At 54.3% G+C, this 230,686-nt stretch carries 201 protein-coding genes, 1 pseudogene and 1 riboswitch (2 of these 203 running past the window's edge); of the genes and pseudogenes, 63 read left to right on the top strand and 139 right to left on the bottom strand.

The window, feature by feature from the left end; genetic code table 11:
* The 4 genes from KGP16_RS04970 to KGP16_RS04955 all read left to right on the top strand — a co-directional run.
* Positions 1-6,563, top strand: partial view of an Ig-like domain-containing protein gene (locus tag KGP16_RS04970; RefSeq protein ID WP_223500906.1) — the 3' portion only. Its footprint begins 15,949 nt before the window's first position; 6,563 of the gene's 22,512 nt are visible here — the last part of the coding sequence; the start codon falls outside the window, past its left edge; it ends in the stop codon at positions 6,561-6,563.
* A gap of 186 nt (positions 6,564-6,749) precedes the next feature.
* Positions 6,750-8,147: a TolC family outer membrane protein gene (locus tag KGP16_RS04965; protein ID WP_223498941.1), complete on the top strand. Its 1,398-nt coding sequence runs from the start codon at positions 6,750-6,752 to the stop codon at positions 8,145-8,147.
* Positions 8,148-8,172: 25 nt separating this feature from the next.
* Positions 8,173-10,311: a type I secretion system permease/ATPase gene (locus KGP16_RS04960; RefSeq protein ID WP_209528804.1), complete on the top strand. Its 2,139-nt coding sequence runs from the start codon at positions 8,173-8,175 to the stop codon at positions 10,309-10,311.
* A gap of 10 nt (positions 10,312-10,321) precedes the next feature.
* Positions 10,322-11,491, top strand: a complete 1,170-nt coding sequence (locus tag KGP16_RS04955) for an HlyD family type I secretion periplasmic adaptor subunit (RefSeq protein ID WP_166734185.1) — start codon at positions 10,322-10,324, stop codon at positions 11,489-11,491.
* A gap of 57 nt (positions 11,492-11,548) precedes the next feature.
* Here KGP16_RS04955 and dinQ read toward each other — a convergent pair whose 3' ends face one another.
* Both dinQ and mltB read right to left on the bottom strand, forming a co-directional pair.
* On the bottom strand, positions 11,549-11,632 hold the full coding sequence (gene dinQ / locus KGP16_RS27645) for a damage-inducible type I toxin DinQ (RefSeq protein WP_363135933.1): 84 nt from the start codon (positions 11,630-11,632) through the stop codon (positions 11,549-11,551).
* Between the two features lie 372 nt (positions 11,633-12,004).
* Positions 12,005-13,084 carry a lytic murein transglycosylase B gene (mltB, locus tag KGP16_RS04950; protein ID WP_071682374.1) on the bottom strand — a complete coding sequence of 360 codons (1,080 nt, stop codon included), beginning with the start codon at positions 13,082-13,084 and terminating at the stop codon, positions 12,005-12,007.
* A 267-nt stretch (positions 13,085-13,351) separates the two neighbouring features.
* Between mltB and KGP16_RS04945 the strand changes: the two genes are divergently transcribed.
* The 5 genes from KGP16_RS04945 to KGP16_RS04925 all read left to right on the top strand — a co-directional run bounded on the left by KGP16_RS04945 (position 13,352) and on the right by KGP16_RS04925 (position 19,533).
* Entirely contained in the window at positions 13,352-14,089 is a 738-nt protein-coding gene (locus tag KGP16_RS04945; RefSeq protein ID WP_218519831.1) for a carbonic anhydrase, read from the top strand.
* Positions 14,090-14,290: 201 nt separating this feature from the next.
* Entirely contained in the window at positions 14,291-14,764 is a 474-nt protein-coding gene (locus KGP16_RS04940) for a (2Fe-2S)-binding protein (protein ID WP_021179470.1), read from the top strand.
* Entirely contained in the window at positions 14,761-17,031 is a 2,271-nt protein-coding gene (locus KGP16_RS04935) for a molybdopterin cofactor-binding domain-containing protein (protein WP_371822669.1), read from the top strand. The genes KGP16_RS04940 and KGP16_RS04935 overlap by 4 nt, the downstream gene beginning before the upstream one ends.
* A gap of 6 nt (positions 17,032-17,037) precedes the next feature.
* Positions 17,038-18,405, top strand: a complete 1,368-nt coding sequence (locus KGP16_RS04930; RefSeq protein ID WP_223500904.1) for a cytochrome c — start codon at positions 17,038-17,040, stop codon at positions 18,403-18,405.
* Positions 18,406-18,573: 168 nt separating this feature from the next.
* Positions 18,574-19,533 (top strand): IS110 family transposase, encoded by a 960-nt coding sequence (locus KGP16_RS04925; protein ID WP_059199085.1) that lies wholly within the window; start codon positions 18,574-18,576, stop codon positions 19,531-19,533.
* Positions 19,534-19,785: 252 nt separating this feature from the next.
* On the opposite strand, the gene KGP16_RS04920 is transcribed toward KGP16_RS04925, so the two are convergent.
* From KGP16_RS04920 to KGP16_RS04910, 3 genes are read right to left on the bottom strand one after another with little or no spacing between them, the layout of a single operon-like run.
* A complete protein-coding gene (locus KGP16_RS04920) occupies positions 19,786-21,129 on the bottom strand; it encodes a sigma 54-interacting transcriptional regulator (protein ID WP_223500902.1) in 1,344 nt (447 codons plus the stop codon).
* The gene (locus KGP16_RS04915) at positions 21,116-22,888 is read right to left on the bottom strand and encodes an ATP-binding protein (protein ID WP_218519834.1); all 1,773 of its coding nucleotides are present in this window, start codon (positions 22,886-22,888) and stop codon (positions 21,116-21,118) included. Before KGP16_RS04915 ends, KGP16_RS04920 begins: the two co-directional genes overlap by 14 nt.
* Positions 22,878-23,051 (bottom strand): hypothetical protein, encoded by a 174-nt coding sequence (locus tag KGP16_RS04910; RefSeq protein ID WP_223500901.1) that lies wholly within the window; start codon positions 23,049-23,051, stop codon positions 22,878-22,880. Before KGP16_RS04910 ends, KGP16_RS04915 begins: the two co-directional genes overlap by 11 nt.
* A 153-nt stretch (positions 23,052-23,204) precedes the next feature.
* Here KGP16_RS04910 and KGP16_RS04905 point away from each other — a divergent pair, with 153 nt between their 5' ends.
* The 3 genes from KGP16_RS04905 (at position 23,205) to KGP16_RS04895 (ending at position 26,049) form a co-directional block, all read left to right on the top strand.
* The gene (locus tag KGP16_RS04905) at positions 23,205-23,657 is read left to right on the top strand and encodes a periplasmic heavy metal sensor (RefSeq protein ID WP_094983203.1); all 453 of its coding nucleotides are present in this window, start codon (positions 23,205-23,207) and stop codon (positions 23,655-23,657) included.
* A gap of 322 nt (positions 23,658-23,979) precedes the next feature.
* A complete protein-coding gene (locus KGP16_RS04900; protein ID WP_223500900.1) occupies positions 23,980-24,447 on the top strand; it encodes a glycine zipper 2TM domain-containing protein in 468 nt (155 codons plus the stop codon).
* Positions 24,448-24,594: 147 nt separating this feature from the next.
* On the top strand, positions 24,595-26,049 hold the full coding sequence (locus KGP16_RS04895) for a carboxylesterase (protein ID WP_209524117.1): 1,455 nt from the start codon (positions 24,595-24,597) through the stop codon (positions 26,047-26,049).
* 44 nt (positions 26,050-26,093) lie between these two features.
* Here the strand turns inward: KGP16_RS04895 and KGP16_RS04890 are convergent, their stop codons facing one another.
* The 8 genes from KGP16_RS04890 to KGP16_RS04855 all read right to left on the bottom strand — a co-directional run bounded on the left by KGP16_RS04890 (position 26,094) and on the right by KGP16_RS04855 (position 35,307).
* On the bottom strand, positions 26,094-27,263 hold the full coding sequence (locus tag KGP16_RS04890; protein WP_059199871.1) for a fimbrial protein: 1,170 nt from the start codon (positions 27,261-27,263) through the stop codon (positions 26,094-26,096).
* 252 nt (positions 27,264-27,515) lie between these two features.
* Positions 27,516-28,094: a helix-turn-helix transcriptional regulator gene (locus tag KGP16_RS04885; protein WP_223500899.1), complete on the bottom strand. Its 579-nt coding sequence runs from the start codon at positions 28,092-28,094 to the stop codon at positions 27,516-27,518.
* Positions 28,095-28,216: 122 nt separating this feature from the next.
* A complete protein-coding gene (locus tag KGP16_RS04880) occupies positions 28,217-29,401 on the bottom strand; it encodes a fimbrial protein (protein WP_209528810.1) in 1,185 nt (394 codons plus the stop codon).
* 122 nt (positions 29,402-29,523) lie between these two features.
* Positions 29,524-30,723 (bottom strand): fimbrial protein, encoded by a 1,200-nt coding sequence (locus KGP16_RS04875; RefSeq protein WP_223498933.1) that lies wholly within the window; start codon positions 30,721-30,723, stop codon positions 29,524-29,526.
* A gap of 60 nt (positions 30,724-30,783) precedes the next feature.
* Positions 30,784-33,432 (bottom strand): fimbria/pilus outer membrane usher protein, encoded by a 2,649-nt coding sequence (locus tag KGP16_RS04870; protein WP_223500898.1) that lies wholly within the window; start codon positions 33,430-33,432, stop codon positions 30,784-30,786.
* Positions 33,433-33,507: 75 nt separating this feature from the next.
* Complete coding sequence (locus tag KGP16_RS04865; RefSeq protein WP_209524124.1) at positions 33,508-34,209, bottom strand: fimbria/pilus periplasmic chaperone; 702 nt, start codon at positions 34,207-34,209, stop codon at positions 33,508-33,510.
* A 53-nt stretch (positions 34,210-34,262) separates the two neighbouring features.
* Positions 34,263-34,808, bottom strand: a complete 546-nt coding sequence (locus tag KGP16_RS04860; RefSeq protein WP_059199865.1) for a fimbrial protein — start codon at positions 34,806-34,808, stop codon at positions 34,263-34,265.
* Between the two features lie 118 nt (positions 34,809-34,926).
* Complete coding sequence (locus KGP16_RS04855; RefSeq protein WP_218519839.1) at positions 34,927-35,307, bottom strand: winged helix-turn-helix domain-containing protein; 381 nt, start codon at positions 35,305-35,307, stop codon at positions 34,927-34,929.
* Positions 35,308-36,026: 719 nt separating this feature from the next.
* Between KGP16_RS04855 and KGP16_RS04850 the strand changes: the two genes are divergently transcribed.
* Positions 36,027-36,845 carry a winged helix-turn-helix domain-containing protein gene (locus tag KGP16_RS04850; protein ID WP_218519840.1) on the top strand — a complete coding sequence of 273 codons (819 nt, stop codon included), beginning with the start codon at positions 36,027-36,029 and terminating at the stop codon, positions 36,843-36,845.
* Positions 36,846-36,994: 149 nt separating this feature from the next.
* Here KGP16_RS04850 and KGP16_RS04845 read toward each other — a convergent pair whose 3' ends face one another.
* Together KGP16_RS04845 and KGP16_RS04840 are read right to left on the bottom strand one after the other, a co-directional pair.
* Positions 36,995-37,384 carry an SHOCT domain-containing protein gene (locus KGP16_RS04845; protein ID WP_223500897.1) on the bottom strand — a complete coding sequence of 130 codons (390 nt, stop codon included), beginning with the start codon at positions 37,382-37,384 and terminating at the stop codon, positions 36,995-36,997.
* Between the two features lie 392 nt (positions 37,385-37,776).
* A complete protein-coding gene (locus KGP16_RS04840; protein ID WP_094983297.1) occupies positions 37,777-38,028 on the bottom strand; it encodes a DinI-like family protein in 252 nt (83 codons plus the stop codon).
* Between the two features lie 431 nt (positions 38,029-38,459).
* Between KGP16_RS04840 and KGP16_RS04835 the strand changes: the two genes are divergently transcribed.
* Positions 38,460-39,035, top strand: coding sequence for a tyrosine-type DNA invertase (locus tag KGP16_RS04835; protein WP_094983298.1), 576 nt, complete (start codon positions 38,460-38,462; stop codon positions 39,033-39,035).
* Positions 39,036-39,146: 111 nt separating this feature from the next.
* Here the strand turns inward: KGP16_RS04835 and KGP16_RS04830 are convergent, their stop codons facing one another.
* From KGP16_RS04830 to KGP16_RS04740, 19 genes are all read right to left on the bottom strand, one after another.
* Positions 39,147-39,761, bottom strand: coding sequence for a helix-turn-helix transcriptional regulator (locus tag KGP16_RS04830; protein WP_223500896.1), 615 nt, complete (start codon positions 39,759-39,761; stop codon positions 39,147-39,149).
* Positions 39,758-40,423 carry a response regulator transcription factor gene (locus tag KGP16_RS04825; RefSeq protein ID WP_094983300.1) on the bottom strand — a complete coding sequence of 222 codons (666 nt, stop codon included), beginning with the start codon at positions 40,421-40,423 and terminating at the stop codon, positions 39,758-39,760. Before KGP16_RS04825 ends, KGP16_RS04830 begins: the two co-directional genes overlap by 4 nt.
* A 66-nt stretch (positions 40,424-40,489) precedes the next feature.
* Positions 40,490-41,407, bottom strand: a complete 918-nt coding sequence (locus tag KGP16_RS04820; protein WP_059199858.1) for a fimbrial protein — start codon at positions 41,405-41,407, stop codon at positions 40,490-40,492.
* 13 nt (positions 41,408-41,420) lie between these two features.
* Positions 41,421-41,927, bottom strand: a complete 507-nt coding sequence (locus KGP16_RS04815) for a fimbrial protein (protein WP_021179449.1) — start codon at positions 41,925-41,927, stop codon at positions 41,421-41,423.
* Between the two features lie 15 nt (positions 41,928-41,942).
* Complete coding sequence (locus tag KGP16_RS04810; RefSeq protein WP_059199856.1) at positions 41,943-42,470, bottom strand: fimbrial protein; 528 nt, start codon at positions 42,468-42,470, stop codon at positions 41,943-41,945.
* 22 nt (positions 42,471-42,492) lie between these two features.
* A complete protein-coding gene (locus tag KGP16_RS04805; RefSeq protein WP_094983302.1) occupies positions 42,493-45,132 on the bottom strand; it encodes a fimbrial biogenesis usher protein in 2,640 nt (879 codons plus the stop codon).
* 82 nt (positions 45,133-45,214) lie between these two features.
* Complete coding sequence (locus KGP16_RS04800; protein WP_065686983.1) at positions 45,215-45,883, bottom strand: fimbria/pilus periplasmic chaperone; 669 nt, start codon at positions 45,881-45,883, stop codon at positions 45,215-45,217.
* A gap of 125 nt (positions 45,884-46,008) precedes the next feature.
* On the bottom strand, positions 46,009-46,551 hold the full coding sequence (locus KGP16_RS04795) for a fimbrial protein (RefSeq protein ID WP_021179445.1): 543 nt from the start codon (positions 46,549-46,551) through the stop codon (positions 46,009-46,011).
* A 77-nt stretch (positions 46,552-46,628) separates the two neighbouring features.
* Complete coding sequence (fimA, locus tag KGP16_RS04790) at positions 46,629-47,177, bottom strand: type 1 fimbrial major subunit FimA (RefSeq protein WP_024530428.1); 549 nt, start codon at positions 47,175-47,177, stop codon at positions 46,629-46,631.
* Between the two features lie 405 nt (positions 47,178-47,582).
* A complete protein-coding gene (locus KGP16_RS04785) occupies positions 47,583-48,254 on the bottom strand; it encodes a tyrosine-type DNA invertase (RefSeq protein ID WP_115160357.1) in 672 nt (223 codons plus the stop codon).
* Between the two features lie 591 nt (positions 48,255-48,845).
* Positions 48,846-49,643 carry a hypothetical protein gene (locus KGP16_RS04780; protein WP_223500894.1) on the bottom strand — a complete coding sequence of 266 codons (798 nt, stop codon included), beginning with the start codon at positions 49,641-49,643 and terminating at the stop codon, positions 48,846-48,848.
* Between the two features lie 68 nt (positions 49,644-49,711).
* The gene (locus KGP16_RS04775) at positions 49,712-50,242 is read right to left on the bottom strand and encodes a fimbrial protein (protein WP_223500892.1); all 531 of its coding nucleotides are present in this window, start codon (positions 50,240-50,242) and stop codon (positions 49,712-49,714) included.
* 9 nt (positions 50,243-50,251) lie between these two features.
* Positions 50,252-50,734, bottom strand: a complete 483-nt coding sequence (locus KGP16_RS04770) for a fimbrial protein (RefSeq protein WP_223500890.1) — start codon at positions 50,732-50,734, stop codon at positions 50,252-50,254.
* Positions 50,735-50,748: 14 nt separating this feature from the next.
* Positions 50,749-51,183, bottom strand: coding sequence for a fimbrial protein (locus KGP16_RS04765; protein WP_223500889.1), 435 nt, complete (start codon positions 51,181-51,183; stop codon positions 50,749-50,751).
* A gap of 74 nt (positions 51,184-51,257) precedes the next feature.
* Positions 51,258-52,013, bottom strand: coding sequence for a fimbria/pilus periplasmic chaperone (locus KGP16_RS04760; protein WP_059199841.1), 756 nt, complete (start codon positions 52,011-52,013; stop codon positions 51,258-51,260).
* A gap of 14 nt (positions 52,014-52,027) precedes the next feature.
* Positions 52,028-54,562, bottom strand: coding sequence for an outer membrane usher protein (locus KGP16_RS04755; protein WP_223500887.1), 2,535 nt, complete (start codon positions 54,560-54,562; stop codon positions 52,028-52,030).
* 18 nt (positions 54,563-54,580) lie between these two features.
* Positions 54,581-55,159 (bottom strand): fimbrial protein, encoded by a 579-nt coding sequence (locus KGP16_RS04750; protein WP_223498923.1) that lies wholly within the window; start codon positions 55,157-55,159, stop codon positions 54,581-54,583.
* A 41-nt stretch (positions 55,160-55,200) separates the two neighbouring features.
* Complete coding sequence (locus KGP16_RS04745; RefSeq protein ID WP_059199840.1) at positions 55,201-55,740, bottom strand: fimbrial protein; 540 nt, start codon at positions 55,738-55,740, stop codon at positions 55,201-55,203.
* Between the two features lie 159 nt (positions 55,741-55,899).
* Positions 55,900-56,571 (bottom strand): helix-turn-helix transcriptional regulator, encoded by a 672-nt coding sequence (locus KGP16_RS04740; protein WP_172413943.1) that lies wholly within the window; start codon positions 56,569-56,571, stop codon positions 55,900-55,902.
* 394 nt (positions 56,572-56,965) lie between these two features.
* Here KGP16_RS04740 and KGP16_RS04735 point away from each other — a divergent pair, with 394 nt between their 5' ends.
* Both KGP16_RS04735 and KGP16_RS04730 read left to right on the top strand, forming a co-directional pair.
* Entirely contained in the window at positions 56,966-57,763 is a 798-nt protein-coding gene (locus KGP16_RS04735; RefSeq protein ID WP_115160364.1) for a winged helix-turn-helix domain-containing protein, read from the top strand.
* Positions 57,756-58,232 carry a hypothetical protein gene (locus tag KGP16_RS04730; RefSeq protein ID WP_094982084.1) on the top strand — a complete coding sequence of 159 codons (477 nt, stop codon included), beginning with the start codon at positions 57,756-57,758 and terminating at the stop codon, positions 58,230-58,232. Before KGP16_RS04735 ends, KGP16_RS04730 begins: the two co-directional genes overlap by 8 nt.
* 133 nt (positions 58,233-58,365) lie before the next feature.
* Here the strand turns inward: KGP16_RS04730 and KGP16_RS04725 are convergent, their stop codons facing one another.
* From KGP16_RS04725 to KGP16_RS04680, 10 genes are all read right to left on the bottom strand, one after another.
* Positions 58,366-59,187, bottom strand: coding sequence for a PapG chaperone-binding domain-containing protein (locus tag KGP16_RS04725; RefSeq protein WP_223500885.1), 822 nt, complete (start codon positions 59,185-59,187; stop codon positions 58,366-58,368).
* A gap of 52 nt (positions 59,188-59,239) precedes the next feature.
* Positions 59,240-59,785 (bottom strand): fimbrial protein, encoded by a 546-nt coding sequence (locus KGP16_RS04720; RefSeq protein WP_223498922.1) that lies wholly within the window; start codon positions 59,783-59,785, stop codon positions 59,240-59,242.
* A 10-nt stretch (positions 59,786-59,795) separates the two neighbouring features.
* On the bottom strand, positions 59,796-60,281 hold the full coding sequence (locus KGP16_RS04715) for a fimbrial protein (RefSeq protein ID WP_223500884.1): 486 nt from the start codon (positions 60,279-60,281) through the stop codon (positions 59,796-59,798).
* 10 nt (positions 60,282-60,291) lie between these two features.
* Positions 60,292-60,780, bottom strand: a complete 489-nt coding sequence (locus KGP16_RS04710) for a fimbrial protein (protein ID WP_071926044.1) — start codon at positions 60,778-60,780, stop codon at positions 60,292-60,294.
* Positions 60,777-61,313, bottom strand: coding sequence for a fimbrial protein (locus KGP16_RS04705; protein ID WP_223500883.1), 537 nt, complete (start codon positions 61,311-61,313; stop codon positions 60,777-60,779). Before KGP16_RS04705 ends, KGP16_RS04710 begins: the two co-directional genes overlap by 4 nt.
* Positions 61,306-61,470 (bottom strand): hypothetical protein, encoded by a 165-nt coding sequence (locus tag KGP16_RS04700; RefSeq protein ID WP_181817579.1) that lies wholly within the window; start codon positions 61,468-61,470, stop codon positions 61,306-61,308. Before KGP16_RS04700 ends, KGP16_RS04705 begins: the two co-directional genes overlap by 8 nt.
* 190 nt (positions 61,471-61,660) lie before the next feature.
* Complete coding sequence (locus KGP16_RS04695; protein ID WP_371822668.1) at positions 61,661-62,428, bottom strand: fimbria/pilus periplasmic chaperone; 768 nt, start codon at positions 62,426-62,428, stop codon at positions 61,661-61,663.
* Positions 62,429-62,523: 95 nt separating this feature from the next.
* Positions 62,524-65,034 carry an outer membrane usher protein gene (locus tag KGP16_RS04690; protein ID WP_223500882.1) on the bottom strand — a complete coding sequence of 837 codons (2,511 nt, stop codon included), beginning with the start codon at positions 65,032-65,034 and terminating at the stop codon, positions 62,524-62,526.
* A 13-nt stretch (positions 65,035-65,047) separates the two neighbouring features.
* Positions 65,048-65,590, bottom strand: coding sequence for a fimbrial protein (locus KGP16_RS04685; protein WP_223500881.1), 543 nt, complete (start codon positions 65,588-65,590; stop codon positions 65,048-65,050).
* A gap of 71 nt (positions 65,591-65,661) precedes the next feature.
* Positions 65,662-66,204 carry a fimbrial protein gene (locus tag KGP16_RS04680; RefSeq protein ID WP_094982092.1) on the bottom strand — a complete coding sequence of 181 codons (543 nt, stop codon included), beginning with the start codon at positions 66,202-66,204 and terminating at the stop codon, positions 65,662-65,664.
* 533 nt (positions 66,205-66,737) lie between these two features.
* Here KGP16_RS04680 and KGP16_RS04675 point away from each other — a divergent pair.
* Positions 66,738-67,520 carry a winged helix-turn-helix domain-containing protein gene (locus KGP16_RS04675; RefSeq protein WP_094982093.1) on the top strand — a complete coding sequence of 261 codons (783 nt, stop codon included), beginning with the start codon at positions 66,738-66,740 and terminating at the stop codon, positions 67,518-67,520.
* Positions 67,504-67,998, top strand: a complete 495-nt coding sequence (locus tag KGP16_RS04670) for a hypothetical protein (protein ID WP_223500880.1) — start codon at positions 67,504-67,506, stop codon at positions 67,996-67,998. The genes KGP16_RS04675 and KGP16_RS04670 overlap by 17 nt, the downstream gene beginning before the upstream one ends.
* Positions 67,999-68,101: 103 nt before the next feature.
* Here KGP16_RS04670 and KGP16_RS04665 read toward each other — a convergent pair whose 3' ends face one another.
* Together KGP16_RS04665 and KGP16_RS04660 are read right to left on the bottom strand one after the other, a co-directional pair.
* The gene (locus tag KGP16_RS04665) at positions 68,102-68,674 is read right to left on the bottom strand and encodes a helix-turn-helix transcriptional regulator (RefSeq protein ID WP_094982095.1); all 573 of its coding nucleotides are present in this window, start codon (positions 68,672-68,674) and stop codon (positions 68,102-68,104) included.
* Between the two features lie 409 nt (positions 68,675-69,083).
* Positions 69,084-69,704 carry a LuxR C-terminal-related transcriptional regulator gene (locus KGP16_RS04660; protein WP_094982096.1) on the bottom strand — a complete coding sequence of 207 codons (621 nt, stop codon included), beginning with the start codon at positions 69,702-69,704 and terminating at the stop codon, positions 69,084-69,086.
* A gap of 588 nt (positions 69,705-70,292) precedes the next feature.
* Here KGP16_RS04660 and KGP16_RS04655 point away from each other — a divergent pair.
* The 10 genes and pseudogenes from KGP16_RS04655 (at position 70,293) to KGP16_RS04610 (ending at position 80,310) form a co-directional block, all read left to right on the top strand.
* Positions 70,293-70,439 (top strand): LuxR C-terminal-related transcriptional regulator, encoded by a 147-nt coding sequence (locus KGP16_RS04655; RefSeq protein WP_223500879.1) that lies wholly within the window; start codon positions 70,293-70,295, stop codon positions 70,437-70,439.
* Positions 70,440-71,058: 619 nt separating this feature from the next.
* On the top strand, positions 71,059-71,610 hold the full coding sequence (locus tag KGP16_RS04650; RefSeq protein ID WP_094982098.1) for a fimbrial protein: 552 nt from the start codon (positions 71,059-71,061) through the stop codon (positions 71,608-71,610).
* A 59-nt stretch (positions 71,611-71,669) separates the two neighbouring features.
* Positions 71,670-72,386, top strand: a complete 717-nt coding sequence (locus tag KGP16_RS04645; protein WP_094982099.1) for a molecular chaperone — start codon at positions 71,670-71,672, stop codon at positions 72,384-72,386.
* On the top strand, positions 72,361-72,927 hold the full coding sequence (locus KGP16_RS04640; protein WP_179248805.1) for a fimbrial protein: 567 nt from the start codon (positions 72,361-72,363) through the stop codon (positions 72,925-72,927). Before KGP16_RS04645 ends, KGP16_RS04640 begins: the two co-directional genes overlap by 26 nt.
* A 7-nt stretch (positions 72,928-72,934) precedes the next feature.
* Positions 72,935-73,654 (top strand): molecular chaperone, encoded by a 720-nt coding sequence (locus KGP16_RS04635; protein ID WP_094982101.1) that lies wholly within the window; start codon positions 72,935-72,937, stop codon positions 73,652-73,654.
* Complete coding sequence (locus KGP16_RS04630; protein ID WP_094982102.1) at positions 73,651-74,415, top strand: molecular chaperone; 765 nt, start codon at positions 73,651-73,653, stop codon at positions 74,413-74,415. The genes KGP16_RS04635 and KGP16_RS04630 overlap by 4 nt, the downstream gene beginning before the upstream one ends.
* 15 nt (positions 74,416-74,430) lie before the next feature.
* Complete coding sequence (locus KGP16_RS04625; RefSeq protein ID WP_209523396.1) at positions 74,431-77,034, top strand: fimbria/pilus outer membrane usher protein; 2,604 nt, start codon at positions 74,431-74,433, stop codon at positions 77,032-77,034.
* A 34-nt stretch (positions 77,035-77,068) separates the two neighbouring features.
* The gene (locus KGP16_RS04620) at positions 77,069-78,187 is read left to right on the top strand and encodes a hypothetical protein (protein ID WP_223498908.1); all 1,119 of its coding nucleotides are present in this window, start codon (positions 77,069-77,071) and stop codon (positions 78,185-78,187) included.
* A gap of 18 nt (positions 78,188-78,205) precedes the next feature.
* Complete coding sequence (locus tag KGP16_RS04615; RefSeq protein WP_223500878.1) at positions 78,206-79,327, top strand: hypothetical protein; 1,122 nt, start codon at positions 78,206-78,208, stop codon at positions 79,325-79,327.
* A gap of 366 nt (positions 79,328-79,693) precedes the next feature.
* Positions 79,694-80,310 (top strand): annotated as a pseudogene (locus tag KGP16_RS04610) (Fic/DOC family protein).
* Here KGP16_RS04610 and KGP16_RS04605 read toward each other — a convergent pair.
* Positions 80,307-80,474, bottom strand: coding sequence for a hypothetical protein (locus KGP16_RS04605; RefSeq protein ID WP_172413946.1), 168 nt, complete (start codon positions 80,472-80,474; stop codon positions 80,307-80,309). The pseudogene KGP16_RS04610 and the gene KGP16_RS04605 sit on opposite strands and share 4 nt — an antisense overlap.
* A 550-nt stretch (positions 80,475-81,024) precedes the next feature.
* Between KGP16_RS04605 and mutS the strand changes: the two genes are divergently transcribed.
* Positions 81,025-83,580, top strand: a complete 2,556-nt coding sequence (mutS, locus tag KGP16_RS04600; protein WP_223500876.1) for a DNA mismatch repair protein MutS — start codon at positions 81,025-81,027, stop codon at positions 83,578-83,580.
* Positions 83,581-83,705: 125 nt separating this feature from the next.
* On the opposite strand, the gene rpoS is transcribed toward mutS, so the two are convergent.
* From rpoS to ftsB, 12 genes are all read right to left on the bottom strand, one after another.
* Positions 83,706-84,704: an RNA polymerase sigma factor RpoS gene (gene rpoS / locus KGP16_RS04595; protein WP_024484093.1), complete on the bottom strand. Its 999-nt coding sequence runs from the start codon at positions 84,702-84,704 to the stop codon at positions 83,706-83,708.
* A 54-nt stretch (positions 84,705-84,758) separates the two neighbouring features.
* The gene (gene nlpD / locus KGP16_RS04590; RefSeq protein WP_223500875.1) at positions 84,759-85,739 is read right to left on the bottom strand and encodes a murein hydrolase activator NlpD; all 981 of its coding nucleotides are present in this window, start codon (positions 85,737-85,739) and stop codon (positions 84,759-84,761) included.
* Between the two features lie 267 nt (positions 85,740-86,006).
* Positions 86,007-86,633, bottom strand: a complete 627-nt coding sequence (locus KGP16_RS04585; RefSeq protein WP_115160389.1) for a protein-L-isoaspartate(D-aspartate) O-methyltransferase — start codon at positions 86,631-86,633, stop codon at positions 86,007-86,009.
* A complete protein-coding gene (gene surE / locus KGP16_RS04580) occupies positions 86,627-87,388 on the bottom strand; it encodes a 5'/3'-nucleotidase SurE (RefSeq protein ID WP_223500873.1) in 762 nt (253 codons plus the stop codon). The genes KGP16_RS04585 and surE overlap by 7 nt, the downstream gene beginning before the upstream one ends.
* Before the next feature lie 297 nt (positions 87,389-87,685).
* A complete protein-coding gene (locus KGP16_RS04575) occupies positions 87,686-88,867 on the bottom strand; it encodes a CfaE/CblD family pilus tip adhesin (RefSeq protein WP_223500872.1) in 1,182 nt (393 codons plus the stop codon).
* Positions 88,868-88,877: 10 nt separating this feature from the next.
* A complete protein-coding gene (locus KGP16_RS04570) occupies positions 88,878-91,541 on the bottom strand; it encodes a TcfC E-set like domain-containing protein (protein WP_223500870.1) in 2,664 nt (887 codons plus the stop codon).
* Between the two features lie 117 nt (positions 91,542-91,658).
* A complete protein-coding gene (locus KGP16_RS04565; protein ID WP_094982111.1) occupies positions 91,659-92,156 on the bottom strand; it encodes a CS1 type fimbrial major subunit in 498 nt (165 codons plus the stop codon).
* An 82-nt stretch (positions 92,157-92,238) separates the two neighbouring features.
* Positions 92,239-92,964 (bottom strand): fimbrial protein, encoded by a 726-nt coding sequence (locus KGP16_RS04560; RefSeq protein WP_172413948.1) that lies wholly within the window; start codon positions 92,962-92,964, stop codon positions 92,239-92,241.
* Positions 92,965-93,592: 628 nt separating this feature from the next.
* Positions 93,593-94,639: a tRNA pseudouridine(13) synthase TruD gene (truD, locus tag KGP16_RS04555; protein ID WP_223500869.1), complete on the bottom strand. Its 1,047-nt coding sequence runs from the start codon at positions 94,637-94,639 to the stop codon at positions 93,593-93,595.
* A 3-nt stretch (positions 94,640-94,642) separates the two neighbouring features.
* Positions 94,643-95,116: a 2-C-methyl-D-erythritol 2,4-cyclodiphosphate synthase gene (gene ispF / locus KGP16_RS04550; protein WP_021179414.1), complete on the bottom strand. Its 474-nt coding sequence runs from the start codon at positions 95,114-95,116 to the stop codon at positions 94,643-94,645.
* Between the two features lie 11 nt (positions 95,117-95,127).
* Positions 95,128-95,835 carry a 2-C-methyl-D-erythritol 4-phosphate cytidylyltransferase gene (gene ispD, locus KGP16_RS04545; RefSeq protein WP_223500868.1) on the bottom strand — a complete coding sequence of 236 codons (708 nt, stop codon included), beginning with the start codon at positions 95,833-95,835 and terminating at the stop codon, positions 95,128-95,130.
* A gap of 3 nt (positions 95,836-95,838) precedes the next feature.
* The gene (ftsB, locus tag KGP16_RS04540; RefSeq protein ID WP_223500867.1) at positions 95,839-96,159 is read right to left on the bottom strand and encodes a cell division protein FtsB; all 321 of its coding nucleotides are present in this window, start codon (positions 96,157-96,159) and stop codon (positions 95,839-95,841) included.
* Between the two features lie 392 nt (positions 96,160-96,551).
* Here ftsB and KGP16_RS04535 point away from each other — a divergent pair, with 392 nt between their 5' ends.
* The 3 genes from KGP16_RS04535 (at position 96,552) to KGP16_RS04525 (ending at position 98,879) form a co-directional block, all read left to right on the top strand.
* Positions 96,552-97,322: a basic amino acid ABC transporter substrate-binding protein gene (locus KGP16_RS04535; RefSeq protein WP_218519861.1), complete on the top strand. Its 771-nt coding sequence runs from the start codon at positions 96,552-96,554 to the stop codon at positions 97,320-97,322.
* A gap of 83 nt (positions 97,323-97,405) precedes the next feature.
* Positions 97,406-98,173, top strand: a complete 768-nt coding sequence (locus KGP16_RS04530; protein WP_059199800.1) for an amino acid ABC transporter permease — start codon at positions 97,406-97,408, stop codon at positions 98,171-98,173.
* Positions 98,157-98,879, top strand: a complete 723-nt coding sequence (locus tag KGP16_RS04525; protein ID WP_059199799.1) for an amino acid ABC transporter ATP-binding protein — start codon at positions 98,157-98,159, stop codon at positions 98,877-98,879. Before KGP16_RS04530 ends, KGP16_RS04525 begins: the two co-directional genes overlap by 17 nt.
* Positions 98,880-98,927: 48 nt before the next feature.
* Here KGP16_RS04525 and KGP16_RS04520 read toward each other — a convergent pair whose 3' ends face one another.
* The 5 genes from KGP16_RS04520 to cysG all read right to left on the bottom strand — a co-directional run bounded on the left by KGP16_RS04520 (position 98,928) and on the right by cysG (position 103,745).
* The gene (locus KGP16_RS04520; protein WP_059199798.1) at positions 98,928-99,245 is read right to left on the bottom strand and encodes a DUF3561 family protein; all 318 of its coding nucleotides are present in this window, start codon (positions 99,243-99,245) and stop codon (positions 98,928-98,930) included.
* An 88-nt stretch (positions 99,246-99,333) separates the two neighbouring features.
* The gene (gene cysC / locus KGP16_RS04515) at positions 99,334-99,951 is read right to left on the bottom strand and encodes an adenylyl-sulfate kinase (RefSeq protein WP_223498900.1); all 618 of its coding nucleotides are present in this window, start codon (positions 99,949-99,951) and stop codon (positions 99,334-99,336) included.
* Position 99,952: 1 nt separating this feature from the next.
* Entirely contained in the window at positions 99,953-101,383 is a 1,431-nt protein-coding gene (gene cysN, locus KGP16_RS04510) for a sulfate adenylyltransferase subunit CysN (RefSeq protein WP_059199796.1), read from the bottom strand.
* Between the two features lie 12 nt (positions 101,384-101,395).
* Positions 101,396-102,304 carry a sulfate adenylyltransferase subunit CysD gene (gene cysD / locus KGP16_RS04505; protein WP_024485711.1) on the bottom strand — a complete coding sequence of 303 codons (909 nt, stop codon included), beginning with the start codon at positions 102,302-102,304 and terminating at the stop codon, positions 101,396-101,398.
* A gap of 10 nt (positions 102,305-102,314) precedes the next feature.
* Positions 102,315-103,745 carry a siroheme synthase CysG gene (gene cysG, locus KGP16_RS04500; RefSeq protein WP_223500866.1) on the bottom strand — a complete coding sequence of 477 codons (1,431 nt, stop codon included), beginning with the start codon at positions 103,743-103,745 and terminating at the stop codon, positions 102,315-102,317.
* Between the two features lie 342 nt (positions 103,746-104,087).
* Between cysG and KGP16_RS04495 the strand changes: the two genes are divergently transcribed.
* The 3 genes from KGP16_RS04495 to KGP16_RS04485 all read left to right on the top strand — a co-directional run bounded on the left by KGP16_RS04495 (position 104,088) and on the right by KGP16_RS04485 (position 105,869).
* A complete protein-coding gene (locus KGP16_RS04495; RefSeq protein WP_179252296.1) occupies positions 104,088-105,170 on the top strand; it encodes an aminopeptidase in 1,083 nt (360 codons plus the stop codon).
* Between the two features lie 83 nt (positions 105,171-105,253).
* A complete protein-coding gene (locus KGP16_RS04490) occupies positions 105,254-105,529 on the top strand; it encodes a hypothetical protein (RefSeq protein WP_024485708.1) in 276 nt (91 codons plus the stop codon).
* A 13-nt stretch (positions 105,530-105,542) separates the two neighbouring features.
* On the top strand, positions 105,543-105,869 hold the full coding sequence (locus KGP16_RS04485; protein ID WP_059199793.1) for a type II toxin-antitoxin system RelE/ParE family toxin: 327 nt from the start codon (positions 105,543-105,545) through the stop codon (positions 105,867-105,869).
* A 51-nt stretch (positions 105,870-105,920) separates the two neighbouring features.
* On the opposite strand, the gene cysH is transcribed toward KGP16_RS04485, so the two are convergent.
* The 3 genes from cysH to cysJ form a co-directional block, all read right to left on the bottom strand.
* Positions 105,921-106,655 carry a phosphoadenosine phosphosulfate reductase gene (gene cysH / locus KGP16_RS04480; protein ID WP_059199792.1) on the bottom strand — a complete coding sequence of 245 codons (735 nt, stop codon included), beginning with the start codon at positions 106,653-106,655 and terminating at the stop codon, positions 105,921-105,923.
* A 162-nt stretch (positions 106,656-106,817) separates the two neighbouring features.
* A complete protein-coding gene (cysI, locus tag KGP16_RS04475; protein WP_059199791.1) occupies positions 106,818-108,533 on the bottom strand; it encodes an assimilatory sulfite reductase (NADPH) hemoprotein subunit in 1,716 nt (571 codons plus the stop codon).
* On the bottom strand, positions 108,533-110,335 hold the full coding sequence (gene cysJ, locus KGP16_RS04470) for an NADPH-dependent assimilatory sulfite reductase flavoprotein subunit (protein WP_094982120.1): 1,803 nt from the start codon (positions 110,333-110,335) through the stop codon (positions 108,533-108,535). Before cysJ ends, cysI begins: the two co-directional genes overlap by 1 nt.
* A 419-nt stretch (positions 110,336-110,754) precedes the next feature.
* On the opposite strand from cysJ, the gene queD reads away from it, so the two are divergent.
* On the top strand, positions 110,755-111,114 hold the full coding sequence (queD, locus tag KGP16_RS04465) for a 6-carboxytetrahydropterin synthase QueD (RefSeq protein WP_021179400.1): 360 nt from the start codon (positions 110,755-110,757) through the stop codon (positions 111,112-111,114).
* 210 nt (positions 111,115-111,324) lie between these two features.
* On the opposite strand, the gene queE is transcribed toward queD, so the two are convergent.
* Positions 111,325-111,996, bottom strand: a complete 672-nt coding sequence (queE, locus tag KGP16_RS04460) for a 7-carboxy-7-deazaguanine synthase QueE (RefSeq protein ID WP_021179399.1) — start codon at positions 111,994-111,996, stop codon at positions 111,325-111,327.
* Positions 111,997-112,315: 319 nt separating this feature from the next.
* On the opposite strand from queE, the gene KGP16_RS04455 reads away from it, so the two are divergent.
* The 4 genes from KGP16_RS04455 to KGP16_RS04440 all read left to right on the top strand — a co-directional run bounded on the left by KGP16_RS04455 (position 112,316) and on the right by KGP16_RS04440 (position 118,810).
* Positions 112,316-113,653, top strand: coding sequence for an aromatic acid/H+ symport family MFS transporter (locus tag KGP16_RS04455; protein ID WP_094982122.1), 1,338 nt, complete (start codon positions 112,316-112,318; stop codon positions 113,651-113,653).
* Positions 113,654-114,051: 398 nt separating this feature from the next.
* Positions 114,052-115,743 carry a urocanate hydratase gene (gene hutU / locus KGP16_RS04450; protein WP_024483429.1) on the top strand — a complete coding sequence of 564 codons (1,692 nt, stop codon included), beginning with the start codon at positions 114,052-114,054 and terminating at the stop codon, positions 115,741-115,743.
* The gene (gene hutH, locus KGP16_RS04445) at positions 115,740-117,275 is read left to right on the top strand and encodes a histidine ammonia-lyase (RefSeq protein WP_223500865.1); all 1,536 of its coding nucleotides are present in this window, start codon (positions 115,740-115,742) and stop codon (positions 117,273-117,275) included. The genes hutU and hutH overlap by 4 nt, the downstream gene beginning before the upstream one ends.
* Positions 117,276-117,415: 140 nt before the next feature.
* Entirely contained in the window at positions 117,416-118,810 is a 1,395-nt protein-coding gene (locus KGP16_RS04440; RefSeq protein ID WP_059199787.1) for an amino acid permease, read from the top strand.
* A 587-nt stretch (positions 118,811-119,397) separates the two neighbouring features.
* Here KGP16_RS04440 and KGP16_RS04435 read toward each other — a convergent pair.
* The 11 genes from KGP16_RS04435 to rlmD form a co-directional block, all read right to left on the bottom strand.
* The gene (locus KGP16_RS04435) at positions 119,398-120,159 is read right to left on the bottom strand and encodes a hypothetical protein (RefSeq protein WP_223500864.1); all 762 of its coding nucleotides are present in this window, start codon (positions 120,157-120,159) and stop codon (positions 119,398-119,400) included.
* Between the two features lie 165 nt (positions 120,160-120,324).
* Entirely contained in the window at positions 120,325-121,068 is a 744-nt protein-coding gene (locus tag KGP16_RS04430) for a molecular chaperone (protein ID WP_071926039.1), read from the bottom strand.
* Between the two features lie 8 nt (positions 121,069-121,076).
* Complete coding sequence (locus tag KGP16_RS04425) at positions 121,077-122,414, bottom strand: fimbrial protein (RefSeq protein WP_071682260.1); 1,338 nt, start codon at positions 122,412-122,414, stop codon at positions 121,077-121,079.
* 29 nt (positions 122,415-122,443) lie between these two features.
* On the bottom strand, positions 122,444-125,011 hold the full coding sequence (locus KGP16_RS04420; protein ID WP_223500863.1) for a fimbria/pilus outer membrane usher protein: 2,568 nt from the start codon (positions 125,009-125,011) through the stop codon (positions 122,444-122,446).
* Between the two features lie 20 nt (positions 125,012-125,031).
* A complete protein-coding gene (locus KGP16_RS04415) occupies positions 125,032-125,760 on the bottom strand; it encodes a molecular chaperone (protein WP_059199782.1) in 729 nt (242 codons plus the stop codon).
* 138 nt (positions 125,761-125,898) lie between these two features.
* Positions 125,899-126,432, bottom strand: a complete 534-nt coding sequence (locus KGP16_RS04410) for a fimbrial protein (protein WP_059199781.1) — start codon at positions 126,430-126,432, stop codon at positions 125,899-125,901.
* A 631-nt stretch (positions 126,433-127,063) separates the two neighbouring features.
* A complete protein-coding gene (gene eno, locus KGP16_RS04405; RefSeq protein WP_021179388.1) occupies positions 127,064-128,359 on the bottom strand; it encodes a phosphopyruvate hydratase in 1,296 nt (431 codons plus the stop codon).
* 80 nt (positions 128,360-128,439) lie between these two features.
* Positions 128,440-130,077: a glutamine hydrolyzing CTP synthase gene (gene pyrG / locus KGP16_RS04400; RefSeq protein WP_223500862.1), complete on the bottom strand. Its 1,638-nt coding sequence runs from the start codon at positions 130,075-130,077 to the stop codon at positions 128,440-128,442.
* A 366-nt stretch (positions 130,078-130,443) separates the two neighbouring features.
* Complete coding sequence (gene mazG, locus KGP16_RS04395) at positions 130,444-131,238, bottom strand: nucleoside triphosphate pyrophosphohydrolase (protein WP_059199780.1); 795 nt, start codon at positions 131,236-131,238, stop codon at positions 130,444-130,446.
* Positions 131,239-131,298: 60 nt separating this feature from the next.
* A complete protein-coding gene (gene relA / locus KGP16_RS04390) occupies positions 131,299-133,533 on the bottom strand; it encodes a GTP diphosphokinase (RefSeq protein WP_021179385.1) in 2,235 nt (744 codons plus the stop codon).
* A gap of 9 nt (positions 133,534-133,542) precedes the next feature.
* The gene (gene rlmD / locus KGP16_RS04385; protein WP_179249330.1) at positions 133,543-134,880 is read right to left on the bottom strand and encodes a 23S rRNA (uracil(1939)-C(5))-methyltransferase RlmD; all 1,338 of its coding nucleotides are present in this window, start codon (positions 134,878-134,880) and stop codon (positions 133,543-133,545) included.
* A 67-nt stretch (positions 134,881-134,947) separates the two neighbouring features.
* Between rlmD and barA the strand changes: the two genes are divergently transcribed.
* Entirely contained in the window at positions 134,948-137,680 is a 2,733-nt protein-coding gene (barA, locus tag KGP16_RS04380; protein ID WP_059199778.1) for a two-component sensor histidine kinase BarA, read from the top strand.
* Between the two features lie 165 nt (positions 137,681-137,845).
* On the opposite strand, the gene garR is transcribed toward barA, so the two are convergent.
* The 4 genes from garR to KGP16_RS04360 are packed head-to-tail and all read right to left on the bottom strand — an operon-like array spanning position 137,846 to position 142,274.
* Positions 137,846-138,730: a 2-hydroxy-3-oxopropionate reductase gene (gene garR, locus KGP16_RS04375; RefSeq protein ID WP_094982130.1), complete on the bottom strand. Its 885-nt coding sequence runs from the start codon at positions 138,728-138,730 to the stop codon at positions 137,846-137,848.
* Between the two features lie 10 nt (positions 138,731-138,740).
* A complete protein-coding gene (garL, locus tag KGP16_RS04370) occupies positions 138,741-139,514 on the bottom strand; it encodes a 2-dehydro-3-deoxyglucarate aldolase (RefSeq protein ID WP_059199776.1) in 774 nt (257 codons plus the stop codon).
* Positions 139,515-139,535: 21 nt separating this feature from the next.
* Entirely contained in the window at positions 139,536-140,867 is a 1,332-nt protein-coding gene (gudD, locus tag KGP16_RS04365) for a glucarate dehydratase (RefSeq protein WP_094982131.1), read from the bottom strand.
* A gap of 48 nt (positions 140,868-140,915) precedes the next feature.
* Positions 140,916-142,274 carry an MFS transporter gene (locus tag KGP16_RS04360; protein WP_024483471.1) on the bottom strand — a complete coding sequence of 453 codons (1,359 nt, stop codon included), beginning with the start codon at positions 142,272-142,274 and terminating at the stop codon, positions 140,916-140,918.
* Between the two features lie 443 nt (positions 142,275-142,717).
* Between KGP16_RS04360 and garD the strand changes: the two genes are divergently transcribed.
* Positions 142,718-144,289 (top strand): galactarate dehydratase, encoded by a 1,572-nt coding sequence (gene garD, locus KGP16_RS04355; RefSeq protein ID WP_223500860.1) that lies wholly within the window; start codon positions 142,718-142,720, stop codon positions 144,287-144,289.
* A gap of 134 nt (positions 144,290-144,423) precedes the next feature.
* On the opposite strand, the gene KGP16_RS04350 is transcribed toward garD, so the two are convergent.
* From KGP16_RS04350 to dgt, 3 genes are all read right to left on the bottom strand, one after another.
* Positions 144,424-145,578 carry a CdaR family transcriptional regulator gene (locus tag KGP16_RS04350; RefSeq protein ID WP_071682220.1) on the bottom strand — a complete coding sequence of 385 codons (1,155 nt, stop codon included), beginning with the start codon at positions 145,576-145,578 and terminating at the stop codon, positions 144,424-144,426.
* Positions 145,579-145,757: 179 nt separating this feature from the next.
* Complete coding sequence (gene degP / locus KGP16_RS04345; RefSeq protein WP_223500859.1) at positions 145,758-147,164, bottom strand: serine endoprotease DegP; 1,407 nt, start codon at positions 147,162-147,164, stop codon at positions 145,758-145,760.
* Between the two features lie 192 nt (positions 147,165-147,356).
* On the bottom strand, positions 147,357-148,874 hold the full coding sequence (gene dgt / locus KGP16_RS04340) for a dGTPase (RefSeq protein ID WP_115159088.1): 1,518 nt from the start codon (positions 148,872-148,874) through the stop codon (positions 147,357-147,359).
* A gap of 138 nt (positions 148,875-149,012) precedes the next feature.
* Here dgt and mtnN point away from each other — a divergent pair, with 138 nt between their 5' ends.
* From mtnN to KGP16_RS04320, 4 genes are all read left to right on the top strand, one after another.
* Positions 149,013-149,714 (top strand): 5'-methylthioadenosine/S-adenosylhomocysteine nucleosidase, encoded by a 702-nt coding sequence (gene mtnN, locus KGP16_RS04335; protein ID WP_065687057.1) that lies wholly within the window; start codon positions 149,013-149,015, stop codon positions 149,712-149,714.
* A gap of 1 nt (position 149,715) precedes the next feature.
* Positions 149,716-150,522, top strand: a complete 807-nt coding sequence (gene btuF / locus KGP16_RS04330; RefSeq protein ID WP_021179371.1) for a vitamin B12 ABC transporter substrate-binding protein BtuF — start codon at positions 149,716-149,718, stop codon at positions 150,520-150,522.
* Positions 150,519-151,133: a TRIC cation channel family protein gene (locus KGP16_RS04325; RefSeq protein WP_059199769.1), complete on the top strand. Its 615-nt coding sequence runs from the start codon at positions 150,519-150,521 to the stop codon at positions 151,131-151,133. The genes btuF and KGP16_RS04325 overlap by 4 nt, the downstream gene beginning before the upstream one ends.
* Before the next feature lie 224 nt (positions 151,134-151,357).
* Positions 151,358-151,594: a hypothetical protein gene (locus KGP16_RS04320; RefSeq protein ID WP_059199768.1), complete on the top strand. Its 237-nt coding sequence runs from the start codon at positions 151,358-151,360 to the stop codon at positions 151,592-151,594.
* 54 nt (positions 151,595-151,648) lie between these two features.
* Here KGP16_RS04320 and erpA read toward each other — a convergent pair whose 3' ends face one another.
* Together erpA and clcA are read right to left on the bottom strand one after the other, a co-directional pair.
* Positions 151,649-151,993 (bottom strand): iron-sulfur cluster insertion protein ErpA, encoded by a 345-nt coding sequence (gene erpA, locus KGP16_RS04315; RefSeq protein WP_021179368.1) that lies wholly within the window; start codon positions 151,991-151,993, stop codon positions 151,649-151,651.
* A gap of 89 nt (positions 151,994-152,082) precedes the next feature.
* Positions 152,083-153,510 carry a H(+)/Cl(-) exchange transporter ClcA gene (clcA, locus tag KGP16_RS04310; RefSeq protein ID WP_115159087.1) on the bottom strand — a complete coding sequence of 476 codons (1,428 nt, stop codon included), beginning with the start codon at positions 153,508-153,510 and terminating at the stop codon, positions 152,083-152,085.
* 177 nt (positions 153,511-153,687) lie between these two features.
* Here clcA and hemL point away from each other — a divergent pair, with 177 nt between their 5' ends.
* Positions 153,688-154,977 (top strand): glutamate-1-semialdehyde 2,1-aminomutase, encoded by a 1,290-nt coding sequence (hemL, locus tag KGP16_RS04305; RefSeq protein ID WP_071682213.1) that lies wholly within the window; start codon positions 153,688-153,690, stop codon positions 154,975-154,977.
* A 37-nt stretch (positions 154,978-155,014) separates the two neighbouring features.
* On the opposite strand, the gene ampE is transcribed toward hemL, so the two are convergent.
* Positions 155,015-155,869, bottom strand: coding sequence for a beta-lactamase regulator AmpE (gene ampE, locus KGP16_RS04300; protein ID WP_223500858.1), 855 nt, complete (start codon positions 155,867-155,869; stop codon positions 155,015-155,017).
* 353 nt (positions 155,870-156,222) lie between these two features.
* Positions 156,223-156,585, bottom strand: a complete 363-nt coding sequence (locus KGP16_RS04295) for a hypothetical protein (protein WP_223500857.1) — start codon at positions 156,583-156,585, stop codon at positions 156,223-156,225.
* A gap of 381 nt (positions 156,586-156,966) precedes the next feature.
* Between KGP16_RS04295 and nadC the strand changes: the two genes are divergently transcribed.
* Positions 156,967-157,857 carry a carboxylating nicotinate-nucleotide diphosphorylase gene (gene nadC / locus KGP16_RS04290; protein WP_115159084.1) on the top strand — a complete coding sequence of 297 codons (891 nt, stop codon included), beginning with the start codon at positions 156,967-156,969 and terminating at the stop codon, positions 157,855-157,857.
* Positions 157,858-157,966: 109 nt separating this feature from the next.
* Here the strand turns inward: nadC and KGP16_RS04285 are convergent, their stop codons facing one another.
* The 21 genes from KGP16_RS04285 to KGP16_RS04185 form a co-directional block, all read right to left on the bottom strand.
* Positions 157,967-158,626 carry a helix-turn-helix transcriptional regulator gene (locus KGP16_RS04285; RefSeq protein ID WP_166734100.1) on the bottom strand — a complete coding sequence of 220 codons (660 nt, stop codon included), beginning with the start codon at positions 158,624-158,626 and terminating at the stop codon, positions 157,967-157,969.
* A gap of 20 nt (positions 158,627-158,646) precedes the next feature.
* On the bottom strand, positions 158,647-159,348 hold the full coding sequence (locus KGP16_RS04280) for a response regulator transcription factor (RefSeq protein ID WP_059199762.1): 702 nt from the start codon (positions 159,346-159,348) through the stop codon (positions 158,647-158,649).
* A 9-nt stretch (positions 159,349-159,357) separates the two neighbouring features.
* Positions 159,358-160,050 carry a response regulator transcription factor gene (locus KGP16_RS04275; protein ID WP_080661042.1) on the bottom strand — a complete coding sequence of 231 codons (693 nt, stop codon included), beginning with the start codon at positions 160,048-160,050 and terminating at the stop codon, positions 159,358-159,360.
* 175 nt (positions 160,051-160,225) lie between these two features.
* On the bottom strand, positions 160,226-160,753 hold the full coding sequence (locus KGP16_RS04270; protein WP_223500855.1) for a fimbrial protein: 528 nt from the start codon (positions 160,751-160,753) through the stop codon (positions 160,226-160,228).
* Positions 160,754-160,825: 72 nt separating this feature from the next.
* Entirely contained in the window at positions 160,826-161,857 is a 1,032-nt protein-coding gene (locus KGP16_RS04265) for a fimbrial protein (RefSeq protein ID WP_209523348.1), read from the bottom strand.
* A 6-nt stretch (positions 161,858-161,863) separates the two neighbouring features.
* On the bottom strand, positions 161,864-164,431 hold the full coding sequence (locus KGP16_RS04260) for a fimbria/pilus outer membrane usher protein (protein ID WP_209523347.1): 2,568 nt from the start codon (positions 164,429-164,431) through the stop codon (positions 161,864-161,866).
* Positions 164,432-164,514: 83 nt separating this feature from the next.
* The gene (locus KGP16_RS04255) at positions 164,515-165,192 is read right to left on the bottom strand and encodes a molecular chaperone (RefSeq protein WP_021179357.1); all 678 of its coding nucleotides are present in this window, start codon (positions 165,190-165,192) and stop codon (positions 164,515-164,517) included.
* Positions 165,193-165,285: 93 nt separating this feature from the next.
* Positions 165,286-165,819, bottom strand: a complete 534-nt coding sequence (locus tag KGP16_RS04250; RefSeq protein ID WP_059199759.1) for a fimbrial protein — start codon at positions 165,817-165,819, stop codon at positions 165,286-165,288.
* A 497-nt stretch (positions 165,820-166,316) separates the two neighbouring features.
* A complete protein-coding gene (locus tag KGP16_RS04245) occupies positions 166,317-166,865 on the bottom strand; it encodes a tyrosine-type DNA invertase (RefSeq protein ID WP_115159080.1) in 549 nt (182 codons plus the stop codon).
* A gap of 464 nt (positions 166,866-167,329) precedes the next feature.
* Positions 167,330-167,890: a tyrosine-type DNA invertase gene (locus KGP16_RS04240; protein ID WP_094982140.1), complete on the bottom strand. Its 561-nt coding sequence runs from the start codon at positions 167,888-167,890 to the stop codon at positions 167,330-167,332.
* A 352-nt stretch (positions 167,891-168,242) separates the two neighbouring features.
* On the bottom strand, positions 168,243-168,977 hold the full coding sequence (locus KGP16_RS04235; protein ID WP_094982141.1) for an SDR family NAD(P)-dependent oxidoreductase: 735 nt from the start codon (positions 168,975-168,977) through the stop codon (positions 168,243-168,245).
* 4 nt (positions 168,978-168,981) lie between these two features.
* On the bottom strand, positions 168,982-169,230 hold the full coding sequence (locus tag KGP16_RS04230) for an acyl carrier protein (RefSeq protein ID WP_021179352.1): 249 nt from the start codon (positions 169,228-169,230) through the stop codon (positions 168,982-168,984).
* A gap of 16 nt (positions 169,231-169,246) precedes the next feature.
* A complete protein-coding gene (locus KGP16_RS04225; protein ID WP_071926038.1) occupies positions 169,247-170,056 on the bottom strand; it encodes a MaoC/PaaZ C-terminal domain-containing protein in 810 nt (269 codons plus the stop codon).
* Positions 170,053-171,303, bottom strand: a complete 1,251-nt coding sequence (locus KGP16_RS04220; protein WP_059199756.1) for a beta-ketoacyl-[acyl-carrier-protein] synthase family protein — start codon at positions 171,301-171,303, stop codon at positions 170,053-170,055. The genes KGP16_RS04225 and KGP16_RS04220 overlap by 4 nt, the downstream gene beginning before the upstream one ends.
* Before the next feature lie 12 nt (positions 171,304-171,315).
* The gene (locus KGP16_RS04215) at positions 171,316-172,611 is read right to left on the bottom strand and encodes an efflux transporter outer membrane subunit (protein ID WP_371822175.1); all 1,296 of its coding nucleotides are present in this window, start codon (positions 172,609-172,611) and stop codon (positions 171,316-171,318) included.
* Positions 172,612-172,697: 86 nt separating this feature from the next.
* A complete protein-coding gene (locus KGP16_RS04210; protein WP_059199754.1) occupies positions 172,698-174,653 on the bottom strand; it encodes an ABC transporter permease in 1,956 nt (651 codons plus the stop codon).
* Positions 174,646-175,806, bottom strand: coding sequence for an efflux RND transporter periplasmic adaptor subunit (locus KGP16_RS04205; protein WP_223500854.1), 1,161 nt, complete (start codon positions 175,804-175,806; stop codon positions 174,646-174,648). Before KGP16_RS04205 ends, KGP16_RS04210 begins: the two co-directional genes overlap by 8 nt.
* Complete coding sequence (locus KGP16_RS04200; protein ID WP_223500853.1) at positions 175,806-177,941, bottom strand: peptidase domain-containing ABC transporter; 2,136 nt, start codon at positions 177,939-177,941, stop codon at positions 175,806-175,808. The genes KGP16_RS04205 and KGP16_RS04200 overlap by 1 nt, the downstream gene beginning before the upstream one ends.
* A 24-nt stretch (positions 177,942-177,965) precedes the next feature.
* Entirely contained in the window at positions 177,966-178,913 is a 948-nt protein-coding gene (locus KGP16_RS04195) for a hypothetical protein (RefSeq protein ID WP_059199751.1), read from the bottom strand.
* Entirely contained in the window at positions 178,913-179,587 is a 675-nt protein-coding gene (locus tag KGP16_RS04190) for a DsbA family protein (protein ID WP_059199750.1), read from the bottom strand. The genes KGP16_RS04195 and KGP16_RS04190 overlap by 1 nt, the downstream gene beginning before the upstream one ends.
* A gap of 265 nt (positions 179,588-179,852) precedes the next feature.
* The gene (locus KGP16_RS04185; RefSeq protein ID WP_071926037.1) at positions 179,853-180,041 is read right to left on the bottom strand and encodes a DUF4762 family protein; all 189 of its coding nucleotides are present in this window, start codon (positions 180,039-180,041) and stop codon (positions 179,853-179,855) included.
* A 610-nt stretch (positions 180,042-180,651) separates the two neighbouring features.
* Here KGP16_RS04185 and ppdD point away from each other — a divergent pair.
* The 3 genes from ppdD to hofC are packed head-to-tail and all read left to right on the top strand — an operon-like array spanning position 180,652 to position 183,737.
* Positions 180,652-181,089, top strand: coding sequence for a prepilin peptidase-dependent pilin (gene ppdD / locus KGP16_RS04180; RefSeq protein WP_223500852.1), 438 nt, complete (start codon positions 180,652-180,654; stop codon positions 181,087-181,089).
* Between the two features lie 15 nt (positions 181,090-181,104).
* The gene (gene gspE, locus KGP16_RS04175; protein ID WP_059199748.1) at positions 181,105-182,541 is read left to right on the top strand and encodes a type II secretion system protein GspE; all 1,437 of its coding nucleotides are present in this window, start codon (positions 181,105-181,107) and stop codon (positions 182,539-182,541) included.
* Positions 182,538-183,737: a protein transport protein HofC gene (hofC, locus tag KGP16_RS04170; RefSeq protein ID WP_059199747.1), complete on the top strand. Its 1,200-nt coding sequence runs from the start codon at positions 182,538-182,540 to the stop codon at positions 183,735-183,737. Before gspE ends, hofC begins: the two co-directional genes overlap by 4 nt.
* Before the next feature lie 65 nt (positions 183,738-183,802).
* Here the strand turns inward: hofC and KGP16_RS04165 are convergent, their stop codons facing one another.
* Positions 183,803-184,846 (bottom strand): GMP reductase, encoded by a 1,044-nt coding sequence (locus tag KGP16_RS04165; protein ID WP_021179338.1) that lies wholly within the window; start codon positions 184,844-184,846, stop codon positions 183,803-183,805.
* A 318-nt stretch (positions 184,847-185,164) separates the two neighbouring features.
* On the opposite strand from KGP16_RS04165, the gene coaE reads away from it, so the two are divergent.
* The 3 genes from coaE to yacG are packed head-to-tail and all read left to right on the top strand — an operon-like array spanning position 185,165 to position 186,771.
* Positions 185,165-185,788: a dephospho-CoA kinase gene (gene coaE, locus KGP16_RS04160; protein WP_094982147.1), complete on the top strand. Its 624-nt coding sequence runs from the start codon at positions 185,165-185,167 to the stop codon at positions 185,786-185,788.
* Entirely contained in the window at positions 185,785-186,537 is a 753-nt protein-coding gene (gene zapD / locus KGP16_RS04155) for a cell division protein ZapD (protein WP_059199745.1), read from the top strand. The genes coaE and zapD overlap by 4 nt, the downstream gene beginning before the upstream one ends.
* 30 nt (positions 186,538-186,567) lie before the next feature.
* Entirely contained in the window at positions 186,568-186,771 is a 204-nt protein-coding gene (gene yacG, locus KGP16_RS04150) for a DNA gyrase inhibitor YacG (protein WP_223498881.1), read from the top strand.
* 40 nt (positions 186,772-186,811) lie between these two features.
* Here the strand turns inward: yacG and mutT are convergent, their stop codons facing one another.
* The 3 genes from mutT to secM form a co-directional block, all read right to left on the bottom strand.
* Entirely contained in the window at positions 186,812-187,213 is a 402-nt protein-coding gene (mutT, locus tag KGP16_RS04145) for an 8-oxo-dGTP diphosphatase MutT (RefSeq protein ID WP_059199744.1), read from the bottom strand.
* Positions 187,214-187,292: 79 nt separating this feature from the next.
* On the bottom strand, positions 187,293-190,004 hold the full coding sequence (gene secA, locus KGP16_RS04140; protein ID WP_021179333.1) for a preprotein translocase subunit SecA: 2,712 nt from the start codon (positions 190,002-190,004) through the stop codon (positions 187,293-187,295).
* An 89-nt stretch (positions 190,005-190,093) separates the two neighbouring features.
* A complete protein-coding gene (secM, locus tag KGP16_RS04135; protein WP_059199743.1) occupies positions 190,094-190,627 on the bottom strand; it encodes a secA translation cis-regulator SecM in 534 nt (177 codons plus the stop codon).
* 26 nt (positions 190,628-190,653) lie between these two features.
* Here secM and KGP16_RS04130 point away from each other — a divergent pair, with 26 nt between their 5' ends.
* Entirely contained in the window at positions 190,654-191,181 is a 528-nt protein-coding gene (locus KGP16_RS04130; protein ID WP_059199742.1) for a DUF721 domain-containing protein, read from the top strand.
* A gap of 16 nt (positions 191,182-191,197) precedes the next feature.
* Here the strand turns inward: KGP16_RS04130 and lpxC are convergent, their stop codons facing one another.
* From lpxC to mraZ, 16 genes are all read right to left on the bottom strand, one after another.
* Positions 191,198-192,115, bottom strand: a complete 918-nt coding sequence (gene lpxC / locus KGP16_RS04125) for a UDP-3-O-acyl-N-acetylglucosamine deacetylase (RefSeq protein WP_021179330.1) — start codon at positions 192,113-192,115, stop codon at positions 191,198-191,200.
* 103 nt (positions 192,116-192,218) lie between these two features.
* On the bottom strand, positions 192,219-193,373 hold the full coding sequence (ftsZ, locus tag KGP16_RS04120) for a cell division protein FtsZ (RefSeq protein WP_024483522.1): 1,155 nt from the start codon (positions 193,371-193,373) through the stop codon (positions 192,219-192,221).
* Between the two features lie 74 nt (positions 193,374-193,447).
* Entirely contained in the window at positions 193,448-194,704 is a 1,257-nt protein-coding gene (gene ftsA / locus KGP16_RS04115) for a cell division protein FtsA (protein ID WP_004950148.1), read from the bottom strand.
* Positions 194,701-195,555: a cell division protein FtsQ gene (gene ftsQ / locus KGP16_RS04110; protein WP_059199741.1), complete on the bottom strand. Its 855-nt coding sequence runs from the start codon at positions 195,553-195,555 to the stop codon at positions 194,701-194,703. Before ftsQ ends, ftsA begins: the two co-directional genes overlap by 4 nt.
* 1 nt (position 195,556) lies before the next feature.
* Complete coding sequence (locus KGP16_RS04105) at positions 195,557-196,477, bottom strand: D-alanine--D-alanine ligase (RefSeq protein WP_094982150.1); 921 nt, start codon at positions 196,475-196,477, stop codon at positions 195,557-195,559.
* On the bottom strand, positions 196,470-197,945 hold the full coding sequence (gene murC, locus KGP16_RS04100) for a UDP-N-acetylmuramate--L-alanine ligase (RefSeq protein WP_024527168.1): 1,476 nt from the start codon (positions 197,943-197,945) through the stop codon (positions 196,470-196,472). The genes KGP16_RS04105 and murC overlap by 8 nt, the downstream gene beginning before the upstream one ends.
* A gap of 54 nt (positions 197,946-197,999) precedes the next feature.
* On the bottom strand, positions 198,000-199,064 hold the full coding sequence (gene murG / locus KGP16_RS04095; RefSeq protein WP_059199739.1) for an undecaprenyldiphospho-muramoylpentapeptide beta-N-acetylglucosaminyltransferase: 1,065 nt from the start codon (positions 199,062-199,064) through the stop codon (positions 198,000-198,002).
* Between the two features lie 3 nt (positions 199,065-199,067).
* Positions 199,068-200,270: a cell division protein FtsW gene (gene ftsW / locus KGP16_RS04090; protein WP_209523344.1), complete on the bottom strand. Its 1,203-nt coding sequence runs from the start codon at positions 200,268-200,270 to the stop codon at positions 199,068-199,070.
* The gene (gene murD, locus KGP16_RS04085) at positions 200,267-201,586 is read right to left on the bottom strand and encodes a UDP-N-acetylmuramoyl-L-alanine--D-glutamate ligase (RefSeq protein WP_223500851.1); all 1,320 of its coding nucleotides are present in this window, start codon (positions 201,584-201,586) and stop codon (positions 200,267-200,269) included. The genes ftsW and murD overlap by 4 nt, the downstream gene beginning before the upstream one ends.
* 2 nt (positions 201,587-201,588) lie before the next feature.
* Complete coding sequence (gene mraY, locus KGP16_RS04080; protein ID WP_021179322.1) at positions 201,589-202,671, bottom strand: phospho-N-acetylmuramoyl-pentapeptide-transferase; 1,083 nt, start codon at positions 202,669-202,671, stop codon at positions 201,589-201,591.
* The gene (gene murF / locus KGP16_RS04075) at positions 202,665-204,026 is read right to left on the bottom strand and encodes a UDP-N-acetylmuramoyl-tripeptide--D-alanyl-D-alanine ligase (protein ID WP_223500850.1); all 1,362 of its coding nucleotides are present in this window, start codon (positions 204,024-204,026) and stop codon (positions 202,665-202,667) included. Before murF ends, mraY begins: the two co-directional genes overlap by 7 nt.
* Positions 204,023-205,510: a UDP-N-acetylmuramoyl-L-alanyl-D-glutamate--2,6-diaminopimelate ligase gene (gene murE, locus KGP16_RS04070; protein ID WP_223500848.1), complete on the bottom strand. Its 1,488-nt coding sequence runs from the start codon at positions 205,508-205,510 to the stop codon at positions 204,023-204,025. The genes murF and murE overlap by 4 nt, the downstream gene beginning before the upstream one ends.
* Positions 205,497-207,263 (bottom strand): peptidoglycan glycosyltransferase FtsI, encoded by a 1,767-nt coding sequence (locus KGP16_RS04065; RefSeq protein WP_059199735.1) that lies wholly within the window; start codon positions 207,261-207,263, stop codon positions 205,497-205,499. Before KGP16_RS04065 ends, murE begins: the two co-directional genes overlap by 14 nt.
* Positions 207,264-207,305: 42 nt before the next feature.
* The gene (gene ftsL, locus KGP16_RS04060; RefSeq protein ID WP_021179318.1) at positions 207,306-207,626 is read right to left on the bottom strand and encodes a cell division protein FtsL; all 321 of its coding nucleotides are present in this window, start codon (positions 207,624-207,626) and stop codon (positions 207,306-207,308) included.
* Positions 207,623-208,564, bottom strand: a complete 942-nt coding sequence (rsmH, locus tag KGP16_RS04055) for a 16S rRNA (cytosine(1402)-N(4))-methyltransferase RsmH (protein WP_021179317.1) — start codon at positions 208,562-208,564, stop codon at positions 207,623-207,625. The genes ftsL and rsmH overlap by 4 nt, the downstream gene beginning before the upstream one ends.
* Before the next feature lie 2 nt (positions 208,565-208,566).
* Positions 208,567-209,025 carry a division/cell wall cluster transcriptional repressor MraZ gene (mraZ, locus tag KGP16_RS04050; protein ID WP_025120486.1) on the bottom strand — a complete coding sequence of 153 codons (459 nt, stop codon included), beginning with the start codon at positions 209,023-209,025 and terminating at the stop codon, positions 208,567-208,569.
* Positions 209,026-209,920: 895 nt separating this feature from the next.
* On the opposite strand from mraZ, the gene KGP16_RS04045 reads away from it, so the two are divergent.
* Positions 209,921-210,361, top strand: coding sequence for an L-alanine exporter AlaE (locus tag KGP16_RS04045; protein ID WP_071682176.1), 441 nt, complete (start codon positions 209,921-209,923; stop codon positions 210,359-210,361).
* A gap of 25 nt (positions 210,362-210,386) precedes the next feature.
* Here KGP16_RS04045 and cra read toward each other — a convergent pair whose 3' ends face one another.
* The 5 genes from cra to leuO all read right to left on the bottom strand — a co-directional run bounded on the left by cra (position 210,387) and on the right by leuO (position 217,413).
* Positions 210,387-211,391: a catabolite repressor/activator gene (cra, locus tag KGP16_RS04040; RefSeq protein WP_223500847.1), complete on the bottom strand. Its 1,005-nt coding sequence runs from the start codon at positions 211,389-211,391 to the stop codon at positions 210,387-210,389.
* Between the two features lie 281 nt (positions 211,392-211,672).
* Positions 211,673-212,167, bottom strand: coding sequence for an acetolactate synthase small subunit (gene ilvN / locus KGP16_RS04035; protein WP_021179312.1), 495 nt, complete (start codon positions 212,165-212,167; stop codon positions 211,673-211,675).
* Positions 212,167-213,885, bottom strand: coding sequence for an acetolactate synthase 3 large subunit (gene ilvI, locus KGP16_RS04030; protein ID WP_024527178.1), 1,719 nt, complete (start codon positions 213,883-213,885; stop codon positions 212,167-212,169). Before ilvI ends, ilvN begins: the two co-directional genes overlap by 1 nt.
* A gap of 318 nt (positions 213,886-214,203) precedes the next feature.
* Positions 214,204-216,009 carry a long-chain fatty acid--CoA ligase gene (locus KGP16_RS04025; RefSeq protein WP_223500846.1) on the bottom strand — a complete coding sequence of 602 codons (1,806 nt, stop codon included), beginning with the start codon at positions 216,007-216,009 and terminating at the stop codon, positions 214,204-214,206.
* Positions 216,010-216,465: 456 nt separating this feature from the next.
* A complete protein-coding gene (gene leuO, locus KGP16_RS04020) occupies positions 216,466-217,413 on the bottom strand; it encodes a transcriptional regulator LeuO (protein WP_059199733.1) in 948 nt (315 codons plus the stop codon).
* 918 nt (positions 217,414-218,331) lie between these two features.
* On the opposite strand from leuO, the gene leuA reads away from it, so the two are divergent.
* Genes leuA through leuD form a run of 4 tightly spaced genes read left to right on the top strand, consistent with a single transcriptional unit; the run spans position 218,332 to position 223,018 of the window.
* Positions 218,332-219,906, top strand: coding sequence for a 2-isopropylmalate synthase (gene leuA / locus KGP16_RS04015; RefSeq protein WP_021179308.1), 1,575 nt, complete (start codon positions 218,332-218,334; stop codon positions 219,904-219,906).
* A gap of 2 nt (positions 219,907-219,908) precedes the next feature.
* Positions 219,909-221,000: a 3-isopropylmalate dehydrogenase gene (gene leuB / locus KGP16_RS04010; RefSeq protein ID WP_223500845.1), complete on the top strand. Its 1,092-nt coding sequence runs from the start codon at positions 219,909-219,911 to the stop codon at positions 220,998-221,000.
* A gap of 3 nt (positions 221,001-221,003) precedes the next feature.
* The gene (gene leuC, locus KGP16_RS04005) at positions 221,004-222,404 is read left to right on the top strand and encodes a 3-isopropylmalate dehydratase large subunit (protein WP_021179306.1); all 1,401 of its coding nucleotides are present in this window, start codon (positions 221,004-221,006) and stop codon (positions 222,402-222,404) included.
* Between the two features lie 11 nt (positions 222,405-222,415).
* Positions 222,416-223,018: a 3-isopropylmalate dehydratase small subunit gene (gene leuD, locus KGP16_RS04000; RefSeq protein ID WP_024483541.1), complete on the top strand. Its 603-nt coding sequence runs from the start codon at positions 222,416-222,418 to the stop codon at positions 223,016-223,018.
* A 45-nt stretch (positions 223,019-223,063) separates the two neighbouring features.
* Here the strand turns inward: leuD and KGP16_RS03995 are convergent, their stop codons facing one another.
* The 3 genes from KGP16_RS03995 to sgrT form a co-directional block, all read right to left on the bottom strand.
* A complete protein-coding gene (locus KGP16_RS03995) occupies positions 223,064-224,536 on the bottom strand; it encodes a DASS family sodium-coupled anion symporter (RefSeq protein WP_209523328.1) in 1,473 nt (490 codons plus the stop codon).
* 143 nt (positions 224,537-224,679) lie between these two features.
* Positions 224,680-225,867: a sugar efflux transporter gene (locus KGP16_RS03990; RefSeq protein WP_094982154.1), complete on the bottom strand. Its 1,188-nt coding sequence runs from the start codon at positions 225,865-225,867 to the stop codon at positions 224,680-224,682.
* A 147-nt stretch (positions 225,868-226,014) separates the two neighbouring features.
* The gene (gene sgrT, locus KGP16_RS03985) at positions 226,015-226,188 is read right to left on the bottom strand and encodes a glucose uptake inhibitor SgrT (RefSeq protein ID WP_071682170.1); all 174 of its coding nucleotides are present in this window, start codon (positions 226,186-226,188) and stop codon (positions 226,015-226,017) included.
* Between the two features lie 92 nt (positions 226,189-226,280).
* Between sgrT and sgrR the strand changes: the two genes are divergently transcribed.
* The 3 genes from sgrR to thiP all read left to right on the top strand — a co-directional run.
* Positions 226,281-227,942, top strand: a complete 1,662-nt coding sequence (gene sgrR / locus KGP16_RS03980; protein WP_223500844.1) for an HTH-type transcriptional regulator SgrR — start codon at positions 226,281-226,283, stop codon at positions 227,940-227,942.
* A 37-nt stretch (positions 227,943-227,979) separates the two neighbouring features.
* A riboswitch (TPP riboswitch) is annotated at positions 227,980-228,098 on the top strand.
* Between the two features lie 56 nt (positions 228,099-228,154).
* Positions 228,155-229,141 carry a thiamine ABC transporter substrate binding subunit gene (gene thiB / locus KGP16_RS03975; RefSeq protein WP_059199728.1) on the top strand — a complete coding sequence of 329 codons (987 nt, stop codon included), beginning with the start codon at positions 228,155-228,157 and terminating at the stop codon, positions 229,139-229,141.
* A protein-coding gene (gene thiP / locus KGP16_RS03970; protein ID WP_094982156.1) for a thiamine/thiamine pyrophosphate ABC transporter permease ThiP crosses the window boundary here: on the top strand, positions 229,117-230,686 show its 5' portion. Its footprint extends 38 nt past the window's final position; only the first 1,570 of its 1,608 coding nucleotides appear in the window; its start codon is at positions 229,117-229,119; the stop codon falls past the right edge of the window. The genes thiB and thiP overlap by 25 nt, the downstream gene beginning before the upstream one ends.

Below are 230,686 nucleotides of genomic sequence, written 5' to 3'. Positions count from 1 at the left end.
ATACGCTGCCATCACTGACGTTGAACCCGCTGTTCGGTGACAATATTCTCAATATTGCCGAACTGGGCATCGCTACGCCAATCGGTGGTGCAGCGGCCAACCTGCTGGTTAACACCCCGGTATTGGTCAAGATTGGCACCTACGTGGTGAACGGTATCGTGAATAACGATGGTACCTGGAGCGCGCTGATCCCAGCCAATGCCCTAGCCTTGCTGGCAGACGGCACCGTGCAGGTGGTGGTCTCCGCCGTGGATGCGGCCGGTAACCCTGCCAGCGCCGGTGGTTCACTGGAGATCCTGTCGCATATCCTGCCGAATCCAACCATTAACCTGCCGTTTGGCGACGGCGCACTGAACCTGGTGGAAGCCGGGGTCAATCAGCTGCTGACCGGCACCACCGGCATTATTGGCAACGGTCAAACGGTGGTAGTCAGCCTCAACGGTAAAGACTACAACGCCACGGTCGGCAACAACGGCCAATGGAGTGTCACACTGCCAACCGCCGATCTGCTGGAACTGTTGGATGGGCCGCACACCATCAGCGTGGTCGCTACGGATAAAGGCGGCAACAGCCACGGCGCGACGTTGGACTTTGACAGCATCCTCACCGGGCTGCCGGTGGCCGGGTTTGACACGCCGTTTATCGATGGCATTGTCAACCATGCCGAAGCCTTGTTGGGCGGAGCCCTCACCGGTTCCACCGGGCTTGCCAGCGACGTAGGCCAGAAAGTGATGGTCAACGTCAACGGCCTGAACCTGGCCGCTACGGTAAATGCCGACGGCAGTTGGACGCTGCCACTCGACAGTGCCACCCTGCTCGGCCTGCCGGATGGCAACTGGCCGATCACGGTGACGGTTACCGATGCAGTGGGTAACACCAGCAGCACCAACGGCGCGCTGGAGATCCTGGTCAACAAGCTGCCGTTGCCAACCCTGGACCTGCCCTTTGGCGATGGCCTGCTGAATATTGCCGAAGCCGCGCTGACGCAAACCCTGACCGGCAAAACCGGGCTGATCGGCAGCGGCCAGATCGTCACGGTGACGGTGGACGAAGGCCTGCCAAATCAGCAGACCTTTACCGCTCAGGCCGATGGGCTGGGTGGCTGGTCTCTGCAACTCACCGCAGCACAACTTGCCGTGTTCACCAACGGGCAACATACCATTGAGGTCACCGTCGAGGATCGTGGCGGCAATACGGCCACCACCGCGCCGCTGGACGTTAATGCCCTGCTGACGCTGCCGACTCCTACCATAGTTCCGCCGTTTGGCGTTGACGGTGTGCTGAGCATCAGCGAAGCCGCCGGTGCGCTGACGATCACCGGCACCACCGGGGTAAATGGCTCAGGCCAGGCGGTGAAAGTGGTTATCGATGTCAATGGCGTTAGTTACAACGCGCAGGTTGATATCAACGGCAACTGGTCGTTACCGCTGCCTGCGGCCACCCTGAGCACCTTGCTGGATGGGCCACACGTGCTGACCGTCACGGCGACCGACGCCGCGGGCAACACCAATAGCAGCAGCCTGAACTTCACCAGCGATCTCACTGCACCGGTGCCAACCATCAACACACCGTTCGGTGACGGTTTCCTCAACCTGGCCGAGGCCAACCTGGGGCAAATTCTCACAGGCAGCGCAGGTGATGCGACTACGGTCAGCGTGAAGATTGGGACGCAAACCTTTACCGCACAGGTCAGCGGCGGCAACTGGAGCCTGGCGCTGACTACGCCGCAGTTAAAAGCGCTGGCCGAGGGCGATAATACCATCACCGTGACCGCCACGGATGCCGCAGGCAACCAGGGCACGGCCGGTTCTTCAGTACATATTTCCGTCAACTCGCTGCCGTCTGTCACCATCAGTAACTTTACGGCGGATAACATCATCAACTATGCCGAGAGCCAATCGGTACAGTTGATAACCGGTACCTCCACCAACGTCGCGGTTGGGCAACAAGTGACCGTTACGCTCAATAGCAAAACCTATACCGGTGTGGTGTTGGCCGATGGCAGTTGGAGCGTGTCTGTCCTGCCTGCCGATCTGAAAGCCCTGAGCGGGACGCCAAGCATCACGGCTCAGGTCAGCGATCAGGCCGGGAACGTCGCCGTCGACAACCACAACTTCACCGTTAACCTGACGCCTCCGGGCCAGATCATCACTCTCGATCCGGTGACAGGCGATAACATCGTTAACGCCAGCGAAGTTGGGCTGATCATCAACCTGACCGGTAAAGTGGTTGGCGGGATCGGGCTTGGTCAGGTTGTCACCATTATCGTTGGTGGCTTGCCACTAGGGATCCCGGTGACCACCCTGGCGGATGGCACCTTCAGCACCGTGGTGACCTTCCCGGTTGACGGCAATATCGTGGTTTCGGCCAGCACCACGTTGCTGACACCACTGCCAACGGTATTTACCGCCAGTGAAACCGTGTTGGTCGATCGCATTCCACCAACGCTCACCATCAATACCTTCGCGGGTAACGACGTGTTGAACGCCAGTGAAAGCTCAGTCGCCCAGGCGATCTCCGGTACCGCTTCGGTTTCGGAAGCGGGCCGCATTGTCACCGTCACGCTGAACGGCAAAACCTACAGTGCGCAGGTCAGTGGAGCCGGCACCTGGTCGGTCAACGTGCCACCGGCAGATCTGGTTAACCTGCCGCAGGGCAGTAGCACCATTAATGCCACCCTGTCCGACGCGGCAGGCAACACCACGCCAGCAACGCATGTCATTACTACCGATACCACGGCACCACTGCTGTCGGTCGATCTGCTGACCGGGGACAATATCCTGACGCTGGCAGAAGCCCTGCTCGGCCAGACATTGACCGGGACTGGCGGCATTGGCGAAACCGTCACCGTTACGTTAGGGCCGTTGACCGCCAGCGTGGTGGTTGGCCCGGATGGCAAATGGAGCATTCCGCTGCCGTCGCTCAATCTGCAAAGCCTGACCGATGGGCCGCAGATCATCGGCGTCACGCTGACCGACACCGCTGGCAACAGCAGCCATACCGACGTAACGCTGAACGTGGCGTTGAACAAAACGCTCGGCGCGGGGGTTAACGCCCTGTTTGGCGGTGATGGCGTGCTGAACCTGGCCGAATCGCTGCTGACTCAGGTGATCAGCGGTAACGCCACTGGCGATTACAACGGTGCGGTGGTGCATGTCACCGTTGCCGGGATAACGCTGGATGCCAACGTGGGCGGCAACGGCCAGTGGAGCGTCTCACTGCTGCCAAGCCAACTGAGCCTGTTGGGTGACGGTCTGGCACAGATACAGGTGCAAATCGTTGATTCCCACGGCAACGTGGTCAACGACCTGATCGATATCGATGTCCTTACGCAGAACCTGCCGGTGATCGGCCCGGTCACCGCCTTTGGCGATGGCCTGCTGAATTCGGTAGAAGCCGGTGTGTCTCAGACCATCAGCGGGGTGATTAACGGCCTTGGTATCGGCGGCGGCAGCGTTAGCGTCAGCCTGGGCACCAAAACCTATACCGCTAGCGTGGGCGCGGGCGGTGTCTGGAGCCTGTCGATCCCACCGCTGGATCTGGCTGCCCTGAGCGACGGCAATCTGGCGCTGGGCGTATCGGTGACCGACTCTGCTGGTAACGTGGTGAGTAAAAACATCGATATCACCGCTATCATCCACAATCTGCCGCATATCGTGCTGGATCCGATCTTTGGCGACGGTATCCTCAACGTGGCCGACCTGCTGCTTAACCAGACCATCAGCGGCACCGTCACCAATCTGGCGAAGGGTGCCACCATCAATCTGGATATTGCCGGTTCGCAAACGCTGACGGCCACCGTAGGCGACGGCGGCAAATGGAGCGCCACCGTCACGCCGGATATCCTCGGTATCCTGCAAGGGCTGGGCAACGGTAACTTTACCGTCACCGCCTCGGCGACCGACTCGGTGGGTAACACCACCAGCGCCACCGCCGGGCTACAGCTGGATGTCAAACTGCCGGTGATCACGCTCGATCCGCTGTTTGGCGGTGATGGCTTCCTCAACGCGGCGGAAGCGTTGGTGGCACAAACCGTCAGCGGTACCGTGGCCTTCGCCAGCACCGGTGCGCAGGTGCAGGTTTCTCTTGGCGGTAAAAACTTCCTGACCACCGTCGGTACCGACGGCAAGTTCAGCCTGGTGCTGCAACCTGCCGATCTGCATACCCTGCTGGACGGCAATATCAACGTTGGCGTTTCGGTGCTGGATGGTTCCGGTAACACCGGCGTGCTGAATACGGCGATTGATGTGATCGTCAACAAGCTGCCAACGCTGGCGCTGAACCCGCTGTTTGGCGGCGACGGCTTCCTCAATGCGGCCGAAGCGTTGCTGACCCAGACCATCAGCGGGACCACCACCAATGCGGCGGCAGGTTCCCAGGTGGTGATCAAGGTCGGTACGCTGCAACTGAACGCCACGGTCGGTGCCGACGGTAGCTGGAGCGCCACCATCAATCCGCTGCAGTTGGCGGATCTGGCGGCGGGCAATCTGATCGTCAGCGCCACGGTCACCGATCCGGCAGGTAACTCCAGCGGTGCCAGCGTAGGCCTCAACGTGGCGACCATTCTGCCAACGCTGACGCTGAACCCTCTGTTTGGCGACGGCACGCTGGATCTGAGCGATCTGCTGTCACCGCAGATCCTGAGCGGCAACGCTGGTAACGTGTCGGCCGGGACCACCATCACTCTGACGCTGGGCAGTCACACCTACACCACCAGCGTCGATGCCACCGGCAAATGGCAGTTGCCGATCCCAGCTCTTGATCTGCAAGGGCTGTTGGATGGCCTGACCAACGTCACCGCCAGCCTCACCGATGCGGCAGGTAACACCGTGAGCAAGGTCAGCCCGCTCAACGTGCTGATCAACGCCCTGCCAACCCTGACGCTGGATCCGCTGTTCGGCGGCGATGGCCTGCTGAATGCGCTGGAAGCGACCGGCAACCAGATCATCAGCGGGCACGCTACCAACGCACCGGGCTCTACCATTCAGGTTCATCTGGGCAGCAATACCTTCACCACCCAGGTGAAAGCGGATGGTAGCTGGTCACTCAGCCTGACGCCGCTCAACCTGTCCAGCCTGCTGGACGGCAATCTGTCACTGGGCGTTTCGGTCACCAACTCCGCAGGAAAAACCGGCAGCATCAGCGCCGATCTGGGTGTGGGTATCCACAACCTGCCGACCGTCAGCCTGGGCAGTCTGTTTGGTGATGGTTTCCTCAACCTGAGCGAAGCCAACCTGAACCAGCTGATCGGCGGCACCACCACCAACGCCATCGGCGGTAGCGTCAGCGTTAATGTGGGGGGACTGGTATTGACCGCCGCCGTAGGCAACGACGGGAAATGGAGCGTCAGCGTTCCTACCCTGAACCTGGTCAATCTGGCTGATGGGCCATTGTCGGTCGGCGTTACCGTCACCGACCGCTACGGTAACACCAGCTCGGCCAACGCCAACGCTACGGTGAAAATCCACGCGCTGCCGCTGTTGGGTATTGATGCTCTAGGGACTCTGACGGGTGCGCTGGGCATTCTGACCAACGGCCTGACCGTCAGCGGTACCAGCCTGAACGTGCAGCAAGGCGCGAAAGTCAGCGTCACCTTGCTGGGCAGTACGCTGCTAGGCACCGTAGACGCCACCGGTCATTGGTCGGTGAAATTCGACACCACCAACGCCCTCAAGGGTCTAAATGTGCTCAACCTGATCCCTACTCTGTTGGGCACCGTAGTGGCAGCTTCGGTCACCGACCTGGCGGGTAACGGGGTTAGCGTCTCTGCAGGGCTGACATCCGGTATCGAATTGCCACTGCTGCTGACGGCCAACGCGGCGGTCGAAACGCTGTCACTGGATACGTCGGGTGCCGAAAACACCAGCACCGACAGCGCGACCGATCTCACTACAGTTCAGCATGCTCAGGTAGCCGCCGTGCAACACACCACGACAGAAACCAGCACGCCAACCAGCGAGGTCAGCAGTACCCAGACCACCACGGAGACCAGCGAGCCAGTCACCAGCACGCTGGTGGTGAACCCAACGCTGCCGGTTGATACCGCTGGTGTTACCACGGTTGAGGACACCACCTTCAGCATTGGCGGCGTCACCATCAATCTGGCGGATGGCACTACCGCAAGCGGTGACACCATCCATGGCAGCAGCGGTAATGATGTGATCCACGTCAACGCCCTCGACTTCCTGTCGATCGACGGCGGCGCGGGTATCGACACCCTGGAGCTGGATGGCAACAACCTCAACCTGGATCTGACGGCGCTGGGCCTGAAGGTGCAACACATCGATATCTTCGATTTGGGCACCAGCGGCACCAACAGCATCACGCTGGATCTGCACGAGGCGCTGAACGTCAAGGATGCGGCCAGTGACAACCTGCTGATCAAGGGCAGCGTCGGTGACCAGGTCAATCTGACCCAGGCCGAAGGCGGCACCTGGAGCTCGGTGGGCCAACGGACGGTCGATGGCCAAGTGTTCGACGTTTACCACAACTCCGCCCTTGAAAGCGGCAACACCCTGGGAGATGTCCTGGTGCAGCAAGGCCTGCACGTCAATCTGGTGTAGTACCCGGCCCATCCGTCAGCCACTGGCTCGTACGCAGCGAGCCAGTGGCATGGGAATGACAGAGTTCAGGCCAAGGCAGTGCGGCGGTTCCGTTCGGGAGACGGGCCGCCGAAATTAACGATCGTCACAATAACAAAGCCGAAACGGCAACCCAGCGCAGTTATCGGCATAGATGTGGTAGCGATAATGAAAAGACACCTTTATGGCATGGATGGAACTCGGCTCACGCTACGGCGTGCGGCCACAATCGGACTGTTTTTGGGCGGATTAGGCGGGCTGACTGGTCAGTCTCTCGCCGCACCGCAGGTCGAATTTAACTGGCAAGCCGCACCAACAGAACGTTCGGTAATGACGCTGACGTTACAGGATGCGATCCTGCGAGCCTTTGCTCGTAACCCGCAGATCGCCCAGGCTTCGGCGCAGATTAACGTGGGTAAGGCCGATCTGGCGCTGGCACAAAGCGCCTGGTTCCCGCAAATTGCCCTCAACAGCAATTTTGGCAAATCCAGCCAGACCGACTCCTCTGGCACCTTGAACAACAACGCCTCGGCAGGCGTAACCCTGAATCAGTTGCTGTATGACTTCGGCAAAACCAGCGGCAGCATTGAGGAACAAAATAACCTCTCCGACGCCTATCGCTACACGCTGTACCAAACCATGACCGAGGTGGGCCAACAAACGCTGCAGGCTTACCTACAGGTCAAGCGCTATCAGGACTTGGGTACAGCGGCGGAGCGCAACCTGGTGTCACTGAACCGGGTCAAGGAAATTGCCGAGCTGCGGGCCAATGCTGGCCTCAGTTCACAATCCGACGTGTTACAGGCGCAAACCCGCATCGCCGGGATGAACGCCACGCTGGAACAGTATCGCGCCCAACACCGTTCGGCCCTGGCGCAGCTTTCCGTACTGACCGGCGTCGTGCCGGATAAATTGCCCGACCTGCCGCAGCAACTGTTGCAACAGAAAATCACCCTCAAGTCGCTGCCCTATCAAAAAAGCAATGCGGTGCTCAGCGCCCAGGCCAAGCAGGAAGCCGCGACCCAGCGCATCCGCCAGGCCGAAGCCCAGCACTGGCCTACCATCTCGGTTCAGGCAGGCCGCACCCGCTATGAGAGCGATGGCAACGATGCCCAATCCTATTGGAACGATCAGCTGCAGCTCGTAGTGCAGGCACCGATCTATCAGGGCGGCGCGGTCAATGCCAAGGTCGATGCCGCCGAGGGCGATCGCCAGGCGGCACAGGCTCAGGTCGAGGCCGCCAAGCTGGATATGAACCAGAAAGCCTCCACCGCCTATGCGGACCTGATCGGTGCCCAGCAGCGAGAGCTTGCCGGTGCACAGCAGTTGAGCAGCGCGGACTATACCCGCAGCGTTTATCAGGACGAGTACAAGCTCAGCAAGCGCAGCCTGAACGACCTGCTCAGCGTGGAACAAGACGTGCTACAGGCAGAAAGCTCACGCGTTATCGCCCTGTACGACGGATGGGACGCGGCGGTGCGCTACGCCTCCGCGGTCGACAACTTATTGGATATGTTGGGTATCGAGCGCCAACGAGCCAGTGGCGACAGCTTACCGTCGCTGTAGTCTGAATGATTTGCCAGGAGCGCTTATGTCACAACCTGCTTCACTCGAAGCCTGGATCGCAGCCATGGCCCGAGCGGCCAACGGCTACGGTCTGGCTGTCGATATCAAATCCGTCCGCCAGCAAATGCGCTGGTATGAACAACTGCCAGCCCCGCGCCGCCTGGAACGTCTGGGCCACCTGATGGGGCTTAGCGTCAGCTTGCAGCCACGGGAGAAAGTCCGCTGGCGCAACGAGATCCTGCCCGCGCTGATCGAGATCGACGACGGCGGCCTGATGGTGATCGAATCCCTCGATAGTGAGGGTAAGGCGCTGTATTGGCTCAACGACAGCGGCGACGTGCAACGAGAGGCCGAGCTGGTAGAGCTGCTGCTGAAAGGGCAAGGCACCATTGTGCTGCTGGGGGCGGCGAAGCGCGGGCAGGATGCGCGCATCGACGACTTCGTACAGCCCTATCGCAAACACTGGTTCTGGCAACATTTTCGCGGGGCCAAACGGCAAATCGGCGAGATCTCGCTGGCATCGATCATCAGCAACGTGCTGGCACTGGCCGGTATTCTGTTTTCGATGCAGGTCTATGACCGGGTTATTCCGGCCCAGTCTTACTCCACCTTATGGGTACTGTTCTTTGGGGTGCTGATCGCGGCGGCGCTGGAGTATGCCATCCGCCTGTCGCGCACCGTGATCTCCGATCTGATGGGCAAGAAAATCGACCTGAAGATCTCAGGCATGCTGTTTGCCCGCGCCTTGGCGATCAAAAACGAAGCGCGGCCAAAATCGACAGGCTCGTTTATCTCGCAGTTGAGGGAGATCGATCAGGTACGGGAATTGCTGACTTCCACCACCGTGGGCGCGGCGGCGGATATGCCCTTCGTGCTGCTGTTCCTCGCCATTATGGCGCTGGTTGGTGGCCCGCTGGTGTTTATCCCGATGCTGGCGATCCCGCTGATCGTCATTCCTGGCATCTTGCTGCAATGGCCGATGGCCAAGCTGGCGAAGGAAGGCATGCGGGAAAGCGCTCTGCGCAACGCGGTGCTGGTTGAGTCGATCGAAGGGGTTGAGGATATCAAGGCACTACAAGCCGAGCCCTACTTCCAGCGCCAATGGGAGCAGACCCACGCGGTCAGTGCCAACATCGGTATGCAGCAGCGGCTGTGGGGCGCGCGGCTCAGCGGTTGGGCCTCAACGGTGCAGCAGTTGACCTATGCCGGGATGCTGGTGTTTGGCAGCTATCTGGTGCTCGCCGGCGATATCACTACCGGTACCATGGTGGCCTGTAGCCTGCTTTCCTCACGCACCATCGCCCCCCTGATGCAGTTGACCATGGTGTTCTCACGCTGGCAGCACGCCAAAACCGCCATGACCGGCCTTGACGATCTGTTGAAGAAGCCGCTCGATAAACCGGAAGAGGGCAAGATGGCTCATTGCCCGGTGCTCAGCGGCCATTTCCAACTGCGCAATCTGCAATACAGCTACGACGTGGAGAAAGGGGAAAACTCGATCACCGTCAATAATCTGGAGATCAAACCCGGCGAACGGGTAGCGATCCTCGGCAAGGTCGGCGCGGGGAAATCGACGCTGCTGAAGCTGCTCTCCGGTCAAGCCAGCGCCACCCGGGGCAAGGTGATCATCGACGGGGTCGACATCAGCCATATCGATCCCAGCGATGTACGCCGCCAACTGGGCTTTCTCTCGCAGGAGTCGCGGCTGTTTTTCGGCAGCCTGCGCCAGAACCTGATGCTCGGCCACCCTCATGCTACCGAATCGGAAATGCTTCAGGCGCTGCGGATCTCGGGGGCACTGAGCCTGGTGCAACAAGATGCCGCCAGCCTGGATCGCATTATTCATGAAGGAGGCCGCGGCCTGTCCGGCGGCCAGCGCCAGATGGTGTTGTTGAGCCGTATGATCCTGCGTAACCCGCAAATCGTGCTGCTGGATGAACCCACCGCCTCCATGGATGAACAGTTGGAAGAGTACGTGATCCGCCAGATGCACGGCTGGCTCAGCGGCCGCACGCTGGTGCTGGTCACCCATCGGCCAGCGCTGTTGAAGCTGGTAGATCGCATTGTGGTGCTGGATAACGGCCGCGTGGTGGCCGATGGGCCAAAGGATCAGATCCTGCAGGCAGCCAATAAGCCGATCAATAAAGAACAGGGCGTAGCATGAGGAGCAGGCAATGAGCAATATCACCATGCAAGACGATCTGGCACGCCAGGGGCGGCGGCATTCCTCGGTACTTTGGTTGACGCTGTTGGGGATGATCCTGTTTGTGGTCTGGGCCTATTTTGCCCTGCTCGATGAGGTCACCGTCGGCACCGGCAAGGTCACGCCCTTAAGCCGGGCGCAGCTGATTGAGAGCCTGGACGGTGGGATTATCGACCACCTGTATGTGCATGAAGGGGATATCGTCAACAAGGGCCAGAAACTGGCGCAGTTGGATGTGAAACGCTTCCAGTCCAACTATGGCGAGGCCTTTTCCCGCGTACGCACCCTGCGCGCCTCCGCCGAACGCCTGCGTTCCGAGCTGACCGGCGAGCCACTTCAGTTCAGCGCCGATACCTTGAAGGAGCCAAGTCTGGTGGCCCGTGAACGCCAGCTGTATGAATCCCGCAAGCGCAACCGCGATGAGACCGTCAGCAACCTGCAACAGTCGATGCAGTTGGTCCAGCAGGAGTTACGCATGACCGAACCGCTAGTTGCCAAAGGGGCTGCCGGCCAGGTTGAAGTCATCCGTCTGCGGCGGCAGGTCAGCGAACTGCGCGGCAAGATTGACGAAGCAATTAACCAGTATGCCGTGCGGGCGCGTGAGGAGCAGGTAAAAAACAACGCCGATCTCGACGCCCAGTTAGAGCTGGTGAACGGTAAGGAAGATCAGTTGGATCGCGCCACCATGGTCTCGCCAGTGCGTGGGATCGTGAAGGATATTCAGGTGACCACCGTGGGCGGCGTGTTGCAGCCAGGCGGCAAGCTGATGGAGATCGTGCCGTTGGAAGATCAGTTGCTGATCGAAACCCGCATCAACCCACGGGATATCGCCTATATCCGCCCTGGCCTGCCCGCCACCGTCAAGGTAACCGCCTATGATTCGTCGATCTACGGCAACCTGAATGGCGAGGTGGAGAAAGTTTCCCCGGATACCCTTCAGGACGAGGTCAAACGTGACCAGTATTACTACCGGGTTTACGTGCGCACCAAGCAGGCGGAGCTGATGAATAAGGCGGGTAAGAAGTTCCCGATCGTGCCGGGAATGGTGGCCAGCGTGGAGATCAAAACCGGGCAGAAAAGCGTGCTGGATTACCTGATCAAGCCGCTGAACAAGGTGAAAGAGTCGTTGCGGGAACGGTAATTATTAAAGGCCAGAGAGTGGTTAGCCTCCCTGGCCTTATTTACGTTTCCACCTTCATCAGTCGATGAATCTGCGGATCAGTTCCAACAGCGCAACCAGCGCTTTCAGAACGATGAGAACTTTATCAATGAAAGTTTTCATCCGTTACTCCTTAAAAAGGAGTGAGAGCCCCCTACTTGCCCTTACATTGCCTGTTATAGGAGTTGCCCTTCATTGTTAGATATTGGCTGCTTCACTCCGGCTAGAGCACCAGAACCGGCACCACCCGTAATTCTAGCCAGGACTTGAATACGTTCCCTCGCATACCAGAGTTCAACAGCAAACAGAGCTAACCCTCTGATTATATCCGCTACGCGGTAGTTTGAAAATCAATCAAATCCTGCGTATACTGATCGAGTTAGATATTGGCTGTTTCACTCTGGTTAGAGCCACCAACTCAGGCCGGAAAGTAAAAAAACCCGATTCACCATCGGGTTTTTTTACGCCTGAAACTCGCTCAAAAATCAGAAAAACTCACTGCCCGCGCCGAGCCCGGCCCACCGCTTCACCCAACTGCCACACCGCCATCGAATAATGCACGCTGTGGTTATAGCGGGTGATGGCGTAGAAGTTCGGCAGGCCGTACCAGTATTGATAACGGTTGCCCATATCCAGGCGCAGCAGGCTGACCTGCTGATTACCTTCCAACGAGCCTTGCGGCGTCAACCCAGCCGCAGCCAGCGTAGCGACCGAATAATTGGTTTTAAAACCGGTCTCTAAACCAGGAGCCTGGCCATTAGCTGGCACCGCCACCGTTGCCCCACGCGTCCAGCCATGAGCTTTGAAGTAGTTGGCTACGCTGCCGATGGCATCCACCGGATCCCAAAGGTTGATATGGCCGTCGCCGTTGAAGTCAACCGCATAGCTCTTGAACGACGAAGGCATAAACTGGCCATAGCCCATCGCACCGGCGTAGGAGCCGCGCAGGGAAAGCGGATCGTCACCTTCGGCACGCGCCATCAGCAAGAAGGTAGCCAACTCACCGCTAAAGTACTCGGCACGGCGTGGGTAGTTAAACGACAGCGTCGCCAACGCATCGATAATGCGCGTTTTGCCCATCACCCGGCCCCAACGGGTTTCCACCCCAATAATGCCCACGATAATTTCTGGCGGTACACCGTAAACCTGATAGGCGCGCTGGAGATCCGCCTCATATTTATTCCAGAACACCACCCCGTTCTGCACGTTATCCGGCGTCAGGAACTTGTTGCGATAGCGGATCCAGGCGCCGTTTGGCGACGTCGCTGGCTTGCCAGCGGGTGCCTGCTTATCCATCAGAGCCACCACCCAGTCCAGCTGTTTGGCCTGGGCCAGTACGTCATGCAACTGCTGGCGCTCAAAGCCGTGCTCCTGCACCATCTTGTCGATAAAGCGCGCCGTCGCCGGATTATTGGCAAAGTCGCCGCCCAACGGATGAATGGCATGCTCCGGTTCAAGCACAAAACCACTCTGCACCAGGCTATCTGGGGGGGCCAGTTGCTCGGTAGGTTTAGGCTCGCTGCTACAGGCAGCCAGCAAAGGGATCAGGGGTAAAAGCGTAACCAGATGACGCATCGGATATCCATATAGGCCAGGCAAAAATAGTTGTCGCTATGTTAAGCCATTGTCTGGCGCGAACAAACAGGAATCTGGTCCCCGGTAGCCTCATTTTGTTCACAAAATACCCAGCTGAAAAGCCAGGGCACATATACACTTACTAGTGCTTACCTTTATCAAGGCGATACCCGTTCAACGCCACTACTCCCGGTTGTTTCATTGCCCCTGGGAACTGGCGCAATCAACGTGTTTTCTCTCCAAAACAGCACACGAGGAATAACGTATATGAGTAAGCTCCCCGATCAAGAACCGCCACGCCGTGCCCTGCTAAAACGTACCGCAGCCCTTTCAGTATTAGCTATGACCGGCATTGCCGGTTTCACCGCACCTTCAGTGGCCTTTGCCGCCGCGATGACCAAAGAACAGCGCGATAAAATGACGCCTGACGACATCATCGCCAGCTTTAAACAAGGCAATATGCGCTTTCGGGAAGGCAAAATGCAGCAGCATGACTATGTCGCCCAGAAGCAGGCCAGCGCTCAGGGGCAGTTCCCAGCAGCGGTCATTTTAAGCTGCATTGACTCACGCGCCCCGGCAGAAATTCTGTTTGACGTCGGCATTGGCGAAACCTTTAACGCACGCGTTGCTGGTAACATTCAGAATGACGACATTCTGGGCAGCATGGAGTTTGCCTGTGCCGCTGCCGGAGCAAAAGTGGTCCTGGTGATGGGGCACACCGCCTGTGGCGCGATAAGAGGCGCTATCGAGAATGTCGAGCTGGGTAACCTGACCGGGCTGCTCAACAAGATCAAACCGGCCATCGACAAGACCGAATTTAAAGGCGAGCGCAGCGGTAGCAACTATGAGTTTGTCGATGCCGTCGCCAAAACCAACGTCGAGCTGACCATCGCCGATATCCGCAAAAACAGCCCGGTGCTGAAAAAGCTGGAAGAGGAAGGAAAAATCAAGATTGTGGGCAGCATGTACCATCTGGATGGAGGCAAGGTTGAGTTTCTCGCTTAACCCTTAGGTAACCCCTCACAACAGCGGTGGGCATTGGCTCGCCGCTGCTTATAACTCTTCTTGAGTATCAATGCATTACATCACATTCTGTTTCAATAATTATTCTGCTAATTATTGAAAACCCCTCTTTTGATCAAACAAGCCCCCAGCCATCAACATAGAATTCACAAAAAATTAAACTCATCAAGGATAGGGTTTTACATGGAAATTAAGGTTAATGGCCGTTTGGTCGCACTGAGCAACATCCCACCAGAGACTCCCCTGCTGTATGTCCTACGCAACGATCTACAACTCAACGGCCCCAAGTATGGCTGTGGCCTGGGCGAATGCGGCGCCTGTACCGTACTGATCGACGGCGTTGCGACCCGTTCTTGTTCCACCCCGTTGTCTGCTGCCCAGGGGAAAGCGGTCACCACGCTGGAAGGGCTAAGCCATGAAGGCCATTTACACCCGGTGCAACAGGGCTTTATCGATGAACAGGCCGCACAGTGTGGCTACTGCACCAACGGCATGATTATGACGCTGGTGGCGCTGTTTGAACGCGATCCCCAAGCCAGCGAGCAACAGATCAAAAACGAATTAGCCTTCAACCTGTGCCGTTGCGGTACCCATCTGGAAATTCTGGCTGCGGCGCAACAGGCCAAGCGGCTTCTGGCCGAGCGCGGTGCCCAATGATGGAGATGCAAATAACCCGTCGCCGCCTACTGCAGGCGGGTGGCGTAGTGATGGTCAGCAGTCTGTTACCCTTCAACGCGCTGGCGAGCAGCCCTGCAGCCACTGGTAAAGCGATCCCCCTGGACCGTATCAGCAGCTTTATTGCCCTCAGTGCCGATGGCAAAGTGACCGCGTTTAACGGCCACGTCGATCTCGGCACCGGCATACGCACCTCACTGGCACAGATTGTCGCCGATGAACTGGACGTGGCTTTCGACGATGTCACGCTGATCCTGGGCGATACCAATCGCACGCCCGATCAAGGCCCAACCATCGCCAGCGCCACCATTCAGGTAACCTCGGTTCCCCTGCGTCAGGCGGCTGCGCAGGTGCGACAATTGCTGGTGGAACTGGCCGCTATTGCCTTCAAGCGCCCGGCCACACAGCTGACAACCGCCAATGGCTTCGTGTTTGCCCCAGATGCCCCCTCAGCCCGCCTGAGCTACGCCGAACTGGCGCGTGGGCAGGATCTGCATCTGCCGCTGGACAGCAATGTGGTGCTGAAAAGCCCGCAAAGCGGCCAGTATGTGGGCAAACCGGTGGCACGCGTCGATATTCCAGCCAAGGTTCGCGGCCAACTGACCTATGTGCACGATATGCGCCTACCAGGCATGTTACATGGGCGGGTAGTGCGCCCGCCTTATGCCGGAGCAGACAGCAATGCACCATTGGGAAAAGCGATGATTTCCGTCGATCGGGGATCCATCGCCCACCTGCCCGGTATTGTCAAACTGGTGGTCATCAATGACTTTATCGGCATCGTCGCCGAGCGTGAGGAGCAGGCGATCGCAGCCATGCGCCAACTAAAGGTGCAATGGCAACCCTGGGCCGGGTTACCGGATCTGTCTTTGGATAAGCTGCACGCGACGCTGGAAGCCATGCCGAAAGCCGAGCGAATTCTGCGCGACGATCCTGGCACCACCGACGCCCTTGCCGCAGTCGCAACGCAGGTCAATGCCGACTACGTCTGGCCTTATCATTTGCATGCCTCTATCGGCCCTTCCTGTGCCGTGGCCGAGGTAAATGCGCATCAGGTGGAAATCTGGTCCGGTACGCAAAACCCCCACGACCTGCGCAAAGACATTGCCAAATTGCTTGGCCGTGAGCCGGAGCAGGTGCATATCAACCGCATGGAAGCTTCCGGCTGCTATGGACGTAACTGTGCCGACGACGTTTCTGCAGATGCGGCCTTACTGTCACATGCCACCGGCAAGCCAGTGCGGGTGCAGTTGATGCGCGAGCAGGAAGCGGGTTGGGAACCAAAAGGTACCGGGCAATTGATCCGCGTACGTGGCGGGCTGGATGCCAATCATCAGGTCGCCGCCTACGAGCTGAGAACCAGCTATCCCTCCAACAATGCCGTCACCCTGCCGCTGGTATTAACCGGCATGGTTGCCAATCGGCCAGACGTACAGCAGATGGGGGACCGTACTGCCGTGCCGCAATATGAATATCCGCATATGCGGGTGATTGCGGAAGATGCAGCGCCCATCGTGCGGGCTTCCTGGATGCGTGGCGTGTCGGCGCTGCCGAACGTGTTTGCCCATGAAAGCTGGATCGACGAGTTGGCCTACCTCGCCAAACAGGATCCGATCGCCTATCGGCTGCAATATTTAACCGATCCGCGCGCCATTACGTTGATCCACGCGCTGAAAAAACAGGCCAACTGGCAGGATGGCCCCGCCCATCATAATCCGGTGGTCGAGGATCAAGAGGAGGTCAATGGTCGAGGTTTCGCCTATGCCCGTTACTTCCACAGCAAATTCCCCGGGTTTGGTGCCGCCTGGGCAGCCTGGGTCTGCGATCTCAGCGTTAATCGCCGCAACGGGCAGATCACACTGAACAAGATCTACGTGGCCCACGACTGCGGGCAAATCGTCAATCCGGCCGGGGTGCGCCATCAGGTGCATGGCAACATCATCCAGTCGGCCAGCCGGGTCCTGAAAGAGTTTGTCACTTTTGACAGCAGCGGTGTGACCTCACTGGATTGGGGCGGTTATCCCCTACTACGGTTTGACGAACTGCCAGAGGTGGATATCCAACTGCTGGATAACCCGCATGAACCGCCGATGGGAGCAGGGGAATCCGCCTCCGTACCGAGCGCTGCCGCCATCGCCAATGCGTTATTTGATGCGCTGGGCGTCAGGCTGCGCGAAGTCCCCTTCACCCCGGAACGGATCCTGAAGGCTTTAGCTACCGCCACCTCTTCCAGCCATGCAAACGGGTAACATATTATGCACAAGATAAAGAAAATCGCCGGGCTGGGCGCGCTGGCCGTTGCCATCATCGTTGCCGTGGGGGCGATTGCCACCTGGCAGCCAGAAATGGTGCAAATCGATCGCCTGGATACCCATACCTTCAGCCAGGCGCAGATTGAAAAAGGTGAGCGTCTGGCCGCCGTTGGTGATTGTGCGGTTTGCCACACGCGCCCCGGTGGCGAACGCAATACCGGCGGGCTGGCAATGGAAATCCCGTTCGGTACCATCTATACCAGCAATATTACGCCCGACCTGGAAACGGGGATTGGCGGATGGTCCTATCCCGCCTTTGAGCGCGCCATGCGCCACGGGGTCGATCGCCAGGGCAATTACCTCTACCCGGCATTCCCCTATACCGCATTTACCCGCACCAGCGACGAAGATCTCAAGGCACTGTACGCCTATCTGATGACGCAGCCAGCGGTGCACTACCAGCCGCCGAAAACCTCATTACATTTCCCGTTCAATATCCGTCAGGGGATCGTGACCTGGAACTGGCTCTATCTGACGCCCGGTGCCATGCAGCCAGACGCCAGCCAGAGTAAAGAGTGGAACCGGGGGGCCTATCTGACGGAGGGACTGGGCCATTGCAGCGCCTGCCATTCGCCACGAAACTTCCTGTTTGGGGAGCAAGGGGGCAGTAAACATTTGAGCGGTGGTGTCGCAGAGGGCTGGACCGCTCCGGCCCTGACCGCCAACGCTCAGTTACCGCTGGCCTGGAGCCAGCAGGATCTGCTGACCTTTATGCAAACCGGCTACTCCGCTAACCACGGTGTGGCTGCTGGGCCGATGGCACCGGTGATCGAGGAAGGCCTTTCTCAGTTGCCGCCAGAGGATTTGCAGGCGATTGCCACCTATTTGCGCTCTTTCCATTCTCAGGATGAAAGCCTCTCGGGTAAGGCCGCAGAGATCAACCGGTTGGCAGAGCAAAGGGTTGAGCCGCTGACTTCACAGGGATCACGGATTTTCTCCGGTGCCTGTATGGCTTGTCACTCCCAGGAGAAAGGCGCGCAGATGCAGGGCGTACGCCCTTCCCTGGCCCTGAACAGCAACCTGTATAGCAGCAGCCCGGATAATGCCATCCGCGTGGTGCTTTCCGGTATCCAGCAGCCGGCCAAAGGCGAGTTAGGCTATATGCCTGCGTTCCGTTATAACCTCAACGACGAGCAAATCGCCGCGCTGCTGAACTATCTACGGCAGGACTTTACCAAGCAGAAACCGTGGACTGATTTGCAGCAGCGGGTGACTGAACTGCGGGCGGAGACTGACCCCTCACCCCAACCCTTATGTCTTGATCTTCTCCGCCTTAGCGGAGAAGATCCCCGACTGATCATCGGGAGATAGCCGGTGAGCTCCCCCTAACCCTAGTGCCTATGAGCCCGTGGGAGAGATTGTGCCCCGGCTGTCTATTTCCCTGTCGCCTTGTAGACCGAACGGTATCCTGTGCCTATGAGCACCTACATATAAGGATGGTCCGGCGATAAATTTCAGACATGGTTATGGAGTGCCATAATGCGTAGAACCCCTGTCGGCGTTGATATCGCTAAACACAAATTTGATGTCGCCGTACTGCTGGACAATCAGAAGTATAAAACCAAAAAGTTTGCCAATACCCCTTCTGGATGCCGCGAGTTCGCAGCCTGGTTGAGCCGCTTTGGCGACTGTCATGTCTGTATGGAAGCCACCGGGAGCTACAGCACGGAACTGGCCACTTATCTGGCAGACAACAACTACCACGTCAGTCTGATGAACCCGGCGTGTATCCATTCCTTCGGCAATACAGAACTGGCCCGGAACAAAACGGACAAAAGCGATGCAGCGATGATAGCCCGCTACTGCGCACTGCATCAGCCTGCCCCGTGGTTCCCAGCCCCGTTGAGCGAGCGCCAGTTGACCGCGTTGGTCAGGCATCTTAAGAACCTGGAAGAGATGCGTCAGATGGAAGAAAATCGCCTGGAGGTGGCCGAAGCAGTCATCGTCCCTTCACTCAATGAGCACATCGCCACGTTGGATGAACTGATACGAGAAACGAAAAAGAAAATCAGTCAGCACATCGATGATAACCCTGACCTGAAACGGGACAGCGAGTTGCTAAAAAGTATCCCTGGAGTGGGAGAGATGCTGAGCTCCAGCCTGCTGGCCTTCGCAGGAAACCTGCGTCGGTTCACCAGCAGCAAGGCCCTGGTAGCGTACGCAGGACTGAATCCGCAGCGATGTGAGTCGGGGATGTTTAAAGGGAAAAGCCGGTTATCGAAAGTGGGGCACGGTGAGCTGCGAAGTGCGTTATACATGCCCGCGGTAGTGGCAGGCCAATACAATGTTGTGGTTAAAGACTTAACAGAAAGGCTGAAGTTGCGTGGGAAGTCGGGCAAAGAAAGAGTGTGTGCGGCGATGCGAAAGTTGCTGCAACTGGCCTATGGTGTGGTGAAATCAGGAAAGACATTTAATGCGGAAATACCGCTTGCCGGATAGCCGACAAGACGGTATCTCTCCCACAGGGAGAGGGAGCTGAACGGAGCGCGTGGCAGGGTGCGAAGTTATTCTGTAACTATTTGATAGTTAATTTGTAGCACGCTTACTCCCATTCCCAATTGACACTGCGTTGTCGTCAGCACAGGAGTTAGTCTGTAAACAATTGATGTAAAGACAATTTACTATAATTAAGTGGTGGCTCGATCGGTCCCCTCTCCCTGTGGGAGAGGGTTAGGGTGAGGGGTCCAGAAGCTACTTCTGTAACTTGGCCAACAGCGTTTTACGGGTAATGCCGAGCTGTTTGGCCGCCTCGGTCTTGTTACCGGCGGTTTGTTCCAGCGCCGCCAAAATCGCCTGTTTCTCGACCTGCTCCAACGGCTGGATCGCTTGGCCACATCGGCGATCCGGCTGCACATCGACGCACTGGCTGATACTCAGCGGCAGCTCTTTTTCACTGATAAAGTCCCCACTCAGCAGGATCACCCCGCGCTCAACGCTGTTCTCCAGCTCACGCACGTTGCCCGGCCAGGGGTATTTCAGCAGCATATCCATCGCCAGCGGGGTGAATCCTTTAACCGGCTTACGGTTACGCTCGGCAAATTTGGCCAGAAAATGCATTGCCAACAGGGGAATATCTTCGCTGCGCGCCCTCAGCGGCGGGCTGTCCACCGTCACCACGTTCAGCCGATAGTAGAGATCCTGGCGGAACCTGCCAGCCTCCACGTCCGCCAACAGATCCCGGTTAGTCGCTGCGATCAGACGGACATCCACCGACAGGGTCTGATTACTGCCCACCCGCTGGATCTCCCTCTCCTGGATCGCCCGCAGTAATTTTGCCTGCATCAGCGGCGAGACTTCTCCAATCTCGTCCAGGAACAGCGTACCCTGGTCAGCCTCCATAAATCGCCCTTCCCGGCGTTTATCGGCACCGGTAAATGCCCCTTTCTCATGACCGAACAGCTCCGACTCCAGCAGAGATTCGCTCAAGGCGGCGCAGTTAATGCTCACCAATGGCCGCTCCTTGCGCAGGCTGTTGGCGTGTACGGCCCGGGCTATCAGCTCCTTGCCGGTGCCGGACTCCCCGCTGATCAACACCGTCGCTTCGGAAGGGGCGATCATGGCGATCATTTCCAGCAGCTTGCGCATCGGTTCACTGCGGCCAATAAAATTTTGCTGATCGAACCGCAAACGCTGCTTCAGATCCTGGTTCTCGCTCTTTAACGAGGTATGCTCCAGCGCGCGTGCCAGCGTGAGCTGCAACGTATCGAAATCGAGAGGCTTGGTCAGATAGTCATAAGCCCCCGCCTTTATCGCTTCCACGGCAGACTCCACGTTGGAGTAGGCGGTCATGATCAGGATCGGGATCGCCGGGTTATAGCTTTTGATGGCCTTCAGCGCCGCGATGCCGTCCATTTCCGCCATCCGCACGTCGCTCAGGATCAGATCGAACGGCTGTGCCCTGACCTGTTCCAACGCTTGTCGGCCGTTATGCGCCACGCTGACCCGGTAGCCCCAGCCGTTTATCAGAGCCTCGAGGATAGTGCAGTGGCTGAGATCGTCCTCAACCAGCAAAATATGTGCATTAGACGTCTGCATGAGCCTCCCCTTGTTGATTGTTGTGCCTGAGCGGGATCACCATTGTAAAGCAAGTGCCCGCTGGCTGGCCGCTGGTGACAGCGATCGTCCCCTGGTGCTCCTCGATCACTTTCTGCACCATGGTCAGCCCCAGGCCGGTGCCCGTCGCCTTGGTGGTGAAGTAAGGGTTAAAGATTTTTCCCAGGTCGTCAGGTGGGATACCAGCCCCCGAGTCGCTGACGGTAATGCGCATCGCCCCCTCCTTGGTCGCTTCAACGTCAACCTCGAGTACGCCATCCGAGCCAATCGCCTGGATGGCATTGAGATACAGATTCAACAACACCTGAGTTAGGCGATCGGGGTCGATCTCCACCAGCGGCAATGCTTCATCACAGCGGGAACGGAGGGCGATATTGTTACTCTCAGCATCCTGACGGATCAGGTGCAGCGAATGCTCGATCACCTCGTTAATCGCCACCCGCTGCAAACGCAGATCGGCAGGGCGCACCAACGCCAGTAACTCGGTGATCACCCGGTTGAGACGATCGACCTCTTTCGCCATCACCTTGGCCAGTTCATGCTGTTCGCTACCCGCAGGCGAGCGGTCGGCAAAATACTTGGCGAAGCCTTTGATGGAGGAAAGCGGGTTGCGGATTTCGTGGGCCACGCCAGCCGCTAAATCGCCGATAGCCGCCAGCTTTTCTTTGCGGCGGATCTCCGCTTGCAGTTGGCGAATCTCCCGCATATCGCGGAAGATAAACACGTTGCCCAGAAAATGGCCGCTGTGATTAACAATATTCGCCACGCTGATGCTCAACGGCAGGCTCTGCCCACCAGCCAGACGATGGTCAATATCCTGTTCGATAATAGGCTGGCCGTGGCTACTTTTCTGCGCCAGTTGCTGCCATTCGGCTGGCAGCGCCTGATGGCTAGGCTGGCCAAACAGCTCGGCGGCACTACAACCCAGCATCACTTCTGCCGCATGGTTAACCACCCGGATCTGGTGCTGATCATTGGTGGTGATCAAGCCCATCGGCAAGTTACTGATAATTTCGCTGGAGAAGGCCCTTGAGTCCTGCAACTGTTGGCTGGAACGTTGATAACGCCGCCCCCAGAACAGCGCCAATAAACTGGCTAACGCCAGCAACAGCAGGATGGACAGCAAAATGGAGGTGTTGCGCATATCCTTTGCCTGGGCGGCATCCAGCGCGACAGTGTCTAACGCCGCAAAAATGACGGCCTGCTCATCATCCTGAGGCTCGGCAGCCTCCTGCATACGCGATCGGTTCATCATATGGCCGGAGTGGCCGCTACCGCGCTTAAGCGGCTTAAACCAACGGTAAGCTTCAAAAGCATTCTGCTGCTGAGCCTGCGGCTCATCAAAGGTCGTCATATGCCACTGTGCATCGCTGGAAATCTTCAGCTCAGCCATCTGTTGCGGGCTATACAGCTGCTGGCCAACACGTTGCGGATCGCTGTGCGCCAGAATGCGGCCAGAGCGATCGGTAATGGCGATGTACAGCACGTTCGGCTGATAGGCCATCTCCTCCAACAGGGTTTGACGCTGATCGTGACGCCAGCGCATGCCCATACCGGTACGAGCACCGGATTCAAACGAACTCATCAACACCGCGCTTTTTTCTCGTAGCGTCTGGATCTCCACCTCACGCCCACGCTGCAGATCTTTAATGGCCAGCGTGATGATAATGCCAAGCAGTAACGCGACCGCGGCGATCGCAATCCAGGCAGGTAAGAGCGTCGATTTGGTTTTAAATTCCATGGGCTTCCTCTGCAACCGGCACGCCAGCGTGCGGGTAATTATTACCCACACTATCAGTATGGCGAGTAAAAATAACCCACTTTATCTCTGGATGGCGATCAGCAAACGGCCATCCTCCACCATCAGTTATTTTTATTACTGTCATAAACTTAACGCGCTGCATGCTGGAGTTCCTTGGCTGGCGCCCGTTGGCTGAGATAGCCAAGCCCTAACGGCGATCCTGTATCTATACAATTCCCATGCCAGCCTGAAGCTGGCACGACGGTTGCAACTAAAGAAATGGAATCCATGAACCCTCAACCAAAGGAAATCAATCATGACGCTAACTAAAACCACCTTCGCCGCCATTATCTCCGTTGCCCTGCTGGCCGGTGTTAGCACTACCGCGCTGGCGCAAAATGGCAACCGCGCAAACATGACCAATGCACAGGGAACTCATCAGGGGATGGGTTATCAGCACGGTAACCGCGCGAACTTGACGCCTGAACAGCAAGCCGTCAGCCAGAAAGCCTTTGATGAATTCCAGTTGAAAACCGCCGATCTGCGCCAACAACTGATGTCCAAGCAATACGAATATCAGGCATTGCTGACCAGCAAGCCTTTGGATGAGCAGAAGGTCTTGGCCGTGAGCAAAGAAATCACCGCATTGCGTGATAACCTGTACCAACAGCGTGTGGCGCTCGATACCGATCTGGCCAAGGCTGGCGTACCGATGATGGGCCACGGGATGGGTGGAGCGGGGATGCACGGCGGACGTGGCTGTCGTTAAGCCTTAACGTTATCCTCAGATAACATCGGGAGAACACCAGATCTTTTCTAGCTTCTCCCGTCAATTCTTCCCCCTTCCCGGATCGTTCAGGCTGTCACCCCCGCGATACATTTATCCCCTGCTGAACAATTAACAACACTGATTAATGAGAATATTCTTGGTTAATTGACGTAAAACAACACACTAAAACGCTTAATCCTTATTCTTACGCCCGATTATAATTTTTTTTCGTACCGCCTGAATAAAATCAAGTTCCTGCCATACTTATTTGCATGAGACAGCGACTGTCTCTTTGCGCACTTAACTTGCCCGGAGTTTTCTCATGAATAAAACCATCATTGTTGTCACTCTTGCTGCCGCCGTTCTCAGCGGATGTAACGCTAATCGCACCGCTTCCGGCGATACCTTTACTGCAGCACAGGCCAGGCAGGCCAACTTCGTCACTTATGGCACGCTGGTGTCCGTGCGGCCGGTCACCATCCAGGGGGGTGATGGCACCAACGCCGCTGGGGCTATTGGCGGGGCCGTAGTCGGTGGCTTCCTGGGTAACACGGTAGGTGGTGGCTCCGGACGCAATCTGGCAACCGCAGCGGGTGCCGTCGGGGGCGCAGCCGCTGGCTCAGGTATCCAAAGTGCCATGAATCGCAGCGCCGGGGTGGAACTGGAAGTGCGCCGAGATGATGGCGTGAATATCGTGGTCGTTCAGGCACAGGGCTCAACCCAGTTCCATACAGGACAACGCGTTGCACTGGTGACCAATGGCACCACCACCACCGTCTCACCACGCTAAAAGGAATAGGTTACTTCAAGGTTTAGGAGCCAGACCGCAATATGGCTCCTTACTACTGCGATACCGGCTCCAGGGACGATCTCTCCTTGCGGGATAATAACGAGTTTTCCGGCTCGGCCATTACAATAAAAAACGGAGTTAAACCTGATGTTTATCAAATGGATTAAACGCATTGCCCTGCTGCTGGTGGTGTTAATCGTCGGAGCGCTGGGCATGCGAGTTTATGATACTCAGCGTGGGCCATCGTTACAGCTTTGGCATACCTTTGTCCCAAATGAAATGCGCGCCGATGAGATCGATAAGGCCAGTTGGGCGGATTATCTAACTGCCGAGGACGCCATTTTCAAAGAGGTCCGCCAGAATGTGACCGACAAGCTGGACAGCAGCCAGCAGACCTCGTTGAACCGCTACTATGCCGACAGCCCAATCTATCCCGAAAAGTTTCCTACCGACTGGAACCGCTCCTACATTATGATGCCGGAAGGCAAACCGAAAGGCGCCGTGGTGCTGTTACATGGTTTGACCGATACCCCTTACAGCCTGCGGCATATCGCAGATAATTACCGTGAATATGGTTATGTGGCGGTCGGTATTCGTTTACCCGCGCACGGTACCGTACCGGGTGCGTTGACCGACGTAGACTGGCAGGATTGGATGGCAGCCACTCGCCTGGCGATCCGTGAAGCCAAACGCCTGGCGGGTGACGACGTACCGCTGCATATTGTTGGCTTCTCTAACGGCGGCGCATTGGCGATGAAATACACGCTGGATGCGTTGGATGACCCCCGCCTGACGAAACCCCAGCGTGTAGTGCTGATTTCGCCGATGATCGGCGTCACCAGCTTTGCTCGTTTTGCCGGTATTGCCGGTTGGCCTGCCATCTTCCCGGCGTTTGCCAAGGCGGCCTGGTTGGGGATTGTGCCGGAGTTTAACCCGTTCAAATACAATTCGTTCCCGGTAAATGCGGCACGCCAGTCCTTCCAGCTTACCCAGGCATTGCAAAAGCAGATTGCCGCCGATTCACGCAACGGCAAAATGGGCGAATTGCCGCCGATCCTGACGTTCCAATCGGTGATGGATTCTACCGTCAGCACCCGTGCGGTAATCACCGCCCTGTATAACCACCTGCCAGCCAACGGCAGTGAGGTGGTGTTATTTGATTTAAACCAGGCGGTGGCGTTTGGGCCGTTACTCAGAAGCTCATCCTATACCGCGCTGCCGCGGCTGCTACCACCGCCTCCGCGTAACTATACGGCCACCATAGTCACTAACGTAACGCCAGAAACTACCGATACTGAGGCTCGTACCATCGTCGCAGGGCAAACGGCAGAGACCACGGATCTGCTCGGTATCACCTACTTGCCGGATATCTTCTCGCTGTCGCACGTGGCCTTGCCGTTCCCGTTGAGTGATTCCCTGTACGGACGTTACCCAGAACCACGCAATCAGTACGGTATCAGCCTGGGGACCTTTGCCGCACGTGGCGAGCGGGCAGTGCTGGTGGTCGGGCTGGACTCACTGATGCGTCTGTCCTCAAACCCGTTCTTCCCTTATATGCTCAAGCGTATTGATGACAACATCGGCCCGGCACCAACGAAATAAGGTCGGTTAACCACGGCCAGCACCCAATCGGCGCTGGCCGCAACTCAATAATAGTTAATGGTAAACACCACTTTGCCATTCGCCTTGCCCGGAGAAACGCTCGTTGCGGTTTGAATATAGCGGGCAGCCAGCGGGACACGAATGGTTGGGCTACCGTCTTTCGGCAGCGTCAACGTCTGCTCCCCTGCAAAATTAAACAAGGTTGGCGTTTGGCTGCTATTGCCCCAGCCGATCTGGATACCTACGCCCGCTGCCGCACCGGAAACCGACGAATCGATAGCCATAATACCATTTGCTGCATCAATCACCGAGGTGGTTGGGGTCAGGCGCACACCGATGCTGTTATTGGTTGAATTGGCAACCTTCCCGCCGCCAAGAGTGTAATCAAACATCAGCGTGCTGTTGGCGACGTTATAAAAACCGAAAAAGGTCGGGCAATTGGTTAATGCGATCGATGCATCTACCCACGGAGTCGTAGCCCCCCGACCGGTGAAATTTTTATTGATATCAAAACTACCTAAATTGACATTCACATCCGGTGTCGTACAGGTCTGCGCCGATACCGTTAGCTGGCCTTGAAGTTTGACAATATAAGCTTTGATAGGTAGCCCGGTAGTCGCCGGATGAGATAATGGATTTGTTATCGATATGCTAGGGGTCGGTAACTTTGCTGAGTCGAGAATATAATTTCCCGGCGCGATAGTGCCTATTTTAATTAGCGACACATAGATATCCCGGCTTGTCAGATAAGGCTCATACGAACCGCCGGTCACCGGACTGCTCGTGTCAGATGGGAATCGATAAAAAGGTTGACCCAAGATGAACGCTTCACTGTCCGGGCTGCGCGAGATGGCAACGCCGACCCCTGGAATATTAGTTTGATAAACCGCGCCAGCGAAAGGGCTACCGCTCCAGTTGGCCAGCGGCATCGGTGCCTGATCAATACTCCACGCAATATTAAACCACATTGAGGTATCGACCGCCGAGGCACATTTCATCACGCTGAGACCGGTTTCACCACTTATCCATCGCCCTTGATAAATCACCGTCCCAACGGGAATATCTGTCCCTGCTGAAATTGCTGGCGGGCTTAGTTGAACGGTATCGGTACGCGGTGCACCATTCAACGGTGAGCACACCACCGCAGCCCAAGCACTATTGCCGACAGCCATGCATACCAGCACACCTGTCATATATTGCAATATTTTGTTCATTTTACTTCCTCTGACACAGTGGTGTAACACACTTGCGACGTTAAATAAGGCTAAGATACCCCACCGTTAAGTTGGTCTGCACCGTGCCCAGGCTGGAGAAACTGCGGCCTGACTCGAGCCATAAGATAGGCTCTTATACTAGTTATTGTAGTCCAGTTGCTTCTGCTTCTCGCATGACAATATCGGCCCGGTACCAACGAAATAAGGTGGGTTAACCACGGCCAGTGCCTAATCGGTGCTGGCCGTGGTTTTTCAACCTGTAAAAATAGACGAATTGAGCACGCTGGTTTTTATTGGGCATGCCTGAAACAGGTTACGCACCCCCAATTTATGCAAAGCATTACGCCGGTGGGTATACACGGTTTTGGTTGAGATACGTAAGCTGAGGCCGATGGCTTGCATATTCATACCATCGATCATAGACAGCAGTACGGCCTTCTCTCTGCGGGTTAAGCTATCATGGAGAAAAGTAGCAACAGGAAGCTCCCCACCGACTATGTTGACTAACTCATTAAACACCGCGTCTACATCAGCATCCTCTGCCAAGGCAATATGCCGCTCAACACTCAGATTGAACTTTATTTTCATTGCGGTTGGCAAAAAAATTATTTTCCCAGGGAATTTGGCAACGGCAATCAAGAACGACATTTCACTGATTGAATTCAACATATAAAACACCAGCACATCCTCTTTACCAAAGCTACTGGCACTGGTGTTTTTCAGTTCATTGAGTGCCATTTGGTTAATCACTCGCCCCTCGGCATGCAAATACGCCTTGAGCCCAACAAAAAAATAATAGTTATCAGTAATGATATTAATTTTCCCAGGCATAGTAATGGCGCTCCTTTATAAAAACACATCTCCATCTCATCGCTGTCACAGCAAACCGAGGCCCAACTATGGCGAGTGGAACGTTCGTATAGTTATGAGTTATGCTATCTACGGGCCACAACTCAATAATAGTTAATGGTAAATACCACTTTGCCATTCGCCTTGCCCGGCGTCGGTGTTGCAGCCGTTTTAATATAGCGGGCAGCCAGGGGGATCCGAACGGTTGAGCTACCGTCTTTCGGTAATGTGATGCTCTGCTCTGCCGAGAAGTTAAACGGCGTCGGTGCTTGAGCACTCTCCCCCCAGCCGAGTTGGATGCCCACGCCGCTGGCCGCTCCGGATACCGTTGAGTCGATAGCCATAATGCCATTGGTGGCATCCAGCACCGTGGTTGTTGGCGTTAGGCGCACACCCAGGCTGTTATTCAGCGAAGTGGTAGTCGTGCTGCTCCCGGTATTGTAATTCATTAATAGCGGCGCATTTGTCGAATTATAAAAGCCGTAGAATTGAGGACAGTTAGTCAGGTTAATTGATGCATCAACCCAGGGAGTGGCGGCATTCGCCGTGCTAAAATACTCATTTATATCGTAACTCCCCAAGTAAACAGCAACAACAGGTGTGGAACAGGTCTGTGCTGATACCGTTATACTGCCTTGAAAACTGAAGATCCAATAATACAATGGTAACCCAGTGATCGTTACGGCATTAGTGTGGCTAGTGGGTGAATAGTCAATCGCCTCCTGAGTGGTAGGGAAATTTGCACCATTGATGCTGTAGGTTCCTGGTACCAGAGGGCCCGTTTTAACCAATACAATACTTCTCGGTGAGCTTGCGCCGATAGGGGTAATTCTAATACCTAATGATGAGTCTAATAAATTCTGCCCCTCAGCATAAAGTTTGGTGGGGGTTATCGCTCTATTTGACACGCCGGTGATAATCGCCACACCGATACCTGGGATACCGGTTTCATACACTCCATTGGCATAAGGTCCGGTTGTCAGGCCGGAGAGCGGTTTTGGCGTAGTCTTTAAACTCAATGATGTCGCATAATACAGATATTTTCCAACATCGGAGGCAACCCATTTCCCTTCAATATAGGTATCTTTCATGGTCAAGCTTGCCTGATATATTACCGTCCCCACTGGCACATCTACACCGGCCGAAATCACCGGTGGGCTCAAGGGAACGATGACGGTTTGCTGGCCGCCTGTCAGCGTCGCGGTAAACGTTGCCCAGCTTGGGCAAGAGATAACCGCTAGCACTATTCCCATCAACAATCCTGATACTTTATCTGTCGATCTTTTCATGAGTAATATCCTCTTTCTCATAATCTATGTAGGCCATGACAGAAAGAATAAAGTTGGAATTGGTGGCTGCGCTAACTAGGGTCAACCGTCTTTATTTATCCGAGAGGCAAATTTTTTGTTGCTCAATAGTAATTTATCGTAAACGTCACTTTGCCATTCGCCAGACCCGGCGTAGGGTTCGCAGCCGTTTGAATATAACGGGCAGACAAAGGGATGCGAATGGTTCGGCTGCCATCTTTCGGCAGTGTCACCGTTTGTTCCGCGGCAAAGTTGAACATCGTCGGCGCCTGGCTACTTTCCCCCCAGCCAATCTGGATGCCTACGCCTGAAGCCGCGCCAGATACCGTCGAATCAATAGCCATAATCCCATTGGCAGCATCGATCACCGACGTTGTCGGGGTTAATCTCACACCAATATTGTTATTCAGTGCATTGGAAACCGTCGCCAATCCCGTGTTGTAATCCATCAGTTTCGTGGTATTGGTCGCATTATAAAAACCGTAAAATGTCGGGCAGTTGGTCAGATTGATAGACGCATCAAGCCAAGGAGTGGCCGCTCCCACTCGGCCAAAATACTCGCCTATTTCATAAGCCCCCATGTAAACAGCAACCACCGGGGTGGTGCAAGTTTGCGTAGAGACCGTCAGAGTCCCCTGGAAATTGATATTATAAAAAGTAAACGGCAGCCCGGTGACAGCGACGGAGCCAGGATGGCTATTCACCGGTTGTTCAAGCATAGTCTTGATACTCGGGAGATTTGCCCCGCTTAATGTAAAGCTACCGGGGGTGATCGGCCCTGTTTTAATTAGCGAGATATAACGTGTTGAACCGGTAAAGTTAAGCGCTCCACCTAACTCATTGCCAACCTGCCTGATAGGGTTCTCTACATCGGTGGTCACTGCTGGCCGATTAGGTATTATCGGGCTGCCATCAGGAGTACGTGAGATAGCCACGCCAATCCCGGGAATATTCGTTTGATAGACTGCGCCCGCAAACGGGCCGGTCATCAAGCCGCTCAGAGGCAACGGAGCATTGCTAATCAGCGTTGAGCTACTGTACCAAAATGATTTACCCACGTCGGCCTGTGCCCACTGGCAGCCCATCTTGGTGTTTTTCATCAACCAACTGCCTTGATAAAGCACGGTCCCCACGGGAATATCAACCCCAGCAGAAATCACCGGCGGGCTCAGCGGCACCGTTTCCGTTTGGGTTGCACCAGCATCAAACGAGCAATTCGCCACAGCCCAACTATTGGCGCTGATAACACTTAACAAAATACCGCCGAGCAGACCCGACACTTTATTTATCGATAATTTCATCATTCATTAACCCTCTTTCTGGCAGGCGTTACCAGAAAGGAAAACAGTTGTCATGCCTGGCTGTTAACCCTCGTTAACAGCCGATAGCTTGTCATTGTTCGCCAGTTTCGACCGCAGGGAACTGGCAGGGGCCATCGTCGTGCAAGGCGAATTGAATTGTTGTATCTGCTCTTGGCCCTTGGCCATAGGCATCAGCATATAGCTGACGGTACATTGCATCTCACCACCTTCGCCCCATTTCACTTGCAACTGGCCCTTGTCTTGCGCCACACGCGCATACAGTTGCCCGCCCTGGCCCACTGAGCCTACGCTGTTGCCTTTGCTATCAAAGATATCGGCCCCGAACGGTACCGGCTCCCCTTGATAGGTTGCGTTCACCAGAATTGGCGTCCCCTGCTTAGTAGTATATTTCACCTTCACCACCGCACCGGAATATGGCGCCACTTTCTGGCTGGTGTTATCCAATTCCACACCGGCCGACGTCCCTTTCGGATCGAGACTGATCTCGTTCATCTGGTACGGATTCAGGTAAGGCACTATCGCGTACCCTCGTGAATCAATGCTCACGCCGGGATATGAGGAAACCTTAGCCCCCTCTGCACCTTTGGCTTCCACCAGCGCGAAGGTGTCCGACGTGTACGGTGTAAAGGTCACCCCGCCAGAGTGGGCGATCACCGTACCGTTCATCCCGGCAGAGGCGCTTTGATAGCCTTTACCCGTGCTGTAAGTACCGCTCAATGCCGTGGCCGGGCTACGGTAGTTACCGTTCAGCGAGCCGCTGGAACCCATACCCTGATTGGCATTCATCGCCGTCACGCCATAGCTGAACTGGTTATCCTGCCCTGTGGTGCCGGATACCGTAGCCTGCTGGCCATAACGGCCGCTGCTGTCATGGGACAAGTCCATCCGCAACTGTGGCGTGTGGGTTTCGTCGCTACGCCCCAACGGCAGGCTGAAGCTCAACAGATAGTTGGTCTGCGCCGTACCCAGGCTGGAGAAGCTGCGGTTAATGCTCAGGCCGTAGGACAGGTCCTTGTAGCGATTGTTGTAACCTATCTGGTACTGCTTCTCGCTGCCGTCTTTGTTCCAGTAATTCTGCAAGGAGCCGCTGATATACAGCTGGCCCCAGTTCTCCGGCAGACCTTGTCCCGCAGTCACCGTCAGGCGATTTTTGGCTCGCGAGATCGACTCCGGCGAGAACCCTTCTGCTACCGCGTCACGAGTCTGCATCGCGGTCATAAAGTCCATAAAGCCATCGGTTGAGAAGCGGTACGCTGCCAGCGACAGATTGCTGTTGGTTTCGCTGATCAGCTTGCTGTAGCTCACCTTGTAGCTTTGCCCACTCAGGCTATTACCCGACTCATGTCGGCCATTGGCATCGGTGCCGTTCCCCAAATGAGTACGCGCCTGGGTAACATCAAATGCCCAGGCACCAATCGGCGTGCCTACCGCCGCACCCAACTGCAGTGCGTAGTAATCCTGGCTGGCCTGCAGGCCACCATAGCCGGTGATGGCGTTAGTTAACCCCAACTGGTAGGTGCCCTGATACAGCGCCGGCTTCTCACGCAGGTTATCGCTACGTACTTCACCTGCGGTGATCGAATACCGTGATGACCCAGGCCGCAGCAGTTGGGCCACCGAAGCATAAGGCACGCTGAAAGTCTGCTCGGTACCGTCGGACTCACGTACAGTGACCTGTAGATCCCCGCCGTAGCCGGTCGGGTACAGATCGTTGATCAGGAACTCGCCCGGGGTGACCGTGGTTTCATACAACACCTGACCGCCCTGGCGTACGGTAACGCGGGCGTTGGTACGGGCAATGCCACGGATATCCGGCGCATAACCGCGCAGGGACTCCGGCAACATCCGCTCATCAGTAGCTAACTGAATACCGGTAAACGGCAGCGTATCGAACAGTTGCCCGGTGGTGTTCGATTGGCCCATCAACACGCGCGCCTTGAGTACTGGAATATCGCGCTGCAAATAAGTATTGAGGTTGTTGTACTGGTTCGGTCCGTTGTCCATCCGGGTATAAGACCCGTTGTGACGGAGATACCAGGCGCCGACATTCAGCCCGGCGTTCACGCCAGCAAACAGCGAATTGAAGGTATTACCGTGCGATTCGCTGGTGTAGCCGTTGACGTTGTAGCCCATCAAGAGTGCCGGTACGCCGCTGTCCCACAGCTCCGGGCTAACGGTGCCGCGGGCGGTGTTGAGCATGTAAACCTGCGGCACCACAATATCCAGACGTTGCTCATTACTGTCGTAATTCACCTGAGCTTCCGGCAACTTGCTTTGGAGATCGAAGCAGACATCCCCTTTGTCCAGCGAGGTTAAAAAATCCGCTGGCAGCTTGGCGTAATCAAACGCAATGTTTTTAATCAGTTCGCGGGTCAGGCAGGGATAAACGCTTTTATCTGTCCGCGCTTTGAATTCAATGTCAGTATTGCTGATCGGTTGATTATTAACATATAAAGCCGTTTTATAGATCCCAGGCAATCCCGAAGAGCCATTGGCAAAACGACTGAGGTCAACGGACTTCTCATCATCCACATTCAGGAATGACGCATCGAACTCAAGATTTTTGGCGATGTCTTGTGGTGAAGAAACCGCGTTCTCAGCATTAACGTTAGCCGCAAAAAAAGTTGATAAAATAGCTATGGCCAGTGGCGATAACTGGCTACACAGGCCATATTGAAAATATTTAGACATAGATATCCCTTCAAGAACTGATTCCTGAATAGCGGTCAACCGATTAATGCGAGAGTGTTTTATATAGCGGGGGCGTTATTTTATCACTGCATCAAAAGTATTAACCGCACCGTAATCATTTACGAAACTCCCTGTCACCTTACTACCTGCACTGCCCGCCAAGTCCAATGTCATTGTGCTACGGGGGGCCACCATCGCATGGTCAAGTTTTTTGCCATTAACCGACAGGTTGACCAACGAGACATAATACGGCGTTGGGTTGCTGGCCTGTACCCGGTTACCCTGGCTGTTCCAGGTTAGCGCTTTAGCCGCTTCATTGGCGTTACCTTGCAGACCCGCAGGGCGATAGAACAGCTTGATGCGCGAACGGAAAGCCATCTGCAAGCGGTTCTCGGTCACTTTAGCCTGGGTTTTGGCCGGAACTTCCAGTACGTTCAGCCAGAACACCGATTCTTTATCCATCGGCAGCGAGCCACCGGCGTAGCTGATACGTAACGTCTGGCCCTTGCTCGGCTCCACACGGTTCATCGGGGGCGTCAGGACAAACGGCACCTTGATCGCGGCCGGTTTGGCGTCGGCGTCACCGTTATCGATCCAGCTTTGCAACAACACCGGTGATGGACCGCCATTACTGATTTTGACGCTGACTTCTTTGGCATCAGAGGGGTAAATCACCCGCGTACCACTAATCACCACGCTGGCCAGGCTACTGACGCTGAACAAGGCTGCGGCGGCAACAACGCCAACTTTTAGCACATTAGTAGAGAGTAATTTCATCATAAACTCCGGGAACTGACAGATTGGGAGGGGCGTACCCCTCCCACAGTCCATTACTGGTACTGAATAGAATAAACAACGTTGCTGACTACGGTACCCGCAGTGGTTGCTGCCTCTGCGTAATAGCGAACGATGTACGGCAGTGTGGTGCTACCACTGGTAACGTCTTTATAAGTCATCGCGGTGGTCTGCTCTTGGCTACCGGCTTTGATCACGGCCTGAGTCGGGCTGGAAGCGTCCAGCAATTGCAGGCTGACGTTGGTAGCCGTACCGGTTGTGTTAAACAGGCGGCCAGTCACCGTATCAACAGAAGAACCCGCCTGGAAGAAAGCGGAGGCAGTCTCCAGGGTCCCTGAACAGTTGCTCAGGGACATCACGAAGCCGGTATCACCTGCTGTGCGAGCAGCGTTTTGCAGTTGGTTGGTGCCGACGGTTGGCAGAATGACGGTCGCGTCCGCACCCTGGCCATCAACCACAACGTCACAGGTATTGGCAGTCAGTTCACCGTTAAAAGTGATGGTACCGGTAGAAGCTGCCTGGGCCAGGCCAACAGTACCGAAAACAGCGATCAGGGATGCAGCGATTGCTAACTTTTTCATATATATTCCTACTTACCTTGTATTATGAATACCATTTTAATATCCATTAAAATGGCCTGGTGAATACCCATGGGGATGGATATAGCTAGATGACTCCAGCATTTATATTAACAACAACTTACTTAACAAATAGCGAAGAGACTCGCTGGTTATCGACGGAGTAGCCAATACCATGAACGTTCGCTATAAAATCTTCCGGGAGCCCAAGTGACGCCAGTTTCTTACGCAATTCATTTATTGCATGCCATAAACGCTGGCTGGACGAAGATAAATTAATCTCCTCCCAAACGTTTTTCATTATGTCATTTTTATAGATGACGGCATCCTGGCTATTCGCCAGCAAATAAATCAGTAATCGGGTCTGGATCTCGTTTAGAGAGATAACCTTGAAAAACAGGGTGCGCTCCGAAGCTCCATCAGAGTAATAAAGGAGTCTTCGATTGGCAATATCGAATTGAATGTCATCATCAATTAGGAATCCATAAAGTCTATTTTCCATATGCATCTCGGATTATTATTTTGGTTTAATAACAAAAATAACAAACCTCCCTTAGGTGAGACATTATAGGAGCAATTTCCACTATGGCAACCGCGCCAAGATGATCACATTGCTATCTCTAAAAGTCTCGCAACAGCCTTAAATACCGAAAAACAAAGCTCGATCAGCATTTAACGCTAGCTGACGCGAATCATCCTGGTGTTTTTCATATCTCATTACTCCACCTCATTTTAGTAGTCATAAATGTCAAAGATTTTTATCTTGCGACATTTATCGCTGGCTATTATTTTTTACTCATTAACATTCAATCAATTACCTACAAACCTACGATTAAGATTTATCTGTTACACCGATATATAAAATACGCTACCGGTGAATCTATCCTTTACCTCAGTAAGATGAAGCCGCTTTACTTCGCTCTCCCCTTGCTGATGGAATAAATACTAGGCGATTGATGGGATTATTCTGAGTGAAGTAGTTTTATTCTTGATAAAAAACAAAAAATGCATGAAATTCAATAAATTAAAGAATAATATTAAATCAGAACAGACTATTCTCAACCGCTCTTAAATGACAGTCACTCTCATTTAAGATTGATTATTAACATATTGTTTTTTAAATGAATGTGAATTGTTACTGATTTTTCATGCCACTATAAACGGTTAAACTATACTTTAAATAATCCGGACACTCAGACAACAAAAAGATAACATACTGAAATGAAACATAAAGTTATCATTAACGACACCGTACTGTACCTCCCAGAAGAGCACCGTCTGTGCCCGCTGCGCGCTCGAGGCAAAGAAACCGTTTTAAACGTTCCTGCAAGCCGTTGCCTGCAATTAATGTTGCAACGCCCGGGCGAGGTAATCAGTCAAAGCGACTTTTTCAATGAAGTCTGGCAAAAACATGGCCAGTATGTCACTGCCAATACCCTCTATCAGAACATCTCATTGGTAAGAAAAGGGATGCGGGAAGCCGGGCTGAGCAAAAACATCATCCGCACGGTTCCCAAAGTCGGAGTGGTTTTTTCCGGCACCGTTGAAATACAGCAAGAAGAGAGCGCCAACGTCATAGTGCAGCAAAGCAATAAGCCAGATCCGCTCCCAGTCGAGAGCTCACAGGCCGAAACTCTGCCGCCAGAACGCACGGTTTTAAACCAGAACAAGCTATTGCGCTATGGCCTATTTACGGCGTTCATCCTGGTTATGCTGATCCTGCTGGTCAGCAATCAGTCGCAAAGCGCACGTTTTTTTGACAGCCACACTAAAGCGGCCACGATCAATCAATGTTCTGTCTATATAGATAGAGACGATCTGGAAACCAATGTGGCCGACTACAAGGAGTATTTAACCGTTAACAATGTAGTCTGTAATCCGGATGAGTTTGTCTACATTACCCGAACCCCGGCAAACCACAACACGCTGGTATTATTTTGCGATACCACTGCACAAGGCGATCTGAGATGTTCCTCACGATTTCAAATCGATAATCAGCACGACCCTCTTGCTGGCCTACGACCAGCAGGGAGGCAATAGCGGTTCAGCCATATAATGACCAACGGCGGCGCTTGGTTGAGCGGTAGATTGCAAGAGATCTCAAGGTGGGTTCACTGCCGAATATGGGTTATTAGGGGAGCTTGCCGCCCCCCTTCTCTCTCATGTCATATTTCCTGCCCACTTCAACCTCAGGCCAGTGCTTTAGCCTTCAGCTGCTGGTATTCACTTTCGGTGATCACACCGTCATCCAACAGCTTTTTGGCGTCTGCAATCTGCTCGGCTGGCGATTTGCCTGCCACCTCACGGATATACTCGTTGGTGGCTGAGACAGATTTTTGCACCTGCGCACGATGCCGCTCGGCCATGCCTTTACCACGGGCAATCAGATAGACCAGGGACGTTAACAGCGGGATGAACAGCAGGAACACAATCCATACTGCCTTATAAAAGCCGCTCAGTTGGTGATCGCGAAACAGGTCGGAGACGACCTGGAACAGGATAAACAGGTAGGCGATGAAAAAGAAAAATGAAAACGTGGTAACCAGAATATCCCACAGGGTAAGTAGGTGATAGGTCATTAGCGCTCCTTAGGGTCTAGCAAAACCAGGATAAAACGGCTTTCAATAACAAATTGATGTTTTGCACCATAAGTATATGTCGAACTTTCATTTTTTCCATGTTGGGCGGGAAAAATACGGCACAGGGAGAGCATCTGGATGGGTAAAGCACGGGGCCCTCACCCTAACCCTCTCCCACAGGGAGAGGGAACCGATCGAGTGGGCTGAAAATGTGGTGATACATCTTGGGTAGGGGGCGTTCACGTTTACTGAGATGACTTCTTTACTTCCAAAGAGTAGGGACTAACAAGCCTCCTCTCCCTGTGGAAGAGTTTGCTGAGTTTATCGCTTTACTACCCAACGAGCAGGGGTTAACAGCTCCCTCTCCCTGTGGGAGAGGGTTGGGGTGAGGGCTATGCGTTACGCCAGTGGCCATGCAGGATGACATCGTCGACAATTTCCTGCACGGTCAATTTTGCCTCAACGTCATTAAAAAAATCACTGGTCTCGATCTCAGTCTTATCATTCAGCCCAGCAATCACCGTGAGGTGACTAGCCGGGTAGACCTCATGGACGCGAGTTTGCAGTTCGTCCAGCAACGCCTCACGGGCTTTCTCAGAGAGGTTGTCGAACAGATTGTTATCAACTTTTATTTGAATATTCATTTGGCAGTCTCTAGCAAGGGGCTTGGGGTTATCCTTATCATGATAGGCTCAATGTACAATTTTTGGCTAGTGCCGGTTCACTACGCTGTACATCAACTTTTTATTCTGACAAATGTGAAATTCATTACACTTTACTCTATTAAGAAACCCAATATTCATTATGTTTGCGGGAAACAGTCAAATTATAGACTGTATTATCAATGCTAATTAAACAGTGCAATTGCCCTCCCCCGTAAATGCTGGATATTGACGGTAGTCACCTGTAACATCACAATAAACACCAAATAGGAATTATCCTATGAGATTACCTCCAACTGCACTTTTAACAAACTTTTATTGCACTCTTTGGATTTAATAACGGTAGGTAAGAACTTTATTCTATTTAATCCTAACTCTGGCGTTTTTTAAGCGAAAAAAAATAGGAGTTTTCTTTGGTACAGCGTAAATTTCTCACTCTAACAGAAGTCCGCAAACTGATGAGTGCTGCCAGAAATACACCGACAGGAGTACGAGATAGCTGCCTGATCTTACTGGCTTTCCGCCATGGATTCCGTATCAGCGAACTGCTGCGCCTGCGCTTTCGCGATCTTGAAATGGCCGAAGGACGGATAAATATACGCCGGCTTAAAAATGGATTCTCTACCGTTCATCCTCTGATGAATGACGAATGCGAGGCAATTCTGGAATGGAAGCAGCACAGGGCCCAATGGAAACCCGGTGCAGACCCGGACATTATCTTTATTTCTCAGCGAGGAACCCAGCTATCGCGGGGTCAAGCCTGGCGCATTATCCGTCAGGCTGGCGAACTGGCGGGCACGGTCATCAATACGCATCCCCATATGCTACGCCATGCCTGCGGCTATGAACTGGCGGAAAGAGGTGCGGATACCCGATTGATTCAGGATTATCTGGGGCACCGAAATATTCGCCATACCGTACGCTATACCGCCAGTAATGCGGCACGATTCGCGGGGATATGGGAAGCGGGTAAACGCAAAAACGGCTAAACCCGCCGGAATAGCCTTACTTTTTGTGTATTATACAGCAAACTATGCTCCACCACCGCCGGAGATCGCTGATGACAGCGATCTCCAAATCAGGCGGTAACCGATATAGGGCTATTGATTAAAACAGGCATAGAGCTCGACTTCACTCTCAATGCCAAGCTTGCCCATCATGTTGCGTTTATGTGCACTCACGGTCTTGACGCTGCGGGAAATCTTCTTCGCTATCTGCGAAATACTGAAGCCTTCCTGCAATAAGCTATAAACCTTTATTTCCGATCGGGAAAAAGGTCTGGCATCGGCGTTGGGTAGACTGGCCCCCTGTTCACTACGCAGAGACGGACTGATAACAATCTTGCCAGCCAGAACCTGATCGACCTGATTAACTAACTGACGAATATCTTCAGATAAAGCAATATAGGACACCCCCGGTAGATAACCTGGGCATTCCAACACCTGTTTTCCTGGCACATCGGTCATAATCAGTAACGGTTTGTCCTGCCTGACTGATTGAACAAATGACAGCAGCTTCGCCCCCATAGTGATATTTTCATTCAGACCATAGAGCTCACTGACGATCAGATCAACAGCAGATAAATCATCATCAAATACCAAATCATAGATAGAGTGCGCCGGTACGATCTCAGCGTCGGGCAGTTTGCGCCTGAATAGCTGATGCAAACCATGCCAGGTAACAATGCAGGGATGCATAATCATTATTTTTTTCATCGAGTCTCACCACTCAGTCCGTTTATCTTGGTTAAATAAACCAGCTTACCCGCCAGCAGGTAGAGCTCCTCATTGGTTGTCATCTGTAACTTTCTAATGATCGATTTCTTCTGCGTGCTGATGGTTCGTACATCTTTGCCGGTCACATTGGCGATAGCCGTGGCACTACGCCCGCGCAGTAAGGCCAGCGCAATCAATCTTTCCTGCTTACCTAATAAAGCCGCATTTTTGGGCGCTTTGTCAGTCCGATCGCGGCCTAAACACTGGGTGATTTGATAAAGGTTAACCGGATCGATCAATACCGTATCTACGCCAAACGCGTGGAGAAGTTGCACCATCCAGGCCATATCATGCTGCAACCAGATCACCGAGTTGGTTTTATGATGATAACTGGCAATATCTGACAAAAAGGATAATAACGACAGATAGTCAGTGCCACGAGATAATGAGCTAAACAAGATCACATCAGGTTTAAATTCATAAACTTTCTTTTTGGCATCGGTCAATTTACTGACCCGGCAAAAACTTAACTCCGTGCTGCCCGCGTCCCCCAGTAACCGCTGCAGCCCGATCCAATTGATCCTGGATGGCTCAACAACCAGAATTCGCTTGCGGCTTTCCGCTGTCGCATGCTCGGCTTGCTGATGATTTGCCTGCTGCATTTTTCCTCCTAAATAACCGTGTTTAGTGCCGTTTCCCCAGGCTTGAGGCCTCGTTCATACGCACATTCAAGGATACAAAAAGGTCACACCCACCACGGCCTTGACGTTACCCGCCACTACCTGACCGGTTGTGCGTGCATAGTTGGCGGTCAAACCTAAACTGACTGCAGAACTACCGACGGTCCCCAGCGCGACGTTCCTGTTGGTCGGAATAGCGCCATTGCGGTTGGCAACCTGAATACCAATTCCCTGAGCCACCGGTGCAGAGGCAGTGTTGGCAAAAATCGTGGATGCGGCATCCGTGGTTGGCCCGGTCAGGTAATAGGCCAGGTTTTGGTTCTGGGCACAGCGTACCGTCAACGGTATCGAAACCGTTCCCGGATATTCAGGCAGATTCACGGTGACATCTCGGGAAGAGACATCACAGCCACCGGTAGGGATCACCACGCTATTGCTGGCATAGATATTCCAAATATACGCATGCGATTCCCCCACGTTATTGGTTTGATGCATATTTAACACCGCAATCAAAGAACCACTGGTAATCGCCACTCCACCTGCGGTGCTGATAGGCGTGAGATAAAGCACGGCGGGCCATGGCGTCATAGTGGTGGTTCTATAGACAACGGACTTGGTTTCAGAGGTTGTCGGGAATGGGTAAGAAGTACCGTCATACACAAAGCTACCGGTGAAACTTGCCAGTACGCCACCATAGGCCGAACCTCTTTGCAGAGAAACGTAGTCTATTCGAGTATCTGGATAATCATTTCGGCAGGATATCTGACGGGACAAATCAACGATCAGGTTTTGGCCCACCCCGATCTGCGGAGTCAAATCCACAAACACGTTAGCGCTGCCGCCACCAATAGGGATGGTTGCCCCGGCCGCCGTTCGGCAAGCAAAGGCATGGGCACTGGATGAATAGCCAATCAAGAGCGCAGCTGCACCCAGATATTTCAGAAATACGCGGATTAAGTCTTTCATATGTTCTTCATCATCAGGAATAGGTGTAAGTCACGTTGATCAGGGATTGAATCGACCCCTGCGTCACATTGCCGCTGGGCGTGATGGCCCTCACTTGCAAAACCAGGCTGGCGGCCAGCGATGCGTCATTCACCGCCACGACTTTGGTACTGCCGTTGGGCAGATTTACCCCGCCGCTATCGGCCAGCTGCAACGCAATATTGCGGGCCGCGCCCTGATTGGCGTAATAGTTCCGGGTGCTATCGGCCGTGCCGGAAAAGGTTGCGGTCACCTTTGAGGTCCCTACCGGGCAGTTGGTGAGGTTTAATGTCACCGAATGCCATGGCGAAGTGGCACCTGCTGCCAGCAGGTTGAAGGTATATAAATCACCCAGTTCTACCGTGGTAGACACGGTGGATACCGTGCAGGGTTTTGCCACCACCTTGCCATTGATGGTGATGTTGACATCTGCCGCATGCGCCAGGGGGAGTACCATCATCAGTAACCACCCTGCGATCGGAACCCGCTTGCTCATGTTCATAGCTCTTTTCTCCGGTTACTGAAATTCCAGGGTGAAGTTTGCCGTCGCTCTGACCTGCCCGGCAGTCACCGGGGCGCGGGTCGCCATCAGACGCGCATAGAAATACAGCGTATTGGATTGTCCGGCAGTGATGTTTGACCAGTTCAGCCCACTCGAGATCTCATTGAGAGCAATGGCATTACCGCTGTTATCGAGGATCTGTATGCCCATGCCAGCTGCCGCACCGGCACCACCGTCGATTTTCAGCAACGTCAGATTGTCGCTGTCTGCCCCGCCGGTGAAACCCGTTTTCACCGCGATGGCTGAACCGCCACATTTATCGAGCACGATGCTGAACGGCACCATCGGCGTCGTCGCCCCTACCCGATGCAGCTGCTTAGCCGCATTACTCATCAGATCCACCACAAAACTTTGCGACCCCGGAGCTATTGAGCAGGCATTGTCCTTAACGTAACCGTTAATGGCGATGGTGCTGTCCGCGGCCTGCGCTACCCTGGAGCTAAACAGCGCCAGCAGACACAGGCTATAAAGTTGTATTCTCATTGCTCGCCTCTCCCGCCCGGCGTCATCGGCATACTGCCGTTAGATAGCTGAGTGCCCGCTGCTGACTTTCCGGCGGCAGTTGGTAACTCGTCACGCATTGCTCGCCTGCACCCTCACCCCATTTGGCTTTCACCTCGCCACGTGGTGGCAGCCCGGTCAGATAGACCTGCCCACCGTCGGCAACAATGCTGCCAGAGCGGCCATTATCGAAGGACACTACCGTCCCGAATGGCAACGGCTGTCCGTTATAGGTCAGCGTCATCAGTACCTTCAGCCCGACATGGGTTTTAAAATCGGCCAGCACCACCGCGCCGTGATTCGGCACCACGCTGACCACCGCGTCATCCAGCTCGACGTTGTTTGCCAACGTATTAGGGTTCAACGCCACGCGGTTTTCCCGGTAATCCATGGCAAACGGCAGTACGGCATATCCCCGCGAGTCGGTACGTATCCCGCTCTGGTTTTCCACCGACACGTTACCCGCCCCCGGTGCTTTGACCAGGATCAGGGTGTCGTTCAGCGGTTGACTCAGGGTGATGCCGTTCTCATGCGCCAGCACGCCGCCGCTTAGCCCGTAATACAGTTGGCTGGTACCGCTGCTGCGGCTGTAACCCACGTTGGCGTTGCCAGAAGCCCCGCGATAGTTCAGCGAGGTGTTACCCGTCCCGCCTGAAGTGCCCGTTCCGCCTCCGGCGTAACCGGCCTGCACGTTGTAACTCAGGTTGTTATCCTCCAGTAACGTGCCATACACCCCAGCCTGATTAGTCATCCTGCCGCTCAGATCGTCAGACATGCTGTAGCTGACGCTGGAGCGGTTGAAAGCGGACTGGCTGTCGGAACGCAGCCAATGGCTGAACGGGATGCTGATGTTGAAGGCCAGCATATTGTCGCGTCCGTCCTGCCAGGCATTTTTGGTCAGGCTGTAGCTGAGGGTATAAGTGATATCCTCCAACGTACCGCTGAAACCGGCCTGCAGTTGTTCATCCGCCTTACCTACCCCCCAATAAGTCTGGTGGCTACCGGTCAGATAAAAGGTGCCATTGTCCCCAACCTGCTGAGTCACCGTCATCTGCAACCGCCCACGCTTGTTGTAGGCCAGATTGTAGTAATCGGTGAGTTTCGGCATGAGTTCGACAATACCTTCATCGGTTGCCGCCTTGTACCCGCTCATCTGGCGCCAGGTCGTATCACCCAGCGCGTAATAGCCACTGGTGGAATAGCGGTAACCGAGCAGTTGCAGGTTGGTGCCCCACTCGTTTAATGCCTTGTTATAAAGGAAGCGCAGCGACTGACCCTGATGGGTGCTGTCATCCGGCAAGGTGGCGCGAGCCTGGGTGATGTCAAACGACACCGCGCCGAAAATGCCCAGGTTTTTAGCCACCCCAAGGTTGAATGCACGATAGCGGTCGGCAAGCTGAGTACCGCCAGACAGCGTCCAGCCGTCGGCCAGCCCCCACATCAGGGTGCCTTGGCCAAAGGTAGGTTTTTCTTGCTGATCGTTGCCGCTGCGATACTGCCCCACCATCACCGTATATCTCACCTGCCCTTGGCGCAGCAGCCCAGGAACCGACGTATAGGGCACGGTAAAGACCTGAGCCGTGCCGTCGGCTTCCTGAATGCTGACCTGCAAATCACCGCCGCTGCCCGATCCAGACAGATCGTCGATGGTAAATGGGCCTGGTGGCACCGTGGTTTGATACACCTCGAACCCATTCTGCTTGACCGTGACCCTGGCGGTGCCACGGGCAATTCCGCGGATCACGGGAGCATACCCTCGCTGGCTGTCTGGCAACATATTGTCATCCGTCGCCACCTGTACGCCGCGGAAGTTCGCGCCGTCGAAAACGTCCCCTGAGGTATAGCCGTCACCCAACGTCAGGCGACTGCGCAGCGGCGCAATATCCCGCTGCAAATAGGTATTGACGTGCTGCCAGCGATTTTGATTGGAGCTCGATCCGCCGCCGCTGGTATAGCTCCAGGTAGTATTATCCCGCAGTCGCCAGGCTCCCAGATTCACGCCGCTTTGTAAGTTAAGGAAGGCGTAATTGCTGTTGCTCGACTGGCTGTTACGGACATTACTGCCGGTGAAGCTGTAATTGAGCAGCCCGGCAGTGATGCCGTTTTGCCACTGGTCAGGCGGGATATAACCACGGGCAGAGTTGCCCATGTAAGCCTGGGGAACACTGATAGACAGGCGCTGCCGCCCGACGTCAAAATCAGTGGAGGCTTCCTTGATCAGCGAGGTTAAGGGTACGCAGGCTTCCGATGCCAAGATGGCCATTCCTGGGACAGCCCGGGTATTAACGCCCATGGTGGCCAGTTGGCTGCGAGTCAGGCAAGGCACCAAGGCCTTGTTGTCGGCATCGGGCCGGAAAGAGACATCCCGGGTCGACATAAACCCGTCATTCATATAAATGTCGACACGGTAGATACCCGGAGGCGCCTCAAGTCCCTTTTCGAACCCTGACAGATCGGCTACCTTCGCCGGATCGTCAGCCAGAAAACGAGGGTTGAAGTAATTTTCCGCTCGAGCCGATGCATCGCCACATAGCGCCCACAGCATCAAGGCTAAAGGCGTTAAAGTCAGCTTTAAGATGGGGGCACCCTGGTGGTTATCGTTTATCACTCTGCGACTTTCCGTGCCGTTTTTCAGGTATAGCATGATCCCTCCGGTTCGATACAGGTCGCCCGGCTGCCTGATTTATCTGGTTATAGCTTGATGAAGTGGATGGCGGCTCCAGGCCTTACTGCATCACACCCTTGAATGCTGGCGTTTGGGCACCGTAATCGTTGATCGTCCGATAGGAAATCGTGCTGCCTGCATCGGCGGGGAGCGCCACATTGGTCGAACCCATAGGCGACACCATAGTGTTTGCCAACTGCCGCGTGCCAGCGTTCAACTCGCTCAGCGTGATGAAATAGGGGGTGGGATTGACGATCGTCAACTCTTTGCCGCTACGTTTAAAGCGCAGTTGCTCCGGAGCCTTGTCTGGCGCAATACTCAGCCCATTGGGCCGATAAAAAAGTTTGATACGGCTGGTAATAGCCAATTGCAGGGTGTTTTCATCCTGGCGTGATTTGTCCAGTGAGGGGATCGCTTTGACGTTAACCCAGAACAGGCTCTCCCGATCCTTCGGCAAGCTTTGATTAGTCGCGTCAATAATGCGCAGCGTGTTCTCTTTTTTTCCCTGCATCAAATATAACGGTGGCGTAATAATCAGCCGACCGTCTTTCTGGCCATCGGCGTTTTCTACCCAGGATTGGATCAGATAGGTACTTTTCTCATCGTTATTGCTGACTCCCAAAGTCACCTGCTTCTGATCGGCAGGATAGATCACCCGGGTCGCACCCAGGCCGACTCCGGCGTTTGCCATACCCACATGCCCCGCCGCCAACAACAACAGCACGGACATTGCCTTTCCAACCTTCGAAATTGTTCTCACATTTACCTCGTCCATCAGGATCTGACTTCCATAACACTGCGTGGCCAAAGGCCAAACATTCACAGCGCTATTACTTTTCATCTTGCGGCCAAGGCCTACTGATAAGTCAGTGCGAACCAGGCCTGAGCGTTAGCCAAACCATTGTTCACCGGCTGTCCGGTGGCACGGTATTTCGCTACGAAATGCAGGATCACCGGCCCCTCTTGCAACGGCACCCAGTACCGCGGCGCGGTATTGAGTGGAATAAATCGGCCTCTGTCATCAAACAACGCCACGGCTACGCCAGAGGCGACACCTGGCCCGTCACCAACAGAAAGCACCTGCGGATTATTGCTGTCTGCCATGCCATGGAACATCACGCCCACGTTACGACTGACCGTGGAAGTACAGTTCTGCAGATGTAAATCAAAGGGGACTGGATCGGCCTCATCGCCAGGCATACGAAACCGGTCGGTGGTGATATTCCCCATCGATACCGTCAAATTGCGATCTCCGGCTTCCACCGAACAGGTTTCAGCGATCACTTCACCCTGAAAGCGCATCAGGCCACCGAGAGGTTGTTCCTCCCAACGATCGTCAGCAACGGCCTTCCCCACCAACAGCAGAGTTAGCAGGAGTCCCGCTCCCATTCTCCACATCGCACACTCCTTGCCTCCGATAGCTGAAAATCAGGCCTCCCTGGCCTGTCATCATCATCCTTGATAGCTAATTCAGCTTACTGATACTGCACCTTGAAGGTCGCATCAGCATTGGCAATACCGGCAGTGGCTACGCCGGTCGCGATATAACGAGCCTGGAATGGAACAATAACGGTGCCATCAGAGAGCGTAGTAGCCGCACTGAAGGTAGCGCCATCAACCGCTAACGCAGTACCGGTGCGGTCAAGGATCTGAACGCCGACGTTGGTTGCGTTACCCGCCGCAGAACCTTGCAGGGCCAGCGCAGTAGGATAGGTAGCGTTAACCGCTGTGCCGCTGAAAGCAACAGCTGCCTGAGTAGCAACGGTTGAATCACAATCATTCAGTTGGATGTTGAACCCGGTAGCGGAGCTAACATCACCAGCGGTAGCCAGTGAAGTTGTTTTAACCTGCCCCAATTGCACTGTCTGGCCAATAGAACCGGCATCCACGGCACAGGCCGCATTAACAACTTCCCCTTTAAAATGGATAGGGCCACCGTTGACAGTAGTAACCGTTGCCGCATTAGCGACGCCAGCCAGAGAAAGAACTGCGGCAATACCAGCAACCAGTGATTTGATTTTCATACTATTTTCCTTTGAACACATAATGTTTCATAACCATGAAAAAGTGTGGAGGTCGATTCCCCTGGCGGGCAACCGCACAGACTTCATTTCTACTCACGGCCGGACCTCCCTATTCCGTTCAGTTTTCGCCAACAACATGAGACATTTGGGGCTATTTTGTCGCACCCTATAAAAAAACGGTAAACACATTAATATCGAATTAATTGACTAATTTTCATTGCTTAATCATTAAAATAAAAGATTAAATGCTTTGCTATTATTAGGGGAGTGTGTTTTTGGATATTTAAGGAATTTGCAACAGCGGGCTGGCGCAGTGGCCAAAATTTATAGGGTAGAGATAGCGATTTACGGAAGTAAAAATATAACTTTGTTTTTCAGTTAGATAGATCTTGATCAAGGAATTTTCTAATACAGGGCATTGCAAAATCTTATCTTTCGTTTAAGAATTAGGAACAGTTTAGCCCCAATTGTTTCATCTTTCACCTGATTATTTATCAATAAATCCTTTATAACCAATCCGTTACGCTCCCACATCCCGACAAAGCGCGCCGCGTTGCTGGCGGTATATCGCACGGTGTGCCTGATGTTACGATGCCCCAGATAATCCTGAATCAAACGGGTATCAGTGCCCCTTTCCGCCAATTCATAGCCGCAGGCATGGCGCAGCATATGGGGATGCGTATGGGTAGCGGTGCCCGCCAGTTCCCCAGCCTGACGGATAATTCGCCAAGCCTGGCCGCGCGATAGCTGAGTACCACGCTGGGAGATAAAAACAATCTGTGGATCCACTGCAGGCTTCCACTGCGCCCTGACCTGGTTCCACTCCATAATCGCCTTGCATTCATCACTCATCAGAGGATGAACGGTAGAGAATCCATTCTTAAGCCGGCGTATATTTATCCGTCCTTCAATCATTTCAAGGTCATGATAACGCAAGTTCAACAACTCGCTGATACGAAACCCATGGCGGAAGGCAAGCAGGATCAGGCAACTGTCCCGTATCCCGGTCTGTTTATTCCGGGCAGCACTCATCAGGTTGTTAACTTCGGTGAGAGTGAGAAATTTACGTTGTGCCACAAAAAACTCCTATTGCAATTAGGCTGGATATTACTCGCTCAAGAATTAATAAAATCTGTCGCTGACAGATTGCTTAAAGCATAGCTTATTGTGATGAAGGATTACCAAATAAAAATAGGTTTACCCACCCGCTGGCTAAAACTAAAAAAAACAGCAAGACCATAAAAATTTAATGGGCTATTTCCAACACTTCACAAGCGTAAGATTTATCTCACCAAAAGAGCGTTTTTTAAGCAAGGCCAGGACTAGCCTGACACCTACAGCTAAAACGAGGTTTTCTCCTAATCACTCTGGTAGACAAAAATCAGCCAAAAAGAATTTTAAATTTTGTAATAAGATGAAAATGCCATCACGCTATTTTGCTAATCAATTGTTCATCCTGTTATTTTTAACCTGACAGAATGTCACATAACTATAGCGGTAATACATTAGCTTATTACGTGTATTCGCTTTATTGATTGAGAAGTTCAGATAAAGGGAAGGCAGTGGAACGGTAATAACAACCCGCGCGGTAGACGGTCGTGGAACCTGTCGGAAACGGCTGAGGGCGTCGGCCCGCAAAACGCAGGCTGACGTCCTCAGGATAACACGTTAAAGAATATCCACATTAATCACTGCCGAACCGCGAAAAGCCCCCCCCGCCAGATTACCGTTAACCTTCAATATCGAAGCGATGGGTACGGCTATCGTTTGATTGGCCGCGATCTTTTCCAGAGTGCCAACATTGGCTGGCTGGTCGCGGACAAACAAATCCGCCGCCAGCGAGCCATCCATACGCAGCTTGATACCGGTGGTGGTCGTGTAACCGATCACCGTCACTTTAACCGTAGCACTGGCAGTGCATTTAACGAACAAGTCAGAGCTTTTTTTCAATCCTGGCACGCTAGCAGCCTGAATGTCCCCATAACTGATGTCTACCGAAGTACCAATCAGTGAACAGGCGGGGCCTGGCGGTGGCTGAGGCTTCCAGCCATCACCGGTTCCGCTGTTATGTTCAAGAGAAACGTTCATAGTCGGACCATCCGCAGGACGTTTGCCAACTTCCTGACCCAGCCCGAAGAAACTTATTTCATTGGCTTGCAATGTAAACGTGATAGGGAGGACTTTTGCTAAAACTTCACTACAGTTTCCGCTTGCCACCCCCGACGCGGAGGCAATCATTCGTTGATACATACCCGTGGTGGTACTCAATATCGCGTAAAAGTAAACTGTCTTGCCGGTTTTACACACAGTGGTGTAGCCACCGATACCATCAGGCTGGGCACTAATGGTCTGTTGCTTTGGCCCGGTCCAGCTCACATCGATTCCGGCGGTGTAACCATATAGAGGCATCAGCAGACCAGCAACCAGCACGGTTCTTTTGAGTAGTGCTGTTCCTATTAACGTCATTATCTGTTCCTTATTGCTCTGCGCTGTTACTGATTAGCGCCTTCACAGAGGCCAAGCGGCGTCAGCCCCTAGTCATAGGTCAATGCAAAGGTCATGCTGGCACTGAAAGGGCCGCGGTTAATGGTTCGGTTGGTAATCGCGTCTGGCTCGCCTTGCACATAAGCCATCATGCGCAGATAGTTGTCCCCTGCCGCTAATGGGTAGCGATGAGTGCCCAACTGGTTCAATGGCACAGGATTGCCATTTTCTGTCTCAACGCCAATACCAATGCCCGATGCCTGGCTGGAGGCATCCAGCGCCAGTAATCCCGGCAAGGCAGGATTTTCCACCCCGGTAAAGGTGATCTGTACCGATTTGCTCAACGTCTGATCGCAGTTGCTTAGATGCAGTTTGAACTCCCAACTGCGGGTTCTTTGATTGTGATACAACTGTTTGTCGATCACCGTACCAAAATCCAACGGAATGGTTTCTTCACCCGGAGGGATGATGCAAGGTTCCGCCACCAGCGTGCCGTGTAAGCGCATCTTTGCCGCCTGCACGCCCTGGCTCAGCACTAGCAGAGCGACGGTGGCGCAGAGATATCTCAGTATTTGCCGCATATCAGCTCCTTATTGGTAATCCGCAAGCAGCGTCGCCGTGACTTCAAAGGCCCCTTCTGTCAGCTCGGTGCCCGGTTTTTTAACCGGCACGGCTTCTAACATCGGTGGATTTTTTGGGTCAATAGAGATAGGCGTACCGAGCTCAAACGGCTCGCCGTTCTGGTAAATTTTGATGCCCAAATTGGCAATGTTGGTCTGTAGCGTTGCCGGCTCAAAGGCGGCACCCGGGCCGATCAACGTCAGCACCATGCTCCATGCAGATCCCGCCGAACAGTCCAGCACGTAATCTACCTGCCTGCGGTGCTTCACCCCATCCACGCTATTGACGCCGATCCGGTCAAAAGGCACGTCGAGGTCTTTGCCATTGTTCACCTGGCAAGGAGGTGGCTCAATCAACGTACCGCTAAAGCCCATATTTTCTGCCGCTTGCAGTGGGCTTATGGCCAGCAGAGCAAACAATAGCAATAGTGACATCCCTGCAACCGATCCCATTCCTTTCTCCCGTTTCACTGGTAGTCGACCACCATCGTGGCTACCGACGTAAAGTAGCCAGCGGTGAGAGTGCCCCCTGGGCGCTTCACCAAGGTGGCAAACAATACAGGCTGATTTGGCAGCGTGAAATTCAGCCAGCTATTCACTGGCATTGCCTGGCCGTCATTTGACAAGGCGATCCCCAGATCGCCTTTCGAGGTTTGCAGAGCGCCGGCAAAACCGGCGTCCGTGCCCTGGATCTGCATTTTTAACGCGTTGGTATTGCCTGCCGAGCATTCCAACGTGTAAGGCACCGGCTGACGGTAGTTGATACCATCAACCCGGGTCGTCATCACCTCGTTGGTAAAATCCACCATGATGGTTTGATCCCCGTTAATCACGCAGGGCGGCGGCAGTAAAATGTTGCCCGAGATAGTCAGGTTGGACGTCGCAGCAACGGCTGATGACATGCCCAAAACCAGTATCAAACCTGCAAGTCCCGTCGACGTTATCCACGGCATAGTTCACCTCTGTTGCGTGTAGGCTATGAGTTACGTTTGCCAGGTTCTGCCTGACAGGTATCACCCGCACAGCGGAAAATAAGTTCTGGGCGGCCACCGAAGTCATTCACGTAGGTCAGCACCGGCGCGCTACCTAAAGCACTGACGCTGGCGCTTAACGGTGCATTGGATTTAGGGGGAACCATCAACGGAACAAACCCTTTGGCGCTCTGGCCACCTTTAGTGGTGCTAGCCTCAACGATAGTGATGTAATACGGCGTCGGGTTGTTGATCACATAGCGATCGCCCTGGCGCGTCAGCGTCATTTTTTCCTGCCACGGCGTACTCATCTGTTCCTTGGTCGGTTCAATCGCCTGCGGGCGGTAGAACAGTTTAATGCGTGTCTGTAGCGCAATTTGCAGCGTATTCGGCTTGTCACTACGCGGTGGAATTTCACGCAGGTTGAAATAGAACAGCGATTCACGATCCTGCGGCAATTGCTGCAAAGCTGGCAGTCCCTGCACTTTCACCTGGCTTTTGGCACCAGACTCAATACGCTGCACCGGAGGCAGAACGATCAGCGGGCTGGTGATCTTGTTCCCCTGCTCATCCTCAATCCACCCCTGAGCCAGATAAGGCAGGTGTTTGTTTTCATTGCTGACGTTCATGCTGACAGACTTACTGGAAGCGTTATAAATCACCCGGGTACGATCCAGGGCAATCGCCGCATTAGCCTGTGAGGTAAGGATGGCCAGCAGCAATGCGCCAGCAGTTAATAAATGTGTGGTCGTTAATTTCATCAGTCTTTTTCCGTTCAGCTTCTGTTTTCCGTTGCCGGATTTTCCCCTGCGGCGATTGGCCGGCAAGGCAGCAGTAAATTCTGTGTCCCTTGCGGTGGGATATGCGTTGGCAGCGTTATTTCGCACTGGGTGATACCATTCCAACTGGTGGTCATCTTGGCTCCGGGCTGAATACCACTCAGGTAAACGCTGCCGTCATCGTTGATAATGCCAACGTCCCGTTGCTTGCTATTTTGTACCGTAGCCCCGAAAGGCGGTGATGACCCGTCAGCCAGACGAACCACCGCCATCGCTTTTTCACCAGCCACCACTTCAAAACGCCGTAAACCAATCGCCCCTTCGGTCAATGTCGCCTGCTGCACCGAACTGAGCGCTTCGGTCTTATCGTCCAGCGCGTTCAGATCGATGCTGACCTGGTTGCGGTAGTAGCTGTTGAGATCGGACACCACGGCTTTACCAAAGCGGTTGGATAAGGTGGTGGCACCATAGCCGCGCACAGGAACGCCTGCGACTCCGTCGGTATCCAATAAAATGCGCGTTCCGCCTGGCATGCCAATCCGATGCATAGCCACGCCCTCCCCGGTCGCCGTGACCCCACCTTGCAGCATCAGGCCCAGAGAGCTGGAGCGCCCAGCTTGATAACCCGCGTTGGCACTCACTTGCGCGTCGTTGCCCAAATGGGTGTAGTAACCGCTGGCAACCGCGCCTTGGCGAGCAGCGCCTGCACTGATCTGATAGGAGTCGGCGTCATTCACACGGCCGAAATAACCCACCTGGTGAGTGTTTTCATTGCGATCCCATGACCCGCTGTAGGTGATGGAACTGGAGTGACCCCAGGGAATGGTGAGCGCCAGATACATGCCGTCGTCATTGGTGCCGTTAAATTTGTTGCGATAGGCGGTCAACGAGAGGTTAAGATCCTTGAACTTGCCCAGATCGAAGTATCTCGCCAGCGACAGGTTATAATGATCGTTGGCACTGTCGTTCCAATAGGTCTGGTGGCTGTAGTTGATAAACGTGCTCAGGCCCAGGTCGACAAACTGCTTATTGAACGTAACGGTGTACATCTCCTTGCTGCTCTGGGTGCGGTAACCGGTAGTCCGTGCGTCCAAAAATTCGCTCATGTTCATGAAGTTGCGTTCTGAGAAGCGATAGCCGGCAAACGTCACCTGGCTGTCATAATCGTCAAAACGCTTGGAATAACTGAGGCGATAAGAGTTACCAAACAACGAGCTTTCCTGCGGCAAATTAGCCCGGGATTGGGTGACATCGAACGACAGTGCACCCAGCATCATCAGATCGCGGCCCACCCCCAGCGCCAACGCGTTATAGTCGTCGCTCCCCACGCCGCCACCGTACAGTGACCAGCCGTTGCTAACCCCCCAGGAGAATTCGCCGGTGGAGAACAGTGGCCCGCTGACGTTGTGTTTCCAATCGCTTGGCCGACCTGCCGCGAGTTTATAGCGCAACGAACCTGGACGGGTCAGATAAGGGATGCTGGCAGTGTTCACGGTGAACTCCTGCACGCTGCCATCCTGCTCCTCAACGCGAACCTGCAGTTGGCCGGAAACCGCATCATTCAAATCCTGAATACGGTACGGGCCTGGGGCGACCTGAGTTTCATACAACACGCGGTCCTGCTGGCTAATGGTCACCTTGGCATTGCTTTTGGCGACGCCACTGACTTCCGGAGCATAGCCGCGTAAGTTAGGTGGCAACATGTTGTCATCGGTATTAAGCGTAACGCCGGTGAAACGGAAGCTGTCGAAAATATCGGAATTGAGAAAGTTTTCCCCCAGCGTCAGGCGGGCAAGCAGCTTGGGCAAGGCCCGATAAGCGTAATAACGGCTCCAATCCAGGCTATTTTCGCCGTTGCCGCCAGACTGATTTCTCATCTGCAACTGCCAATCCGCGCGCAGACGCCAAGGGCCAAAGTTGGCCCCGGTAGTCCCATTACCACTCAGGCTATAGGCCTGATCCTGGTGCTGCTGGCGCGAGGTCAGGAAATTCAGGTTATAGTCAAACAACGCACCGGTAATGCCGTTATCCCAACGGGAAGGCGGATCCCAATCCTCAGAACTGTATTCAAGATAGGCTTGCGGCACGCTGAGCTGCAGGGATGACGTCGCCAAATCGCCCTGTACCGTCAATCCTGAAATACTTTGCAGATCGAGACATTGCCCATCGTCTTCCCAGATAATGTCCTTGAGCACGCTGTCTCTCAGGCCAAACAGCTCGATCAGTTCAGGCGTCAGGCAAGGTTCGCTGCTTTTAGGATCTGCTTTAGAGGGCGCGAAGGTGATTGAACGCTCCGCGATTTGCTGCTGGTTGAGAAACACCGCCATGGTGTAAGTCCCTGGCATAATATAGCCGCCACGGGAGAAATGGCTGAGATCGAGATTTTCCCGATCTTTAATATCCAACACATCGGTATTGAACTGGATATCATCTGCGGCATGCGTAAGATAAACCGGGCTTCCCAGCGATAAAGCAATACAGACCCACAATCCGCGCAGCCGGAAAGTAGAATTCGCAACAGGTTTGGCCATCGATAAAAATTCCGTTTATCAGTAATAATCCATTTTGAAACGCACGGTGGAGCGGTACTCACCGGCTCGCAGTATCTGGTGATTCGGCAACAGGTTTACGGTGTATTGCAGGAGCTTATCTCCGGAGCTTAACTCTGCCAGGGGCATAGCTACGCCGGGTAATGCGATGTTGCCTGATTGGTCTTTGATCTGTAGCCCAACGCCTTGGGCCTCGCCTTCAATACCCAGTAATGCGCCATCCTTCAAACCATCAAAGGTCACGCGGAATGCTTGCCAATCGGGCATCGTGGGATCAAAGCGTGGCAAGGTGCAGTTAATTAAGCGAATAACAAAAGGTTTGGCGATACCTTGCCCATCATGAGCAATCTGTGACGCAGGAACGGTGATCATCTCAATCACTTGCTCACGGCTGCTCATCTCAATGGCGCAGGCAGTTTCAATAATGCTGCCTTCCATGACGACACGGCCCCGTCCCAAAAACGTATCCGCCGTTGCGGTTACGCTAAACAGAGCGCTGAGCAGGCAACTCGCCACGATATATTCCATGTTGTTCACGCTGTTAATTCCCTTCGACACCATGACCTTAAGAATAAACATGCGGGTTTCCCCGCATGTGTGACCGTTAAACCGGTTAAAACTTACTGATAAGCCAGGGTAAAGGTCGTGGTGGTGCTGAAGTCGCCTGGGACGATTTCTGCAGCAGTTTTACCGTCTGCACCCATGTCGCCCTGCAGGTAAGCAGAGAAGTTCAGGATGTTGGTTTGATCCTGGATGCCCTGTGGAGCAGTTGGCTGGCCCAGTTTGATCAGCGTACCGCTACCGTCGGTGATAGCCAGGCTAGCGCCACGAGCAGTACCGGTGATGCCCAGCAGATCGGCGTTACCTGCAGAAGTTGGACCTGTGAAGGTGGTGGTTACCGTTTTAAGGGTAGATGCATCACAGTTTTCCAGGTGGATGTAGAAGTTTTCAGGGGTAGATTTACCGCCGTCTTTCAGCGCTACGTTAGCGATCTGGCCCATTGGGATGCGCTGGTTGTCATCGCCTGGGGCGATAGAGCAAGGTGCATCAATGATGGAACCGTAGAATTCGATTGTGCCATGGCCCGCATCCTGTGCAGCATTGGCAGCAGAAACAAAACCCAAAGCGATTGCGGCAACCATGAATTTGTTCAGTTTCATATTTCTATTCCTTTATTAAATAAATTGATATAAACGACTAATAACCATCCATGTCAAACATGGTCTGGGGACTGCAAAAAACATGAGACGCTCGCCCATTATCCAATAGGGATACGCTTCATTTTTTATACTCCGGGCACTCAAGGTAGGTTATAACGGTCAGCCTTCCACACTGGTACCGTAATAGACCCGCAGGGTCTTATATAAACCTATTTTATTGGTGCAACCAATTTTCTTCATAACGGACACGCGATGACTGCTGACCGTCTTTATATTAATACCTAAAATCGCACCGATCATTTTTGGCGTGTATCCGCGAAAAAGATAATAGCAAATTCGTTTTTCTCTATTGCTTAACGCAGCCAGGGTCCCTTTAGGGATAAACTTGTCGCGTTTTGCCCATGTTGTATTTGGTGAATCGGCAATCTGTTTCAGCAGTGCATGCGAACACTCATTGGCCGCAATAAAAACAACCCGATCTCTATAGCGTTGCTCAATGCTTAGCGACAATATATTCAATAACGCAGTACTGGCAATCACCACCATCAACGTTCGGCTTTTCTTCTCACGTATCATTTCGCTAATCAACAACGCACTACGTGCCGAACCATCCGATATCGAATGTTCAAAGGCAGTATGACCATGCTGTTGCTGCAATTTAAGTAAATTACATCTGATACCTTGTAAAAAGTAGCTATTGTTGCTGGAGATATGGAACGAAATCTCAGTGATATCTTCACTATGATAATCGAAATCATATTCACTCACACCACACCCGTCATCCATAACACTACCAAACTTATCGCCAAATCCATATCGGCTATCGTACATCTGCTTCCCGCCACTATCGCTGAAAAGTTGGATGCATGTTAGCGACCGACGCCAAAATGTCATAATCAATTTATATCAACCTGTGAAATTTCATTTAATTAATATAAAAAAATCAATAAAATCATGGTGATGAGAAAAATTTCACTTAAGATCAACCAAGCTTAAGAAGATGCCTAGAGCGGAATATTTGAGCATTAATCGATATTAAACAATTTACTAATCAGAAAAATCTTGCTAAGTTTTATTACGCAAGACCAGTAACGGCCTGTATCCTGGCGGTTCAACGGTGATGCTTTAACAATCAGCAAGAAAAATCTCATTTAATAAAATCGTATACTATCCGTTGTTTTTTGTTTTAATAACGCTCGTGATTTTGGACAAGGAAGTGAAAGGAATGACTAGTAACTGTAGCGGTTATTATTATCTCATCGGTGATAGCGTTGAGTTCTGGCCTGAGGAAAACTTGCTTTACTCTCGTGTCAACGGTGAGAAAATCACGCTATTTATCGCAGCCTCACGCTGCCTTCAGCTATTATTAAGCCAACAAGGTGAACTGGTTCCGCAGCGGGATCTGTTTGAAGCCGGATGGCAAAAAAATGGTTTAGAGGTGTCTAACAATACCTTTTACCAAAACATCCTTATGTTACGTAAAGGATTAAAGCTTGCCGGCTATGAGCAAGCAGTGATAAAAACAGTGCCCCGCCAGGGCCTTACCGTTCCCTCAATGGTTCCGGTAGCAAAAATAATACCGGACACGAGTACAACCTCTGCCGAAGAAATATTTAGTGTAGAGGAAAACCCACTGCCAACACCCAGCAAAGTGGATAAAAAAGCATCCTCTCGGCCTCGCCATCTGTGGGCAATATTGCTTAGTCTCTCTTTTGGTGTCGGTATTGCGCTGTTAGCTGCATGGAATAGCACAGAGAACAAGAATTTCTTCTCTCATTTTAACTTCGTAGGGAATATAGAGCAGTGTTCGGTCTACCTCCACAGCGGCCAGACATCGTTGCAGTCCTACAGGCAATTTATTGCGCAGAACAACTTCACCTGCAAAAAACAGGAGGTTGTCTACTTTACTGCCAACCCATTGGTTCCACGAGCCTCAGTCATTCGCTGCGAATGGCCATTTGCTTCAGGGACCAAGAATCTCTGTATTTCTGAATATTATCTGGAGTGGCAGCATCATGAATAAGCCCCAACTTTTCGGTGTATTTACACTACTCTCTTTGTTGTTCCTGTTGCTCGCGCTGGGAGCATACCGCCTCTATAGCCAATATCAGCAAACACATTTTAACTGCGAAGCCATGCTGCTGGTTCACAAAGATGATGCGGAACTGGCCCTCATGGTTAACTTTATCTTCCAGGGTGATAATGGCATCGCCAGCCTGAAGGGCACCCTTAAGCAGGGCGATAAGACCACCAGCGTCAGCAGAAAAAGCTATTTTGATTTCAATCAGATGAAACAAGTTTATCATCTTAAGTCAATTTCAGCGGTGACCACACCGGCCGACAACAGTGACAGCAAAGATCTCGCCCGTTACCTCCCTCTTTTTTACCTGGAACCGGGGCTGAAGTTCGACTTCACCGCTTACCCTGCTACCAAAGAAGGGTACGTTTTTTCTACCGGGCAGGTACCGTCATTTTACTGTGCACGTAAGTGAAATTTTGACGTTAACGAGTTTCACTTTGTGGAGGATGCTCGTTAACGCTGAGATCGAATGGCTAAAACAGAAAACCGTAGGAAAGTATCTCTTTCCTACGGTGATAATATCGCCGTGGTTTGGTACGGCTTATCTACAGCACATCTACCACAACAACCGCAGACCCGCTGAACGCGCCAGCCTTGACGGTACCCCCAGTGGGGGCGAGAGTCGATGCAATCTGCACATCTGCCGAACCATTAATGGTGATTGGCGGCGGGAATTTTGAGCCGTTGATAGTGATAGTCGATTGTATTCCATTGTAGAAATTGACGGTGTTATCCGATAGAGCTGGGACAGTTATCACAACCTTAGCGGGAGTCGGGCAGGTTATCTTCGCCGTAAGGCTGGCGGTATTCCCATTAAAGTCAGTGCTGTCCACCAGGCCATGGTCGAGCACTGTTGGCCCGGTTATATCGCACCCGGTGGTGAAGGGTTTGAGAACAGTGTTTACGCACGACGTTGTCAGCCTCGCATTAGTGCTGTTAGGACCTTCATAGACAACACAGGTGCGAGTGTTTCCTATGTTCGTATTAACCCTGCTAGCTTTGCCCTTCCAGCTCCCACCTGTTCCGAGCCCGGTTCTCTTCATTAGTTCCGTTTGGAAATCCGACCAATAATAGTAATTCTTTGCATAGGTGGAAGTATAATAACTAAAGGCGCAGTAGGTATCAGTGGCATAGGCATTCCATCCAACATTATTCTTGGTCACACACACGTTAAAGAACGAGGTCGTGCCTGGGCGGATGTTTGTTGTATCGTATTGTTCGACACCGTCGGTATAGGTGAAGAACAGCTCTTGTGTTGCCTGGTCGAATTGCGCACTGGTGATGACGAACGCAGCAAAGCTGGACGGGCTGGCCATCAGGCAGAGTAAAGTAATCAGCGATTGTATTCGTTTCACGATGTTGTACATATTTCTCAAATCTCGGTTTCAGGAAAGGGCCGCTATCAGGCGGCACGGCTTGCTACTGGTACTCCAGCGCAAAAGTCGCCGTGGCCGTAAATCCCCCTTCGACTATCCCTTGGTTGGCCTTGGCCGCAGGTTCTGCCTGCACATAGGCCTGCAAAGCTATTGTCATGTTGCCCTGCGTCAGTGGCGTGGTGGAGCCCTGGACATTGAGCGGCAATGCCTGGCCAGCGCTTGTTTCCATCCCCACTGCCACCCCGCGGGCCACGCTGGCAGCATCCAGCGCCAACAGCCCTGGCAATGCCGTGCTCTCGGTGCCCATAAAGGTCAGCTTCACACCCGTTGCCACCGCCGTATCACAGTCATCCAGATGCAGCGAGAACGCCTGGCTGGGGGTGCGCGTATTGGTGTACAGGAACTTATTAACCAGCGTGCCAAAATTCAGCTCTATGGCCTCGTCACCCGGGCGCAGGGTACAGGGCGCATTCACCAGCGCGCCTCTGAATTCCATGTTCTCAACTGCCTGAACCGAGGTGCAAAATAAAAGCGGGCAGGTTGACAGTAGTGCCAGACCGATCCGTGGTAACGCTTGCCATTGCTTCATCAAACGGCTCCTATTGGTATTCGGCCAGCAGCGTGGCGCGTGCGGTAAATGCTCCCGGGCTCGGTGGCTGCGCCGGATCGGCCACTGGTACCGCCATTATTGGCGGGGGGAATTGCGCTGTAACTTGGCTGGCAAACGAGTTCAGATAAAACGGATTGTCATTTCCCAGCGACATATGAATGCCCAATCCCGCGATGCTGCTCTGAATGGCAGCACCATCAAAACGGGTTGCCGTGCCCTGAATGCTCATCCGAACTGACCCTGCGGCGCTGCAATCAATCTGGTAAGGCACCGGCTTGCGGTAACGTACCCCGTCGAGATTACGGATCACCAGGTTGTCACCAAAATCCACTTCGATCGGGTCACCGTTATTGATAGTACAGGGCAGTGCCTCTACCAGGCCGCCCTGGAAGTTCACCTGCACCGCTTGCGTTGGTTGCACCAGTGCAGCCATCATGCCCAGCAACATTGCCAGGGAAACTGTTTTAGCCGTCATTATTCATCTCTCACTGATAGTCCACCAACAGCGTGGTAGCCGCGGTAAAGGCCCCTCCACTCAAAGTGCTACCCGTGGCCTTAACCGGAACTGCCGTCAGTGCAGGACGAGCCGGATTGGTAAAATTCAGCCAGGTGTTCATCGGCAATTTGACGCCGTCACTGCGCAACTCGAGGCCCAGATTGGTTTTGCTGGTACCTAGCACACTGGCATCAAAACCTGCCCCTCCGCCCTGAAATTGCAGTTTCAGCGTTGCGGAGGTCGCGCCAGTGCAGTCCAGCGTATAAGTGATGGGCTGTTCGTAATTCACCCCATTTATCCGCCCGGCCAGCATATCGTTGCCAAACACCACCGAAATATCGCTGTTGCTGTTAATCACGCAGGGTGGTGGTACCACCAGGGTGCCGGTGAACTTGACGTCCACGGCCTGCGCCGGTAAAGCGCTACTCAGAACGATCGTCAGGGCCAGAACAGGCCATACCGCTGTTAGCTGTTTCATAACACCTCCACCAGCAGCGTTGCCGTGCTGTTGAAGACTCCACCCGGCAAAATGGCCCCCGGCCGTTTCACCGGCACGGCACTGATGGCAGGCGGCGTGGCCGAATAACTGAAGGTAAACCATTCACCCAGCGCTAACGCACTGTTGTCCGGTTTCAACAGCTTGATCCCCAGATCCGTAAAGTTGGTTGCCAACACGTCAGGATCAAAACCGCTAGCCGAACCCTGGAACCGCAGACGCAAGCTGGAAGCGCTGCCGGTACAGCTAAGGGAAAACGGCACCGGCGTGGCATAGTTGTTGCCATCAATGCTGGTGGTCTGCAAGGCACTGCCAAAGTTCACGTCAATCGCGGTGTTACCATTCACTATGCAAGCAGGTCCCGTCATCACTATCCCCTTGATGGTGAGCGCAAGCTGGTTGCTGGCCTGTGCCACAGACAGACACAACACCAGGCTCCCCACCATACCGAGAGCCGTACGCCAAAAGCTCCTGAGAGCGGAACGGCCCTTAAGCCGATAAACCAGCCTATTCATAGCTCAGCCTGAAGTTGATATGGGCCAGATATGCGCCAGCTTGTAGCGGCGCCCCGGTACGCTCCGGCGCGATATAGTAGGTCAGTACGTTGTTGCCAGGTGTCAGCAACTGCGGCTGTCCGGCCAACCCCCGGCACGACGTCGCGGCGGGAGTCATCCGTCAGACGCAACCCCATAGCAGCCTGCGCCACGGGAGAAAGCAGGGCAGCCAGTGCCAGTCCGCTCAGGACGGAGCACTTTGCCGTCTTGCCGGGCAGTCTTCTCTTTTCCATGATTGTTTTCCTTGTTCTTCCTTCACGGTTCATACCCGCCAGGCACCGCCCATCACCACCACTGATGCCGGGTGATTATTTATCGCGCTTGCTTTCATCCACCTGGCAGTTGCTGCCACTGCATTTGAAAGTCAGCGTCGGTTGGCCGCCGTAGTCATTGACATACACCAGCACCGGGCTCGCCCCTAATGCCGCCGCACTGCCGCCCAGCTTGACGCTGCCCTTCGGTGGCACCATCACCGGTTCAAAACCTTTTACCACGTCGCCTTGTTTCCTGGCGCTGGCACCAATCAACGTCACAAAATACGGCGTTGGGTTGTTGACGGTGTATTGGTCACCCTTTTTGCTCAGCGTCAGTTGCTCCTGATACGGCGTCGCCTGTTGCTTAGCCGCCGCTTCGGCCAATGTTGCCGGGCGATAGAACATCTTGATGCGCGTCTGCAGCGCGATTTGCAATACGTTCGATTTGTCGCTTTTCGGTGGGATTTCCCGCAGGTTGAAGAAGAACAGCGATTCGCGATCCTGTGGCAACATGTTGGCTCCCGGCGTTGCCTGGATTTTTACCTGGGTCTGCCCTTTGGGTTCAACACGCTGTACCGGTGGCAGCACGGTAAACGCACTGTTCCCTTCCAGCTTGATGCCGTGGGCATCCTCCAGCCAGCCCTGAGCCAGATAAGGCAGTTCAGGGTTCTGATTGCGCACGGTCAGGCTCACCGACTTTTCATTCCCCGGGAACACCACGCGGGTCCGATCCAGGGAAATAGCCGCCTGTGCAGACGGAACCAGGGTGGCCACCGTGGCCCCAGCCAACAGGCTCATCACTAAAAATCTTTTCATCATCATTACCTTTACTCTTCCTATCAGACGTCATCCCTGCCGACTCTTAAGCCAGCAGGCGACGACGCCCTTTACTGTTCATCGGGTTTAATTCGCTGCCGTTATCCGTTTACACAAGGCAGCAGCAGGTTGGCGGTCATCCCCACCGGTATTTCCTTCGGCAGCGTAATGCGGCACTGTTCGGCACTGTTCCAGTGCACCGTCATGGTCTCACCCGGCTTGATACCGCTGAGATAGACGTTGCCTGCATCGTTCACCATGCCGGTTTCCTGTTGCTTGGCGTTCAGTACCGTGGCTCCGAAAGGCGGCACCGAACCATCGGCCAGGCGTATTACCGCCATCGCCTTCTCGCCCGCTACGACTTCAAAGTGACGATAGCCAATGGCCCCTTCGGTCAGCGTGCCTTGCAGCACCGAGCCGGTGGCCTGGGCGTTATCCGCCAGTTTGTCTACGTCGATACGTACGCTGCTGCGGTAATAACTGTTCACATCTGCCACTACCGCTTTACCGAAGATATTGGAGTTAACCGTGTTGCCATAACCGCCCACCGGCACTCCTGCTACACCATCGGTATCAACCAGCATCCGCGTCCCGCCCATGATCGATGTACGATGTAAAGCGCCGCCTTCACCCGTCAGGGTAGCTCCGCCCGACATCGACACCCCTGCCGAGCTATACTGCCCGGAGCGGTAACTGGCCATGCCATTCACCTGTGCCAGGGTGCCACGGTGTGAGTAATAGCCGCTGAAATCAGCATCGCTATTTGCCATCCCAGCCCGGACCGTATAGTTGTCGGTATCACCAACCCGATCGGAATAGTTGACCGAGTTGGTATTGTCTCCCGCAGCATAAGACCCGTTATAACCCAGCATGCCGCTGCTTCCCCACGGCATGGACAGCGACAGATACATGCCGTCATCCTTGGTGTTGCTGAAATTGTTGCGATAAGCCGTCAGCGACAGGTTGATGTTACGAAAGCGGCCAATATCAAAATAGCGCGCCAGCGTCATGTCATAGCGGTCACTGGTAGCCTGGTTCCAATAGGTCTGGTGGTTGTAGTTAAGGTACCCACTCATCGCCAGCGACTCGAACTGCTGGCTGAAGGACAGGGTGTACATCTCCTTGCTACGCCCTAGGCTTATCCCATTGGCGTTATCCTTGGCACTCAAGTAGTCCGCCATCGACATAAAACCGCTGTCGGAGAAGCGGTAGCCGGCAAAGGTGACCTGGCTGCCGGTATCATCAAAGCGCTTCGAGTAGCTCAGGCGGTAAGACCCCCCCTGTTGAGTACCTTGATCCGGTAACCGAGCCCGGGACTGAGTCACGTCCGCAGACAAGGCTCCAAAGGCCATCAAATCACGCCCCATCCCCAGTGACAGGGCCGAATATCCATCCCCTCCCAGCCCGCCGCCGTACAGCGACCAACCGTTACTCACGCCCCAGGAGAACTCCCCCGTGGCAAACATCGGCCCATTGACCTTATGTTGCCAATCAGATGGACGGCCCATCGCCAGCTTGAAGCGCACCTGTCCTGGCCGGGTCAGATACGGAATGGTGGCGGTATCAACCTTGAAGTTCTGTACGCTGCCGTCAGCCTCTTCAACCCGCACATTCAATGAACCAGAGACCGCGCTATCCAGATCCTGAATACGGAATGGTCCGGAGGCGACCAGGACTTCCTTGATCACCCTCCCCTGCTGGCTGATCACGACCTTGGCGTTGCCGCGTGCCACACCGGTCACTTCTGGTGCATAGCCACGCAAATTCGGCGGTAACATGTTGTCATCCGAGACCAGGCTGCCCCCGGTGAAACGGAAGCTGTCAAAGATGTCGGAATTGAGGAAATCCTCCCCCAACGTCAGCTTGGCGCGCCACGGTACAATCGCCCGGTAGGCGGTATACTGTGTCCAGTCAAAACTGCGGGTATTCTCTTTTGCCGAATCGCTCTGATGGTCGATCCTGGTCTGCCAGCTAGCCCGTAGCCGCCAAGCTCCCAGGTTCGCCCCTGCCACTCCGTTGCCGCTGAGGTTGTAATTCTGGGTGTCGTTCTGGTTCTGCCGCTGAACTTGAGTATTCAGGTTGTAATCCAGCAAAATGCCAGGGATCCCCTCTTCCCAGCGCGAAGGCGGATCCCAGTTCGCACCGCTATATTCCAGATAAACCTGCGGGATGCTGAGGTACAGCGTGTTGGTACCGAGATCGGGACGGGCCTGAAGCCCATCCAGGCTAGCCAGATCCAGACACTCGCCTTGATGCCACCAGGTCAAACCAGCCAATGCGGCCTTGGTCAGACCCAACTGGTCCACCATCTCTTTGCTCAGACAGACCTGGCTGCCTTTCGGATCGTCGTCCGGCGCCAAGAAGGTTACCGGGCGTGCCGGTTGCACCTGGTTATTCAAGCTCAAAGCAAGATCATAAGTACCCGGCAGGATAAAGCCCTGGTGCGAAAACTGGCCTAAATCAATGTTGTCACGATCCTTGAGATCCAGGACATCCGTGTTGAACTGGATATCTTTTGCCTGGGCCACGCTCACTGCGCCGAGCAATACGCTGCTGCCCAAGCTGGCCTGATACAAGATGGCAAGCAGGGAGCGGGAAAAATAACGCGCCATGAAGAAAGTCCCTTCAGTAATAATCCATTCTGAACCGTATTGCCGTACGGTAATCCCCTGCCCGCAACGTCTGTTGATTATCAGGTGTAATGCGGTTGCCTCTCTCCTGGCAACATGGAGCTGGCCTCAAAGCATCACCCGGTGCTGCTACCTCGCCTTTGGCATCACGTATCATCAACACCACGCCGCGTGCCTCTCCGCTCATGTCGAAATGACCGTGTTCGTCGTCGCCATCAAAGGTCACCTGAAAGCGCTGCCAATAGGGAGCTGTCGCGTCAATACGGACCAGAACGCAATTCACCAGGCGTATGGAGAACTCTTTTTCTGGCCCGTGCCCCTCCCGGATCAGTTGGCTGACCGGGAGGGTGTCCATTACCAGACTCTGGTCATGGTCCCCGACTTCAATCGCACAAGGCGTCTCTACAATGGCGCCTTCCATGCTGACGCGCCCCTGCCCCAGCACATCAGCGGAAAATGCACACCCGGAAAACGCCAGGGCACAACACATCAGCAGGGAAGGCACCACACAAGGTGAAGCGTCATAAGTCCATTTCATTAACAGCTCTATGGGGCGCAAAAAAACCTGCGGCAGAGCCGCCGCAGGTTGTTCAACACTACGCAACAGACTTACTGATAAGACAGTACGAAGTTGGTTGGAACCTGGAAGCTACCTGGTTTGATCACGGCATCTTCGCCGCCACCTTTCAAAGCAGCAGTGAAGGTCAGGGAGTTGTTGGTACCATTAACCAAAGTTCGAGCTGCGGTAGGGGTGTTCAGAGCCACTTTGGCACCGTCAGCCTGAGACATCAGAATATAAGCACCTTCAGCAGTACCGATCAGACCCAGACTGGTAGCATCATATGAAGAAGCCGTGCCGGTGAAGGTCACAGAGACTTTATCTTTGGTGCCTGCAGTAGCAATGACGCAATCTTTCAGCTCAATGCTGAAAGCTTGTGGCGTAGAAACACCGGTATTATTGTTAGCTGCCAGAACAACGTTAGACACGGCACCCAATGGGATAACTTGATCCAGTGAACCTGCAGCGATAGAGCAAGGTGCATCAGTAATAGAGCCGGTAAAGGTGATCTTGCCTTCGCCTTGGTTAGCTGCGTAAGCCGTGCTAGCCACCAGGGAAGCGCCAATGATCATTGCAATTGCTTTAACTTTCATGAAATCCGTTCCTATGATTTATATATTAACTAAAATATTAGGCGAATTGTGAAATACACTTTTACGCCTTTTATCACTACCCAACAATAATGCCGTTGCTTAGGATTGGCGCTATAATAACGCCAGAGAAAAATACTTATATAGGACATTCCTCTTTGTTTTCTCTTACTGTCTTATAAAAAAAAACGCCTTAATAACGAATCCATTAAGCACATGAATATACTAATAAAAATAAAAAAACAGTATTTTAATTAATCTTTTTTTTGCTAAAAAATAGGCAAAAAAAGCCTATGCAGGGTATTGTTATCAACACTTTCTGCACGAAATACATTAGATAAACGTTTTTTAACATTCGCGCAACCACTCGTCGCGAGCTAAGCGTTTTCCCCTCTTATGCATACCGTGATGCCACAAGCAGGAGACCGTGTCAGCTATAATTTAAAATTGTGAGACTGCGACACTGTACTGTAGCCTAACAGCAGAGTAGGCTGGTTTAATCAGGTGGAGTCAGATCTTAACCTGCAGGGGGAGACATGGTTTTTACGATTTTTAACATGATTGCGTTCAGAAGCTCAGACGGGGCGATGTGGAACATTGCGCAGCCCGATAGACGGGTCTCCTTCACTACCATTCCTGCCCGGCTCTTTACCTACCTGTTGGAAAACGCCGATAAAATGGTAAGCCGTGAAGAATTACTCAATAATATCTGGAATAAATATGGTCTGGAACCGTCGAGTAACTCGGTCAATCAGTATATTTCGCTGATCCGTAAGTCATTGAGTGAGTTAGGTTGTGAGGAAGAGATCATTAAAACTATTCCTCGCGTCGGGTTTTATATCTCCGGGAAATTGGTATCTTACAATCAGGAAACACCGCCGAGCGTTGAAACCACGAGCACCAAAGCTCAACCTGCAATAAAGCAATCAAGGCTACTCAGAGGGTATAAACCCGCGTTGCTCGCGATCAGCTTGATCATCTCAACCTTATTGGTCCTACAACCTTTCCGTTTCGCTACTGATCATCTGGATTACCGTTTCCCAAAATCTACTTTGTATAAAATTGGCAATATAGCAACCTGTCCTCTCTATACGCTTAGCGCTAGCTCGCCTGACATTGCTGCACGCAAGGAAAAACTCGCCGCAGAGCTGGCTGCTGCGCATGTTCCGTGCGCCAACAATGAGGTGTTTATTTTTCACTCTGGTGAACACTATGCCTACCAACAATCCGGCAGAGCCTTCATAATCCGTTGTACCAATAGTGATCATACCCTGTCTCATTTCTCTGACTGTAAGGGCGTCTATGCTTTCGCTAAATAATCACTCAGGCAAGTTCATCGGGGTGGTTGCTCTCGCCTTTGTCGCAGTAGCTTTGCTCTTCAACCTCCTGATGCACAAATTTTTCATTACTGAGAAAGGCCCCAAAGTGAGCTGTGCCGCCTTTTTCCTGGTACAAAGCGACTTACAAACTCGGGGCGTCATGAGTTTGCATATTGATGGTGTAAGCCATGGGAGGATGCATATTTCCGCAACGGTCAGGGATAGCGCTGGCGCAGTAAAGTATAATCTTCTGCGTAACGTCAATTTTGACTATCGCTATGAAGGTAATGGCCACCTCGCCTTGCAGCTGGTGGATGTCAATAAAAATGCCAGCGATACTATGCCGAATGAGCTGTTTAACCAGTCCATTTTTGATTTTTCGGTGAAAGCCAGACAATTGAGGATCACCGAAGTCGGTGATGGCTATTTGTTGTGGAATGACTTTTCGCCAGTCATGATGTGCATACACAATCCATAACAGGCCAATTTATAGCTAAGCTATAAAGCGCTCTCTCTAGCCATTCGGTGAATGCGGTGGCTGAAGGATAACATCCAACGCCATCGCACGAGTATGTCGTGGTTTATTGCACATGAGTATTACCGAACTTAAGCATATAAAGTTCATTGAAGTTTCTTGCTCCATGCCGTTTTACCGCCTTGACCTTATAGCCACTGACCGTTTTTATCGAAAGGTGCAGCATATTGGCTATTTGTGATTGCGAGTAACCCTCCACTAAAAGCTTTAATACTCGGTTCTCTTTCTGCGACGACTTCAGTACCTCCCCCCAAATATCACCAAAGAGATTATCCGCTACCGTCCTGGGTTGCGCTGAATCCATAGTTTTGACCAGATTTTTCAGATCGGCATAGGCAATTTTTTTATCGACCACAAAGTCGGATAAATGCTTAACCATCGCAGAACACTCTTTACCTTTGGAAAGCAGCGTGATCACATAAATTGTTTTGCCTTCCTTTTTCAGACCATAAATCTGTTTTATGGTGTTGTATATATCGTTTGAGTCCCCGTCAATAAAAGCGACGTAACTTTCATTATGACGTAAGTTTGAGTTTTGCTCAGTACTTAAGGACTCGACTATTGAATCGAAGGCAATCTTATTAAAATGGCAAGGGTAATTCGTGTCAAATATAAACATGGGTAACTTCCTGCAAAATAATATGTAGATTTGGTGAAGTACCAGGCCTAAGGCTATCCAAGATAACCTTGTTCATTGTGAATCGACGTCAGAGGCCTAACCCCTTAAGGGTTTTTCTGATCTCTACCTGGTACCTAACTTATCGTGACTACTCAGGATTGACATTGCGGCCTGCCAGGCCTAAACCCGGCAAACTGCGCCTTGCATCAATCTGAGCCTTAATTTACATGAAAAGTTACCACGGAGTTATTTATAACTAAAAACACACTATTTATAGGTTTAAATTCTTTTTTTTAAGTTTTTTTAACAATAAAAAGGGATTTAACACTATAGAGGCAGCGGTGGTATTCAGCAACAACTCACCCTGTTGCTTAACCTCACCGCCAAGGATGCTGTCTATTGGATGATATCAATCATGATTGCTTAGCTTTAACATGTAGAGCTCGTTGAAGTTTCTTGCCCCATGTCTTTTTATCGCCTTAACCTTATAACTGCTGATGGTTTTTATCGATAAGTTTAACATTTTGGCTATTTTGTATTGGCTGTGGCCATCCAGCAACAGCTTCAACACCAGATACTCCTTATGAGAAGACTTCAAGATATCCCCCCAGATATCGCCAAAAACATTATCTGCTAACGCCTTGGGTTTTGCCGTAACCATGGTTCTGATCAGCCGTTGCAGATCGTCATAGGTGATTTTTTTATCCACTACATAATCAGATAAATGCCTGATCACTGAGGAGCAATCTTTATCTTTTGACAGCAATGTGACCATATAAACAACTTCGCTGTTCTTGCGTAACTCGTAAACCGACTTGACGACGCTGTAGATATTAGCCGAATCCCCATCAACAAAAGCGATTGAACCCTCACCATAACGCAAGGCAGGGGTTAGATCACACCTTAAGGAATCGATGATCGATTTAAAGGTTATTTTACTTAGCGAACAGGAATAATCCGAGTCTATTAGAATCATTGGAATACTTACCTCCTGGTAAAAATAATCCATCCATATTGGAACGCGCAGCATTCAGGTGCACCAATGACTGGCAACCCAATATCGTCTTTAATGTATATCCAGGTTCTAATACCATAGGCAGAGCAAACCAAAATTAATTTTTGGCTCTTTGATTTATGTAAACAACTCTCTCACCACCTGGATAAAGTTATGACATTCCTTTACACCCAGCCTTATCAGTATATTCTTATAAAATTATTATCGTCAATCGATTTTATTGCTTACAATAACCATTAGATATCATGAGAAATATTCCCCATATTTTATAATCGCTTATGGATGAATTTATTCAAGCATGCAACCAATTATAAGACAAAAAGAAAAAACAAAGAGAAAACTCCCATTTAAATCCGTTATGAACGGCAATACAATAAAGCATGACATTCAATACAACCCAGCAAATTAATTTTCAATCAGAATGTCTAACCCAATCAATGCGTATTTTTACGCTTTGATTTTTAGGCAATTGAAGCCCTACTCGACAAAGCCTTATTCCTGCAGGAAGTAGAGCGCTCCACGGTAGGGAAAAGCGGATGTTCCTCATTACTGACGCTCAAGGAACTGAAGTGCTGAAGTATCTGGCCATAGGAATGAGCGGGCGTGGCACCGCAGGGCATCAAGGACAAGACTGTCAATGGCCATAAGCGCAATGCCATGCGCAAACTGTGCGTCAAGACTAACCAGGAGTTGTACCGGTGGATGGAACTGCGTGACTCCTCTCATCTGGTAGGCCTGTCTTTGATCTGATTCCGCAAGAGTCTCGAGCTGCTCATCCAGACTTAGGATCGCCGAGAGTTGCCCCCCCCTAGGTGAACGCAAAACCACTTTTTTTATTCTATGAACGTAATAGCGACATAATTATTTTTAGACTATCAATCCGCAACATAATTAAATTGGTCTGCACCCACTTAATTTAGATAATTTCCATAATTTTTTATTATCTATAGCCTACAAATGCCTTTCCCTCACCTACTCCATAAAAAACACCCAAAAAAAAGACATAAAAACCAAGTAAATATTAATATAAGAATAAAAACCTATGAAAACCTAAAGTAACAAAATTAAAAACTAATATTTTCACATAAAAAATCCATAAATTAAATAATAAACCTTATAAATCAATGCATTAAATTTAAACCATGCACCACCCTTACATTTTGACAACCATGACGTATTTTGAAATTATTAAAAGCGAAATACAGAGGGAGCCCCCTTCGGAAGTAAATATCGCCTACCTAGCGTAGTAAATGAATAAAAAACCCGTTAACAGATAGACATCCAGTTATTTCTGAGCAGAGATAACTGTAAGTCTAGCAAGCATCAACTCGTTTTTAATAAGCCATCTCAATCTAAAGGAATAGCACTCATGCGTAAATCAATTTTCACTCTGGCTCCGGCTGCATTGGTTTTACTGGCCGTAGCGGGCAACGCTCAAGCGGCAACTAACGCCCAATTAACCGTAACGGCCAACGTGGTTGCTGCCACCTGTGACGTTTCACTGTCTACCAACAGCCTGGATCTGGGTAACTTTTCACCCAAGCAATTTACCGGCGTTCTGACCCCGATCGCGTCCAGCCAGAAACAGTTCACCGTGGGTCTGAACAACTGTGAGGCCCCTGTTGCCGCTGCTGATACCGCTAACCTGGTCGTCAGCGGCCAAACGCTGGCTGCCAACTCAAACGTCTTCAACTCCACCGGCACCAACACCGGTATCATGCTGAGCGAAGTTAGCAAGCCAAACGTCTATATCAAGGCAGGTGACAAACTCCTGATCGCAACCGCAGGCGCAACGCCAGCCGCTGGCGATTTTAATGCCAAAACGCTGAGCCTGCAGGTGGGCCTGGCCTCCACCAGCGCGGACAAAACCAACATTGGCTCCGTCAAGGCACCGATCCTGTTTGCTTTCTCCTATAACTGATTTACCTCTAGGCAGGCGGCTTCGGCTGCCTGCTTTTTTTTCCTACCAAGGGGCAATAAATGACGCGCATAACGCTATTTTTTCCCGTCCTGATGGCGCTGCTGTGCAGTTCGTCCGCCGTAGTGGCGGAGGGATTTGGTATTAATGCCACCCGGCTTATCTACCCGCAGGGAGCAGGCAGCATTGCCGTTACGCTGCGCAACACTCAGCCCGCCTTGCCTTATCTGGTACAGGCTGCGGTAAGCCTGACCCCAGATAGTCGTGACGCCGCTCCATTTACGGTCACACCACCGGTTTTTCGGCTGGAAGCCAAGAGCGAGAGTCAGGTCCGCATTACCGGTAATGACGCATCCTTGCCCAAAGATCGCGAGTCGGTATTCTATTTCCAGGCCATGGCGATCCCAGCCGCAACCGAGCCGACCGCCAGCCAACAGAGCGCCAACGTGAGTGCCACCGCCCAATTTGGCGTCGGCAACATCATCAAGCTGTTTTATCGCCCTACAGAGCTACCAGCAGATTCGGGTTCAGCACAGAAAAACCTGCGCTTCACCCGCGTCAATAGCGGGCTGCGGGTCAGTAACCCCTCCCCCTATTTTGTCAGCCTGGCCAGCCTGACCTTTGCCGGGCAACGGCTCAAGTTGGATACGCCGGACGCGCTGATGATTGCGCCATTCGGTTCCCATATCTATCCCACCACGGCGAAAAGTGGGGCAATTGACTGGCAGACCATTAACGATCAGGGAGGCGTTGATGCGTTTAAACAGGCTCTGCCTTAAGAAGGTATCCCTCATCTCACTCGCTATGGTTACCGGATTAACCAGCAGCACGGCCCCCGCCGTGACGCTGAACTTTTCCGCAACGATCATGCCAGGCACCTGTTCCCTAAGCCTGGATAAAAGCGTACTGCCGCTGGATGAGATGTCGCAGGCGCGCTTGCGTAGCGGTGCCCTGATCAACTCACAGCCGTTTACCCTCAAGGCTGGCAACTGTGACGGTGTCGCCACTGCTGGCCTACAGCCGATGATTACGGTCAGCGGTGAGGGCGTGACCCAAGATGGCAAATGGCTGTTTCGCAGCAGCGACTCCAGTGCCGGTGGGAGCGGGGTGATATTGGTACAAAGTGCCAACATGCCCAATTACAACAGTACCGAGGTCAAACCTACCGATACTTTCCCCTTGGCGGCCATGGGGCAGATACCGGTCGGTAAAGACCTCCCCTTTTTTGCTGGTATCAGCTGCGGTGGTAGTACCGGCTGCGCGACGGTGAAACCGGGGAAGGTTATCGCCCGTATCACCTTTACATTCGCCTACCGCTGAGGTTGCCATGTCATCTGCCTGCTATTCATCTATCGCACTGTTGCTGTTGCTCTTTACCGGACCAATGGCAATAGCCGACGGCGGTATCAGCTTAAATCAGACCCGGGTGGTGTTTTCCGCAGCGGACAGGGCACAAACCGTCACGGTGAATAATAGCGGCACACAAAAATTTCTGATCCAAAGCCGTATCCAACGCGCACTCGACGACCAGGCTCCAACGCCATTTATCGTCACGCCGCCGCTGTTGCAGCTCGGCCCTGAGCGCAAACAATTACTGCGCATCCTCAAACAGGATCAGGCATTGCCCACGGATCGGGAGTCGCTGTTTTACCTTTCGGTATTGGCGATCCCCGCACAGAAACAGTCGGCACTGGCAGAGGCGCACTTATCGATGGGGTTTCGCTTTGCCATCAAACTGTTTTACCGCCCTGAGGGCCTCAACATCGCCCCGAGGGACGCCAGTTGCCAACTGCGATTGACGCCTACGGCAGCAGGGGTGCGCATTGACAACCCGACCCCCTATTTTCTCACGTTTGCTTCACTGAAGTTCGATGGTCAGCTTATCGATCTGGACACCCAGCCAGCGATGATTGCCCCGATGAGCGCACAGGTGTACCCCGGCAACCCGTCGGCCAGACAAGCCGTTTGGCAAACCATTACCGACTTCGGCGGCTTATCTGCACCATGCCTGCAGGCCCTGCCATCACCAAAGGACCCACCCGCATGAAACACCTTGGCCAAGCGATATTGCTGCTGTGCAGCCTGCCGTTTTTGACCGCTCCCCAGGCGGCAGAGCCCGACTCCACGGGGATCTCATTTTATGTTCTGCGGGTGATTTATCCCGAAAGCGCCAAGCAAGGCGTCAGTTTGGCGGTAGACAACAAAAGCGCAGCCGCCTATTTGATGCAGTCCCGGGTGCGCCCGGTCGATAGCCAGACCGGCGATGTCGATTTGAGCGAGGGCGAGCAAGCGAAAATGCCGTTTATTGTCACGCCACCGCTGGCGCGCTTAGAGGCCAAGAGTGAACTGACACTGCGTATCCGGCGCAATGGAGAACCCTTGCCGACAGATCGCGAGTCGGTATTTTTTATCTCCATGAAAGCGATCCCCGCGCAGGTGCAAAACGTTCAACCACAGCCGGTAGGCCAGATGGCGGTGACGGTAGTCAGCAATATGAAATTGTTCTACCGCCCTAAGGGATTGGCTAAACGCGCCGTGGCCGACGTGGCCTGCCAACTGCGTTTTCACCGCGCGGGAAAAGAGTTGATTGCCGATAACCCCACTCCCTATTGGCTCACCTTTTCGCGGCTGAAATCGGACCGCGTCTCGCTGGATAAACCCGCGTTACGTTTGATGGTGCCGCCGAAAGGACAACAACGCTATCCCGCCCCTACCGGGACCAGCGGCCATGTCGAGTGGCAACTTATTGATGAGGATGGTTGGAATACTCCCGTTTGTCAGCAGGACTTGCCCCCATTGGATGTTTAAGGACGCGCTAAAATCATGGATAGAACATCAATAAAAAACAGGCCCGGCACTCGAGGTCTTTCACCTTCTTTGGCCGGAGCCCTGCTGCTGGCCGGTGCCGTACCTGCCTGGGGCCGAGACTATTTCGATCCCGGCCTGTTGGCGCTAGGTGGCAACCAGTTGGCTACATCCGATCTGACCGTGTTTGAATCCTCCGGCCAGACCCCTGAAGGGCGCTATCTGGTGACGCTGTGGATGAATCAGTCGGAACAAGGGCAATACAGTCTGATATTCAAAAAAGATGCCCAGGGCCAGGTGCTACCGCAGCTGACTCCGGCATTCCTCCACCAGCTTGGCGTCAATACTCAGGCACTTCCCAGCTTTAGCGGCTTGCCGCCTGAGACTCCCATCGCCAGCCTGGGAAAGCTCATTCCTGAATCGCAGCTACGCTTCGATTTGGCCCAATTGCGTCTGGACATCAGTATTCCGCAGGTCGCCATGCAGCAACATGCCCGGGACTACGTCGACCCTGAACAATGGGACGAGGGTGTCCCCGCATTGTTGTTGAATTATAGCCTGAACGGGAGCCGCAACTGGCAACGCGCACAGTCCGGCATGGGCAAAAGCGAGCAGAGCAATCTGTTCGCCAACCTGCTTGGCGGGATCAACTACCAAGGGTGGCGCCTGCGCAGCACCATGACCTATACCCAAAATGAAAGCCGTGTGGGAGGTTCTTCAAGCCGTTATCAGCGCAGCCAATTCTCCGATACCTATTTACAACACGATATCCGTGCATGGCGCTCCGAGATCCTGGCGGGTGAAAGCAGCAGCGGAAATGACGTGTTCGACAGCATTCCCTTCCGGGGCGTCAAACTGAATTCCAGCGAAGATATGCTGCCCAATAGCCTGCGCGGCTTTGCTCCGGTGATCACCGGCATTGCCCAAAGCAACGCACGGGTAACGGTGAGCCAGAACGGCAACATTGTCTATCAAACTTATGTCGCTCCTGGCCCGTTTCGTATCAACGATCTGTACCAGAGCAGCCAAGGTGGCGATCTGACGGTCACCATCACCGAGGCAGACGGTTCAGTACGCAGCCAAACCCTGGCCTTCTCGTCATTACCGGTGATGCAACGCCCTGGCGCACTGAAGTATGAACTCACCAGCGGGCGCTATAACGGAGGGATCACCCAAGCCTCCCGAGAAGCGACTTTCGGGTTGGGCACCTTAATGTATGGCCTACCCTATAACGTCACTCTGTACGGAGGTGCGCTGGTTGCCACCGATTATCACTCCCTGGTGGCAGGCTCTGGCCTGTCGTTGGGTGACTTCGGCGCCATCTCGGCAGACGTCACCACCTCGGATGCCCGGTTAGCAGGGCAAAACCAACGCCACCAAGGGGCTTCATATCGGTTGCGTTATGCCAAAAGCCTGCTCAGCACCGGGACCTCGGTAGATCTCGCGGCCTACCGCTACTCCACTCGCAACTATTACACCTTCGCCGACTTTAACAACCTGGGCTTTGAGCTCAACGCAGGGCAGGTGCCCTGGGCGTTGACACGCCAACGCTCCAATTTCCAACTGCGTATCAGCCAGCAGTTGGATTCTTGGGGGGCCCTGTACCTATCGGCCTCACGCAACGATTACTGGGGGAACAGCCGAGTGAACAACACCGTTTCCGTTGGTTACAACGGCAGTTATCGTGGTGTCAGCTACGGCGTTGCCTATGGGATTGACCGCATCAAGGGCGACGGCAGCTGGCCAGAGAACCGCCAGCTATCGATGTCGGTGCAGGTCCCCTTCCGCCTGTTTGGCAGTGCGGCTGCCAATAGCCAAAGCTATGCCAGCTACCAGGTAACCCATAACAATCAAGGCCAGATACAACAACAGGCGGGCATCAGTGGCAACGCCATGGACGATCGCCTCTCCTACAACCTGATGCAGGGCTGGTCGAACGATAATGGTAGTGATAACAGCAACTTGAATATGGGCTATCGGGGGAGTAAAGGCCAGGCCAATCTGGGCTACAGCTACAGCAACCAGTTCCGCTCACTCAACCTCAGCGGCAACGGCAGCCTGCTGCTGCACCCGGAAGGCGTGACGCTAGGGTCCATGCTCGGCAATTCGGTGGCGGTGGTCAGCGCGCCAGGCGCTGGCGGCGTTGAGGTGCTCAACGGCAACATTCGCACCGACAGCCGCGGTTACGCGCTGGTGCCGTATCTGGCGAACTACCAGAACAACAGCATCAGTCTGAACCCCACTACCCTGCCGGAGGATGTGGATATGGCGCAATCAAGCCTTAACGTCTCCCCAACCAAAGGGGCCGTCGTCATGGCGAGATTTGACACCCGAGTGGGTTATCAGGCGCTGGTGACGCTGCTACGGGGGGATACCAGCCTGCCATTCGGCACGGTGATTACGGTGGCGGATACTCCGGCAGGAAAAAACAATACCGGTATCGTTGGAGATTCGGGCCAAGTGTATCTGAGCGGGCTACCGGAACAGGGCACACTGACGGCGAAATGGGGGCACGCTGACCATCAGCAGTGCCGTGCCAGTTTCAACCTGAGCGGCATTGCCGCTCCCTCTGCAAGCAACCCGATCCGCCAACTGACGGCACGTTGTGAAACAGGCCGATAACCATGCACAAACCAATCCACAAGGACAAGTGACAGTGAAAGATACCGCCGGCATACCAAGACATACGCTAAACCGCCGCTACCAAGCCTCCTGCATACTGCTGTTAGCCTACCTGGGCCAACCAGCCGCACTGGCGGAAACCATTACTATTGGCAAAGGTACAGGCATTTTGTGGGAAGGCCTGCCGTTTAATGTCACCTTAAGTGGCACGATAGGGAGACAAGACCTTACTCCTAAGTATGCGCTATTGGCGATCTCTTCACACTCCAATATGTGCCAACCCAATGATGAATTGTCGTCCATCGCGGGTTATCAAGCACTCAAACTAGCGCCAGGCGTGGGGCTCATTCCCAGAGGCTTCGGTAATGCAACCTTTGCCCGGTATTCTTCCCTCAAGGAAGATTCGCTATCCGGTACGCTGGGGCTACCAGAAACCAAAGGGGGGAACAGCGACGGGAGTCAAGTAATCGCACCTAATACTTTTAGCTGGTGCCTGCCGCCATCAATGAAATACCAAAACAATTACTATAACCCTAACTATATTCGAAAAGCCACAATATCAGGCACCTGGGTACTGGTTGCCGATGGTCAGCAGAAGACTACTGAAATAACCGTCCCGGTGATGTATGCCGGCAGTTTCTCATCGGTGTCGATTGGGGACCTATCGGCCTCTATCCTCCCGAGCAATATCCAGCTGCGCATATCCACGCTTGAGTGTACGGTCAATACTCCCACTTCAATCACCTTTGGTGGCGTGATGGAAAACCTGCAGGCCGGGGCCGAACTGGGCGTGCAATCCTACCCACTGATCACCAACTGTGGGCAAAGTTCAGACCTGATCGATGCCAATATCAACCTGCAGTTCCGGCCATTGACCGGCCTGTATCAATCAGCCCCGAGCCGTTTGGCCCTGCGCGAGGGCGGGGGCTATATCACCGGTGAGATTGATAACGGCGTGACCGGCAGCGGAAGCTGTATCGCCACCAGCGGACTGAAGTTCGATAATCGCCAGCTAAAAATCGGCCGTATCACCAAGGCGCAAACCAGCCTGAGTATCAGCAATCAGGTGACCTGGCGCTTGTGTTCCGGCGGCAAAGATCTGCCACTCGGTGACGTTAGTGCCGCCGCCGAAATGCTGGTGACGTTTAATTAGCATAGCTAGGACAATAAAGTGAAAAACAGCGCCAGTACGCCAAAGCCTACTCTATATTGCCACCGCTGCTGCGCACTCGGCCTGCTGGCGCTGTTATTGAGCCTGACCCCACCAGCCGTTCTGGCAAAAACCATTATCATGGGTAAAGGGACGGGGATTTTGTGGGAAGGTCTGCCGTTTACGGCAAGCTTAAGTGGCTCTATGGAGCATGCACGCCTTAATGTCAAACACGGGCTATTGGCTGTTTCTTCAAGTAAGGGCAGTTGCCAAGGGACTGGTTTTCTGAAGGTCATTGCGGGTTATCCAGCCCTAGAGATAGCACCGGGCGTGGGGCTCATACCCAGAGCCAGCGGTCAGGTAGGCTATTACACCTTTATGGGCAGCTTCGTTTTGCTATCCGGTACGCTGGGGCTGCCAGAAACCAAAGGGGTAAGCAGCAACGGAACTCAAGTAACCTCACCTGAGGCTTATAGCTGGTGCCTGCCGCCAGCAATGACTTCTCAGGAATATTTTTATTCCCCTTCCACGACTCGTGCTGCCGTAATATCGGGTACCTGGGTGCTGGTTGCCGATGGTCAACAGAAGGCTGCCGAAATAACCTTACCGGAGATGTATGCTGCCAGTTTCTCAGAGGTAGCGGCTGGGGATAGAAGAGCTTCAATCCTCCCGTCCGCTATCAAGCTGCGCATATCCACGCTCGAGTGTGCGGTCAATACCCCCATTTCAATCGCCTTTGGCAACGTGATGAAGGACCCGCAGGCCGGGGCCGAGCTGGCCGTGCAATCCTATCCACTCATCACCAGTTGTGGACAATCCTCCGACTTTATCGATGCCAATATCAACCTGCAGTTCCGGCCGTTAACCGGCCTGTATCAATCAGTCCCGAGCCGTTTGGCGCTGCGCGAAGGCGACGGTTATATCACCGGTGAGATTGATAACGGCGTGACCGGCAGTGGAAGCTGCGGTGCTACCAGCGGGCTACCGTTCGATAATAGCCAGCTAAAAATCGGCCGTATCACCAAGGCGGAAACCAGCCTGAATACCACCCATCAGGTGACCTGGCGCTTGTGTTCGGGGGGCAAAGATCTGCCGCTTGGCAACGTTAGCGCCGCTGCCGAAATGCTGGTGACGTTTAATTGAGGTCTGTCCCCCTTCACTTCTGATTGACTTGCGCTATGGCAACCTGAATCACCATTAAATAGCTAGTTTGCGTAGTGCTTCCAATTTTTGACTGTGACAGCCGATTGCCCGCTGGGCTAGTATAACGGCTGAAAATCAATCCCGCTGTCTACGGCATGCAACCTTCAGATCTTGCTGGGTTCAGCCTGGCTTTTTTCTGTTGATTTGGTCATTGGTTAGCACTGATAAATAACGATTATTTTAGAAAATAAGGACAAACCCTGCTTTCGCCTACACTCCATTAACTGGCTGATTTTATGAGTATTGTACTTAACTGGTTGAACGCTATACTTTCATCTCCACCCGTCACCACTCCCGAGCATACTCATGAACCGATACCACGTTTCTGGCAGCGAAGGGCAGTATGATAAAGATTCTGACGAACAGGTTTTAGCGAATAAACTCGGGATTGCCGATCCTGACGAGATCGATGATGCCGAGCTAGTGCTACTGGAGCAGCTCTACCGGTCTGTTTTTGAAGAGCACTTTCCGCTGGGACAGCTCACCGTTGGGATGCTAAAAAACTGGCACCATCGCTGGTTAGGCAACATCTATGAGTGGGCGGGACAGGAAAGGACCGTCAATATCAGCAAAGGCGGCTTTATGTTTGCTCCCTGCGCACAACTGCCCAAACTGCTGAACGAGTTCGATATGAAATACCTCGCTCGTTACACACCCTGTACAGGCATGAGCGAACAAAAGCTGATTGAAGCTATCGCAATAACCCACTTGGAACTAATCCTCATCCATCCCTTCAGAGAAGGAAATGGGCGTTTGTCGCGACTATTAGCCGATGTGATGGCGGTTCAGGGGGACTATAAGCCTCTGGATTATCAAAGCTGGGAACAGAACAAAACCCAGTATATCTCGGCTATTCACGCGGGTATGTCATTAGACTACGAGCCGATGAATACTGGGTCAGTGAGGCTTTAAGAAGGGATTAGGCAAGGCGAAGATGCGCAAACTTTTTGCGCGCAACTGCCAGCGAAGCTTCAACCTTGGCTGAGGGCTGGCCTGTTTCAATTGCCGTTGACGTCGCCACAGAACGCACAATGTCCGTGCGAGACGGCTTAGCGTATGTCACCTGCTCTTTTTTGTTAGTGCTCATAGCGACTCCTGATTAACTCATCCATTGGTTACAGTATATCAAGGATCGTAGAGAACTGCTGCCATTAGCACTTATCTTGTTCGAAACTCCAAGCGACCCTGCTTTTCTTCTTTCAACTCTGTATCAGGGCAGCGCCCTTCATTGCCAATTTGTTTTAGTTCTTGCAACCTCATACGAGCCATTGCAAACGTAGTTTGCGTAGCGCTTCCAATTTTTGGCTGTGACAGCCGATTGCCCGCTGGGCTAGTATAACGGCTGAAAATCAATCCCGCGGTCTACGGCATGCAACCTTCAGATCTTACTGGGTTCCGTCTGGCTTTTTTCTGTTGATTTGGTCATTGTGCAGGCTTTAAGTGACAAAGGTTTGCCAGCCTGTTTGCTGGTCATATATGCTCGTTCCCTTGACCAACCGATTGATTTATTTGAGCAGCGCTGGCTGTTGCTCATCCTGAACGTTTTGGCGGTTTTTTAATGAGGCGACGTGATACCCAATGATGCCAACGAAAATCACAATCAACTTTAAATTCAATGGATTGGAAACGGTAACGTTATGACTAGCAACGAAAAATTGGATTCGCACACCCCAATGATGCAGCAATACCTGCGCCTTAAGGCGCAGCATCCCGAGATCTTGCTGTTCTACCGGATGGGGGATTTCTACGAGCTGTTCTATGACGATGCCAAACGCGCCTCTCAGTTGCTGGATATCTCGCTGACCAAACGCGGAGCCTCGGCTGGGGAGCCGATCCCAATGGCGGGCGTACCTCACCATGCAGTGGAGAACTATCTTGCCAAGCTGGTACAGCTTGGGGAATCGGCCGCGATCTGTGAGCAGATTGGCGATCCGGCCACCAGCAAAGGCCCGGTCGAGCGTAAAGTGGTGCGCATCGTTACCCCTGGCACCATCACCGATGAAGCCCTGCTGCAAGAGCGCCAGGACAACCTGCTGGCCGCCATCTGGCAGGATGGCCGCGGCTTTGGCTATGCCACCTTGGATCTCAGCTCCGGCCGCTTCCGCGTCGCCCAGCCAGAAGATCTTGAAACCATGGCGGCAGAGCTGCAACGAACCCACCCGGCAGAACTGCTGTACCCGGAAAACTTCGAGCAAATGGCGCTGATCGAACAGCGCCACGGCCTGCGCCGCCGCCCACTGTGGGAATTTGAGCTGGACACCGCACGCCAGCAGTTGAACCTGCAGTTCGGCACCCGCGATCTGACCGGCTTTGGCGTCGAGCAGGCCCATCAGGCGCTGCGTGCGGCGGGCTGCCTGCTGCAATATGTCAAAGATACCCAGCGTACCTCGCTGCCGCATATCCGTGGCCTCACCATGGAGCGCCAGCAGGACGGCATCATCATGGATGCGGCCACTCGCCGTAACCTGGAGATCACCCAAAGCCTGTCCGGCGGCAGTGAAAATACCTTGGCCGCCATCCTCGATCGTACCGTTACCCCCATGGGTAGCCGTATGCTCAAGCGCTGGTTGCATATGCCAACTCGCGACGTCCAGGTGCTGAACAACCGTCAGCAAGCTATCGCCGCATTGCAGCCATTGAGCAGCGAGTTGCAGCAGCCACTGCGCCAGGTGGGCGATCTGGAACGTATTCTTGCCCGTTTGGCACTGCGCACGGCTCGCCCACGAGATCTGGCCCGCATGCGCCACGCCTTCCAACAGTTGCCGGATATCCGCGCCCTGCTGGAAAACGCTGATGCACCACAGATGCAAAAGCTGTTGTCACAGGTCGGCCAGTTTGACGAATTACAGGCACTACTGGAGCGCGCCATTGTGGAATCCCCACCGGTGCTGGTCCGTGATGGTGGCGTGATTGCCCCGGGTTATAACGAAGAGCTGGATGAATGGCGGGCGCTGGCCGACGGTGCTACCGACTATCTGGATCGCCTGGAGATCCGTGAGCGCGAGAAGCTGGGCCTGGATACGCTGAAGGTCGGTTTCAACGGCGTGCATGGTTACTACATTCAGGTCAGCCGTGGGCAGAGCCATCTGGTGCCGATCCACTATGTGCGCCGCCAAACGCTGAAGAATGCGGAACGCTACATCATTCCCGAGCTGAAAGAGTATGAAGACAAGGTACTGACCTCAAAAGGGAAAGCCTTGGCGATCGAAAAAGGGCTGTATGACGAGCTTTTCGATCTGCTGTTGCCGCACCTGGAGCAACTGCAACAGAGCGCCGGAGCCTTGGCCGAGCTGGATGTGTTGGCCAACCTGGCAGAACGTGCCGAAACGCTGAACTACGCCTGTCCGACCATCAGTGAACAGCCAGGCATTCGTATAGTCGATGGCCGCCACCCGGTGGTGGAGCAGGTGCTAAGCGAACCCTTTATTGCCAACCCGGTTTCCCTTTCACCACAGCGCCGTATGCTGATTATTACCGGCCCCAATATGGGCGGTAAAAGTACCTATATGCGGCAAACGGCACTGATTGTGTTGCTTGCGCATATCGGTAGCTATGTACCGGCGGCAAAAGCCACCATCGGGCCGGTGGATCGTATCTTTACCCGCGTGGGCGCGGCAGACGATCTGGCCTCTGGCCGCTCTACCTTTATGGTGGAAATGACCGAGACCGCCAATATCCTGCATAACGCCACGGAAAACAGCCTGGTGCTGATGGATGAGATTGGCCGTGGCACCTCCACCTACGACGGGCTTTCCTTAGCCTGGGCCTGTGCAGAAAACCTGGCCAGCCGCATCAAGGCCATGACGCTGTTTGCCACCCATTACTTTGAGCTGACCACCTTGCCGGAGAAAATGGAGGGCGTGGTTAACGTGCATCTGGATGCGTTGGAACACGGCGACACCATTGCCTTTATGCATAGCGTACAAGATGGCGCGGCCAGTAAGAGCTACGGCTTGGCGGTGGCGGCGTTGGCTGGTGTGCCGCGCGATGTGATCAAGCGTGCACGCCAGAAGCTGCGTGAGTTGGAGAGCCTCTCCAGTCAGACGGCGGCGGGTACGGTAGATGCGACTCAGTTGACGCTGTTGAACGAAGAGGTGTCACCGGCAGTTGAAGCGTTGGAAACGCTGGATCCGGATTCTCTTTCGCCACGCCAGGCGTTGGAGTGGATCTACCGGCTGAAAAGCCTGGTGTAAGTCAGATATCGACGACGTTCTGCCCTAGACAAGGGTAAATCGCCGTCAATCACAGCAAATCGCAGGCATAAAAAAACGGTGAGCACATCAATGCTCACCGTTTTTAGTTTATGTCTATAACGCGTTTATTCGCGGAACAGTGCCTCAATACTCAGGCCCTGCATCTGCAGAATTTCACGCAGGCGGCGTAAGCCTTCAACCTGGATCTGACGAACACGCTCACGTGTCAGGCCAATCTCACGGCCAACATCTTCCAGCGTAGCCGCTTCATAGCCTAACAGGCCGAAACGGCGAGCCAACACTTCACGCTGTTTGGCGTTCAATTCGAACAGCCATTTGACGATGCTCTGTTTCATATCATCGTCTTGCGTGGTGTCTTCAGGCCCGTTGTCTTTCTCGTCGGTCAGAATGTCCAACAGGGCTTTCTCTGAATCCCCACCCAACGGCGTATCGACAGACGTGATACGTTCGTTCAGGCGCAGCATACGGCTGACATCATCAACCGGTTTGTCGAGTTGCTCCGCAATCTCTTCAGCGCTGGGTTCATGGTCCAGTTTGTGAGAAAGCTCGCGCGCGGTGCGCAAGTAAACATTCAGTTCTTTGACGATATGGATCGGCAAACGGATAGTCCGGGTTTGATTCATGATCGCCCGTTCAATCGTCTGGCGGATCCACCAGGTCGCATAGGTGGAAAAACGGAAACCGCGCTCTGGGTCAAACTTTTCCACCGCACGGATCAGACCAAGGTTACCCTCTTCGATCAAATCCAGCAGCGCCAGGCCGCGATTGCTATAACGACGGGCAATTTTCACTACCAGCCTCAGGTTACTTTCTATCATGCGGCGGCGGGACGGCACGTCTCCGCGCAGTGCACGCCGCGCAAAATATACTTCTTCCTCTGCGGTCAGCAGAGGGGAGTAACCGATTTCGCCCAGATAGAGCTGCGTGGCATCCAATACGCGTTGGGTAACACCTTGAGACAACAGCTCGTCTTCCGCCAAGTCATTCTCGCTGGTCTCTTCTTCTACCTGCGCTTTTTCATCGAATGACTCAGCCTCCATGGCGTTCTCATCGAAATCTGCATCGTCATGTAACTCGTTAACTTTCAGCGTATTTTGGCTCATAAAGCGGCTCCTACCCGTGATACCGCGAGCAGAATACAGCGCATTCTGCCCAATCTATCGCTGCGGAAGATAACGCAGCGGGTTTACGGATTTCCCCTTGTAACGAATCTCGAAATGCAAACGTACTGAACTGGTTCCGGTGCTTCCCATCGTTGCTATTTTCTGCCCCGCCTTCACTTCTTGTTGTTCCCGGACCAGCATGGTGTCGTTATGGGCGTAGGCACTCAAGTAATCATCGTTGTGTTTGATTATGATTAGATTACCGTAACCCCGTAAAGCGTTGCCTGCGTACACTACACGGCCATCGGCGGTAGCGACAATCGGCTGCCCACGGGAACCAGAGATATCGATGCCTTTGTTCCCACCTTCCGATGAGGAGAAGTTATCGATGATCTTACCGTCAGTTGGCCATTTCCAGGTGCTAACTGGGGCACTGTTGCTGGCGGTGCTGCTCGCCGATGGCGTAGCGGCTGGTGCGGTAACAGGAGCTGCGGCTGAGCCTGCCACTACGGCTCCTGATGCAGGTAACATTTTACCTACATTCTGTTTACTCGAGTTATCAGAATACGCGTTCGTTGATTGAGAATCAACCGTTGCAGTTTGTATCTGAGTGGAAGAAGGCGGTTTTGACACCGTACCATTACCGCCAGCTAACATCCCACCGCCGCCGTTGGCAGAACCGCTCCCCAGCTGCAGGGTTTGGCCGACTTCCAGGCTGTATGGCTGTGGAATATTGTTGCGTTGGGCCAGATCGCGGAAATCGTTGCCGGTGATCCAGGCAATATAGAACAGCGTGTCGCCACGTTTAACGGTATAGGTGCTACCACCGTTATAGCTCCCTTTAGGGATCGAGTTATAGCTACGGTTGTAAACAATACGCCCCTGTGATGCGTTGCCGCCACTAGAGTTAGCCGATGCGGCGGCTCCACCACCACCGACACTGCTGATAGGTGCCGAGGTAGAATTTTTATCCGAACAGCCAACTAACCACACACTTAACATCGTACACACCGCAACTCGGCGTAAAGAACTCATTGGGCTTCCCGTGCTCATGCTTCCCCCATGACAGCAATATCAAAAAATACCTTATACATCGTAGCCGAGCTTTATCGTTCTACAGCACAAGGTTTCCCCGGCCGATCCCTGAAAACCAGAAGATCACCCACCAGGGAGCTAAAAAACCGTGGTGCCAATGCTAGCCACATTGGCACGATCACGCCATAAGACAACGACATACTGGAACAATTCTAATGAAAATTAATATTATTCAACTTATTTATCCGTCACTTTGATCTGCACAGGCTAAGCCAGTTCGCCCTTGACCAAGGGAACGAATCGCACTGCTTCAACGGCATCAATGGAAAACTCACCGCCCCGCCGCTGAATGCATTGCAGTACCTGGGCCTGTTCGCCCACCGGCAACACCAAAATGCCACCGTCGTCCAACTGCTGCATCAACGCCTGCGGGATCTCCGGTGGTGCGGCCGTCACGATGATCGCATCAAAGGGTCCACGCGAACTCCAGCCTTGCCAACCGTCGCCATGACGGGTCGAGACATTGTGCAAATCAAGCTGCTTGAGGCGACGCTTGGCCTGCCACTGTAGCCCTTTGATGCGTTCAACGGAGCAGACATGCTGCACCATATGCGCCAGGATCGCGGTCTGATAACCGGAACCGGTGCCGATCTCAAGCACCCGCGAGGTTGGCTGCAAATTCAGCAGCTCGGTCATGCGCGCGACCATATAAGGTTGCGAGATGGTCTGCCCTGAACCAATAGGCAGTGCCGTATTTTCATAGGCCTTATGTGCTAAAGCTTCATCAACAAAACGCTCACGCGGTACGTTCTCGATTGCCTTGAGCAGCCGTTCGTCCCTGATCCCCTGCTGGCGCAGCTGTGCCAGCAGCGTTTGTATGCGTTTGTTCACCATTCCCCGCTAACCTCTGCTTTGGTCAACCATTTTGATAGCACATCTTGCGCCCGGTAGGCGGTCAAATCCACCTGCAAAGGCGTGACCGACACGTAACCCTGATCCACGGCGGCAAAGTCCGTGTCTGGGCCCGCATCGAATTTATCCCCCGGCGGCCCGATCCAATACAGCATCTGGCCACGCGGATCTGGTTGGCTAAACACCTTGTCTGCGGGATGCCGGCTGCCACAGCGGGTCACGCGTATCCCTTTAATTTCCGACAACGGTAAATCAGGGACATTGATATTCAGAATTTTACCAGTACGCAGCGGTTCTTGTTGTAACGCGCGCAATATACGGCAGGTGACTACCGCCGCCGTCTCATAATGCTGATGACCATTGAGCGATACTGCCAACGCGGGCAACCCCAGATGGCGGCCTTCCATCGCAGCAGCCACCGTGCCGGAATAGATAACATCATCACCCAGATTTGGCCCGGCGTTGATACCGGACACCACGATCTCCGGTGCTGGCAGCATCAGTTGGTTAACGCCAAGGTAGACACAGTCCGTCGGGGTGCCCTGCTGCACGGCGATATCGCCGTTGGGCAACGTCAGCGTACGCAGCGGCGACTCCAGCGTCAGCGCGTTAGAGGAACCACTGCGGTTACGATCGGGGGCCACCACCTGCACTTCGGCAAACTCGCGCAACGCCGCCGCCAGTATCTGGATACCCGGGGCGCTAACGCCGTCGTCGTTGCTCAGTAGTATTCTCATATTGCAGTTAAACAACTTTCTTGCTGAAAGCGATAAAACGAGGATTTTGCCCTATTTTATTACATCTATCTGTTTTTAATGAAATTTTCAATAGTAAGCCCAACCCACCGTGTTACCCATTGTGATTTGCGTGGTACAGCAAGGCTTGCCTCGCTGTTGCTGATAGTATTAGCCAAAACGGCCAGCTATGCGATCTACTATACAATTCAACGGTCATCAGTGGCAAACGGGGCAGGATAGCCTCCTCGGCAAAGGAGGCTGGGATGATTATCTGAGGTGGGTCGTTAAATTCCCAGGTTATGGGGCCGTCTGGGTGGTTGGCGTGTAAATAATGCGTAGCTGGCCAGTGTAATCCCCCGCCGTTTTATCCGCCATTGAAAAGGCTGGCGTTGTCAGGGTCAGCGGGGCCGGCACGCAAAATGTCGGAGCACCACCGCCAGGTAACACCACCGGCCGCTGGATATTGCGCCGATTGGTATCGATCCAGATGACCTCTTTGCCGTTGGCGATCACTTGTACTGCCCCAGTGGTGGGATTGATCACGCTGACCTGGTAGTCCAGCCGGTTACTGGCCTTGGTTTTATCACCACCACGGCGATAAAGGGAGAATCGCCCCCTTAATCGTCCTGAAGCGGTCGCGCCTTCATCCTGAAATAGCAGACTGATGCGATTACTGGTCGAGTCAATACCGTCATAGAGACACATATCCAGGCTGGAGCTACCGCTGATGTTCATGCCGCTATCGCCTCCTGGCCGAGTATTCAGATTCAGGTTAACAGACGGTATCGAAGTCGGGAAGGCGGGTAGGTAAATCTGATGATTACCATAATCCGTCACGTTAAGAACCAGACTCGCCTTCCAGGCAACGCGGAAAATGCCTGGGCAGCTGTTGGATGTACTGCAATGACCCCAGGCTTTCACCTGCATCTTGAGTTCAGCACGCCAAACACCGGTATCAGATAGTTTGTTCAACTCGGATGCGGGAATAAAAGTACTGAATCCCTGGGAAGTAAGAGCGGCGCCGCCGATCCAGGAACTATGTTGAGTCCCAGTTTTAATAGAGGTGACCAGTAAATTTTTGGTTTTCCCACTGCTATGGGTAAAGCGCAGCGTCAGAGTTTGCGAAGTATCATTGCTAACATTATCCCACCACCACAATTTTACCTGACAGGCACCATTGGTTGGATCGGTCTCGGAATAGCACGTTAGGGAGTTAATCAAATCCTTGTCTTCGCACGTAAAAGCCGAAGTACATTCGCCATCATCAGTACTCCCGCCGAATACCCGCTCCCAGATATAGATATTTGCCGGCAGGCTCATACGATCAAAGGTGATATTGACCTTGGTATCCTGTGCCTGTGGGGCGATACTGGCACCGTACGCCTGTATGCTCAGCCCCCCCAGTAAAACGCACAGGTTAAGAGGGTTAATAGCTCCCGCAATGATAAATTTAAAACCGCTGATTATTTTCAATAACATCAATCATTACCTAGTTCATTTTCATCGCTACCGGCACCTCAGAGCCATGGCCCTGCCGCACGGTCATCAATTGCGCCTGCTTCTGCTCGGCTGGCGGTATGTTAGCCAGGGTCACCCCGGCACAGCGGGTAGTACCGACATAGCGCACCACGTCACGCATGGCCTGCACTGTCATGGCACACTGATAGAACTGTGAGCCACGCATCAGATACAGCTGCTTCATCGGCCGGGTGGTTTCCAGGCTAAAACCGCCTTCACCCAGTGGCGTCCAGGACAGCACGTTAAGCGGAATACCGTTAACCAACGGCTGATCCTGCTCATCCAGCATTTTTCCCAGCCAGGTATAGCGTGAAGTGACCTCGATATTCCGACGCAATACTTTGCCCGGCACCATAAACGCAGTACGCGTTCCCGCCCCTCGGCGGATTTCGCTGCTGATGCCGGTGGGCGCCTTCAGTGATTCGTTGATATCAACGTTGGTTGGCTGATAGCTCGGTACGGTAAACAGCGCTCGGCTGTTACTACGCACGTCTGTTTGCCCTCTACCGTCTATCATGACGTTGACCTGCGAGGCGCGATTCTCTTCCTCTGAGTCCACTCCAACGGTGATCGCGGAGGCCGGGCGGCCATCCCCCCAACGTCCCCAATAAAGCCCGGTGCGATCGACCAGCAAAGAGGAGCTATAGCTACCGCTGCCACTAACTGCATGTCGGTTCGCCACTTTGTCATAAGCATCGCTGACAGTTAAACTGCCGTTACCGTATTGCCCACTGGCACGAGCGTAGGTTAAAGCGCTCAGGGTCTTGCTATTGACGCCATAAATCGACGACCCCAACTCATTTTGACCGCTCTCGTCAATATAACGGCTGTAGCTGGCGTTATAACTGAGCTGCCCTGCCCCACGTTGGCTATTCTGGTAGTTGGCTCCGAGTGAAGTATTGCTGCTGACGTCATTGCCACCGCGGCGCCCGGAGAACGACAGGCTGATATTGAGGTAGCCGCCTTTATCGGTTCTCTGCTGGCCGCTATCGTTACGTATAAAAGCGCTGACACCGGTGTTGATATTCATCTCGTTAACTGTAAAGGAGCGGCTGACCCCCGTCTGCCAGGTGTGGCTGCGTGAACGGGTTTCATATATCCGTTCCCAAGGCACCCCACCTTGATGGTCACCATCACTGTCGGACAGTTCACTGCGATAGCGGTAACGCCCTTCACTGCTGTTAATCGAATAGCCAACGTTGGCGTTCCATTGCGCAAAGGGCATCGAAAACATCAGGTTGGTGCTTTGGTAACAACCGCTAAAACCGTAGTTCAGCCCCTGAGAATTGCAATCAGGCACCGACATGGCTGAACGATAGAAACTCAATGAGAAACCATCGTTGTAATTGATTTGCTGAATATTTCCCCGGGCACCGCCGCTGCCAGACAGATAACTGGTACGAGCCGTCATTATCCCGTCCAACGGGCCGCTGTTAAAACCGTGGATCCAGTCCGCCGCCCCTTCCCAGTAGTGGGCGTCACTCTGCACCGTGGTCCCCGCCGTCAGCGACAACGTATCGGTTAGCGGCATACGCAGCCCGCCCTGCACCACACGCCGGTCGTCCCCCGTACGCTGCGAGTCGCGATCAACCTCAACCCCGTATTGCAGGAACCACTGAAAAGTATCCAGTGAAGACACGCCAGTATTGGTGTAAGGGACTGTTTCTGTTCTGACCAGCTGATTGTCCTCATAGACACGCAGCGTAATGGTATAGCTACCGCTGGGGAATGCGCGCGTATCCAGCTCCTGTGCTCCGGCATTCAGGTAAAAGGAAGACAGTAGCTGTTCATCACGATAAGCGTCGATACGTGCGTTACGCGACAAGAATACCGAAACCGGGGTTCCCCGGGAAACCTGCGTCGGGTTGATCCAGGCCAGGGTCGACCCCGCCCGTAACCCACGAATTTTTCCAATCGGCAGTTGGCTCAGGTTGATATTCCCCCCCGAGTTGCTGAAGATATCGCGAGAGTCCATCATGCCACCTTGCAGGTAGAAACGCTGCCACAAGTCCTGCCTAAAATAGGCATTGTTCATCTCTATCTGCTGATGGTTGGCATGGCGATAGCGCTGCCCCAGATAGAGCCAGTCGGCATTAAGATAACCACTTTCAGTAACGCCCAGTGAACCAGTCCCCTGGACCGACAACGACTGATAGTTTTCATCAGCAACAAAATTGAGGTTTTGCTGATGGAGAAACGCATTTTCACTTTCCACACTCGCCTGATAGAAACTGCTTTCCGCGTCTTTTTTCGGTAAGTACTGACGATCAAGAAACAGGTTAATCCGCGAGTTATTTTCGTCATAGATGATGCCAACTGTCTGGGTTTCCAGATAGTCACAACTCGGGGCATTGCCGTTACTGCTACAGGCAAGGTTACCGTTACGCAGCAATGGCTGCTCCAACGCGGCACTCAACTGCACCCTCAGCCCTGGATCGTCGTTGAACTGCTGTTTTACAGCATCAATCAACTCCGCTGGCTTTATAAAGACAACATGTTCAAGATTGATATTGGCTTCATAAAGCCCGAGAGACTTGCCATAGAGTGATACATCAACCCAAAGAACCTGCCCCTGAGCCAACACCTCAAAACCTGGAGGAACTCTTTGGGTAACCGCCAGCGCGACATTTTGCACGCTCAAAAGTCCCAGAAACAATCCTGTAGATAGGCTAACGCGATAAACCATTATCCATCCCTGATAAATATGGGGCTAAAAGACGCCCCATGAAACATTAGAATACCCCGGCTGGGTTTAAGGAGCTTTTGTCGCTTGAGTGATAACCAGGCTGACAACACCAGAGTAGGTGCCAGTAGCAACAACATTTTGAGTGGCCTGTGCAAAACGCAGTGGCAAGACTTCAGAACCATTATCGATTCCCACAGGGAAGAGAGTCGCCGCATCCAGCATCTGGTCGGCGGTAGTCAGTACCTTATCACCCAGGGTTACGGTCAATGGGATCTTGTTCTCTCCATTGACATCCGCCAGGGTCGCCGCACTTACCAGGCGGATATTAACACCCGCAGTGGCACTGTTAGACCAAACCTTGGTATTCAGTTTAAAAGGCGACAGGCCTTTGCCTGGCAGATACTGCATATCGATACTGCTTGGCAAAGCCGTATTATCTGGCTGCGTCATATCAATCGTCGTATCCACGTTGGCATTCACAGTAATATCTTTTCGAATAGCCTGGCTTGAAAATGCGGTTGCCATGATTGAAACAACTAACAGTGGTTTAATTAACTTTTTCATAAAATCTCCATTTTATATTACAAACACATCCAACTTACTTTACATCCCCTATAAAAATAGGGCCCATGATTTAACTCTAAACTTACTTATTTATAGATAAATCAATTTCTTCAACACTCTTTTTGATCCAGTTAAAATAGCGTGCTTTATACTTCTTCCCTGGCTTTACCATAAGGGAAGCAATTTTGAGCTCGGTTCCTGGATATACCGTAGTCGTTTCTTTTTTCCAGTCACAGACGCCGGCCAAATCACAGACGCCGACCTCACGTAGTGGAATACGCAGCGTACCATCATTGATCACCATGCCGCGCTGCGCATCCAACGCCAGGCTGGTAACGACCTTTTTAGGCGCAACGTGGACCAAGGCTCCCCATACCAGGCTGATACCCACCTTACCTGTAGCCGCCTGTGTGCTAGCAGCATTGGTGTTATCATCTAATCCTGACACACCCTCAAAATAGACCCGCCAGGTGGTTTCCTTTTCCGGTAATTCCAGGGCGACTAGTCGTACAAGACGTTGACTACCCGCCGAAATTGCCAGTTTATTTGGTGTTATCACCAACGAGCTTTTGCCGAGTTGCTCAACGCTCACTTCTTTTTCTTGTTCAGTTCCAGCATTTATTATTTGTTTTTCTGTTACTTTGACGAACTGAACCCCATCGCTTTGCGACATAACTCTTATTTGAGCGGCCCCATTTTCGCCGATCCCTAATTCCATAGGATAAACATTCATATTGGCCAATGCAGGGCCTGAACAAATAGAAAGAATAGCAATGCCGAACAGGCATTTAATAACACTGAGTTTCATGATTAATCCGCAACGAGCGCAATGAGAGGCTCTTTCCAAATTTAAAAAACAAATACAGCAGAGACCAGCCTGATTTGTTTATCTTCCGTAGATTTGATAGCAATTATAATGACCACCAATAGCTCAGATCAATATAATAATAATAATAATATCCATCAATGTAACCCATTGATTAATATTATAATAATTTTTAATTATATGGAGTTATCAAGTGATAAATTACAATTAAGCACTAAAAAAACAAGTTAAGGTTTCAATTAATAGCGCGATATCAGGAATAAACAACGTTGCAAAACAGGCCGCTGACAGCGTTCTTTCGCCTCACTCAGGCTCTGCTGAATGTATCGAAACTTTGCTATATATCGAGTTTGGGTCACGTATCATCCCGACAACATCAGGCAAATGGTGGGCAAAACAGCGGTTCACGCTTCGGGATGATGATAGCCAGGTTGCAGAGGTTATGGCCATGCTCCGTGCGCTGAATAAGGTGACGAAAGAGGGATTTTATTGCAGGGGATTGAATCAACTATCTGATGTATTCAACAAAGCCGTTCAATTCCGTTCAGGCTGAACGCCTTTCAGCCCAAACTGGAAAGCAAGGATTAAGAGGTGAGGATCAAGCTGGCAGTCACTCGGCAACATCCGCCCCACTGCTACCCTGCTGCATGATTTCGCGTACCACGCTGGTAGCGAAACTGCCTGCTGGTAACCAGAAACGTAATTCCACGGTGACATCATCCCACCAGCTCCACTGCATTTTCTGCGGCTGTAGCAGCAAGGCCCGCCGCGCAGGCTCTACACGCTCACGCTTTAATAACGCCATCAGCTCTGGCTGTGACACCAGACAAGCTTGTTCAAAGACCAATGCTTCCCCGGCAGTACCGGGTTCACCATCCCCCGGCAATGGAGCCGTGATCATCAGTTCACCCGCGTCTAACCGTTGTTGCAGGGTGGCTAACTCTTCCGCTTTGGCCACGAACCAGCTCCCGCGCCCGGCCAGCTGTAACGCATCCCCTTCCAGCACCGTTTGTTGCTGTTGGTTAGCCAAACGCTGGCTGGCAATGAAGTTGAACAACGCACTGCGGCTAGCAGAGAGGTAGAAGCTACGTTTGCTGCGCTCCTTAACCCGGATCTCATCGTTGGCCCAGCGGCGCGCCATCGTCAGGTTGTTGCCCCCACGGCCAAAGCGCTGGCTGCCAAAGTAGTTCGGCACGCCACCCGCCGCGATAGCCTGTAAACGCTGCTCCACCTCTTGGCGATCGCCGATCTGGCGTAGCACCAGGGTGAATTCGTTCCCCTTCAACGTACCGATGCGCAGCTTGCGTAGGTGGCGAGCGGCCTGTAGCACTTCGCAGCCTTCCAGCGCAAACCGGCTGAGATCGGGAGATTCTTTCCCCGGCAGATGCAGACAGAACCACTGCTCGGTGACTGCATGGCGATCTTTCAAACCGGCATAGCTGACCGAACGGGCATGAATGCCGGCAAACTTCGCCAGAGCGTCCGCCACAAACTGGGTGTTGCAGCCGTTCTTGCGGATGTTCACCAGCAGGTGCTCACCTTCACCATCTGGGGTAAAGCCCAGATCCTCAACCACCACAAAGTCTTCCGGGTTGGCTTTCAGCACGCCGGTAGCCGCTGGCTTGCCGTGCAACCAGGTCAGATTGGCCATGTCCATACGTTATTCCTTGATCAACAGGGCAACCGCTTCGCAGGCAATGCCTTCGCCACGGCCGGTAAAGCCCAGCTGTTCGGTGGTGGTCGCTTTGACGTTAACGTCATCCATATGGCATTGCAGATCTTCCGCCAGGAAGATGCGCATCTGAGGAATGTGCGGTGCCATCTTCGGTGCCTGCGCAATGATGGTGACATCCAGATTACCCAGACGATAGCCCTTGGCACGAATGCGTTTCCAGGCTTCGCGCAGCAGCTCACGGCTGTCCGCGCCTTTAAAGGCCGGATCAGTATCCGGGAACAGCTTGCCGATATCCCCCAACGCCGCCGCCCCCAGCAGAGCATCGGTGGCCGCATGCAGCGCCACGTCACCATCGGAGTGAGCCAGCAGTCCTTTTTCATAAGGAATGCGAACACCGCCGATCACCAACGGCCCTTCGCCGCCAAATTTATGGACATCAAAACCGTGACCGATACGCATGATGCGCTCCTTTAGTTGTTCAACTGAGTCAAATAGAACGCCGCCAGCGCCAAATCCTCTGGCCGCGTCACTTTAATATTGTCCGCACGCCCCGCCACCAGCAGCGGATGATAACCGCAATGCTCCAGCGCCGAGGCTTCATCGGTTACCGTCGCCCCTTCATCCAGGGCGCGTTGCAGGCAGAGTTTAAGCAGTTCCAGCGGGAACAGCTGTGGCGTCAGTGCATGCCACAAATCCTGGCGTTCCACGGTGTGCGAGATGATGCTTTGGCCCACCTGCGCACGCTTCATGGTATCACGCACCGGCGCGGCAAGAATGCCGCCGACCTTACTGTGTGCCGTGATCGCCAGCAACCGCTCCAGATCGTCAGGATGCAGGCAAGGGCGGGCAGCATCATGTACCAATACCCAGTGCGCGTTGCCAGCCAGTTGCAGCCCGGCCAGCACCGAATCGGCGCGCTGTTGCCCGCCTTCAGTGACCAACACCCGCGGATCGCTGGCGATCGGTAGCGTTTTAAACTGTTGGTCTTCGGGGCTGATAGCCACGATCACCTGGGAAATACGCGGATGACGTAACAAGGCGTGGATCGCGTGCTCAAGAATGGTTTGATGGCCGATGGTTAAATATTGCTTCGGACAATCGGCCTGCATACGGCTGCCAATACCGGCAGCGGGCAGGACGGCGATCACCTGAGGGGAGGAGCCTACGGATGGATTCATGCGTTACTTCGGTGGGTTGTTCTGTGTGGCAGACGCCGCGTTGCGTCCGGAAGGTTCAGGCACCAGACGATAGAAAGTCTCGCCGGGCTTGATCATGCCCAGTTCATTACGTGCGCGTTCTTCTATCGCTTCCTGACCGCCGTTCAGGTCGTCGATCTCGGCAAACAGCTGATCGTTACGCGCTTTCAATTTGGCATTGTTGCTCTGCTGAGCCGCAACGTCATCATTGACCCGCACATAATCGTGAATACCATTCTTCCCCAGCCACAGCGAATACTGTAACCAGCCAAGCAGCGCCAGCAATAGCAGCGTCAGTTTTCCCATCTCCGCCCCCTAAAAAAAGCGCTTAATCATCCCACAACTTGCCGTTTGACTCCACACCAGCAGCGGCTTTTCACCTGCAGCCCTCAAGCGTAATCAGAACTTCCTGAGTTTAGCGCCTGATTGTCGCCTGAAAGCGGCATTAAATCTAGACAGGCATAACGTGCACCGCCCCTTGCGTCAGTATGCAGTAAGAATAACTGGATCGATGGCATTTCCACCGACATTTACGCCAATTTTTAAATAATTATTCATATTTAACACTGTTAGCATTTTCATCATCAGGTAGGGGTTGTGTTTTTATTCATGTAAGTTTATTTTTATGCATCTAAAGTGCATAAATAAATCCAATATATAACCTTTACTCAACGACTCAACTTATTCGGGGAATGCTCATGTTAAAACGTTTAGTGCTGATTAGTGCCTGCCTGGCGGCCACTTTTTCCGCGGCTTCCTTTGCCGCAGAACCGACGTATGTTGTCGGCTCCGGCGGTACCTATCGCCCGTTCGAATACGAAAACAGCAAAAAAGAGCTGGAAGGTTTTGATATCGATGTGATCAAGGCCGTCGCCAAAGCGGAAGGTTTCCAGGTGAAGCTGGTAAATACGCCGTGGGAAGGCATCTTTGCCACCTTGAACTCTGGCGACCGCGACATCATCATTTCCGGCATCACCATTACCGACAAGCGCAAGCAGATGGTCGACTTCTCTTCGCCATACTTCCCGGCAGAGCAGGCTATCGTGGTACCGAAAGAGTCTACGGTAGACTCTATCGACGCGCTGAAAACCCTGAAGGTGGGCGTGGTTAACTCCAGCACCGGCGACATCGTGGTTTCCGACGTCTTGGGTAAGAACAGCACCGCCATCAAGCGTTTTGATAACACCCCGCTGCTGCTGCAAGAGCTGTATGAAGATGGCATTGGCGCGGCCGTGGGTGACGTTGGCGTGGCCAAGTTCTATATCAAGACCCACCCGGAGAAAGAGTTCAAGCTGGTGTCAGACGCCAAGTTTGAGCGCCAGTATTTCGGCATTGCGGTGGCCAAGGGCAACGATGAGCTGCGTAACAAGATCAACAGCGGCCTGAAGAAAATCATCGCCGATGGCACCTACGCCAAAATCTACCAGACCTGGTTCGACAGCAACGTCCCTACGCTGCCAGCAGAATAAACCGGCTGTAAATAGGGGCACAATTGACTGTGCCCCTACGCATTAGACCCACAAGTTCGCACTACCACCGTAAGGATTCTATTTTGTCAGCATTCCGTTGGGAGATCATTGAGGAATACGCTCCGCTGTTTATGGAGGGTGCCTGGATGACCATCAAATGTACCATCATCTGCGTGATCCTGGGCACCACCTGGGGGCTGCTCCTCGGGTTAGGCCGCCTGGCGCAGGCACCGCACGGCATCTGGAAACCGATCCTGCACTATTGCGTGCAATGGCCGGTGCGCATCTACATCAGCGCCTTCCGGGGCACACCGCTGTTTGTGCAAATCATGGTGGTCCACTTCGCGCTGGTGCCGCTGTTTATCAACCCGCGTGACGGCCTGCTGGTCAGCAACGGTTTGATGAGCGTCGACTTCGCACGCGCATTACGTTCCGATTACGGTGCCTTCCTGTCTTGCGTAGTCGCCATCACGTTGAACGCCGGTGCTTACGTCTCGGAGATATTCCGTGCCGGGATCCAGTCGATCGACCGCGGCCAGATGGAGGCTTCACGCTCGTTGGGGATGGGCTACGGCAAGACCATGCGTAAGGTGATCCTGCCGCAGGCCTTCCGCCGCATGCTGCCGCCGCTTGGCAACAACGCCATCGCCATCGTCAAGGATTCGTCCCTGGCCTCCGCGATTGGTCTGGCGGATCTGGCTTATGCCGCGCGTACCGTTTCCGGCGCGTACGCCACCTACTGGGAGCCCTATCTGACTATTTCAGTGATCTATTGGGTCATCACCTTCCTGCTCTCGCTGATGGTGCAACACATGGAAAAAAGGTTCGGTAAAAGTGATTCGCGTACATAACCTGCAAAAACAATTTGGCGAAGCCCACGTGCTGCGCGGGATCTCCTGCCAGATCGCGCCGAAAGAAGTGGTATGCATTATCGGCCCTTCCGGCTCCGGTAAAAGTACCTTTCTGCGCTGTATCAACGCGCTGGAGACGCTCTCGGGCGGTGAGATCGACGTCAATGGCTTTGCCATTCACGATCAGAAGACCGATCTGAACAAGATGCGTGAAAGCGTGGGCATGGTATTCCAACGCTTTAACCTGTTCCCGCATATGACGGTGTTGGAGAACATCATCATGGCGCCGATGGACGTGAAAAAACTGCCTCGCAGCGAGGCTATTGAACGTGCCGAGGTGCTACTGAATAAAGTGGGCCTGCTGGACAAAATCGATGCCTATCCCAGCAGCCTGTCCGGTGGGCAGCAACAGCGTGTCGCCATCGCCCGCGCATTGGCGATGGAACCGCAAATCATGCTGTTCGATGAGCCTACCTCGGCGCTGGATCCGGAGTTGGTCGGTGAAGTGTTGGCGGTGATGAAGGCGCTGGCCCTTGAAGGCATGACGATGGTGGTGGTAACCCATGAAATGGGCTTCGCCCGTGAAGTGGCCGACCGGGTGCTGTTTATCGATCAGGGGATTATTCAGGAAGAAGGCACACCGGAGCACATCTTCGGAAACCCAACCAATCCGCGCACCCAGGCATTTTTAAGCAAAGTTTTGTAACCTTCGGCACCGCTTTGACATCTCTTGGGCGCACTGGCGCCCTTTTTATTACCAGCCACTCAGAAAGCTGAACACCAGCCAAAACAGACAGATGACGGTGATACCGGTCAGCAGCAGCGTGAGGAACAAACGCCCGCGCAGCACCACGCTGAAGACGATACCCAGCAGCACCGAGGCTGGCATCAAAGCCAGGAAAAACGGCCAGGTATAAAGAAGGAAAAACAAGGTGTTAGAACCGTAAACTATAAAAGGCACGGTAAACGCCAGCCAATAGAAGACAAAGCCGCTGGTGCCGCCCAAAAAGGAGTACGAGGGTTCCTCTTGCTCGAGTTGGCTATCAATCACTAGTGGCGTGGCATTTTGCATAGCGTTCCCTGGTCTATTGGCTCGCTCTGCGGCGACTTGCTAGAGTAAAAAGCGCGTAGCTCGATCACGCCACGCGCTTTTTGCGAATTCAGGGTTTGATAATAGCCTGACCACGCAGCAGGTCTAACAATTGCGCGGTCAAATTTGTTACCAATTGTTCACCATTAAGCCGGATATCCGGCCGTTCCGGCGCCTCGTACACCGAATCGATACCGGTGAAATTACGCAACTCACCGGCGCGGGCCTTTTTGTACAATCCTTTCGGATCGCGAGCCTCACAAATCGCCAGCGGGGTGTCGACAAACACTTCGATAAACTGTCCCTCGGCCAACATTTCCCGCACCATCTGCCGTTCGGCACGGTGCGGTGAGATAAACGCCGTCAACACCACCAGCCCAGCATCCACCATCAGCTTGGCCACTTCCCCCACCCGGCGGATATTCTCGCGCCGATCGTCGTCGGAGAACCCCAAGTCGCGGCACAGGCCGTGGCGCACATTGTCACCATCCAGCAGATAGGTACTGACCCCCAGCTGATGCAGCGCCTGCTCCAGCGCGCCAGCCACGGTCGATTTCCCCGAACCAGACAGGCCGGTAAACCATAGCACCACACCCTGATGGCCGTTCGCTGTTTCACGCTCCGCACGCGTTACCGCATGCGGGTGCCACACAACGTTTTCGTCTTTCGCTAACTCAGCCTCAGCCACGTTAATTCCCCTTCAGCAGGTCACGCGCACCCCAGTGTGGGAAATGCTTGCGTACCAAGGCGTTCAGCTCCAGTTCAAAGGCGCTGAAATTGCCCGCCGCTGCCGGATTATCCTGCTGCAAGGCTTCGCGGATCAACCCCGCGCCAACCGTGACGTTGGTCAAACGATCGATAAAGATCAGGCCGCCGGTATCATGATTCTGTTGATAGCTGTCCAGCACCAGCGGTTCGTCGAAGGTCAGCTCCACCAGCCCAATGCCGTTCAGGGGCAACACGTCGGCCTGATGCTGCGCCAGCGAGTTGATCTCCACCTGATGGCGAATGCTCTCAACGCGGGCGCGAGTTTTCTTCCCGGCTACCTTGATGTCGTAGCTTTGGCCCGGTAACAACGGCTGTTCTGCCATCCATACCACGTCCGCCAAGGCGCTTTGCGTGGCCTGTAGGGTTTCGCTGGCATCCACCAGCAGGTCGCCCCGGCTGATGTCGACTTCATCTTTCAGCACCAGCGTGATCGCTTCACCCGGCCCCGCCTCCTGCAGATCGCCATCAAAGGTCACGATGCGCGCCACGGTGGATTCAACGCCAGACGGCAGCACCTTGATGCGCTGGCCCACGCGGACCACACCGGCAGACAAAGTCCCGGCATAACCGCGGAAATCGAGATTCGGGCGGTTGACGTATTGTACCGGGAAGCGCAGCGGCTGATGTTCACGCTCGCTGATGACATCCACACTTTCCAACACCTCCAACAGTGTCGGGCCGCTATACCAAGGCATCTGTATGCTCTGGCTAGCAACGTTGTCACCGTCCAGTGCCGACAACGGGACGAATTTAATCTCCAGGTCGTTGGGCAACTGCTCGGCGAAGCTCAGGTAATCCTGTTTGAACTGTTCAAACACCGCCTGGCTGTAATCCACCAGGTCCATTTTGTTCACCGCCACCACCAGGTGGCGAATACCGAGCAGCGTGGCGATAAAACTGTGGCGACGGGTCTGATCCAGCACGCCTTTGCGCGCATCGATCAGCAGGATCGCCAAGTCGCAGGTCGAGGCACCGGTAGCCATATTGCGGGTGTACTGCTCATGCCCCGGCGTATCGGCGATGATAAATTTGCGCTTTTCGGTCGAGAAATAGCGGTAGGCCACGTCGATGGTAATGCCCTGCTCACGTTCTGCCTGCAGGCCATCCACCAGCAAGGCCAGATCGAGCTTCTCCCCTTGGGTGCCGATGCGTTTACTGTCGGTATGCAGGGTTGAGAGCTGATCTTCGTAGATCTGGCGGGTATCGTGCAGCAAGCGGCCAATCAGGGTGCTTTTACCGTCGTCCACGCTGCCACAGGTCAGGAAACGTAGCAGGCTCTTGTGCTGCTGCGCGTGCAGGTAGGCTTCTACCCCGCCCTGTTCGGCGATTTGTTGTGCAATAACGTTGTTCATTCCGGCGGCTCCTTAGAAATACCCTTGGCGCTTTTTCAGCTCCATCGAACCGGACTGATCGCGGTCGATCATGCGGCCCTGACGTTCGCTGGTGGTAGAAACCAGCATTTCCTCGATGATCTCCGGCAGCGTCTGCGCAGAAGAATCCACCGCGCCGGTCAACGGCCAGCAGCCGAGGGTACGGAACCGCACCATACGCTGGCTGATCACCTCACCCGGTTGCAGATCGATACGATCGTCATCCACCATCATCAACATGCCGTCGCGTTCCACCACCGGGCGCGGTTTGGCCAGGTAGAGCGGCACGATGTCGATCTTCTCCAGGAAGATATATTGCCAGATATCCAGCTCGGTCCAGTTCGACAGCGGGAACACGCGGATGCTCTCGCCCTTGTTGATCTGGCCGTTATAGTTGTGCCAAAGCTCCGGGCGCTGGTTTTTCGGATCCCAGCGGTGGAAGCGATCGCGGAAAGAATAGATGCGCTCTTTGGCGCGGGATTTCTCCTCGTCGCGGCGGGCACCACCGAAGGCGGCGTCAAAACCGTACTTGTTCAGCGCCTGCTTGAGGCCTTCGGTTTTCATGATATCGGTGTGCTTGGCGCTGCCGTGGACAAACGGGTTGATCCCCATAGCCACCCCTTCCGGGTTTTTGTGGATCAGCAGCTCGAAACCGTACTCTTTGGCGGTACGATCGCGGAATTGGTACATTTCGTTGAATTTCCAGCCGGTATCCACATGCAGCAGTGGGAACGGCAGCGTGCCCGGGTAGAACGCCTTGCGTGCCAGATGCAGCATCACCGAGGAGTCTTTACCGATGGAATAGAGCATCACCGGATTGCCGAATTCGGCGGCCACTTCACGGATGATATGGATGCTCTCCGCCTCCAATTGCCGCAAATGAGTGAGTCGTTTTTGGTCCATAACAGATCCTTTAAGCCAAATTCACGACGGCCGGGCGCGCTGCCACTGCCGTCTGCGATTGATGCCCAAACCAGGCGATTTGATGGTGTAATTCCACCACCTCACCGATCACCAGCAGCGCCGGTAACGGGGCCTGCCGAGTTAATTGTTCCAACTGTTGTAAGGTGCCAGTCTGCACCTGCTGATCGGCCCGCGTCCCCCGGCTGATCACAGCGACTGGCGTGCTCGCATCACGGCCATGGGCAATCAGGTTGCGGCTGATATCCGCCGCCTTCATCGTACCCATGTAGATCGCCAACGTCTGACGCGCCCGCGCCAGAGCAGGCCAATCCAAGCCGTCGTCATCGTCACGGCAATGGCCGGTAATAAAGGTCACGCTTTGGGCGTGATCGCGGTGCGTTAGCGGAATACCGGCATAGGCCGTAGCCCCTGCTGCGGCGGTTACGCCCGGCACTACCTGGAAGGGGATCCCGGCAGCGGCGGCCACCTGTAACTCTTCGCCACCCCGGCCAAAGATAAAGGGATCGCCACCTTTTAACCGCACCACCCGCTTCCCTTGCTGCGCCAGTTCCACCAGCAGGCGATTGGTCTCTTCCTGGATCACCGAGTGCGCACCGGCGCGTTTGCCCACGCAGATACGTTCGGCGTCGCGACGCACCAAATCCAGCGTCTCTTCACTCACCAGGTGATCGTAAAGCACCACGTCGGCCTGCTGCATCACCTGCAGCCCGCGTAGGGTCAACAAGCCGACATCGCCCGGGCCTGCCCCGACCAGTGCGATCTCACCTTGCGCCCCCTCATTACCCTGCGCAAAAGCCGTTAAATCCTGTTCCAACTGCTGCTGCGCCTGCTCCGTCTGGCCATTCGCCACCAACGTCGCGAAACGGCCGTTGAAGGTTTTCTCCCAGAAACGTCGTCTGGTCCCGATGGAAGCCAGCCGTTGCTTCACTTTGCCACGCAACCCTCCGGCCAGTTCCGCCATCTGCCCCAGGCTGGCGGGCAATAACGCTTCCAGCTTCTCACGTAACATCCGCGCCAATACCGGAGCTTGGCCGCTAGATGACACGGCCACCACCAACGGTGAGCGATCGATAATCGACGGAAAGATAAAGGAGCAGCGCGGTTGGTCATCCACTACGTTAGCCAGCACGCGGCGCTTATCCGCTTCGGCATACACCTCGGCGTTCAGCGCGCTATCGTCGGTAGCGGCAATCACCAGAAAGACGTCGTCTAACTGCTGCGGCACAAAGTTCTGTCCCAGCCACTCAACATGCCCTTGCAGGTGTTGGTGCTCCAGCTCTTCTGAGAGCGCCTGCGCCACGATCCGCACCTGCGCCCCTGCGCGTAGCAGGAGGTCGACTTTGCGTGCAGCCACTTCGCCGCCGCCAACCACCAGCACAGGGCGGTGTTTCAGGTCGGCAAATATTGGTAGATAGTCCACAACGGCCTTTTCATATAACAGATTGATAGGGTGACTATACGGCGTGCGATTTGCCCCCTGAAATGACGAAAAGGCATGAGATGTTCTTAAAAGGAATAAGGCTGTTGGCATTGCGCCTAACTCGCTGTACGTAATGGGGTTACGGGTGCGAGTTAACAGAGCTTGCTTGATGTTGCCCGATGGTCAAACATGTTCCGCCCCAGACAGGGATAGCAGCGGTTTAACGGCGCGCACCCAAGACAAAAATAGGACGCGAAGAAATTGTCTTATCGGCGCTGGCGTCCCATACTAACTACCGCAAAAATAATCGGCATCACTGCTATCAGAGAAGGATTTTTCGGTATGTTTTCCCGCTTGTGTCTGAGGGCAGGGCTGTTGTTAGTCGCTCTCGGCAGTGCTGTAAGCGTTTCGGCCGCTACCAAACCCGTAAAAGAAGCCCCGATGGGCCAGTTCGCCGCCAACCAGATCCGCCATATCGCTACCTACTTCCCCGGCCGCATGGCCGGCAGCCCGGCAGAATTACTGGCCGCAGACTACCTGAAACAGCAGTTTACCGAGATGGGCTACCCGGCTGATACCCGTACCTTTGACGCCCGTTATCTCTACACCAATAAAGACACCAGTGAAAACTGGCGCAAGATCAGCGTCACCTCGGTGATTGCGACCAAAAAGGGTGAGCGGCCCCAGCAGGTCATCATCATGGCGCACTTCGATACCTATACCCCGCTGAGCGACGATGAGGTGGACAATAACCTCGGTGGCCTGACGCTGCAGGGGGTCGATGACAATGCCTCCGGCGTGGGCGTGATGCTGGAGTTGGCCAACAGGCTGAAAAACATCCCCACCACCTATACCCTGCGCTTTGTGGCCATGAGTGGCGAAGAGCTGAAGTCAGTAGGCGCTAAAAACTACCTTGGCCGTATGACGCCGGAGGAACGCAAAAACACGCTACTGGTGATTAATCTCGACAGCCTGATCACCGGAGATCGCCTCTATTTCCACTCCGGGCGTAACACCGAGCCGGAAGTGGTGGCCAGATCCCGCGATCGTGCGCTGAGCATCGCCCACCGTTATGGTATTGAGGCGGCCATCAACCCAGGCAGCAAAGGTTTTCCAACCGGCACCGGTTGCTGTTCCGATCAGATCGTCTTCGATAACGCCAAAATTCCGGTGATGGCGGTAGAAGCCACCAACTGGTCGCTTGGGGATCGAGACGGTTACCAGCAGCGTGCTGTAAGCCCCAGCTTCCCGCAGGGCATTACCTGGCATCGCCCGCAATACGACAATCTGCAATATCTGGAAACCCACCTGCCAGGGCGAATCGACAAGCGCAGCCGCGACAGCGTGCGGATCCTGTTACCGTTGGTAAAAGAATGGGTGCAGGCGCATCCGGCCCCTGAGCCGAAGAAGAAAAAGAAGAAATAATTGGACGTAAAATCGAGTACAAATTTTGTACTCGACATCTCGGTTAAGTATACTGAGAGAAACCCGTATTCGAGAAAAAACTAATGAGTACGCACAAAACCTTATCGCAACAAGCGACACGAGAGAGTCTCGGTTCACCTGATAGTTTCAAAGGAGGTGTTTGGGTGACTAAAAATGGAACCGCAGAATTATTCGTCCAAACGGCCTTGGAACGACAAGAGGAATTGGCTGCCTGGGAACAGGAGCAGCAAACCCATGCACTGCTAAAACTGGTGCTGAAATCCAAGCAAGAAGTCGCCGAAGGGAAAGTCCTGACTCCTGATGAAGCATTAAAAAGGCTAAGGGCTGCAAGAGGTTAAGGAGTAACCAACCATGTATGAAGTGCGTCTGACCGAAACCGCATTTCAGTGCCTTGCCGATATAGAGTCGTTCAAAACAGCCACTATTGGTTCAGTGGATGCAGGACACTTTGTAGACCAATTGCTCTTGGAAGCTACTGCCACGTTGCGAGAAGATCCCAAGCGCTATCGTTTTAACGCCACTTTGGCTGATTATGGCTTAGGACTACGAGAACGTCTGGATAAACACGAATACCGGACGCTGTATGAAATCACCGGTCATACCGTCGACATCTTGCTGTTTTTGCATACCCGCCAAGATTTGACCCGCGCACTCAGACGTCACATGTTATTGAGCTAGAACTTAATTAGTCGGGCCCTCGCAGAACCCGGTTCGTTAACTATGCGCTCATCAACCTTCGTGCAGACCACACTCGCGCTTCAGGCCGAAGAAGCGGGTTTCTTCCTCGCTCATGCCTTCCTCCCATTTACGGGTGGTGTGGGTATCGCCCACCGACAGGTAACCCTGATCCCACAGCGGGTGGTAGCTCAGCCCATGTTCGGTGAGATATTGGTAAATCTGGCGGTTATCCCAGTCGATGATCGGCAGGATCTTGAATACCCCACGCTGCACCGCCAGCACCGGCAGATTGGCACGGCTGCCCGATTGCTCACGGCGCAGGCCGGCAAACCAGGTTTGCGCACCTAGCGTTTCCAGCGCGCGGTTCATCGGCTCAACTTTATTGATTTGGTTGTACTGCTCAATACCCTCTACGCCCTGCTCCCACAGCTTGCCGTAACGCGCCTCTTGCCAGGCTGGTGAATGCTTGGCGCGGAATACCTGCAGGTTCAGGTTCAGTTGGTCGGCCAGTTGGTCGATAAACTGGTAGGTTTCTGGGAACAGGTAGCCGGTATCAGTCAGGATCACCGGGATATCCGGCTTGATGCGCGTGACCAGATGCAGACACACCGCCGCCTGAATACCAAAGCTGGAGGAAAGCACAAACTCCCCCGGCAGATGTTCCAACGCCCAGGCAACCCTCTCCTGTGCCGAAAGCTGTTCCAACTGGCCGTTGACGACCGCCAGTGCCAGCGCCTGCCCGGACTTCGGTAACGCGTTCAGCGCCGCCAGATCCAATTCAGCCATGATGCGATCTCCTGAAAGTGTTGATGTGGCCCCTCACCCTAACCCTCTCCCACAGGGAGAGGGGACCGAAATGTGCCCTCGTCGGCATATCACTCTATACAGCGACCAAAAGGACCGGGGTAAGGAAGACTGGCTGCAGCGTAATAAATGCAGCCGTGCAAGTTATTCCCAGAAATCCTGCGCGGGATCCACCACCGGCCGGATAATCCCGGTACGCACGGTGAAATCGCCAAAACCTTCGCCAGCGGTGCGCTCTGTTGCCCAACGCCCTACCAGTTGGTCGATGGTTTGCAGGATTTCGTCTTCGTTAATATTTTCCCGATACATGCGCGGAATACGCGTCCCTTCACGGTTACCGCCCAAATGCAGGTTGTAACGGCCAATCGCTTTACCCACCAGGCCAATCTCCGCCAGCAGCGCTCGGCCACAGCCGTTCGGGCAGCCGGTGATACGCAGCACTACGTGCTCATCCCCCACGCCATGCCGATGCATGATGCCTTCCACCTTGGTCACAAACTCCGGTAAGAAGCGCTCGGCCTCTGCCATCGCCAGTGGGCAGGTTGGGTAGGACACGCAGGCCATCGAATTCTTGCGCTGCTCGCTGATGCCATCGTCGATCAGGCCATGCTCGCGTGCCAGGGCTTCGATCTTCGCCTTTTCGCTTTCCGGTACGCCAGCCACGATCAGGTTTTGGTTGGCTGTCAGACGGAAATCACCCTGATGGATCTTGGCGATCTCGGCCACGCCGGTTTTCAACGGACGGCCTGGATAATCCAGCAGGCGACCGTTTTCAATAAACAGCGTCAGGTGCCAGTGATTATCAACCCCTTTGACCCAGCCGATGCGATCGCCACGGCCGGTAAATTCGTACGGACGCACCGGCGCAAAGGTGATGCCAGCCCGCTTTTCTACCTCGGCGCGGAAGGTATCAACCCCCACCCGCTCCAGCGTATATTTGGTTTTGGCGTTCTTACGATCGGTGCGGTTGCCCCAGTCACGCTGGGTGGTCACTACCGCTTCAGCAACGGCCAGCGTGTGTTCCAGCGGAATATAGCCAAACTCACTCGCCGTACGCGCATAGGTTTTCTTGTTGCCATGCTCGATAGACAGGCCGCCGCCCACCAGCAAGTTAAAGCCCACCAGCTTGCCGTGTTCGGCAATCGCCACAAAGTTCATGTCGTTGGCGTGCAGATCCACATCGTTCTGCGGCGGGATCACCACCGTGGTTTTAAACTTGCGCGGCAGGTAAGTGGCCCCCAGGATCGGCTCTTCGTCCGTGGTCGCGACTTTTTCTTTATCCAGCCACACTTCGGCATAGGCACGGGTACGCGGCAGCAGGTGCTCGGAGATTTTCTTCGCCCATTCGTACGCTTCCTGATGCAGTTCCGACTCCACCGGATTCGAGGTGCAGAGTACGTTACGGTTCACGTCGTTAGCCGTCGCCAGCGCATCCAGCCCCAGGCGGTTCAGCAACTGGTGCACCGGTTTCACGTTACCTTTGACGATGCCATGGAACTGGAACGTCTGCCGGTTGGTGATACGGATGCTGCCGTACAGCGTGCTTTCCGCGGCAAATTTGTCGATCCCCAGCCACTGTTGCGGGGAAATAATCCCGCCTGGCAAGCGGCAGCGCAGCATCATGGCGTGGCGCGGCTCGAGTTTTTGTTCGGCACGTTCGGCGCGAATATCGCGATCGTCCTGTTGGTACATGCCGTGGAAACGGATCAGCAAGAAGTTATCGCCGGTAAAGCCGCCGGTCAGACCGTCTTGTAAATCTTCGGCAATGGTTCCGCGCAGGAAGTTACTCTCTTTCTTCAGACGCTCAGCATCGGTCAGTTTGCCTTCAACCACCAGAGGTCCAGGGTGTTTATCACTCATTAGTAAACGTCTCGCTGATAACGGCGCTCAAGGCGCAGCTCGCTTAAGAATTCGTCTGCCAGCTCGGTATCCATACCACCGTGCTCGGCCACCAGTGCTAACAATGTGTTTTCAACGTCTTTCGCCATGCGGTTGGCATCGCCACAGACATAGATGTGCGCGCCCTGCTGGATCCAGTTCCAGATTTCCGCGCCCTGCTCACGCAGCTTGTCCTGCACGTAAACCTTATGCTGTTGATCCCGTGACCAGGCCAGATCGATGCGGGTTAGCAGACCCTCTTTTACATAGCGCTGCCATTCAACCTGGTACAGGAAGTCTTCGGTAAAGTGCGGATTGCCGAAGAACAGCCAGTTCTTACCCCCGGCACCTTCCGCTTCACGTTGCTGCATAAAGGCGCGGAACGGGGCAATACCGGTACCTGGACCGATCATGATCACCGGCGTTTCCGGGTTGGCGGGCAAACGGAAGTTGTCGTTATGTTCGATAAACACCCGCAGTTCGCCTTCCTCTTCCAGACGATCGGCCAGGAAGCTGGAAGCCCCACCGGCACGGCTGCGGCCATCAATGTCGTAGCGCACCACGCCAACGGTGATGTGCACTTCGTTTTCATTCTCTGCCTGAGAGGAGGCGATGGAGTACAGGCGCGGCGTCAGCGGGCGCAGCAGGCTGAGTAACTGCTCTGCGTTCAGGTCGGCCGGAGCCTGGCGTACCATGTCCACAATCGGGGTGTTATGGGCGTAGTGTTGCAGTTTAGGCTTGTCAGCCAGCAGGCCAATCAGCTTTTCGTCTCGCGACAGCCCGGCATATTTTTCCACGATCGGCGTAGTGTTCTGCGTCAGTTCAAAGTGGCTACGCAAAGCTTCACGCAGCGACAGGGTTTGCCCCTCAACCTCGACCGGTTCGTCGCCTTTCAGCCACAGCAGTTGAACCAGCTCCTCCACCAGCGCCGGATCGTTGTCAAACCATACGCCCAAGGCATCGCCCGGCTGATAGCGCAGGCCGGAATCGCCTAAATCGATCTCTATATGGCGCACATCTTTATCGGAAGCGCGGCCAGTGATCTTTTGCTTGGCCGCCAGTTGCGCGGTCAGTGGTTGTTCTTTGCTGTAGGGGCTGCTGTCCAACTGATCGACCGCACCGCTGGCCAATGCTGCCGGAGCACTGTTTTCCGCTGGTGCTCGAGCCTTCAGGACTTCCACCACCTGCTTGCGCCAGGCGATAGCCAGTTCCTGATAATCCACATCCGCATCGATGCGCTCCACCAGGCGCTCGGCCCCCAGCTCGGCCAGCTTGCTATCAAAGTCTTTGCCGGACTGGCAGAAATTCTCATAAGAGCTATCCCCCAGGCCAAACACCGCAAAGGCGGTTTCATTGAGTTTGGGGGCTTTTTTCGAATGCAGGAATTTGTGCAGCGCCACCGCTTCTTCCGCTGGCTCCCCTTCCCCTTGGGTGGAGGCGACCACCACCAGCAGACGCTCCTGGGCGATTTGCTTGAACTTGTAGTCACCGGCATTCACCAGGGTGACGCTCAGCTTCGCCGCCAGCAGATCGTCGCGTAGCTGTTCGGCCAGACGGCGTGCGTTACCGGTCTGGGAAGCAGAAATCAGGGTGATGCTGGCCGCAGGGGCTGCGGCAACCGGTGCTGAAGCCACGCTTCCCGGCTGCTGATTAACCCTGCCCCAGAAATAACCAGAGAGCCACGCCAGCTGCGTTGGGGAGTACCCGCCAATGACGGCCTGCAAACTCGAAAGCTGTTCGGGGGTCAGCGGGAGCAAAGATGTTGGAGGAACCTGAGTCGTCATCGCGGTACGGATATCCTATGCTTAGCCAGTGTCAGTCGCTGTAATTGTTGTTGTGTAATGTCCTGAAAAGACCAGGAGAGTTTGTAAGGTTACCGAGCGTCATTGCAACGATTAAATAAGGGATAGCAATAATTAATAACCAAAACGACTAAGCAGTTTTCCTGGTAAGGGATAGTGGCTAAATCGTTAGATGTTTATTTTTAATTCATTGTTATTTAATGAGTTAATTTCTCAAAGTTTGAATGACTCGCATTTGAGGTGGATAACGTCCCCCTATCGGCTCAATCCCGCCCAAATAAAAAATGCCAGCAGCGCTACATGCTGCGCCCCTGGATCTCCCCTGAAGCAGCCCAAAAGATAGTAACCAGGGCCGCTTTCCGTTAGTATTCGGCGGTTTTTGAGTCAATGAGGCCGTAATAATGGCAACCACGCTATTTAAAGATTTTCAGTTTGAAGCCGCACACCATCTGCCAAACGTGCCGGAGGGCCATAAATGTGGCCGCCTGCACGGGCATTCGTTTATGGTGCGTATTGAAGTGACCGGGGAAGTAGACGCCCATACCGGTTGGGTGATGGATTTTGCCGAGCTGAAGGCCGCTTTCAAGCCGATTTGGCAGCGCCTGGATCATTATAATCTGAACGATATTCCTGGCTTGGAGAACCCGACCAGCGAAGTGCTCGCCGCCTGGATCTGGCAGCAGTTGAAACCGCAGCTGCCTGAATTGTCGGCAGTGATGGTCAAAGAGACCTGTACCGCAGGCTGCGTATATAAAGGTTAACAGGGCAAGGCTCAGGGTGAGGCGATTGGCTCCGGTGCAATCTCCCTCACCCTAACCCCAAGGAGAGGGAACCGATCGAGTTCGTTGATTGCTCAGCGTTTTACTTTCCTTTCTTGTTCTTACTCCCCTTTTCCGAAGCAGCACGATCCCACCAAAGGCTCCGGGCAGCTCCCTCTCCCTGTGGGAGAGGGTTGGGGTGAGGGGTAGGTCTTAAGCAATATTCAAATACTTATGCGTCTGCATCGAAAGCCGCCAGTTGCGGGCAATGCAGGTCTCAATACACAACCGCGTCGCCTCTTCTTTCTGGCTGATCGGCTGCAAAGCGATAATACGGTGTTTTTCGTCGTGCAACGTTGCCAGCAGCTCATCCAACGCCTCAATATCACGTTCACGCCCCACCGGATGCTTGATCTCATCGGCCCGCATCAGCGCCTGCTCTACTACCTTCAAACCACCGCGCATATTCACTTTGGGTGAAACGGTGACCCAGGTATTGGGGGAACAGAGGACTTCATGGGTGCCACTGGTTTCAATTTGGCAGCCGTAGCCCGCATTCTCAAACAGTTTGGTCAACGGGATCAGATCATAGATGCACGGCTCACCGCCGGTGATCACGATATGGCGCGCGGTATAGCCCTGCTGTTCGACCACCTCCAGCAATTGTTCCGCACTGGCGCTTCCCCAGGCATCGCTCTCGGCAGTTTTCACCAGGATGCGTTGCATATCCACTTCCCGATCGGCGTCCTTTTCCCAGGTGTGTTTGGTATCGCACCAGCTGCATCCCACCGGGCAACCCTGTAGGCGAATAAAAATGGCCGGAACGCCGGTGAAATAGCCTTCGCCCTGCAAAGTCTGGAACATCTCATTAATCGGGTACTGCATCGCTTTCTCAATCTGTCTAGGTAAAGACGCATTATCGCAGATCCCGACCGGGCGACCAAACCTGGAAAAGTGTATTAAATTTTGTCCGTTCGGCGACGACCAGCAGCTTTCTCCGGTTAACCTGCTAATAGGTGACGTTTATTGCAGATTTAACACCAACCCCCCATGTTATCCACCGCTCAAAACAAACATAGAATTAACATTTAAAACGAAAATATTTGACATAAAAGCGCCTGTGACGCAGATGTATAGACAGGCAGGCACAAGTCGGGCGCAGTTCCGACGATCCATCAACATCCTATCTGCGTTTAAGGAAACTATGGCCCATTCCACCGAGTTGAATATTCAGCAGGCTATCGACGACAGCAAATTTTCGCTGTTTCACTGGACCCTGATCATCCTGGGTTTTCTGATCCTGGCAATTGACGGTTACGATACCGCGGCGATGGGCTATATCGCCCCTTCGGTGGCCAAAGACTGGGGGATCGTGAAACAGGATCTGGGGCCGGTATTAAGCGCGGCGCTGCTTGGCCTTTCGTTAGGAGCCCTGGTTGCCGGGCCGATTTCTGACCGCGTTGGCCGCAAACGGGTGCTGGTGTTCTCCTGCCTGTTCTTTGGCCTTTCCAGCCTGGCTACCGCCTACGCGGGTTCACTCAATAGCCTGACGCTGTGGCGCTTCCTCACCGGGCTTGGGCTGGGTGCCGCCATGCCAAACGCCATCACGCTGATCTCCGAATATGCTCCGCAGCGCTGCCGATCGCTGGCCATTAACACCATGTACTGCGGCTTTCCGCTGGGAGCAGCAGGCGGTGGCGCCATCTCTTCCTGGCTGATCCCCGCTTACGGCTGGCACAGCGTGTTGCTGCTGGGGGCCATTGCCCCGCTATTGCTCACCGTGCTGTTGATCCTGCTGCTGCCGGAATCGGTGAAATACATGGTTAACCGTGGGCAAGATGCCGCTAAAATCAAACAGATTGCCCAACGTTTTATCAGCTATAACATCAGCCACATCTCCCGTTTCTACCTGTATGAGGACAAGCTGGCCCTGTCGAAGACCAGCGTCGGCCTGCTGTTCAGCCGCCCCTACCTGGTGGGGACACTGATGCTGTGGCTCACCTACTTTATGGGATTGGTGATCTACTACGTATTACTGAGCTGGATGCCGCTGTTGATGCAAGGGTTGGGGTATCAGCTTGAGCAATCGGCGATCCTGACGTCGCTGTTCACCTTCGGCGGTACACTGGGGATCCTGATGGCTGGCTGGTTGATGGACCGCTGGAATGCCCACAAGGTGGTTTCCACCGGCTTTGCCATCAGCGCCCTGCTGATTGTGGCGATGGCCACCGAGGATAGCCAGATCGTGCTGCTCGGCGCCTTTATCTTCCTGATGGGCATTACCATGAACGGCGCGCAATCCGGCCTGCAAACCCTGGCTGCCACCTACTACCCAACGCACAGCCGCGCTACCGGTATTGCCTGGATGCAGGGGATTGGCCGCTTTGGCGGCGTGGCTGGCACCATGATGGCGGCTCAGCTACTGGCGATGGAGTGGCAGGTGCAGAGTATTTTGCTGTTCCTGGCGATCCCGGCGCTGCTTGCCAGCCTGGCCACGGTATTTAAAATGACGCGTTCAAGCGCATTGCAACCGGCTATCTAACCTATTGATTATATTAATGGGCGCTGTATACAGCGCCCTACAAATCGTTGTCTCCCAATCCTCCGGTAATACGTTTTTTTTATCTCTCCCGCTTAGTTGTAATCCAGATGTAAAATTATTGTGATTTGTCGCTCAAAAATGACACTATTTTAATTCATTTTTGTAGAGCAGCTCACTGTTTTGCCACGTCCGGCTAATGGTCTTAATCCGAAAACAAAACATAAAAACCTGATTTAAAACACAAATAACCTTTTCTTATGCCATTTTTCGCAAATTGTCGCCGCTGTTGCATATGCTTGTACATACAAGTATATGTTAATAAACCCCGCTCATTGTTATGGCCTGTGAGTTGCCGTCATAAGATGAGATTTGTACCGATACTGTTTGAGGAACTAGCTGTGACTGCAAATAACAAAGTTCGCCATGTTGATATTCGCGCGCCCCGCGGCACACAATTAAACGCCAAAAGCTGGCTGACCGAAGCGCCGCTGCGCATGCTGATGAACAACCTCGATCCTGAAGTGGCTGAAAATCCACACGAACTGGTCGTTTATGGCGGTATCGGCCGCGCAGCCCGTGACTGGGACTGTTACGACAAGATTGTTGCCACCCTCAAAACTCTGGAAGACGACGAAACCTTGCTGGTGCAGTCCGGCAAGCCGGTCGGCGTGTTCAAAACGCACAGTAACGCCCCGCGCGTGCTGATTGCCAACTCCAACCTGGTGCCTCACTGGGCAACCTGGGAACACTTTAACGAGCTGGATGCCAAGGGTCTGGCGATGTATGGCCAGATGACCGCTGGCAGCTGGATCTACATCGGTAGCCAGGGCATCGTGCAGGGCACTTACGAAACCTTCGTCGAAGCTGGCCGCCAGCATTACGACGGCAGCCTGAAAGGCCGCTGGGTGCTGACCGCCGGGCTGGGTGGCATGGGTGGCGCACAGCCACTGGCCGCTACCTTGGCCGGAGCCAGCTCGCTGAACATCGAATGCCAGCAGAGCCGCATCGATTTCCGCCTGAAAACCCGCTACGTCGATGAGCAGGCCACCGATCTGGATGACGCACTGGCGCGCCTGAAAAAGTACTGCGCCGAAGGCAAAGCCATCTCGATTGCCCTGTGTGGCAATGCGGCAGAAATCCTGCCGGAGCTGGTCAAGCGTGGCGTTCGCCCTGACATGGTTACCGACCAGACCAGCGCCCACGATCCGCTCAACGGTTACCTGCCAAAAGGCTGGAGCTGGGAAGAGTATCGCCGCCGTGCACAAACCGAACCTGCGGTGGTGGTGAAGGCTGCCAAACAGTCAATGGCCGAACACGTAGAAGCCATGCTGGCGTTCCAGAAAATGGGCGTGCCTACCTTCGACTACGGCAACAACATTCGCCAGATGGCCAAAGAGATGGGCGTTGATAACGCCTTTGACTTCCCAGGCTTTGTACCTGCGTATATTCGCCCGCTGTTCTGCCGTGGCGTCGGTCCGTTCCGTTGGGCGGCGCTGTCTGGCGATCCGCAGGATATCTACAAGACCGACGCCATGGTCAAAGAGCTGATCCCAGACGATGAGCACCTGCACCGTTGGTTAGATATGGCACGTGAGCGCATCAGCTTCCAGGGCCTGCCAGCCCGTATCTGCTGGGTTGGCCTCGGCCAACGCGCCAAGTTGGGCCTGGCGTTTAACGAGATGGTACGCCGCGGCGAACTCTCTGCTCCAATCGTCATTGGTCGTGACCACCTGGATTCCGGCTCGGTCGCCAGCCCGAACCGTGAAACCGAATCCATGAAAGACGGCTCTGATGCCGTATCCGACTGGCCGTTGCTCAACGCCTTGCTCAACACCGCGAGCGGTGCCACCTGGGTGTCTCTGCACCACGGCGGCGGCGTCGGCATGGGCTTCTCCCAACACTCCGGCATGGTGATCGTCTGTGACGGCACCGATGAAGCCGCCGAGCGTATCGCCCGCGTGCTGCATAACGACCCGGCCACCGGCGTCATGCGCCATGCCGATGCGGGTTACGAGATCGCTATCGACTGCGCCCGCGAGCAAGGTCTGAACCTGCCAATGGTTGCCGCTACTCAGGGAGAAAAAGCATGAAGGCTCTGACTATCCGCCCAGGTAAGCTGACGCTTGCCGAACTGCGCCAGGTTTATCAGCACCCGGTCAAACTGACGCTGGACGACAACGCCTATGGCGCGATCCAGCAGAGCGTTTCCTGCGTGGAACGCATTGTGGAAGAGAACCGCACCACTTACGGTATCAATACCGGCTTTGGCCTGCTGGCTTCCACCCGTATCGCCCGCGAAGATTTGGAGAATCTGCAACGTTCCATCGTGCTGTCACATGCGGCCGGTGTGGGTGCACCTACCGATGACAACCTGGTGCGCCTGATTATGGTGCTGAAGATTAACAGCCTGTCGCGTGGTTTCTCCGGCATCCGTCTGGAAGTGATCCAGGCGCTGATGGCGCTGGTGAACGCCGAAGTGTATCCGCATATCCCGCTGAAAGGCTCCGTCGGTGCTTCAGGCGATCTGGCCCCGCTGGCGCACATGAGTCTGGTGCTGTTGGGCGAAGGTAAAGCCCGCTATCAGGGCGAGTGGTTACCGGCCACCGAGGCGCTGGCCAAAGCGGGTCTGAAGCCGTTAACGCTGGCAGCCAAAGAGGGTCTGGCGCTGCTGAACGGCACCCAGGTTTCCGCCGCCTTTGCGCTGCGTGGCCTGTTTGATGCCGAAGATCTGTTTGCTGCCGCCACCGTCACCGGCAGCCTGACCGTGGAAGCCGCACTGGGATCTCGCAGCCCGTTCGATCCACGCATTCATGAAGTACGTGGCCAGCGTGGGCAGATCGACGCCGCCGCCGCTTATCGCCACCTGCTTGGCGCGCGTAGCGCCGTGTCAGACTCACACGCCAACTGCGAAAAAGTGCAGGATCCTTACTCCCTGCGCTGCCAACCGCAGGTAATGGGTGCCTGCCTGACGCAGATCCGCCAGGCCGCAGAAGTGCTGGAGATCGAGGCCAACGCCGTTTCCGATAACCCGCTGGTGTTTGCCGAACAGGGCGATGTGCTGTCCGGTGGCAACTTCCACGCCGAACCGGTAGCCATGGCCGCCGATAACCTGGCGCTGGCATTCGCCGAAATCGGTTCACTTTCCGAGCGCCGTATTTCACTGATGATGGATAAGCACATGTCGCAGCTGCCACCGTTCCTGGTGGATAACGGCGGAGTAAACTCCGGCTTTATGATCGCCCAGGTCACCGCCGCCGCGCTGACCAGCGAGAACAAGGCACTGGCGCACCCGGCCAGCGTTGACAGCATCCCAACCTCGGCCAACCAGGAAGACCATGTCTCGATGGCGCCGGCAGCGGGCCGTCGCCTGTGGGAAATGGCGGATAACGTCCGCGGCATTCTGGCCGTAGAATGGCTAGCGGCCTGCCAGGGGCTGGATCTGCGTAAAGGTCTGCAAACCACTGCAGGGCTGGAGCAGGCTCGGCATCTACTGCGCGAACATGTCGCCTACTACGATAAGGATCGGTTCTTCGCCCCCGATATCGAAGCAGCCAGCCAACTGTTGGCAGCAGGCCATCTGACCGCGCTGATCCCAGCCACTTTGTTACCTAGCCAGGCGTAACGCCTTTAGGCCGTGCCCCGTCAGTCTGGAGCACGGCCTATTACCCTGCACAATTCGTCCTCTATCCCGCCGGGGTTCGTTCCCCCTGTGCGGATAGCGCTGCCTGTCCGACAACAATATGATTAAAACGGAGAAGCAACATGCGTAATGAGAAACCCCAGCTCCGGCGTGGCCTGAACGCGCGACATATCCGCTTTATGGCCCTGGGTTCGGCCATCGGTACCGGTCTGTTCTATGGTTCCGCTGGCGCTATTCAACTGGCTGGCCCGGCCGTACTGCTTGCCTATCTGGTGGGTGGCGCGGCGGTATTTATGGTCATGCGTGCCTTGGGGGAGATGGCGGTGCATCAGCCCGTCTCCGGCTCCTTCGGCCACTACGCCAGCCATTACCTCGGCCCGTTGGCGGGCTTCCTCACCGGATGGACTTATACCTTTGAAATGGTGATCGTGGCCCTGGCCGACGTGACGGCCTTCGGCATCTATATGGGGCTATGGTTCCCGGATGTCGCTCAATGGGTCTGGGTACTGAGCATCATTCTGTTTATCGGCGCGCTTAACCTGTGCAGCGTCAAAGTGTTTGGCGAGATGGAGTTCTGGCTGTCGCTGGTCAAGGTTGCCGCCATCGTGGCGATGATCGTTGGTGGGGCTGCCGTGATGTTGTTCGGCTTCGGTGTCACGCAGGAAGCGACTGGCTTCAGCAATCTGTGGCAACACGGTGGCTTTATGCCTAACGGTATTGGTGGCGTCATTGCCTCCCTGGCGGTGGTGATGTTCGCCTTCGGCGGGATTGAAATTATCGGTATCACCGCCAGCGAAGCCAAAGATCCCGCCAAGGTGCTGCCCAAGGCGATCAACGCCGTGCCGGTCCGTATCCTGCTGTTCTACGTGCTGACCCTGCTGGTATTGATGTCTATCTATCCGTGGAACAGCATTGGCCAGAACGGTAGCCCGTTTGTCGAGATTTTCAGCCATATGGGCATCAGCTCGGCGGCTAACGTGTTGAACGTCGTGGTGATCACCGCTGCCATCTCCGCCATCAACAGTGACATCTTCGGCGCTGGCCGCATGATGTACGGCATGGCGCAGGATGGGCAAGCACCCAAGGCCTTCACCAAGCTGACCGGTAACGGCGTACCTTGGATGACGGTATTGGTGATGTCCATTGCTCTACTGCTGGCCGTAGTGCTCAACTATCTGATCCCCAAACAGATCTTTATCATCATTGCCTCCATCGCCACCTTTGCCACGGTGTGGGTATGGCTGATGATCCTGCTGTCGCAGATCGCTATGCGCCGCACGCTCACTAAAGATGAAGTGGCAAAGCTGAGCTTCCCAGTACCTTGGTGGCCAGTAGCTCCTGCATTGGCCACGGCGTTTATGGTGTTTGTGATCGGCCTGCTCGGTTACTTCGAGGAAAGCCGCATCGCGCTGTATGTCGGGCTAGTCTGGGTAGCCTTCCTGACGCTGGCTTATACCTTGTGGGTACGCAAAAAAGGTGGGGAAACCTCTGCCGTAGTCTCAACCGAAAGCCGCTAACAACCAGCCCACCAGCCTCGATTAATGAGGCTGGTGCCCGCTGCGGCAGGTTTACTCGCCCAAGAGTTGCCGTCAGCTTGGTGAAAGCCTTAGGAGCCTGACCATGTAAACGGTATCTCTGGCCGTATAGACTTCGCTGTGACCTGGTCAGTCCTTGTTTGAATAAGACACTCATGGTGACATACATGAACGCGGGCTTGTAATAATGCACCGGTGAGTCAAAAACCATCATGATTTCAGCCTGATCATTGATAACCTCCCGGTGTCACTTGGCGGCCAAAAGATTGGCCACTAGGGAACCTACCGTACCACCACATACAATAATTATCCTACTTCACATTCCAACCTCTCTGTCTGCATACAACAAAGTACGTTAGCCATGGCATTATTACACTGACTCTATTTAAGGCATTTAATCCAGAAGGAGAAAGCAGATATTTCCGTGAAGGAACTAAAAGTCTAATAGCTAATAACCATAAGACATAATAAAAAGGAATATAAAAATAGGATTTATATTAAACCAATGAAATCATGGTATTATGAGAATAAAAACAGAGTTCATGACAGTTAATTTAATGCTATGAATTTCATTTTAAAACTAAATCATTATCGTGGCTTTTCTGGCAGAGCTGGTTATGTTGCTGACATGCTCCATCCAGGCTGTAACCCACCATCGCCATGTACAGGCTAAAGTAGCGTTCTGCCATCTCAATAAACGAGCTATTTAACTCAATCAGCACGTTATTTTTGGTGGTGAGCAGGCCCGATTTTTCCGCCGCCAGCAGGATCCGATTGATATGCGTACGGGACACCGAGCTAAACTTGGCGATCTCCGCCGAAGACAAAAACAGCACGTTGGAATTATGACGGATACTTTCTATAAAGAGCATCAGTAACACCATATGGCCCGCATCTTTAGTAATAAATAATGCGGCCTGTGGAACCAGATCGATCAGATAGATCTCCTGTATCATCAGTTGGCCGTAAACCTTGAAGAACGCAGGTAAAAACCAGCTCTGATCCAACAGGTCGGCAACCGGAATTTCGGGGGCTAACGTTTGATAGGGCAGCGCCATCGAGGAAACCAGCTCATGGGTTTGGCGCAAAGCATTCGGGGTAGGCCTAAACAACAGCGTGCGCCGGTCTTGATCGTCCTTCTTGACCTCCAGCCAGCGCCCTACGCGCAGAAAGAACAGAAACGAATCCAACGCGTTCTCACTGATAATATCTTTGTCTTTAAAAAAGGCTTTAACATCCTTCAGGGCGGCCTCGCTTTGGTTGTAATAAATGGCCAGCAGAGTCGAGCAGATAATAAAGCGGCTGTTACGAAAGATGATTTTGTAGAACATAGGATGATTCCGATAGGTTTCATCTATCATCACGGCGTGTTTAATTATCGCCTGATGGAACCGCCCCGAGCTTCTTATCCTGGCGGCCCGTTGTGCCAATTCAAGTTCGATCTGAGGTTTATTGGGTAGCATCTTTTTCTCTATTTAGCCACAAGGTGAGGCCTGTTATTTCCGTACGGCATATTGTTGATCGACCGCATTACCCTGGTCATCGATAATGGCGGCGTTGACCACTGCTGAGGAGATAGCTCCTGATTGAACAATACCATCAATCCGATACTTTTTGCTGCCAAAAGGCGGCGTCATCATATCGCTCTCTTGTTGCACCGGATAATCTTGCTGACCAATGCGCAACGCAAGACGGGAAAAAGAGAGATAAACCGGCGACGGGTTATCGCACAGCAAGACGTAATGATTATCTTCCTTTTTCAGTGTGAACACCGGCTTGGGCGCATCCTTCTCTGCCGCGACTACCGCCTTGGGCCGATAGAAAATCTTCATCTGGGTGTTCATCGCCATGGTCACGCTAGGCTGAAGCGGGGGGATCACCGGACGTGTTGGTGGAATTTCGTACAGATTAATCCAGAAGACCGATTCCCTATCCGTTGGCAGTGACTGCTGGTTATAAATCAGCCTCAGCCCTTTCATGGTCTTGGGCTGCATGCTAAATACCGCAGGCAAGCTGACAAAAGGCGCTGTTGATTGCTCAGGGGCCGCATTGACATCCCCATCGTCTACCCAGGTTTGCACCACTATCGGATAGTCGTTGGTATTGAGGAGCATCAAGCTTTTTTCATTATCGCCCTCACGAAAAATCACTCGCGTTGCGGAGGCAATAATGCCGGCCTGAGCCAGCATGGCAGGTAACAAGCCACCGAGCAGCAGTAGCGTACAGACGATTTTCTTCATAATGTTCTCTACTGTACCTTGACCCAAACATACGCCTTGGCATCAACCTTGCCCGCCGTAACGGTCTGGCCCGGCAAGCGTGATAATGTGGCTGTCAACTGCGTGGTGTAATGAGTATACCCCGTCGCGGTACTGCCCCCGCTGCTTGCGCCATCGAGAACTGGATACCAACCCGCATTGTTACCCTGTGGGCACTGGCCAGCACTACAACGAGCCCAGCCGACAAAGTTCATTGGCGTACCGTTGCTACTGTTAGAGAGTGCAATTCCCACGCCGGTCGCTACACTGCTGTCCGTGCCATAACCGTCAGAGAGCAGATAGCTGACGCCACCGCTGGCGTTGACCAGACCAAGCTGTTGCGCCAGAGCAAAGCTGGCATAAGGGACTTGCAGACCCAAGGCCGTACGATTGGTACTAATCCCCGAAACGGCTGCATTATCACATTCGATATTGATGGTGAACTGGGCCTGCGAGGTTCGCCCCGCGGTTAATTGACCGACGGAAAGCGTGGGCAGGATCACCAGCGGAGTGACGTTACGTGCCACACAGGTGGCGGTGTAAGAAAGAGAAGAAATCGGCGACGTCCCCATCCCCATCGCGTTCCAACGCCCGGTTCCCCAGGTCGAATAGTTGGTGGCTGAATCGCTACCAATAGGATCAGACGCAATACCCGGCCCTTGGAAGGTCACATAGCCATTAGGCTGGATGCAGGTATAGTTCGAATTACCCGTGGTGGAAGCCATGCCAGTCAATGGATTAGAGGCACTGTAACCACAGTAGTTACTGGCACCACGGCCAGGGAGCGAGCTGATGCGGATCAGATCTGCCCGGATGGGGCTGAAATCCTTGACCCGGACCTGGATCTTGTTACCCACGGTGGCATAACGGGTGATCGGCGTTGCCTGCCAGTAACGGGTAAATACCTTGCCCGAATCCAGATGAGTGAGACGAATACCGACATAGGGGAAGTAGGTGGCAAAATAGTTGGGATTGCCGTCCGCCGCCCCTAAATCATAATACCCCCCCACCCGGTCGTCACCGTTGGTGGCAAACACTTCAAAAATCTGCCCGACGTCGCTAGCATCGCACTCATACAAAACTTTGTTCGGATCTGGGTAACGGACGCCGGAGGTGAAATCAAACACGCTACTGCCCAGCGGCGTGCCTACGGGCTGCAGGTATGTGCTGGTCAGGTTGATACGCCCCAGGCCGATCCCGACGCCACAGGCGTCGCAACCGGAGTCAATGGCTGGCGAAACGCGGGTGCATCTGGCCGCCGCTGGTAGGCAGACCCCTGCAAATAGGCCTCCCAACAGCGCCAACCGCAGCAGTGAAAATAACTTCATGGCATAACCTCCGGTGAAAAATCGGTAAATCAGCGGCATGTCGCCTTCAATAACAGGATCGGCTCATCGCTTGGTGGGGGTAATTTATAGGGTAAGCTGCATCGTTCAGTCGCCCCTTTTCCCCAGCGTAAGGTCAATTTCCCCTGCGGTTTATCGCTGCGCAGATAGACCTGATTAGCCTGGCCGACCATGCCGACATCATTATTGTTCTCATCATAGACCGAGGTCCCCATCGGGATGATGCTGCCATCTGGCCGCTGAACCTTGATCAACACCGCCTGACCTCGTATCGTTTTGAAGTGCAGACGCACCGTGGCTCCTGCGAAAGGTGCCACGCGCTGTTGCCCACTTTCCAATTCTGCTTTGCTGCTCATCCCCTGCGGATTCAAAGCCACGGTATTGAAATGATAGGGCACCAACGAAGGAACCAGCGCATAACCGAAACGATCGACACGGGCACCCTGCCCATCCATCACTTGCGCACCACGCGCACCAGGGGCATAGATCAGGGCAAAGGTATCCCCAACATAAGGCCCAAGCGTGACTCCACCGCGATGGGCAACCACTGCCCCCTGTAGTGCTGCCGATCCCTGCCAATATTGGCTGGATGCTGAAACCGAGCCGGTGGCACTGGCATAAGGCAGGCGGGTTTGCAGATTCCCCCCCCAGATACTGTTATGGTTATTATCGTCGGTGGTGAAATTAAGCCCATAGCCGACCTGCTGCGTCTCCCCCACGTTGCCCGAGATCGCCGCCTGATAGCTCCCTCCCTGCCCCTGGCTATGGTTAGAGAACAACGATGCCGTTGGCGCAGAAGAAGAGCGGCCAAGAGGAAAGGAAACCGAGAGCGAACTAACGGTTTGCGAGGTGTTGGTACTCGCGAAACCATTGCTATTCACATAAGGCTGATTTCCGTCGTAATAGGCGCTATTGTTGCCGTTCAGGCTACGGGTACGCGTCACCGAAAGGTTCAACGCGACGCCGTTGCCAAATACCTTGCCCCACCCCAACTGTAGCTGATTATCCCGGCCACGCCCATCGCGATAATCCTGCGTAGAGCCTGACAGCGTCAGGTTACCCAATGAGCCGATCCCCTGATTGACGGCCACTTCAAAGCGCGACTGCTGGCGATAGGAATCGGATTGCCAACTTTGTCCACTGCGTTCTGCCTGACGTACGCCAAGCACATCGCTCAAATCACGAAACCCGTCGGTGGAGTAACGATACCCGGCGATGGAAAGCGTGGTATCCGTTGGGGTAAAGCTTTTGCTATAGGACAGGTGCAGCATCCAGCCCGAGGTGGTGCCTTCCGGCAGGCTGGCATGGGAAAAAGTGCTATCCAGGCCAAAAGCCCCCAGCGAGTTACTGTAGACCCCACCCAGCATCAAGGCCTGATAACCATCAGCCAACTGGTTGCCAGTATTAAACGTTAGAGAGTTGCTCAAACCATACTGCCAGGTCAGCTCACTGAAAAGATCGTTGTCGCCGATAAAGCGCGATCGACCAAGAGTCGCCGAATAGCGTGAGGAGCCGGGGCGCATGGATTGGGGAACGGCAGAGAATGGCACGGTGAAGGTGCTGACGCTACCATCTGCCTCGGTCACCACCACCGTCAGGTCACCAGAGAAGTTGGTGGCAAACAGATCGTCAATCGCAAAGGGACCAGGGGCCACCGTGGTTTCATACAGTTGGCTTTTGCCCTGAAACACGGTCACCCTGGCGTTACTGTTAGCAATACCGCGCACCACGGGAGCATAGCCTCGCAGCGAGTCCGGCAGCATACGATCGTCCGACGTCATCCGGACACCGCGAAACCCCAACCCGGCAAAGAAATGGCCGTCGGTAAAACCTTCTCCCAGCAAAACCTCACTGCGTAACGGCAGCACCGCCCGCTGGACATAGCGGCGGCTGGTATCCCAATGGCTGCCAAATTCATTATCAAAACGGAAGCTGGATTGCTGGCGGTAACGCCATAGACCCAGGTTAAAACCCCCATTCAGATTGGCGAAGGTGGAATTGAGATCCTTGGTCTGCCCCTGGCGGTAGTTGACGTGATATTGGTTAACGTTGTAGTTGAAAAACGCCATTGTTTCACCGCTGCTCAGGCTGTCAGGGCTGACGCTGCCACGGGGTTTATGGTTCAACAAACTCTGTGGGATACTGAGATCCAATCTTAGTTGTGACATATCGGCCTGAACCTGAATATCTTTAAGATCGCGTCCAGGTTGCAGGCAGCCTTCCGCAGGCGCCACCGGCACCTCCTTTAGACCAAGGCGTTCCAGCTGTTGTCGGTCAAAACACGGCAAAACACGCCGATCGTCACCCAAAACAAAGCGGATTTTGCTGCGTTCAACAAATACGCCGTTGGTAAACAGTTCGACCTCATAGTTGCCTGGCGTCACCAGATCCTGTTGGTTGAACTGTTCGAGTTGCGTAGTGCTGAAAACGCTGCCGCGCAGTAAATCGGCGTCGAAGGCGTAGTCGTCGTCCGTCGCGCCTTGTGCCAGGGAGATCCCGCCCAAAGAGAGCAAAAAGAGGCCATAGCGGCAGCACGTTGATAGCAGAGGCGGAAATGTGGGATAGTTTTTAAGCGACATCAGGACCTCCCTGTCCTTTTTTAGTGCGGCGTCTCTAACGTTACGGGAACCTCTACCCCGTAGTCATTCATGACGCCGAGCACCACTTTCAGTTTCCCTTTGGGGAACGCCGAGCCGAGCGGCCAACTCACCTGCGAAAAAGGCGCGACCATATCGGCTGGTTCAATATGCAGGTTTTTATTGCCGCTTTTGGCATAGCTGATGCTGACGTAATAAGGCGTGGGATTACTGACCTGTAATGCATTGCCATTACGCTGGATTTGCAACTGTTTACCCGCCTGATTCCCCTCTCCCGGCAGCCCTTCTGGCCGATAGAACACCTTCAACCGGTTGCTGACCAACAGTACCAGCTTGTTTTTATCCGTTTCGCTTTGCTTGACGGCTGGCACCTGGAGGAAGTTAAGGTGAAACAGGGATTCTCGGTCGGTCGGTAAACCTTTGCCGGTGTACATCAAACGTACCATTTGCCCGCTATGGGCATTCATCCGGAAAATCTGTGGCGATGCGATAAAGGGGGCATCCGCCGTTTCGGGCGTCGATTTGTCATTATCGATATCGAGCCAGACCTGGAGCAGCGCCGGAGCAGCATCATCGTTGGTAAACTGCAGCGTTTTCTCGCGTGCCTGAGCCGGGTAGATCACTCGGTTGCCCAGCATGGTGACACTGGCAGCAGCGCTATCGACAATCAACAACGTCAGGCTGAACAGCAATGCCGCCCAACAAGAAAAGGTACGTGTGGTATACGCCATAAGAGAGACCAGTCAACAAGACTAATAACTCAGCACCCCTTAGCGTTTCGGGCGGTGCTGACGTTATTATGGGTAACAGGTTATTTCCCGCCATCAGGCTTGAGCCTGGTGGCGGAAACAACCTGGAGCGGAAGAGTATTATTTATACGTAATCGCATATTGTGCCGTGGCGATCACTGAACCTGCAGTCACCCCAGCTTCTTCGGCATAATAACGGGCAACCAGTTCTTGCGAGGTTGATGTCGCGCCGGTTGCCAGCGTCATTGCGCTGGTGGTGGCCGTTGAACCCGTAGTAAAGCTCAGTGGCGTGGTGGCATCGCTATCCAACAGTTGAATAGAAACCTTGGTCGCATCACCGGTGTTACCCAGGTTGCCATTGGTAGTCGTGTTATTGCCCACAAATACCGTCTTGATGGAGGTGTCGCTGGCCGCGGTAGTACAACCGGTTACGTTAACGGTAAAGGTTGTGTCACCAGCGGTGGCACCTTTGGTAGCGAGCGAGCTGGCCGCAACCGTCTGCAGTAACACCACCGGATTGGCTTCATTGCCGTTAATATTCACCGAGCAGGTTTGAGTACTCACTTCACCCTTGAATTGCACGGTGTTGGCTGAATCTGCCATGGAGGTGCTAGAGAATGCAATTAAAGCGAGAGCCGTCATTTTGATTTTCATAAGAAATCCTTTTAATTTACTTTTTCCAATAAAGCAGTCCTGGCAGTAATTAATTACTGGCTTAAACTCACTAAGAATATACATGTCACACTATATTTCTAAAACGCCCTGTGGACATGTGAGATTATTCTAGCAAACCCAGATTTTTCCTAACAACCATTTTTTCGTCGCAATCGCATATAATAGAATTTATTTACATTTTGTAACAACTATTAATCTTGCTTTTTAGATAAATTAAAACATTAAATATCAATAGGTTAAGATATCGCTATAATCACAACGCCACAATAATAAACATTTTGAAACATATTGGCCTTTTTAGGGGGTATTCCCTAAGGTTAGGAATATTCCTGTCATTTTAATATTTTAATGTCTTTGTTTAGATAATTATTGATTGTTCAGTAACCATTCAGATGTCGAAAACTAGGTCGCCGGGGCTGGAAAATACCACCACAAAACAGGAAATCTATCGCTGAAATACCCCTCCCCGCCACCAAGAAGAATCTTAAATAAATTTTTACACCATGTCGCAGATTGGTGAGTTCATTTAACATAGGCATAAAAAAACGGAGAGTACCTTTACGGCACTCTCCGTTTGCTTACTGATTCAGTAACGAATCAAACCGTTATATTACTGACCTTTAACTTCTTTCAGGCCATTGAACGGTGCGCGGTTGCCCAGCGCTTCTTCGATACGGATCAGTTGGTTGTATTTAGCAACGCGGTCAGAACGGCTCATAGAACCGGTTTTGATCTGGCCAGCCGCAGTGCCTACCGCCAAGTCAGCGATGGTAGCATCTTCGGTTTCACCTGAACGGTGAGAGATCACCGCGGTGTAGCCTGCGTCTTTCGCCATCTTGATTGCAGCCAGAGTTTCGGTCAGAGAACCGATCTGGTTGAATTTGATCAGGATAGAGTTAGCGATGCCTTTCTCGATGCCTTCTTTCAGGATCTTGGTGTTGGTCACGAACAGGTCGTCGCCCACCAGCTGGATTTTGTCGCCCAGCACTTTGGTCTGGTATGCGAAACCATCCCAGTCAGATTCGTCCAGACCGTCTTCGATAGACACGATTGGGTATTGCTTGGTCAGGTCTTCCAGGAAGTGAGTGAACTCTTCAGAAGTGAAGGCTTTGTTGCCTTCGCCAGCCAGCACGTATTTGCCGTCTTTGTAGAATTCAGACGCTGCACAGTCCATCGCCAGAGTAATGTCTTTACCCAGTTCATAACCTGCCGCTTTTACCGCTTCAGCGATAACAGCCAGCGCTTCGGCGTTAGAACCCAGGTTTGGCGCATAGCCACCTTCGTCGCCTACGGCGGTGTTCATGCCCTTGCTCTTGAGTACTTTAGCCAGGTGATGGAACACTTCAGAACCCATACGCACGGCTTCTTTCAGCGTTTTAGCGCCAACTGGCTGGATCATGAACTCTTGAATATCAACGTTGTTGTCTGCGTGCTCACCACCGTTGATGATGTTCATCATAGGCAACGGCATAGAGAATTTGCCTGGGGTGCCGTTCAGTTCAGCGATGTGCTCATACAGCGGCATACCTTTAGAGGCAGCAGCGGCCTTGGCAGCAGCCAGAGAAACAGCCAGGATGGCGTTAGCGCCAAACTGGGATTTGTTCTCGGTACCGTCCAGATCGATCATGATCTTGTCGATGTTAGCCTGGTCTTTGGCATCTTTACCCACAACCGCCTGAGCGATTGGGCCATTTACTGCGGCAACGGCTTTCAGTACGCCTTTACCCAGGAAACGAGACTTGTCACCGTCACGCAGTTCCAGTGCTTCACGGGAACCGGTAGAAGCACCTGACGGCGCTGCAGCCAGACCGACGAAACCGCCTTCCAGATGCACTTCGGCTTCAACAGTTGGGTTGCCGCGTGAGTCGATGATTTCACGACCGATGACTTTAATGATTTTGGACATTAGGTTTTCCTCAGACAAGTTAAACTAAAACTCCAGACAAACAACGCGCGGTTTTGGCCGCGCGTTGCTTACTAAAACTCTTATTTCACCTGACGCTTCTGGTGTTCACCGGCCGCCTTGACGAAGCCAGCGAACAACGGATGTCCATCACGCGGCGTCGACGTAAATTCCGGATGGAACTGACAGGCCACAAACCACGGATGATCAGGCAATTCAATAATCTCAACCAGCTTGTTGTCCGCAGAACGACCCGCCACACGCAGACCCGCGGCTTCGATCGGCTTCAACAGCATGTTGTTAACTTCGTAACGGTGACGGTGACGTTCCACGATGGTTGGCTCGCCGTACATCTTGCGCACCAGGCTGTTGTCGGTCAGGTGGCATTGCTGGCCACCGACGCGCATCGTGCCGCCCAGATCGCTTTCTTCGGTACGGACTTCGACGTTGCCGTCTTCGTCACGCCACTCGGTGATCAATGCGACCACCGGGTACTTACAGTCTGGCACAAATTCGGTGGAGTTAGCATTTTCCATCCCCGCCACGTTGCGCGCAAACTCCATCAACGCCACCTGCATACCCAGGCAAATGCCCAGATAAGGAATTTTGTTTTCACGCGCGTAGCGTGCGGTCATCACCTTGCCTTCCACGCCACGATAGCCAAAGCCGCCAGGGATCAGGATTGCATCCAGATCTTTCAGCACTTCAACGCCGCGGGTTTCAACATCCTGCGAATCGATCAGCTTGATGTTGACGGTCAGACGGTTTTTCAAGCCACCGTGCTTGAGCGCTTCGATCACCGACTTGTAAGCATCTGGCAGTTCGACATATTTGCCGACCATGCCGATGGTCACTTCGCCGCCTGGATTGGCTTCTTCGTAGATCACCTGCTCCCACTCGCCCAGATTGGCTTCCGGCGGTGTCAGGCTGAATCGTTTACAAATATAATCATCCAAGCCCTGAGATTTCAAGAGGCCTGGGATTTTATAAATGGAATCAACGTCTTTCAGGGAGATAACCGCTTTTTCCGGTACGTTACAGAAAAGAGCGATTTTAGCGCGTTCATTAGCAGGAACTGCGCGATCGGAGCGGCAGATCAGCACATCTGGCTGAATACCGATGGAAAGCAGTTCTTTTACCGAATGCTGGGTAGGTTTGGTTTTCACTTCACCCGCGGCTGCCAGGTATGGCACCAGCGTCAAATGCATGTACAGAGTGTGCTCACGGCCCACTTCGACGGCCATCTGACGAATGGCTTCCAGGAACGGCAGGGATTCGATATCGCCGACGGTGCCGCCGATTTCGACCAACACCACATCGTGGCCTTCGCCGCCTTCGATGATGCGTTCTTTAATGGCATTGGTGATATGTGGGATCACCTGTACGGTGGCACCCAAATAGTCGCCACGGCGCTCTTTGCGCAGCACATCAGAGTAGATACGCCCGGTGGTGAAGTTGTTACGACGCGTCATTTTGGTACGGATGAAGCGCTCGTAGTGACCCAGATCCAGATCGGTTTCTGCCCCGTCTTCGGTGACGAAAACTTCCCCATGCTGAATCGGGCTCATGGTGCCCGGATCCACGTTGATGTACGGGTCCAGTTTCATGATGGTAACGTTGAGGCCACGGGCTTCAAGAATAGCCGCCAAGGAGGCTGCGGCAATGCCTTTACCCAGAGAGGATACGACCCCGCCGGTTACAAAAATATAGTTAGTTGTCATGCTGAACCTGAGAGTTTAGGTTTAAAGACGATGGAAGAACCAAGACGGGAAAGTAGTATACCCGAACCTCTCTTGACCTACAAACGATCGTTTTACCTGCCATCATCTCAACCACCCTCGTGAGTTCATCCCGGTTTAATCGTTCGGCCCCCGTTTTAGAGCCTTTTAGAAACAATGGGTTAGCATAAAAAACTGCGTACAAACCGAGTTTAGATGCAATAAAACACCTTAGATTTCAGTTTGTTGAGCTTTTCTGCCGGTTAAACCAGATTCAGCAATCCACAACCCGGAGCTTAACCGTTTCAGCTTGAGCAAATATTGTCGCCGATCAAACAAGCGACACAGTTAGGACAACGGTATTGGCAATTAGTTTTCCAGGCGTTTTACCTGCTGCCAGGCCTCTTCCATCTGCTCCAACGTGGCTTCCTGCATTGTCAGACCGCGGCTTTGCACGATCTCTTCAACCTGGCGGAAGCGGCGTTCAAATTTGCGGTTGGCCACCTGCAACGCCTTTTCCGCCTTATGACCCAGATGGCGGGAAAGATTGACCGTGGCAAACAGCAGATCGCCAATTTCCTCTTCCAGCTTCTGCTCGTCTACCACCGCTTGCTGGGCTTCGTGCATCACTTCATCCAGCTCTTCATACACTTTACCTACGACCGGCCCCAAGGTGTTCCAGTCGAAGCCGACCGCGGCACAGCGCTTCTGGATTTTATGAGCTTTCATCAGCGCCGGTAAGGCGTTGGGAATATCATCTAGCGCAGAGTGCAGCGCTTTCTCTGCCCGTTCACCAGCCTTCAACTGCTCCCAGCGGGCGGAAACCGCCGCGCTGTCTGCTGCCTCAGCCTCACCGAAGATATGCGGGTGACGGCGTTCCAGCTTGTCGCTGATGGCGTTGCACACCTGGTCGAAGTCAAACAGCCCCTGCTCCTGGCCCATCTGAGCATAAAACACCACCTGGAACAGCAGATCGCCCAGTTCATCACGCAGCTCGGCATAGTCCTGGCGCTCAATGGCGTCCAGCACTTCGTAGGTTTCTTCCAGAGTGTAAGGTGCGATGGTGGCGAAGGTCTGCTTACGATCCCACGGGCAACCCACCTGCGGATCGCGCAGGGTTTTCATAATGGTCAGCAGGCGTTGCAGTGGTGTTGGTTGGGTCATGTTGAACTCTCTGAATAATTAAGGGCCCAGCATGCTGAGCCCTTAAGCAAAAAACAAAAATCAAGCGCCGTGCAGGCGTTTGGCGTCGATAACGTCGGGCAGTTGATTGAGCTTGGCCAGCACACGCCCCAGCACCACCTGGTTATAGATTTCGATGTCCATATCGATGGTGGCCAGCTGCTTTTTGGTGTCGCTGCGGCTGGCGACGCCCAATACGTTGACCTTCTCGTTGGCCAGGATAGTGGTGATATCACGCAGCAAACCGCTGCGATCGTTGGCCACGACGCGTACCACCAGCGAATAACCGCTGGAGTAGCTTTCCCCCCAGACCGCATCCACGATACGTTCCGGCGCGTGAGACTGTAGCTCCGCCAGTTGATCGCAATCCGCACGGTGGATCGAGATCCCACGCCCCTGGGTAATAAAGCCGACAATGTCGTCACCCGGGATCGGCTGGCAGCAGCGGGCAATGTGGTGCATCAGATTGCCGACGCCTTCGACCACCACGCGGCCATTATCTTTGTTGCGGGCCGAGGTTGCCGGGGCTTTCTGCTGGGTCAGTTGGCGTAACGCTTCGCGATCCTGCTCCTCGGCACTAGGCTTGTTGAGCTTGCCCTGTAGGAAGTTCACCATCTGGTTGAGACGGATATCGCCGCCGCCAATGCTCGCCAACACTTCATCCAACGAGTTGACGTTATAACGCGGGATCAGCAACTTTTCGGCTTCCCGCAGGCTGATACCGAGGTGTTCCAGCTCGTTGTCCAACATCTGCCGCCCGGCCAGGATGTTTTTATCGCGATCCTGCTTGCGGAACCAGTTGTGGATCTTGGAGCGCCCACGGCTGGTGGTGACATAGCCCAGGTTCGGGTTCAGCCAGTCACGGCTAGGGTTCGGCTGCTTCTGAGTGATAATTTCAATCTGATCGCCCATCTGCAACTGGTAGGTAAACGGCACGATACGGCCGCCGATCTTGGCACCGATACAGCGGTGACCGACGTCGCTGTGGATATGGTAAGCAAAGTCCAGCGGCGTGGAGCCGGCTGGCAGATCCACCACGTCGCCCTTCGGCGTAAACACGTAGACGCGATCGTCGAACACCTGGCTGCGCACTTCGTCGAGCATTTCGCCCGAGTCCGCCATCTCTTCCTGCCAGGCGATCAGCTTACGCAGCCAGGCAATACGTTCTTCGTAGCCGGAACGCGCCGTAACCACCGCGCCTTCTTTGTATTTCCAGTGTGCAGCGACGCCCAGCTCGGCATCTTCGTGCATCTGGCGGGTGCGGATCTGGATCTCCAGCGTTTTGCCACGCGGCCCGAGCACCACGGTATGGATCGACTGATAGCCGTTCGGTTTCGGGTTGGCGACATAGTCGTCAAACTCATCCGGCAGATGGCGGAAATGGGTATGGACGATGCCCAATGCCGCATAGCAATCCTGCAGGCGCTCTACCACTACGCGCACCGCACGCACGTCGAACAGCTCATCGAACGCCAGCGATTTCTTCTGCATCTTACGCCAGATGCTATAAATGTGTTTCGGGCGGCCATAAATTTCCGCCTTGATGCCTTCGATCTCCATCGCGCTATGCAATGAAGCCACGAAGTCATCAATAAACTGCTCGCGATCGATACGGCGTTCATGTAGCAGCTTGGCAATGCGTTTGTATTCATCGGGATGCAGATAGCGGAAGCAGAAATCTTCCAGTTCCCATTTCAACTGGCCAATGCCGAGGCGGTTGGCCAGCGGGGCGTAGATATTGGAACACTCTTTGGCCGCCAGCACGCGTTCGTCTTCCGGCGCATCCTTCACTTCACGCAGGTGGGCAATACGCTCTGCCAGCTTGATCACTACGCAGCGGAAATCTTCCACCATCGCCAGCAGCATGCGGCGCACGTTATCGACCTGCTCGGAGCCCATCGAGTCGTTGTGGGTGGCTTTCAGTTGGCGGATGGCGTCCATATCGCGTACGCCGTGCACCAGGGAGGTAATGCCGGAACCGAACTCTTCGGTAAGGGTCGCTTCAGGAACGATCGCCGCGTCCACCAACGGGAACAGCAGCGCCGCGCGCATACTGTCGTTATCCATGCTGAGGGTCGAGAGGATCTCCACCATCTCCAGGCCACGCCATAGCAGCAACGGCGCATCGGGATGGTCTTTCGTCTGCTGTTCACAGTAACGCCAGGTTGCGGCTAATCGCTCACCTGACTGCGGGTTGGGCAACCCCAGGCTGGCTATCCAGTCATCAAGCGCGAATTCACCCGCCGTATTCAGATGTGCAGTTCTTACCGCGACCATAACTTCTCCCTACTTTTTCCGCGACCCGTGGATAAACAGCGCCATGGATTCAAGATGCCCCGTGTGCGGGAACATATCCAACATCCGCACACGCGCAAGACGATAACCGGCGTCCAGCAACACTTTGCTGTCGCGTGCCAACGTCGTGGGGTTACAGGATATATACACCACGCGCTCTGGCGCCAGTTTTACAATGTGTGACATCACCCCAGCCGCGCCTGCGCGGGCTGGATCCAGCATCACCTTATCAAATCCCTGTGCTGCCCATGGTTGTCGCGCAACGTCATCTTCCAGATTTTCATGGAAAAAGGAGACATTACTGAGCCTATTCCTATCGGCATTATATTGCCCATTCGCTACCAGCGTGGCAACACCTTCAATCCCGACCACCGCCTTGGCCCGCTTGGCCAGCGGCAGGGTAAAGTTGCCCATGCCACAAAACAGATCCAATATGCGATCATTGGGCTCAATCTCGAGCCATTCAAGGGCCTGGGCCACCATTTGCTGATTTACCGCATCATTTACCTGAATAAAATCGCGCGGATTGAAGTCTAAGCGTAGCCCGTCAACCTGATAATACGGCGCTTCACCGCACAGTTTTTCCAGCCGTTCGCTATCCGGTGCCAAATAAACGGTGGTGCCATTTTGCTGGGCAAACTGCTGCAAAGCCTGACGATCGCCCTGCTTGAGTGCATCCAGGTGGCGCAACACCAGCACCGGTCCGTTATCCGCCAACACCAGCTCCGCATGGCCCAGACGCTGCACGGCCTGCAAGCCGCTCAGGCATTGATACAGCGGCACCAGCAGCCGTTCCAGTTCCGGTGCCAATACCGGGCACTGCTTCACCGCCACCAGATCGGACGAGGCGGCCTGGTGAAAACCCATCAGCAAACGGTGCTGCTGGGGTTGCCACTGTAACCCCAGCCGCGCCCGCCGACGGTAACCATACTGCGGCCCGGCAATCACCGGTTCCTGCTGCGGCGTCACCCCGGTTTCGCGGTAGATCAGGCGCCCCAGCGCCGCCGCCTTGCTTTGCTGTTGCAGCGCCTCGGAGACATGCTGCTGCTGGCAACCTCCGCACACACCAAAGTGTGGGCAGCGCGGCTCAACGCGTTGAATGCTGCAATTTAACAGTTGCCTGAGCTGACCTTTGGCGAATTGCCGTTTGTCCTGCGTCAACTGAATTTCGGCCTGTTCCCCCGGCAAAACGCCGGGGATAAATACCGCTTTGCCTTCATGGCGTGCCACTCCCTGGCCAAATGGATCGAGGTCCGTTACCGTCACCGTGAATATTTGTGAAGCTTGCCGGGTCGTCACGCGGCGTTTCGGAGAGTAGAATTGCGCCATAATTATTGATTGTGTGTTGGTTAATTAAGCTTAAGATTAGCCTCCAATTCTCCCACATTGGAATCCCATGACCAAATACAGCTTGCGCGCGCGCATGATGATCCTGATCCTGGCACCGACTTTATTGATCGGTCTACTGCTCAGCACCTTCTTTGTAGTGCACCGCTACAACGAGCTGCAGGAGCAATTAGTCGATGCTGGTGCCAGCATCATCGAACCTCTGGCCGTCGCCAGCGAATATGGCATGACCTTCCGCAGCCGTGAATCGGTCCGGCAACTGGTCAGCCTGTTGCATCGCCGCCATTCGGATATTGTCCGGGCGATCACCGTATTTGACTCGCAGAACAACCTGTTTGTCACCTCCAACTATCACCACAATTATACCCAGTTGCAGTTGCCCAAAGGTGTGCCGATGCCCACCGATATGATGCTGACCCGGCGTGGCGATTCGCTGATCCTGCGTACGCCAATCCTGTCGGAGTCACAGTTCCCGGACGAGGACACCAGCGGGGAGGCACATCCCGACAGCAATCTCGGCTATGTGGCGATCGAGCTGGATCTGCAATCGGTACGCCTACAGCAATATAAAGAGGTGTTCGTTTCTACCCTGCTGCTGCTGCTGTGTATGTGTATTGCCATTCTGTTTGCCTACCGCCTGATGCGCGACGTCACCGGCCCGATCCGCAATATGGTCAACACCGTCGACCGTATCCGCCGGGGCCAGTTGGATAGCCGGGTCGAAGGCTTTATGCTCGGCGAGCTGCAAATGCTGAAAAACGGCATCAACTCGATGGCGATGTCGCTGACCGCCTATCACGAGGAGATGCAGCAGAACATCGACCAGGCCACCTCCGACCTACGTGAAACGCTGGAGCAAATGGAGATCCAGAACGTTGAGCTGGATCTGGCGAAGAAGCGCGCGCAGGAAGCTGCCCGTATCAAATCGGAATTCCTGGCCAATATGTCCCATGAGCTGCGTACCCCGCTCAACGGGGTGATCGGCTTTACCCGCCAGACGCTGAAAACCGACCTGAGCGCCACCCAGACCGACTATCTGCAAACTATCGAACGCTCGGCCAACAACCTGCTGACCATCATCAACGACGTGCTGGACTTCTCCAAGCTGGAGGCTGGCAAGCTGATCCTGGAACATATTCCGTTCTCGCTGCGTGAAACGCTGGATGAGGTGCTGGTATTGCTGGCCCCTAGCGCACACGACAAAGGGCTGGAGCTGACCCTGGATGTGCAAAACGATGTGCCAGAGCAGGTAATTGGCGATTCACTGCGGCTACAGCAGGTGATCACCAATCTGCTCGGCAATGCGGTGAAGTTCACCGAAACCGGCAATATCGATATCCGCGTTGAGCTACGTAACCAGTTGGAACGCCAGGTTGAGCTGGAAGTGCAGATCCACGATACCGGCATCGGGATTTCTGAACGCCAGCAATCGCAGCTGTTCCAGGCTTTCCGCCAGGCAGATGCCAGCATCTCGCGCCGCCATGGCGGCACCGGGCTGGGCCTGGTGATCACCCAGAAGCTGGTGAAAGAGATGGGGGGCGATATCAACTTCCACAGCCAACTCAACCGTGGCTCGACCTTCTGGTTCCACATCACCCTCGATCTCAACGAAGGCATGTTGTCGCTGCCACCTAGTCTACCGGACTTGCGCGGTAAGACGTTGGCCTATATCGAAGCCAACCCAACGGCGGCCCAGGCAACGCTGAATATGTTGAGCGTCACCCATTTGGTGGTAACCCATTCGCCAACCCTGGGGCAATTGCCGAAAAATCATTATGACTTCCTGTTGGCAGGCGTACCGATCCCTTATCGGGATGCTAATGGCCAGCATCGAGACAAGCTGCTGGAGTCGCTGAAACTTGCCGATCGGGTGATCCTGGCGGTACCTAGCCAGTCGCAGATCGATGCCGAAAAAATGAAAAAGCTGGGCGCTATCGGCTGCCTGACCAAACCGATCAGCAGTAATCGCCTGTATCCGTTACTGCGTCTGGAGGCCCCGCTGCGTCAGAACGCACCAAAGGTACATAGACGCTTACCACTGACGGTGATGGCGGTCGATGATAACCCGGCCAACCTGAAGCTGATCGGTGCCTTGCTGGCAGAACAGGTAGAAAAAACGCTGCTGTGCGAAAGCGGTGAGGAAGCCATCGTGCTGGCACGTGATAACGTGCTGGATATGATCCTGATGGATATTCAGATGCCGAATATTGACGGCATCCGCGCCAGTGAGCTGATCCGCCAGATGCCGCACCACAACTCCACGCCGATCGTCGCCGTGACCGCCCATGCGGTGAGCGGCGAGCGAGAACACCTGTTGGAGGCTGGCATGGATGACTATCTGGCCAAGCCGATTGACGAAGCCATGCTGACACGGGTGCTCTCCCGTTATCACACCATCGAGCTTGAACCAGAGGCAGCCCAGCCGCGTAGCCCAGCTGAACCACCGTTATCGCTGGATTGGCCGTTGGCATTGCGCCAGGCCGCCAATAAAGAGGATCTGGCGCGCGATCTGTTGCAGATGTTGATCGAGTTCCTACCGCAGGTCAGCGATCGGGTAAAAGCCGTGCTGGAAGGAGAAGAGGACGACACCATTCTCGATCTGATCCACAAGCTGCACGGCAGTTGCAGCTACAGCGGCGTTCCGCGCCTTAAGCAACTGTGCTTCTATCTTGAGCAGCAACTGCGTCAGGGTGTGAGCAACGGTGATTTAGAACCGGAATGGCTGGAGCTGTTGGATGAGATTGAGCTGGTGGAGACGGAAGCGAAGTTCCAGTTGGGGTAAACCAGACCCCTCACCCTAACCCTCTCCCACAGGGAGAGGGGACCGATCGAGTGAATCTGAAAATTCGGTGATATACCTTGGATGAGGGAACAATCGAGTTTGCAGAGATAACCCCTTTATTTGCAAAAGAGCAGGGGCTAACCAACTTCCGCCAGCTCGCTGCCCTTATCGGGTGACTTCTGCCTTGGCCAACTTTTCGTAATAACACGCCAGTGCGCTGTGATCGGCATTGCCCAGACCATCTGCGCGCAGCGCCTGCATCATTTCCATCACCGCAGCGGTCAACGGTAGCTGCGCCCCCACGCCATGGGAGGTATCCAGCGCGTTGGCCAGATCCTTGATGTGCAAGTCAATGCGGAAACCCGGTTTGAAATTGCGATCCATCACCATCGGTGCCTTGGCTTCCAACACCGTGCTGCCCGCCAGCCCACCACGGATCGCCTGGAATACCAGGTCTGGGTTGACCCCGGCCTTGGTGGCCAACACCAGCGCTTCGGACATGGCCGCAATATTCAGCGCCACGATCACCTGATTCGCCAGTTTGGTGACGTTGCCAGCGCCAATATCGCCAGTGTGCACCACCGAACCGGCCATGGATTTCATCACGTCAAAACAGCGATCAAACACCTCTTTATCGCCGCCCACCATCACCGACAATGTGGCATCTATCGCTTTAGGCTCACCGCCGCTCACCGGCGCATCAAGCATGGCGATCTGTTTGGCAGCCAGGGCTTCGCTGATTTCACGGCTTGCCAGTGGAGCAATAGAACTCATGTCTATCAGCACAGTCCCCGCTTTGGCTCCCTCAATCAGGCCATTTTCTCCCAATGCCACTTCCCGCACCTGCGGTGAGTTAGGCAACATGGTGATCACGATATCGCTCAATGCGGCCACCGCCTTTGGCGTGGCGGCAACATCGGCACCCAGCGCAGCCAGTTCAGCCACCGCTTCGGCATTGCGGTCCATTACCACCAACGAATAACCCGCCTGCAGCAGGTTTTTGCTCATGGGTTTCCCCATAATCCCCAAGCCAATAAATCCAATTTTCATCCCGTTCCCCTTATTCAACAGCCTGTTTAAACCGATCGCACAAGGCCTGCGTGGCCGTGCGGAATACGCCAAGATCGCTGCCGACGGCCACGAACCTGGCTCCCCATTCCAGATAACGGCGGGCATCAGCCTCAGCCGGTGCCAAGATGCCGCTGGCTTTACCGTGCGCGCTGGCTCGCTCAAAAATATGACGGATCACCGCCTGCACCTCCGGGTGATTTGGCTGGCCGAGATACCCCAAAGCGGCGGAAAGATCCCCCGGCCCGACAAAGATGCCGTCCACGCCCTCTACGCCAGCTATCGCGTCCAGGTTATCGACCCCCTGCTGGCTTTCGATCTGCACCAGCACCGCTATCTGCTGGTTAATCTGGGCGAAATAGTCCGGCACGGTGCCGTAACCGTTGCTACGGTGCGACACCGAGACCCCACGGATCCCCGCAGGGGGATAACGCGTCGACGCTACCGCCAACTCTGCCTGCTCAGCACTTTCCACAAACGGGATCAAAAAGTTGTAGAAACCGATATCCAGCAGGCGTTTGATAATCACCGGTTCGTTGCAGGGCGGCCGTACCACCGCGGCGCTAGGGCTGCCCTTGAGTGCCATCAGTTGCGGCACGAAAGTGCCAATGTCATTCGGCGCATGCTCGCCATCCAGCACTAGCCAGTCGAAACCGGCCAGCCCCAAGACTTCGGTGGAGATCGGGTTGGCAAGCGCAGACCAGCAGCCGATCAGGGTTTCGCCCGCGAGCAACGATTGACGAAAAGGGTTATGGCAGCTCTTCATGAAATTTCCTCTGTAGACGGATTAACGCACCAGGCACGGGCGTTTGTTATCAAAGATCCAGCCAGGGATCAGGTACTGCATACCCTGCGCATCGTCGCGTGCCCCAAGCCCGTGTTTCTGGTAAAGCTCATTGCCCCGCATTAAACGATCCCGATCCAGCTCGATCCCCAATCCTGGCCGTTGTGGAACCTGTACGCGGCCACCGACAATCTGCAGCGGTTCCCGCGTCAGCCGCTGGTTGCCCTCCTGCCAGATCCAATGGGTGTCGATCGCCGCAATGTTGCCCGGTGCCGCCGCGGCCACATGGGTGAACATCGCCAACGAGATATCGAAATGGTTATTGGAGTGTGAGCCCCAGGTCAGGCCGAACTCATGGCACATCTGCGCAACGCGCACCGATCCCTGCATGGTCCAGAAATGAGGATCCGCCAATGGAATATCCACCGACTGCAACTGCAGCGTATGCCCCATCTGCCGCCAGTCCGTGGCGATCATGTTGGTCGCGGTAGGCAGGCCAGTGGCACGGCGGAACTCCGCCATCACTTCCCGCCCGGAGAAGCCCTGCTCTGCCCCGCAAGGATCTTCGGCATAGGCCAACACGTTACGCAGCTGTTTGCCGAGTGCGATCGCTTCTTTCAGCGACCAGGCCCCGTTGGGATCGAGCGTGATGCGCGCCTGAGGGAAGCGCTGCGCCAACGCCGTGACGGCCTCAGCCTCTTCACTGCCCGCCAATACGCCACCCTTTAGCTTGAAATCGTTGAAGCCATACTTATCAAAAGCCGCTTCCGCCAGGCGCACAATGCTTTGCGGCGTCAGCGCTTGTTCATGACGCAGGCGATACCAGTCGCAGGCCTCATCCGGCTGGCTCTGGTAAGGCAGCGGCGTTTTGTTGCGATCGCCGACATAAAACAGATAACCGAGCATTTCCACCGAGTCACGCTGCTGCCCATCCCCTAACAGGGCCGCTACCGGCACATCAAGGAACTGCCCCAACAGGTCCAGCATCGCTGCTTCAATGCCGGTCACCACGTGGATGGTGGTACGTAAATCGAAAGTCTGTAGGCCACGCCCGCTGGCATCCCGATCGGCAAAGCGTTCGCGCACCCGGTTCATCACGTTCTTGTATTCCCCCAGGGTTTTGCCGACCACCAGGGACTGGGCCTCTTCCAGGGTTTGGCGAATTTTCTCCCCTCCAGGGATCTCCCCTAGCCCGGTATTACCGGCGTTATCCTGCAAGATCACGATATTACGGGTGAAGAATGGGGCGTGAGCGCCGCTGAGATTGAGCAGCATGCTGTCGTAACCGGCCACCGGTACAACCTGCATGGCAGTAATTTTTGGTGCTGTTGTCATAGAGATGTCCTCAAAATTGTGGGTTCAGTTGCCAAACTCGCCGCCGTGTCATTGCCTGCTGGCCTTAGCCATGGGTTTCAGTTCGATACGCTTGATATCTCCCACGATGAACAGGTAGCTGGCCACCGCCAACAGCGCATGGATCCCGACGTAGACCAGCGCGCCGTTAAACGATCCGGTGGTACCAATGATGTAGCCGATGGCGATCGGCGTGACGATGCCGGAGATATTGCCGAACATATTGAACAGGCCACCGCTCAGGCCGCTGATCTCTTTGGGGGCGGTATCTGCCATCACTGCCCACCCCAGTGCGCCCAGCCCCTTACCGAAGAACGCGGCGGCCATGATGCCCACCACCATCCATTCGGTTTCAACGTAGTTGCAGAAGATCATCGACATCGACAACAGCATGCCCAGCACGATCGGCGTTTTACGGGCGAAGGTCAGCGACTGGGTACGGCGCATCAGGTAGTCGGAAATCACACCGCCGAGCACCCCACCGACAAAACCACAAATGGCAGGAACCGAGGCGACAAAGCCGGCCTTGAGGATCGACATCCCCCGCGCCTGCACCAGATACACCGGGAACCAGGTGATAAAGAAATAGGTCAGCGCGTTGATGCAGTACTGGCCGATATAGACGCCAATCATCATGCGTGATTGCAGCAGCTGCTTGATCTGGAACCACTTCTCGCCTTTGACCTTCACCTGCGTGGCCTGTTTCTGATCCATATTGATCAAGGCACCGCCGGCTTCGATATAGTCCAGTTCCGCCTGGTTGATGCTGGGGTGATCTTTGGGATTGTGCAGCACCTTAAGCCAGACAAAGCTCAGGATGATGCCCAGCCCGCCCATAAAGAAGAACACGTGCGACCAGCCAACGGCATGCGTCAGCCAGCCCATGATCGGTGCGAAGATCACCGTGGCAAAGTATTGGGCCGAGTTGAAGATCGATACCGCCGTGCCACGTTCATGGGCAGGGAACCAGGCGGCGACAATCCGGCTGTTGCCGGGGAATGACGGTGCTTCTGCCAGGCCGACCAGGAAACGCAGCGCAAACAGCGCTATCACGATGCCAAAACCGCTGAAGATATCCACGAAGCCTTGCAGCAAGGTAAACAGCGACCAGATGAAGATGCTCCAGAAGTAGACCCGTTTGGAGCCGAAACGATCCAGTAACCAGCCACCGGGGATCTGACCAATCACATAGGCCCAGGAAAACGCCGAAAAGATATAACCCATTCCAACCGGATCGAGGCCAATATCCTGAGCCATTGCGGTACCGGCAATAGAAAGCGTGGCACGATCGCCATAGTTAAATGAGGTGACGATAAACAGCATTACCACGATCCAGTAACGCTTATTGGTTCGCTTGATGGCACTGTTGGCAGCGCTGATAGTAGACATGGTGCTCTCCTGCATTACTATATTCATCCTGAAAAACCGCTAAAAATAGCTCAGAACGAAAGGTTTAAATTAAATTGCAGCCTTTTTTGAGCAGTTCGATTAATACGGCATCGGCAATTTTTAAACGCATTAACGCTTGGTGGAGAAAAGTATAGGGAACCGGCTGCCGCGACTCATCGGGCAAATAACCCAATAACAGGGCTAATATGGCGGCTTGTTTATGGCGTATGCCCAATCGGGCGCGGGCTGGCTCACGGATCCCCCAGTTGCGTGAGCTATCTCACAGCGGATTAGCACAATGCCAAAGATTGACTCCCGGGAAACGCCAAATCTAGGTCATTTGCATAATGCCCGACACCATTGCGAATGTTATGCTTTTTGCTGAGCCAGTTTTTCGATTATTACCCACGGCGTACATAAATCAGAGTACGTGAGGTTTCACTATGTCCGAATATGCAGTTGGCAGTATTAAAGCATTACCGCGCTATATTCAGGTTCATCGGCAAGATAACGTCGCCATTGTGGTTAATGACTATGGATTGCCTAAAGGGGCAAGCTTCCCTTGCGGTCTGACATTATTGGAGCATATTCCCCAAGGGCATAAAGTTGCGCTGCAAGATATTCCTCAAGACGGCACTATTTTGCGCTATGGCGAAGTGATTGGCTTTGCCGCACGGGATATTCGCCGTGGCAGTTGGATTGATGAATCGCTGGTACTGCTTCCCCCGGCCCCCGAGTTGGCCAGCTTGCCACTAGCCAACAATGTGCCCCAGGCATTACCGCCTCTGGAAGGTTATACCTTTGAAGGCTACCGTAATGCCGACGGCAGCGTTGGCAGCAAGAACCTGTTGGCGATCACCACCAGCGTGCACTGCGTGGCCGGTGTGGTGGATTATGTGGTGAAAATCATTAAGCGCGACCTGCTGGCGAAATACCCCAACGTTGACGGCGTGGTGGGTCTGAATCATCTCTATGGCTGTGGCGTCGCCATCAACGCTCCCGCAGCGGTGGTCCCTATCCGCACCTTACATAATCTGGCGCTCAACCCGAACTTTGGCGGCGAAGTGATGGTGGTGGGGCTAGGCTGCGAGAAGTTGCAGCCGGAACGCTTGCTGCAGGGAACCCCAGATGTACACCCCATCTCCGTGGATGAAAGCCGGATTGTGCGCCTGCAAGATGAGAAACACGTTGGGTTTCAGGCCATGGTGGCCGATATTCTGGCCGTGGCAGAGCAGCACCTGCAACGCCTGAACCGTCGCCAGCGGGAAACCGTGCCGGCCTCAGAGCTGGTGGTGGGGATGCAATGTGGCGGTAGCGATGCCTTTTCCGGGGTGACGGCCAACCCGGCGGTAGGTTTTGCTTCCGACCTGCTGGTACGTTGCGGGGCAACCGTGATGTTCTCCGAAGTCACCGAAGTGCGTGATGCCATCCACCTGTTAACCCCACGGGTTGCCGATCAACAAGTTGGCAAGCGCTTACTGGAGGAGATGGCCTGGTATGACGATTACCTCAACCAAGGGCAAACCGATCGCAGCGCCAACCCTTCACCCGGCAACAAGAAAGGCGGTTTGGCCAACGTGGTGGAAAAGGCATTAGGCTCGATTGCCAAATCTGGCAGTAGCGCGATTGTCGAAGTGCTCTCCCCCGGCCAACGCCCCAGCAAACGTGGGCTGATTTATGCTGCCACTCCCGCCAGCGACTTTGTTTGCGGCACGCAGCAGTTGGCTTCCGGCATTACGGTGCAAGTGTTCACTACCGGCCGGGGAACCCCTTACGGCCTGACTGCCGTGCCGGTGATCAAAATGGCAACGCGCAGCGCGCTGGCCGAACGCTGGCACGACCTGATCGATATCAACGCCGGAACTATCGCCACCGGGGAGGCAACCATTGAGCAGGTGGGCTGGCAACTGTTTGAACTGATCCTGGATATCGCCAGCGGCCGCAAGCAAACCTGGTCAGATCAATGGGGTTTGTTCAACGCGTTGGCGGTATTTAACCCGGCACCGGTTACTTGAGTGCAACGCCCCTCACCCTAACCCTCTCCCCAAGGAGAGGGAACCGAACGTGCAACTATTTAGCCTCCCGACTCCGTATTAGCTGGGGGTTTAAATATCGCGACACTGAAGCTTGAGGCTGGCGTACAGCTAGGCTAGTCTTCATCCAGCTGTAACCCCACATACAGCAACAGGCGCGCATCGAAATTGGCCAGGTTCAACCCGGTGAGTTCCGAAATGCGATTGAGACGATACTCCAGCGTATTGCGATGAATATAGAGTGCCTTGGCGGTCGCGGTGGGTTGCACATTATTCAGGAACCAGGCATTTAAGGTACGCAGCAGCAAACCATTACCGTCCATGGCTTTCAGACGTTCCAACGGCCGAGCCAGCTCATCCGCCTGCCAACCGCTACGCAGGCTGCCCAGCAATACCGGCAGCATCAGATCCTGATAATAATAGGCCCATCGCTCAGGCATGCGCTGCTTGCCAACGGCCATGGTGGTGCGCGCAGTGCGATAGGAACGCACCAGGCTGCCTGGGCCAACGAAATAGTTGCCGAGCGCAATACGCACTCGTAAACGGCTGCTTTCATTGATCCGCACCAGCAGATTCTCCACTCTCCGCCGATGGGCCTCGGCATCCCAACGCCCATGGTGATTCAGCGCCGGTTTAAGTACCACCATTTCACTGAGAGAAACAATGGCGATCAGGTTGTCACGTTCCGGCAGCGTCAGCAGCTCCTGTAACTGCTGCAACTCGGCCATGGCGCTGTCGACTCCCAACTGGCCGCTATCCACCTCCACTACCGCCGCGACGCGGGGTTGGTTGGGATCTATCCCCAGGCGGTGCGCCCATTCCATCAAGGCCGGTGACAGATCCTCCGTACGGATCAGGTTCAACACGAACTCTTCACGAAAGCGGCTGTCCTGCGCCAACAAACTCAACAATCGCGCCTGCTCCAGCATCATTTCAGCGGTCATGCAGACCAGTTCACCGTACTGCCGCAGTTGCACCGGATCGCCGGTCAGGCCGATGACCCCAACGATATTCCCGTCAACGTGCAACGGCAGATTAATACCGGGCCGAACGCCGTGCAAATGACGGGCAACGGCATCGTCTATAGCGACCACCCTGGCCTGAGACAGCACCAGCAATGCCCCTTCATGCAGTTCCCCCAGCCGCTCAGGATCGCCACTGCCAATAATCCGGCCCCGGTTGTCCATCACGTTGATATTGCTATCAATAATTTTCATGGTGCGAGCGACAATTTCCCTGGCTAGCTTGGCATCAAGATGATACTCCGCCATTGCGTCTTATCCCCGTCGGATGATAAACCAACGTTCAGCATACCGACGCGCCTCTACTGGCACATTGTGCAGATGCCCAAATGCGTTTTGGCCGGGCGTGAGTTTGTGCTCAAACTCACAGTTTTTAGCCATAAAAAAAGGCACGCCGAAGCGTGCCTCTGTAGAACAACGTGACAACATTACTGCATCAGCAGATACAGCGTCGAGTCGCCACGTTGGATGTTCAACGCCAACACCGCAGGCTTGCTGTCGAGCACCTTACGCAGTTCGCCCAGGTTAGTGATCGGCTGCTGGTTCACACCCATGATCACGTCGCCTTTTTTCAGCCCGATGCGCGCAGCGGCACTGCCAGGTTTCACCTTCTCAATCTTCACACCTTTCACTTTGTCGGTGCTGTTGCTCAGTTCTGCACCTTCAATGCCGGTGTAAATATTGCTGGAATCAACCTGCTCCTGGCTGCTTTGCTCAAGCGTTACGTCAATGGTCACCGGCTTGCCGTCACGGATAATGCCCAGCGCCATCTTGGTGCCCACCGGCAAGCTGCCGATTTCAGCACGGAACGACGCAAAGCTGGAGATGGCTTTACCGTTCAGGGTGACAATCACGTCACCGGCCTTGATACCGGCCTTGGCAGCGGAGGATTTCGGCACAACCTGGCTGACGAATGCGCCACGCTGGGCGTCCACTTTCATCGCTTGCGCCAGCTCGGAGTTCAGCTCGGTACCCATGATGCCCAGCTCACCGCGTTTAACCTGGCCATATTCCACCATTTGCGAGGTCAGGTTTTTCACCATGTTGCTTGGAATAGCGAAGCCGATACCGATGTTGCCGCCGTCCGGCGCCAGGATCGCAGTGTTAATGCCAACCAGCTCACCGTTCAGGTTAACCAACGCACCGCCGGAGTTACCCCGGTTGATCGCCGCATCGGTCTGGATAAAGTTTTCGTAGTTTTCAATGTTCAAGCCGCTACGCCCCAAGGCAGAAACGATCCCGGAGGTCACGGTTTCACCCAGGCCATACGGGTTACCGATCGCCACGGTGTAATCACCCACGCGCAGCTGCTCGGAATCGGCCATTTTGATCGCTGACAGATTTTTGGCATCTTTCAGCTGGATCAACGCGATATCAGAACGCGGATCCTTGCCGATCACCTTGGCTTCAAAGCGACGGCCATCGCTCAATTGCACCGTGATCTTGCTGGCATTGTCTACCACGTGGTTGTTGGTGACCACATAGCCTTTGTCCGCGTTGATGATGACGCCTGAACCCAGGGCCTTAAAGGCTTCCTGGGTAGTTGGCCCACCCGGCGCGCCACCTTGGCACATTGGGGAACCTTGGAAGGGTGAACCATCCTGGCAGAACGGCGACATTTGCTGTACCGTTTTCGCATTCACCGCGGCACTTCCTTCCACGTTAATGCTTACCACTGAAGGCATCACTTTTTCCAACATCGGTGCCAGGCTTGGCATCGGTTGGGTGCTAGTGGAGGCAGAAGCCGTTTCTGCGGCGTTGGCGGTCGTTACCGGACCCATTGCCAAACCAATACTCAAAGCCAGGGCGCTTAAAACCAGTGCTGTTTTTTTCATCTGTGTGTCTCTTAAAAGTCGTTCAAAAGGAATACCGGGTCTTGGTGCTTAGTAAGAGCCTGCTGATAAGCTGAAGTTCCCCTGGTGCGGCGGGCTAATAGTAAACAAATATTGTCGGTCTTTACAAAACTCGAAATAATGTTCCAGCTTGAGAGTTATCTCGCTAAAATAAGCGAGAATTATCTCATGATTTTATTCCGCCGCCATTAAACGACGATATTCATCATAGGCATAAAGGTCGGTCATGCCGCTGATATAATCCTGTAACAACCGCGCCCGGAAATAATATTCCCTAATAGCCTGCTGCTCGGCAGAAAGATGCTGCAAACCTTCCACCGCCTCGACATAGGCCAGGCGATGTTTGGTCGAAAGCTTGTGAAACAGCCGCGTTTCAATCGGGAACGCCCGGTGGCTGTCTTCCCGCACCAGCTGGCTGAAATCGGCCAGCGACATGGCCAGCAGCGGGCTATAAATGTCCAGCAGGCCGTTGATCACCCGGTAACCCTGGAGTTCCAACTGCTCCACTTCCGGGTGGTTGAACACGTGTTTGAACGCAACGTTCTTGAAGATAGCCAGCAGGCGGCAAGCCGGGCTGGCATCCTCCAACAAGGCTCCGTTAAAGTGGCCGTGATACACCGAGTCCAAGTTATCAATAAACCGCTGGGCCGCATGGGGAACCAATTTGGCAACGGTAAATACCCGCAGGTACATAAAGAACTGATCTTCTGAACTGCGACGCGCCCCGCTGCGCTCTATTTTGCGAAACGCACTGGCCACGGTCTTATCAAACAGATCCCCTGGAGCAATCTCGCCCCATTCCTGGGTTAAATGCTGATACAGCTGCTCCACGGTAAAGATGTTCTTTTCTACCGCGTCTTCCAGATCGGCCACGCAATAAGAAATATCATCGGCGGCTTCCATAATATAGGTGAGAGGGAAACGATCGAACTCTCCCATATGTAATTCACGCCGCAAACGATCGACAAAGGCTTCTTCCGCCAGATAAAACCCCGGCTTCTTCATCAGATAGCTATGGCTGGCGGGAATATCGCTCGCCCAATAGGCCGGGCGGGTATATTTCAGGATGCAGCCAACCTGCGCATAGGTCAGGTTCAATTTCAGCAACGTGTAGACCAGGCGGATCGCCTGAGCATTGCCCTCAAAATGGCTGAGATCGTGGCGAATACGGCTGCGCAGCCGGTTAAGGTCGCTCTCCCCTTCATGCAGGCGTAACACCTCTACCTGGCAGCGATCGTGGCTACCCGGCTCACTGCCACAGCTGGCGGGATCGAGCCGCTGGCGGAACCAGTCGTTGATGGCCGATTCGCCGAAATGGCCAAACGGCGGATTGCCGATGTCGTGCATCAGGCAGGCCATTTCGACAATGCTCTCGAAAGGATCGAGCAGCTTGCTCAGGCCAAGCGCATCAATACGCTTTTCCTGTTTGAAGCGGTTGAGGATCTCTTTGGCAATATGCCGCCCCACCTGTTGCACTTCCATCGAGTGGGTCAGACGGCTGCGCACCGCCGCGTTACGCTCCAGCGGAAACACCTGCGTTTTCTGCTGCAAACGGCGTATCGCCGCAGAATTGACAATGCGACCGCGATCGCTCTCGAACTGGCGAATGATGTCGTACTCTTCTTCGGCTTCAATCGGCTTGCTAAAAGGCCGCTGAAAGCTGATCTTCTGCTTAAAGTCGATCCCGGACATCTGTTTCTCCTCCCGTTGCGCATTCCCTCCGTGATAACAATTCCCGGCGGCGGATGCAACGGTATTGCGGATTATCTCTCTCACAGAGCCATGATAGACTATGGCGCAATTTCCATACCCTATCAGCGAGTATTATTTATGAAAGTAGGCATCATCGGCGCAATGGAAGAAGAAGTTACCCTGCTGCGCGAGCAAATTGCGAACCGCCAGACCCTGCAACGTGCGGGTTGTGAGATCTATACCGGCCAAATCAACGGCGTGGAAGTCGCCCTGCTCAAATCGGGCATCGGCAAAGTGGCAGCGGCCCTGGGTACCACCCTGCTGCTGGAACAGTGCCAACCCGATGTGGTGATCAATACGGGTTCCGCCGGTGGCCTGGCCGCTACGCTGAACGTGGGCGATATCGTGGTATCTGAAGAAGTGCGTTACCACGACGCCGACGTGACCGCCTTTGGTTATGAACCAGGCCAGATGGCCGGTTGCCCACCAGCGTTCGTTGCCGATCCCGCGTTGATCGAGCTAGCGGAAAACTGCATCAAACAGCTTAACCTGAACGCGGTACGCGGCCTGATTTGCAGCGGTGACGCCTTCATTAACGGTGCCGAGCCTCTGGCCCGCATCCGCAGCACCTTCCCAACCGTTGCCGCCGTTGAGATGGAAGCCGCCGCCGTTGGCCACGTTTGCCATCAGTTCGGCACGCCATTCGTGGTGGTACGCGCGATTTCCGACGTTGCCGACAGTGAATCCCATATGAGCTTCGACGAGTTCCTGGCGGTGGCCGCCAAGCAGTCCTCGCTGATGGTCAATGCCATGCTGCAAGCCCTGGCCAAGCGCGGTTAATGTGAAGCTGCGTCTGTGCGCCCTGCTGAGCTGGCTGATCCTGGGGATGCTGCTGCCTGCCAGCGCCGCCCAACGGGTGATCAGCCTGGCACCGAGCACCACGGAGCTTGCCTACGCGGCCGGTATGGGGGATACCCTGCTGGCCGTCAGCGCTTACTCCGATTATCCCCCTGCCGCCAAACAGTTGGAACAGGTCGCCTCCTGGCAAGGGATCAACCTGGAACGGATCCTGGCGTTGAAACCCGATCTGGTTCTCGCCTGGCGTGGCGGTAATCCCCAGCGGGTATTGGATCAGCTCGCCTCCTTCGGCATCCCGATTTTTTATGCAGATGCCAAAAATATTGACGAGATCGCCCAGTCGCTGGATGCGTTGGCGCAGTACAGCCCTCATCCGGAACAGGCACATCAGGCCGCTGCCAGCCTCCGCCAACAGGTAGAGGAGCTGAAAACGCGCTATGCCAGCAATTCACCAAGGCCAGTGCTGCTGCAGTTTGGCACCCAACCGCTGTTCACCAGTTCGGCGGCCACGTTACAAAGCCAGGTGCTGTCCTTGTGCGGCGCAGAGAATATCTTTGCCGATAGCCCCGTGCCTTGGCCGCAGGTAAGCCGTGAGCAGGTGCTGGTGCGTAAACCACAGGCCATCGTGATCAGCGGGAATGCCCAGCAGATCGCCAATGTGAAAGCCTTCTGGGGCCCACAGCTAGACGTGCCGGTGATTGCCCTTGAGGAAGATTGGTTTAACCGTGCTGGGCCACGCATCATGCTGGCGGCACAATCACTATGCGGTCAATTGGCGGAGATCCATTGATGGTATTTTGGCTGGATATTCTTGGTACGGCGGTGTTTGCCATTTCCGGCGTGTTGCTGGCGGGCAAATTACGGATGGATCCCTTTGGCGTATTGGTACTGGGGGTAGTGACCGCGGTCGGCGGCGGGACGATCCGTGATATGGCGCTCGCCAACGGCCCGGTATTCTGGGTAAAGGATCCCACCGATCTGGTGGTGGCGATGATCACCTGTGTGCTGACGCTGCTGCTGGTACGCCAGCCGCGTCGGTTGCCGAAATGGATCCTGCCGGTGCTGGATGCCATCGGGCTGGCGGTGTTCGTCGGGATCGGCGTCAATAAGGCGTTCGCCGCAGGCAGTGGACCGCTGGTGGCGGTCTGCATGGGAGTGATCACCGGCGTCGGCGGCGGGATTATCCGTGACGTGCTGGCCCGTGAGATCCCGATGATCCTGCGAACCGAGGTCTACGCCACCGCCTGCATCGTGGGCGGAGCGGTGCACGTCACGGCGTTCTACAGCTTTGGTATGCCGTTACAGCATGCCATGATGTTGGGGATGATCATCACGCTGGGCATCCGCCTGGCCGCCATTCGTTGGCATCTGAAACTACCGGCCTTTATCCTCGAACAGTAATTCTTGCCTCCGCCAGCTTCGGCGGAGGCTTTGCTGTTAATTAGTATATTCGACTATTATATAAGCAATGTGCTATTATTTTGCGCTATTAAAATGCGCTTGAATAATGTAATCATCCAGTTAACTCTTCGTTAAAAATTATCCCGCGCCATTAAGTTCCGTTCACTTTTGCCGATAGGTCCTATTGCTGTGGCCTGCGGATAGGTATTGTTTTGAATTTAAGCATGAAGAAAAATCTTTTGATCGCCAGCACACTGTTGTTGAGCAGCAGCGTGCTGGCCGAAAACACCAGCGGCAAGATGGGTATCAGTCTGACGATTGTGCCCACCTGCAGCGTAACCACGACCGGCAACACGCCACAGGTAGAATGCGGCAATGGCACAGTCTTACAGCCGAAGATGAGCCATAGCAAACGGATAGTAGACGATCGGGAAAGCGAACTGATCACCGTGGAATGGTAGGCACAAAAAAACCCGCGCACCGTACAGGCAGGCGGGTTTTTTAACGGCGGCAGATCAGATACTGAATGAAGAACCGCAGCCGCAGGTGGTTTTGGCATTCGGGTTAGTCACGATAAAGCGTGAACCTTCCAACCCTTCGGTGTAATCCACCGCGCCGCCAACCAGATATTGCAGGCTCATCGGATCAACCACCAGCGCAACGCCCTGTTTCTCGATGGTCATATCGCCGTCGTTGATCTTGTCATCAAACGTGAAGCCGTACTGGAATCCACTGCAGCCACCACCGGTAATGTAAACCCGCAACTTCAGGTTTGGATTCTCTTCGTCAGCAATCAGGAATTTCACCTTGCTTGCTGCTGCCTCGGTAAATTGCAGGGGCAGTGCTGTTTCATCACTCATACTCGTTACTCCCAACAGTGTTTCACATCAGGCGACGACGACGGTAACCTGATTAATGGTGCTGATTATCTAATACCTGAGTGTTGCGTTCAAGTATTCACCGCATTTGTTGTATTTTCTTTACCTGTTTTCTCGGCCAATGCCTGCTGCTGCCTTTGTAAGGTGCGGGCTAAAATGGCGGAATACAATGGCTTACCGCCCAGGAACTGCGCCACCAGGGTCGCGCCGAGGCAGGTAATAATCATCGGCAAAATCAGCTGATAGTTATCGGTCATTTCCAATACCAGCACAATACCGGTTAACGGGGCACGCACGGTAGCGGCAAACAGCGCCCCCATGCCCGCAATAGCAAAGGTGCCAGCCTCAAGCCCATACTCTGGGAACAGATGAGCGCCAAAAAGACCAAAAGCGGTGCCTAGCAGCGTTCCCAGGGCGAGCATCGGTGCAAAAATACCGCCCGGTGCGCCTGAACCGAAGCAGAGCACCGTGGTGATCACCCGTGCGATAAAGATAAACAGCAGCATGCCGACGCTGTAATTACCCGCCGCCGCGATCGGGATCAAGGCCGAACCGCCACCCGCGGCTGCTGGCTCGATCAGCCCAAGCACGCCACAAGCGCCCCCTAGCAGAGCACCAATCAGCAGGAACTTGCTCATCTTGCCACCATGAAAACGGGCAAACATATCCTGGGTACGAAACACCAGTGCGTTAAACATCACCCCCACCGCGCCAAACACCGTCCCCAGCACCAGGTACAACCACAGCGTATTGAGCGGTGCCGAAGCGAGTTTACCCACCTCGATCAGCGGACTTTCACCATTAAAAATGCGAAAGACAATGCTCGACATAATCACGCCGATAAACACCGCCTTGATGGAGATCAGGTTATAACGAAACTGCGGCCGCATCTCTTCGATCACGAACAAGATCCCCGCCAGAGGCGCGTTGAACGCGGCGGAGAGACCCGCTGCAGCACCGGTGGCCAGCATGGAGTGGCGCGCTTCCGCACTGCGCATACGGAAAATATCCAACACCATTCGCCCGGCATTGGCCCCCATCTGTACCGTCGGCCCTTCACGCCCTAGTACCATGCCTGCACCGAGCGTCCCCATACCACCGATAAATTTCACCGGGATGACCCGCCACCAGCGCACCGGGCGTAACTCTTCCAGCGCCCCTTCGATCTCTGGTATCCCTGACCCCCCCGCCTCTGGCGCAAAACGTTTGACCAGATAAAAGCCAAAAGCGGCCAGCATGGCTGACAATATAAACGCCAGCGGCCACACCAGGAACCAGGAGTTGGCAACAGAGGCCAGGCCCGACAGCCGCTGCTGCTGTACCCATTCCACCGCTTTATCAAAAGCGACGCCCAACAATCCCGCCAACGTCCCTACCACCGCCGCCATGATCAGGATGACAACCGGCGTTTTATCCTGGCGAATAAACTGACGGACCCTATAGTTGCGAGTCAGGCGCGCGCCTGAAGCCGCAGGAGGCTGTTGCTGTAATTCAGTCATAGTGGGTTCATTATTGAATTGAAAAATCAGACTAATAGCGATGTAAGCTATTCTAGCTCAGTCGTTGTCCTACCGCCCCCACAAAATCGGTATCGGTCCATGATCGTTTCATAACTGCGTACACTCCTCTAGAATAGCGCGGTCAAATCATTCAACAGCAAACCCAGGAGCCGGTTTATGAGCTTACACAGTAAGTCCGAAAGTCTGTACGCCCAGGCGCAACAGCTGATCCCAGGCGGAGTCAACTCCCCAGTGCGTGCATTCACCGGTGTAGGCGGTACCCCGCTGTTTATCGAACGTGCCGACGGTGCCTATCTGTTTGATGCCGATGGTAAAGCCTATATCGATTATGTCGGTTCCTGGGGCCCGATGGTGCTGGGCCATAACCATCCGGCGATCCGCAATGCGGTGATCGAGGCGGCACAGCGCGGCCTGAGCTTCGGTGCACCTACCGAGATGGAAGTGAAAATGGCCGAGTTGGTGACCAATCTGGTGCCAACCATGGATATGGTACGTATGGTGAACTCCGGTACCGAAGCCACCATGAGCGCCATTCGTCTGGCTCGGGGTTACACCAACCGCGACAAGATCATCAAGTTTGAAGGCTGCTACCACGGCCACGCCGACTGTCTGTTGGTGAAAGCCGGTTCCGGCGCACTGACGCTGGGGCAGCCGAACTCACCGGGCGTGCCGGCAGACTTCGCCAAGCACACGCTGACCTGTACCTATAACGATCTCGACTCCGTGCGTACCGCATTCGAGCAGTACCCTTCAGAGATCGCCTGCATCATCGTTGAGCCAGTGGCGGGCAACATGAACTGCATTCCACCGCTGCCAGACTTCCTTCCGGGCCTGCGCGCCCTGTGCGACAAGTATGGTGCGCTGTTGATCATCGACGAAGTGATGACCGGTTTCCGCGTCGCGCTGGCCGGTGCTCAGTCTTATTACGATGTGGTGCCAGATCTGACCTGCCTGGGCAAAATTATCGGTGGTGGCATGCCAGTGGGGGCCTTCGGTGGCCGCCGTGAAGTGATGGCCGCTCTGGCACCTACCGGGCCGGTGTATCAGGCTGGTACGCTGTCCGGCAACCCGATTGCCATGGCCGCCGGTTTCGCCTGCCTGACCGAGGTTTCCCAGGTTGGCATTCACCAGACCTTGACCGAACTGACCAACAAGCTGGCAGAAGGCCTGCTGGCAGCGGCCAAGGCAGAGAATATTCCGTTCGTGGTCAACCATGTAGGCGGCATGTTCGGGCTGTTCTTTACCGATGCGCCAACGGTCACCTGCTATCAGGACGTGATGGGTTGCGATGTCGAGCGCTTCAAGCGCTTCTTCCATCTGATGTTGGATGAGGGGGTTTATCTGGCCCCGTCGGCGTTCGAGGCTGGCTTTATGTCTGTCGCACACAGCGAGGAAGATATTCAGCGTACCGTCGATGCCGCACGCCGCTGCTTCGCCAAGCTGTAATCTGCTGGCGGGCGCTACTCTGCGCCCGCCGTTACCTTCAGAGCAAGGTACCGTAAATCGTCAATATCGCCACCACCACCACCACAATCAGGGTCACTTTACGCGCTAACGTTACCGCGGCGCGCGGCGTCTGAACCGGGTCCATATGCGGTTCACGGGCCAGAGAGAACTGCGCCAAACGCGTCAACACCTGGTACTGCGGAGTATGACGATCCCCCAGCGAAGCAAACCACGCGGGCAGTGCCCTTTCACCATGCCCAATCAGCGCATACGCTACCCCTGCCAGACGAACCGGGATCCAGTCCAACACATGCAGCAGGAAGTCGATCCCCGTTTGCGAGCGTTGCAGCGGTGTATGATGCCGTGCCAGCCAGGTTTGGTAGGCCCGCAGAAAAGCATAGCCCGCCAGAGCGAGCGGCCCGTATGGCCCGCACACCGCAAACCAGAACAGCGGTGCCAAATAGTAGCGATAGTTAATCCACAACAGGGCATTTTGCAGTTCACGCAGGCGCTCTGCCTCGCTGCACTGCACCGGTAAACCGTGGATCAGCGCCAGCTCTTCCGCCATCTGATCGCTGGCGTGGGTATCGCCCTGCCGCGCGGCCTGCAAATAGGCCCGATAATGTTTGCGTGTGATCCCGGCCCCAACGCACAGCAGACCAATCACAATCCACAGCAGTAGCGCCACAACGCCGAAGAACAGGCCCTGGGCCAACCACAGAATGCCCCAGACGATAAACATCCAGACCAGGGTCATTGCCAACGTTTGTGCCAAAGAAAACCGATGCAGCCGCTGAAACACCACTTCTAAACGATGGTCCAACTGCCAATGCTCACCCAGTTTAAACAGGCGTTCCCACGCCAAAACCAGTAACAGCGTAAACAGCGTCATTAGCTAATCCTCTCCTTCTGTCTGTTCCCCAGCATAGTGCTTGCGATGGGACGAGTGCCAGCAGCAGAGTAGCATGTTTCCGCGAAGTGAATTTAATGCGTTGATAATAAATGGATTAGTTTCCTGCGCTGCCACATCAAGCACTGTCCCCGGCACTCGCGGCCTGTTGATGTCAGTCAGTACAAAAAATCATCTTGACGGACACTATTTTCAGTTGCCCAAACGTAGTCCTAAAATAACGCGGTGAATGGCCTATACCCAGTATCTTATTAATACTGAATATAGGCCTGATTGCCTCATGATTAAAACGTTATAGGTTAAAACACGTTCATCACCATTGGCCTTCAATAATATTAAGGCTGCAACACTTCCGTAACCTCAACCACGTTCACTGCAATTGTTGAATATTTGCAAGTATGCGCGTCCCGGGTGATTTCCCTGGTATCAGTGAATGGCTCTGTATAGAAAACACTGCCAGGGTATTTGGGGTCGGAAGCCACCTTGCCGCTATTACCTGCCTGATAGTATTGCCCATCGGATAAATCCTTAAATACGAACTGGTAGAAAGGATTTATACTGAGTAACCCATTCTCACCGACATTACGGTCATCGTTGGTCGTCCAACTGCCAGTTAGACGAACATAAGTGTTATCAATGGTATCGCCAGCCTCTGCTTTATACAGACGATAGAGAACATTTAGCGGTAGCTTTTTCATAGTAAATCCTCGTAATACACCTGCAGTGTAAGTTATTAAAAAATTCTATTGATGATTTTATTAACCCAGCAGAATACTGTCTGGATAAACAGTATGCCAAATAATGAAAGGTTGAGATATTCAATGCAGTTGTGTTGGCGGTAGCACAACTTGCAGCATGGCTAAGGTGGCACGCCGTAGGGGCGCGGCATGTGTTAAGGTCAGATGTGGACGTAAAATTGTGGCACATTCAGTCCCCTCTCCCTGTGGGAGAGGGTTAGGGTGAGGGGGATTACAACATCACTAACCTATTGATATTACGTAGAACTCGCGACTGGCACGGGGCTGTAAAACAGAGTAGCATGTGCACTCACCGCTTATAGCCCATTTCCGGAGTTTGCCATGCCGACCCGTCGCTACAGTGCCGACAGCCGCCGTACCGCGCTTCTCGAACGTATTGCCAATGATGTCCCTGCCACCGTCGCCCAGGCGCTGAGCGAAGATCTGGGGGGCACCGTGGATGCCGAGCGCGATATCACCGCACAACTGCTACCCGCAGATAAGCAGGCCAATGCCACGGTGATCACCCGTGAACCCGGCGTTTTCTGTGGCCGCCGCTGGTTGGAAGAGGTGTTTATCCAACTGGGTGGACAGGTGAAGATCGAGTGGTTGGTGGAAGATGGCGATAAACTGGCACCCAACCAGCCGCTATGCCGCCTGAGCGGCCCAGCGCGTATACTGCTGACGGGCGAACGTACCGCGCTGAACTTTGTTCAAACGCTGTCCGGCGTAGCCACGGCGGTAAGCCGCTATGTAGCGTTGCTGCAAGGCACACAAACCCGGCTGCTGGACACCCGCAAGACACTGCCTGGCCTACGCACCGCGCTGAAATACGCCGTGCTGTGCGGCGGTGGCAGCAATCACCGTCTCGGCCTCTCGGATGCTTTCCTGATCAAGGAAAACCACATCATTGCTTCTGGCTCGATCAAAAACGCGGTAGAGAAAGCCTTCTGGCTGCATGCCGACGTGCCGGTAGAAGTGGAGGTCGAATCGTTGGATGAGCTGCAACAGGCGCTGGATGCCGGTGCCGATATTGTGATGCTGGATAATTTCAGCGTCGAGATGATGCGTGATGCCGTTGCCCTGGCCCAGGGACGCACGCAGTTGGAAGTTTCCGGCAACGTCACCGATCAAACCCTGCGCGAGTTTGCCGAAACCGGGGTGGATTATATCTCTGTCGGGGCGCTGACCAAACACGTTACCGCGCTCGATCTGTCAATGCGTTTTAACTGAGCCTGTTATTGGCAACGCCTCTTCCTGGGGCGTTGTACCTTATGTGAGAGCCACTCACACTGCATCTCCCTAGCTACCAATGCGGATTCAAGCGAACACGTTGATAAGCTCAGCAATAGTACCAAAGGCTTGGGGTCAGTTCCCCGACCATCTGGACTCCGTCATGGGGCAGCCAACTGTCGGTAAAGACGCGTTGTATCGCGATAAGCTGGGCATAGTGGCGGATCCCCAGCTTGTGCATGGCTATGCCCTTCTGTGTGGAGATGGTTTTGATACTGCGCCTCGTCAGCGCGGCAATTTCAGCGGGAGTCATGCCCTGTATCAGGTACTCGACCACCTGCCGCTCTCCCATAGACAACGTTTCCTCATCACACCCCGGTAAAGTGCAGCCAGCCCGGCTATCCTCACCCAACAGAATCTGACGTAAATGCGTATGCCACAAGACTAGCGGTTGTCCCAGATCCACGATATGTCTCACCCCCAGACGGCGCAACCGAGTCACCAGATAAGGAATGGGGTCATCCAGAATAGCCATCAGCGCAACGCCGGGAAAAGAGATCCGCACCTGCTGAATAAAGCGCAAGGCTGACAATAAGTCTGCCTGTTGCCCAACGTGCAATGACATAACCAGCACATCCACCGGCTGTTCATCCAGATACCATTGCGCTTCAGCGGCTTTCTGGCAGTGCCAGACCCGCGATAGCGAGTGGGTATTGAGCAACGGCCAGATCCCAGCCTGAAAGAAACGGCACGGTGAAACGACTGCCACCCGGTACCGCTTCTGGCTAATCATGTCGCGACATACCAGGGGGAATTCGGCGTGTTGTAGGGCGCATCGGTGACCTGACTGCGTAAATGCTGGAACAGTTCCGCATCATTGCGAACCCCCAACTTGCGCATGCTATTGCACTTATGTGCGCTGATGGTTTTGACACTGCGATGCAGTAAATCAGCCACGTCAGAAACGCTCATTCCTTGCTGCAAGTACTCCAGTACCTTATGTTCCGCCTGCGTCAACACCACCAAGCTGTCCTGCACTTGCGCAGGAGTGGCACTGTGCAGCAGGTACATGGCCATACTGGGGCTACAAACCTTGGCACCGGTCAGCGCCTGTGCCATATCACGGCGAGTCTGCTCCTGCGACTCCTGGCGGGCAAGCAGGCTGATGTGCGGCCGGAGATTCAATCGCGTCAACAACGCAATGTCCCGGCAATAGGTGCACACCACAATACGCAGCGCGGGCGCACGTTCAGAGAGCATCAGCAACTGTTGCGTGTCGCGGGCAATCTCCTGCGGTGAGCCACTGAGCACCACCGCCAACAGGTCAATCTGTGGCGGCGCCCATTGCGCCAGCAATTGCTCCAGCGAAGAGACCATCACCACCAGATGCATAGGGGGATCAAGGTTCTGAATAAAATGTGCCATCCCTGCCTGAAGCAAGGGGATAGGGGCAACAACGGCTAATTTGACAACCGATAAAGGCGTATTCATGAGCGACTCCTAGATCAGTAATCCATTACGCGCCAGATAATCTCCACGGGTATAGAGATCGCTATCACTATGGAAGCCGAGCTTAATCATGGCACGGCGTTTATGGGTGCTGATGGTGCGTACATCCCGAGCTAGCACCCGCGCCGTGTCGGTCACGGTTCTGCCAGCAAACAGGCACTCCAGTACGTCCATCTCACGTCCGGTGAGCGATAATGACGGCGCGCCATTGCCAATCAGGTTCACCGCTGACGGGCTAAGACTGGACAACCCCGCCATCGCGCAGAGAACGCCTTGTGTCAGTGATGACAGGGGATCCTGTTTAAGGTAGATACCGCTGACCCTCAACGTTCTCAACTGTGCAAGCAGGTGCGGTTCCTGCAAAGAGGTGGCGACGATAAGCGGCACCCGTGCCCAGTACTGGCGTAAATGGCTAATCATTCGCAGCCCCTCCAATACCGACTCACCTTCGCCACAGAGTTCGGTGATCACCACATCCACCTTGCCTTGCTGCATCGCCACTGGCAGGTCGCACACCTTTTCTACGTGCACACAATCCATGATCTGAAACTGTGGTGGCTGGAATGCAGAGCAGATCCCGGCACGCGTTATCGGGCAAGCATCCATGAGCAATACCCGGTCGATGCGGCATGCCGTCTGCATTTTCGGTAGGGGTGTGTTGTTCCATACGGTTGATGTCATCATGATAATAGTTCCGTTATTAATGACTCAGCTTGTCCTGATAGGTGCTGGCACCCAAAATAGACTTGGGTGCCGATGTTAAAGCTTGCTACGCCAATACACACAGCGGCCAGGGAAACCAACGCCGGCCGTCTAAACTTGACCGTGTTTTACCCGCCGCGATAACTGACTTGGCTTATCAGTTATAGGAAAAGTCGACTGACATTACCGAAGCAATATTACCCGGCGTAACCACCCCTTTGGCATAAGCACTGGCTCTCAATGCGAATGTTGCCGTGTTTCCTACCACTGTCGTTTCCATGGTAGACCCCGGGTTTTGCAAGGTATACGGGGACACATCTTGCGCCACTTCTACTGCCACGTTATCTGCCATCCCCGTACCGCTAGTCGTCGCGTAACGCCCGCCAGCCTCGGTATCCGCCGTACCGCTAAACGAGGCGGTAACCTTGGTGGTTGCAGTTGGACAGTCCTTCACTATCAGCTTGAATGGCACCGCCGTGGAGGTGTTTCCTGCCGTCGCCAGGTCCTTCGCCTGAATACTGGTCCCCAGATTGACGTTCAAATCTGAGTTGGTGGTATCTACCGTGCAGGGCGAAGCGACCACAACGCCGGTAATATTAACTTGAGTTGGAGCTGCCACTACCTGATTAACACCGCCCCCCAAAACCAATAAGGCCAGCAGCGTACGTTGAGTTTGTTTTTTCATGATGTTTCCTTACTGTTCCCGTCTATATTTCAGGCAGGGAATTCCTGCCTGATTTCCTTGAGTTAAAAAAACCTAGTTAATTTCGGCATTAATGGTGGCCACGGCATTAAACCGTCCCAGCGCCGGGGTATTACCCGTCACGTTCATTGGTGCCAGCGTCATAGAACTGGTACCAGTTTGTGATGAATAGTCGAAGGTGACGGGCAGATTTCCATTGACCGGCGACACGATATTACCGTTCGCGTCACGTATCCGAACCCCGATATCAGTATTATCGTAGGACTTCAATGCGGTTGGATCTCCACTCGCGGGCTCTCCGCTAAAGGATAAGCTGACGACAACACCGTTAGAAATATTGTTACAGGCCAGCGTCATATTAACGACTTTGGGGGTAAACCCATTGGCAATGTCACCCTTGGTTTTGATGTCATTTGACATGATATTATCGAAATTGACATTAATGACCTGCCCGGCATTAACTTCACAAGATTGTGGTACCGTTACCGATCCGCTCATATAGACAGACGACATCGGCATCCCGCCATAGGATCCACTGACTTTTGAACCATAAAGGTCCAGGATCTTAGTGCTTGGGATGACGACCTGCCCCACAAATGGCCGGGTAAAGTATAAAGACACAAAGCCATTAGCACCGGATATCCAGTTCGTTACACCCGAACAGGCGCTGACAAAATTATTGGGCTCATCCTGAAATGGGGTGGCTATGTTTTCTTTCCTATTCCCTCCAACCCATAATTCAGTAGCCACTTCCAGATATTTATTTAATGAATAAAAATGTAATCCATCAAAGTCCCGTGTAGCTGTCAGATTGCCAGGTACCACTGTCCTATAGTAGGTTATGGCCGGAGTGGTACAATCACAGTTGGCAGCGTAATTCGCCGCTAAACTCCACTCGTAGGTTCGATTAAAATACATGCCAGCCTTGTTGTCCGCTGGATTGTCGTACTGTTTGACAAAGGGGAAGTTATATATCTTCGTGCCGGCAACCGTGGTACACCACCCGGTTGCAGCAAAGCTTGATACGGAAGACAGGCACAGCAGGCCGCCCAATGTTAATTTAACTAACCTGATTAACTTCATCATCGTTCCTTACCGGCACTGCGCATTCAGCATCTGAATGCCAGCACTTTCCGTTGTCTGTTTTGTCAGTGAGTAACTCACCTGACACTGTTGGTCTGAACCGCTGCCCCACTTCACATTCAGGCTGCCGCTGTCTGCCATCCCGGTCAGATAAACCTGGCCACCGTCCCCGACGATAAAGCCCTGTGCTGTTTTCTGCGCCGGATCGCTAACCGTGGCACCGAATGGTACCGGTGCGCCGCCCTGGCGTAACAGCGTCATCAGTATTCGTTGACCCACACTGGCCTGGAAGTTGGCTCGAACCACCGCGCCACGGGTTGGCACCACGTTCTGAGAGGTCAACTCCACCTCAACGTCATCCGCCATAGTTTCGGTATTCAGTTGCACCTGATTCTTGCGATAAGGGCTGACGTACGGCACGATGGCATAGCCACGCCAGTCGGTTTTAACCCCGGTCTGGTTGTTAATGCCCGTGCCACCGGCTCCTGGCGCTTTCACCAGCGCAATGGTTTCCCCCAACGGCTGGCCGAAGGTCACCCCGTCCTGGTGCGCTATAATGCCGCCCTGCAGGCCGTAGTTCAGTCGTTGATTGTTGCGATCGTAGGCATAGCCCGCCAACACTTCCCCATAGGTACCGCGATAGTCGGCATTCAGGTTGCCGCCGTTGCCGATGCCTTTGTTGCCATAGCTTTGCTGTACGCCCCAACTCAGGTTGTTGTCCGCTAACGCCGTACCGTTCAGACCGACGGAGTTGTTGGTGGACCCCTTCTGGCTGGTGTTCAGGTTGTAGCTGGCATAAGTCCTGCTCAACCAACGATCCAGCGGCATGCTGACGTTAAGCGCAAAGATCTGATCGCGGTCATAAATGGCGCCACTGCTGTTGCCACTGGCCGTCGAGTTTTCGTTATAGCTGTAGCTCAACCCGTAGCTGATACCGTTCCAGCTGTTGTTATAGCCAACACCAATCGAGCGTAAGGTACGATCGCTGTTCCAGTAATCTTCGCTGACCCAGTTTAATGACAGGGTTCCCGCCGCATCTCCCAGGTTCTGGCTGATGGTCAACTCGCTGCGGTTGCGCTTGCGGTCGGTGAGCCGGTAACTACTACCGTCACGGTAGGTGTCCAATACTTCCTGCAAACTGTAGTAGCCCGCCGTTGAGTAACGGTATCCGGCAATCGAGAAGTTGGTCCCCGTCTGTACCAGGTTCTTGCTGTAACGAACTCGCCATGATTGGCCATCGGTCTTAGGTTGGTCTTGCATCGTAGACCATGCCTGGGTCACGTCTGCCGATATGGCACCGATGTCACCCATGTTCTTGCCCAGCCCCAAGGCCACAGACTGGTACTTACTGGCAAACTGGCCACCGCCGTAGGCGGTAAAGCCATTGGGTAAACCATAAATCGCTGTACCCTGGCTAAACAGGGTCTTGTCTATGCTGTTGTCATAAGAACGGTACTGCCCGCTGGTGAGCGAGTACTTCAAACGACCTTGACGCTGCAGCACGGGCAGCGAGGCAAACGGCACCACCATCTGCTGTTGGCTACCGTCGGCTTCCTTAATGGTCACCAGCAGGTCACCACTGCCCCCGGTAGGGAACATATCGTTGATTTCAAACGCACCTGGCGCCACGTAGGTCTGGTAAATCACATAACCGTTCTGGCGGATAGTCACCTGCGCATTGGTTCGTGCAATACCCCGTACCATTGGCGCATAGCCCTTCAGGCTGTCCGGTATCATTTCGTCGTCCGAGGCCAACTGCCCACCACGGAACGGTACGCTGTCGAACACGTCCGAAGGCGAACTGCTATCCCCCAGCGTCATCTGACTTTTCAGCGCGATAATGTCACGCTGGGCATAGGTATAGATGGTATCCCATTTATCCTGGCCGTCACTGCTTCGGCTCCAGGTCGTGTAGTTACGCAACCGCCACGCCCCGAGGTTGACACCTGGCCGCAGGTTGACGAACTGGCTGTTGCTGTCTTGGTTATTCCCATTACGTGCATAAGTGTTGGCTCCGCTCATGCTGTAGTTGAGCAGCAATGCCGGGATACCTTGATCCCATTGGCTTTCAGGAACGTAACCGCGTGCTTTCTGTGAGAGGGCTGCCTGAGGAATACTGATCAGTAATTGCTGTTCGCTGAAACGGAACTTGGCGCTGGCCTGGGGAATGGCACTGATGTTGGCGCATTGTGACTTGGCATCACCGAGCCCTGGGAATAAATCGGTTTTCACCCCCAAGGCATTAAGTTGCTCTACGCTCAGACAAGGTTGCAGATGCTCTTTGCCATCATCCCCTTTTTGCATACTGAACGTCACATCCCGTGTGTCCTGCTGTTCGTTATTGAGATAGATATCGACCCGATAGGTGCCCGGTGCCTGACCTATGCCTTCTTCAAAAACCGTTAAATCTGTTGCGCCCTGGTTTGGGTTATCCATTTGCAGCAGTGCAGGGTTAAAATAGTCACGCGCCTGTACGCTAAAAGATAGGGTTCCCATCAATGCCAGCTGGGTAGCGATCAAATACGCCAACCGGCTGACGCGCGGCGAGTGCCCGGCCTGGCTTTTATAATTATTCATCCGTTTGACTCCATTGCCTACAGGGTGAAACTACCCCTGTGTCCTGTGCCCCACAGCCTGTGGGGATCCCTGCTCTCTGAAGGCTATAACGACGCGAGTTGCTCTTTGCTTACCGCCCCGTAATCATTGATAATTTTCCAACTGAGCGGGCCGCCGCTCACTCCGGTTGGCAGTGCAAAACTTGCCGTACTCATCGGAGCCACATAGGTCACATCGCTCAATTTCTTGCCTGCAACCTTCACCTCATAGAAGTTCATATAAAACGGCGTCGGGTTGTTCACCTGCAGGTGATTACCACTGCGTTGCCAGGTCAGTTTCTCTGTGACTTGCTCCGGCGTGCCTTTGATGCCCTCCGGGCGGTAAATCAGCTTGATGCGCGTCTTCACTGCAATTTGCAGCGTATTGCGGACTTCAGCTTTGCTGGCTGCGGGGATGGACTTGATGTTCATCCAATACAACGATTCTTTATCTGAGGGCAGATTGCCCCCGGCACGCACCACGCGCAGGACGTTTTTCTGGTCGCCATCCAGGCGGAACAGCGGTGGGGTCACCACAAAGGGGGCTTTCTCAGCGCCACCTGCGGTGGTCTCTACCCAGGTCTGGATGAGGTACGGCCCCTTGTCCGGGTTACTGACGCTCAGTGAAGACTCCTTTTTACCGCCTTCATAAATCAGGCGCGTACCGCCCACAACCACACCGGCCTGAGCAGCACAGCTCATCATCAGCAAGCTCGTCAGCACCGTGGCAGGAATAAATTTCATACAAACACCCCGTGAAATGAGACATAAAGGCCAGCTCAACTACCGCCGGCCTGAAATCAGAACAACTAATCTCTACGTCGAATTGGTAAAGTCTTAGTTGTAGTTAAGGGTGAAGCTAGCGGTGGAGTTCGCAACACCAGAAGTGATGGTGGCGGAGGTAGAGATATAGCGTGCAACGAAGTTCAGATCGTTGTTACCCACAACCAGTGGATATGATTTAGATGCGGTAAACAATGGAACCACAGCGTTAGCGTCATCGCTCAGCTGAATACCAACACCCGTTGCGCCACCAGCAGTCAGTGCCAGAACGGTGTTGTCACCAGATACAGCGATACCGTCAAATTTGACTGAAGCTTGAGTTGCCGCAGCCGGGCAACCTGTCAATTTGATGGTGAAATTGGTTGCAGAAGATTTAACACCCGCAGTCGGAACGCCACCCACGTTGAAGGAAGTGGTAGCGACTTCACCCAGATTCACCTGCAGTGGGCTGCTTGGGTTGTTAGTCACAACACAAGCGTCATCGGTGATTTTACCAACGAAATCGACTTGACCATCAGCAGCGGCAGCAGCGGTAACGGCAAACACAGAGGAGGCCAATACGGCAACAGCAATCAGATTCTTTTTCATACAACACTTTCCTTTAATGTAATGCACCCATGTGCATAGCAAAATTAATTGACATAGCCTTATGTCGTTCCCTGTTTATTTAGCTCCAAGCGAGAACCTCTCCCGTTAAATAACCCATCAAGCCGTTAAGCCTTATCGCACCGACGAGTCATTTTGAACTAAAGTGTACCGTCCAATTATTTATGCTAAATATCACACTTAAACAGCATTAAATTCCAATAGGTGATCAATTAATAAACAATAGTAAATAATTAAAGCTATGCTTGGTATCGAGGGGGGATTTTATAGAACCATCAGAAGTGGGCTTGAACAGCCACTATTGGGAAGGTCAATAATGAATAACTGGCTAGAAATAAACGCAAATCATTGATATGTATTATTATTTTAAAATTAAGAATGTACCTACAACAAATTTGTTGACTCGCGAAAAGATAATCCCTAGAGTGCGTGACAGTTTAGTTCAAAGTGTACCGGGTGAATTAAATCATTACATTTGTTTACCAGACTTCTTTAAATCTCCGCGCGTTGCTGGCCGTATAAAGTACGGTGTGCTGAATATTCTTATGCCCAAGAAAATCCTGAATCAACCGAGTATCTATCCCGCGGTCGGCCAGCGCGAATCCACAACCATGTCGCAGCATGTGAGGATGGGCGTTAACCTCCAGACCAGCCAACTCACTGTAATTACGCATTAACCAATAGATACGCTGGCGGGATAGATGATTCCCTTTCTCGGAAAGGAATAACCAGTCGCTGTCGGCGCCTCGATAAGTACGTCTGACATTTAACCAGGCGCGTAACGCTTTATGTTCTTGGGCATATAAAGGATGAATGGTGGAAAAGCCGTTTTTCAGGCGATGGATATAAATGCTTTTACCCTCCAAATCGATATCGGAAAGGCGCCAGCGGTTGATCTCACTGACGCGACATCCGTGGATAAAACACATCCAAATCAAACAGTAATCGCGTTCGGCATGTTTACCATGCTGAGTAGCTCCTAGCAGACGCGCAACTTCGGAAGGAGTCAGATGCTTGCGATTATTCATAGTGCCTCACTGTGACTTTACTAAAAAATGTGCAGGGCTATTCATCCTTTTACATACCTACAAGATTCATAGGATCGCTGATGCAAGGGTTGCTACAGCTTCAACCTATCCCAGAATCAGTATAGCGGAGAGGAAAAAAGACAACAGCCATGGAATTGCCAAGGATATCCGACAAAAAAAAAGAAACGCCATAGAAAAGCCAATGATCTATGATTTAAAGGGTTATTCTTTCTTAAGTGTGAGATAAATCCGAAAAAACTCATTCTCAATGTAATGAAATGCTCTATCAATAATGAGTGCAGAAGCCAACGCTGGATTGATATATTATATCTTCATAACATTCTTATCCATGACTGCATAATAGGTTAGAGGTGGCTATATATACGATAGTAGACTCAACCTAGATTGGATGAGTCTAACTATTATAGATGAATTAAATAAACTGCTTTTCAAACAGATTTGAATTATATTCTGATCGAACGAAAACGCCCCGCGTTACTGGCTGTATAAATTACCGTATTCTGTATATTTTTATGGCCCAGATAATCCTGGATTAAGCGAGTATCGATGCCGCCATCAGCCAGCGCATAGCCACAGGCGTGGCGTAACATATGCGGATGCACGGGGACATTCAGTCCAGCAAGTTCACCATACTCGCGAAACAGGCGATGCATCTGCTGGCGAGAAAGCCGCCCCCCCTGGCGTGAAAGAAACAGAAAATCACTGTCTGCTTCAAGATATTGCGGGCGCAGGGCCAGCCAACTGACCAGAGCGGAGTGCTCACGCGGCTGGATCGGATGTTGGACAGAAAAGCCATTTTTCAGGCGATTAACGTACAATTTTTTGCTAAGTAGATCCAAATCTTGCAGGCGCAGATTACAGAGTTCGGAGACGCGCAATCCATGAATGAAGCAAACCAGCAACATACATTTATCGCGGACGGTATTCTTATGCTCAGGAATTGCATCAAGTAAACGCTGTACTTCATCCATGCTCAAAAACTTACGATTGGTGTTAGCCGACATGCGGTATTTCCCTATACACATTTTTCCAGATATTGGATTTAACGACATAAGAAAATTCTGGTCAAGCTACAACCTGATGCTCATCATAACTTTGTGGAATAAATCGAATTTCAGCGGGTTTAGTGCCATTAATTCATTTCACATCGTAGTAATAACGTGTGGGACAGTCTGTTTTTTCAACAGGCAATTCTAACATCGGTGCTTTATTTAACCACGCAAACCGTAAGCTAGACTCACCATTTGATAGAAGGAGGGGGTGATCGTAGATGCTCTGAAGTAAGGAAATAGGGAGTTATCGAAAACGCTTGGGGTATGCAGAGATACCCCAATAGAAGAGTTAATCAGGCTTACCTTAGACGGTCAAACCCCCGTCAAGGATCAGGCTTTGGCCTGTCATATAACGGCTATCATCTCCGATGAGAAACGCGGTGGTACGCGCTACTTCGCTGGCTTTGCCCAGGCGGCGTAGAGGGATTTGCTTGCGCAGCGCCTTCAGCGCCTCCGGCGGAATGGCCTGCGTCATCTCGCTTTCGATAATCCCGGGCAGCAGACAGTTCACCCGGATACCAAAACGGGCCACTTCCAGCGCCAGAGATTTCCCCAGGCCGATCATCGCCGCCTTACTGGCCCCATAGGCCGTTTGCCCGATGTTGCCCTTGATGCCCGTCACCGAAGACATCAGCACCATCGCCCCTTCCCCCTGCGCCATCATGGCGGGCAACAGGTGCCGATTCCAGTAGAAGATGGCGTTGAGGTTGGTGTCGATCACCTGCCGCCAGCGCTCCCCGGTTTGCTGGATATGCAAACCATCCTGCGTGATCCCGGCGTTATGGATCACCGCAAAAGGCGCGCCAAGGCGAGCCAGCAGTTGTGGAGCCACAACATCCACTGCCTGCTCATCGCTGCCGTCACAGACACAGCTCTCCACCAACCCCGGCAAACCCGCGCAAGCTTCTATAACTGCCGACTCCGCCTCAGAGCCACTACGGCAGGTGAACACCACGTTCCACTGCCTGGCCAACTCCTCCACCAACGCCCGACCAATCCCCCGGCTACCGCCAGTCACTAACACCCATTGTTTAGTCATAGGATCACTGTTGCGCGTCGACCAGGCTTTGACACAGTTCACCCAGCGTCATATTCGGCTTGTCGATGAACATTTCGGCAGTCAGCGTGGCCCCAAACTCACGTTTGGCCAACACCATCAACTCCACATAGTCCAGGCTGTCCAGCTTCAACTGATGCAGCGGCATCTCTGGCGACAGATCGCTCATTTCGAGATCTTTGGCATCGCAAATCATTTCAGTGACGGTGTCATAAACCTGTTGATACTTTTCCATGATGAAATCCCTGTAGTTAATTGTCGGCCAATGGCCATGTTTTTAAGGTCACCGAGGTGACGAGCAACGGATACTGCTGCGTTCTGGCCTCGATCACCGCACGTAGCACAAACCCGTTGCTTCTATCCCCAATAATCAGCATCGGCTGGATGTGGTAATACAACCGATCTTCGGATTCAAACAGCGCCGTGGGGGTAAACAAACGGGCGCTGAAGTGAGTTTCATGGTGCGTTTGCACCACCGGGATCTGGGCAAACACGTCGATCAACGTGGCGGCCCGGAGTTCAGGTAATGCGGTGGCTAGCGCCGCCAACGTTTCCGGAGACTTGACCAACAGTTGGAACAGCAGGGCATCGAAAAAACTCCACGCCTGCGTGGCTTCCAATGCCTGCCCCGGGAAGGGCTGGCAAAGCGCCATCACCTCGGCCACGGTCAGCGCATGTTCGTGATTGCAAGCCGCCAGTTCCAACGGGCGGCCCGCAGCCAGCTTGCTGTTGAAGCAGTTTTTCTGCGTCGCGCAATCCAACAACTCGCCGGTGATCTGTTTGCCGTTAGCCCCAATCAGCAAGTCATACGGCGTCTGGCACAGCACCGGCCGACGCATGCGGGTACTGAATACATAAAAGTCATGTTCCGGCGGGCTTGCAAGCAGCGCCGCACTCAACTGACGTTTCATATCCAGCATTGCCCGCATCCCGTGAACGCTCAATTGATCGGCCCCCATTTTGCGGACGTGTTGCAGATCAAAGTGGATCGGGTTGTAGTCACCGGAAAAGGCGGCCCACTCCTCGGCATCGCGCAGGGTGTAGTTGAGGATCATGCTCATGCCTGCCCAATGACCAGCGCCGCGTTGGCACCACCGAAGCCGAAGCTCAGATTCAGGATGTTCTGCAATTTGGCCGGGCGGTGCCCTTCACTGATGTAATCCAGATCGCACTCCGGATCGGCATTTTTCAGGTTACAGGTGGCTGGCATCAACTGATGCTGCAACGCCTGCAGGCAGATAATGGACTCAAAACTGCCCGCCGCCGCAATCAGGTGTCCAGAGTAAGACTTGGTGCTGGAAAGCGGCGTGCGGTAGGCCGCCTCGCCAAAGGCCAGCTTGATTGCCTGGGTCTCATTCAGATCGTTGAGCGGCGTGGACGTGCCATGGGCATTGATATAATCGATATCTTCCGCCGTCACCCCAGCCTGGTACAGCGCGTGCTGGATGGTTTTCACCCGGGCAATCTTGTCTTCCGCTGGCGCGGTAAAATCAAAGGCATCGGAGTAGTTGCCGTAGCCTTTGATCTCCCCAAAGATCGTTGCCCCACGCGCCAGTGCGGCTTCGCGCTCTTCAAGACACAGTACGGCAGCTCCCTCAGACAGCACAAAGCCGTTACGATCGAGGCTAAAGGGGCAGCAGGCCTTGCTAGCATCGTCCTGTTCACTTGCCAGGGCGCGCAGAATATCGATGTTCCACACGGCTGCATCGGTACGCAACGACTCACCGGCACCGGCCAACATCATCGACGCACGGCCGCTGCGGATCACCTCGGCCGCATCACCAATGGCGATCGTTCCGGTGGCACAGGCGGCAATCGGGCTATTTTGATAACCACGCAGGCCCCAGAACAGGCTGCACGCTGCCGTAGCCGCATTCGGCATGGACAGGAAGCAGCCAAACGGTGAGCCCAACCCCGTACGCAGATAGCCTTCGTAGTTAAGATGGGTTTCATCCTGACCCGCCCAGCCGCTGCCGATGATAGTGCCGCAGTCCAGCAGATCGTAATACGCCGCCGGGCTCTCACCGTGGAAGGCCATCTCCATCGCTTCGCGGGCCGCCCCCAGCGCAAGACGGGCAAAACGTGGCAGACGACGGCGGATCGCCGCCGGGACGCCCTTCAGGCTGGGTTCATCGTCGATCACGCCGAAGAAACGTGACTGGATCCCCTTGGCAGACATATCGACATGGCGATAGCCCAGTTGATAATCCATGATCGCTGCCCAGCTTTGCTCGGCATTCATCCCTAATGGTGTGACCGCACCGAAACCTGTAACCACCACGCGACGTGGCAAAGCATCTTTATTCATGACTTCATCCTGTTATATCACCGTTTTTTCCACACCGCCGCCCAACGCCAGCCACAGTTTCATGGTGGCATTGAGGTAGTTGTACTGTAGATCTGACAAATTGGTTTCGATGGTCAGCAAATCGTCCTCGGCATCCAGCAAGCTCTGGAAAGAGACCGCCCCCGCCTGGTACTGGCTTCTAGCCAATACCAGCCGCTGCTGGCTAAGCTGCAGATTCTGTTGCTGATTGATTTTTTGCTGTTGATAGCTGAGCCGTTGCGACATGGCGTTATCCACGTCGGACAGCGCGCTATAAACCTTGCTGCGGAAGACGATCGCCGCCTGTTTGACGTCAAGATTGGATTTCTCAATGGTCAATTGCACCGTGTTCCACTGCACAAACGGCAGCGCAGCGTTGGCTCCCAGCGTCCTGACAGGATTGCTGAACCATTGAGAGAAAATGCTGCTGGCAGAGCCGAGTGACGCAGCCAGTGACAGCGATGGATAGAAGCTTAAACGCTCCACATCCGAACCGGCCAGGGCTGCTCGCAAACGCCCTTCCGCCGCCTTCACGTCTGGACGGCGGGCAATGACCTCAACCGGCAGCACTTTGGCAATTGGCACATCCTGATTGATGTCCAGCGAGCTGCGCTCTGCCTGGCGATCGGTGGGCGAACGGTTAAACAGGATCGCCAGCGCATTACGGTTCTCTTCCCGCTGCTGTTGCAACGTGCGATAGGTGTTCTCGCGATTAAGCAACGACTGTTTCGCCTGTAACAGATCGAGCTGTCCGGCAGCACCGGAAGCATAACGTGACTGCACCAGTGCCAGCGTCTGCTGGCTGATTTCCAGGCCCGCTTGCTGCTGTTTTATCTTCTGGTTAAGGTTGGCGATCTGCCAATAATACTGCGCCGTATTGCCGATCAGCGTTAGCGCGGTGTTTTGCCGATCCTGCTCCGTGGCTTCAGCCTGCCACTGCGCCTGTTCTCTGGCACGTGCCAATTTTCCCCACAGATCCAGCTCATAGCTCAGCGACAACGTCGTGCTGTAAGACTCCGTCGGGGTGGTATTGCTACGCAGGTTTTTACTGTTGTTGGCGTTACCCTTAACTGAAACATCAGGCGTTAAGTTGGTATCGGTTAACCCGGCCGCCAATCGGGCCTGCTGGAGCTGTATGCCCGCGATGGCCAGATCGTTGTTGCTGGTCAGCGCGCGTCCGATCAGCATCGAGAGCTGTGGATCCGCGAAGTTATCCCACCAGTGGTCAGTGTGTTGCAGATAGCCAGAACCGGTATCCTGCACTCGCCACTCGGCGGGCACCGACAACATTGGCCGCTGATAGTCGCTTTTCGTCAACGAGCCACAACCGCTCAGCAGCAGGGGCAACAGCATCACCAGAGAAAGTTTGTTGTTCGTCATTCGCGTGCCAGCGCCTCCGTGGGATGAAGACGTGCCGCATTGCGCGCCGGGAAGAAGCCAAAACCCAGGCCGATCAGTGCAGAGAACCCGCAGGCAAGTACCAACGGTGGCCAGGTAAAGATCATGGTGAACTCTTTGGTTACCCACGAGAAGATCATCCCGGCCAACCCGGAGCCAATAATGCCGATCAGCCCGCCAAGCGAGCAGATCACCATTGCCTCAATCAGGAACTGGCGCATAATGTCCGCTGGCCGCGCACCGACCGAAAGACGAATGCCAATCTCGTGGGTACGCTCGGTGACCGACACCAGCATGATGTTCATCACACCAACGCCTCCCACCAGCAGTGAAATCCCGGCAATAGCGGTGATCAACAGATTCATCGAATCCGACGCCTTGCGGATGGCCTGCGTCATCTGATCGTTGGTCTGGGTGTAAAAGTCACGCTGGCCATGAGCCTGTTCTACTAGTTTTTCCACGCGTCCCTGAACCTCATTCGGTGAAAGCCCGTCACGTACACGCAAGGTCATGGACTCGATCGGCATATCACCGGACATACGCTCCAGCAGCGCGGTATAGGGCATCCAGGCGCCCAGCATCATGCCGCTGAATTTGCCGCCTTTACGTTCGGCAACGCCGATCACCCGGTAAGGCGTACCGCCAAGCTGGATGATTTCCCCTTCTGGTGTTTCATCCGTTTCAAACAGCGTATCGCGTAATTCCGGATCAATAATTACCACCGGTTCCCGCTCGTCCAGATCGCGCTGGGTAAAACCGTTACCAGAGATAAAATGCAGGCCCTGCACGCGGAAATAGGCATTGCTGATGCCAGAAATCGCCACCGTAACCTCTTTGCCACCGCGCACCGCGGTAACCGCTGTGCTGACCACTGGCGATACACTGTCGACATAAGGCTGGCGAGCCAACAGTTCTACATCGGAAACCTTCAATGCGCGCGCAAAGTCAGGGCGCACTTTCCCTCTCCCTTCACCAGGGCGGATTTCCAACGTACTGTTGCCCAGTTGGCCGATCTCCCTGAGAATATTTTGCCTTGCACCCTCACCCACCGCCATCGACGACACCACGGAGGAGACGCCGATAATGATGCCCAGCATCGACAGGAAGGCTCTGGCACGGTGCCCCATCAGCGCACGCCAGGCCATCTTGATCGCCTCTTGCACGCTCTGCCAGAACGGGTTACGCCCAGTAGCAGCAACCACCGGCAATACGGGACGGGTTTCCAGTGGCGCAACCGCTTCATTGCGCCTATCGGCAATAATTTCACCGTCGCTGATTTCGATAATACGCTGCGCCTGATTGGCGACATCCCGATCGTGAGTGACGATAATGATGGTGTGCCCCGAGCGATGCAGAGAGTGCAGAATCTCCATTAACTCCTGCCCACTGGCGCGATCGAGCGCCCCCGTCGGTTCATCGGCCAGAATGATTTCGGCCCCGTTCATCAACGCTCGGGCAATACTGACGCGCTGCTGTTGCCCGCCGGAGAGCTGCGCCGGTTTGTAGTTCATCCGCTGTTGCAACCCAAGCCGGGTAAGCAGGTATTCAGCCCTCGTCTGACGCTCCGCCGCTGGCATGGCGGTATACAGGGCAGGAATGGCGACGTTTTCGCTGGCGCTCAGGTACGGCATCAGGTGATAGCGTTGGAAAATAAACCCGATGTACTGGCTGCGTAACTGGGCCAACTGCTCACTGCTGGCGAGTTGGGTGGAGATCCCCTTGATCTGCATCTCCCCCTCGGTTGGCTTATCCAGGCAGCCGATGATATTCATCAGCGTGGATTTCCCCGAGCCGGACGCCCCCACGATCGCCACCATCTCGCCAGGCTGGATGGATAGGGAGACATTTTTCAGCACCGCTACCGTCTGCAATCCGGAGACAAAATGACGTGAGATCCCGCTCAGTGAAATCAGCGCAGGGGTTGGCTTAACCATTGCTAGCGCTCCCCATCAACACCACGCGGTCGCCCTCTTTCAGTCCTTCTTTCACTTCGGCAAACTGGCGGTCGTTCAAGCCGATGCGAACCCATCGTGATTCAAGCTGTTTGCCGTTCATCACCTGCACCTGATAACGATCTTTACCCTGTTGTTCACCAAAGGCAGCCACCGGGACACGCAGGGCGTTCTTCGCCTGCTCGGTAATGATAAATACCTGAGCGGTCATAGAGGTACGCAGCAGACGTTTGCTGTTGGCAATGGCAAATACCCCACTGTAATACACCGCCGAGGCTTGCTGATTAGAGGAACTGGACGGGTTATCTTCCCGCAAAGCGTCGCTTGGCGCTTCCTGGATCGAGCCCATCACGCTTTCGTAACGCTGCTTGGGATCGGCCACCACGTAGAACCACAGCGGTTGCCCCACGCGTACCTTCAGGATATCGGTCTCTGAAATACGGGTGTGTACCGTCATGGTATCCACATCCGCCAGCACCAGAATGGTAGGGACGGTCTGTGACGACACGATGGTCTGCCCTTCCTTGGTGACGATCCCCAGCACTTCACCGTCGATCGGCGCAACGATACGGGTAAAGCCCAGATTGGCCTTGGCGGTTTCCAGCTCCATCTGCGCCTGGACGATCTGCGCATCGTTGACCTTCAACTGGGCAACCTGGGTTTGGAACTGCGCCTGCGCCTTTTCCAGATCGCTTTTAACGCCTGAACCATCACGATCCAGCTTTAGCTGACGCTTCAGCTCCTGTTGATACTGTTTAAGCGTTGCCTGGGTGACTTGTTTTTGTGCTTCGGCACTTTGCAGGGCTGCCTCAGATTTACGCAGTGCGTTTTGTTGCAAGGTCGGGTCGATTTCCGCCAGCAGTTGCCCGCGGGTGACACGATCGCCCTGCTTCACATACAGCTTTTGCAATTGTCCGTTAACCTGGGCACCCACGCTGACCTGCAGTGCAGGTTTAAGAATGCCGGTGGCAAGCACGGTTTTTTCGATATCGCCACGGGTGATCTCTTCGGTGTCATAGGTATGATCCTGCGCTGGTGTCGAGACGTACCAGACGATCGCGCCGATCAAGGCCACCAGGCACAGCAAGGCGAGCATTACCAGACGGCGAGCCTTGCCAAACATCTTCAGCTTCATCAGCACACCGCCGTAGTCAGTGTCGGAGATGTTTCGACGCTGGCCACATGGCCATTGCTCACGCGGAACACCCGATCAAACATCGGTAATACGCTCTCGCTGTGCGTCACGGTGATCAACGTTTTATGCCGTTCGCGACAATGCGCCAGCAAGGTGGCCATCACCTGATGCGCCGTTTCTTCATCCAGATTGGCCGTAGGTTCATCAAGCACCAGCACCGGGCGATCGCTGTACATGGCCCGAGCCAACAGTAGACGTTGGCGTTGCCCCTGAGACAGCCCAGCATGGCTTTCACGGATCAGGGCATTCAGGCCGCCCGGCAATTTCTCGATCACCGGGGCAAGATTCAGCCCCTCCAGCGAGCGCTCAATCTGCCGATGCTTTTGCTCATTAAAGTTCTCATCAAACAGCGTGATGTTTTCCAACACCGTGGCATTGAACAAGATGTCCTCCTGGCTTTGCAGGAAGAACAGTGCATGCACCTGCTGATAATCGAGCGGCTGACCATCCACCATGACGTCCCCTTGCTGTGGTGGCATCAGGCCGGTCATCACCTTCAGCAAGGTGCTTTTACCCGCGCCAGATTCACCGACAATGGCAATGCTTTGGCCCGGCGTGAGCGACAGCGAAAGATCGTGCAGCACCGGTTGCTGGGCGTCATAGGCAAAGGCGATATGGTGATAACGCAGCAGCGAGGTGAACGACGGGATGGGCGCAGGGACCGCATCATTGCCTGGCTCCGGTGCAGAACGTGACGGAAACAGATCCCGCGCGCGGGTATCAATCACGTTCAGCTGATTCTTTTGCAGGATGGAATAGAAAATTTTGGTGATGTAAGAGGTGAAAATTTCACGCACAAAGCTATAGGCAAAGAACTCCCCGAGCGTGATAGTTTCGTTTTTCAACAACGGCAGCGCCAGGAACATAAACAGCACCATCTCCAGGCTGCCGATCAGCTGATACAGGCTGCTTTTGACCTGCTCGTACATTCTCTGTTGCTGGCGGCAGGTAAACAGCGCCAGGGCATATTTGGCAAACAGGCCCTTGCGTTGACTATCGAGCCCAGCAGACTTGATGGTGGCGAACCCTTGAATGCTCTCCAGGATAAAGTCGCTCTGATCGGCCGTTTTGACCTGCATTTGCTGGGTAAAATAGCGGTCACGATAGATGGCCCAGATGCTAACCAGTCCCATCAGGGTGACACTGATACCAGACACCATGGCCAGCAGTGGACTCATGTAGCACATCACCGCTAGCGCGATGGCACCGATGATCCAGTCGGTACGCAGGCCGTTATCCAGCTCGATTTTAATGCCCGAGGCCATCTGCCAACTGGCAAAGCGGCTAAACACGTCACCTGGTGCACGTTTATCAAAGAAGTTCAGCGAGTTACTCAGCAAGCGCGAGAAGCCCGCCACGCTGTTGACCACCACAAAGCGTTTAATAAATCGCTCGGTGATCCAGCGCACGCCGAAGGCCAACGTGGTCGAAACGACAAACGCCAGCAGGAAGTAAAAATAGGGGAAATCTGTTTTTCCCGCAGAGGAAAAGACCTGGTTGATGGCGCTACTGACCATCGTCGGCATGATAAACAGGGTTAACGAGATCAGAAACGCCAGTATCATCAACCGGTAAATGCCGGGAATACGTGCCGTTTCTTTCAGACTCATGGTGTCGAGCATGCGAAAGCGTTTACTGCGCTGCACGTTGGCCAGCGCCTGCGGATCGGGCTGGGTTTCATTGTCCAGCACCAGCGCAAAACCGCTGATGTCCAGCTTTAACGCATCGATAGGCAGCAGTTGTTGGCCGATGCCCGGATTCATGACGCAGACATGGTTGCCTTTACGGTAGGCCAGTACCACGTAATGGCTGGCGCCATAATGCAAAATGGCGGGCAGCGGCAGTTCCGCCAGTTCGTCATGCTCAAAAGCCACGGGATAAGCGGGCATCGCCAATTCGCCCATGATATCGCACAGCCTGGCCAGCGAGGTGCCATGCTGCGAGGCCGGATAGCGTTCACGCAGGCTTTCCAGCGAGACATCAATCCCCTGGGTTTCCGCCATCATGGCGATGCAGGCCAGCCCACATTCGTTAGTTTCGCCTTGAAAGACCAGCGTCGGGATTATCTTTTCCATGATCTGACTTCTTCAATTTCCGGTTTATTCATTGATAAAAAATAACGAATGTGCGTGCCATAACAGCCAGTCCTCGGGGTGGCGGACGATCGAACTCTCAACAATTTCCGGCAGCCTGGCCTTCACACTGCGCGCCGGCATCGGCGGGTCAATGTGGATTTTTATCTCTTTGTCGTAATACAGGTAATAAAACACCACCTGCGCCGACAGCGCTCGGGCAATGCGGATCACGCCGCTGTGCAAATTGGCCGGGCGATCAAACAGACGACAACTGAGCTTTGCCGTTTGCGCCTTATTGGTATTGACGGTGTAATCCGGCGAGATATCCGGAAAAATCATGATATTGCGTTGATGATCGGCCGCTTCCATAATCGCTCCCATCAGATTGCCAGCAATTTCCCGGTTATCATCATGGATCGAGCAATAGGACAGGTTAACGCCCCCTAATTCCCGCGCCCTGGCGTGATACACCTCCACGCTCACGGAGACAATGGCCGTCGCCTTTCCCGGAAATACCCCCGCACCGACCATACCGGCCAGCACGTCAGAGAGCATATGCAGCGGTGCCAGCACCACTGGGTGCCCAGCCTGATGCAAAGGCTCGACGACCGCATTAAGTTCTGCCTGGCAGCGAGCCAGTTGAGCTGCGACCTGAGGGCTCTGACCGTAGGTTGCGGCCAGCTCCAGTAAACGGCGGCGCTGACTGGTGCGGGCAAAATTCCCTTGGTAGTCAGCCCCGAGCAGGGATTGCTTGTTCGCCTCGGCCACAAAGGCGCGCCGACGATCGCCCCGGTTACCTAATCGCAGCCAGCGGCCCAGTGCCGCCAGCCCAAGGAACCAACGGTAGCTGCCATGGCGCAGCAGCCAACAAACCGTCTTGCCGTATGCCCTGCGCAAGGGCAACAAACCGCGAGCAATGCCTGTGAGCGCCTCTCTCCACGTCAGATATATCCATACGGCAAATAAACGCATTATTTCTCCAGCGGTTTATCATTCTGCAACAATGACAGCAGATGATCGGCAAACTCAGGGAAATCGCGATCCTGCACGGCCATCCACTTTTTGTTGACGATAAACGTTGGGGTCGCCCTGATTTTGTAATGCCCGGATACTTTGGTCATATAGTCCAGTAGCTCTGCTACCTGCGGTGTCTGGCTTGCCTTGTTATAGGCATCAAGATCGATACCGTTTTTCGTTAACCATTTATCGCGATTGACCGGGTTACTTAAATCAATTTTACCTTTGATAATGGCGTTATAAGCGCTCTCACGGTGCTGTGGTTCAATGCCCATCACCGTCAGCGTGGCAAACAACGGGGCAAAGCTCGCCAGGCCATCATTGTTTTGGTTGGCGATATGCACACGGACCAGTTGAGTCCCGGCGGGCATCCGCGCTTCCATCTTGGCAACATTCTCTTCGTTCAAGGCGCAATAGTGGCAGCCGTAAGAGAAGATCTCGATAATCGTATTATCCGTGTTTATCGGGCTGGTTTTAACGTCGCTCTCGCTGACCATGGTCAGAGCCTGTTGTTCAGGACCGGCATTCTGATTCAGCACAAAATAGTGGAAATAAGCCGTGGTGATCAGCGAAGATATAATAATAACCAAAAGGGTATAGGCGAAAAGATAAAAGGGCTTCTTGAACATGAGCGCTACGTCCTAAATTACATATACCCAATATCTTTCAAGGTTGCGTGTGAATAATCACAAACCTTAATGTATAAGGGTAAATCGATTAGCACTTAATAACGGAGGGATATTGATTTTTTTAGTCAGGCAGGCTGCAATAATCCTTGCAGCAGTCACATCCCTGTCCATTAAAAATGCACGAGAATCAAACAGGCTGATGCGATAAACCTCACCGCACCAGCACTGGCATCAGTCCCTGTCAGACAGGGAACCAATGTTTACATTATGGCTGGGCAGGGCAGCTGCTCAGTGGAACTGGCTTGCTGTCAACGCTAACAACCTTGCCATCTTTGTCTACACAAGTGGTAACCGCATTACAAGTAGTTGGGGTAATGTTTACATACTCAACGCTACAGGTTTTGCAAGTGCCGCCAACGATTGTGCTAGCTTCAGAAACGTTTAATTTTTTCACAACATCATCCTTATATAAAAGTGAAATAAATAGCCCTAGTTATGTCTATCATCAACGATAGAACAAATCTACGCTCAATATAAAGGCACGATAACCCATGCCTTTATTAAAGCGCAGAATAGATGATATTTATTAACTTCTCTGTTACGGCGAGGGCAAAGATACCGTGATCTCCAAAGCAGATCAATGGTATTTTTATTGATAAATATTATATAAGAATTATATTACGGAATTATTGATAAAGGAGTATTCTTAGAAAAAACAGGTGCCACACTCTAAAAAACAGGGTTAAACCCTATCGTTATCGCATTAATTAAAAAAAGCCAAATACAGGATCATTCTTACCTCATAAGAATAATCATACCTTGTGAGTGGAAAATTTTAGATAAAAAACGGACGCTTTCCAGCTTAGTCAACGGCTCTGGCGGATGAGGTAATACGCAAACAGGCATCATTTCCTCCCGGTTGTGATGCACTACGCATTATTTTTCAACGCCGCGTAACACGGACGTATTGTGGTGGAACAGCCACGCATAATCCGCATTCCTCCCTCGCTACCTGCCGTTGGCCATTTTAACGTTGCCTCCTGATGACACGGAGGAAACAACAGATGGAAACACAACGCGGTTTTAGCCTAATCGAATTGATGGTGGTGATTGCCATCGTCGCCATCCTCAGCGCCATTGGCATCCCCGCCTATCAGCGCTATATCCAGAAGGCCGCCATGACCGATATGTTGCAGGCCATGGTGCCGTACAAAATGGCGGTTGAATTGTGCGCATTGGAAGGCGGTGGCCCGTCTGGCTGCGATGCTGGCAGCAAAGGGATCCCTGCAGGAGCGACAACACGTTACGTCAGCAGTATCAAAGTCACCGGGGGAACCATCAGCCTGGTCGGCACACAGAGCCTGCAAGGCCTGACGGTGACCCTGGCTCCCACAATGGACTCCACCGGCCCGATGCGCTGGACGCGCCAATGCAGCAGTAGTAACTCCAGCCAGCAGGAAACCTGCCAGGAAGTTTTCCGTTTTGATGATGCAGCGCAGTAGTAAAGGAGGGGCGGCATGGAAATCAGCGATGAAATCCACACGCTGTGCCAACGCTACCAGGCACTGGCACTCAGCGAAGACGAGCAGCGGCTGACTATCGCCCTGCATGGTGAAATCCCTGCGGCACTGGTGAGCGCTTTGCGTTTCGCCACCGGCAAAAGCGTGGGGATTGAGCAATGGCCCGTTGCGCGGCTGGAACAGGCACAGAATCAGCGGCAATCCCTCGCCCTGGTTCCACCGCCGGAAAATACCGAGGAGCGGCCCCCTTCGCTAAACGACGACAGCGACACGCCGGTGGTGCAATTTATTAACCAAACGCTGCGTAGCGCCATTCAACGGCGTGCCTCTGACGTGCATTTTGAACCTTATCAGCAGCGATTCCGCGTCAGACTCAGGATCGACGGTGTGCTACAGGCGATCGCCTCTCCGCCCTTTTCTCTGGCGGCCAGGATCACTGCCAGGCTGAAGATCATGGGGCAACTGGATATCGCCGAGCGCCGCCTGCCACAGGACGGCCAACTCAGCGTGCAGCTGGATAATGCCAGTTTCTCAATGCGGATCTCCACCTTACCCACGCTGTATGGCGAAAAGGTGGTACTGAGGATCCTGCAAACCGATCGCCAGGAGCTGCCGCTCGAGCAGCTTGGTATGAGTCTGGAAGCACTTGGGTGGTATGCCAATGCCCTCTGCAACCCGCAAGGCATGATCCTGGTAACCGGCCCGACCGGCAGCGGTAAAACCGTGACGCTGTACAGCGGGTTACGCCAGCTGAACGATGCGCAGAGCAACCTGTGCAGCGTTGAAGATCCCATCGAGATCCCGGTGTTCGGTATTAACCAGACGCAGATCAACAGCAAAACCGATCTGGACTTCGCTCGCGTGTTACGGGCCCTGCTGCGCCAGGATCCGGATGTCATCATGATCGGCGAGATCCGCGATAAAGAAACGGCAGAAATTGCCGTCAAGGCGGCACAAACCGGGCATTTGGTGCTATCGACCCTGCACACCAACTCCACCTGCGAAACGTTGACCCGCCTGACCCAAATGGGCATTCCCGGTTACCTGCTGGCGGCCTGCCTGAAACTGGTGATCGCCCAGCGCCTGGTGCGACGTTTGTGCCCCCATTGCCGCTATCCACAAGTTGAGATCCTGCACTTCCCGGCTACCCTTTGGCCGGAACCCCTGATCCCGTGGCGTGCAGCTGGCTGTGAGCATTGCTTTGGCGGTTATTACGGCCGGATCGGCGTTTACGAACTGCTGAAGATCACACCCGAAATCCAAAATGCCCTGATGCAAAATGCCTCGGTGATCCAGTTGGCCGATATAGCACAGCAGCAGGGCCAAACAACGCTGCTACAAGCGGGCCTGGAGCTGGTCGCCAAGGGAATAACCTCGCTGGAGGAACTGTACCGCGTAGTCGGGGTGAACACTCAAGGTGAGAGTACAGCATGAAAACTCGCCGTCTGTTTGTTTGGCAAGCCATCGATAGCCAAGGTGGAATTCGCAGTGGCGAACTGCTGGCGGAGGAGAAAAATCAGGTCTATCAGCATTTGCTGGAGCAAGGATTGCAGCCTTACCAGCTGGGGGCGGGGAAACGGGTCTCCGCACGTCAATGGCGTGGCGAGCCGATGATCCAATTCACCCGTCAGTTGGCAACTCTGCTGCAAGCCGGGTTACCGTTGGTCAATAGCCTACAGTTGCTGGCTCAGGAGCATCAGTCGGCGGCCTGGCGCTGTCTGTTGCTGGAAATCAGCAATAGCGTGGCGATGGGGCAACCCTTTTCCGAGGTGATCGCAGACCAACATCGCGTATTCCCGCTAATCTACCGCCAACTGATCGCCATCGGCGAATTGACGGGTAATCTGGATCGCTGCTGCCTACAGTTGGCACAGCAACAAGAAGCTCAGCAAAGGCTACAGAAAAAAGTGCTGAAGGCGCTGCGCTACCCGCTGTTTATCTGCCTGGTGGCCATTTCAGTCACCATACTGATGTTGGTGATGGTGCTGCCAGAGTTTGCCAAGATTTATCAGTCATTTGACGCCCCGTTGCCCTGGTTTACTCAAAGGCTGCTGGCACTGTCCGGCGCATTGATTGCTACCGGGCCTTATCTGTTGCTCACGGTGGCTGGGCTGGCAGGATTTTATTGGCGTAGGTTGCATCCGTTAGCCGATTGGCAACAACGTGAGCAGGCAATGTTGCTACGCATTCCGTTGATTGCCTCGTTGGTCAAGGGCAATTGCCTGAGCCAGGTGTTCCGTATTCTGGCCATGACGCAGCAGGCCGGATTGACGCTGGTGGCAGGGCTAAGCGCCGCGAAACTTTCGGTGAATATTGTGTTTTATTGCCAAGCGCTGACGGCGATCGAACAGCAGCTCTCTCAAGGGTATCCTTTCCATAGCGCACTAGCTCAACAGCCGCTGTTTCCTTCGCTATGCCAGCAATTAGTGCGGGTGGGGGAAGAATCCGGCACGCTCGATGTCCTGTTGGACAAGCTGGCGCTTTGGCACGAACAACAGACCTATGAGCTCGCCGATACGCTGGCGCAAACGCTGGAACCTTTGTTGATGATAGTGGTTGGCGGGATTGTAGGTACGTTGGTGATCGCGATGTATTTGCCGATATTCCAACTGGGGAATGTACTGGGGTAATGCTTTCAATTTTTCCCCTGTTTGATACGGGCGCAGCATTGCTGCGCCCCTACCAGGTCAGGCAATTATTTGCTGCCGAAAACGCGGTTTTCCTGCTCCGCTACGCGGATAAAGGTGGTGCGTTTGGTCAGCTCTTTCAGACGTTCTGCGCCCACATAAGTACAGGCAGAACGCAGGCCACCGAGGATATCACGCACGGTAAACTCGACTTCACCACGCAGCGGCAGCTTGACGGTTTTGCCTTCCGCAGCACGGTAGCCAGCTACACCGCCCACATGGCGTTTCATGGCAGACTCTGAGCTCATACCGTAGAACAGCATAAACTTCTCACCGTTTTCTTCCACCACGGTGCCTTCACATTCGTCGTGCCCGGCCAACATCCCGCCCAGCATGACAAAGTCTGCGCCGCCGCCGAAGGCTTTCGCCACATCACCCGGTACGGAACAACCGCCATCGCTGACAATCTGCCCACCCAGACCGTGCGCAGCATCGGCACATTCGATCACCGCGGAAAGCTGCGGATAGCCCACGCCGGTTTTCACACGGGTGGTACAGACCGAACCAGGACCAATCCCGACCTTGACGATGTCGGCACCGGACAGCACCAGCTCTTCCACCATTTCACCGGTAACCACGTTACCCGCGCAAATCACATGGCTAGGGCAAGCTTCACGGGCTTTTTTCAGGAAGGCAACAAAGTGTTCGGAATAGCCGTTGGCCACGTCGATGCAGATAAATTTCAACGCTGGGGAAAGGGCCAGGATCTGCTTCATCTTGACGAAGTCGGCTTCAGAAGTGCCGGTAGACACCATCACATGACGCAACACGGAGTCGGAAGAGCGCTGAACAAACTCGGCCCATTGCTCAACGGTGTAGTGTTTATGAACGGCGGTGAGAACGTCGAAGGTTGCCAGGGCCTCGGCCATGCGGAAGGTGCCAACCGTATCCATATTGGCGGCAATAATCGGCACACCGGACCAGTTGTAACCTGAATGTTTGAAGGTAAACTGGCGCTCCAGTTCAACTTCCGAGCGGCTTTTCAGCGTGGAACGCTTTGGGCGGATCAACACATCTTTAAAGCCTAACTTCAAATCTTCTTCAATACGCATGACTTATGATTTCCTGGTTTTTGGCGACGGATCGCAAGGGGATTTCGAACCTAGTTATTGCCAGTTCCAGTGATGCTATCATACGCACTAATAATCGCTCGGCAAGACTGCGATTTCGCCTTTATTTACGGTACAATCCCACAAATTTACCTGCGACATCCCAATGTGATTGCCACCTCATTTTCCCAATGCCGCGGCTCAAATTACCCCTATCAAAACACCAGGCACAGGGCAAGTCACACGCACCCGCTTGCACTTCTGCGCGATCGCTTTATGATTCGTTTATAATTTTTGGTGAATATCAGGATCCCTTCGGCCATGTCCTACATTGTTGCATTAACCGGCGGTATCGGCAGCGGTAAGTCCACCGTTGCCAACGCCTTTGCACGTTTTGGCGTGGCCATTGTGGATGCGGATATCATTGCTCGCCAGGTTGTTGAGCCTGGAACCCCGGCATTGGATGCCATTGCGGCACATTTTGGTAATGAAATGTTGCTGAAGGACGGATCCCTCAACCGTGCGGCTTTGCGTCAGAGGATCTTCAGCGATCCCGACGAAAAGCGCTGGCTAAACCAGTTGCTGCACCCGCAGATACAGCGGGAAACGCAACGCCAACTAGCCAACGCCCAGAGTTGTTACGTACTATGGGTTGTCCCCTTGCTGGTAGAAAACGGCCTGCAGGATCGTGCCGACCGCGTTTTAGTGGTGGATGTCGACAGCGAAACACAATTAGCCAGAACCATGGCCCGCGACGGCATCAGCCGTCAGCAGGCGCTGAATATTCTGTCTGCACAGGCCACGCGCGAACAACGTCTGGCCGTAGCGGATGACGTAATTGACAATAGCGGTAGCGCACAAGGAATTGAATCCCATGTCGCCGCATTGCATCAACACTATATTGAGCTGGCAACCTCAGCGACCCGACAGGATCACACCGAATGAGTGACGCTTCCCCGACTGTTCTCTTTGAACACCCGTTAAATGAAAAAATGCGCACCTGGCTGCGGATCGAGTTTTTATTACAACAACTGCATGGCCAAAGAGCACTGAGCGAAACCGCTATCGCCCTGACCTTTTTCCGTACCGTTGCGGACCTGCTGGACGTATTGGAACGTGGCGAAGTGCGCACCGAACTGCTCAAAGAGCTGGAACGCCAGCAGCAAAAATTACTGCAGTGGGCAGAATTGCCCGGTGTCGATATCTCGGTGGTCAATCAGCTACGCAGCCAGTTGAAAGGCTGTGCATCTGCACTGATGTCTGCTCCGCGTATGGGCCAGGCGCTGCGTGAAGACCGGCTGATTAGCCTGGTTCGCCAACGCCTGAGCATCCCCGGTGGCTGTTGCAGCTTTGATTTGCCTACACTGCATATGTGGATGCATGTGGCGCAAAATGAGCGTGATGCCGACGTGGCAGAGTGGTTGCAAACCCTCGAACCCTTGAATCAGGCGCTGACCATCGTGTTGGATCTGGTGCGCCAGGCCGGGCCGTTCCGCAATCAGATCAGCCTCAACGGCTTCTTCCAGGATAACGCCGAAGGGGCCGATCTGTTACGCTTGCGTATTAATCTGGCTTACCAGCTTTACCCGCAGATTTCCGGCCACAAGACGCGCTATGCCATCCGTTTCCTGCCGCTAGACAGCGAAAACGGCACAGTGCCAGAGCGTCTTACCTTTGAGCTGGCCTGCTGTTAATCACCCCTTGGGTTTAAGAGGGAGAAAGGAATGAATATGACCGTAGTAAAATGTCCAACCTGTGGCAAAGGCGTGGTATGGGGTGAAGTGAGCCCATATCGTCCATTCTGCTGCAAGCGCTGCCAGCTGATCGATCTGGGTGAATGGGCCGATGAAGAGAAGCGCATTCCGAGCAACGAAGATCTGAACGAAAGTGAAGATTGGAGTGAAGACAGAGACAGCAACAACCATTAAAACGGTATTATTGGCCTGGCCTTGCCAGGCCGAAAATTTACTACACGGCACTGGCCTGCGCCACCAACAGCTTGATGATACTGACGTTGGCTTCGGGAAACTCTTCCTCACGCAGGTCGGCCTGCTTTACCCAACGCATCGGCTGGCCTTCACGGCCATAGGGCTCGCCCTTCCAATCCTCCACCAGATAGAAATTCAGCGTTACGATCCGATCGGTGAAGCGGTGTTCCAGCACCTCCAGTAACCGTGCCTGATTGGCGCGGATCCCGGTTTCTTCCAGCAATTCACGGCCTAATGCCTGCTCCGGCGTTTCGCCCTGCTCAATCTTGCCGCCAGGGAATTCCCAAAAGCCAGCCATGTGCGAATCCGCAGCGCGGCGTGTGATGAAGATTTCCTGCTGTGGGTTACGGATAATCCCTACGGCGATGTTCAGGTGCTTCATCGCATCCTCCAGAAGTTACTACTTAAAAAAAGGGCTCAGCATGCTGAGCCCTTACCGTTAACCGTTCACTGCACCCGGCTTACTTTTGCAGGCGGCCGTGGCACTGCTTGTATTTCTTACCGGAACCGCATGGGCAAGGATCGTTACGCCCTACTTTACGTTCGGCAACAGCAGGAGCGTTCGGATCGGTGACCGCCAGGGCATTTTCTTCCTGGTGGCTCAGCTGTTGCTGGCGTGCCAGACGCTCGGCTTCTTCGCGGCGTTGCAGCTCCAGAGCTTCAACCTCTTCCGGCATGCGTACCTGAACCTTGCTCAACACGCTGATCACTTCATATTTCAGCGATTCCAGCATGGTGGCAAACATGTTGAAGGACTCACGCTTATATTCCTGCTTCGGATCTTTTTGCGCATAGCCACGCAGGTGGATACCCTGACGCAGGTAATCCATTGCCGCCAGGTGCTCTTTCCACAGGGAATCCAGCGTCTGCAGCATCACGCCTTTTTCGAAGTTGCGCATCATTTCGGCGCCAACAACCTCTTCTTTGCGCAGGTAATCTTCCTTCGCCTTCGCCATGATACGTTCACGCAGCGTTTCTTCGTGCAGCTCAGGCTCTTTATCCAACCACTCGGCGATTGGCATATCCAGATCGAAGTCGTTTTTCAGGCGTTCTTCCAACCCTTTCACGTCCCACATCTCTTCCAGCGACTGCGGCGGAATGTAGCTGTCGATGGTGGTTTTGAACACGTCTTCACGGATACTGTTGATGGTTTCGCTCACGTCAGACACGTCGAGCAATTCGTTACGCTGGCTGTAGATCGCACGGCGCTGGTCGTTGGCCACGTCATCATATTCCAGCAGTTGCTTACGAATATCGAAGTTACGGCTTTCAACCTTGCGTTGCGCATTGGCAATGGCTTTGGTGACCCACGGGTGCTCGATGGCTTCGCCATCCTTCATACCCAGTTTACGCATCATGCCAGAAACACGATCCGAGGCGAAAATACGCATCAGCGCATCTTCCATTGACAGGTAGAAGCGGGAAGAACCGGCATCACCCTGACGGCCGGAACGGCCACGCAGCTGGTTGTCGATACGGCGTGATTCGTGACGTTCGGTACCGATAATGTGCAAGCCACCAGCGGCCAATACGGCGTCGTGGCGAATTTTCCAGGCCGCTTTGATTTCGGCAATCTGCTCTTCTGTCGGATCTTCCAGATGGGAGAGTTCGCTCTGCCAGCTGCCGCCCAACACGATATCGGTACCACGGCCGGCCATGTTGGTGGCGATAGTTACCGCAGCAGTCTGACCCGCATTGGCCACAATATCCGCTTCCATGGCGTGGAATTTGGCGTTCAGAACCTTGTGTTCGATCCCAGCTTTGGTCAGCTCACGGGAAACCACTTCGGATTTCTCGATCGAGATAGTCCCCACCAGCACCGGCTGGCCGTTGGCAGTACGCTCACGGATATCTTCAATGATCGCCGCGATCTTCTCTTTTTCGGTCATGTAGACCAGATCCGGCATATCTTTACGGATCATTGGGCGGTTGGTCGGCACCACGATGGTATCGAGCTTGTAGATGGAGCTGAATTCGAAGGCTTCAGTGTCCGCAGTACCGGTCATACCGGCCAGTTTCTCATAGAGACGGAAGTAGTTCTGGAAGGTGATCGAAGCCAGCGTCTGGTTTTCGTTCTGGATTTCTACGCCTTCTTTGGCTTCTACCGCCTGGTGCAGACCATCGGACCAGCGGCGGCCCTGCATGGTACGGCCAGTGTGTTCGTCAACGATAATGACTTCACCGTCTTTAACGATATAGTCAACGTCGCGGGTGAACAGCACGTGGGCACGCAGCGCGGCGGTGACGTGGTGCATCAGCATGATGTTGGTTGGTGAATACAGCGATTCGCCTTCATCCATGATGCCCGCTTCCATCAGCATCTCTTCGATCATGATCAGGCCGCGTTCGGTCAGGTGAACCTGACGCGCTTTTTCATCGACTGAGAAGTGCCCTTCACCCTGGAAGGTGTCGGAGTCTTCTTTTTCCTGGCGGATCAGCTGTGGGATCAGCTTATTAACACGCTTATACATTTCTGAGCTGTCTTCGGCCGGGCCGGAGATGATCAGCGGCGTACGCGCTTCGTCGATCAGGATGGAGTCAACCTCATCCACCAGCGCATAGTGCAGCTTACGCTGTACGCGCTCTTCCGGGCTGAACGCCATGTTGTCACGCAGGTAGTCAAAGCCGTATTCGTTGTTGGTACCGTAAGTGATATCTGCGGCATAGGCTTCACGCTTGGCCGGAGCAGGCATACCAGGCAGGTTGATACCCACGCTCAACCCCAGGAACTCGAACAGCGGACGGTTGTTTTCGGCGTCACGCTGGGCCAGGTAGTCGTTGACGGTAACCACGTGCACGCCACGGCCGCTCAGGGCGTTCAGATAGGCAGGCAGGGTTGCGGTCAGGGTTTTACCTTCACCGGTACGCATCTCGGCGATACAGCGGTCGTTGAGCACCATCCCGCCCAGCAGCTGTACGTCGAAGTGACGCATACCGAAGACTCGCTTACTGGCCTCACGCACTACGGCGAAGGCTTCCGGGATCAGGCTTTCCAGCACTTCACCCTTTTTCAGACGCGCGCGGAATTCATCGGTCTTGGCCTGCAGTTCGCTATCAGACAGTTTTTCCATGTCTGGTTCCATACGGTTGATCATCTCAACCGCTTTGCGCATGCGGCGCAGGGTACGATCGTTACTGCTACCAAAAACTTTGGTCAATAGTTTGATTAACATGATTCTTTATATCTCTTACGCGACGACACCATAATGGCCGTCAACAAGCTGTTGTGTTGTTTGTTTTTTTGCTGCCCTGAGGGCAAAGATTAGCCGAGGGCTGCAGGCCCGGCGCGAATACCTTGCACCTGAGCGAGCCACAGCCCGGCCTGATGCTGCGCCAAAGAAGGAACGATGGGGTGATGGGTATCACGAATGATAGTCGGTGGTTTTGGCTCGTGCGTCAGTAGCGCATTGAGCGTGGAGAGCAGGGCAAGCTGAGCCACCTGTAATGGCGGTTCAACCGCAACGGCCTCCGCTTCCTGCACTCGGGCATAGACGGCCTGAGGTGCCAGAGCAAAAGAGAGGTGACGAATGACGGTTCGAAGCGCATGCTGGTGCCAGTAATCAACGTTAAACGTTGGGCGACGATGCACTTCTTGCAGTAACGCCAGGCTGTTAAAGGCGTGACTGACGGAATTTTGCCGGTTAAGGCTGGACGAGGTGCTCGGTAATGCGCTTTGATCGACGGTGCCGGACAGATTTTGCGGTACGCCAAGCGTAGCCGCTACCATCCCCAACAGGAGATGAGGCCAGAAATAACGTCTGCCAAATTGTCGCCAACGATTTAGAATACCGATCACGTGTTTATTATCCGCCGGAGCCCATTATGCGCGATAGCCGTCCACAATTATTAGATATCCTGTTTGACGACGCGTCTGCAACAGAGAAAGGACCGCTGCATAACGTTCAGCAACGCGCTACCGCGCTACTGAAACTCAATCGTGCCGTGAAGGGGTTATTGCCCGCTCAGTTGCACCCTTGGTGCCGTGTCGCCAACTTCAGACAGGGTATTTTAGTGCTGGAAACCGCCAATGCCAGTTGGATGATGCGCTTACGCTATGAACAACCCAGCCTGCTATCCGCACTACGAGCGCAAATTCTACCATCTTTGTCTTCAATCGACATCAGGATTAATCCCTCGTTGATGGCAAAAGGCAGCAGCCAGGTACAAAACCACGGCAAAAGCACGGAAAATGGCCAGCAAGCAGAGGTGCCTATGCGTCATTTGAGCCTGGAAAGTGCGGATGCATTACGGGGATTGGCGGCGCAGAGCCCAGAAAAATTGCGCAAGATATTAGAACGACTGGCCGCGTTGGCAGGAGAGAGAGCCAACGAGACCGGTCGTAATAAGTAATTGACGTCTTGGCCGCTTAGGCCAGTACGGTTGACGGAGCCTTGAATGCCAACGGCATTTCGGCTTCATCCTGGAATGTCACGAATTCCCAAGCTTCCTGTTTCGCCAGCACGGCTTGCAGCAGCTTGTTGTTCAGCGCATGGCCTGATTTGTACGCGGTGAACGCGCCAATGATGTTGTGGCCGCACATGAACAGATCGCCGATGGCATCCAGCATTTTGTGGCGCACGAATTCGTCTTCGAAGCGCAGGCCGTCTTCGTTGAGGACACGATAGTCATCCACCACAATCGCGCAATCGAAGCTGCCGCCCAGGGCCAGGCCACGGGACTGCAGATACTCGATATCACGCATGAAACCGAAGGTACGCGCACGGCTGATTTGGCGTACGAACGAATCGGCTGAGAAATCCAGACGATAGCGTTGGGTACTGGCATCAATCGCCGGGTGGTTGAAGTCGATGGTGAAGTCCAGACGGAACCCGTTATGCGGGGACAGCTCTGCCCACTTGTCGCCATCTTCAACACGTACGGTGTCTTTCAGACGCAGGAATTTCTTCGCCGAGTTCAGCTCTTCGATGCCGGCATCCAGCAACAGATAGACAAACGGGCTGGCACTACCGTCCATGATCGGGATTTCGGCAGCGTCAACTTCAATAATGATGTTGTCGATACCCAAGCCCGCCAACGCAGCATTAAGATGCTCAACGGTGGAAATACGCACGTCTGACTCATTCACCAGGCAAGTACAGAGCATGGTATCACGCACGGATTTTGCATCAGCCGGGAAATCAACCGGTGGATTCAAGTCAGTGCGACGATAGATGACCCCGGTATTAGCCGACGCTGGGCGCATTGTCAGCGTGACTTTCTTGCCGGTATGTAAACCGACACCCGTCGCCTGAACAATACGTTTTAATGTCCTTTGTTTGATCATCGTTTTATCTCGCAATGTTATCAATCCAACCAGCCCAGCATACAGCAAGGCCGGCGGGACAGTTTAGCACAAAGAGCGGAGATTCCAAATTATCAGCTTATTCCTAATCTGCCTGCTTGCGCAGGAAGGCCGGAATATCCAGATAATCAGGCTCTTTGTTTGGTTGCGCGCTCTGATCGTTCACCACCTTGGCGGCAGGTTTCACTTCCTGCTGCAGCGGTGACATACCATGCTGCTGGTAACGGTGATCCATCACTGGCTGGCTGGCCTGTTTATTGGTTACCAGGGTGATTTCAGGACGTTTGTCCATACCGATACCGGTCGCAACTACGGTCACGCGCAGTTCGTCGTTCATTTCCGGATCCAGCGAGGTACCGATTACCACGGTCGCATTGTCGGAAGCGAAAGCACGGATGGTGTTACCCACGGTTTCGAACTCATCCAGACGCAGGTCGAAGCCAGCGGTGATGTTGACCAGCACGCCACGGGCGCCGGACAGGTCGATATCTTCCAGCAGTGGGCTGGAGATCGCCATTTCCGCCGCTTCTTCGGCACGGTCTTCGCCACAGGCAACGCCAGAGCCCATCATCGCGTAGCCCATTTCGGACATCACGGTGCGCACGTCAGCAAAGTCGACGTTCATCAGGCCCGGACGGGTGATCAGTTCGGCAATACCCTGCACCGCGCCTTTCAGCACGTCGTTGGCCGCGCCGAACGCGTCCAGCAGAGAGATGCCACGGCCCAGAACTTTCAGCAACTTGTCGTTCGGGATGGTGATCAGCGAGTCCACGTGCTTGGACAGCTCGGCGATACCCTGCTCCGCGAATGCCATGCGCTTCTTGCCTTCAAAGTTGAAAGGCTTGGTCACCACGGCCACGGTCAGAATACCCAGATCTTTTGCGACTTCTGCCACCACTGGCGCAGCACCGGTACCGGTACCGCCACCCATGCCGGCCGCGATGAAGACCATGTCTGCACCTTCCAGGGCGGCGCGCAGGGCTTCACGGTCTTCTTCCGCTGAATTACGACCCACTTCCGGGTTCGCGCCTGCACCCAGACCTTTGGTAATACCGCTACCAATCTGGATGGTTTGGCCAACTGCCGTTTTACGTAGCGCCTGAGCGTCTGTATTAACGGCGAAGAATTCAACACCTTCGATGCGCTCGCGCACCATGTGTTCAACGGCATTGCCACCGCCACCGCCGACGCCGATGACTTTAATCACCGCGTCATTGGTTAGTTCCATTGGTTCAAACATAGTTTCTCTCCGTTTTGTGCCTGTCGCTGCGAGATCATAAAAAGATTACTCAGCATGATCTCTTTGTCTAAACATTAAAACTCTTTTCTCAGCCAGCTATTGATGCGTTTAAACCAATTGCCCACCGAGGCGCGTTTTTCTACTTCTGCCTCACCGCTCAGGTGAGACTCTTTTCCATAGTGCAGTAGCCCGACCGCTGTAGAATAGTAAGGCTCTTGCGCGTAATCCGTCAGACCCGTGATGTTCAAGGGTTGGCCGATGCGTACCTGGGTATGGAATACCCGTTGCGCACAGGCTGCCAGGCCATCAATCTGGGCGGCACCGCCGGTCAGCACAATACCCGCTGCCAGATGATGCTTCACCCCTTGCTGACGCAGTTGCTCCTGCAATTGCAATATTTCATCGTTAACCAGATTCAACAGTTCGGTGTAGCGCGGCTCAATCACTTCAGCCAATGTCTGTCTTTGCAGACTCCGAGGAGGCCTTCCCCCCACGCTAGGAACCTCAACACTTTCATCCTTGCTAACAATCGACCCAAGTGCACAACCGTGTCGAACTTTAATCGCTTCCGCGTCGGTCGGCGGCGTGCCGAAGGCGTAAGCGATATCGCTGGTGACCACGTTCCCGGCGTAAGGGATCACTTTGGTGTGGCGCAGAGCACCGCCGGTATACACCGCCATATCCATGGTGCCCCCGCCGATATCTACCACACAGACGCCGAGTTCGCGCTCATCTTCGGTCAGCACCGCATAGCTGGCAGCCAGACCGGCGAAAATCAGTTGGTCCACTTTCAGACCACAACGTTCCACTGCTTTGACAATGTTCTTGGCCATATCGTTATGGCAGGTGATCAGGTGGACCTTGGCCTGCATACGCACGCCGGATAACCCAACCGGGTTTTTGATGCCTTCCTGATAGTCGATGGCGTATTCCTGAGGGATAACGTGCAGGATGCGGTGTTCGTCGCGCACACGCACCGACTTGGCGGTATGCACTACGTTCTCCACGTCTTCCTGCGTCACTTCCTCTTCGGAGATCGGCACCATCCCGATCTCGTTCTGACAGCTGATATGCTTACCCGACAAGGCCAGGTAAACCGAAGAAATCTGACAATCCGCCATCAGTTCGGCCTGGTCAATAGCGCGCTGTACGCACTTGACTACCGATTCCAGATCGTTAACGCCACCCTTATCCATACCGCGAGACGGGCAACTGCCCACCCCGATAATGTTGACCATGCCATCGGGCAAAACTTCCCCTACCAATGCGGAGACTTTTGCGGTACCGATCTCCAGTCCAACTACCAGTTTTCTGTCCGTCGACTTGATCATTGTTGTTTTGCCTGTGCCTGATTCTGTTGCTGATTACTGTTTGGTCGATCGCCCATGGCTGCCTGCGGGTCGATAAACGCCGGAGCCCAGCCGACTGAGGCACCGGAGTCATAGCGTAAATCGACATAGCTGACGCGCTTGTTTTCCGCCTGCGCCTGCTGCAACAGCACCGGATAAAGCCCGATGAAGCGTTGCAAGCGACCCATGCGATCGTCACGTCCCAGTTCCAGCCGAACATCGTTATCCAAAGCCAACTGCCACGAATGGCGGGCCGTCATGGACGCCATCTTAAGCTGGTACTTGCTGGCTGCCAGCACGCCGTTCATCGCGCGGTAACCTTCCAGAACATCCTGTTCGCTGCCTTCCGGACCATAGAGCAACGGTAATTTCTGATTGCCCAAACGCTGTGCCGGAATGCTGAACGACTTGCCCTCGGCATCAACCATGTGCAAATCATTCCAATGCGCCACCGGGACATACTCCACCAGGTGGATTTTCAGCTCATCCGGCCACTGTTTACGTACGCTGGCCTGCTTGACCCACGGCAGACGCTCGATCTGCTGCTGGATGATGTCCACATCCTGCGTCATAAAGGTGCCCGGTGCTCCCAAAGCCAAGATCGCCTGGCGAACATCGTCGTTAGTGGTGAAATGGCGTTCACCGGTCAATACCAGCCTTGAGAGCGGCAGACGGCTGGCATCTTGCATCCAACCCACCACTACCCAGCCGCACCACAGGATGGTGCCTAGCACCATCAGCAGGAAAATCATCCCTGCCAGTTGGGTGCCATTGCTGCGGCGTGGGCCGTTATCCGCCTCGCGCTCGCGTGCATTCAGAGCCGCTTGCGACATCTCAGTCAGCCAACGCCAGAATGCCCGCAACCAACTGCGAGAAAGTTAATCCGGACTGCCGGGCCGCCATCGGGACCAGACTGTGGCTGGTCATGCCCGGCGAGGTATTCGCCTCCAGCAGGTAGAAGCTGCCATCACTGTCTTGCATGACATCAACACGCCCCCAGCCGCTGCAATCCAGCCCACGGTAAGCCCGCAGTGCCAGCGCAGCCATAGCGGCTTCCTGCTGTGCATCCAGGCCGCTCGGGCAAAAATACTGCGTGTCGTCGGAAATATATTTGGCCTGGTAATCGTAAAACACGCCAGCGGGCTGAATACGGATGGAAGGCAGCACCTGATCGCCCAGGATCGCCACGGTGTATTCCGGGCCGCTGAGCCATTTCTCTACCAGCACATCCTCATCATGACGGAAAGCCTCTTCCAGCGCCCCTTCCAGGGCTGCGCGTTCGGTCACTTTGCTCATGCCAACGCTGGAGCCTTCGCGGCTTGGCTTCACAATCAGTGGCAATCCCAAAGCTTCAATGGCGGCCAGCTGGCTTTGCCGATCGTCGCCCAGATACTGACGGCGGCTCAGCGCCACGTAAGGTGCCACCGGCAGCCCCATCGACTGCCATACCATTTTGCTGCGCCATTTATCCATGGTCAGCGCCGAGGCCATCACGCCGCTGCCGGTATAAGGCAACTGCAAAAACTCCAGCAGACCTTGCAATGTACCATCTTCACCGCCACGCCCGTGCAGCGCAATGAACACTTTGGTGAACCCCTGCGCTTTCAGCTCGGTGACAGGGAAGTCACGGGTATCGATGCCATGAGCATCAATGCCCGCTTCTCGCAACCCGGCCAGCACGGCCGCGCCAGATTGCAGTGAAACTTCACGTTCTGCGGAGGTACCACCCAGCAATACGGCGACTTTATCAGCCATGATGATCCTCCTCTTTGATCTGGGGTTGCAGTTTTAGTTCAGCCAGCCGGCGCGCGATTTTACCGACATTGCCAGCCCCTTGCACCAGCACCAGGTCGTCGCCTTGCAACAGCTGCGCCAACAGCGTTGGCACGGTATCCGCATCGGACACCAGGATCGGATCCAGTTTGCCGCGATTGCGAATGGTACGGCACAGGCTACGGCTATCAGCGCCAGGGATCGGAGCTTCACCCGCCGGATAGACATCCAGCATCAGCAACACGTCAACCTGCGACAATACGTTGGCGAAATCGTCATACAGATCGCGAGTACGGGTATAGCGGTGCGGCTGGAAGATCATCACCACCCGCTTGGTTGGCCAACCGGCACGCGCGGCCTTGATGGTCGCATCCACTTCCGTTGGGTGGTGGCCATAATCGTCCACCAACATGGCACTACCCTGTTTTTCGTTCACCGCCGCCAATGGGAACTCCCCCAGGAAATCGAAGCGACGCCCCGTCCCCTGGAAACCGGCCAGCGCACGCAGAATGGCTTCGTCGGCAATGCCTTCTTCCGTCGCCACGGCAACCGCCGCCGCCGCGTTCAAGGCGTTATGGCGGCCCGGTGCATTCAGGGTGACCGTCATCAACGGCTTATCCTGACGGCTCAGGGTAAAGTGCCCCTGCGGCCCGATCTGGCTATAGCTCTCGATACGCACATCCGCATCCTCGCTAAAGCCGTAAGTGGTGATATGGCGACCCACGCGCGGCAACAACTCACGCACGACCGGATCGTCAATGCACATTACCGCACGACCATAGAACGGCAGGTTATGCAGGAAGGTGATAAACGTCTGCTTCAAATTCTCGAAGTCGCCATGGTAAGTATCCATATGGTCGGCTTCGATGTTGGTGACAATCGCCACCATCGGTTGCAAATGCAGGAACGACGCGTCGCTCTCATCCGCTTCCGCAATCAGGTAACGGCTAGAGCCCAAACGCGCGTGGGTACCCGCCGCTTTCACCAGCCCACCGTTAACAAACGTTGGGTCAAGACCGGCTTCGGCGTAAATACTGGACACCATCGCCGTGGTAGTGGTTTTACCGTGCGTACCGGCGATGGCAATGCCATGGCGATAGCGCATCAGCTCGGCCAGCATTTCTGCCCGCTGGATCACCGGAATGCGCGCCTCGCGGGCTGCGACGATCTCCGGGTTGTCTGCCGGGATAGCGGTCGAAACCACTACCACGCTGGCATCCAGCACGTTTTCTGGGCGGTGATGGAAGTAAATCGTTGCCCCAAGCTCACTCAACTGCTGGGTGACCGGGTTCGGCGCCAGGTCGGAACCGCTGATCTGATAACCCTCGTTGGCCAACACCTCGGCGATACCACCCATGCCGGCACCACCGATGCCAACAAAGTGAATGTGCCGGACGCGTCGCATCTCGGGCACGAAAGTACGTAGTTTCGCCAATTGTTGTGTATTCATCACTTCTCTATCTATCAGGTTCGATTTAGCTCAACAGGGGTAACCCCGACGGCCTTACAGGGCTGCACGAATAATTTCTGCCGCCACGCGTTCTGTTGCATCCGGGATCGCTACCGCGCGGGCCTTTTCGGCCATCTTCAACAGCGTTGGGCGATCCCAGCTTGCCAGCAGTTCCGCCACGACATCGGCAGTAAACTGCGGTTGTTCGATAATTTTGGCCGCACCGGCCTCTTCCAGAGGGCGCGCGTTCCAGTATTGCTGACGATCTTTGTGCTGGAACGGCACAAAAATGGCCGGTAATCCCGCCGCCGCCACTTCGCTGACGGTCAGCGCGCCAGAACGGCACACCACCACATCCGCCCAGGCGTAGGCCTCTGCCATATCATCAATAAACTCGGTCACCTTGTGCCCGGTCTGCCCTACCCTCTCGTAGTCCTGCAGTACCGTTGGCAATGCGCCCTTACCTACCTGATGCCAGAGGACTATTCTATCGCCCAGCAGCGCGGCGACTTCAGGAACTGTCTGATTCAGCACGCGCGCACCTTGGCTGCCGCCGATAATCAGCACACGGATTGGCCCTTCACGCCCGTTCAGACGCTCGGCAGGTAACGGCAGCGCCAACACATCGGTACGTACCGGGTTACCCACGACGTCCGCATTCGGAAACGCCCCTGGGAACGCCTGTAACACTTTCTTGGCAATCCTTGAGAGCCAGCGGTTAGTCAGGCCCGCAATGCCGTTCTGCTCATGCAGCACTACCGGGATACCACACTGCCAGGCAGCCAAACCGCCAGGGCCGGAAACGTAACCGCCCATCCCCAGCACCACGTCCGGCTGATAACTACGCATGATCGCTTTCGCCTGGCGCACCGCCTGCCAGATACGCACCGGTGCGGTCAACTGAGCCTTTAGGCCTTTGCCACGCAGCCCGGAGATGCGGATAAAATCAATCTCGATCCCGTGCTTCGGCACCAGATCGGCTTCCATTCGGTCTGCGGTGCCGAGCCAGCGAACCTGCCAGCCCTGCGCCATCAGATGATGCGCGACCGCCAGCCCCGGAAACACGTGCCCGCCGGTACCGCCTGCCATCACCATTAAACGCTTAGCTTTACCGCTCATCCGCTACCTCTTCACAAACGCCTGCGCTTTGGTCAGGCGCGTTTCATAATCAATTCGCAGCAACAGCACGATCGCCGTCGACATAATTAACAGGCTCGAGCCACCGTAACTTATCAGTGGCAAGGTCAAGCCTTTGGTTGGCAACATCCCCGCTGCCGCACCGACGTTCACCAATGCCTGGAAACTGAACCAGACACCGATCGAACACGCCAGAAAACCGGAAAATCGCTGGTCTATCTCCAACGCCCTGCGGCCGATCGACATGGCGCGAAAAGCGACGAAGAATACCATTAACAGGGCCAAAACCACACCGATATAGCCCAGTTCTTCGCCCAAAATGGAGAAGATAAAGTCAGTGTGCGCCTCGGGTAAATACTCGAGCTTCTGTACCGAGTTGCCCAGCCCTTGCCCCCAGAACTCGCCGCGGCCAAACGCCATCAGCGACTGGGTTAGCTGGTAACCACTGCCAAACGGATCGGCCCATGGGTTCCAGAACGAAGTCACACGGCGCATACGGTAAGGTTCCGCAATGATCAGCAGCCCCACGGCAAACACGCCCGATCCGATGATCGCCAGGAACTGCCACATCTTCGCCCCGGCCAGGAACAGCATCGCCAGCGTGGTGATAAACAGCACCACCACCGTCCCCAAATCCGGCTGGGCCAGCAGCAGCACCGCCAGCACCACCATCACACCCATTGGCTTACAGAAGCCCCAAAAGTTGCTGCGGACTTCCTCTACCTTGCGCACCAGATAGCTCGCCAAGTAGCAAAACAGCGACAGCTTGGATAATTCAGCGGGCTGGATACGCAACGGACCCAGTGAAATCCAGCGTGAAGCCCCGTTTACCGAGCTACCAACCACCAGCACCACCAGCAACAAGACTATCGATAACAGCAGCATGACGTTGCTATAACGCTGCCAAACGGCCATCGGGATACGCAGTGTTACCAACGACAGGCCGAACGCCAGGCCAAGGTAAAGTGCATCACGCTTGGCAAACAGGAACGGATCCTCTGCCAGGCGCTGGCCGATAGGCATCGAGGCCGACGTCACCATCACAAAACCAACAATCGCCAGGCCAAAGGTCAGCCACAGCAGGGTACGGTCATACAGCACCATGCTGCTCGTATCGCTTTCACGCGATCCCATCACCCAGTCTTTCAGCTTGTTGGTCAGGCCGAACGTCGGCACCCGTAGTCTCATCCGCCCAGCTCCTGTGCCAGACGGGCAAACTCGTTGCCACGCACTTCAAAATTACGGAACTGATCCAGGCTGGCACAGGCCGGTGACAACAGCACCATATCGCCTGATGTCACCTGGCGGGCAATGGCCTGCATCGCCTGCTCCATCGTTTCTGTCTGCGTGGCGACTTCCGGACGCAGCTGTGCCAGCTGTGCGCCATCGCGGCCAAAGCAGTACAAGCGCACGTTGTCACCTTGCAGATAGCGCGCCAGCGGCGAGAAGTCCGCAGACTTGCCATCACCGCCCAACAGCAGATGCAGCGTGCCCTTAACCTGCAGGCCGTTCAGCGCCGCCTCGGTGCTGCCGACGTTGGTGGCTTTGGAATCGTTAATCCAGCGCACACCGTTGTGTTCCCACACCAGTTGGAAACGGTGCTCCAGGCCGGTAAAGGTCGTGAGCGCTTTCAGGCTGGACGCTCGCGGCAGCTTGACGGCATCGGCCAGGGCCAGGGCCGCCAACGCATTGGTAAAGTTATGGCGACCGGTGAGCTTCATCTCGCTGGTATTGAGGACTTTCTCACCATTCACCCGCAGCCAGATTTCACCCTGCTGGCGGTTGAGATGGTAGTCCCCCACGTCAGCACCAAAGCTGACGCAGCGCTCATCGGCACCGCGCACCGGCATGGTCAGCGCGTCGTCCGCATTCACTACGCAGACTTGGGCATTTTCATAGACGCGCAATTTGGCGGCACGGTATTGCTGCAGGCCAAATGGATAGCGATCCATATGATCTTCGGTCACGTTCAAAATGGTTGCCGCTGCGGCATGCAGGCTGTGAGTGGTTTCCAATTGGAAGCTCGACAGCTCCAGCACGTACAGATGGCACTCCTGACGCAGCAGGCTCAGCGCTGGCAGGCCGATATTGCCCCCAACGCCCACGGCCCAACCAGCGGCCTTGGCCATTTCGCCCACCAGCGTGGTGACGGTGCTCTTGCCGTTGGAACCGGTGATCGCCACAATTGGCGCCTGGGCTTCACGGCAGAACAGCTCAACGTCACCGACGATCTCAACCCCGGCATCGGCGGCAGCGCTCAAAGCCGGAGTCGCTAATGCCATGCCTGGGCTAGCCACAATCAAATCCGCAGACAACAACCATTCCTGGTTCAGAGAACCCAGATGACGTTCAACGCTCTCGGGCAGTTGATCCAGGCCCGGTGGCGAAATACGGGTATCCATAACCCGCGGCGTCACGCCACGGGTCATAAAGAAATCAACGCAGGAAAGGCCGGTAAGGCCCAACCCGATGATGACCACTTTTTTACCCTGATAATCCACCATAATCAGCGCACCTTCAGCGTCGCCAGGCCAATCAGCACCAGCATCAGCGAAATAATCCAGAAGCGCACGATCACCCGTGGTTCTGGCCAGCCTTTCAATTCATAGTGATGGTGGATCGGCGCCATGCGGAAAATACGTTGCCCGCGCAGCTTGAACGATCCCACTTGCAGGATCACCGACAGCGTTTCAACCACGAACACGCCGCCCATGATCAGCAACAAGAACTCCTGGCGCAGCAGCACGGCGATGGTGCCCAACGCGCCGCCCAGTGCCAGTGAACCCACGTCACCCATAAACACCTGAGCCGGGTAGGTGTTAAACCATAAGAAACCTAAACCTGCCCCGACGATCGCGGTGCAGACGATGACCAACTCACCGGCATGACGCAGATACGGAATATGCAGGTAGTTGGCGAAGTTCATGTTACCGGTCGCCCAGGCCACCAGCGCAAAGCCCGCCGCTACAAACACGGTTGGCATGATCGCCAGGCCATCCAGCCCATCGGTCAGGTTGACCGCGTTGCTGGTGCCGACAATCACGAAGTAGGCCAACGCCACGTACAGCAAGCCCAACTGCGGCATGATGTCCTTAAAGAACGGCACAACCAGCTCGGTGGCTGGCGTGTCTTTTCCTACGGCATACATGGCAAAGGCCACGACCAGGGCAATCACCGACTGCCAGAAATATTTCCAGCGGGCAATCAACCCCCGAGTATCTTTGCGCACCACTTTGCGATAGTCATCGACAAAGCCGACGATGCCGTAACCCACCAGTACGAACAGCACGCACCACACGTAAGGGTTGGACGGATAGGCCCACATCAGCACCGAAATGGTGATGGAGGTCAGGATCATGATGCCGCCCATGGTCGGCGTGCCGCGCTTGCTAAAGTGCGATTCTGGCCCATCGTTACGCACTACCTGACCAAAGGACATTTCCTGCAGGCGTTTGATCACCTTCGGCCCCATCCACAGGGAAAGGAACAGCGCGGTCAGCAGGCTGACAATGGCCCGGAACGTCAGATAAGAAAAGACGTTGAAGCCTGAGTAATATTTGACCAAATGTTCGGCCAGCCAAACTAACATGGTGCTTTCTCCTGTAACGCGCGTACTACCTGCTCCATTGCGGCACTACGTGAACCTTTGATTAACACGGTAATTACCGCATGTGCTGAGAGTAGTTCCGCTACGCGCGCGGTCACTGCTGTTTTATCCTGATAATGTTCACCGTTACCGGCGGCAGAGCTCAATACCTGGCTCAGCCCACCCACGCTGATGACTTTATCAATACCGGCCAGACGGGCAGCTTCACCCACCTGGCGATGACACTCTTCGGCCTCTGCACCCAACTCGGCCATATCGCCAACGACCATCACGCGATAACCTGGCATTTCTGCCAACACCTGCGCCGCTGCCGTCATGGAGCCGACGTTGGCGTTGTAGCTGTCATCGAGCAACAGCTTGCCTTGCGCCAAGGCGATCGGGAACAAGCGCCCAGGCACCGCCTGAAGCTGTTGCAAGCCTGCACTCACGGCGGCCAGCGTAGCGCCAACCGACATCGCCAGTGCTGCTGCCGCCAACGCATTCGCCACGTTATGGCGGCCCGGCAATGGCAACTCAATCGCCACCGTGCCGAACGGGCTGTGCAGGGTGAAGTGAGTCACGCTCCCTTTCACCTGGATATCGCTGGCAAAGAAATCCACAGATTCCGCAGCCTGGGGAGAGAAACGCCAGACTGTCTTGCCCTGTAACTGCGCCTGCCAATGCGGCCAGTCGTTGCTATCGGCGTTGAGGATCGCCACGCCATCCGCCGGCAAACCGGCAAAGATTTCGCCCTTGGCCTGCGCAACGCCTGCCAGTGAACCAAAACCTTCCAGATGGGCAGCGGCCAGATTATTCACCAGCGCGCTCTGCGGTTCCGCCAAGGCGGTGGTATAGGCAATCTCACCGATATGGTTGGCACCCAGCTCGACCACCGCAAAATCATGCTGCGGCTCTAAACGCAGCAACGTTAGCGGCACGCCGATCTCGTTATTGTAATTCCCGGCGGTATGCAGCACTTCGCCACATTCACGTAAAATGGCCGCGGTCATCTCTTTCACCGAGGTCTTGCCCGATGAACCGGTCAGCGCCACCACTTTGGCTGGCACCTGCTGACGTACCCAGGCGGCAAACTGCCCCAGTGCCAGACTGGTATCTTTCACCACCAGTTGCGGAGCCTCCACCAATAAGCGCTTACTTACCAGCAAAGCGCCTGCGCCAGCGGCGACAGCATCGGCGGCAAAGTCGTGAGCATCGAAACGCTCGCCTTTCAGGGCCACAAACAGGCAACCTGCAGTGACCTGACGAGTATCCCTCGTCACTTCGGTAATGATGCAGTCGGTGCCGATCAGCTCGGCATCCAATACCGCCGCCAGCGTCTGAAGCGAGACCGGGATCATGCCAGCACCCCCAGCAAACGTGCGACGGTGGTGCGATCGGAGTAATCCAGACGACGGTTACCCACCAGTTGGTAATCCTCGTGACCTTTACCCGCCACCAGTACCACATCCTGCTCTTTGGCTTGCATGATGGCGCTGGTCACGGCTTCGGCGCGCCCGTGGATCACCTGTACATGCCCGGCATCCAGCAGCCCGGCCAGAATATCCTTGATGATGGCCTGCGGTTCTTCGGTGCGCGGATTATCATCCGTTATCACCACCCGGTCGGCAAACTGTTCGGCAATGCCCCCCATAAGTGGGCGCTTACCTCTATCACGGTCGCCACCGCAGCCAAACACGCACCACAGTTGCCCTTGGCAATGCAGGCGAGCGGCTTCCAGCGCTTTTTCCAGCGCATCCGGAGTGTGGGCATAATCCACCACCACCGTCGGCTTGCCTGGCGCATTGAAGACTTCCATCCGGCCACAGACCGGCTGCAGCTGATTGGCCGTGTTAACCAGTTTCTCAAACGGGTAACCGAGTGACAGCAGCGTTGCCAATGCCAGGATCAGGTTACTGACGTTGAAGGCCCCCATCAGGCGGCTTTCGATCTCGCCGTTGCCCCAGCTTGAGCTGAAGTGGATGGTGGCACCGTTATCGTGATACTCCACCGCGGTGGTTTTCAGCCAGCGGCCATGACAGCCAGGCTGCAAATTGTCCTGCATGCTGACGGCCACCGCGTCTGGCAGTTTGGCCAGCCAACGCTGCCCGACTTCATCGTCGGCGTTGATGATCGCCTGACCAACGTCGTGGCCAGCAAACAGTGACCATTTGGCCGCTTCGTAGCTGGCCATATCACCGTGGTAATCCAGGTGATCGCGGCTCAGGTTGGTGAATACGGCTGCGGCAAAGGGTAAAGCCGCCACGCGGTGTTGCACCAGGCCATGAGAGGAGACTTCCATCGCGGCCAAGGTGGCCCCTTGCTGCGCCAGATCGTTAAGCACGTGCTGCACATCGACCGCAGAACCGGTGGTATTTTCCGTTGGGCAAACCTGGCCTAACAAACCGTTGCCCACGGTGCCCATCACGGCGGCAGTTTCGCCCAACAGTTGGCTCCACTGGGCTAACAGTTGGGTGGTGGTAGTTTTACCGTTGGTCCCCGTCACGCCAATCAAGCGCAGACGTTCGGCAGGCTGATGATAGAAACGCCCGGCTAACGCCGACAGGCGCTGGCCAAGTTGGCTCAGGTAAATCACCGGCACGCCGTGCATTTCGCAAATTTTACCGTCTTCAGCTTCGCCTTCCGCTTCGGCGATAACGGCGGCAACCCCTTGGGCGATGGCTTGCGGAATATAGCGGCGTCCATCCGTTTGATGGCCAACTACGGCGACAAACAGATCCCCGGCAGCCGCAATACGGCTGTCTAATATCATTTCCCGCAGCGCGCGCTCGGGTGCCGTTGGCACCCACGGAGCGAGTAAATCGCGCAAATTACGATCGGCCACCTGAACCCTCTTTGTTATTAATCACTAATTCGCTTTTGTCACCGGTGGGCAACGCATCTGGCTGAACGTTCATGATCCGCAGCGCGCCCCCCATGATGGCACCAAACACCGGCGCGGAAATCGCACCACCGTAGTATTTCCCACCCTGTGGGTCGTTGATGACCACCACCAGAGCAAAACGAGGCTGGCTAGCTGGCGCCACCCCCGCGGTATAAGCGATATATCGGTTGACGTATTTACCATCCGGCCCGACCTTTTTGGCGGTACCGGTTTTAATGGCAATACGATAACCCTTGATGGCGGCTTTCACCCCACCACCGCCCGGCAAGGCGACGCTTTCCATCATGTGCACTACCGTACGCACGGTAGCCTCAGGGAAGACGCGTTCACCGGCAACCGGAGGGTCAACCTTGGTGATCGACAATGGGCGATAAACGCCCAGGCTGCCGATCGTGGCATAGACTCGCGCTAACTGTAACGGGGTTACCATTAGCCCGTAGCCGAAAGAGAAGGTGGCCCTCTCTATGTCAGACCACCGTTGTTTTTTTGGGTATAAGCCACTGCTTTCTCCGACCAGCCCCAAATTGGTCGCTTTTCCCAGCCCAAAACGTGAGTAAGTATCTACTAACGCTGAGGACGGCATCGCTAACGCCAGCTTTGAAACACCGACGTTACTCGACTTCTGCAAGATCCCGGTCATGGTCAGTTCCGAATAACGCGCCACATCTTTGATTTCATGGCCGTTAATGCGGTAAGGAATGGTATTGAGCACGCTATTTTCTTTCACTACGCCGCGCTGCAACGCCGTCATTACCACCATCGGTTTCACGGTAGAACCAGGTTCAAAAATATCGGTAATGGCACGGTTACGCATGGTGTCTTTCGGCGTATCGGCCATATTGTTCGGGTTGTACGATGGGCTGTTGGCCATCGCCAATACTTCGCCGGTGTTCACGTCCACCAGCACTGCGGTACCAGACTCCGCCTTATTGAAGGCGACGGCGTTATTCAATTCACGATAGACCAACGCCTGCAGGCGTTCATCGATGCTCAATGCCAGATTGTGCGCCGCCTGGCTGTCTACCGAGGAGATGTCCTCGATCACTCGGCCATAGCGGTCTTTACGTACTGTTCTTTCGCCCGGTTGGCCGGTCAGCCAGCGATCAAAGCTCTTTTCGACTCCTTCGATCCCTTCGCCGTCAATGTTGGTCACGCCGATGATATGAGAAGTAACCTGGCCAGACGGGTAGTAGCGGCGCGATTCCTGGCGCAGGTAGATGCCAGGCAATTTCAGCTTGTGGATGTAATCACCAATCGCCGGGTTAACCTGCCGGGCTAGATAGACAAAACGCCCCTTCGGATTGGCATTGATACGATTGGAGAGCTGATCGAGCGGAATTTGCAACGCGTCGGACAGCGCTTTCCAGCGCGAATCCAGCGTAATACCCCCGCGTTCGTTCAACTCTTTCGGATCGGCCCACACGGCATTCACCGGCACGCTCACCGCCAGCGGTCGGCCATAGCGGTCGCTAATCATGCCGCGAGCGGTGGGAACCGACTGCACGCGTAACGAACGCATGTCGCCTTCTTTCACCAACCGATCCGGATTGATCACCTGCAAATAAGCCACACGCAGCATCAGCCCAACCAGCGCCAACAGAATACAGCCGCACAGCAACGCAAAACGCCAGCTGACAAAGCTGGCCTGATCTTCCTGGCGTTTCAACTTCTTACCGGGACGTACTGCTTTCATGCGTTAGCTATTTGCTCCGTATCGTGACTTCGGCTAAACCACTCATGGCTTGACAATAATAATTTCCTGCGATGGATCAACGTGTTGCATCTGCAGTTTTTCGGTGGCGATACGCTCTACTCGGCTGTGATCGCCAAGGGCATTCTCTTCCAGGATCAGGTTGCGCCATTCGATATCCAGCGCATCTCTCTCCAGCACCAACTGTTCGCGCTCGGCGGTCAGCAGGCGGGTACGGTGCGCGGTGGTCACCACAAACACGGCGGAAACCAGCGCGGCAATCATCAAAATCAGCGGGATCTTGGCGTTACGCAGCAGATCGCCTCCGATGACGCCAACTAAACCGTGGCGCTCATTACCAATCACGCAGGCATCCTCTCGGCAATACGCAGTACGGAACTGCGCGCCCGTGGGTTTTCCGCCACTTCAACATCACCTGGCTTCATTTTGCCCAAGGCTTTCAGCGTACGGCCGCCCATTTCACGCAACTGCGCTTCGGTTAGCGGAATTCCTGCCGGAACCTGGGCACCACGGCTGTGGTGGCGCATAAAGCTTTTGACGATACGGTCTTCCAACGAATGGAAGCTGATGATCGACAGGCGGCCTTCTGGTGCCAACACGGCTAATGCACCGTCCAGCGCACGCTCGATCTCTTCCAGCTCGCTGTTGATGTAGATACGGATCGCCTGGAAACTGCGGGTTGCCGGGTGTTTATGCTTATCACGGAACGGGCTGGCATGGGCGATCAGCTCGGCCAGTTCCTTGGTACGGGTCATCGGCTCTACGCGGTTTCTTTCTACGATGGCGCGGGCGATGCGTTTGGCGAAGCGCTCTTCACCGAAGGTTTTCAGCACCCAGGCAATATCGTCGGCTTCCGCTTTCATCAACCATTCGGCGGCGGATTGGCCGCTTGAAGGGTCCATACGCATATCCAGCGGGCCGTCACGCATAAAGGAAAATCCGCGTTCTGCGTCATCCAACTGAGGGGAAGAAACACCCAAGTCGAGCAATACGCCGTCGATCTTGCCCACCAGTTCCCGTTGCTGCACATAGTCAGCCAAATCGGAAAACGGTCCGTGGATGATAGTAAAACGTGGGTCTGCAATAGATTGAGCTGCGGCAATTGCCTGCGGATCGCGATCGATAGCCAACAAGCGCCCTTCCGGCCCCAGTTGGGACAAGATCAGACGAGAATGACCACCGCGACCAAAAGTACCGTCGATGTAGATGCCGTTACTGCGAATATTGAGACCCTTCACGGCCTCATCCAGCAATACGGTCGTATGTTTATAATTTTCCAGCATGCTTATAGTGACAAGTCCTGTAGCCGCTCAGACAACGGTTCCTGAGTGGATTGTTCCGCGTCAATATCATCCTTGACTTGTTGATACCAGGTCTGTTCATCCCACAGTTCAAACTTGTTGAACTGCCCGACCAGCATCACTTCTTTAGTAAGCCCGGCATGTTGGCGTAGCGTATTGGCTAACAGCAACCGGCCGGCATTATCCATCTGACACTCGCTGGCATGGCCCAACAGCAAGCGCTGGACGCGGCGCTCGGCGGGATTCATGCTCGACAGACGGGACAACTTTTGCTCGATGATTTCCCATTGAGGTAATGGATAAAGCAGCAGGCAGGGCTGATGGAGGTCAATGGTGCAAACCATTTGGCCTTGCGATTCCTCATTCAGTAAATCCCGATAACGGGTTGGTACGGCGAGCCGTCCTTTACTGTCGAGGTTGACCAGCGTTGCCCCACGAAACATACCTGAGCTACCCCCTCGTGACCCTTTTCACCACTTTACACCACAAATTCCCACATAAGGGAGTTTACGGAGGGTATGAAAACCTTGTCAAGCCAGAGCAAGAGCGGTTTGGCAATATTTATAGGCATATTCTGGAGGCTGGCTCACGAAAGGAACGCTATTTATTGCATGAATATAAATTAACATCATGATTAAAGAGGAGAATTTTCTAAGCGGAAAGAGTGTGATTAAAATAAACACAAATTGACGATTAAATAACTCATTATGTCCTTCTGCAATCCAGGTCTCACTTTTCAACATCGCTCTCGGCGGGGACAACCCCACTGCATCCCGCATCGGTCAAGGCTTGGCCGCAAGCCGCCTGCCAGCAGGGAAATGCGATAAGCCCTTGAGTTAATAACACTCAGCGAGTATTTCGCTGCCAACGGCGCGCTATTTTACTTCAATTATTCCGTCAAAGAACAACCCAAAGATAAAATAAATGGCGAAGCACTGGCTCAAGCCGCTAATTATGATTCAAATCAAAATGGTAAGATTATTCTCAAAACACCTATTTACAATTCATCTGGATTTTTTTGCCACTTTAGGAATATACGTAAATTTAGTGAGCCTATCGCTAAATCAGCCGCAAAGCCGTCATCTCACCGTCGCCACATAATCATAACGCACTGTTAATAATGATAATTTCTACAACTGCAATTTTAAATTCCTGCTTTACGCACTTTCCCCCCTGTTGTCAGGATAAAAATCACCCAAATGTTAAAAATAAAAATTTTAAGCCACTTATAACAATCAATATAGTCAAGTAGACTACTAAATAGCATAAAGGTCAGTTAATAACACCTAATTAACATTAACAACCAACATATTAACCGATAAATTCAGGGATCGTGTCATGTCTAGAGCCGTTTCACCATGGCGCAGCGCTGCCGCCGATACTTTTGCGCTGGTGGTGTACTGTTTTATCGTCGGGATGGCGATTGAAATACTGATTTCGGGCATGAGCTTTAGCCAATCGCTCTCTTCCCGACTGGTGTCGATCCCCGTCAATATCCTGATCGCCTGGCCCTATGGTCGCTACCGCGATTTCTTTATCGCCACCGCACGCCGCAGCCCACACGGGCAGTTTTTGCTGCGTAACCTGGCCGATCTGTTGGCTTATGTCAGTTTCCAATCGCCGGTTTACGCTGCCATTCTTTGGAGTGTGGGTGCAGACGGCCAGCAGATCCTGGCCGCGGTGACAAGTAATGCGGTGATCTCAATGGCGATGGGCGTGGTGTACGGCTATTTTCTGGAGTATTGCCGCAGGCTGTTTCGCGTGGTGGGTTACGTTTAGGGGCCGAATGACGGCCCCTTGAAGATTACTTGCGGCTCAGGCTGCCACGGCGGAACAGGTTACGGCGAATGCGCGTCATACCCGGTTTGGGTTTGCGTGGTTCATCCAGGCTGGCAAGCACCAGCTCCAGCACCCGCTCGGCAACATCACGGTGGCGCTGGGCCACGGCAAGCACCGGGCACTCCAGGAAATCCAATAGCTCATGGTCACCAAAGGTGGCAATTGCCAGATCCGCCGGTAAACGCCCACGCTGTTTCAGCGTTACGTCCATCACTCCCTGCAACAGCGAGAATGAGGTGGTAAACAACGCCTGTGGCATCGGATGGGTTCTCAACCATTCCGCGAACAGCACACCGGCTGCTTCACGTTCATAGCTGTTGGCATACAGATAATCCACCTGCCGCTCATCATCCTGCCAGGCCTGACGGAAACCCTGCTCACGCAAGAAGCTGACCGAAAGCTCAGGCAAAGCCCCCAGATACAACACCGACTTGGCGGGGAAAGTGCGTAACTCCTGCGCCAGGGCAAAGGCGTCTTCCTGATCGGCCCCCACCACGCTGATAAAGTGTTCACGATCCAGAGCGCGATCCAATGCAATAATCGGGAAAGGATCGTTAGCCCAGCGTTGATAGAAAGGATGCTCCGGCGGTAACGCCGTGGAGACGATGATCGCATCGACCTGGCGTTGCAGCAGGTGCTCAATACAGCGCATTTCATTATCCGGCTGATCTTCCGAGCAGGCGATCAACAGTTGATAACCGCGCTGACGCGCCTGGCGTTCCAGGTAGTTGGCGATGCGGGTATAGCTGGTATTTTCCAGATCCGGGATCACCAGGCCGATAGAACGAGTGCGGCCTGCACGCAGCCCTGCCGCTACGGCATTCGGGTGATAATTGTGCTCCCTGACCACGGCCATCACTTTTTCGACGGTTTTATCGCTGACACGATACTGCTTCGCCTTGCCGTTGATGACATAACTGGCCGTAGTGCGCGAAACGCCTGCGAGACGCGCGATTTCATCCAGTTTCACGTTAACCCCTTTAAATGACTCTCAAAATGACAATGGATCCTGTGGCGTTGTTTACCCCACGCTTTCAATGTACGGCTAAGCATGCAGCGAACCGAAAGCGGAAGGGTAATGAGTAACCATGATAGTCACTATGGTTATTCAACCCGTAATGGCGATCTAACAGCAGAAAACACGGCCGAGCAACCGCTTTCGCCCAAAGGTGCCAGCAAATGGGCAAAAAATTAAAAAGAAAGGGCGCAGCAAACCTGCCACGCCCCGGATACAGTGCAGAAAACCCGCTATCAGCGCATAATCTTGTCGCCGCGCGACACGCCAACAATCCCCGAGCGGGCCACTTCGACGATTTCCGCCACTTCACGTACGGCGTTGAGGAAGGCGTCCAGCTTGTCGCTGGTCCCCGCCAACTGCACGGTGTAAAGCGACGAGGTGACATCCACAATCTGGCCACGGAAGATATCCGTGCTGCGTTTCACCTCTTCACGACCGTAGCCGCTAGCCTGCAGCTTCACCAGCATGATTTCACGCTCAACGTGAGCCCCTTGCACCAGCTCACTGACGCGTAAAACGTCAACCAGCTTATGCAACTGCTTCTCTATCTGCTCCAGTACCTTTTCATCACCCACCGTCTGGATCGTCATGCGCGACAAGGTTGGATCATCGGTAGGAGCAACCGTCAGGCTTTCGATGTTGTAGCCACGCTGAGAGAACAGCCCGACGACGCGCGACAACGCACCGGATTCGTTTTCCAGTAATACCGATAAGATACGGCGCTTCATCAGGTTCTCTCCGTTTTGCTTAGCCACATTTCGTCCATGCTTCCACCGCGGATCTGCATTGGATAAACATGTTCAGTCTCGTCGACGGTCACATCGACAAACACCAGACGTTCTTTTTCAGCCAGCGCCTGCGCCAGCTTGCTTTCCAGCTCATCCGGGGTACGAATGGCGATGCCGACATGGCCATAGGCTTCTGCCAGCTTGACGAAGTCCGGCAAGGAATCCATATAGGACTGCGAATGGCGGCCAGAATAGATCATGTCCTGCCACTGCTTCACCATACCCAGGTAGCGGTTATTGAGGTTGACCACCACCACCGGCAGATTGTACTGCAGAGCCGTGGACAGCTCCTGGATATTCATCTGAATGCTGCCGTCACCGGTGACGCACACTACCGTTTCGTCTGGCAGTGCCAGTTTCACCCCAAGGGCGGCTGGTAAGCCAAAGCCCATAGTGCCCAGGCCACCAGAGTTGATCCAACGGCGCGGTTTATCGAACGGATAATAGAGTGCGGCAAACATCTGGTGCTGGCCAACGTCGGAGGTGACATAGGCATCGCCCTTGGTCAGGCGGTGCAGCGTTTCGATCACCGCCTGAGGTTTGATGGTGCCACTGTCTTTGTTGTAGCCCAGGCAATCGCGCGCGCGCCACTGCTCAATGGACTGCCACCAGTCACGCAGCGCATCGAAATCCTGCGCTTTGTCTTCATGCGCCAGCAGTTCCAGCATCTGCGTCAGCACCTGTTTGGCATCGCCAACGATAGGAATATCGGCATCCACCGTTTTGGAAATGGAGGTCGGGTCGATATCGATATGCAGCACCGTGGCATCCGGGCAGTATTTGGCCAGGTTGTTGGTAGTGCGATCGTCAAAGCGCACCCCAACGGCAAAAATCACGTCGGAATGATGCATGGTCTTGTTGGCTTCATAGGTGCCGTGCATGCCCAGCATACCGACGCTTTGGCGGTGAGTTCCCGGGAACGCCCCTAGCCCCATCAGCGTACAGGTGACCGGTAGGTTCAGCTTTTCCGCCAGTTGCAGCAACTCTCCATGGCACTCTGAATTGATGGCCCCGCCGCCCACGTACATGATCGGCTTTTTTGCCGCCAGAATGGTCTGTAGGGCGCGTTTGATTTGCCCGCGGTGGCCTTGCACCGTCGGGTTGTAGGAACGCATGCTGACGTCCTGCGGATACGCGTAAGGCATTCTTATCGCCGGGCCGACGATATCCTTCGGCAGATCGACCACCACCGGGCCAGGGCGGCCGGTAGAGGCCAGGTAAAACGCCTTTTTCAGCACGGAAGGAATGTCTTCGGTACGCTTGACCAGGAAGCTGTGTTTTACCACCGGGCGGGAGATACCCACCATGTCGCACTCCTGGAAGGCATCGTAACCAATCAGCGAGCTCGGCACCTGGCCAGATAGCACCACCATCGGGATGGAATCCATATAGGCGGTGGCGATGCCAGTAATGGCGTTGGTAGCCCCAGGGCCAGAAGTGACCAGCACTACGCCCACTTCGCCGGTCGCTCGTGCATAGCCATCGGCCATATGCACCGCCCCTTGCTCGTGGCGCACCAGAATATGATCGATGCCCCCCACCGTGTGCAGGGCATCATAGATATCGAGTACCGCCCCGCCCGGATAGCCGAATACATGCTTAACGCCCTGATCGATCAGCGATCGGACGACCATCTCGGCTCCTGACAATATTTCCATGGGTTTGCCTCCAGGCTTACATAGCTTGTTCTTGTCTGACGCCGGAACGTAGCGCCTGTCCTGTCTGGGGCATGGCCCCAAAAATCTTATGGACGTTTTGGACTCTTAACATAGCGTCAGAATATGGGGCAGGCAAACGGCAAAATGGCTTATCACCGGCAAGGGTATTGCCATCAGGCTGGAGAAGTGCGGCTTGGCAAAACTATGCACTAGCTGAGTGGTTATTCAGCTAGGCATTATTTCGAGGGTGGGGGTAATTACAGAACTATATCAGGCAAGGGCGACTGGGGATTTTTCGTCCGCCTGCCGCCCCTATCATCACTTTTCCTGATACATCGACTCTATCTCATGCTGATAACGCTGTAGGATCACCTTGCGACGCAGCTTCAAGGTCGGGGTGAGTTCCCCCAATTCCATCGAGAAGGCTGCCGGCAGCAGGGTAAATTTCTTCACCTGCTCAAACAGGGCCAACTCTTTTTGCATCTCCCGCAGACGCTTTTCGAACATTTCGATGATATGGCTGTTGCGCAGCAGTTCGAGCCGATCCTGATACTTCAGATTGACCGATTTGGCATACTCTTCCAACGACTCGAAACTCGGGACGATCAACGCGGAGACAAATTTGCGTGCATCGGCAACGATTGCGACCTGTTCGATAAAGCGATCCTGCGCCAGGGTACCTTCCAGCATCTGTGGCGCAATGTATTTGCCGCCGGAGGTCTTCATCAGATCCTTCAGCCGCTCGGTAATAAACAGGTTGCCGCTATCGTCGATCATGCCGGCATCGCCGGTTTTCAGCCAGCCGTCAGCGGTAAAGCTATCGGCCGTCTCCAACGGTTTATTGAAATAGCCGCGCATCACGATTGGCCCACGCACCTGGATTTCATTTTCATCGCCAATGCGCACTTCCACGCCGGGCAGTGGCTTGCCGATCGAACCAAAGCGGAAGTTGTTTTCTTCCCAGCAGGAGACCGTGGCACAGGTTTCCGTCATGCCATAGCCGTATTTGATGTTAATGCCCATCGCCTGGAAGAACAGAATGACGTTGTCATCAAGCTTGGCACCGGCCGCTGGCAAGAAGCGCACCCGCCCCCCCAGGATCCCCCGCAGCTTGCTTAACACCAGCTTGTCAGCCCAGCGGTGAGAGAGGTCGAACAGCTTGCCTAACGGTTTCCCTGCCCTTTCCTGAAGGAACTTGCGTTCACCACAGACGATGGCCCAGTGGAATAAGGCACGCCGCAACCAGGGCGCACGAGAGACCTTTTCATGCACCGCACTGAAGATTTTTTCATAAAAGCGTGGCACTGCGCACATCAGGGTCGGTTTGACATCGGCCATCGCTTCCCGCACCCAGTCGGTATTGGGCAGATAAACGTTCTGCGCGCCCGAATGCATGATAAAGAAGCTCCAGGCACGTTCAAACACGTGTGACAGTGGCAGGAAGCTGAGGGAAACGTCATCCGCCGTCACCGTCAGGCGATCGTCATGCAGCTGCAGCTGTGCGGCCATATTGCGGTAGTCAAGCATCACGCCTTTCGGCTCCCCGGTGGTGCCTGAGGTGTAGATAAGGGTGAACAAATCCTTCAAATCGCGCTCGGCAATTCTTTGCTGACGCAGGGCATCGAAACGCTCGATATCCGCAAGACGTTCGAAATGATGAAGGTGTTGGGCAATCTCACAGCCGCGCAAATCGGCTGAAGCATCAAAGACAATAATGTGGGTCAGTTGCGGGCATACGCCACGCAGCGCAATCGCGGCATCCAGTTGTGCTTGCTCGCCGACAAACAGAATGCGGATATCGGCATCGTTAATGATAAATGCCGCCTGAGCCGGGGTGTTGGTGGCATAAAGCGGCACGCTGACCGCCCGCAGTTCGAGGATCGCCAAATCGGCCAACGACCAGGCCATGCTGTTGTTGGCAAAAATCGCGATACGTTCCTGTACCTCAACGCCCAGTGCCAGCAAGGCGCAGCCAATATGTTGCATATGCGCCCCAACCTGCGCCCAGGTCAACCGTGTTTCTCCCTGAGGGGACCACTGACGGAAAGCCGTATGTTCTGCACGGTTAGCAATTTGATGCTGTATACGTTCAACCTGATGGTAATGCTGCAAGGTATTGGTCATAGCGCTCTATGCCTGAAATTTATCAACCAGTTAACCGCGACCGGAGCGGAAGCTCTCACATCTCAGCTTACACGTGTTTACTTTTTTTGCGCAGTCTACCTAGTCTCCGGCTGTGGGAAAAGGGATTTCAGCGTAGAAGTGTGAGCCAAAACGCGCTTGTACTCATTTCTCTTGATCTTGGACAAAAGGGAGTGCGAAAGGTTTACACCAAACAGACAAAGTGGGATCGACGACAAGAAGGGAGAAGTGACAGGTTAAAATAGTGGCAGTATCGCTTGGGGCAGAATAGCGTTTCAGTCACTCAAATTAATTAACCCTCGGGGTAAATGATATTTCCTATGGAGTCATTATACGGAATAATCTTAGTTTCTCTTGAGCCTATTCTTAATTATTGTTTTGCGCTATCCATTATCAACCCGACGCACTCGAAAGCGCGCTGGGCCAATAAATCACTAATTAGCGCAATACACCCGCTTGGCTAAGAACGGACTTCATCCACTGATGGCCTTCATCACGCTCGGCGGACTCATGCCAGGAAAGATAACAGGTGGCGGTTTTTCTCTCCCAAGGCAGCGGAATTAATTTTAGCTGCAAGGCTTGTGCGTGCTGCTGGGCAAACCAACGAGGAGCGATTGCCACCATCTCGGTCATGGCGACCAGATTCAATACGCTGAACAGGTCGGTACATTGCTGGGTGACATTGCGTTGTAGGGTTTCGTCAAGATAGTAGGGTTTGCTAAAGGAACAAAAACGCTCTAATGCGATGACGGCATGCTGCTCCGCCAGCATCTGTTTCTGGCTAATGGTACCCACCAGGCGCGGGTGAGACTGTGCGGCAACCAGGGTCAATTCATCATCGAATAAGGCAATATCCTGGAACTCGGGATGTTCAAGGCGGCTATAGCCAATAACAAACTCGGTCTCCTGATAGCGTAACTGATGCTCAATGTTAGTGCTCATGTAAGACTTGGTCTGTATCTGCACGTTGGGAGCCATGCTCTTGACGTTGTTGATTATTTTGGCTGTCAGACGAATATCTAGCGGGCTGCAGATAGAAAGCACAAAGAGGCGTTCGCTGCTCAGGGCATCAAAGCCAGCGCCTGGCAGTTCATTTTGTACCAGCTGCAGTGCCTGGCGTACCGGGCCAAAAAGTTGGCGGGCGCGCATGGTAGGCTGAATGCCACGGCCGAAGCGGACAAACAGCTCGTCGTTGAACATGATCTTCAAACGCGACACGGCATTGCTGACCGCCGGCTGCGACATCCCTAAGGAATTTGCCGCCTTGGTAATATTCTGCATCTGCATAACTGCATCAAAAACAGTGAGTAAATTAAGATCCACACTGCGCAAATGAATATCACCGTTTTCTTTCCTCAAGACAGTTCCTGAATTATATTCGGACATATCCAAACTCCACTAAGTCCCATGTAGATAATCTCGCTAGCGCGCAGGGGAATAACGGGAAAAGGCACGCTTCGTTATTCCCACACAGCGAAATTAGTTATCCCTTTTGACTACACTTGTCAGATAGCAATCGGGCATCATCCTATAAAAATATGTCACAGCGGTGCATATTAGGCATTGTTCGTCGTTAGGTAGCCTTGGCACATCGGTTCGCAACTCGCCGATGGCATACAAACAAAATTGGCAGGCAAAACACCTGAGTTATGGATACCTGTTTGGTACCCTCAACCTCTGGATCAGACCATAAAATGCGTTAATGGACAATCATGCCGTAGCAAAATAGGTCTCTTTAGCATCACTTAATTGATTGTAGCCGCTCAGTTCAGCGTTAAGAATACGAATTACGAATAGATCAACAACGAAAAATTGACACCATGAATATCAAGCCCGCAACATCAGCATCCCATCAAACCACGTTTGCTGGTTTTTTGCGCCAACGAAAAATTTTAACCTAGTAGTGTTGTTAATCAATGTGACAGTGCCACTTTCAAACCATTTATGCTAATAAACTCCCGATCACCTGCGGATTTAGCGCTGGCCCAGGAGGGTTTTACCGAGTTTCCAACTAGCACCATCCCCGCGGGTGCCACGCTTTTCAATACCCCTGATTTAATCAGGTGTTGACATGCCCCGGCCAATAAAGTATCAAATTAGGCAACGAAACAATTTTAGAGAAGCTGACCGCCATGATCCGTACCCACCGTCTACTAGGCCTACTACTAAACGCATCTTATGTGCGCGGTACGCTGGTGGACGGGGTTCAAAGCTGATTCAGCCCATCATCTGCAAAACCCGCGCTACTGCGCGGGTTTTTTTTTACCCGCTTAGCGTGAAACAAACACGACAAGGAACAACACGATGAGCCAACAAGTCATTATTTTCGATACCACATTGCGTGATGGTGAACAGGCGCTGCAGGCGAGCCTGAGCGTTAAAGAAAAAATCCAGATCGCCATGGCGCTGGAAAGAATGGGTGTCGATGTAATGGAAGTCGGCTTCCCAGTCTCCTCCCCTGGGGACTTCGAGTCGGTACAAACCATTGCCCGCCAGATCAAAAACAGCCGCGTTTGTGGTCTGGCACGCTGTGTTGATAACGACATTGACGTCGCTGCCGAAGCATTACGCGTGGCCGAGGCCTTCCGTATTCACGTCTTCCTGGCCACCTCCACCCTGCATATCGAATCCAAACTGAAGCGCTCTTTCGACCAGGTGCTGGAAATGGCGGTGCGCTCCGTGAAACGCGCCCGTAACTATACCGATGACGTAGAGTTCTCCTGTGAAGACGCTGGCCGAACCCCGATTGATAACCTGTGCCGCGTGGTAGAAGCCGCCATCAACGCCGGTGCCACTACCATTAATATCCCTGATACCGTTGGCTATACCACGCCAAACCAGTTCGGCGGCATCATCACTACGCTGTACGACCGCGTGCCAAATATTGATAAGGCGATTATCTCCGTCCACTGCCACGACGATTTGGGCATGGCCGTGGGTAACTCTATCGCTGCCGTCCAGGCCGGTGCCCGCCAGGTAGAAGGCACCTTGAACGGCATCGGCGAACGTGCCGGTAACTGTTCACTGGAAGAAGTGATCATGGCCATCAAGGTGCGCCAGGACTTTATGCAGGTGCATACCAATATCAATCATCAGGAAATCTACCGTACCAGCCAGTTGGTCAGCCAACTGTGCAATATGCCTATTCCAGCCAACAAGGCCATCGTCGGTTCCAACGCCTTCGCTCACTCCTCCGGTATCCACCAGGACGGCGTGCTGAAAAACCGCGAGAACTACGAAATCATGACCCCGCAGACCATCGGTCTGAAAGATGTCCAGTTGAACCTGACCTCTCGTTCCGGCCGCGCGGCGGTAAAACACCGCATGGAAGAGATGGGCTACAAGGAGCAGGATTACAATCTGGACGTGCTGTACGCAGCTTTCCTGAAGCTGGCCGACAAGAAAGGCCAGGTGTTCGACTACGATCTGGAAGCCCTGGCATTTATCAACAAGCAGCAGGAAGAGCCAGAGCATTTCAGCCTGGAATACTTCAGCGTACAGTCCGGCAGCAGCATTATGGCTACCGCCTCGGTGAAACTGAAATGTGGCGACGAAGAGAAGTCCGAAGCCGCTACGGGCAACGGCCCGGTCGATGCGGTTTACCAAGCCATCAACCGCATTACCGACTACCCGATTGAGCTGGTGAAATACCAACTGACCGCCAAAGGCCAGGGGCGCGACGCGCTGGGCCAGGTTGATATCGTAGTGTCTTACAATGGCCGCCGCTTCCATGGCGTGGGCCTGGCAACCGATATTGTGGAATCTTCTGCCAAGGCGATGATCCACGTATTGAACAATATCTGGCGCTCTCAGCAAGTAGAAAAAGAAAAGCAGCGCTTGCAGCAAACCAAACATCAAAATAATCAGGAAACGGTGTGAACATGACTAAGACTTACCACATTGCCGTCTTGCCCGGAGACGGGATCGGCCCGGAAGTAATGGCCCAGGCCCACAAAGTGTTGGATGCAGTGCGCCAACGCTTTGGTATCCGCATCACTACCAGTGAATATGACGTCGGTGGCATTGCCATCGATCGCCACAGTACCCCATTACCCGCAGCGACCGTTGCCGGCTGCGAGCAGGCCGATGCCATCCTGTTCGGTTCGGTGGGCGGCCCTAAATGGGAACACCTGCCACCGGCAGAGCAGCCGGAGCGCGGTGCGCTGCTGCCGCTGCGTAAGCACTTCAAACTGTTCAGCAACCTGCGCCCTGCCCGCCTGTACCAAGGTCTGGAAGATTTCTGCCCACTGCGTGCCGATATTGCCGCGCGTGGCTTCGACATTCTGTGCGTACGTGAGTTAACCGGCGGCATCTACTTCGGCCAACCCAAAGGCCGTGAAGGCAAGGGAATGCATGAGCGCGCCTTTGATACCGAGGTCTACCACCGCTTTGAGATCGAACGCATCGCCCGTATCGCCTTCGAGTCCGCCCGCAAGCGCCGCAACATCGTCACCTCGATTGATAAAGCCAACGTGTTGCAAAGCTCCATCCTGTGGCGTGAAGTCGTGACTCAGGTCGCCAAGGATTACCCAGATGTGTCGCTGTCGCACATGTATATCGACAACGCCACCATGCAGTTAATCAAAGATCCGTCCCAGTTCGACGTGCTGCTGTGCTCCAACCTGTTCGGCGACATCCTGTCGGACGAATGCGCCATGATCACCGGCTCGATGGGCATGCTGCCTTCTGCCAGCTTGAACGAACAGGGCTTTGGCCTGTACGAACCAGCCGGTGGTTCTGCACCTGACATCGCGGGCAAAAACATTGCCAATCCGATCGCGCAAATTCTGTCTGCCACCCTGCTGCTGCGTTACAGCCTGGGTGCCGATGAAGCTGCAGATGCGATCGAGCGCGCCATTAATCAGGCGTTGGAACAGGGCTACCGTACCGCCGATCTGGCCGGTGCTGGCAAAGCCATCGGCACCAATGAAATGGGCGATATCATTGCCCGCTTCGTGGCTGAGGGGGCGTAAATCATGGCCAAGACCTTATATCAGAAATTATACGATGCCCACGTGGTGCATGAAGCGCCAAACGAGACGCCGCTGCTGTATATCGATCGACATCTGGTGCATGAAGTGACCTCACCGCAGGCCTTCGACGGTCTGCGTGCCATGGGGCGCAAAGTGCGTCAGCCGGGCAAGACCTTTGCCACCATGGATCACAACGTTTCGACCCAGACCAAAGACATCAACGCCAGTGGCGAGATGGCCCGCATTCAGATGCAAGAGCTGATCAAGAACTGCGCAGAGTTCGGCGTCTCACTGTATGACCTGAACCACCCCTTCCAGGGTATTGTGCACGTGATCGGCCCTGAGCAAGGCATGACGCTGCCGGGCATGACCATCGTCTGTGGCGACTCCCATACCGCCACGCACGGTGCCTTTGGCTCGCTGGCGTTCGGTATCGGTACTTCGGAAGTGGAACACGTGCTGGCAACCCAAACCCTGAAGCAGGGCCGCGCCAAGACGATGAAGATTGAAGTCACCGGCGAGGCCGCAGAAGGTATCACCGCCAAAGATATCGTGCTGGCCGTGATCGGCAAAACCGGCAGCGCTGGCGGTACTGGCCACGTCGTTGAATTTTGTGGCAAAGCGATCGAAGCGTTGAGCATGGAAGGCCGCATGACGCTGTGCAACATGGCGATTGAGATGGGTGCCAAAGCTGGCCTGGTTGCGCCAGACGACACCACCTTCAATTACCTGAAAGGCCGCCAGTTCGCTCCTACCGGGGAAAACTGGGAGCAGGCCGTGGCCTACTGGCGCACCATGAAGTCCGACGCCGAAGCCAAATTCGATACCACCATCACCCTGCGGGCGGAAGATATCGCACCACAGGTGACCTGGGGCACCAACCCTGGGCAGGTTATCGCGGTCGATCAGGCGATCCCAACCCCCGATTCCTTTAGCGATCCGGTGGAACGTGCCTCAGCTGAAAAAGCGTTGGCTTATATGGATCTGAAACCCGGCATCAAGCTGACTGACGTCGCAATCGATAAAGTGTTTATCGGCTCTTGCACCAATTCACGCATCGAAGATCTGCGTGCCGCAGCCGCCATTGCCAAAGGCCGTAAAGTGGCCGCAGGCGTGCAGGCAATTGTGGTGCCTGGCTCCGGCCCGGTCAAAGCGCAGGCGGAAGAGGAAGGTCTGGACAAGATCTTTATCGAGGCTGGTTTCGAATGGCGTCTGCCAGGCTGCTCCATGTGCCTGGCGATGAACAACGACCGTCTGAACCCAGGCGAACGCTGTGCCTCAACCAGCAACCGTAACTTCGAAGGGCGTCAGGGCCGCGGTGGGCGTACCCATCTGGTCAGCCCGGCAATGGCTGCCGCTGCTGCCGTTACCGGCCATTTTGCCGACATCCGTGAATTGCATTAAGGAGCACCAGCGTGGCTAAATTTACTCAACATACCGGCTTAGTGGTGCCTCTGGACGCGGCCAACGTCGATACCGACGCCATTATCCCGAAGCAGTTTCTGCAGAAAGTCACCCGCACCGGTTTCGGCCAGCACCTGTTCAACGACTGGCGCTTCCTGGACGACGCGGGCCAGCAGCCAAACCCTGAGTTTGTGCTGAACCTTCCGCGCTATAAAGGGGCCAGCATCCTGTTAGCCCGGGAAAACTTTGGCTGTGGCTCATCCCGTGAGCACGCACCATGGGCACTGACCGATTACGGCTTCAAGGTGGTGATTGCACCAAGCTTTGCGGATATCTTCTACGGCAACTCGTTCAACAACCAGCTGCTGCCGGTCACGCTGAGCGAGCAGGATGTGGATACGCTGTTTAAGCTGGTTGCAGAGCACGAAGGCACGGAGTTCGTGGTCGATCTGGAAAACCAGACGGTGAATGCCGGAGGCAAAAGCTACCCGTTTGAGATCGACAGCTTCCGCCGCCACTGCATGATTAACGGCTTGGACAGCATTGGCCTGACGTTGCAGCACGAAGCGGAGATTTCCCGCTACGAGGCGCAGCAACCGGCGTTTCTGAACTAAACCTCAGCCTCACCTGCCGCCCGGCGGGTGAGGCTTTCATCAACATCACCAATAACCCAGCCACTTCCACCATACTCCCCCGATCAGTGCCCAGATCAGCAGGTTGACCACGCTCATGATAAAGCCGGTTTTCCACCATTCCCCCAGGGTGGCATAGCCCGACCCAAAGATGATCGGCGCGGTACCGGTGGCATAATGTGTTAACGACATCATCAGTGAAGACGAGAAGGCCAGGATCAGGCCAAGCAGAGCCGGTGGTGCACCAAGGGCAATACCTGCGGCAAAGAACGCGGCGAACATGGCGGTCACGTGCGCGGTGGTACTGGCAAAGAAGTAATGCGAATAGAGATAGACGAGCGTTAACAAAATGGTCCCCCCGACCCAGCTCATCCCCATATGATCGATACCCGAGCCTACCGTTTGTGACAGCCAGCCAATCAGACCCAGTTTGCCGAGATAGGTCGCCATCATCACCAAGGCGGCAAACCAGACCACGGTATCCCAGGCCCCTTTGTGCTTCAACACGTCGTCCCAACTGAGTACGCCGGTTGCCAGCAGGATCGCCAGACCAATTACCGCAGCCGTCGTCGGGTTAACTGCCAGTGCAGGGCCAAAAATCATCGCCGGAACCCCGGCCCACATCACCAGCAACAGAGCAAACACGCCCAGCGTGATTTTCTCTGGCAGGGTTATCCGCCCCAGAGTTTGCAGCTTATCCTGTGCAAACAATGGCGCATCCGGGGTGCTTTTGATTTCCGGCGGATACAGCCAATAAACCACCAGCGGCATGACGATCAGCGAACAGATCGCCGGTACCAGCGCCGCTACCGCCCACATGCCCCAGGTCAGTTCAAACTCGGAACCGGCCCCTTTGGCGATCAGATTGACAATCAGCGGGTTAGGCGCAGTTGCGGTGATAAACATCGCCGAGGTGATCGGGTTGATGTTGTAGTTCACCAGCGAGAGATAGCGGCCAATCTTGCCGGAGGTATTCAGCTCGGGCTTGGAGCCAAAACTGTCCGCTATCGATTTCATTATCGGGTGGATAATCCCGCCGCCACGGGCGGTATTGCTCGGCGTAACCGGGGCCAGCACGGTTTCCGCCAGGGTTAACGCATAAGCGATCCCCAGCGTTTTTTTGCCAAACAGCGAGATAAAGTAGTAGCCAATGCGCGATCCCAGGCCGGTTTTATTCAGGCTCAGAGAGATCATGATCGAGAAACCGATCAGCCAGATGAGTTGGTTGGAGAACCCACTCAGTGCATCGTCCAGCGCGGCCCCTGGCTTGCCAGGGTTGGTCACTCCGGTCACAGCCACCAGCGCAATGGCAATGATGGATACGGCGCCGATCGGCATCGCCTTGCCGATAATGGCAATGATGGTCCCGATAAACAGGGCCAGCAAATGCCAGGCATTCGGTGCCACCCCTTCTGGAACAGGGATCACAAACCAGATCAGCAAAGCGGCGATAACGGCACAGAGGGAAGGAACGGGTTTGAGCGGCGTTAGTTTATCCATAACATACCCACTTTTATCAACGGGATCGGCATCTTAATAGCAAGATGGATAAGAGCGTGAAGCTCACGCTCTGAGTCCGTTTATCTTAGTGAGAATGGAGCGGTTTCCTCAATGATATGTATCAACTAACCGGGTGTTACAGCTCACACTTCGCGAACTTTGGCACTCATCCACAGCGCCAGGATGGCAAGCAGAGTAATCAGGTAGTAAACCGCATAGTGCCCAAAGTTTTCTACCAGCGCGCCTTGCAGTACACCGGCCAGGATCACCCCGGTCGAAATGCTGTTGGTAAACATGGTGGTCGCGGCACCGGGCCGCCCCGGCATCAAATCCTGAAAATACAACATGCCGATCCCGGCAATAATGCCGATAAACACCGCGTTGAACAGCTGCAATATCATCAGGGCCGACTGGAACTTGAACAACACCAGCCCGGCATAAAACAGCACGCCTGCCGCCACCGCAAACAGCATCATATTGCGTTTGCCAAAGCGTTTGACGTAATAACCCGCCAGCAGCATAGCCGGGATTTCCAGCCCGGCGGCGGTGCCCATCAGCCAACCTGCCAGCCGTTCAGGCAAGCCCAAATCGGCGGTGATGTACAGCGGCATATCGATGATATACATGGTGTTGCAGGTCCACATCAGCATCGAAGCCACAAACAGCAAGCGCACATCGGGATCGCGCCAGGCGCTGATTGGCGCAATAGGCGGAGAATCTACGCTGATCTCAACGTCGGCACGGGGCACCGAAGGCAATATCAGCCACACCAGCAGCACGCTGACGGCAAAAATCAGCGCCGCAATCATAAACATCACGGTAAAGCCGTAGTTCAGTGCCAACATAAATGACAGCGGCGGGCCGATCACCCAGGCCAGTGAAAGCTGAGCACGCATCACCGAACTGAACATCACCACTTCACGTGCCGAGCTGTCCGCATACTCACGCGCCAAGGCAAAAATCTGCGGCATGGCGGTATTGGCAATCGCGGCCAGCAGCACGCCTACGGTGATCAACGTCAGATAATCACGGTTGAATGCAAACAACAGGCTATTGGCCAGCGCCATGGCACAGCACACCAGGATCAGCTTGCGCCGATCGCCACGGGTATCCGAACGCTTGGCCAACAGGAAGCTGACGATGATCCCGGCGATGGCATTCACGGTATAGAACATGCCTACCCATAGCGGCCGCACCTTTACCTCGGTGGTCAGAAACAGGCTTAGCGTGGGGGCTTGCAGCGCTCCAGCAATGCCGGTCAGGAAGGCTATTAGCAGGAAGGCGGCAAAAACGGGATTAAAACGGCGCGGTAACCAGCGTCTGAAATTCATAGCGATATCCCTATCCAGAAATAAAGAAGGCTATGCTACAGAAGGAAAATTGCCGAAGGAAGTAAAGACGGCAGATAAAAATGCCAGTGGGTAACCCCACTGGCTGGTGAAAAGCACCATTACTCAGAAACACTTTTGCGGTGAACGTCAGATACGCTCACGGTATTGCTTGTCGCTCAGCGTGGCGATGTCCCACTGGGTCAAGTGGGCCAGCATCTCCAGCCGCGCCTGTTCAGGGACCACCTGCAGCCAATCGGCCTGCTGGCGGCGGATGGCGGTGAAATAACGCTGATAAAACTGTTTAGTTAACAGAACCGTCATTTGTTATCCCTCCGCTGATTCAACTGCCCTCATTATCGGCGTAATATAGGGAAAGATAAATTGACGACTTGATGCCAGAGAGTTCCTCTTTTATGTCCACCTCACGCCTGCAACAACAGTTCATTCGCCTGTGGCAACGCTGCCATGGCCAAACCACCGAAACCACGCTGCAAGAGTTGGCAGAGGTACTCAGCTGTTCCCGCCGCCATGTTCGTTCGCTGCTGGGAGCCATGCAGCACGAGGGTTGGCTGACCTGGCAGGCCGAGTCCGGCCGGGGTAAACGTTCACAGCTCAGCTTTCACTACACCGGATTGGCACTGCAACAACAGCGCGCCGAGGAACTGCTGGAACAGGATCGCATCGACCAACTGGTTCAACTGGTGGGCGATAAAGACGTAGTACGCCAAATGCTGCTTTCCCAGCTGGGGCGCAGCTTCCGCCAGGGGAAACATATCCTGCGCGTGCTCTACTATCGTCAGCTTTACAACCTGTTACCCGGTTCGGCACTGCGTCGTTCAGAAACCCACCTGGCAAGACAGATTTTCAACGGCCTGACACGGGTAAATGAGGAAAACGGGGAACTTGAGCCCGATCTTTCACATCATTGGCAAACGCTCACCCCTTTACACTGGCGCTTTTATCTTCGCCCGGCGATCCATTTTCATCATGGCCGTGAGCTGGAAATGGAAGATGTTATCTATTCACTCAACCGCCTGATCCCACAACCGCTATTTTCACATATCGACAGGATCGTCTCACCTACGCCCTATGTCATCGATGTATATCTGCACACGCCGGACTATTGGCTGCCCTGGCTGCTGAGCAGCGTACATGCCATGATCCTGCCGCGCGAATGGCAGAACCTGCCGGATTTTGCCCGCCATCCGATTGGCACCGGCCCCTATCGGGTGATACACAACAACCAAAGCCAGATGAAAATTCATGCCTTTGACGACTACTTTGGCTATCGTGCCCTGATCGATGAGGTCAACATTTGGGTATTGCCGGAAATCACCGAAGAGCTGGCGCACTCCGGCGTACAGTTACAAGGGGATGATACCGGCAGGAACGAGCTGGAAAGCCGCCTCGAAGAAGGCTGTTATTTTCTGTTGTTCGACCAGCGTTCGGCACTGGCGGCCGATCCGGCAATCCGCAGTTGGTTAAGCGAACTGATCAACCCTATCGCTCTGCTGAGCCACGCCGGGCCGCTCTACCAACGTTACTGGGCTCCGGCCTATGGCATTCTCCCGCGCTGGTTGCATAATCGTGTGCTGGGGCAGCAGCCCAAGCCTACGGGCTTAACCGAATTGACCCTGACCTTCTATAACGAACACTCCGAGTTCCACGCAATCAAGCAGGCTATCGCCTCTCTACTAGCCGAACAGGGTATCAAACTCAATGTGCAGGCCGTGGATTATGAAGTCTGGCATAAGGGCAAGGCGCAAAGCGATCTGTGGTTAGGCAGCGCCAACTTCACCCTGCCGCTGGAGTTTTCTCTGTTTGCCACGCTGTACGAATTACCGCTGATACAACATTGTCTGACGGAGGATATCGCGCAGGATGCCGCTCAGTGGCGGGAAAATCGCCTGTCCATGGCCGAGTTTTGCCAGCGCCTGGTCAGCAGCCATCAGTTGCATCCGTTATTCCATCACTGGCTGCAACTGCATGGTCAACGCAGCATGCGCGGGGTACGGATGAATACCCTCGGTTGGTTCGATTTTAAATCTGCGTGGTTTGCGCCACCGGAAGCATAATCGCCTTTCACCCACGCCCCTAAGCCTCTACAATAGCGCCGACTCAACGGGGTGCGGAGAACAAGCCAATTTTTGGCCAACGGTTTTCCGCTGAGAGCACACCCGTCGAACCTGATCCGGTCAATACCGGCGGAGGGATTTGAGCATGGCGCGTTAGCCTTCGTTAACCCAGCCCTCAGATACCTTTGCCCCTTTACTATTAGGAGTGCAAAGTGGTCAAAAAATACCTGCCCTGTTTATTATTGCTAGCGGCGATGCCCGTCCTGGCCAAGCCAACGCTGACGGTCTACACCTACGACTCTTTCGCTGCCGACTGGGGCCCGGGCCCAGCGGTAAAAAAAGCCTTTGAGGCCGAATGTGACTGCGAATTGAAATTCGTGGCGCTGGAAGACGGCGTATCGTTACTCAACCGCCTGAGAATGGAAGGCAAGAACAGCGCCGCCGACGTGGTTTTGGGCCTGGACAACAACCTGCTGCAAGCCGCGCAGCAAACCGATCTGTTCACCGCCAGCCAAGTCGATACTAGCAAGCTCACCGTTCCCGGTGGCTGGCACAACCAGACCTTCGTTCCCTACGACTATGGCTACTTTGCTTTCGTCTACAACAAAGACAAGCTGAAGAACCCGCCGACCAGCCTGAAAGAGTTGGTGAGCAGCGACCGCCCCCTGAAGATCATCTATCAGGATCCGCGCACCAGCACACCTGGCCTTGGCCTGCTGCTCTGGATGCAGAAAGTGTATGGCGACGAAGCACCGCTCGCCTGGCAACAGTTGGCGAAGAAAACCGTCACCGTGACCAAAGGCTGGAGTGAAGCCTACGGCCTGTTCCTGAAAGGGGAAGGCGACATGGTACTGAGCTACACTACCTCCCCCGCCTACCATCTGATCGAAGAGAAAAAAGACCTTTATGCGGCGGCCAGCTTCAGTGAGGGGCACTACCTGCAAATCGAAGTCGCTGGCAAGCTAAAGGCCAGCAAACAGCCAGAACTGGCCGAGCGCTTCATGCAGTTTATGGTCTCCCCGGCCTTCCAGAACACCATTCCTACCGGAAACTGGATGTACCCGGTGATCAAGACGGAACTGCCTGCCGGTTTTGAACAGATGACCGTGCCGCAAACGGCATTACAATTCAGCGCCGAGGAAGTGGCACAACAGCGTGGTAACTGGATCCGGGCATGGCAAACCGCCGTCAGCCACTGATCCCCCGCTGGTTATGGCCGGGGCTGATGGCCGCCGGTCTGATCCTGCTGATCGCGTTGGCGGCCATGGGCTCGCTGTGGCGTCATGCGCCCGAAAGCGATTGGCGTAGCCTGTGGCAGGACAGCTACCTGTGGCACGTGGTGCGCTTTACCTTTTGGCAGGCGCTGCTCTCCGCCGTAATCTCGGTGGTGCCTGCCATCTGGCTGGCCCGGGCGCTGTACCGCAGACGTTTCCCTGGCCGCAAACTGCTGCTGCGCCTGTGCGCCATGACGCTGGTGCTGCCGGTGCTGGTGGCGGTGTTTGGCATGCTGAGCGTCTACGGCAGGCAAGGCTGGCTGGCAACGCTGTGTGGTTGGCTGGGCGTGAACTACAGTTTTTCGCCTTATGGTCTGCAAGGTATCCTGCTGGCGCATCTGTTCTTCAATATGCCGCTGGCCACTCGCCTGCTGCTACAGGCGCTGGAGAACATTCCCACCGAGCAGCGACAACTGGCCGCGCAGCTGGGGATGAACGGCTGGCAGCAGTTCCGCTTTGTGGAATGGCCTGCGTTACGCCGCCAGATCTTACCCAGCGGCGCACTGGTATTTATGCTGTGTTTTGCCAGCTTTGCAACCGTGCTGTCGTTGGGCGGCGGGCCGCAGGCTACCACCATAGAACTGGCGATCTATCAGGCCTTGAGTTACGACTACGATCTCAGCCGCGCTGCGCTGCTGGCGCTGATCCAACTGGCCTGCTGCCTGGGGCTGGTGGTGCTCAGCCAGCGTTTGAGCCAGGCTCTACCGGTTGGCCATACCCACGCCCAGCGCTGGCGCGATCCGCAGGACAGCCTGGGGCGGCGCATTAGCGATACGCTATTGATTGCCGCAGCGCTATTGTTGCTGTTGCCTCCGTTGCTGGCGGTGATCATCGACGGTGCCAACCAAACGCTGGTCACCGTGCTGCAACAGCCCATTCTCTGGCAGGCCCTGTTCACCTCACTGCGCATCGCACTTGGGGCGGGTATTTTATGTGTCGTATTGACCATGATGCTGCTGTGGAGCAGCCGTGAACTGAAGCTGCGGCAACGGGCCGCCTGGGGCCAAACGCTGGAACTGAGCGGCATGGTGATCCTGGCGATGCCGGGTATTGTGCTGGCTACCGGTTTCTTCCTGTTGCTAAGCGATACCACTGGGCTGCCGCAGTCGCCGTATGCGCTGGTGATCCTCACCAATGCGTTGATGGCGGTGCCCTACGCGCTGAAAGTGCTGGAAAATCCGATGCGCGATCTGGCCGAGCGTTATAATCCGCTCTGCTTATCGCTGGATATCCACGGCTGGCAGCGGCTGCGCTGGATCGAGCTGAAAGCGTTGCAACGCCCGCTGGCGCAGGCTTTGGCTTTTGCCTGTGTGCTGTCGATTGGCGATTTCGGCGTGGTAGCGCTGTTCGGCAACGAGCAGTTCCGTACTCTGCCTTTTTATCTCTATCAGCAGATTGGCGCATACCGTAGCAACGATGGGGCCGTGACCGCCCTGCTGCTGCTGTTGCTCTGTTTCCTGCTGTTTACCC

This window comes from Serratia sp. JSRIV006, from assembly GCF_019968685.1.
Taxonomy (GTDB): domain Bacteria; phylum Pseudomonadota; class Gammaproteobacteria; order Enterobacterales; family Enterobacteriaceae; genus Chania; species Chania fonticola_B.
The sequence above is the reverse complement of the archived record's forward strand: the minus strand, read 5'-3'. Positions and strand labels throughout refer to the sequence as shown.

Bases quoted from the DNA above. Each gene is read 5' to 3' on its own strand.
- KGP16_RS04780 (WP_223500894.1), bottom strand. From the start codon at position 49,643: ATGACGTTAATAGGAACAGCACTACTCAAAAGAACCGTGCTGGTTGCT.
- KGP16_RS04295 (WP_223500857.1), bottom strand. From the start codon at position 156,585: ATGAAAAAGCTACCGCTAAATGTTCTCTATCGTCTGTATAAAGCAGAG.
- hutH (WP_223500865.1), top strand. From the start codon at position 115,740: ATGAAGGCTCTGACTATCCGCCCAGGTAAGCTGACGCTTGCCGAACTG.
- KGP16_RS04430 (WP_071926039.1), bottom strand. From the start codon at position 121,068: ATGAAGAAAATCGTCTGTACGCTACTGCTGCTCGGTGGCTTGTTACCT.
- KGP16_RS04245 (WP_115159080.1), bottom strand. From the start codon at position 166,865: ATGAATAATCGCAAGCATCTGACTCCTTCCGAAGTTGCGCGTCTGCTA.
- mraY (WP_021179322.1), bottom strand. From the start codon at position 202,671: ATGTTAGTTTGGCTGGCCGAACATTTGGTCAAATATTACTCAGGCTTC.
- KGP16_RS04635 (WP_094982101.1), top strand. From the start codon at position 72,935: ATGTCATCTGCCTGCTATTCATCTATCGCACTGTTGCTGTTGCTCTTT.
- murD (WP_223500851.1), bottom strand. From the start codon at position 201,586: ATGGTGGATTATCAGGGTAAAAAAGTGGTCATCATCGGGTTGGGCCTT.
- ftsA (WP_004950148.1), bottom strand. From the start codon at position 194,704: ATGATCAAGTCGACGGACAGAAAACTGGTAGTTGGACTGGAGATCGGT.
- KGP16_RS04865 (WP_209524124.1), bottom strand. From the start codon at position 34,209: ATGAAATTACTCTCTACTAATGTGCTAAAAGTTGGCGTTGTTGCCGCC.
- ispF (WP_021179414.1), bottom strand. From the start codon at position 95,116: ATGCGTATCGGTCACGGTTTTGATGTCCATAAATTTGGCGGCGAAGGG.
- cysH (WP_059199792.1), bottom strand. From the start codon at position 106,655: ATGGCTGAATTGGATCTGGCGGCGCTGAACGCGTTACCGAAGTCCGGG.
- ftsQ (WP_059199741.1), bottom strand. From the start codon at position 195,555: ATGTCGCAAGCGGCTCTGAATGCACGCGAGCGCGAGGCGGATAACGGC.
- mutT (WP_059199744.1), bottom strand. From the start codon at position 187,213: ATGAAGCACCTGAACATCGCCGTAGGGATTATCCGTAACCCACAGCAG.
- ampE (WP_223500858.1), bottom strand. From the start codon at position 155,869: ATGACGCTGTTTACGCTGTTACTGGTTTTGGCGTGGGAACGCCTGTTT.
- queD (WP_021179400.1), top strand. From the start codon at position 110,755: ATGGCAACCACGCTATTTAAAGATTTTCAGTTTGAAGCCGCACACCAT.
- KGP16_RS04750 (WP_223498923.1), bottom strand. From the start codon at position 55,159: ATGTTTATTCTTAAGGTCATGGTGTCGAAGGGAATTAACAGCGTGAAC.
- KGP16_RS04270 (WP_223500855.1), bottom strand. From the start codon at position 160,753: ATGAAAAAACAAACTCAACGTACGCTGCTGGCCTTATTGGTTTTGGGG.
- KGP16_RS04760 (WP_059199841.1), bottom strand. From the start codon at position 52,013: ATGAAATTAACGACCACACATTTATTAACTGCTGGCGCATTGCTGCTG.
- barA (WP_059199778.1), top strand. From the start codon at position 134,948: ATGACCAAATACAGCTTGCGCGCGCGCATGATGATCCTGATCCTGGCA.
- KGP16_RS04875 (WP_223498933.1), bottom strand. From the start codon at position 30,723: ATGATGAAATTATCGATAAATAAAGTGTCGGGTCTGCTCGGCGGTATT.
- KGP16_RS04745 (WP_059199840.1), bottom strand. From the start codon at position 55,740: ATGAAACTGAACAAATTCATGGTTGCCGCAATCGCTTTGGGTTTTGTT.
- KGP16_RS04215 (WP_371822175.1), bottom strand. From the start codon at position 172,611: ATGTTGTCGGTGCCCGCCGAGTGGCGAGTGCAGGATACCGGTTCTGGC.
- KGP16_RS04680 (WP_094982092.1), bottom strand. From the start codon at position 66,204: ATGAAAGTTAAAGCAATTGCAATGATCATTGGCGCTTCCCTGGTGGCT.
- KGP16_RS04625 (WP_209523396.1), top strand. From the start codon at position 74,431: ATGGATAGAACATCAATAAAAAACAGGCCCGGCACTCGAGGTCTTTCA.
- KGP16_RS04630 (WP_094982102.1), top strand. From the start codon at position 73,651: ATGAAACACCTTGGCCAAGCGATATTGCTGCTGTGCAGCCTGCCGTTT.
- KGP16_RS04855 (WP_218519839.1), bottom strand. From the start codon at position 35,307: ATGGAAAATAGACTTTATGGATTCCTAATTGATGATGACATTCAATTC.
- KGP16_RS04045 (WP_071682176.1), top strand. From the start codon at position 209,921: ATGTCTAGAGCCGTTTCACCATGGCGCAGCGCTGCCGCCGATACTTTT.
- zapD (WP_059199745.1), top strand. From the start codon at position 185,785: ATGAGTGACGCTTCCCCGACTGTTCTCTTTGAACACCCGTTAAATGAA.
- KGP16_RS04910 (WP_223500901.1), bottom strand. From the start codon at position 23,051: ATGCAGCGCGTTAAGTTTATGACAGTAATAAAAATAACTGATGGTGGA.
- mazG (WP_059199780.1), bottom strand. From the start codon at position 131,238: ATGACCCAACCAACACCACTGCAACGCCTGCTGACCATTATGAAAACC.
- KGP16_RS04425 (WP_071682260.1), bottom strand. From the start codon at position 122,414: ATGAAGTTATTTTCACTGCTGCGGTTGGCGCTGTTGGGAGGCCTATTT.
- KGP16_RS04870 (WP_223500898.1), bottom strand. From the start codon at position 33,432: ATGTCTAAATATTTTCAATATGGCCTGTGTAGCCAGTTATCGCCACTG.
- ilvN (WP_021179312.1), bottom strand. From the start codon at position 212,167: ATGAAGCGCCGTATCTTATCGGTATTACTGGAAAACGAATCCGGTGCG.
- cysI (WP_059199791.1), bottom strand. From the start codon at position 108,533: ATGAGTGATAAACACCCTGGACCTCTGGTGGTTGAAGGCAAACTGACC.
- KGP16_RS04960 (WP_209528804.1), top strand. From the start codon at position 8,173: ATGTCACAACCTGCTTCACTCGAAGCCTGGATCGCAGCCATGGCCCGA.
- KGP16_RS04770 (WP_223500890.1), bottom strand. From the start codon at position 50,734: ATGGGATCGGTTGCAGGGATGTCACTATTGCTATTGTTTGCTCTGCTG.
- sgrR (WP_223500844.1), top strand. From the start codon at position 226,281: ATGTCCACCTCACGCCTGCAACAACAGTTCATTCGCCTGTGGCAACGC.
- KGP16_RS04890 (WP_059199871.1), bottom strand. From the start codon at position 27,263: ATGAACAAAATATTGCAATATATGACAGGTGTGCTGGTATGCATGGCT.
- murC (WP_024527168.1), bottom strand. From the start codon at position 197,945: ATGAATACACAACAATTGGCGAAACTACGTACTTTCGTGCCCGAGATG.
- KGP16_RS04955 (WP_166734185.1), top strand. From the start codon at position 10,322: ATGAGCAATATCACCATGCAAGACGATCTGGCACGCCAGGGGCGGCGG.
- KGP16_RS04210 (WP_059199754.1), bottom strand. From the start codon at position 174,653: ATGGTTAAGCCAACCCCTGCGCTGATTTCACTGAGCGGGATCTCACGT.
- KGP16_RS04105 (WP_094982150.1), bottom strand. From the start codon at position 196,477: ATGGCTGATAAAGTCGCCGTATTGCTGGGTGGTACCTCCGCAGAACGT.
- KGP16_RS04200 (WP_223500853.1), bottom strand. From the start codon at position 177,941: ATGGAAAAGATAATCCCGACGCTGGTCTTTCAAGGCGAAACTAACGAA.
- KGP16_RS04825 (WP_094983300.1), bottom strand. From the start codon at position 40,423: ATGCAGCAGGCAAATCATCAGCAAGCCGAGCATGCGACAGCGGAAAGC.
- truD (WP_223500869.1), bottom strand. From the start codon at position 94,639: ATGGACATGGCCAATCTGACCTGGTTGCACGGCAAGCCAGCGGCTACC.
- KGP16_RS04665 (WP_094982095.1), bottom strand. From the start codon at position 68,674: ATGTTTATATTTGACACGAATTACCCTTGCCATTTTAATAAGATTGCC.
- KGP16_RS04765 (WP_223500889.1), bottom strand. From the start codon at position 51,183: ATGTCATCAGCCGTTGCTGCGACGTCCAACCTGACTATCTCGGGCAAC.
- queE (WP_021179399.1), bottom strand. From the start codon at position 111,996: ATGCAGTACCCGATTAATGAGATGTTCCAGACTTTGCAGGGCGAAGGC.
- pyrG (WP_223500862.1), bottom strand. From the start codon at position 130,077: ATGACAACTAACTATATTTTTGTAACCGGCGGGGTCGTATCCTCTCTG.
- leuC (WP_021179306.1), top strand. From the start codon at position 221,004: ATGGCCAAGACCTTATATCAGAAATTATACGATGCCCACGTGGTGCAT.
- KGP16_RS04420 (WP_223500863.1), bottom strand. From the start codon at position 125,011: ATGTCGCTTAAAAACTATCCCACATTTCCGCCTCTGCTATCAACGTGC.
- cysJ (WP_094982120.1), bottom strand. From the start codon at position 110,335: ATGACGACTCAGGTTCCTCCAACATCTTTGCTCCCGCTGACCCCCGAA.
- KGP16_RS04225 (WP_071926038.1), bottom strand. From the start codon at position 170,056: ATGAGCATGATCCTCAACTACACCCTGCGCGATGCCGAGGAGTGGGCC.
- cysD (WP_024485711.1), bottom strand. From the start codon at position 102,304: ATGGACCAAAAACGACTCACTCATTTGCGGCAATTGGAGGCGGAGAGC.
- KGP16_RS04895 (WP_209524117.1), top strand. From the start codon at position 24,595: ATGTTTATCAAATGGATTAAACGCATTGCCCTGCTGCTGGTGGTGTTA.
- KGP16_RS04535 (WP_218519861.1), top strand. From the start codon at position 96,552: ATGTTAAAACGTTTAGTGCTGATTAGTGCCTGCCTGGCGGCCACTTTT.
- KGP16_RS04435 (WP_223500864.1), bottom strand. From the start codon at position 120,159: ATGTTCTACAAAATCATCTTTCGTAACAGCCGCTTTATTATCTGCTCG.
- KGP16_RS04575 (WP_223500872.1), bottom strand. From the start codon at position 88,867: ATGTTATTGAAAATAATCAGCGGTTTTAAATTTATCATTGCGGGAGCT.
- KGP16_RS04265 (WP_209523348.1), bottom strand. From the start codon at position 161,857: ATGATGAAGTTAATCAGGTTAGTTAAATTAACATTGGGCGGCCTGCTG.
- clcA (WP_115159087.1), bottom strand. From the start codon at position 153,510: ATGACTGAATTACAGCAACAGCCTCCTGCGGCTTCAGGCGCGCGCCTG.
- ftsZ (WP_024483522.1), bottom strand. From the start codon at position 193,373: ATGTTTGAACCAATGGAACTAACCAATGACGCGGTGATTAAAGTCATC.
- KGP16_RS04815 (WP_021179449.1), bottom strand. From the start codon at position 41,927: ATGAACATGAGCAAGCGGGTTCCGATCGCAGGGTGGTTACTGATGATG.
- KGP16_RS04775 (WP_223500892.1), bottom strand. From the start codon at position 50,242: ATGCGGCAAATACTGAGATATCTCTGCGCCACCGTCGCTCTGCTAGTG.
- yacG (WP_223498881.1), top strand. From the start codon at position 186,568: ATGAATATGACCGTAGTAAAATGTCCAACCTGTGGCAAAGGCGTGGTA.
- cysN (WP_059199796.1), bottom strand. From the start codon at position 101,383: ATGAACAACGTTATTGCACAACAAATCGCCGAACAGGGCGGGGTAGAA.
- KGP16_RS04905 (WP_094983203.1), top strand. From the start codon at position 23,205: ATGACGCTAACTAAAACCACCTTCGCCGCCATTATCTCCGTTGCCCTG.
- leuO (WP_059199733.1), bottom strand. From the start codon at position 217,413: ATGTCCGAATATAATTCAGGAACTGTCTTGAGGAAAGAAAACGGTGAT.
- KGP16_RS04675 (WP_094982093.1), top strand. From the start codon at position 66,738: ATGGTTTTTACGATTTTTAACATGATTGCGTTCAGAAGCTCAGACGGG.
- sgrT (WP_071682170.1), bottom strand. From the start codon at position 226,188: ATGACGGTTCTGTTAACTAAACAGTTTTATCAGCGTTATTTCACCGCC.
- KGP16_RS04670 (WP_223500880.1), top strand. From the start codon at position 67,504: ATGCTTTCGCTAAATAATCACTCAGGCAAGTTCATCGGGGTGGTTGCT.
- KGP16_RS04920 (WP_223500902.1), bottom strand. From the start codon at position 21,129: ATGCAGACGTCTAATGCACATATTTTGCTGGTTGAGGACGATCTCAGC.
- KGP16_RS04940 (WP_021179470.1), top strand. From the start codon at position 14,291: ATGGAAATTAAGGTTAATGGCCGTTTGGTCGCACTGAGCAACATCCCA.
- KGP16_RS04935 (WP_371822669.1), top strand. From the start codon at position 14,761: ATGATGGAGATGCAAATAACCCGTCGCCGCCTACTGCAGGCGGGTGGC.
- KGP16_RS04900 (WP_223500900.1), top strand. From the start codon at position 23,980: ATGAATAAAACCATCATTGTTGTCACTCTTGCTGCCGCCGTTCTCAGC.
- KGP16_RS04240 (WP_094982140.1), bottom strand. From the start codon at position 167,890: ATGTCGGCTAACACCAATCGTAAGTTTTTGAGCATGGATGAAGTACAG.
- KGP16_RS04255 (WP_021179357.1), bottom strand. From the start codon at position 165,192: ATGAAATTTATTCCTGCCACGGTGCTGACGAGCTTGCTGATGATGAGC.
- KGP16_RS04690 (WP_223500882.1), bottom strand. From the start codon at position 65,034: ATGGCGCGTTATTTTTCCCGCTCCCTGCTTGCCATCTTGTATCAGGCC.
- KGP16_RS04945 (WP_218519831.1), top strand. From the start codon at position 13,352: ATGAGTAAGCTCCCCGATCAAGAACCGCCACGCCGTGCCCTGCTAAAA.
- KGP16_RS04705 (WP_223500883.1), bottom strand. From the start codon at position 61,313: ATGAATAGGCTGGTTTATCGGCTTAAGGGCCGTTCCGCTCTCAGGAGC.
- KGP16_RS04350 (WP_071682220.1), bottom strand. From the start codon at position 145,578: ATGGCGGAGTATCATCTTGATGCCAAGCTAGCCAGGGAAATTGTCGCT.
- KGP16_RS04320 (WP_059199768.1), top strand. From the start codon at position 151,358: ATGAAGAAAAATCTTTTGATCGCCAGCACACTGTTGTTGAGCAGCAGC.
- erpA (WP_021179368.1), bottom strand. From the start codon at position 151,993: ATGAGTGATGAAACAGCACTGCCCCTGCAATTTACCGAGGCAGCAGCA.
- KGP16_RS04860 (WP_059199865.1), bottom strand. From the start codon at position 34,808: ATGAAAAAGTTAGCAATCGCTGCATCCCTGATCGCTGTTTTCGGTACT.
- mtnN (WP_065687057.1), top strand. From the start codon at position 149,013: ATGAAAGTAGGCATCATCGGCGCAATGGAAGAAGAAGTTACCCTGCTG.
- leuA (WP_021179308.1), top strand. From the start codon at position 218,332: ATGAGCCAACAAGTCATTATTTTCGATACCACATTGCGTGATGGTGAA.
- KGP16_RS04965 (WP_223498941.1), top strand. From the start codon at position 6,750: ATGAAAAGACACCTTTATGGCATGGATGGAACTCGGCTCACGCTACGG.
- leuB (WP_223500845.1), top strand. From the start codon at position 219,909: ATGACTAAGACTTACCACATTGCCGTCTTGCCCGGAGACGGGATCGGC.
- KGP16_RS04490 (WP_024485708.1), top strand. From the start codon at position 105,254: ATGAGTACGCACAAAACCTTATCGCAACAAGCGACACGAGAGAGTCTC.
- lpxC (WP_021179330.1), bottom strand. From the start codon at position 192,115: ATGATCAAACAAAGGACATTAAAACGTATTGTTCAGGCGACGGGTGTC.
- rlmD (WP_179249330.1), bottom strand. From the start codon at position 134,880: ATGGCGCAATTCTACTCTCCGAAACGCCGCGTGACGACCCGGCAAGCT.
- KGP16_RS04830 (WP_223500896.1), bottom strand. From the start codon at position 39,761: ATGAAAAAAATAATGATTATGCATCCCTGCATTGTTACCTGGCATGGT.
- secA (WP_021179333.1), bottom strand. From the start codon at position 190,004: ATGTTAATCAAACTATTGACCAAAGTTTTTGGTAGCAGTAACGATCGT.
- gudD (WP_094982131.1), bottom strand. From the start codon at position 140,867: ATGACAACAGCACCAAAAATTACTGCCATGCAGGTTGTACCGGTGGCC.
- KGP16_RS04695 (WP_371822668.1), bottom strand. From the start codon at position 62,428: ATGATGATGAAAAGATTTTTAGTGATGAGCCTGTTGGCTGGGGCCACG.
- KGP16_RS04250 (WP_059199759.1), bottom strand. From the start codon at position 165,819: ATGAAAAAGAATCTGATTGCTGTTGCCGTATTGGCCTCCTCTGTGTTT.
- relA (WP_021179385.1), bottom strand. From the start codon at position 133,533: ATGGTCGCGGTAAGAACTGCACATCTGAATACGGCGGGTGAATTCGCG.
- ilvI (WP_024527178.1), bottom strand. From the start codon at position 213,885: ATGGAAATATTGTCAGGAGCCGAGATGGTCGTCCGATCGCTGATCGAT.
- KGP16_RS04025 (WP_223500846.1), bottom strand. From the start codon at position 216,009: ATGACCAATACCTTGCAGCATTACCATCAGGTTGAACGTATACAGCAT.
- degP (WP_223500859.1), bottom strand. From the start codon at position 147,164: ATGAAAAAAACAGCACTGGTTTTAAGCGCCCTGGCTTTGAGTATTGGT.
- KGP16_RS04730 (WP_094982084.1), top strand. From the start codon at position 57,756: ATGAATAAGCCCCAACTTTTCGGTGTATTTACACTACTCTCTTTGTTG.
- KGP16_RS04230 (WP_021179352.1), bottom strand. From the start codon at position 169,230: ATGGAAAAGTATCAACAGGTTTATGACACCGTCACTGAAATGATTTGC.
- KGP16_RS04685 (WP_223500881.1), bottom strand. From the start codon at position 65,590: ATGAAATGGACTTATGACGCTTCACCTTGTGTGGTGCCTTCCCTGCTG.
- surE (WP_223500873.1), bottom strand. From the start codon at position 87,388: ATGAGAATACTACTGAGCAACGACGACGGCGTTAGCGCCCCGGGTATC.
- coaE (WP_094982147.1), top strand. From the start codon at position 185,165: ATGTCCTACATTGTTGCATTAACCGGCGGTATCGGCAGCGGTAAGTCC.
- KGP16_RS04195 (WP_059199751.1), bottom strand. From the start codon at position 178,913: ATGCGTTTATTTGCCGTATGGATATATCTGACGTGGAGAGAGGCGCTC.
- KGP16_RS04845 (WP_223500897.1), bottom strand. From the start codon at position 37,384: ATGACCTATCACCTACTTACCCTGTGGGATATTCTGGTTACCACGTTT.
- hofC (WP_059199747.1), top strand. From the start codon at position 182,538: ATGAAAACTCGCCGTCTGTTTGTTTGGCAAGCCATCGATAGCCAAGGT.
- mltB (WP_071682374.1), bottom strand. From the start codon at position 13,084: ATGCGTCATCTGGTTACGCTTTTACCCCTGATCCCTTTGCTGGCTGCC.
- murG (WP_059199739.1), bottom strand. From the start codon at position 199,064: ATGAGCGGTAAAGCTAAGCGTTTAATGGTGATGGCAGGCGGTACCGGC.
- KGP16_RS04880 (WP_209528810.1), bottom strand. From the start codon at position 29,401: ATGAAAAGATCGACAGATAAAGTATCAGGATTGTTGATGGGAATAGTG.
- KGP16_RS04495 (WP_179252296.1), top strand. From the start codon at position 104,088: ATGTTTTCCCGCTTGTGTCTGAGGGCAGGGCTGTTGTTAGTCGCTCTC.
- dgt (WP_115159088.1), bottom strand. From the start codon at position 148,874: ATGTCCGGGATCGACTTTAAGCAGAAGATCAGCTTTCAGCGGCCTTTT.
- KGP16_RS04360 (WP_024483471.1), bottom strand. From the start codon at position 142,274: ATGTCTACTATCAGCGCTGCCAACAGTGCCATCAAGCGAACCAATAAG.
- KGP16_RS04925 (WP_059199085.1), top strand. From the start codon at position 18,574: ATGCGTAGAACCCCTGTCGGCGTTGATATCGCTAAACACAAATTTGAT.
- KGP16_RS04725 (WP_223500885.1), bottom strand. From the start codon at position 59,187: ATGTACAACATCGTGAAACGAATACAATCGCTGATTACTTTACTCTGC.
- KGP16_RS04735 (WP_115160364.1), top strand. From the start codon at position 56,966: ATGACTAGTAACTGTAGCGGTTATTATTATCTCATCGGTGATAGCGTT.
- garL (WP_059199776.1), bottom strand. From the start codon at position 139,514: ATGAAGAGCTGCCATAACCCTTTTCGTCAATCGTTGCTCGCGGGCGAA.
- nlpD (WP_223500875.1), bottom strand. From the start codon at position 85,739: ATGAGTTCTTTACGCCGAGTTGCGGTGTGTACGATGTTAAGTGTGTGG.
- nadC (WP_115159084.1), top strand. From the start codon at position 156,967: ATGCCGACCCGTCGCTACAGTGCCGACAGCCGCCGTACCGCGCTTCTC.
- KGP16_RS04605 (WP_172413946.1), bottom strand. From the start codon at position 80,474: ATGAGCACTAACAAAAAAGAGCAGGTGACATACGCTAAGCCGTCTCGC.
- mutS (WP_223500876.1), top strand. From the start codon at position 81,025: ATGACTAGCAACGAAAAATTGGATTCGCACACCCCAATGATGCAGCAA.
- KGP16_RS04660 (WP_094982096.1), bottom strand. From the start codon at position 69,704: ATGCTGCGCGTTCCAATATGGATGGATTATTTTTACCAGGAGGTAAGT.
- KGP16_RS04795 (WP_021179445.1), bottom strand. From the start codon at position 46,551: ATGTGGAGAATGGGAGCGGGACTCCTGCTAACTCTGCTGTTGGTGGGG.
- rsmH (WP_021179317.1), bottom strand. From the start codon at position 208,564: ATGCTGGAAAATTATAAACATACGACCGTATTGCTGGATGAGGCCGTG.
- KGP16_RS04805 (WP_094983302.1), bottom strand. From the start codon at position 45,132: ATGCTATACCTGAAAAACGGCACGGAAAGTCGCAGAGTGATAAACGAT.
- gspE (WP_059199748.1), top strand. From the start codon at position 181,105: ATGGAAATCAGCGATGAAATCCACACGCTGTGCCAACGCTACCAGGCA.
- KGP16_RS04740 (WP_172413943.1), bottom strand. From the start codon at position 56,571: ATGTACGATAGCCGATATGGATTTGGCGATAAGTTTGGTAGTGTTATG.
- KGP16_RS04415 (WP_059199782.1), bottom strand. From the start codon at position 125,760: ATGGCGTATACCACACGTACCTTTTCTTGTTGGGCGGCATTGCTGTTC.
- KGP16_RS04165 (WP_021179338.1), bottom strand. From the start codon at position 184,846: ATGCGTATTGAAGAAGATTTGAAGTTAGGCTTTAAAGATGTGTTGATC.
- KGP16_RS04485 (WP_059199793.1), top strand. From the start codon at position 105,543: ATGTATGAAGTGCGTCTGACCGAAACCGCATTTCAGTGCCTTGCCGAT.
- KGP16_RS04190 (WP_059199750.1), bottom strand. From the start codon at position 179,587: ATGTTCAAGAAGCCCTTTTATCTTTTCGCCTATACCCTTTTGGTTATT.
- KGP16_RS04885 (WP_223500899.1), bottom strand. From the start codon at position 28,094: ATGCCTGGGAAAATTAATATCATTACTGATAACTATTATTTTTTTGTT.
- garR (WP_094982130.1), bottom strand. From the start codon at position 138,730: ATGAAAATTGGATTTATTGGCTTGGGGATTATGGGGAAACCCATGAGC.
- fimA (WP_024530428.1), bottom strand. From the start codon at position 47,177: ATGAAAATCAAATCACTGGTTGCTGGTATTGCCGCAGTTCTTTCTCTG.
- KGP16_RS04915 (WP_218519834.1), bottom strand. From the start codon at position 22,888: ATGGAATTTAAAACCAAATCGACGCTCTTACCTGCCTGGATTGCGATC.
- KGP16_RS04650 (WP_094982098.1), top strand. From the start codon at position 71,059: ATGCGTAAATCAATTTTCACTCTGGCTCCGGCTGCATTGGTTTTACTG.
- KGP16_RS04820 (WP_059199858.1), bottom strand. From the start codon at position 41,407: ATGAAAGACTTAATCCGCGTATTTCTGAAATATCTGGGTGCAGCTGCG.
- rpoS (WP_024484093.1), bottom strand. From the start codon at position 84,704: ATGAGCCAAAATACGCTGAAAGTTAACGAGTTACATGACGATGCAGAT.
- KGP16_RS04800 (WP_065686983.1), bottom strand. From the start codon at position 45,883: ATGTCCGTGCTGTTGTTGTTGGCGGCGGGGCATGTGGGTATGGCAAAC.
- KGP16_RS04850 (WP_218519840.1), top strand. From the start codon at position 36,027: ATGAAACATAAAGTTATCATTAACGACACCGTACTGTACCTCCCAGAA.
- KGP16_RS04560 (WP_172413948.1), bottom strand. From the start codon at position 92,964: ATGAAACTCAGTGTTATTAAATGCCTGTTCGGCATTGCTATTCTTTCT.
- KGP16_RS04260 (WP_209523347.1), bottom strand. From the start codon at position 164,431: ATGAATAATTATAAAAGCCAGGCCGGGCACTCGCCGCGCGTCAGCCGG.
- murF (WP_223500850.1), bottom strand. From the start codon at position 204,026: ATGATCCCGGTCTCGCTTCAGACGCTGGCGGCGGTATTGGATGCCGAG.
- KGP16_RS03990 (WP_094982154.1), bottom strand. From the start codon at position 225,867: ATGAATTTCAGACGCTGGTTACCGCGCCGTTTTAATCCCGTTTTTGCC.
- KGP16_RS04130 (WP_059199742.1), top strand. From the start codon at position 190,654: ATGCGCGATAGCCGTCCACAATTATTAGATATCCTGTTTGACGACGCG.
- ppdD (WP_223500852.1), top strand. From the start codon at position 180,652: ATGGAAACACAACGCGGTTTTAGCCTAATCGAATTGATGGTGGTGATT.
- KGP16_RS04720 (WP_223498922.1), bottom strand. From the start codon at position 59,785: ATGAAGCAATGGCAAGCGTTACCACGGATCGGTCTGGCACTACTGTCA.
- ftsB (WP_223500867.1), bottom strand. From the start codon at position 96,159: ATGGGAAAACTGACGCTGCTATTGCTGGCGCTGCTTGGCTGGTTACAG.
- KGP16_RS04755 (WP_223500887.1), bottom strand. From the start codon at position 54,562: ATGGCCAAACCTGTTGCGAATTCTACTTTCCGGCTGCGCGGATTGTGG.
- KGP16_RS04235 (WP_094982141.1), bottom strand. From the start codon at position 168,977: ATGACTAAACAATGGGTGTTAGTGACTGGCGGTAGCCGGGGGATTGGT.
- KGP16_RS04205 (WP_223500854.1), bottom strand. From the start codon at position 175,806: ATGAAGCTGAAGATGTTTGGCAAGGCTCGCCGTCTGGTAATGCTCGCC.
- KGP16_RS04585 (WP_115160389.1), bottom strand. From the start codon at position 86,633: ATGGTGAACAAACGCATACAAACGCTGCTGGCACAGCTGCGCCAGCAG.
- KGP16_RS04840 (WP_094983297.1), bottom strand. From the start codon at position 38,028: ATGAATATTCAAATAAAAGTTGATAACAATCTGTTCGACAACCTCTCT.
- KGP16_RS04810 (WP_059199856.1), bottom strand. From the start codon at position 42,470: ATGAGAATACAACTTTATAGCCTGTGTCTGCTGGCGCTGTTTAGCTCC.
- KGP16_RS04410 (WP_059199781.1), bottom strand. From the start codon at position 126,432: ATGAAAATCAAAATGACGGCTCTCGCTTTAATTGCATTCTCTAGCACC.
- KGP16_RS04440 (WP_059199787.1), top strand. From the start codon at position 117,416: ATGCGTAATGAGAAACCCCAGCTCCGGCGTGGCCTGAACGCGCGACAT.
- KGP16_RS04930 (WP_223500904.1), top strand. From the start codon at position 17,038: ATGCACAAGATAAAGAAAATCGCCGGGCTGGGCGCGCTGGCCGTTGCC.
- KGP16_RS04700 (WP_181817579.1), bottom strand. From the start codon at position 61,470: ATGACTCCCGCCGCGACGTCGTGCCGGGGGTTGGCCGGACAGCCGCAG.
- KGP16_RS04220 (WP_059199756.1), bottom strand. From the start codon at position 171,303: ATGAATAAAGATGCTTTGCCACGTCGCGTGGTGGTTACAGGTTTCGGT.
- KGP16_RS04710 (WP_071926044.1), bottom strand. From the start codon at position 60,780: ATGAAACAGCTAACAGCGGTATGGCCTGTTCTGGCCCTGACGATCGTT.
- KGP16_RS04455 (WP_094982122.1), top strand. From the start codon at position 112,316: ATGGCCCATTCCACCGAGTTGAATATTCAGCAGGCTATCGACGACAGC.
- KGP16_RS04065 (WP_059199735.1), bottom strand. From the start codon at position 207,263: ATGAAAGCAGTACGTCCCGGTAAGAAGTTGAAACGCCAGGAAGATCAG.
- ftsW (WP_209523344.1), bottom strand. From the start codon at position 200,270: ATGAGACTACGGGTGCCGACGTTCGGCCTGACCAACAAGCTGAAAGAC.
- KGP16_RS04715 (WP_223500884.1), bottom strand. From the start codon at position 60,281: ATGACGGCTAAAACAGTTTCCCTGGCAATGTTGCTGGGCATGATGGCT.
- mraZ (WP_025120486.1), bottom strand. From the start codon at position 209,025: ATGTTTCGTGGGGCAACGCTGGTCAACCTCGACAGTAAAGGACGGCTC.
- KGP16_RS04275 (WP_080661042.1), bottom strand. From the start codon at position 160,050: ATGATGACATCAACCGTATGGAACAACACACCCCTACCGAAAATGCAG.
- KGP16_RS04520 (WP_059199798.1), bottom strand. From the start codon at position 99,245: ATGCAAAATGCCACGCCACTAGTGATTGATAGCCAACTCGAGCAAGAG.
- KGP16_RS04645 (WP_094982099.1), top strand. From the start codon at position 71,670: ATGACGCGCATAACGCTATTTTTTCCCGTCCTGATGGCGCTGCTGTGC.
- KGP16_RS04640 (WP_179248805.1), top strand. From the start codon at position 72,361: ATGCGTTTAAACAGGCTCTGCCTTAAGAAGGTATCCCTCATCTCACTC.
- dinQ (WP_363135933.1), bottom strand. From the start codon at position 11,632: ATGAAAACTTTCATTGATAAAGTTCTCATCGTTCTGAAAGCGCTGGTT.
- eno (WP_021179388.1), bottom strand. From the start codon at position 128,359: ATGTCCAAAATCATTAAAGTCATCGGTCGTGAAATCATCGACTCACGC.
- KGP16_RS03995 (WP_209523328.1), bottom strand. From the start codon at position 224,536: ATGGATAAACTAACGCCGCTCAAACCCGTTCCTTCCCTCTGTGCCGTT.
- garD (WP_223500860.1), top strand. From the start codon at position 142,718: ATGTCCGAATATGCAGTTGGCAGTATTAAAGCATTACCGCGCTATATT.
- ispD (WP_223500868.1), bottom strand. From the start codon at position 95,835: ATGAATCCATCCGTAGGCTCCTCCCCTCAGGTGATCGCCGTCCTGCCC.
- hemL (WP_071682213.1), top strand. From the start codon at position 153,688: ATGAGCTTACACAGTAAGTCCGAAAGTCTGTACGCCCAGGCGCAACAG.
- KGP16_RS04565 (WP_094982111.1), bottom strand. From the start codon at position 92,156: ATGAAAAAGTTAATTAAACCACTGTTAGTTGTTTCAATCATGGCAACC.
- KGP16_RS04280 (WP_059199762.1), bottom strand. From the start codon at position 159,348: ATGAATACGCCTTTATCGGTTGTCAAATTAGCCGTTGTTGCCCCTATC.